Genomic DNA, 230,686 nt, shown 5'->3' with positions numbered 1-230,686 from the left:
AGAAAACGATACAAGACTCAAGATCCACTCCTATTCACGGGCTCGAGCAAAATAATAGCTGGATCGCTGCAATGTTGCCAGTCATGCATGCGGCGTGCGCGTGCGTCCTCTCCGACGGGCGCCGCAGCCGCTTGCGGGCATTGTCATTGTCCGGATTGCATTCGAGGGCGCGCCGATTGTTAACGATCGCCCGCGCCGTGTCGTCGCTGCGTTCGCACGCTTCGCCCAGACTGTCGAAGGCGTTCGCGCAGGTCGCGTACAACTCGGGCCACAGGACTCACTTCGAGACCCAGACGTATTGCACCTCGGCCCACTGCTCGGTCGGCTTGCCATTGACGGTGCCGGGGTTGAACGTGCACTTGGCCAGCGCCGTGCGGGCCGCCTCGTCCAGCGAGGTGTCGCCGCTCGTCTTGCGCAACGCGGTGTCGAGTACGGCCCCTTCGGCGCTGACCAGGAAGCCGAGCGTCACCGTGCCCTCGATATGGCGCGCCAGCGCTTCGGCCGGATACTTGGGCCGCTCGCAGGAATCGAATTTCGCCGTCGGGATGTTGACAATGTTGTCGGCCGCGAGCGTGACCGAGGGTGAAGCGGGTGTCTGGGCGCAGCCGGCCAGGCCGGCCAGTGCGAACCCAAGGACCGGAATCGCGGCCTTCCAGTTGAGCGCTTCGGTATCGGGACGAACCAGGTGCTTGATGCGTGACATGAGATCTCCTTCGTTGGCCGCCTGGGCCAGGTGGTGGTTGGAGAACTGGCGTTTTTCCAGTTCCGACAGGGCCAGGGCCAGGCGGCGCGGTTCGCCCAGCTGCCTGGCCGCGATGGCGTCGGCGATCCGTTCCCGTTCGACGCGGATGCGCCGCGAGATCCACCAGACCGCCGGGTGGTAGAACAACAGTGATTCGATGACGTTCTGGAGCAGGTTGACCAGGTAGTCGCGGCGCTGGATGTGGGCCAGCTCGTGCGCCAGCAGCGCCTCCAGCAGGTGCGCCGGCATGCTCGTCAGCAGTGAAGCCGGCACCAGCACCACCGGGCGCCACCAGCCGGCCGTGACCGGGCTGGACAAGCTGCCTGCGATGCGCAGGCGCACTGGCCGCGCGAGGCCGAATTGCGCCGCGAGCCGGTCGACGCGCGCCTGCCAGGCCGGATCGTGTCTTTCTTGCGTGCCCGCGCGTCGCACCCACAGCAGGCCGGCCACCATGCGCAGCGCCAGCAACAGGGCGCACATGGCCCAGGCGCCGACGATCCACGCCAGGTTGCGCTGGAACAGGCCGTGCCAACCGCCGTCCGGGGCGACGCCCGCCGTGCTGCCATCGATGATGATCGCAAAGCCGGCTTCGGCCCCGGCGTCGCCGGTCAGGCGAATGAATAGTTCGGTCGCGGGCCATGCCAGGCACACCAGCAGCCCGATGCAGGCGACGAGATAGCGCGTTTCTGGACGCGCCTTGCGCAGGAGGACGAGGGCCAGCGCGGTCTGGCAGCCGACCAGCGCACCCTGCCAGCTGAAATGCACCAGCGTCCAGCCGATGCTGTTGACGATCTCGGCGGCGTTCATCGCTGGTCCTCGTCTTTCAGCAGTTGCTCGATCTCGTCGCGCTCCTTCTTCGAGATGCCGCTCTTGAGGGCGGCCAGCACCAGTGCCTTGGCCGAGCCCGAGAAGGCGCGCTGCATCAGGTCTTGCAGCAAGTTGGTCTGCAGGGCGTCGCGCGCGTGGACCGGCGCATACACATGGGAACGTTCGCTTTCGTCGCGGCTGAGCAGACCCTTGCCGTGCATGACCTGCATCAGGCGCAGCACCGTCGCATAAGTAACGTCTGGACGTTGCGCGAGCATCGCCTCGTGCACCTGCTTGGCGGTGGCTGCGCCAAGCGGCCAGAGCACCTGCAGCAGGTCGAGTTCGGCGGGCGTGGGCTTGGGGGCGTCGGGTGTGCGCGGCATTGCATGACCTCGTCTATTCGGGATGGACCTAGATTATCCTGTCTAGATAATGATGTCTACAAAAATTCGTGCGTTGTTCGATGCCGGATGCATAAAGTGGCTTGCGGCGCTCAGGCCGGGCGCTGGCGCAAAGCGGGACGTGGCGCGGCGGCGGCGCCGAACTGCTCGATCGTCTCCAGCAGTGCCCTGGCGCAAAAAGGCTTGAGGATGACGCGGCTGATCTTGCGGTCGCGCAGTTCATGCAGCAGTTCGGTCGTGGCCTGCTCGGCCATGATTGCGACCGGAATGGTCTGGTTGGCAGGGCCGCTGGCGCGCAGTTCGTCGACCAGGCTCAGGTCGTGGCGGCGTGCGCGGCCGCTGCCGAGGCAATCGACGGCGATGACGGCCCCCTGGAAAATGCGGGCGCCCAGCATGCGCCGCGCGGCCTCGATGCTCGCCGCCTCGTGTACCTGGCGCATGCCGAGGCTGCGCGCTGTCATCGCGACCGTCCGGCGCAGCAATGGTTCCGGTTCGACCAGCAGGATGTGCGTGGACTCAGCCATCGGCGCTTTTCGTCGCTCGTCAGTGCCATGATGGCCAGGTCGCGCAAGGTGCCCGGGATGGCCAGTTCGATCGCGTCGAGGGTGCGCGGCAGGCGGTCGATCATGCACAGCGTACCCAGGCGCACGCCGGATGGCAGCGCCAGCGGCGTGCCGGCATAGAAGCGGATGTGCGGCGGCCCCGTCACCAGTGGATCGTCGGCGAAGCGCGGATCGTCCAGCGCGTCTTCGACGACCATGATGGCGTCGCACAGGATGGCGTGCGAGCAGAACGCGATGTCGCGGCCGGTCTCGCACACCCGCATGCCCACGCGCGCCTTGAACCATTGGCGCTCGGTGTCGATCAGGGGGATCAGCACGATCGGCATGTCGAATTCGCCGGCGGCCAATTGCGCGATCTTGTCGAAACGTTCCTCGGGCGGCGTGTCGAGGATCAGCAGTTCGTAGAGCGCGGCGAGGCGGGCGGCCTCGTTGTCGGGGGGACGGCGATGTGCATCGTGGAAGACCTGCGGTCCGGTCGTCGATCGGGATTGTCGCAATATGGCAGACCGGCGGCAGGCGTAAAAAAACCGCGCCACGAGGGCACGGTTTCATGGGGGCAGGCCGGCGAGTTACGCCGCTTCGCGCACCGCCTTCATGCTGTTCTGGTCTTCGACATGCACGCGGCCGTTCAGGACGTCGTCCATGCGCGCCGAATCCAGCTCCTTTTCCCACTTCGACACTACGACCGTCGCCACGCCATTGCCGACGAAGTTGGTCAGGGCGCGCGCTTCGCTCATGAAGCGGTCGATACCGAGGATCAGCGCCATGCCGGCCACCGGGATGGTCGGCACCACGGCCAGGGTCGCGGCCAGGGTAATGAAGCCGGCGCCGGTGATGCCCGACGCGCCTTTCGAGGTCAGCATCGCCACGAGCAGAATGGTCAGTTCCTGGGTCAGGGTCAGGTCGGTGTTGGTCGCTTGCGCCACGAACAGGGCCGCCATCGTCATGTAGATATTGGTGCCGTCGAGGTTGAACGAGTAGCCGGTCGGGACGACCAGGCCGACGACCGGCTTGGAGCAGCCGAGCTTTTCGAGCTTGCGCATCAGGTTCGGCAGAGCGCTTTCGGACGACGAGGTGCCCAGCACGATCAGCAGTTCTTCCTTGATGTACTTGATGAACTTGAAGATCGAGAAGCCGGTGAACTTGGCGATCACGCCCAGCACCACGAAGATGAACAGCGCGCAGGTCAGGTAGAACGAACCCATCAGCTTGGCCAGCGGCAGCAGCGAGGCAATGCCGTACTTGCCGATGGTGAAGGCCATCGCGCCGAACGCGCCGAGCGGAGCGACCTTCATGATGATGTTGACGATGCCGAAGATGACGTGCGAGATGTCGTCGATGAACTTGGTGACCGGACGGCCACGCTCGCCCATCATCGACAGCGCGAAGCCGAACAGGATGGCGACCAGCAGCACTTGCAGGATGTTACCGGTTGCAAATGCATCCACGAACGTCGTCGGGATGATGTGCATGATGAATTCGGTCGTCGTCTGGGCGTGCGCATTGGTGGTGTACTGCGCGATCGAGCTCGAATCGAGGTGGGCCGGGTCGACGTTGAACCCGGCGCCCGGCTTGGCGACGTTGGCGACGATCAGGCCGATGGCCAGGGCGAAGGTCGACACGACTTCGAAGTAGATCAGCGCCTTGCCGCCGACGCGGCCGATCTTCTTCATGTCCTGCATCCCGGCGATGCCGGCGACGACGGTACAGAAGATCACGGGGGCGATGATCATCTTGATCAGCTTGATGAAGCCGTCTCCCAAAGGCTTCATCGCGGTGCCCAGTTCGGGGTAGAACACCCCCAGCAACACGCCAAGGACAATGGCGATCAGCACCTGGACATACAGTACTTTATAAAATGGCTTCTTCATGACAACTCTTCAACGAGGTTGGTGGTTGTTCCATGTTGGCGCAAAGGTGCATCAGGGGCTATTGTGGAAATCCGCATGCTGCACTGCGTCAGAGCGTAGTGAAAATCCACGCACCTCGCCGGTGCAAGGGAGAGGGAGCGACATGATGGCAAATCGCCATGCGACCAATGGCAGAGTCGAATCTTGGCTCAATGCGGCGGAAGTTGGAACGACACCGCGATGACGCGGCATGGACAGTCATCGACGCTACATCGGGCTCGCCGCCGCCATCGCGGCGCGGCGCCAGGCGCCGGGGCCGACGCCGTAGCTGCGCTTGAACACGCGGTTGAACGCGGCTTCGGACTGGTAGCCAACGGCCTCGCCGATCGCCGCGACCGACCGCGTGTCGCGCGCCAGCCACTGCGCCGCCTGTGCCATGCGCAGCTGGACCAGCGCAGCGAGCGGCGGCGTCCCCGCCAATTGCCGGAACAGGCGCGCGAAGGTGGCGCGCGACATGAAGCAGGCTGCCGCCAGTTCTTCGACCAGCCAGGCGCGCTCCGGCTGCGCCAGCATCAGGCGCAGCGCGCCGCCCAGGCGCCGGTCGGCCAGCACCGCCAGCAGGCCCGGCGTGGTCGGGCTGTCGTCGAGCCAGGCGCGCAGCAGCAGGGTAAACAGCGCGCCGGACAGCTGCGCCACGACGGCGGCGGCGCCAGGGCGGGTGCTGCCGGCTTCGGCGCGCAGCATCATCACCAGCGCCAGCAGGCCGGCGAAGTCGGGACGGGACGCGGCGTGGACCACGATCATGGCAGGCAGCGCCGGCTGCAATACCCGGCGCGCGCCGTCGTCGAACACGAACCGGCCGCACAGGATGCCGGTCGGCGCGCCGTCGCCCTGATTGGTCACCCAGCGCAGCGGCTCAAGGCCAGGCACGTCCATCAGGGGCCGGGCCTGATCCGGCGGCCCGGCGTGCAGACGATGCGCGCCGCCCTGCGGGAAGACGACGATGTCGCCGGCGCGCAGGACGATGCGCTCGCCCGTGGGCGGGTCGAGCGCGGCTTCGCCTTCCACGATCAGGTGATACGGCGCCACGCCGGCCGTGGCCGGCGGCTGCTCGAGGACCCACGGCGCGGCCAGCGCGCAGCGGATGTCGAGCGAGGTGCGCAGCGTGAACAGCGACAGCAGGCGGCTGAGCGCGTCAACACCCTGCACGCTGGCCACGCCGCCGGCGGCCGTTTCGTGCTTACTGCGCAGCCCAGCCCCCATCCATATTCCATGCCACGCCGCGCACCTGGTCGGCGGCCGGACTGCAGAAGAACACGGCCAGCGCGCCCAGTTCCTCGGGCGTGACGAATTCGCCCGACGGCTGCTTCTCGGACAGCAGCGCCTTGCGCGCGGCGTCGTTGTCCAGCCCTTCGCGGGCGGCGCGATCGTCCACCTGCTTTTGCACCAGCGGGGTCAGGACGAAGCCCGGGCAGATCGCATTGGCGGTGACGCCGGTCTGCGCGGTCTCGAGCGCGGTCACCTTGGTGAAGCCGACCAGGCCGTGCTTGGCGGCGACATAGGCCGACTTCTGGCTCGATCCGACCAGGCCGTGGACCGAGGCCAGGTTGATGATGCGGCCCCAATTCTTTTGCTTCATGCCGGGCAGGGCCAGGCGCGTCGTGTGGAAGGCCGAACTGAGGTTGATCGCGATGATGGCGTCCCATTTTTCGGTGGGGAAATCCTCGATCGCGGCGACATGCTGGATGCCGGCATTGTTGACCAGGACGTCGACGCCGCCGAATTTGTCGAGGGCGTACTGCATCATGGCCTCAATCTCTTCCGGCTTGGACATGTCGGCGTTGTGGTAGGCCGTCTGTACCCCGAATTCGGCCCCGATGTCGGTGTACAGCTTCTCGATCTGCTGGGCGTCGCCGAAACCGTTGAACACGATATTGGCGCCCTGTTCGGCCAGCGAACGGGCGATCCCGAGGCCGATGCCCGAGGTCGAACCGGTGACAAGAGCCGTTTTGCCGTCGAGTTGGCGTTGATCGAAGCTGGATTTCATGGTGTCCTCTATATGAACGTGATCGGGGGAACTTCCTCAGAATTGGTAGAATTCTAATCTCAATGCGATTCTTATGGTGGCGGCCGGTGGCCGCCGACCATCTTCCCACGACGGAGTCACGATGTCTGAACCCAGATTAAATAGCGTCCAGTGCAGCTCGCCAGCCGGGCTGCACCGCGTCGCCTACAAGGAATGGGGCGACGCGGACAATCCGAAGGTGCTGCTCTGCGTGCACGGCGTCACCCGGGTGGGCGACGATTTCGACCACCTGGCGCGCGCCCTGTGCCACGAATACCGCGTGGTTTGCCCCGACATCGTGGGCCGCGGTCGCTCCGGGCGGCTGCGTGATCCGGCCTATTACACCGTGCCCCAGTACGTGGCCGACATGGTGACCCTGGTCGCACGCGTCACGGCGCGGGCCGACAACGAGGACGTCGCCTGGTTCGGCACCTCGATGGGCGGCCTGATCGGCATGGCCCTGGCCTCGCTCGAGAGCAGCCCGGTGCGCAAACTGGTGCTCAACGATATTGGCCCGGTGCTCGATGGCGCTGCGTTGCAGCGCATCGGCGATTACATCGGCCAGGACGTGCGCTTCGCGAGCTTCGCCGCCGGCGCCGACTTCGTGAAAGCGGTGTCGGCATCCTTCGGGCCGCATTCCGACGACGAATGGCGCAAGCTGGCCGCCGACGTGCTGCGCCAGGGCGACGACGGCCAGTGGGAACGGCACTACGACCTGAACCTGGCGCAAGCGTTCCGTGCGATCACGCCGCAACGCGCCGCGCTAGACGAGGCCGCGCTGTGGGCGGCCTGGGATGCGATCCGCTGCCCGACCTTGCTGGTGCGCGGCGAGTATTCCGACCTGCTGTCGCGCGAAACCGCGCAGCAGATGACACAGCGCGGACCGCGCCCGCGCCTGGTCGAGATCCCTGGGGTGGGCCATGCGCCGACCTTCGTGCACGACCACCAGATCGCGATCGCGCGCGAGTTTTTAATCGGCTGAACCCGAGGGTTCCGCTTTACACCTAGAAGAAAGAGATCATGGAAATCAAACGACTGCACGTAGGCAAACGCCTGTCCGAAGTGGCCATCCACAACGAAACCGTTTATCTCGCCGGCCAGATCGCCGAAGACACCAGCCAGGGCATCGAGGAGCAGATGCGCGAAGTGCTGGGCCACGTCGACCGCCTGCTGGGCGAAGCCGGTAGCGACAAGACCTGCATCCTCTCCTGCCAGATCTTCATCTCCAGCATGGATAACTTCCCGGGCATGAACTCGGTGTGGGACGAATGGGTGGCCCAGGGCCACACCCCGCCGCGCGCGACCGTGGAGGCGAAGCTCGCCAACCCTGCCTGCCTGGTAGAGGTCTGCGTCGTCGCCGCCCTTCGTTAAGCCATGGTATCGACCGCCCTGCTGGGCGACGTCAACATCGGTCTGGTCCAGGGCCTGAGCCAGGAGGACTGCGCGCGCGTGCACGCGGCGCTCGACTACGCGGCCGAGGGCTACGGCGAGCGGCTCGCGGCCTCGGGCCAGCGCGCGTTCGAGTTCTCGCTGGGCGCCGCCGGCACCCTGGCCTACCTCAACACCGACGCCGAGACCCGCATCGCGGGCCTCTTGTTCGAGCTGGCCCTGATGGAGCCATCCACCTTCGCCCGCATCGAAGAGCGCTTCGGCCCCGAGGTGGCGGCGCTGGTGCAGGGCGTGCACCAGCTGATCCGGCTGCGCGACCTGACCGCCGGCCAGGCGCCGGTGGGCAGCGGCAAGAACGCGGCCCAGCAGGCCGCCGCGCAGAACGAGACCTTGCGCAAGATGCTGCTGGCGATGGCCACCGACATGCGCGTGGTGCTGATGCGCCTGGCCTCTTGCGCCGCCACCTTGCGCTACTTCGCCGAGCGCAAGCGCTTCGACGAGGTCACCCACGCCTATGGCCGCGAGGTGCTCGACTTCTACGCGCCGCTGGCCAACCGCCTCGGTATCTGGCAGCTGAAATGGGAGCTGGAAGATCTGGCCTTTCGCTTCATCGAACCGGACACCTACAAGCGCATCGCCAAGATGCTCGAAGAAAAGCGCATGTCGCGCGAGAGCTTCGTGGCGTCGTCGATCGGGCGCCTGCAAAGCGAATTGGCCGCGGCCGGCATCAAGGCCGAGGTATCGGGCCGGCCCAAGCACATCTACAGCATCTGGAGCAAGATGCGCGGCAAGGAGCTCGATTTTACCGAGCTGTACGACGTGCGCGCCTTCCGCGTGATCGTGGCCGACATCAAGACCTGCTACACGGTGCTGGGTGTGATCCACAATATCTGGACCCCGGTGCCGAAGGAGTTCGACGACTATATCTCGCGCCCCAAGCCGAACGGCTACCGCTCGCTGCACACGGTGGTGACGGCTGACGACGGACGGCCGCTCGAAGTGCAGATCCGCACGCAAGAGATGCACAACTTCGCCGAATACGGCATCGCCGCGCACTGGCGCTACAAGGAAGAGGGCGGATCCAACTTCAAGAGCCAGCAGTATGACGAGAAGATCGCCTGGCTGCGCCAGCTGCTGGCCTGGAAGACCGACGTGGCCGATGCGGTGACCGGCCAGGAAGACCTGCAGAAGGAATGGGTCGAGAAGCTCAAGGCCACCAGCCTGGACGACCGCATCTTCGTGCTGACCCCGCAGGCGCGGGTGCTGGAGCTGCCGGTCGGCGCGACGCCGATCGACTTCGCCTACCATTTGCACAGCGACGTCGGCCACCGCTGCCGGGGCGCCAAGATCGACGGCACGATGGTGCCGCTGAATACCCCGCTCAAGAACGGCCAGACCTGCGAGATCATCACCGCCAAGGGCGGCAGCGTCGGCCAGGGGCCGTCGCGCGACTGGCTCAGTCCCGGCTACGCGGCCAGCAGCCGCACCCGCTCCAAGATCCGCGCCTGGTTCCATGCGCTGGACCAGGCAGAGACCCTGGCCCAGGGCCGCGCCGCGGTCGAGAAATCGCTCCAGCGCGAAGGCAAGACGGCTGTCAACCTCGAGCTTCTGGCGCAAAAACTCGGTTTCGCCAAGGTCGACGAGCTGTTCATCGAGGTCGGCAAGGACAAGTTCAGCCTGCGCCACGTGGAAGCGGCGCTGCACGAGAACGCCGAGCCGGCGCCCGTCGAGGACGCGGCGGTGGTCAACAAGAGCCGCGCCTCGAGCGTGGAGCAGGGCGCCAAGTCGGGCGTGCTGGTAGTGGGCACCGAAGGCCTGATGACGATGCTGGCCAAGTGCTGCAAACCGGCGCCGCCCGATCCGATCGTCGGATTCGTCACGCGCGGCAAGGGCGTCTCGATTCACCGCCTCAGCTGCAAGAACTTCGCCGAGATGCAGGCCAAGTCGCCCGAGCGCGTGATCCATGTCGAATGGGGCACGGCCGGTTTCGAGACGGTGTACCCGGTCGACCTGTTCATCCTGGCGCAAGACCGCCAGGGGCTGTTGCGCGACATCTCCGAGGTGTTCTCGCGCGAGAAGATCAATGTGATCGGGGTGAACACGCAAAGCGCCAAGGGCCAGGCGCGCATGGTGTTCACCGCGGAGATCGGATCGACGGCGCAGGCGCAGAAGGCGCTGTCGGCAATCATGGAGGTGTCGGGGGTGATGGAGGCGAGGAGGCAGTAGACGCATAATCGTCCGGCGCGGCATCGTGCGAACGTAATCATTTGTCACGAGGCCGCGCACGCGCTTGCCAACGAAGTATCATTCAGCCCATGCCGCGAACGATCCCTCCCATCGCCCAACCGAACCGGTGGCCCGTCTACCTGGCGCGCTACCTGCGCAGCTGGTGGTACATGATCCACCTGGGCGCGATCGCCGTGGTCACGGCGCTGTCGCCCTCCACCTGGCGCCGCGCGAGCTTTTACGCCACCGCGCGCCACATCCACGCCAGCACCTGGCAGGTGCTGCCCTGGTTCACCCTCGCTTCGGCGCTGGTCAGCTTGGTCATCATCCGCATCGTGCTGGTCACCGCCAAGAGCTACGGCCTGTCCGGCTTCGCGCTCGAGATGGTGGTGCGGGTGCTGGTGCTCGAACTGATTCCCCTGTCGGCTGCCATGTTCGTGGCCCTGCGCGCCAGCATGGCCTTCGACGCCTCGGCCCTCGGCCTGGCGCGTACGGGCCTGTCGATCCGCGCCGCCAGCGACGAAGCGCTGCGCCGGGTACGGCGCGACCTGGTGCCGCAGCTGATCGCCAATGCGGTGGCGGTCCTCTCACTGGCGATGGTCACGTCGATCATCGTGCTGCTGCTGGCCTACCTGAACGTGTACGGCCTGTCGCCCTGGGGCATTCCCGACTACACCCGCACCGTGGGCCGCGTGTTCGCGCCGGTGGTGACGGCCGGCTTCGTGCTCAAGACGGTGCTGTTCGGGCTGGCCGTCGCCCTGATCCCGACCGCCGCCGTCCTCGAGCTGCAGCGCTATCCGCGGCGGCTCAACACCTCCGTCCAGCCGGGCGCGCTGCGCCTGCTGTTCGTGCTGATCGTGATCGAGGCCGGTTCGCTGGCCTTGAAATACATCTGAATCCTGGAACGAGAACTTCATGCCGGACCTGACTCCCGACCCCTCCATCCCCGACGAACCGAAGAACGTCGAAGCCAAGGCAGTGATCCTGCTGGTGCTGCTGGGCCTCCTGATCGCGTCCTTCGTACTGTACGTGATGTACGCGCGCGGCGTGTTCGAACCCACCCAGCGCCTGACCCTGGTGGCTGACGATTCGTCGGGCGTCATCCCGGGCATGGACATGACCTTCGCGGGCTTTCCGATCGGGCGCGTGCGCCAGGTCGACCTGGGCGACGACGGCAAGGTCCAGATCACGGTCGACGTCCAGAGCAAGGACGCCAAATGGCTGCGCGCGTCGAGCGTGTTCACGCTGGAGTCGAGCATCGTGGGCGAGACCCGGCTGCGCGCGTACACGGGCGTGCTGACCGACGCGCCGCTGCCGCCGAATTCCACGCGCACCGTGCTGCGCGGCGACGCTACCGCCGAGATCCCGCGCATCGTCGCCACCGCGCGTGCGCTGCTCGAAAACCTGGAAACCATGACCGCCTCGGGCTCGGACGTCAACGCCAGCCTGGCCAACCTGTCGGCGGTGACCGGCCGCATGTCGGGCCGCTACGGTGTCCTGGGCGGCGCCCTGGGCGGCGACGAAGAGGCGCGCAAGCTGATGGAGGCGCTGGACCGGGTCAACGCCATCCTGGCCAAGGCCGACCAGCGCGTGTTCGGCAAGGCCGGCGTGATGGACGACACGCAGGCCGCGATCCGCCAGCTGGACGTGGTGCTGCAGGACGCCAGCACCACGCTCAAGAAAGTCGACGCGGTGCTGGTCGAGGCCCAGGCGGTCGGCGCCAACACCCGCGAAGCCACCGAAGACCTGGGAGCCCTGCGCGGCGAGGTCGACGCCAGCCTGCGCAAGGTGAACCGCCTGGTCGAGGAAATCAACCGTAAATGGCCGTTCGCGCGCAGCAGCCAGGAGATCAAGCTTCCATGAAAATCGTTTCGTTGATGATTGCCGCGGTGCTGGCGGGCTGCGCCAGCAAACCGCTGCCGCCGGACTGGCAAGCGAACGCCAAGGGCGCGCTCGACGCCTCGGTCGACGATTACCTGAAGGGCCACACGGCGGCGTCCGCCTCTGAATTCCGTGAGGCGCGCGCCGCGACGGCGGCCACCGGGCGGCTCGACCACGTCGCCCAGGTGGAGCTGGTGCGCTGCGCGGCGCAGGCGGCCAGCCTGGTGTTCGAGGATTGTCCGGGCTATGCGGCACTGGCCGCCGACGCGACTCCAGGCCAGCGCGCCTACGCCGCTTACCTGGCGGGGCAGTGGGACGGGCTGGAGGCGGCGCTGCTGCCCGAGCAGCACCGCGCCGTCGTCGCGGGCGGCGCGCTCGACAAGATCGACGACCCGCTCTCGCGCATGGTCGCGGCCGGGGCGTTGTTCAAGGCCGGGCGCATGACGCCGCCGGGGATCGTGCTCGCGGTCGACACGGCGTCGAACCAGGGCTGGCGCCGGCCCTTGCTGGCCTGGCTCGGGGTGCAGGAGCAGCGCGCCAGGGCGGCCGGCGACACGGCGGCGGCCGAGCAGATCCGGCGCCGGATGGCGCTTGCATCGGGACAATGAAGGCATGGGGGCTTGAACGACAGCTTGAGCATCACCCCGAACCGGCCATGGACTGGCCTACGTGCGCCATTAAGGCAAATATGAAAAATATCGTCGCTAAAGCAGTGCTGGTGGGACTCGGTGTCGGCATCGGGTCGGTCGTCTACGACCTTGTCTCAGGTGGGTCGCGCGAATTCAGTTGGTGGCGCATCGCCATCATCGGTGTCATTGCGGGCGTACTCAGCGCGGCCTGGGCGGCGCGCAAGCCGTCGGCCTGAGCAGTTATACGTCGGTCTTGCAGCGTAGCGCCCACGGCAGGGTGTTATGAATGGTGGTCGCGGCGATGGCGGCCTGGCCGGTCGCCACGGCGATCTGGTTCAACCCGCGCGTGACGTCGCCGATGGCGAACAGTCCCGGCACCGAGGTGCGGCAGTGGTCGTCGACCACCAGCTTGTCGCACTCGACCGTCTCGGCGCCGAGCGCCGCAGCCAGCTTCGAGCGGGCCGATTCGCCCAGCATCGGATAGAACACGTCGCACTCGTAATCTTCGCCGTCTTGCGTATGCAGCACTGGCCGCAAGTCGTCGGTCAGGGTGACGCCCAGCAGCGGCGACGTGATGTGCCGCACGTTCGCCGCCTCGAGCTTGCGCTTTTCCTCGTCGTTGACCGCCGATTCGTCGGCCCGTTCGAACAGCAGCACGTCGGTGCTGAAGCTGCGCATGAATAGCGCGTGGCCGACTGGATTGACCTCGGACGTCGCCACGGCGATCCGCTTGTCGATCACATCAAAGCCATCGCACACCGGGCACAGGCGCACCGCGCCGGCGGCCACCGCTTCTTCCCAGCGCTCGACCGGCATGCCGGCATCGGCCACGCCGGTGGCGAGCAACACTGTGTGCGCCCGCAGCACCGTCAGGTCGCCTTCGGGACTGCAGCAGCCGGCCACGAACAAGCCATCCTCGATGCGCAGGTCGACGACTTCGCCGGGAATGACATGCCCGCCGTAATTGCCGAGCTGGCAGCGCAACTGGTCCAGCAACAGCTTGCCGTTGATTCCATCCGGAAAGCCCGGGTAGTTATGGGACACGGGAATCCAGCCCAGGCGGCTATTGCCCTTGTCGACCAGCGCGACGTTGCGCGTGAAGCGGTGCAGGTAGATGGCGGCGGTCAGGCCGCCGGGGCCGCCACCGACGATCAGCGTGTCGAAAACGTTCGATGTGAGTTCCATGCGCCTGATTATCGCGCGCACCGAACGGCCGGGCTGTCGGCGCGCGCCTGAACGCCGGGTGGGCATGGGCTTACACGAGGCAGCCTATAGCGACTTGCCGCCGGCCGCCTCCGGCTGCAGGGTGACGTGGTCGATCCCGTGGCGCTCGCGCAGCATGGCGCGCACCGCTTCCAGCACGGGCGGCCATTCTTCCAGGCTGCGGATCTCGATGTGGCCGATCAGGGCTGGGTGGCCCGGGGACATGTCCCACACGTGCATATCGTGGACGCCGAGGACGCCGTCGACCGCCGCCATGTCGGCGCCGACCTGCACGTAGTCGATCGCATGCGGTACGCCTTCCATCAGGAAGTGGTACGACTCGCGCAGGATGCCGCTGGTCGAGCGCAGGATCAGGAGGGCGACGAAGATCGACAGGATCGGGTCGGCCTGGACCCAGCCGGTGACGTAGATGATGGCGCCGGAAGCGATCGCCGCCAGAGAGCCCAGCAGGTCACCCATGACGTTGACCAGGGCGGCGCGGGTATTGATACTGTCGTTGTTGCGCGAAAGAATCCACGCCACCAGCAGGTTGATCGAGGCGCCCAGGGCCGCGACCACCAGCACGATGCCCCCTTTCACCGGCTCCGGATGGAGCAGGCGCTGGATCGCTTCCCAGCCGATCCAGGCGACGAGGCCCAGCATCGCCAGGCAGTTCACGAAGGCGGCCAGCGCTTCGGCGCGCACGAAACCGAAGGAATGGCGGGCCGACGGCGGACGCTTGGCGATCAGTTGCGCCAGCAGGGCCAGGCCGAGGGCGGCGGCGTCGGTCACCATATGGCCGGCGTCCGAGATCAGGGCCAGCGAGTTGGACAGAAAACCGGTAATGACCTCGACCGCGGCGAACAGCAGGGTGAGGCCGAGGGCAACCGCCAGCGCCTTCTGGCTGCGCGCCTCGATGGAATGCGTATGGCGCGCGTCGCCATCCAGGTGCGCGTGCAGGTGGGAAGGGTCGAGCGGCTTGTAATTCATCGTGTTCGCGGTAAGGATAGGTGCAATGTCGAAGTGTAAAGCATCCGGCACGAGAGAGCAGGGGCGGGCCCTACGGCAACTATTTCCGTGCGAGGGTTGCGGTTCCGTCACGCGGTCCCTATAATGGCGGCATCGGGCGGTTAGTTCAGCTGGTTAGAATACTTGGTCGACATCCAAGGGGTCGCAGATTCGAATTCTGCACCGCCCACCAGAACAAGAGGCTCCGGCACGCGTAGTAGGTGCTGGAGTCTTGATCATGTAAGAGCGAGAAAGGCACCGACGGTTATGACACCGCGAACTACAACCTGGTTGTGGGGGAGTCGCTAGACGCGATGGGGTGTGCTTTTGTTCGACACAACAGAGAAACGCGGCTAGTGCCGCGTTTTTTTTCGTCTTCAGATTTTTTATTGTCTTTTTGATTATTTTCACCGGCGCCGTGCGCCACGATTGGAGAACAGCATGCTGAACGTTCGACTTCCCGATGGCTCCAGCCGTCAATTCGACGGCCCCGTGACGGTGGCCCAGGTAGCACAGAGTATCGCCCCGAGCCTGGCGAAGGCAGCCCTGGCCGGCAAGGTCAACGGCAAGGTGGTCGATACCTCGCACCTGATCGATGCCGACGCCGACCTGGCGATCGTGACTGACCGCGACCCGGAAGGCCTGGACGTGATCCGTCACTCGACCGCCCACTTGCTGGCTCATGCGGTCAAGGAATTGTTCCCGGAAGCCCAGGTCACCATTGGCCCGGTCATCGAGAACGGTTTTTACTATGACTTCTCGTACAAGCGCCCGTTCACGCCGGATGACCTGGCCGCCATCGAAAAGAAAATGGTCGAGCTGGCCAAGAAGGACGAGCCGGTCACCCGCAAGGTCCTGCCGCGCGACGAAGCCGTCGACTATTTCAAGTCGATCGGCGAACACTACAAGGCGGAGATCATCGCGTCGATCCCGGCCAATGAAGACGTCTCCCTGTACAGCGAAGGCAGCTTCACCGACCTGTGCCGTGGCCCGCACGTGCCGTCGAGCGGCAAGCTGAAAGTCTTCAAGCTCATGAAGCTGGCCGGCGCCTACTGGCGTGGCGACTCCAAGAACGAGATGCTGCAGCGCGTCTACGGCACCGCCTGGGCCAAGAAGGAAGACCAGGAGCAGTACCTGCACATGCTGGAAGAGGCCGAGAAGCGTGACCACCGCAAGCTCGGCAAGGCGCTGGACCTGTTCCACTTCCAGGAAGAGGCGCCGGGCCTGGTGTTCTGGCACCCGAAGGGCTGGACCGTCTGGCAGCAGGTGGAGCAATACATGCGCCACAAGTACCAGGTCGCCGGCTACAGCGAAGTCAAGGCGCCGCAGATCCTGGATCGCACGCTGTGGGAAAAGACCGGCCACTGGGAAAACTACCGTGACAATATGTTCACGACCGAGTCCGAAAACCGCTCGTATGCGCTCAAGCCCATGAACTGCCCGGGCCATGTGCAGATCTATAACTCGGGCATGCGTTCGTACCGCGACCTGCCGCTGCGCTTCGGCGAATTCGGTCAGTGCCACCGCAATGAGCCATCGGGCGCGCTGCATGGCCTGATGCGCGTGCGCGGATTCACCCAGGATGATGGCCACATCTTCTGTACCGAAGAGCAGGTCGAGCGCGAAGTAACGCAGTTCCACGCCCAGGCGATGGGCGTCTACGACGACTTCGGCTTTACCAATATCGACGTCAAGCTGGCGCTGCGTCCGGATAGCCGCATCGGTTCCGACGAAGTCTGGGACCAGGCCGAAGAGTCGCTCCGGTCGGCGCTGCGCGCCTGCGGCGTGGAGTGGACCGAGCTGCCGGGCGAGGGCGCCTTCTATGGGCCGAAGATCGAATACCACCTGAAAGACAGCCTGGGTCGCCCATGGCAGGTGGGCACCGTGCAGGTCGACTTCTCGATGCCGGGCCGCCTCGGTTCGGAGTATGTCGCGGAAGACAATACCCGCAAGGTGCCGGTCATGCTGCACCGTGCGATCGTGGGTTCGATGGAGCGCTTCATCGGCATCCTGATCGAGAACTACGCCGGCGCACTGCCGTTGTGGCTTGCGCCGGTGCAAGTTGCGGTGCTGAATATTTCGGATGCACAGGCCGATTACGTCAAGCAGGTCGAGGCAAAGCTGCGCGCTGCGGGACTGCGCGTACACGCTGATTTGCGGAACGAGAAGATCACCTATAAAATACGTGAACATTCCGTCCAAAAACTGCCGTACATCCTCGTTGTCGGGGATAAAGAAAAGGACGCGAACACTGTGGCCGTGCGTGCCCGCGGTAATGTCGATCTGGGCGTAATGTCCGTCGATGCGCTCGTGGAGCGTCTGGTTGGCGAAATCGCCGCCAAGACGAAATAATCCCGGCCAATACCAATACATTCAAAGGAAAAGACATAGCTACTGACAAGCAGAATCGCATTAATGGCGAGATCACCCATCCGGAAATGCGCTTGAACGGTGTGGACAACGAGCCGCTGGGCATCGTGACCCTGGCCGAAGCGTTCCGTCTGGCCGAAGAAAAGAACGTCGACCTGGTTGAGATCGCGCCAAATGCGGTCCCTCCGGTCTGCCGCCTGATGGACTACGGCAAGTTCAAGTATTCGGAGCAGAAGAAGGCCCACGAAGCCAAGCTCAAGCAGAAGATCATTCAGGTCAAGGAAGTCAAGTTCCGTCCGGGTACCGATGAGGGCGACTACAGCATCAAGCTGCGCAACCTCATCAAGTTCCTGGAAGAGGGCGACAAGACCAAGATCACCTTGCGCTTCCGCGGTCGCGAGATGGCCCACCAGGACATCGGCCTGCGCATGCTCGAGCGCTTGCGCGGCGACCTCGAAGCCGTTGGCGTGGTCGAGCAGTTCCCCAAGCTCGAAGGCCGCCAGATGGTGATGGTGGTAGGACCGAAAAAGAAGAAGTAATTCTTCGCGCGAGGCAGATACACGGCCGGGTCCGTGGCGGGGGTGAAAGCCCTTGCCGCGGCCCGGCTTTCACTCGTCCGTGCTTCGCGGCCGATGTGCGGATTGCCGGATGAGTTGCCGGCGACCATCCTGTTCCCCCAAAACCTGTGCTACAATCTGCGATTCCTGTTTTTAGAAACAGGTTGTAGCAGACTCGCTTCTGCTGCAAGACAAGTGAAAGTAGGCATCCAAGAGCAGCGTTGCTGCCACCTGCAATCCTGTCCCATATGAGGCTGTCCGCAAGGGCAGATGACTATGCCAAAAATGAAAACCAAGAGCTCCGCGAAGAAACGTTTTCGCGTGCGTCCGGGCGGTACCGTCAAGTCGGGCATGGCGTTCAAGCGTCACATCCTGACCAAAAAGACCACCAAGAACAAGCGCCAGCTGCGCGGCACCCGTAACATCAATGCGTCGGACGTGACCAGCGTCTACCGCATGATGCCATCTGCTGTTTAATCTCACACTAAGGAGCGAATATGCCTCGAGTAAAACGTGGGGTTACTGCACGTGCCCGTCACAAGAAAGTTCTTGACCTTGCAAAAGGTTACCGTGGTCGCCGCAGCAAGGTATACCGTATTGCCAAGCAAGCAGTCATGCGCGCTGGCCAGTATGCCTACCGCGATCGCCGCAACAAGAAGCGCGTCTTCCGCGCACTGTGGATCACCCGTATCAACGCGGCTTCGCGTTCGCACGGCATGACCTACAGCGCCTTCATGAACGGCCTGAAAAAGTCCGCGATTGAACTGGACCGTAAAGTCCTGGCCGACATGGCTGTGCATGACAAGCCGGCATTCGCCGCGATCGTCAGCGCCGTCAAGGCCAAGCTGGCTGCTTAATCTCAGTCTGCTAGCAAGTCGGTGCCATGCTAGACATAGCATGGCGCACTAGAAGCGGGGCAAGGTTCACACCTGTGCCCCGTTTTTGATTCTGGCGCCTCCCGCCAACGAAAAACAGGAAAAGAACAAGCATGAACTTGGAACAACTCGTCGTCGCGGCCCGGACCGACTTCGCGGCCAGCGTGGACGCCGCCGCGCTCGAAAATGCGAAAGCCAAGTACCTGGGCAAGACCGGCCAGGTGACCGACCTCATGAAGGGCCTCGGCAAACTCGACCCCGAACAGCGCAAGGCGCAGGGCGCCCTGATCAATGCCGCCAAAGAACAAATCGAACAGGCCTTGACCGCCCGCCGCGAAGCGCTGGCAGAGGCGCAGCTGATGCTGCGCCTGTCCGCCGAGAGCATCGACGTCACCCTGCCGGGGCGTGGCCGCTCGAAGGGCGGCATCCACCCGGTGATGCGCACCTGGGAACGGGTCGAAGAGATCTTCCGTTCGATCGGCTTCGACGTGGCCGACGGTCCCGAGATCGAGACCGACTGGACCAATTTCACGGCATTGAACAGCCCCGAGAACCACCCGGCGCGTTCGATGCAGGACACCTTCTATATCGAGGGCAACGACAGCACCGGCAAGCCGCTGCTGCTGCGCACCCACACCAGCCCGATGCAGGTGCGTTATGCGCGCACCCACACGCCGCCGATCAAGGTGATCGCGCCGGGCCGCACTTACCGCGTCGACAGCGACGCCACCCACTCGCCGATGTTCCACCAGGTCGAAGGCCTGTGGATCGGCGAAGACATCAGCTTCGCCGACCTCAAGGGCGTGTACCTGAACTTCGTCAAGGCCTTCTTCGAGACCGACGACCTGCAGGTGCGGTTCCGCCCTTCGTACTTCCCGTTCACCGAACCGTCGGCCGAGATCGACATCGCCTTCGGTTCCGGTCCGCTCAAGGGCCGTTGGCTCGAAGTGTCGGGCGCCGGCCAGGTGCACCCGACCGTCGTGCGCAACTTCGGACTGGATCCGGAAAAGTTCATCGGCTTCGCGTTCGGCTCCGGCCTCGAGCGCTTGACGATGCTGCGTTATGGAATCAACGACCTGCGCCTGTTCTATGAAGGCGACCTGCGTTTCCTGAAGCAGTTCAATTAATTTGCGAAGCTGAGGTAAAAAGAATATGCAATTCTCGGAAAACTGGCTCCGTTCCATCGTCGATCCGAAGATGAGTTCGGATGAGCTGTCCCATCTCTTGACCATGTCCGGCCTCGAAGTCGAAGAGGTCGAGGCGGTCGCGCCGCCGTTCTCGAACGTAGTGGTGGCGCACGTCGTCGAAGTGGCGAAGCACCCGAACGCCGACCGCCTGAACGTGTGCCAGGTCGATGCCGGCACCGGCACCCTGTTGAACATCGTGTGCGGCGCGCCGAATGTGCGCGCCGGCATGAAGGCGATTTGCGCCAAGGCCGGCGCGCTGCTGCCGCCGGGCGCCGACGGCAAGCCGTTCGAGATCAAGGTCGGCAAGCTGCGCGGCGTCGAGTCGCAGGGCATGATGTGTTCGAGCAAGGAGCTGGGCATCTCGGAAGACAGTAACGGCCTGATGGAACTGCCGGAAGACGCGCCGGTCGGCCAGAACATCCGCGATTACCTGGGCCTGAACGACCTGAAGTTCACGATCAAGCTGACCCCGAACAAGGCCGATTGCCTGTCGGTGCTGGGCGTGGCGCGCGAAGTGGCCGCGCTCACCGGCTCGCCGCTGTCCCTGGCGCCGACCCGGGCAGTCGCGGTCAATAGTGATGAGATCCTGCCGGCCAAGGTGTCGGCGCCCGACCTGTGCGGCCGTTTTGCCGGCCGCGTGATCCGCGGCCTGAACGCGCGCGCCGCGACGCCCGAGTGGATGAAACGCCGCCTGGAGCGCAGCGGCCAGCGCTCGGTGTCGGCCCTGGTCGACATCTCCAACTATGTGATGCTGGAAGTCGGCCGTCCGTCGCACGTGTTCGACCTGGCCAAGATCCATGGCTCGCTTGACGTGCGCTGGGGCAAGAAAGGCGAGTCGCTCAAGCTCTTGAACGGCAACACGGTCGAGATCGACGAGTGGGTGGGCGTCATCGCCGATGAGAAAGAAATTGAATCGCTGGCCGGCATCATGGGCGGCGATTCGACCGCTGTCAGCCTGGACACGACCGATATCTACCTGGAAGCGGCGTTCTGGTGGCCGAACGCCATCCAGGGCCGCGCCCGCCGCTACAATTTCTCGACCGATGCGGCGCACCGCTTCGAGCGCGGCGTCGACTACGCGACCATTCCCGAGCACATCGAGCGCATCACCGCGCTGATCGTCGAGATCTGCGGCACCGGCGACACGAAGGTCGGCCCGGTCGACGACCAGGTCGTCAACCTGCCACAGCGCCAGCCGGTGATGCTGCGCACGGCGCGCGCCCAGAAAGTCATCGGCGTGCCGCTGACCGATGCTGTCATCGCGGACATCTTCACGCGCCTGCAGCTCGGGTTCGTGCGCGAGGAAGGCAAGTTCCTGGTCACCGCGCCGAGCTACCGCTTCGATATCGAGATCGAGGAAGACCTGATCGAGGAAGTCGCGCGCGTATATGGCTTCGAGAACATCCCGGCCAATCCGCCGGTGGCCCCGAGCGCGATGCTGATCGCGCCGGAAGACACCCGCTCGCTGTTCGCGATCCGCCATCAGCTGGCCGACCTGGGCTACCAGGAAGTGGTCAATATGAGCTTCGTGGAAAGCGCCTGGGAGCAGGATTTTGCCGGCAATGCCGCACCGATCCGCCTGCAAAATCCGATCGCCAGCCAGCTGAGCGTGATGCGTTCGAGCCTGATCGGCAGCCTGGTGGCCAACGTCCGTTACAACATCAACCGCAAGGCAGGCCGCGTGCGCGCCTTCGAAGTCGGCGCCGTGTTCAGCCGCAATGCCGAAGTCCAGGATGGTCCACTGGCGGTGGCCGGCTACGCGCAGCCGAAGCGCGTGGCGGCGATCGCCTACGGCCCTGCGGCGGACGAGCAGTGGGGACAAGCGACCCGCGCCGTCGATTTCTTCGACATGAAGGCCGACCTGGAAGCGCTGTTCGCCCCGCGCCAGCTGCGTTTCACCAGGGCCGAACACCCGGCGCTGCACCCGGGCCGCTGCGCCTCGGTCGAGCTGGACGGCATGCAGATCGGCCTGATCGGCGAACTGCACCCGCGCTGGCTGCAAAAATACGACTTGCCGCAGGCGCCGGTGCTGTTCGAAGTCGACGCCGAGGCCTTGCGCCAGCGCGTCGTCCCGCGCTACACCGAGATTTCGAAGTTCCCGGGCGCCACGCGCGACCTGGCGCTGGTGGTGAAACAGGATGTGCCGGCCCAGTTGGTGATCGATGCATTCAATGCTGAAATCGCGACAAATCCAGCAGGCAAGATCGTGCAAGCCGTTGTTTTGTTTGATGAATATCGCGGCAAGGGCTTGGAGACGGATGAAAAAAGTCTTGCTTTCCGCTTTAGCTTGCAAGATACTCAATCGACGCTGCAGGACGAAGCGGTCGATGCCATCATGGCAGCGGTCGCCCAGTCGGCGGCGACAAAACTGGACGCGCGCTTGCGCGCTTGACAGGGCAGCACCACGACCTGACGGGAAAGCCACGGCTTTTCCGTCGCTTGACACATCGTTTGACGTGAAGGCAGGGCTTCAAAATTAACAATAACGACGTTGATTCCGCCGTCTTCCAAGAGGCGCTGGCCGCCGACCTGGACCGCGCCATGCACGTGGCCCGGGCGCGCAAGGAAGCTGAACAGTCATTGCCGACCTTGACCAAGGCCGAGCTGGCCGAGCTGCTGTTCGAGCAGGTCGGGTTGAACAAGCGCGAAGCCAAGGACATGGTCGAGACCTTTTTCGACGAGATCCGCAATGCGCTCGAGCGCGGCGAGGCGGTCAAGCTGTCCGGCTTCGGCAATTTCCAGTTGCGCGACAAGCCGCAGCGGCCCGGCCGCAATCCGAAAACGGGAGAAGAAATCCCCATCACGGCGCGCCGCGTCGTGACTTTCCACGCCAGCCAGAAACTCAAGGGGATGGTCGAAGAGACCCCGTCGAGCAGTTCGCCCACGGGTTCCCTGGCGCGTGCAGCCTGAGGACACCCCATAAGCGATGAATGACCGACTGAACAAGATCGACACGAACGTGCTGCCGCCAATTCCGGCCAAGCGGTATTTCACGATCGGCGAAGTCAGCGAATTGTGCGGGGTCAAACCTCACGTCCTGCGCTACTGGGAGCAGGAATTTACTCAGCTCAAGCCGGTCAAACGTCGTGGAAACCGCCGCTATTACCAGCACCACGAGGTGCTGCTGATCCGGCGCATCCGTGCGCTGCTGTACGAGCAGGGCTTCACCATCAGCGGAGCACGCAACCGCCTCGACCATCGCGCAGCCAGTGCGGCGCTCGAGCACGGCGCGCCCGAGCTGCCCGTCAGTCCGCCAGCGATCGACGGCGACAAGCTGCGCGCCGATCTGCTCGACATTCTCGACCTGCTCAAGAATGGGTCGCGGCCGGCCTAGGGCCGAGGGTCTGCGACCCCCTCCCTGCCGCCACGTCCGTCGCCAACAAGGCCTGTCGTGTACGTACCGTGCCGCGCTCCAGGGCCGACTTTGCCCCTCGGCGGGTCGTCTCCGGTTCAGGCGCCGGCATCGCGCCGATAACGAACACTCAAGCATTCGTGCACTCTGTTGAACGCGGGCTCCGGAGTGTTAAAATGTCACTCGCGCATATGCTGAATCTAACGCATGTAAACCGGGCAGAGCAGACCCGGCACTTTCCTGCGCAAGGAAAATTTAAGGGAAGACAATGATACGCGTTGCCATTTGTGACGATCACCAGATAGTTAGAGCAGGATTCAAGCAGATTTTCTCGTCGTCGGGCGATTTCGAAGTCGTCGCCGAGGGCGCTACCGGCCGCGAGGCGCTCGATATCGCTCGCCGCGAGATCTGCGACGTGCTGCTGCTCGATATCGCGATGCCCGACCAAAGCGGCATCGACATCCTGCGCACCATCCGCCAGGGCCAGCCGAACCTGCCGGTGCTGATCCTGTCTGGCTACCCGGCGCAGCAGTACGCGCTCAACCTGTTCAAGATGGGCGCCAACGGTTACCTGAACAAGGAATGCGAGGCCGACGAGCTCAAGACCGCCGTACGCACGGTGTTCCAGGGCCGCCGCTACGTGTCGTCGACCGTCGGCGAACTGCTGGCCCAGAGTTTCGACCGCGATCCCAACACGGCCTTGCACACCGAGCTGTCCGACCGCGAGTTCCAGGTCTTCTTGCGCCTGGCGAAGGGCGCGACCGTGTCCGACATCGGCAACGCCCTGTCGCTATCGATCAAGACCGTGTCCACCTACCGTACCCGCATCATGGAAAAAATGGGCCTGCAGTCGAATTCCGACCTGACCTATTACGCCATGAAGAACAACCTGCTTGACTAATCCCGCCGGTTTTTCGATCCGATTATTCTGCCAGCGCGCCCTCCGGGCGCGTTGTCATATCTGCGATCGATATGGGTGGCCTAACCCAAATGCAACAAATAGTTACGTCCAGGCATTTCGCGGTGCAACACGGCGTCCTTACGCCTATAATGAAGGGCCACATTCCATGCGCGAAAGGAAGCCTGGATGGTTTTCTCTACCGCTGCGGACGAATATGCGATCCGTAGTCTCCCCCTTCACAAGACGCTGCTGTGCCTGATGTGCGTGGTACTGCTGGTCGCCAACGCCGTTTTCCTGGTGCGCAACCTCGATGATTTGCGCGCCGCGAATACGCTGCAGGCGCAGACCGCGCAAGTATCGGACGAGCTGCAATACCTGAATCTGCTCGTCACCGATGCCGAGAGCAGTCTGCGCGGCTATTTCCTGTCGGGCGATGAGGTCTACCTCGGGCCCTTGCGCAGTGCGCCGCAACAGATCGACAAACAATTTCACGCGCTGGGCCGTTTGCTGGACGACAACCCCTCACAGACCAAGAGCCTGCAACAATTGCGTATGCTGGTGGAAAAAAAGCTGGGTCTGCTGCACCAGTCGCTCGAGGTTTATCGCCAGGGCGGCTTGAACGATATCGTGGCGATCGCCGCTTCGCCCGACGATCGGGCGCAGATGGACGAGATCCGCCTGCAAGTCGTGATCATGACGCGCGAGCAGAACGAATTGCTTACCACGCGCACCGCCTCCTTCTACCAGCAATACCGCCATGCGGCGCTGTTTGGCGTGGGCATTAATGCCGCCGCCATCATCGTCTTGCTGCTGTTCTATAACTTGATCAAGCGCGCGTTCCGCTCGCGCCTGCTCGCCGAGCGTGCCTTGCAATGCACCAACGACGGGCTGGAAGAAATCGTGGCCGAGCGCACCGCCCAGCTGTCGGTCCTGTCGCGCCACCTGATCCGGGTGTCGGAAGAAGAAAAATCACGCCTGGCGCGCGAACTGCACGATGAGATGGGCGCCAACCTGACGGCGATCGGCATGGATTTGTCGACCGTGAGCGAACACCTGCGTGCGAGCCATCCGGAACTGGCGTCCAAGCTGGCAAGAGCGCGCCGTACCCTGGTCGATACGGTGCAATTGAAGCGCCGCATCATCGAAAACCTGCGTCCGAGTCTGCTCGACAATATGGGCTTGTCGGCCGCGCTGCAAAGCTATTGCGCCGACTATGCCCGGGTGACCGGCCTCGATTGCGATGCGCTGATCGATCCCGGGGCCGATGCCGCAGGCCCGATGCAGGCGATCGCGCTGTTCCGTATTACGCAAGAAGCGTTGAACAATATTGCCAAGTACGCCAAGGCGCGTACGGTGATCGTCAACCTGACGCGCGAGCCCGAGGGCTGGGGCCTGGAAGTCACCGACGACGGCATTGGCATTCCGGACGACGCCATGGCCAGGTCGAAATCGCATGGCTTGCTGGGGATGCGAGAGCGTGCCTTGCTTTTGGGCGGGACACTGGTGGTGGAGCGGGGCGTGAATGGGGTCGGGACTTGCGTGCGCGCCTTGATTCCGGCGACGGCCCCGGGGGGCAATGAAGAGATGGTGACGACCGCGCCGGGGCTGGCGCGTACCTGCGGGGCGGCGGTGCTCCTGGACCAGCCCGGCGCGCTCGATAGCGGCGCCGGGGCGGTGAAGCGTCATCTCAACGCGCCACATCCATGAGCAGGCGGTCGTATTCCGACTTGGCGACCTTGTAGCATTCACCGGCGTATTCTTCGAGGCCGGCGCGGTCCAGCACCGTGATATTGCCGCGGCGGTACTGGATCAGGCCTTCGTCCTGCAGCTTGCCTGCGGCGGCGGTGATGCTTTCGCGACGCACGCCAAGCATGATCGAGATCAGCTCTTGCGTCACTTTCAGTTCGTTGCTGGCAGAGCGGTCCAGGCGGTCGAGCAGCCAGCGGCACAGCTTCTGTTCGATCGAGCTGTGGCGGCCGCCGACGGCGTTCTGGGCCATCTGGGCGAACAGCGCATTGGTGTAGCGCATCAGCAGCTGTGGCAGGGCGCCGCCGCGGTTGAAGGCGTCACGCAGGTATTGGGTCTTGAGGCGGTAGCCGTAGCCGGCGCTCTGGACCACGGCGCTGCAGGTAGCACGCTCGCCCATGAACAGCGACACGCCGACCGCGCCTTCGTGGCCGACCACGGCGATCTCGGTGGTGGCGCCGTCTTCCATCACATACAGCAGCGACACGATTGCGGTCGTTGGAAAATACACGTATTCCAGTTTGCTGCCATACTCGAACAACTCTTTGCCGAATGGCATGGGGACCAGTTCAAGGTGGTCGAACATGTCTTCCAGGTCGGTGCGTGGCAAGGCGGCCAGCAATTCGTTCTGCTGGGTGCCACTGTAGCTCACGACGGGTTTCGACGAGGACTTCATTGCCTCACTCGTGGCAGGGACCTGGTTTTTTGCTTTTTGGGTGAGACCACCAAACTGAGTGTTGTTCATCTTATGTCCTCTTATGTCTATCGTACGTCGGGTGCGATTCTGTGAGGCTTGTCTTTCTTACCTCATCGCGATGGGTGTACTTTAAGGCTACCGTCTGTTGCCGCACATAAGACGAGTATCCGCCCCCATGTAGGTTCCAAGCATCATGTCATGTCAGTCCAGTCCTACTGGGGAGAACAGGTTTTTCCGCACATTCCGCCGTATAGTTTCGTCAAGGAACGTCGACATGCCGCATAATTCGCCTGCGCGCGCGATGCGCTTCATGAAGACAGGGCGAAAAACGACGATGGGGCTGCGGGTATTGCTGGTGGAAGACGATGCGGTGCTGGCCGACGGCCTGCTGCGCGCCCTGCAGGCGCAGGACATGACGGTCACGCTGGTGCATGACGGGCTGGCCGCCGACAGCGCGTTGCAAGGGACCGGACTTGACGTCGCGGTGCTCGACATCGGCCTGCCCGGCATCGACGGCTTCGAGGTGGTGCGCCGCTTGCGCGCGCGTGGCGCGGCCACCCCGGTACTGCTGCTGACGGCCCGCGACGCCGTGGAAGACCGCGTCCGCGGCCTCGAAACCGGTGCCGACGACTACCTGGTCAAGCCTTTCGCCACCGCCGAACTGGTCGCCCGCATCCGCGCGCTGGCGCGGCGTCACGCACCGCCGTCCACCACCATGTCGCTTGCCGGCCTGAGCCTGGACCGGGCCACCCGCCGCGCCCGTGTCGCCGGCAACCCCATCGAGCTATCTGTGCGCGAGTGGGGCGTGCTCGAATACCTGCTGCAGCTGGCCGGGCGGGTCGTGTCCAAGCAACAGATCATCGACGCCATCCTGCCCTGGGGCGAGGACGTCACCCAGAACGCGGTCGAAGTCTATGTATCGCGCCTGCGCCTCAAACTCGAAGGCTCGGGCGTGGCGATCCGCACCATCCGCGGCTTCGGCTACCTGCTGGAAGCGGCCACGTGACGATGGTCGCATGAGCAGCATCCGGCTGCGCCTGCTCAAATGGCTGCTCGGCCCGATCCTGCTGGTCAACCTGGTGCTGGCCGCGCTGGTGGCGGCCCTGGCCTGGACCCCGGCCCAGGTCGCTTTCGACAGCAGCCTGCTGGATACCGCCAACGCCCTCGCCGGACGGCTGGCGGCGGGCGCCGCGCCGCAGTTGCCGCCGTTGCCGGAGTCCGGCGTGGAGCGCAGCTGGTTCGTGGTGCGCGACGCCCAGGGCCGGCACCTGGCCGGGGCGGCCGGCTTTCCCGGCCTGCGCCCCGGCGCCGCGCCCCATGACGCCGAGGTCGACGGCGAGCCGGTGCGGGTCGTCGCGCTGGCGCTCGCGACGCCCGACGGCATGCGTCACCTGGGCGTGGCGCGCACCCTGCGCCAGCGGCTCGAAGTGCGCTCGGCCATCGTGCGCTCGCTGGTGGTGCTGGTCTCGCTGGTCACCTTGACCCTGGTCGGCGTGGTCTGGCTGTCGGTCAGCAATGGCTTGCGGCCGCTGGCGCGCATGCGCGCCGAACTGGCGGCGCGCGGCCCTGGCGACCTGGCGCCGATTCCCCCGGCCAGCGTGCCCTACGAAATCGCGCCGGTCGTCACCGGCTTCAATGAATTGCTCAACAAGGTCGAGGCCGGCGCGCGGGCCCAGCGCGATTTCCTCGCCGACATGGCGCACCAGCTGCGCACGCCGCTGGCCGGCATGCAGCTGCAGCTCGAGTGGCTGCGCGCGCGGCATGCATCCGATCCCGACACCATGCGTTCGCTGGGCCTGATGGAATTGTCCAATGAACGCATGATCCGCCAGGTCAACCAGTTGCTGGCGCTGGCGCGCGCCAGGGAGGGGCGGCAGGATGCCCCGCGCGCCGCGCTCGACCTGGCGCAACTGGTCGCCGAGACGATCCAGTACTTTGTCGGCCAGGCCGCCGCCAGGGACATCGACCTGGGTTTCGAGCTGGCCCCGGCGCCCATCGACGGCGACGCGTTCCAGCTGCGCGACCTGGTCGATAACCTGGTCGACAACGCCCTGCGCTATACGCCGGTTGGCGGCCGGGTGACGGTGGCGTGCGGGCGCAGCGACGAGGGTGAGGGCAGAGGCGCCTGGTTCAGGGTCGAGGATTCCGGCCCCGGTATTCCAGCCGCCAGGCGCACGGCCGTATTCGAGCGGTTCGTGCGGTTGGACGACAAGACCACGGGCAGCGGACTGGGCCTGGCGATCGTACGCGATATCGCGCAGGCGCATGGCGCCACCGTGGCGCTGGACGATGCACAGGGCGGCGGCGCCCGCGTCACGGTCTGTTTCGCTGCCCAAGTGGCAAGGAACGGGAGCGCGTGACGGGCCAATAGCGTCGTATTTGCGTCGCTGTCAGGACTTTGTCAGCTTTTCCTCAGGGAAATGACAGGTTCTCGGGATATCATTCTGCGTGGAAACATTTACGCGGAATCCGCCCAGGAGAACCCATGCATCAGCGCCAGTCCGGATTTACCCTCGTCGAGATCATGATCGCCGTCGTCATCGTCGGCATCCTGACCGCGGTCGCGCTGCCATCCTACGGCAGCTACGTGATGCGCGCGCGGCTGGCGGAAGCGCACGGCACGCTGGCGTCGCTCCAGCCGAAGCTGGAGCAATTCTGGGCCAATAACCGCAGCTACGACGGTTTCGACGACGAAGACCTGGACCCGCAGCAGATGCCGGCCAGCACCGATAACTTCGTCTACACGCTGGAAAACGCCGGCAGCGCGGGCTACCTGCTGGTCGCCACCGGCCGGGGCGCGGCGGCCGGCTTCAGGTACACGCTGACCCAGGCCGGCGCCCGCGCCACGACCGCGGCGCCGCTCGGCTGGACCAAGAGCGATACCTGCTGGGTCGATCGGAAGGACGGCTCGTGCACCCAGTAACGCTGCGCGCGCGGCGCAGGCCACGGCGGCAGGCGGGCTTCACCGCGCTCGAAGCCATCATCGCGGTGGCCATCCTCGGCATCCTGATGGCGGTCGGCATCCCGCGCATGTCCGGCTGGCTGTCCTCGACCAAGGCCGCCGGCGCCGGCCAGTTCTATGCCGAGGGATTCACGCTGGCGCGCACCCAGGCGCTGGCCCACAACAGCCAGAGCCGCCTGGTCTTCATCGAGACGCCCGGTGGCCAGCCGGGCTGGCAGGTCGACATCTGCTTTCGCAACTCGGGCAATGCCTGCGACGACGCCAGCAATGACTGGTCGACGCTCACCACGGGTCCGGGCGGCGCGACCGGCGAGGTCGGGGAGTCGGCGTCGTTCCGCTCGATCCGCCGCAGCGCCGCCACGCTGCCGCCACCGGGCTTGCTGGCGGTGACGCTGGGTCCGGATGACGATGGCGACGCCGTCTATTTCACGCCGATGGGCTGGGTCGACGGCGCAATCTCGCCGCGCGTCACCGAGGTCAACCTGGCGCCGGCCGCGGGCATGGAAAGCGAGTTCCGGCCGTCGGCCGTGATGCTGACGCTCGCCGGCATCGCGACGACCTGCGATCCCGCGATCGACCCGGCCGACGCCGGCGATTCGCGCAGGTGTCCGCGATGAGGCCGCGTTGCCAGAACGCCGGACGGCGCGCCGAACGGGGCATCGCGCTGATCGAGTCGCTCATTGCGGTCCTCATCCTGGGCATCGCGCTGGTGGGCACGCTCGGCCTGCAGGCGCGTTCGGTGGCGGCGCTGTCCGACGCCGGCCTGCGCGCCGAGGCGACGATCGCCGCCAACCAGCTGCTGGGCATGATGAACACCGATATCGCCAACGCCGCCGCCTATGCCGTGGCGAAGGCCGCCGCGCCAGGCGCGCGCCTGGCGCCCTGGCATGCCGAGGTGCGCACGCGTATTCCCGGCGCCACCATCGAGGTCGGCGTGACCCCGACCGCGGGCACCAGCCGCACCGAAGTCGATATCGTCATCGGCTGGCAGCGCACGACCGACAGCCAGGTCAACGTGCACCGCGTCACCTCCTACCTGTCGCCGGCGACATGAACGCCTTTGCGCAACGCCGCGCGCGCGGCTTTTCGCTGGTCGAGCTGATGGTCAGCGTCGTCATCGGCCTGCTGGCGATCCTGTTCGCGACCCGCATCATGACCGATGGCGCGCGCAGCAAGGATGCGGCAATGGGCGGTTCGGACTCGATGCAGAACGGGATGCTGGCCATGTTCCAGATCAGCGGCGACGCCGAGCAGGCGGGCTTCGGCCTGAACGACCCCTTGATCACCGGCTGCAATACCGTGTTCAGCGACAGCCAGGGTTATGCGCTGGCGCCGGCGCTGCGCGACGGTGCCCCGGTGACTCCGCTGGCGGCGGCCGTGATCGAGCCGGGCGGAGAAAGGCCGGACCGCCTGACCCTGTATGCGGGCGGCGCGACCGGCGGCGCCACGACCTTGCGCGTGACCCAGAACTACATCGGTGGCAACACCATTACGGTCGACCGTCGCCCCTGGGGCTATTTCGCGCTGGGCGACGTGATCGTGGTGGCGCCGGAACAGCCGGGCGAGGACTGCGCCATGGCGCAGATCTCGGTCGACCCGGCCACCCAGCCGCCCAGTCCGACCCAGCTGCAGTTCGGCTCGGTCCAGCAGCGCTTCAACCGCGGCCAGCTCGACGTCGACTACGACGGCAACACGACCCGCGTGTTCAACCTGGGCCCCGGCGCGCGCCTGGCCTTCCATACCTGGTCGGTCGACGGCGGCTACCTGCGCCTGCGCGCCACCGACCTGGCCGGCGCCGGCGCCAACAGCCAGCCGGTGGCCGACAACATCGTCATGCTCAAGGCGCAGTACGGCTTCGACACGCGCGAAAGCACCGACTTCAAGCCGGGATTGGGCACCGTGATCGGCCAATGGTCCCCGGGGATGATCGATGCCGATGCCGACGGCGTGGAGGGCGGCGCGGGCGACTACGGCCGCATCGTGGCGCTGCGCATCGCCGTGGTGGCGCGCGCGAAGAATCCGGAGCGCCCGGTGCTCGGTGCCGACGGCGAGCCGGCCTGCACCGCCACCGTCGAAGAGGAAAACCGCGAACCGGTGTACCTGTTCAACCGCGCGCTGCCCGAGGGCGTCGACGCCGTGCCGGTCAGGGTCGACCTGGCCGTCGAGGGCGACCCGGTCGACTGGCAGTGCTACCGCTACCGCGTGTTCGAGACCATCGTCCCGCTGCGCAACGCAGGGTGGAGGAACTGATGCCGATGCCGACCCGCACGGTGCGCCAGCGCGGCATTGCGCTGCCGGTCATGCTGATCATGATGGTGGTGATGCTGGTGACCAGTATCTACCTGCTCAAGTCGACCAATTCGACCACGCTGACGGCCGCCAACCTGGCCTACGACGCCTCGCTCAGCCGCGCCGCCGACCTGGGCCTGCACACGGGCTTCGAATGGCTCAAGGCGACGGCCGCCAGCAACAAGATCGCCCTCGACGGCAATCTCCCGGATGCCGGGTATTCCGCTGTCAGGCAACCCGGGCTGAACACCCGCGACAGCGGTTTCTGGGACGAGGCCATGACGGTCGACGGGCCCGGCGGCACCAGCGTCGAATACGTCATCCAGCGCATGTGCGCGTTCGAAGGGCCTTATGACAACCCCGACAACGTCTGCGTCCAGACCGCCGCCAACACGGCCATCCTCGGCACCCCGGTGGCGATCGGCGAAAGCCTGGCTTCGGACGCGCCCAGCTATGCCAGCAGCCCGCAGCTGCACTATGTGATCACCGCCCGCATCCAGGGTGCGCGCGGCGGCGCCGTGGTCAACCAGATGGTGGTCCTGATCGGCGTCTGACGCCGCCGAAAAAACTTTGATGGAATGCGCATGAAACGCCTGCTTGCCGTACTCGTCCTGCTGTTTTCGCTCCCGGCCTGGGCCGGGCCGACCGCCATCGCCCAGCTGCCGCTGCTGAACATCAGCGGCAGCGGCACCGTCCAGCCGAACCTGATGCTGCTGTACGATAACTCGGGCTCGATGAATTTCAATTACACGCCCGACTACGTCAACCTCGCCAGCACCTGCCGCCTCGGCACCACGATGGAAGACGACACCACCGCCTGCGTGGCCGGCCATCCGCCTTTCGCCAGCGCCGACTTCAATCGCCAGTACTACGATCCGAAAGTGCGCTACATGCCGCCGCTGAAGGCGGACGGCACCTATTTCGAGGACCTGGACGCGGGCGCGACGAGCAACTGGACGGCGGTACCCAACGACAAGTTCGGGGTGAACCGCACCGACCTGCTGGGCAGCCGCAACAGCACGTCCACCACCAACCTGGTGTCCGGTTTCCCCGACCTGAACTGGTGCGTCAGCCGCAACAGCAGCTGCGACTACAACCGCACCGGCTATACCTATCCGACCAACTCGCGCGACTACGCGCAGTATTTCTATTCGAACCCGTACTACTACACCATCAACGTCGCGGAATATTGCCTCGATGCCAGCATGACCGATTGCCGCCCCGCGAACGCCAGCGGCGGTCCGCCCAGCGACCGTTACACCGTACCGGCGCGCGTGCGCTTCTGTAACTCGACCAGGCTGACCAACTGCCAGGCCAAGTATGTCGGCGACTATATCTATCCGCGCTTCTCGGGCGCCAACCAGGTCGCGCCATGGTACGGCACCATCACCATCGGCGCCTCCGCCGGCAACGGGGCGCGCACCATCGAGAGCGTCACCGCGGCCGGCGTGACGGGGGCCGAGGTCATCACCGCGCGCGAGGTGAGCGCCGACAACGGTACCAATAGCGCCGACAGGCAGATCGCGCTGGCGCGCGCGCTCGCCCGCTCGATCGTCGACAAGACCGGCTTGACCGACCAGTTCACGGCCTGCCTGATGTCGCCGGGGACCAGCGGCGTGCCGTCGTGCGCCGCGCTTGGCGTTACACTGGCCGGCGACAATGTGGTAGGCGTGCTGCCGATCGCCTGTGCCCAAGGCGCCACCAGCAAGGCGATCGGCGACTGCATGCTGGTGACCGACAACAGCCGCGCCGGCACCAACCTGATGGTGGCCAGCGGCACCGGCGCCACCGCGCTGCTGTCCATCAGCGGCACCACCAACGGCAGCAGCACCCAGGTGATCAGCAATTTTTCGCTGAACCGGGTGGCGCTGTTCGCGCGTTCGCTGAGCCTTGAACGCGGCAAGAGCGCGGCCTGGGTGGCCGACCGCATCCGCGACTACATCAACGAATCGGTCGGCAGCCGCGGCACGATCCGGGCCTATGTCGGCGGCGATGCCGATTCCTCGCCATTATGCCGGCGCCAGCAGAACACGACACTGTGCGTGATCGACTCGTCCGACAATGCCGACGGGTCCAGTGTCAGCTATGATGGTCCAACCAACAATACCGCCAACCGGCGCAATCTTTTGACCCTCGACAAGGTGCCGGCGGTATCGGACGTCGTGGCCACCACCACCACCAGCCTGGGCGTCTCGGTGTTCGTGCGCACCGATATCGTGGCTTCGCGGTCGGTCTACCCGCGCCACCCGAACCGTACCGATTGCCCCGGCGCCTTCTGCACCTATGCCCAGGAGATGACCAACTTCGCGAACTGGTACGGCTACTACAAGACCCGCAACCAGATGATGAAGACCTCGGTCGGCCAGGCCTTCGGCCCCATCAACGACAAGTACAACGTCGGCCTGGTGGCGCTGTCGGTGGCGGCCGTCGAAGGCACCATGAACCCGCCGAAGGCGTTCGCCGGCAAGGAACGCACCAAGTGGTACGCCGACCTGTACGACATGAACACGTCGGGTGCGACGCCGGTGCGCCAGGCCCTGCATGCGATCGGCAAGATGTACGCCAACCAGGCGCCCTACGAAGTCGAGGGCGACGCCCGGGTGGTGAAATACGCCTGCCAGCAGAACTTCACCTTCATCACCACCGACGGCTACTGGAACGGCGCCGCGCCCGGCGGCATCGCCAGCAACGACAACAGGCACGACCCGTCCCGCTTCTGCCTGCAGTCGAAGGGCTGCGTCGACAAGCGCAGCCAGAGCGTGCCGTCGCTGGCCGATATCGCCCTGTACTGGTACAACGGCGGCTGGGACGGCCGCGACCCCAGGCCGACCGTGCCTTCGCTGCGGCCCGACCTCGAGGGCAAGCTGGGCGCCGTGCCGGCCGCCGGCGGCGAGAACAACCGCCTGCACATGCGCACCTACGCGCTGGGCCTGGGCGTGGACGGCATCATGAACTACGAGCCGAATTACGACACGCTGCCGCTGCCCACCGGCGACCTGTACAAGGTGATCAGCGAGCAAAAGACCGGCTGCCCCTGGAACAGCAACGGCCCCTGGGTCTGGCCCGATCCGGTCACCCGCGAGAGCAGCGGCTCGGCGGCCTACCAGTCGCGGGTGGACGACCTGTGGCATGCCGCGATCAATGGCCATGGCAAGTATTTCTCGGCCTCCGATCCGCTGCAGGTGGTCGAGGGCCTGCGCTCGGCGCTGGCCAATATCGAAGTCAAGACCGGCGCGGCGGCGGCCGCCGCGACCTCGACCCCGAACATCTCGCAGAACGACAACGACATCTTCTCGGCCACCTTCACCACCGTGCGCTGGACCGGGCGCCTGGCCAAGCGCACCGTCGATGTCGCGACCGGTGAAGTGAGCCCCACCGAGCTGTGGAACACCTCGGACGTGCTGGGCGGCAGTGTCGACGCCAGCAGCGACGAGCGCCGGATCTATATGCGCAACCCCGTGAACGGCGCGCGCGCCAACTTCCTGTACGCCGAGATGGGCGTCGAGAAGGAGTGGTTCGACAACAAGTGCAGCGCGCTGACCCAGTGCGCGACGATGTCGCCCGCCAACCGCCAGATCGTCAACAACGGCGCCAACATCGTCAATTGGCTGCGCGGCCAGCAACAGCATGCGGACGACATCGTGCTGCGCTCGTTCAGCCGCACCACGGTGGCCGAGGGCGGCGCCGGCGATTCGCTGCCGATCGTGCTGGGCGATATCGCCTCGTCGAAACCGGCCTACCTGCGCGAACCGCGCCGCAACTTCGATCGCGATGGCTACAGCGACTACAAGATCGCCAACGCCAGGCGCTCGGCGACGGTGTTCGCCGCCGCCAATGACGGCATGCTGCACGCGTTCAACGCAAGCAGCGGCGAAGAAACCTGGGCCTATGCGCCTCGCATCACGATGAAGAAGCTCTACCAGCTGGCCAGCACCACCTACGGCACCAACCACATCTTCTCGGTCGACGGCTCGCCCGAGGTGGCCGACGTCAAGATCGGCGACGCCTGGAAGACGGTGCTGGTGGCCGGCCTGAATGCCGGTGGACGCGGCTACTACGCGCTCGACGTCACCGATCCCGACGACCCCAAGCCGTTATGGGAACTGTGCGCCGACAGCGCCGTCTGCAGCGGCATCCACCATGAGGAGCAGCTCGGCTACTCGTTCGGCAACCCGCAGTTCGGCACCATCAAGGACGAAGCGAACGGCGAGGAAAAATGGGTCGTGTTCCTGACCTCGGGCTACAACAACATCCCGGGCACGGACGGCGTTGCCGGCGGCGACGGCAAGGGCTACCTGTTCGTGGTCGACATCGCCAGCGGCAGGGTGCTGCGCAAGATCAGCACCGATGTGGGCAGCGTCGGCACGCCATCGGGCCTGGCGAAGATCACCGCGATCACCAACGATCCGAACAATGATCCGCTCGTGACCTACGTCTACGGCGGCGACAACACCGGCAAGATGTGGCGCTTCGACTTCACCGAGCCGGGCACGACCACTCGCGTGCTGATGGGCGACGCCGGCGTCGACAAGCCGTTCACTACCCGCCCCGAAGTGACCGCCTGCCGCGTCGAGACCCCGGTGCTGGACGACAACGGCGAGGCGGACGACAGCGGCAAGACCGTGGCCAAGGCCCAGCGCGTGGTGGTATTCGGCAGCGGGCGCCTGCTGGACCTGGTCGATGTCGCCAATACCAGGCTGCAGAGCGCCTATGTGCTCAAGGACGGAGGAACGACGATCGGCGCCAGCGAATGGCCTGGCTCGACCATGGTCAAGAGGCAGCTCGTCCGGATCGAGGACGAGGAACAGGAAGAGCAGGACGAGGGGGAGGAGACGATCAAGAAAGCGGTGCCCTACAGCATCTCGGGTGACGACGTCGACCTGGCGCGCCAGGACGGCTGGTACGTGGACTTCGACCAGAACACGGGCGAGCGGGTCAACCTCGATCCGAAGGTCGTGGCGGGCACCGTCAACCTGGTCACCAACCTGCCGAGTTCCTCGACCGAGTGCTCGGTGGGCGGCACCAGCGTCATGTACCAGCTCAACGTCTGCAGCGGCCGCGCCGCCTCGCCCGACGGCATCGCCGGCTACCCGCTGGCGGCATCGGCTGCGGTCGGCTTCATCGTGGTGCGCCTGCCGTCGGGCGCCCTCAAGACCATCACCACCACCGCCGACGGCAGCATGGTGACGGGCCGCTTCCCGCCGTCCGAGACCACCGAGGCGCACCGCGCCGGCTGGCGCAGGGTGCGCGACTAAGCCTGAACGATCGGGGGCGCGCGCGGCGTGCTCCCATTAGTTCACACGGGAGGGGGCGGAGACGGTAAAATCGAGGGTTTTCTTCCCAGGGCCGCCAGAAGGGCTCGACTATGGCCAACGACACCGATATCTCCGCCGCGAACGACCTCCCGCACGCCGGCGACGACACCTCCAACGCTACCAGCCGCCAGGCCGGTTCGACCGCGCGCGAAGTCGCGCGTCGCCGCACCTTCGGCATCATTTCCCACCCCGACGCCGGTAAGACGACGCTGACCGAGAAGCTGCTCCTGTTCTCGGGCGCGATCCAGCTGGCCGGCACCGTCAAGGGCCGCAAGAGCGGGCGCCACGCGACCTCGGACTGGATGGACATCGAGAAGCAGCGCGGCATCTCGGTCGCGTCCTCGGTGATGCAGTTCGAATTCCGCGAGCACGTGATCAACCTGCTCGACACCCCGGGCCACCAGGACTTCTCGGAAGACACCTACCGCGTGCTGACCGCGGTCGACTCGGCCCTGATGGTGATCGACGCCGCCAAGGGCGTCGAGGCGCAGACCATCAAGCTGCTCGACGTCTGCCGCATGCGCGACACGCCGATCGTCACGTTCATGAACAAGATGGACCGCGAGACCCGCGATCCGCTGGAGCTGCTCGACGAAGTCGAATCGGTGCTCAAGATCGAGTGCGCGCCGGTGACCTGGCCGATCGGCATGGGCAAGAACTTCCGCGGTGTCTACCACCTGCTGAAGGACGAGATCATGCTGTTCAAGGCGGGCGAGGAAAAGGCCGATGGCGCCTTCGAGATCGTCAAGGGCATCGACAATCCGAAGCTGGCCCAGATGTTCCCGCTCGAGATCGAGCAACTGAAGATGGAAGTCGAGCTGGTGCACGGCGCCTCGCACGTGTTCGACCTCGAGCGTTTCCTGTCGGGCGTGCAGACCCCGGTGTTCTTCGGTTCGGCGATCAACAACTTCGGCGTGCGCGAGATCCTGTCGGCCCTGGTCGACTGGGCCCCGGCGCCACGCGAACGTGACGCCACGGTGCGCGCGGTCGAGCCGACCGAGCCAAAGTTCTCGGGCTTCGTGTTCAAGATCCAGGCCAATATGGACCCGGCCCACCGCGACCGCATCGCCTTCCTGCGCGTGTGCTCGGGACGTTTCGAAAAAGGCATGAAGGTCAAGCACCTGCGCCTGGGCCGCGACGTCAAATTGTCGTCCGTGGTGACCTTCATGGCCTCGAGCCGGGAACAGGTCGAGGAAGCGTATGCCGGCGACATCATCGGCCTGCCGAACCACGGCAATATGCAGATCGGCGACAGCTTCTCCGAAGGCGAGATGCTGACCTTCACCGGCATCCCGTACTTTGCCCCGGACCTGTTCCGCACGGTGCGGATTCGCAATCCATTGAAAGTGAAGCAGCTGCACAAGGGCCTGCAGCAGTTGGGCGAAGAGGGCGCGGTGCAGGTCTTCAAGCCGGTGCTGGGCTCGGACCTGATCCTGGGCGCCGTCGGCGTGCTGCAGTTCGAAGTCGTGGCCAGCCGCCTGCTCAACGAGTATGGCGTCGATGCGGTGTTCGAGAGCAGCAGCATCAGCAGCGCGCGCTGGATCTCGAGCGAGGACAAGAAGTCGCTGGCCGACTTCGAGAACCAGCTCGGCCACCAGGTCGCCTACGATGCGGCCGGCAATATGGCCTTCCTGGCGACGTCCGGCGTCAACCTGCGCCTGACCCAGGAACGCTGGCCCAAGCTGGTGTTCCACGCGACCCGCGAGCACGCGGCCAAGCTGGCTTGACCAGGGCGTAACACCCGGGACGGCGCTACGCGGCCGTCCTATTCTTCCGTGAGCTCCTGGACCGGATCGATCGCGGCCGAGGCCAGGGTCTGGGTGCTGACCGCGCCGTCGGAATCGGTCACACGCAGTTGCACCGGCATCCAAGCATGCTGTGGCGCCAGCCACAGTTCCAGGCGCGCCGCGCCATGTTGCGCGATCCGCGCCAGGCGCAGCGTGTCGAGCGGCCCGGCGCCGGTCTCGATCCGTTCGCGGCCCAGCACGCGATAGCGTTCGACGCCGGCGCCGCCCGCGCCGCCGACCCAGAACTCCAGTTCCTTGCGTACCTGGCGCGCGTCGCCCAGGCCGATGCCGGCCAGTTGCAGCAGTACCGAGGCCGGGTCCTGGCTGCCGGGCACGAGCTGGTCGGCGCCGCCTTCCGGGCCCGCGATCGTGCCGCCGGCGCGATCGAAGATAGTCGTTGCCTGGCCGGTTCCCACGGCGCGCAGCGCACGGTCCGGCGCGATGCCGGCATCGTCGACCCGGCCTTCGCTCGCCAGCGTTCCCACTATCCCGTCGATCTCCACCATATAGCGGTTGCCGTCGCTGCGCCAGCGCATGCTGGCGCTGCCCGCATCCTGGGGTGTGCCGCCGGGTGCGCTGCGGGTGACCGTGTAGTCGATGCGACCCGAGGGCGGCGGGGTCACGCGATAAGTGTTGGGCATCCTGGCCGGGGCCACGTCGCCCTGCGTCTCCGGCGGCGCCGGCGCGACCACGGGCGCGGGCAGGGGCACCTCGTTGTCCGCAGCCTCGGTGGTCGGCGCCGGGACCGCTTCCGGCGTGACGGCATCCGGCGCCGGCAGGTCGGGAGCTTGAGGCGCGGACGCCGGCGCGCTTGGGGCCACCTCGACCAGGTGCAGCGCCAGCGCGGGATTGCCGATCGTGAGGGCCGGCGGCGCGAGGCGGGCGTCGATCCAGGCGATCGCCAGCAGGTGCAGCAGCAGCGAAGCGAGGCAGGTGGCCAGCAGGCGCCGGTAGCGCGCCGGGAAGCGGGGAAATCTCATGGGCGCTAGTGTAGCGCGGCCGCGCGAGGCAGGGTGCGGCAAGGCCTGGCGTCAGAAGCCGAGGCTCAGGTTGGCCTTGACCCGGCTGCTGGCATTGGTCGCGTTCTTGAAGCGCTCGGCGGCGTGGCCGTGGTTCTCGAAAGACCCGTCGAGAGTCACCCGGTCGCTCACCTTGTAGTGGGCACCGACGCCGGTGTACAGGCCGACATCGGCGCCCTGGAACTGGCCGCGCCGGTGTTCGCTGCGCGCCACGCCCAGCTTGCCCCAGGCGCTCAGGCGCTCCCCCAGCGGCTGCGTGATCCTGGCCGCGACATGCGTATTGAAGCCGTGCAGGCCGATGGCGCCGGTCGTGTCTTCGGGATCGCGCTCGTTGACGGGGCGGAAACCCTGGTCGAGCAGGTTGACGTAGCCGGCCTCGAAGGCCAGTCCTGGTGTCATGGCGACGCCCATCAGCAGCCTGGGATCGGTCTTGAACAGGCCGGCGAACATCCGGTCATTGGGGTTGGCGCTCATATTCCCGCCGTAGACGCGCGGGAAGGTCTGGAGGCCGGATTCGCGCGGCGCCGAGAAGACGGTGCGGGGGCGGGTATCGGCCAGCGCCACGGGCGCGGCCGGTTCAGGCGCTTGCGCTTGCGCCGGCGCGCCGGTAAAGGCGATCGCGGCCAGGGCGAGGGCGGTTGGCTTCATCATGCGTCCTTCAGAACCCCATCTTGAGGTTGGCCTTAACGCCGTCGCGCACGTCCTTGAACTTGCTGGCGGCATTGCCATGGCGCACGAAGTCGCCGCTGACAGTGGTGCGTTTGTCGATGTTCAGCTTTGCCCCTACGCCGGTGTACAGGCCGGTGTCGGAGCCGGCCTCGACGCCGCGGCCTTTTTGCTCGGTGTAGGCGATGCCGGCCTTGCCGTAGGCTGACACGCCACCTCGCTCCGGCAGCGCGTACTTGGCGGCGAGATGGTTGCTGGAGCCTTTCTCGCCGAGGGCGACGGCCGCATCGGCCGGTTTGTTCGGCTCGACCTTATGCAGGTCGCGGTCCGGCAGATTCAGGTAGCCGCCTTCGATGGCGACATTCGGCGCCACCTCGACCCCGCCGAGCAGGCGCGGATCGCGCCGCATGTCCTTGAACACGTGGTCGCCCGGCTGGGCCGCCACATCGCCTCCGTATACGCGTGGGTAGGGCTGGTGGCTGCCGGCGAACGGGTCGGGCCGGGCGGGCTTGCTTCGTTCGAGCTGGGCCCGTGCTGGCGTTGGATCGGGCACGACTTGCGCCTGGGCGCAGGCGGCCGCCAGGCAGCTCAGGAATACGGTGGTCAGGCGGATGTTCATCGGGCGTCCTTGATGGGGGATAAGGCGGGATGTTTGCAAGGATACACGAGGTTCGGATGGCGCCGCATGCAGCCCGCATGCCTTGGTAAGCGAATGTTACCGGCGCCATCGTGCGGCCTGGTCGCGTCATTGCGCGGTCACAAACGCGGGGCCCTGGCCACGACGTACATTCTGGACTACGTTCAAGAAATATTGCATTCCAGACCGAAAAGGAGAGCCCATGATCATGCCGCCACACCGCCCTGTATCTTCCCCGGACTGGCGCTGACCATGCTGGCGCGCCTGCGGATCGGTCCCAAGCTGCTGCTCGCCCCCGGCGCCGTCCTGGCCCTGCTGCTCGTGCTGTCGTGGGTGACGTACCACGCAATGGTGCGCCAGAACGATAGAGTCGAATGGATCGTGGGCCAGCGCGCGACCAGCATGCGCGCCGCCAGCACCCTGGCCGCGCAGACGCACAAGGCGCATGCCGACATCTATCGCCTGCTCAGCTGGATGGGCGGCGGTTTTCCGGTGGCGCGCACGGAACCGCTGGGCCAGGATATTCTGGCCCAGCACCGGCGCATCGAGGCCGGCCTGGCCGTGCTTGGCCAGCGCACGCTGACCGAGTCCGAGGACCGCCACGTCGAGCAGGCCGCGCTGGCGCAGCTGCGCTATGCCCGGGCGGTGCGCGAAGTGATCGCGCTGGCGCCGCTGGACGCGTCGATCAGCGCCAACGCCATGCAGCAGGCCGAGCGCGCGTTCGCGCTGGTGGCGCAGCACCTGGCCGACCTGGGCGCGCTCGAAGAAGCGCTGTCGCGCGACGCGTCAAACAGCGCGCAGGCCGACTTCCGGATGATGTCGGTGCTGATGCCGGCCGTGCTGCTGCTGGCGATCGGGCTGTCGCTGGCGATCACTTTCGCCGTGCGCCGCATCCTGCTGGCCGAGATCCGTGGCATCGGGCTGGCCGCGAGCGGCCTGGCCCGCGGCGACCTGACGCTGCGCCGGCGCCAAGGCCATGACTACGGCGGCGACGAGATCGCCGACATCTCGCGCCAGCTGGACGCCGGCATCCGCAATCTGAGCGACACCCTGCGCTCGATCGGCGAATCGGCGCGCCTGATTGGCGCCGCCTCGTGCGACATCAAGCTGGGCAGCCTGAGCCTGGGCAGCCGCGCCGTGTTCCGCGCCAGCGCGCTGGCCGACACCGAGGGCGCGCTGCGCGAGCTGGCGGCCGATGCCGGGTTCGGCGCCAACCAGGCGCGCACCGCCAATCGCCTGGCGGCGGCCGCCAGCCGCGAGATCCGGGCCATGGTGGCGCAGTCGGTGGCCGGGATCGAGGGCGGCGCGGCCAGGGCCCTGCATGCCGGCAGCAGCATGGAGCGCGTCGCCGGCACCGTGCGCGAGGTGGAAGACATCGCCGCCCGCCTCGGCGACGCCGGCGCCGGCCAGGCCACGCGGCTGGCCGAGGTCGGCCAGGCGATCGTGCGAATGGACCAGGTGACACGCCAGAACAGCGCCCTGGTCGAAGAGGCCGCGCGCGCGGCGCGCACGCTGCAGACGCAGGCGCTGGCGCTGTCGCGCACGGTGGCGGGGTTCAGGCTGGAAGAGGAAGAGGAAGGGGGGCGCGGGCCGCGCTCCAGGCACGGGACGCGGGTCGCAAAGACGACGACGGCGCCGCACTTGCGACTCGCATCGAGCCGCAAGTGACAAGCTTGGTCAACGCGCCGCGCGATTACTCGTAATCGCTGATCGGCGCGCAGCCACAGAACAGGTTGCGGTCGCCGTACACATTGTCGGCGCGCCCGACCGGCGGCCAGTACTTCTTCTTGCGCAGGCCGGCGACGGGGAAGGCCGCCACTTCGCGGGTGTAGGCATGCTGCCAGTCGTCGGCGGTAACGACTTCGGCGGTGTGCGGCGCGCCCTTGAGCGGGTTGTCCATGCGGTCGTATTCTCCGCGCTCGACCTTGACGATCTCGGCGTGGATGGTGATCATTGCCTCGATGAAGCGGTCGATTTCGGCTTTCGATTCCGACTCGGTCGGCTCGATCATCAGCGTGCCCGGGACCGGGAAACTCATGGTCGGCGCGTGGAAGCCGAAGTCCATCAGGCGCTTGGCGACGTCTTCGTTGCTGATGCCGGTCTTGTCCTGCAGCGGACGCAGGTCGATGATGCACTCGTGGGCGACCAGGCCGTCGTGGCCGGCGTACAGCACCGGATAGTGCGGCGCCAGGCGGCGCGCGATGTAGTTGGCGTTCAGGATCGCCACCTCGGTCGCGCTGGTCAGGCCTTCGGCGCCCATCATCGCGATATACATCCACGAGATCGGCAGGATCGAGGCCGAGCCGAAGGCGGCGGCGCTGACCGCGCCGATGCCGTTCTCGTCGCGCACGTAGCCGGTCGAGAGCTGGTTCGGGAGGAACTTCGCCAGGTGCGCGCCGACGCCGATCGGGCCGACGCCCGGGCCGCCGCCGCCGTGCGGAATGCAGAAGGTCTTGTGCAGGTTCAAGTGGCTGACGTCGCCGCCGAAGGCGCCCGGCGCGGCCAGGCCGACCAGCGCGTTCATGTTGGCGCCGTCGACGTAGACCTGGCCGCCGTGCTGGTGCACGATCTCGCACAATTCCTTGATGCCTTCCTCGAACACGCCGTGGGTCGACGGGTAGGTGACCATCACGCACGCCAGGTCGTTGCTGTACTGCTCGGCCTTGGCCTTCAGGTCGCTGAGATCGACGTTGCCGTTCTCGTCGCAGGCGGTGACCACGACCTTCATGCCGACCATGCTGGCTGACGCCGGGTTGGTGCCGTGGGCGGACGACGGGATCAGGCACACGTTGCGGTGCGCTTCGCCACGCGACTCGTGGTATTTCTGGATCACCAGGAGGCCCGCGTACTCGCCCTGCGAGCCGGCGTTCGGCTGCAGCGAGATGGCGGCGTAGCCGGTGGCGGCGCACAGCATGGCTTCGAGCTGGGCGATCATCTCGCGGTAGCCGATGGTCTGGTCGTTCGGCGCCAGCGGGTGGACGTTCGAGAACTCGGGCCAGGTGACCGGCACCATCTCGGCGGTCGCGTTCAGCTTCATGGTGCACGAGCCGAGCGGGATCATGGTGCGGTCGAGCGCGAGGTCCTTGTCGGCCAGCGCGCGCAGGTAGCGCAGCATCTCGTGCTCGGCGTGGTAGCGGTTGAAGGTCGGGTGGGTCAGGTACGCGCTGGTACGGGCCAGCGCGGCCGGGAAGGCGTCCGCCACACCGGCGTCGAGCTGGTCGATGTCGATGGCGTCCTTGCCAGCTGCGCCGTTGCCGAATACGGCCAACAGGTTCACCAGGTCATCGCGGGTGACGGTTTCGTCGAGCGAGACACCGACGGTGCTGGCGTCGATCTGGCGCAGGTTCAGGCCGCGCGCGGTGGCCTGCTGGTGGATCGCCTGCGCGTCCTGCACGCGCACGGTGACGGTGTCGAAGAAGGTCTGGTTGGCCAGCTCGAGTCCCAGCTGTTGCAGGCCGGCGGCCAGGATGGCGGTCTGGCGGTGCACGCGGCGGGCGATGCGGGCCAGTCCTTGCGGGCCGTGGTAGACCGCATACATGCCGGCCATCACCGCCAGCAGCACTTGCGCGGTGCAGATGTTCGAAGTGGCTTTTTCGCGGCGGATGTGCTGTTCACGCGTTTGCAGCGCCAGGCGGTAGGCCGGGTTGCCCTGGGCGTCGACGGTGACGCCGACCAGGCGGCCCGACATGCTGCGCTTGAATTCGTCGCGGGTGGCGAGGTAGCCGGCGTGCGGGCCGCCGAAACCGAGCGGCACGCCAAAGCGCTGGCTGTTGCCGACCACGACGTCGGCGCCCCATTCGCCCGGCGGGGTCAGGACTGTCAGGGCCAGCAGGTCGGCAGCCACGATCACCATGCTGCCTGCGGCATGCAGGTGCTCGACAGCGGCGCGGTAGTCGCGCACTTCACCGTCCACGCCCGGATATTGCAGCAGCACGCCGAAGCAGGTTTCTTCGAGTTTTTCGATGTCTGCGGGGGCGATGGTGCGTACTTCGACGCCAATCGGCTCGGCGCGGGTCTCGATGATCTCGCGGGTCTGCGGCAGCACGTCGTCGGCGACGTAGAACACCTTCGAGGCCGACTTGCCGACGCGCTGGATCAGGGTCATGGCTTCGGCGGCGGCGGTGCCTTCGTCGAGCATCGACGAGTTGGCGATGCCCATGCCGGTCAGGTCGGTGATCGCCTGCTGGAAGTTCAGGATGGCTTCCAGGCGGCCTTGCGAGATCTCTGGCTGGTAAGGGGTGTAGGCGGTGTACCAGGCCGGATTCTCGAAGATGTTGCGCAGGATGACCTTTGGCGTGTGGGTACCGTAGTAACCCTGGCCGATCAGCGATTTCAGCACCTTGTTCTTCGACGCCAGGCCTTTCAGGGTCGCCAGCGCTTCTTCTTCGGTGCGCGGTTCGGCGAACTGGCCCAGGTCCAGCTTGTCCTTGCGGCGGATATTGGCCGGGACCACGGCGTCGATCAGGGCCGCGCGGGTAGCGTAGCCGAGGGTCGACAGCATGGCTGCCTGTTCGGATTCGGAAGGGCCGATATGGCGCGGGATGAACGAATCGCGTGCTTCAAGTTGGGTGAGGCTGGAGCGGGTCATGGTAGAAGGAGTCTGGCGCCGTTGCCGGCTGGATGAAGAGTGGGGTATTCGGGTTGGTGCGCCGCGCTGGCGCACCCTGCGGTGCGCTCAGGACGGGCGCACCATGGACGATTAATTGTCGGTGGTCTTGCCGTAGGCGTCGGCGTCGAGCAGCTTGTCGTAGGCGGCGGCGTCGCTCGGGGCCAGCTTGAACAGCCAGGCGCCGTAGGCATCCTGGTTGATCGAGTCAGGGGCATCGGCCACTGGCTGGTTGACGGCGGTGACGGTGCCCGAGACCGGGGCGTAGATATCGCTCGCGGCCTTGACCGACTCCACCACGGCGGCGTCGTCGCCGGCGGTGAACGCCTTGCCGACCTGCGGCAGCTCGACGAACACGATATCGCCCAGCGCATCCTGCGCGTATTCGGTGATGCCCACGGTCAGCGAGCCGTCTTCTTCGCGGCGCACCCATTCATGGGATTCGGTGTATTTCAGGTCGGTAGGGATGTTCATGGAAACTCCTGGGGATGGTGGGGTTATTAGTATACGTGTTTGTTATCGCGGCGCGCCCGTCAGGCGGCCAGCACTTTGCCGTTACGCACGAACGGCAGCTTGACGACGCTGGCGGCCAGGTGCTTGTCGCGGATGACGACTTGCACGGTGTCGCCGATGGCGACATCCAGCGGTACGCGCGCCAGCGCGATCGCCTGCTGCATGCTCGGGCTGAAGGTGCCGCTGGTGATCTCGCCGAAGTTGCCCGAGGCGGCGACGACGCGCTGGTGGGCGCGCAGGATGCCGCCTTTTTCACGCAGGATCAGGCCCACGAACTGCGCCTGCTGGCCCTTGGCCTGCAGCGCCGCCTTGCCGATGAAGTCGCGCTCGGACGCCAGGTCGACGGTCCAGGCCAGGCCGGCGTCGAGCGGGTTGACCGTTTCGTCCATGTCCTGGCCGTACAGGTTCATGCCGGCTTCCAGGCGCAGCGTATCGCGCGCGCCGAGGCCGGCGGGCTTGACGCCGGCGGCGAGCAGGGCGTTCCACAGCGCTTCGGCCTGGGTGGCCGGCACGCCGATCTCGAAGCCGTCCTCGCCGGTATAGCCGGTGCGCGCGACCATGGCTTCGCCGAAGGCGGTGTCGGCCACGATGGCGGCGTTGAAGGGTTTGAGCTGTTCGGTCGCGGCCTGGGTGGTCGGCAGCACCTGCCACACCTTGGCGCGGGCGTTCGGACCCTGCACGGCGATGAGGGCGATCGGATCGTTGCCGTCGCGGCGCTGGGTGATGCTCAAGCCGCTGCTGGTAGCGGCATTGTGCTGGTTCATCCAGGCCACGTCCTTGTCGGCGGTGCCGGCGTTGACGACGATACGGAACCAGTCTTCGGCCAGGAAATAGACGATCAGGTCGTCGATCACGCCGCCTTCGGTATTGAGCATGCACGAATACAAGGCCTTGCCCGGCGCTTGCAGCTTGTCGACGTTATTGGCCAGCAGGCCGCGGAGAAACGCGCGAACGTTGGCCCCCTTGACATCGACAACGCACATATGAGACACATCGAACATGCCGGCATCGCCACGCACCGCGTTGTGCTCTTCGATCTGCGAGCCGTAATTGACGGGCATATCCCAGCCGCCGAAGTCGACCATCTTGGCGCCGAGTGCGCGGTGGGCAGAATTGAGCGGGGTCGCTTTGAGCGTCATGGAATCCTCAGGACATGAATAGGGTGTAAGGCACGATCGTCGTGCGCTGTCGACCCCTCTGTCCTTGGTACCTGAGAGATAGCGGCTGGCGCCGCTTGCCCCTTCGGTGGACCGCCACGCGGCCGCTCTCCAGAGTTGACCGGCCGCGTCATGCGCCGCCGTTCCTTGACCGGTCCTTTTGCCTGAGAGTTTATGGGTGAGTGCCCCTTCGGCGGCAGCCTCGCTGCGCTCTCCCGATCAAGACTGCGGAGGATATTCCACCCCGCCACCCCTGTCAACCACGCAGCCCCAAGCAATTGCCGCAACCCCTAGCCCAATAATTAGGGTCAGTGTCGAATTCTTTGATAACTTTTTAAGTTGCTCATTAATTCTACTCCGACCCTCTTTATTTTCTGACTGCTGCGGAAACAAAAAGCGTGCATTTAAAAAACTATTTGACGCCGAGAATCACACATCGATCTTGGTAGCGCTAAACGCTCCAAATTCCATGAGGGTCGGAGTCGAATTGTTTGACAACTTTGAAGAATTGCCCAATAAATCTACTCTGACCCTCATTGTAGAATTGCTGGGGAGTATTGCTGCGCACTATTGGGCGGGGCGGTGGGGGTGTTTGTCGTGATTTGCTACACTGGTTCCACTTACTTTGTAGGCGGGAATACACTATGAACGAAGAAAAAACGCTGCAGGAGAAAGAAGGCTGGTACACGCTGTCGGGTGATGTCAACAGCGATATGGTGCATCGGATGTTCGAGGCGGTGGCGGCAATGACCGAAGAGGGGATCGACACCGCCCACGTGCTGCTGCAGTCGAACGGCGGGTATGTCAGCGATGGGCTGTGCCTGTATAACTTCATGGCCAGCTCGCCGATCAAGTTCGTCATGTATAACGCGGGGGCGGTGGCCTCGATCGCCGTCGTGCTGTACCTGTCGGGGTCGCGCCGCTATGCCAGCGAAACCGCGCGCTTCATGATCCACAAGTCGCATGCGACGGCCTCGCCGGGGTCGCGGCCGGACGCGCTCAATATCATTGTCGAAGGCTTGCGCGCCGACGATGCGCGCACCGAAGCCATCCTGCGCAAGGAGATCGAACTCGCGCCCGAGCAGTGGAGCGTGCACCAGTACGGCGACCTGCACCTGACCGCGCGCGACGCCAAGAAGGCCAAGATGATCCACGAGGTGCTCGACTTCGCGCCGCCCAAGGGGGCGATTCTGCGCAATATCTGAGCGCGGCAGCCCTGGCAGCGCACGGGCCGCCACGTCCCGCCGCCTTCGTTCCCAGATGTGTTTGGCCATTGCTGCGGGGTAAGAATGTGGCAGAATAGGGGTTCGCCTCACTTCGCCGATCCGTCATGGCCACCCCGACCGCCCAGACTTTTGCCGCGCGCAAGGCCGCCGCCGCCCAGCAGGCCGTGCTGGCCGCGCTGGTCGATATCGCGCGCAGCCATGCCGAATCAGGCCTGGCCGACATGGCGCGGCGCATGGTGTCGGCGCTGCTGGACCTGACCGCGGCCGGACCCGAGCCCGCCACCGTCATGCGCCGCGTCAAGTCGGGCAACCTCCTCAAGGACAACGCCTACGCGTTCACCCACCTCGCGGCGGCCGAGATCGAATCCACGCTGCGCGACGAAGTCGCGCGCCTGGTTCCGCTCGACGCCCAGGCCCCGGCCGCCCCGGTCGAACTGAGCCTGATCCCCCTCGAGCAGATCGACCAGCAGATGGCGCTGGGCGCCGTCAGCCGTCCCTTCGACCTGCAGCATTCCGAAGGCCTGGCCACGCTTGGCGTGCGCCTTGGTCTCTTGCTCGGGCGCGACCTGGTGCGCGCCGCCCACAACCCCTTCCGTCCCGACGTCTTCCTCGCCGCCATACACGCCGCCTGGCGCCAGTTCGAGCCCGATCCCGAGGCCCACAGCCTGGTGGCGCCGCTGCTGCGGCCCGGCCTGATGTTCGACCTGGGGCCGTTGTACGAGGCCCTGGTCGAGGCGCTCAAGGCACGCAAGGGGCTTGACGCCGACACCCGCTTCAGCAAGACCGACGACCGCGCCGCGCGCCAGGCCGAGCGCGCCCGGCGCGAAGCGGCACTGGCCCAGCAGCTGCGCCACCTGTTCGATCCGGCCCTGGCGGTGCCGGAGATCCCCAACCTGCCGCAGGGCGGCGGCGGCTGGCGTCCGAGCGCGGCCTCCGGTTTCTCGGTGGCGCCGCTGGAGGCGGTCAATCCGGCGGCGACGCCGCCTGCGGCCCCTGCGACGACGTCGTCGGCCGCGGCGGGCTTCGCCCAGCCGGGTGCGGCGATGAGCGCAGGCGTCCATGCCGGCCGGGCCTACGCATCCGCTGCAGCGCCGGCGGTGGCCGCGCAGCCCCTGGTCGACCTGCTGGCTCGCCAGGCCGGCGTCGTTCCGGGAGCAGGCGCGCCGCCGTCCGGCGCCCTCTACCTGCCGCAGCTGCGCGCCAGCCTGCCGCCGGGCGCCCTGTCGCGCGGCGACGAGACCACCCTCGACTTGCTGTCGCGCGTGTTCGGCAGCGTGTTGCAGGACGCTGGCGTGGCGCCCGAGACGCGCGAACTGATCGGCCACCTGCAACTGCCGGTGCTGCGCACCGCGCTGCGCGACCGCAGCTTCTTCTATCAAGAGGCGCATCCGGCGCGGCGCCTGCTCGACCTGCTGTCGCAGGCCGGCTGGGAGCAGCCGCAAGGCGAGGACGACCCGCTCTACCGCGCCATGCGCAGCAGCGTCGCGCGGGTGCGCGACCAGGCCGACCCGGAATTCGGCGCCGCCCTGGCCGAACTGGAGGCCGGCCTGGCCGCCCGCGACAAGGTCGACGAGGCGGCGCTGGCGGCGCCGATCGCCCAGGCCACGCGCCACGAAAAGCGCGCCGCCGCCGAACGTTCGGCCCAGCGCGCGGTGGCCCTGCGCCTGGCGGGCGAACAGGTGCTACCGGCCGTGACGGGCTTCCTGGAAGGACGCTGGACCGCCGCGCTGGCGCTGGCCTACACGATCGAGGACAGCCGGCCCGGCGCCATCGACAATGCTACGCGTACGATGGAAGACCTGATCTGGAGCGTCAAGCCAAAAGCCACCCAGGAGCAGAGAAAGGCCTTGATCGGGCGCCTGCCGACCCTGCTGGCAAGCCTGAACAACTGGCTCGACGCGACCCGCTGGCAGGATGCCGAGCGCCTGCAGTTCTTCGCCGAGCTGGCCGAGTGCCACGCCTCGATCGTGCGCGCGCCGATCGAGCTGCTGCCCGAGCGCCAGCTCGAACTGGCGCTCGAGGCGGCCCAGCAGGATGCGCTGCGGCGGGTGGCGCAAGAGCAGGCGCAGGCGCGGCGCCAGGCCGAGGAAGAGCAGGCCGCCGCCGATGATCCGGTGGCCACGGTGCTGGCCGGACTGGAGCGCGGCATGCGCCTCGAGCTGAGCGAGGCGCAGATCGTGCGCAAGGTGCGCCTGGCCTGGGTCAGTCCGCTGCGCACCCTGTACATCTTCTCGGGCGCTGGCCGCCAGGAAGCCTTTTCGCTGCCGGCCGCGCGCCTGGCCGAGCTGCTGCGCGACGGCGCGATCCGGGTCGTCGCGGCCGAGGGCGTGGTCGGCCGCATCCTGAGCGCGGCGGTGGGGCCGGGCGCCGTCAACGATGCCGGCCCGTCCGCGGGTGCGTGCAGCGCCTGAACGAAGCGGCACGCTCCCCGGCCCTTTTTCATCCGATGCCGGCAATGGTATGATGGGCGCTTTACCTCTACAGCCATAGCCGACGCTCGTGCGCCTCTCTTCCATCAAATTGTCGGGATTTAAGTCGTTCGTCGATCCCACCAATTTCCAGGTGCCGGGTCAGCTGGTTGGCGTGGTCGGCCCCAACGGCTGCGGCAAATCGAATATCATCGACGCGGTGCGCTGGGTGCTGGGCGAATCGAAAGCGTCCGAGCTGCGCGGCGAATCGATGCAGGACGTGATCTTCAACGGCTCCACCCACCGCAAGAGCGCCGGGCGCGCCTCGGTCGAACTGGTGTTCGACAACAGCGCCGGCAAGGCCGCGGGCCAGTGGGGGCAGTATGCCGAGATCGCGGTCAAGCGCACCCTCACGCGCGACGGCACCTCGACCTATTACATCAACGGCCAGCCGGTGCGCCGGCGCGACATCCAGGATATCTTCCTCGGCACCGGCCTGGGTCCGCGCGCCTACGCCATCATCGGCCAGGGCATGATCGCGCGCATCATCGAATCGCGCCCGGAAGAGCTGCGCGTGTTCCTCGAGGAAGCGGCCGGCGTCTCCAAGTACAAGGAACGCAGGCGCGAAACCGAGAACCGCCTGTCCGACACGCGCGAAAACCTGCTGCGGGTCGAGGACATCCTGCGCGAACTGAACGCCAACCTGGAAAAGCTCGAAGCCCAGGCCGCGGTCGCCAACCGCTTCCGCCAGCTGCAGGCCGACCAGGAAGAAAAGCAAAAGCTGCTCTGGCTGATGCGCAAGAACGAAGCCAAGGCCGAGCAGCTCAAATTCTTCCGTGAGATGGAAGAAGCCCAGACCAGCCTGGAGGCGCAGACCGCCAAGCTGCGCAGCGTCGAGGTCGACCTGGAATACCTGCGCCAGGCCCACTTCGCCGCCGGCGACCGCTTGCACACGGCGCAGGGCGCGCTGTACCAGATCAATTCCGAGATCGGCAGCCTTGAAGCGCAGATCAAGTTCGTGGTCGAGTCGCGCACCCGCCTGCAAAGCCAGATCGCGACACTGGCGGCGCAGCGCGACGGATGGCTGGCGCAAGAACGGGAACACCGCGAAGGGCAGGAAGAAGCCGAGCTGCAGCTCGAGGAACTGGCCGCGCGCGCCGAAGGCGCCCAGATCGCGGTCGAGGTCCAGCACGAGCGCCTGCCCGATCTGGAAGCGGCCTGGCGCGCCGGCCAGGAGCAATCGACCGCGTCGCGCGCGCGCATCATGCAGGTCCAGCAGCGCATCGAGCTGGCCTCGGCCCATGGCCGCAACGCGTCCGGCATCCTGAGCAACCTGGCGACACGCCGCGAACGCCTGCAGCAGGAGAGGAATGGCCTGAACCTGCCCGACAGCGCGACCCTCGACAACCTGCGCCTGCAGCTCGAAGAAAAGCAGCAGGGCCTGGAAGAGCAGACTTTGCTGCTCGACGAGGCGACCGGGCGCCAGGAAGCGGTCGAGAGCGAACGCAAGGAAGCGCATGCGCAGGTCCAGCGTGAAAGTGCCGCCAACGCGCAGCTCGAAGCGCGCCTGAATGCGCTGCGCCAGATGCAGGACCGGGTGCAAACCCAGGGCAAGGTCCAGCCGTGGCTGGAAAAGCACGAGCTGGCGGGCTTGCCGCGCCTGTGGCAAAAGCTCGACGTCGAAGCAGGGTGGGAGACCGCCCTCGAAGCCGTGCTGCGCGAGCGCTCCGGCGCGCTGGAAGTGTCGAACATCGACTGGGCCAGGGCATTCGTCAATGATGCGCCGCCGGCACGCCTGGCGCTGTATGCGCCGCAGGCGGGCGCACACCCGGCGGCGCACGATGGCTTGCAGCCTTTCGCCAGCCTGCTGCGCGTGAACGACGCCGGCATCCGCGGCGTGCTGGACGACTGGCTGCACGGCGTCTACGTCGCGGCCAGCGCGGCCGAGGCCTTCGCCGAGCGCGCGCGCCTGCCGCAGGGCGCGGCCTTCGTGACCCGCGAGGGCCACCTGGTGACCCGCTCCAGCGTGCGCTTTCACGCGCCGGACGCCGAGCAGGACGGCATGCTGGCACGCCAGCATGATATCGAGAATACCGCCAGACAGCTCAAGGCCCAGGCCTTGCTGGCCGACGAGGCGCGCGGGCGCGCCACCCGCGCCGACGCCGCCGTCAGCGACCTGGCGCGGCGCCTGCAGGACGCACGCGGCAAGGTCGGCACGCTGCAGCGCGAGGTGCATGCGCTGCAGATCGAGGTACTCAAGCAGAGCGAGATCGAAGCCCGTTTCAACCAGCGAAGCGGCCAGATCGCAGCCGACCTGTCCGAAATCGCGGCCCAGGAAGCCGAGCAGCGCCAGGCTCAGGCGCAAGCCGAACAGGAATTTGAACAACTCGACCTGGAACTGGCCGAGCTGCAGGAAGCGCACGAGGACGGCCAGACCGCCTTCATTGAACAAGAGCAGGCGCTGGGACGGGCGCGCGAGCAGCTGCGCGAGCTGGAACGCAGCGCGCAAGAGGCGCAGTTCGCCGAGCGCGCCCAGCGCAGCCGCATCGAGGAGCTGCGCCGTACGATGCTGACTGCCGCGACCCAGGCCGAACAGGTCGGCGCCAGCCTGGCCCAGGCGCGCCTGGAGCTCGAGGCGCTCGAAAGCGGCACCGCCCACGAAGGTTTGCAAGAGCTGCTCGCACGCCGCACGACGCAAGAGGTGGCGTTGTCCGACGCCCGCCATGAGCTGGACCAGGTCGCCCAACAGCTGCGCGCGGCGGAAGAGGCGCGCATGGGATCCGAGCGCAGCCTGCAGCCGCAGCGCGACCGCATCACCGAGATGCAGCTCAAGGAGCAGGCCGCGCGCCTGAACCAGGAGCAGTTCGCCGAGGCGCTGGCCGCCACCGGGGCCGACGAGGCGGCGCTGTCCGAAAAGCTCGACCCCGAGGTGAAGCCGCAATACCTGCAGGGCGAAGTCACGCGCCTGACGAATGCCATCAGCGGCCTTGGCGCGGTCAACCTGGCGGCGGTCGACGAGCTGGCCCAGGCCAGCGAGCGCAAGCGCTTCCTCGATTCGCAGAACGCCGACCTGAGCGAAGCCATCGCCACGCTCGAGGATGCGATCGGCCGCATCGACCGCGAGACGCGCGACCTGCTATCCGATACCTTTGATCGCGTCAACGGCCATTTCTCGGAACTGTTCCCGATCCTGTTCGGCGGCGGCAACGCCAAGCTGGTGATGACCGGCGACGAGATCCTGGACGCCGGCGTGCAGGTCATGGCCCAGCCGCCGGGCAAGAAGAACGCCACCATCCACCTGCTGTCGGGCGGCGAGAAGGCCCTGACCGCGACCGCGCTGGTGTTCTCGATGTTCCGCCTGAACCCGGCGCCATTCTGCCTGCTGGACGAGGTCGACGCGCCGCTGGACGACGCCAATACCGAGCGTTTCTGCCGCATGGTCAAGCGTATGTCCGACCATACCCAGTTCCTGTTCATCTCGCATAACAAGATCGCGATGGAGATGGCCAGCCAGCTGATCGGCGTGACGATGCAGGAGCAGGGCGTGTCGCGCATCGTCGCGGTGGACATGGAGTCGGCTGCCGACCTGGCGGCCGCCTGAGCGGACGAGGTGTTCCGCTAGCGCCGTGCTACACTCGTCCGGCCCGGTCCGGGCATGTTTCGAGCCCCAGCCCAGTTTCCTGCAATGACCGACCACTCCCAGCCACCGCAGTCTTGTACCTTGCCCACAGCGCTGGCGCAGGGACTGCGGCTGATCCGCGCGTCGCCCGCCCCCATGCTGATCCTGCGCGGCGATACCGGCATGGCTGCCGCCAACGCCGCGTTCACGGCGCTGCTGGCCGGGCCCTGGCCCGCCGACACGTGGATGCCTTCGGCCGCGCTGCTGCCGGGCGCCGGCGAACCGGCCGCGCGTATCCTCGACGGCAGCCTGGTCCAGGCCAGCACCGAGCTGGCGCTGGCCACGCGCGTGCGGCTGGCGCTGTCGCCCGTGTGCGAGGCCGATGACGCCATCGTCGGCGTGCTCGGTGTGGCCACGGCCGTGCCGCAAGAAGCCGACCTCGCCGCACGCGAACTGGGGCGACTGGTCGAGCTCAGTCCGGTCGGGGTGGTGCGCTACACCCATGACGGCGGCATCCTCGACTGCAACGACGCCTTTCTCGCGATGCTCGGGCTGGACCAGGCAGAGCGCGGCCGCGGCCTGTCCTGGCGAGCGCTGACGCCGCCCGAGTGGCGCGAAACTGACGACATCGGCCTGGCGCGGCTACAGTCGCATGGCTTGTTGCCGCTGTTCGAGAAGGAATTCTTGCACCGCGACGGCCACCGCATCCCGGTGCTGGTGGGCGCCGGCAACCTGGTGGCCGACAGCAGCCAGGGCTTTGCGGTGGTGATCGACATCTCGGCGACGCGCGCCGCCGAGCGCGCGCTGGCCGAGAGCGAAGCGCGCTTTCGCGCGATCACCAACGCGATGCCGCAGATGGTCTGGTCGACCCGCGCCGACGGCTTTCATGACTATTACAACGACCAGTGGTATGCCTTCACCGGCATGCCGGCCGGATCGACCGACGGCGAAGGCTGGAACGGGATGTTCCATCCGGACGACCAGGACGCCGCCTGGGCCAGGTGGCGCCATTCGCTGGCCAGTGGCGAGCCCTATGAGATCGAATACCGGTTGCGCCACCGCGACGGCAGCTACCGCTGGGTGCTCGGCCGCGCCCTGCCGGTGCGCGACGCCAGCGGCGAGATCGTGCGCTGGATGGGCACCTGCACCGACATCCACGAGCACAAGCTGAGCGAGGATGCGCTGCGCGAGGCCGACCAGCGCAAGGACGAATTCCTCGCCATGCTCGGCCACGAGCTGCGCAACCCGCTGGCGCCGATCCGCAGCGCGGCGGCGCTGCTGCCGCTGGCGAAAGGCGATCCGGCCCGGATCGAGCATATCGGCCGCGTGATCGCGCGCCAGTCGACCCACATGACGGGCCTGATCGACGACCTGCTGGACGTCTCGCGCGTGACGCGCGGCTTGATCGCGCTGGAACAAGAGGACGTGGCGGCACGCCTGCTGGTCGACGAAGCCGTCGAACAGGCGCGCCCGCTGATCGAGGCGCGCTCGCATGCGCTGTCGATCGACGACGCCACCGGCGGGGCCTGCGTGCACGGCGACCGCAAGCGCCTGGTCCAGGTGCTGGCGAACCTGCTGTCGAATGCCACGAAGTTCACGCCGCCCGGCGGTCGCATCGTCGTCGACCTGAAGCCGGCAGGAGCGATGATCGAGATCACGGTGAGCGACAACGGCATCGGCATGGCGCCCGATCTGGTCGGCAGCGTGTTCGAGCTGTTCCGCCAGGGGCAACGCACGCCCGACCGCTCGCAGGGCGGGCTGGGCATCGGGCTGGCGCTGGTGAAGAAGCTGGTGCAGCTTCACGGCGGCCAGGTGAGCGCAGTGAGCGCGGGGGAAGGGCTGGGCAGCGCCATCGTGCTGGCCTTGCCCGCCTGCCGCCAGCCGGCCAGCCCGGCAAGGGCGCCATAAACACGGAACAAATAGGAGATGCAGCTGCAATCCATGGCATCCGGGCGGGCGAGTTGGTATCATTGCATGAGTTTTCGTGGGGAGAACGCCCGCACGGATGGCAACCGATCGAATTAACCATTTCGCGAACAGAGAACCGCGTGGCCGGCCAGGCGCGCAGGTTCGGCGCGAATCTCGCTATTGAGGCACACGCAGCATGACTGATTTCCAAATGAGCCTAATCGCAGCTGGCGGCGTCTTCGTCGTCGGCGTCATCACCTATAACAAGTGGCAGGAATACAAGGCCAGGAAGAGCGTCGAGCGCGCCTTCGCCTCCGACCATGACGATGTGCTGATGCGCGATGGCGAGCAGCCGCCCGGCGCCGACCGCCACGAACCGGTGCTCGAGGCCGGCCTGGAGCCGCCGCTGGTCGCCAAGGAACCCGTGCTCGACGCGGACGCCTTCGCACCGGCCGACGTCAAGCCCGAGCCGCAGCTCGACGATTCCGCGGCGCCTGCCGGCGTTCCAGCCGCTGCTCCGGCAGCTGCGGCGGCCGGACCGGTCGGTATTCCCGCCGGCGCGCCGACGACAACCTACCGCGCCACCGGCGCCAGCGCCGCCCAGGACGCGGTGGCCGCCTCGCTGCCCGGCACCCGTCCCGGCATGGCGCCGGCCGAACTGGCCGAATGCCTGGTCGATCCGCTGATCGACTGCCTGATCCCGCTGTCGCTCGAGACTCCGGTCCGCGGCGACAAGATCCTGCCGGCGCTGCTGAAGCTGCGCCGCGTCGGCAACAAGCCGATCCACTACATCGGTTTCGCCGTCAGCGGCGAATGGGAGCCGATCGTGCATGGTGGCGTGTACACCAAGCTGCAGGCCGGCGTGCAGATGGCGACCCGCACCACGGCGCTGAACGAACTCGAATACTCCGAACTGGTCACGCGCCTGCGCGCGGTGGCCGACGAGATCGGCGCCGAACCCGAAGTGCCGGACATGATCGAGGTGATGGCCGAGGCGCGCATCCTGCACCGCTTCGTGGCCGGCCACGACGCCCAACTGGGCGTGAACCTGGCCGCCAATGGCGCGCCGTGGGCGATGTCGACCCTGATCGGCGCGCTCGAGAATGCCGGCTTCGACGTGCGTCCGGACGGCCGCTTCGCGATGCCCGATGGCGAAGGCGGCGTGCTGTTCACCCTGTCGACCAACGTCAACCTGGGCGCCGACACGACCTCGCGCCTGACCCTGCTGCTCGACGTCCCATGCGTTGCGCCGGCACGCGATGGCTTCGGCCGCATGGTCGATACGGCGCGCGGCCTCACCCAGCGCCTGGACGCGACCATCGTCGACGACGGCGACCAGCCGCTGATGGACGAGGCGCTCGACGAGATCAAGAGCCAGGTCGGCGAGTTCTATCAAGAGATGGACGCGACCGACATTCCCGCCGGCTCGACCCGCGCGCTGCGCCTGTTCAGCTGAGGATTCCCGGTGAGCGAGCAACAGAAACACTTGCAGCGGATGGCATGGCTGGTCGCGGAACTGAACCGCGCCAGCTATAACTACCACGTGCTGGACGCGCCGACGATCCCCGACGCCGAGTACGACAAGCTGTACCACGAGCTGCTGGCGCTGGAGACTGAATACCCCGCGGCCGTGGATCCCGACTCGCCGACCCAGCGCGTGGGCGATGCCCCGATCCCCGAGTTCAGCCAGGTGACGCACGCGGTGCCGATGCTGTCGCTGAATAACGGTTTCACCGACGACGACATCGAGAACTTCGACCGCCGGGTGCGCGAAGGGCTGGAAACCGGCCAGGTGGCCTACAACGCCGAGCTCAAATTCGACGGCCTGGCGATCAGCCTGCGCTACGAGAGCGGGCGCCTGGTGCAGGCCGCGACCCGCGGCGACGGCTATACCGGCGAAGACGTCACCGCCAATATCCGCACCGTCAACGTTATCCCGCTGCGCCTGCACGGCGACGACGTGCCGGCGGTGCTCGAGGTACGCGGCGAAGTGCTGATGTTCAAGCGCGACTTCGAGGCCCTGAACGAGCGTCAGCGCGCCGGCGGACAAAAGGAATTCGCCAACCCGCGCAATGCCGCCGCCGGTAGCCTGCGCCAGCTCGATTCGCGCATCACGCGCCAGCGCAAGCTGCGCTTTTTCGCCTATGGCGTCGGCCAGCTCGACGGCGCCGAGCTGCCCGGGACGCACTCGGCGACGCTCGACTGGCTGGGCGCCCTCGGCCTGCCGGTGGCGAAAGAGCGCAAGGTCGTCACCGGCCAGAATGGCATGCTGGATTTCTACCGCGATGTCGGCGAGCGCCGCAAGTCGCTACCGTATGAAATCGACGGCGTGGTATACAAGGTCGACCGCCTCGACGACCAGCGTGCGCTCGGCTTCGTGTCGCGCGCGCCGCGCTTCGCCCTGGCCCATAAATTCCCGGCCGAAGAGGCCTTGACCACGGTCCAGGCGATCGAGGTGCAGGTCGGCCGCACCGGCGCCATCACGCCGGTGGCGCGCCTGGTGCCGGTCTCGGTCGGCGGCGTGACCGTCACCAACGCCACCTTGCACAACGAGGACGAGGTACGGCGCAAGGACGTGCGCGTGGGCGACACCGTGATCGTGCGCCGCGCCGGCGACGTGATCCCCGAGGTGTTGTCGGTGGTGCTGGAGCGCCGCCCGAGCCCCGCGCCGGCGATGTATGTATTGCCGAAGCAGTGCCCGGTTTGCGGCTCGCACGTGGTGCGCGAAGAGGACGAGGCGGTCGCGCGCTGTTCCGGTGGCCTGACCTGCGCCGCCCAGCGCAAGGAAGCCATCCGCCATTTCGCCGGCCGCCGCATGATGGACATCGAGGGCCTGGGCGACCGCTATATCGACAGCCTGGTCGAGGCCAACCTGGTCAAGGGCGTGGCCGATCTGTACCGCTTGAACCTGGACCACCTGCTCAAGATGAAGCGCCTGGCGGATGAACGCGACGGCACCACGCCCGAGACGGTCAAGCAGGGCAAGGTCGCCACCAAGTGGGCCGACAACCTGCTCGCCGCGATCGCCGCCAGCAAGGCGCCGCCGCTCGAGCGATTGCTGTTCGCGCTCGGCATCCGTCACGTGGGCGAATCCACGGCCAAGACCCTGGCCGACTGGCTCGGCAGCCTGGCGCTGGTGCGCCGCGCGCCGGCCGCGCTGCTGCGCGTGCTGCCCGATATCGGCGGTACGGTGGCGGAGTCGATCGCCGAATTCTTCGCCGAGGAAAAGAACCAGATCGCGCTCAATGCCTTGCTGGACGCGGGCGTTGGCCCACGCGACGAGCATCCGCCCAAGGCGCAGCTGCGCGAAAAACTGGACGAGATCAAGTTGCTGGCCGCGCTCGACATACCCAGACTGACCGAGCCGCGCGCGCGCCAGGTGCTGGGTGCCGGCCAGACGCTGGAAGACGTCGGCGTGCGCACCGACTTCGGCATCTTCGGCCTGCCGGCGGGCGTGGCCCAGGCGCTCGAGGAATGGATGGCAGTGCGCGCCAACCGGGAGCTGGTGCAGTCGCTGGCGGCCCTGCGCCGTTCGCTGCTGGAATCCCTGCCCGAGGCGGCGGCCGCCGCACCCGAGGGGCCGCTCACCGGCAAGACCTTCGTCCTGACCGGCACCTTGCCGACCATGAGCCGCGATGCGGCCGGCGCGCTGATCGAGCAGGCCGGCGGCAAGGTATCGGGCTCGGTGTCGAAGAAGACGTCGTACGTGGTGGCCGGGGCGGAAGCGGGCAGCAAGCTGGCCAAGGCCGAGGAGCTGGGCGTGACGATCCTGGACGAGGCTGCGCTGCTGGCGCTGCTCGGACAGTGATGCGGCCGGCAAGCAGGACAATCAACCAACCAACAACCAGAACAAGATGACCCTGATTCGCAAAGCCGTATTCCCCGTCGCCGGCCTGGGCAGCCGTTTCCTGCCCGCGACCAAGGCGCAGCCGAAAGAGATGCTGCCGATTGTCGACAAGCCCCTGATCCAGTACGCGGTCGAAGAAGCGGTGGCCGCCGGCATCACGGAACTGATCTTCATCACGGGCCGCAACAAGCGCGCCATCGAAGACCATTTCGACAAGGCCTACGAGCTCGAATCCGAGCTCGAGGCGGCCGGCAAGCAGGCGCTGCTCGAGACCGTGCGTGGCGTGATCCCGAAGAGCGTCAACTGCATCTACATCCGCCAATCGTCGCCGCTGGGCCTGGGCCATGCGGTGCTGTGCGCGCGCCCGGTGGTCGGCGAGGAGCCGTTCGCCGTGCTGCTGGCCGACGACTTCATGGATACGGCCGACGGCCAGAAGCCGGTGCTGGCCCAGATGACCGACGTCTACGCCTATGAACGCAGCAGTATCCTGGCGGTGCAGGACGTGCCGCGCGAGCATACTCGCCAATATGGCATTGTCAGCACTTCGGCCTACCGCACCGACCTGGAGCTGGTATCCGGCATCGTCGAGAAGCCGCAGCCGGCAAACGCGCCGTCGACCCTGGCCGTGGTGGGCCGCTACGTGCTATCGCCGTCGATCTTCGGCTACCTCGAGACGCTGGGCAAGGGCGCCGGCGGCGAGATCCAGCTCACCGACGGCATCGCGGCGCTGATGCAGGCCGAGCGCGTGCTGGCCTATCGCTACGCCGGCCAGCGCTACGATTGCGGCTCCAAGCTGGGCTATCTGCAGGCCACGGCCGCCATCGGCCTGAAGCACCCCGAGACGGCCGAGGGCTTCCGCGCCTCGCTGGCCGCCCTGCTCGAAGCGAAGGGCTGACCATGACGGTGCGCGAGATCCTGAAAATGGGCGACCCGCGCCTGCTGCGGGTGGCCGAGCAGGTCACGCGGTTCGATACGACCGAACTGCACGCGCTGGTCGCCGACATGTTCGAGACCATGCACGCCGCCAGTGGCGCCGGCCTGGCCGCGCCGCAGATCGGCGTCAACCTGCAGTTGGTGATCTTCGGCTTCGGCAGCAACCAGCGCTATCCCGATGCGCCGCCAGTACCCGAGACGGTGTTGATCAATCCCGTGCTCACCGCCCTGTCGCAAGAGCTCGAAGAGGGCTTCGAAGGGTGCCTGTCGGTACCGGGCCTGCGCGGCAGCGTGCCGCGCCATACGCGCCTGCGCTACGAGGGGTTCGACCAGTTCGGCAAGCGCATCGTGCGTGACGCCGAAGGCTTCCACGCGCGCGTGGTGCAGCATGAGGTGGATCACCTGCTGGGCATCCTGTACCCGATGCGGATCCGCGACTTTTCGCGCTTCGGCTTTACCGAAGTGATGTTCCCCCACCTTGATCCCGGAGCCGACGATTGAGCCGCGCCTTACTCTCGCTGACAGCCTTCTGCGCGGCGTGCTGCGCCGCGCCGCTTGCCACGGCAGCCGATTTCTTCACGAAGATCGATCCTTCGCCGACCAGCCAGTTGTGGGTCGATACCGGTTTCTACACCGCCCACTTCGACCGCGACAAGGACCTGAACGACAACAACAAGGGACTGGCGCTCGAGTATCGCTTCAAGGGCACCATGAGCGCCACCGCCGGCCGCTTCTATAACAGCGACCGCGCCTGGTCGAACTATGCGGGCGTGATCTGGCAGCCGTATGCGGTCGGCCCGGTGCGCGTCGGCCTGGCGCTTGCCGCCTTCGACGGCTATCCGAAGACACGCGACGGCGGCTGGTTCCCGGGTGTGATCCCGACCCTGACCTATGAGTACCAGCGGGTCGGCGTGAACGTCGGGATCATCCCGAACTACAAGGACCGGCTGTATGGCGGCATCTCGTTCCAGCTGAAGTTCAAGCTGTTCGAAAAATGACATGGGCCGCGTGATGCGGCCCATGTCATGAACGATGATCAGCTCTCTTTCGGATACGGACTCGGTCCGCCATCCGCGATGAACTGGTCGATCCGCTGCTGCAGCACCGGCAGCGGCACCGATCCGACGTGCAGCACCGTGTCGTGGAAATGGCGGATGTCGAACTTCGGCCCCAGCGCCTTCTCGGCGCGCGCGCGCGCTTCCTGGATCGCCATCTGGCCCAGGTAGTACGACAGCGCCTGGCCCGGCCACGAGATATAGCGGTCCACCTCGGTCTCGACCTCGTGCTTCGACAGTGCGGTATTTTCCAGCAGGTAGTTCTGCGCCTGCTCGCGGGTCCAGCCCTTGGCGTGGATGCCGGTGTCGACCACCAGGCGCGAGGCGCGCCAGGCCTGGTAGCTCAGCATGCCGAACACTTCGTACGGGGTCTCGTAGATATCCATCTCGGTGCCCAGGCGCTCGGTGTACAGGGCCCAGCCTTCGCCATACGCCGAGATATAGGCGCGGCGGAAAGGCGGCACGCCTTTCTGCTCCTGCGCCAGCGGAATCTGGAAGGCGTGGCCCGGCGCCGATTCGTGCAGGGTCAGGGCCGGGAGGCTATAAAGCGGCCGCGCCGGCAGGTTGTAGGTATTGACCCAGTACGTGCCGGGACCACCGCGGCCCGCGGTCCAGAACGGCGCCTGGTCGTCCGGCACCGGGATGATCGCGAAGCGGCGGCGCGGCAGGTGACCGAAGAACTGGTCGGCCTTGGCGTCGAATTTCTTCGAGGTCCAGGCCGCGCTCTTGAGCAGTTCGTCCGGAGTCTTGGCGTAGAAGCGCGGATCGGTGCGCAAGAACTGCAGGAAGGCTTGCAGGTCGCCCTTGAACTCCACCTGCTTCATGATGTCGTGCATCTCGGCGCGGATCTTCGCCATCTCGGCCAGGCCGACCGCGTGGATCTGGTCGGCGCTCATGTCGGTGGTGGTGAATTCGACGATCTTCGACTGGTAGTACGCTTTCCCTCCCGGCATGTCCTGGGCCGCCAGCGTGGTGCGCGCCTTCGGCACGTACTCGTCGCGGAAGTAGGCCAGGGCCTTGGCATAAGCCGGCTGCACCTTGCCCTGGATGATGGCCACCGCCTGCTGGCGCAGCGCTTCCTGCTCGGCGGCGGGTATCGTGGACGGCATCTGCTTGAAGGGGTTGTAGAACACCACGTCCTGCGGCGTCTTCGCGTCGGTCACCGAGGTCAAGGTGCCTTCGCGGCCGGCCAGCGTGACCTTCGGCGGGGTAAAGCCGCGCGCCAGGCCTGCGCGCATATTGTCCAGCTCCTGGTCGAAGTAGGCCGGCAGGCCGTCCAGCAGGCGCAGGTAGTTGCGGTATTCGTCTGCGCTCTTGAACTGGCGCCGCGCGGCATAGGCGACGTCGGACCAGAAGGCGCTGTCGGCGTTCACCGGCTGCTCGTACTCGCGAAAACGCTGGGCGTCGTGCAGGGCGGCGACCTGGGCGCGGTAAACGGCGAAGTTGATGCGTTCGGCCGGCGACAACGCGGCCGGCTCGATCGCGTCGAGCTCCTTCAGGATACCGGCCCAGTAGACGCGGCGCGCTTCCTGGGCGGCCGCGTCGACCCGCGCAAACCCCGGGTTGGCGTTGGGGGCGGCTTCATCGCGCGCCAGGCGCTCGGCGATGCGCCACTTCCACTCCTTGGTGTAGATCTGCTTGAAACGCGCATCGGCCGCACCCGCCTTGGCGCCGGAGGCCGCGCTAACCGCCGGCGCCGCCGTCGCGGCGCCTGCTGCCGGCGCGAGCGCCAGACCCATTGCCATCAAGGCCGTCGAGACGACGGCGGCCACCTTTTTCTTATCCATTGATCCTCAGCTTGATTAAGAGCATGATTGCTCGGCGATACACATCTTAGCGGGGAAACCGCCACATGCCTATCGCATGTTTTGTATCGTAAATACCTGCATGGACGAGTCGTGCAGCGCACATTTAGTCGCCTGGCGCCCGAAGAATGGGAGAAAGCCAAGATATAATGTTCGCTAATCTTCGCCGGCCTGGTGCGTGGCGACCCCCGCACCATGTGTGCATGGACCTTTCATGATGACAACGGCAGCGATTGTTATTCAACTCAAACATGATGACGAGTAAGGGCGGCCCGGGACGTTCCGAGGAGCATATTCGGTTACTCCAGTCCTGGCGCCGTCTGGCCGACCAACTGGGTCCGCTCATCGGCGACAGCGGCTTTTGTGCGCTGTTCGCACGCGCATGCCGTCTCGTCGGTCCTGAATTCAGATGGTTGACGGATGGCCCGCCATGCAAGACCCGCGACGCGCAAATCACTGCGCTGGACGAATTGCTGGCCAGCGTGGCACCTGAACACGCCAAAGCCGCGCATGCGGCGCTGCTCCGGACGTTTACCGAGTTGCTGGCGTCCTTGATCGGCCAGACGCTCGCGCGTCGCCTGCTCGATGCCGCCGCCCGTGACGGGGAAGAGAAGAATGCACAGGAGCACAAGTAATGAGCGATAAAGTATCCCTTGGTAAGCTGAGCACTGGCGTGCAAGGGCTGGATGTTCTCCTGGGGGGAGGGCTGAGCGAATTCTCCTTCAACCTGATCGCCGGGCCGCCCGGATCGGGCAAGACGACGCTGGCCCACCAGATCATGTTTTCGCTGGCCAGCAACGAGCGCCGCGCGCTGTTCTTCACGGTGCTGGGCGAGCCGCCGCTCAAGATGCTGCGCTACCAGCAGCAGTACAGCTTCTTCGACATGGACATGGTCGGCAACTGCGTGCGCTACGTCAACCTGGCCGAAGACCTGCGCACGGGCGACTTCAGCGGCGTGCTCGAGCGCCTGATGAAAGAAGTCGAGGATTTTTCGCCGAGCCTGGTGTTCGTCGATTCGTTCCGCTCGGTGGCGCAGACTGCGCGCGCCGGCAACGAGGGCGTGTCCGACCTGCAGCATTTCATTCAGGATCTCGGCACCCGCATGACGAGCTGGCAGGCCACCACTTTCCTGATCGGCGAATACCAGCATGGCGATGCCGAGGCGAGCCCGATCATGACGGTGGCCGATGGCATGATCTCGCTGACCCCGGTCCATGAAGACAATTCGGTGGTGCGCAAGATGCGGGTGGTGAAGATGCGCGGTCAGGCCCACCTGGGCGGTTCGCACACTTTCCGGATCACCGACGACGGCATCCGCGTCTACCCCCGCCTGTTGCCGCCGCTGGCGGCCGATCACCATGGCGGCAAGCAGTCCGACACCGATCCCGAGCGCATCCCGACCGGCACGCCGGACCTCGACGCGCTGCTGCATGGCGGCCTGCCGCAAGGCCACTCCCTGCTGGTGTCCGGCCCGAGCGGTTGCGGCAAGACGATCCTGGGCACCCGCTTCCTGCAAGAGGGCGCGCGCCGCGGCGAAAAGGGCGTGGCGGTGTCGTTCGAAAAGGGCGCGTCGAGGCTGCGCAATGCGACACTGGCTGCGCTGGTTGCGAACGGCGATGTCGAGACGGTCGAAAGTCGCCTGATCGACCTTACCGTGGACGAGCTGCTCGACGAGATGAACGAGGCGATCGACCGCACCGGCGCGCGCCGGGTGGTGGTCGATTCGCTGTCCGAGCTGGCGCTGTACCTGGCGCCGGAGGGCCGCAACCAGCTGCGCTCGACCGTGTTCCAGATGTTGTCCTCGCTGGCCAAGCGCGGCGTCAGCGTTCTGGTGACGATGGGCCTGGATGACGATTTCACCCAGCTGAGGTTCAGCCAGTCCGAGATCGCCTACCTGACCGATGCCATCGTGCTGATGCGTTTCGGCGAAAGCGGGGGCCAGCTGCGCCGCTTCATCTCGGTGGTCAAGGTGCGCGGCAGCGCGCACAGCGCCGACCTGCGCGAGTTCCACATCGGCGACGACGGGATCCACATCCATCCGATCAGCACCGAATACGAAGGCATCTTGCACGGACTGCCCCTATCACGCGGGACACCCTGAATGGATCTCATGGCGGCGACAGTGGGCATCAACGAAGACCCCCCGGCGCGTCGCCTTGCGGCGCTTGAGCTCGAGAACGCCCAGCTGCGTCGCGATCTCGACACGAGCACCCGACTGACCGCGAGCCTGCGCGAAGCCAACGAACACCTGGTGCTGGCCGCGGTCGACGCCCAGACTTCGCGCGACGACGCCGAAGAAGACAACCGGCGCCAGAACGAGTTCCTCGCCATGCTGGCGCACGAATTGCGCAATCCCCTGGTGCCGATCAGCGTCTCGGCCAGCCTGCTCGAGCGCTCGGCGGTCAGCACCGGCACGCTCGAACGCCTGACCGGCGTGATCCAGCGCCAGGTCGGCCATATGGCGCGCCTGCTGGACGACCTGCTCGATGCCGCGCGCCTGAGCAGCGGCAAGATCACGCTCGCGATCGAACCGCTGCGGCTGGCCGAGCTGATCGAGCATGCGGCAGACACCGTGATGCCGCGCGTGCGCGAACGCGGCCAGGAACTGGCGATCGCGCCGCTGGCCGACAATCTGGTGGTCGATGGCGACCGGGTGCGCCTGACCCAGGTGTTCACCAACCTGCTCAGCAATGCTTCCAAATACACCCAGGACGGTGGCAAGATCTCGGTCGCGGCCCAGGCCGACGACGGGGGCGACCAGGGTGTCTCGGTCACGATCAAGGACAATGGTTCGGGGATGTCCGATGAGACCATCGGCCGCGCCTTCGACCTGTTTACACAGGGGCCGCGTTCTCTGGCGCGCTCGGAAGGCGGGCTTGGGGTCGGGCTGAACGTGGTGCGCAACCTGGTCACCATGCACGGCGGGACGGTCGGCGCGGCCAGCCCGGGACTGGGGCAGGGCAGCACCTTCACGGTATGCCTGCCGCTGTCGAGCGCCGCCGCGCCCAGCGGCGGCGTCCCCGGCGCCGCACTGGTCGCCGGCGCCGCACGCCGTATCCTGATCGTCGAGGACAATGTCGACGCTTCGGACGTGCTGCGCATGCTGCTCGAAGTCGAAGGCCACCGGGTCGAGATCGCGGGCGACGGCCATCAAGGGCTGGCGCTGGCGCTGGAAGGGCGGTTCGATGCGATCCTGTGCGATATCGGACTGCCGGGCCTGGATGGCCTGGAATTGATGGCGCGGCTGCGCGCGGCGCCGCTGGCCTTGCGGCCGCTGGCGATCGCGCTGTCGGGCTACGGCCAGCCGCAAGACCGCGAACGCGCCTTGGCGGCCGGGTTCGACCGTTACCTGGTCAAGCCCGTGGCGCCAGGAGTATTGATCGAGATGCTGGCAGCCTGACGCCGGGTCCACGGCCGTCATCGGCGCCGCACCATGGTCTCATTGCGATCCGGCGTCACGCTGGCCCGGGGTTGGCGGCAAGGCCGTCAGTCCTACGCGAACAGGCGCTGCAAACGCGCCACCGCTTCTTCGATCCGCTCGTATCTGGTCGCATACGAAAAACGCACGTGGCGTTCTGGCGCCGCCACCCCGAAATCGTCGCCGGGCACGATCGCCACGTGCGCATCGTGCAGCACCGCCATGCTGAATGCCGCGCTGTCGGCGCGCTGCGCATGCGCCACCTGGTCGATGTCGGCATACACATAGAAGGCGCCGTCCGGCATCACCGGGACCCCGAAGCCGAGTTCGCGCAGGGCCGGCACCAGGTAGTCACGGCGGCGCTGGAATTCGCGCCGGCGCTGCTCGAAGATGTCCAGCGCCTCGGGATGGAAGCAGGCGAGCGCCGCATGCTGGGCCACGGTCGGCGCGCAGATGAACAGGTTCTGGGCCAGTTTCTCGAATACCGGCACCAGGCTGTCGGGAACCACCAGCCAACCCAGTCGCCAGCCGGTCATATTGAAGTACTTGGAGAAGCTGTTCACGGTGATCACGTCGGGGTCGAGCGCCAGCGCGCTCACCGGCTTGTGGTCATACGACAAGCCCTGGTAAATTTCGTCGACGATGGCGAAGCCACCGCGGGCGCGCACCGCCGCCAGCATGTCGCGCAACTGGCTCGGCGTCATCGAGGTGCCGGTCGGATTCGACGGCGAGGCCACCAGCACGCCACGCGTACGGTCGGTCCAGCGCTCGGCCACGTGGTGGGCGCCGAGCTGGTAGCGGTCCTCGAACGAGGACGGCACCAGCACCGGCTTGCCGCCGAAGCTGGCCACGAAATGGCGGTTGCAGGGATATGACGGGTCGGGCATCAGGACCTCGTCACCTTCGGACACCAGCGCGGCGCAGGCCAGCAGCAGGCCGGCCGAGGCGCCGGCGGTGATCACGATGCGGCGCGGGTCGATATCCAGGCCCGAGACGAAGGCGTAGTGGCCGGAGATGGCCGCGCGCAGTTCGTGCAAGCCGAGCGACTCGGTGTATTGGGTGACGCCGCCGCGGATCGCCTCCATCGCGGCGCTGGCCACGATGTCGGGGGCGGTGAAATCGGGCTCGCCGACGCTCATGCTGATGATGTCATGGCCGGCGCGTTTGAGTTCGCCTGCGGCCTTGACCATCTCCATGACGCGGAACGGTTCGATCGCGTGCACGCGCTGCGCGACCTGGAGCTGGGAAGTGAGGGTGGTAGGAGACATGCTGGTGGAGGTGATCGAAGAAACCCCGCCATCTTACTGGAACCCGGGCGCGCGTGTGGCGCGCACCGGGATAGCGCTTACTGGTGCGCGTGGTGCGCGGCCGTCAGGCGCCGCATCAGTGGCAGCGCCGCCAGCGCAATGAAGGTACAGGCAATCGCGGCCAGGCCCAGCTTGTTGAACAGGCTGGTGTAGATCGGCAGCGTCTGCAGGGGGTCGGTCATCCCTTGCGGCACGCTGGCCATGGTCGCCACCAGGCCGCCCAGGTATTGCGAAATGCCGACCGCGACGAAATAGGCGCCCATCATGAACCCGCCCATGCGCGCCGGCACGTAGCGCGCGATCATCGCCAGCCCCAGGCCGCTCACCAGCAGCTCGCCCAGCGAATACAGGCCGTAGCCCGCGATCATGATCCAGGACGAGGTCAGGCCGTTGACGGCGAAGGCGCCGGCGAAACCGTAGGTGAAGAAGCCGGCGGCGACCACGGCGAAGCCGAGCGCGAACTTGGCGGCGATCGACAGGTCCAGGCGGCCGCCGCGCGAACGCGTGTAGACCCAGGCCAGCACCGGGCTCAAGAGCATGATCCAGATCGCGTTGAGCGCCTGGAACTGGGCCGGCGACCAGGTGAACAGGTGGCTGCCGAACAGGCTGAAGTCGAGGTCGACGTTGCGCAGCGCGAACAGCGAGAGCGAGGTCGACATCTGCTGGTAGAAGATAAAGAAGAACACCGTCTGCAGGGTCAGCACCAGCGCCGCCACCAGGCCGGCGCGCTCGCTGGCCTGGCTGGTGCGGATCAGGTGGATGAAGATGCCCAGCACGACCAGGCCGGCCGCGTAGACGAACAGGCGCGCCAGCCACTGGTATTCGAGAATGAAGGCGGATGCGATCACGGCCAGCACACCGCCGCCCAGGACCAGACCCAGCTTGCCCCAGTCCAGCGGCAGCTCGTCCGGCGGCGAACCGATGTGGTTGATGGTGCGGCGCAGCACGGCGACCGTGAGCAGGCCCACCCACAGGCCGACGCTGCACACGGCGAAGGCCAGGTGCCAGCCGAGGTCACCGCCGGAGCTAGCGTTGAAATGGTCCTTGATCGCCGGCGTGGCCAGCATCGAGACGGTCGAGCCGACGTTGACCGCCATGTAGTAGATGGTGAACGCGCTGTCGATCTTGGCGTCGTCGCCTTCGTAGATCTTGCGCACCAGGTTGGCGGTATTGGGCTTGAACAGGCCGTTGCCGACCACGATCACCCCCAGCGCCACGAAGGTGAGCCAGGTGCCGCTGACCGGGATGCCCATCAGCGCGTAGCCCAGGGACAGGATGATGGCGCCGATGATCATGCTGCGCCGGGTGCCGAGCACCTTGTCGCCGATCCAGCCGCCGATGGCCGGCGCCACGTAGATCAGCGCGGCCGCGGCGCCCCACACCAGGGTGGCGCGGGTATCGTCGAAGCCCAGGCGCTGCACCATGAAGTAGACGATCAGCGCCTGCATCCCGTAGTAGCCGAAGCGCTCCCACAACTCGATCAGGGCCACGGTGAGGAAGGAGCGGGTCTGGCTGACAGCGGGGCCGGGCCCGCCCGCGTTCCGAAGGTTTGGCTGGTGCTGCATATGAATCCTTTGACAACGGCGCCGCGCATGGCCGGCGAAAAATCCGACGATCCTATGCCAGATGGATGAAATATGCAATCTTGACGGCGGGTAGCGACATTGCGCTGACATGGCCGTGTTCCAGGACGATCGAGGTTCGCGCGAGGCGAGCGGGGGTTGGCATCGGCGCCGTATTGGGCGCCGTCATGGCGGGCGCGACGCCGACTGCCGACCACCGACCACCAGCACTTGTTCAGCACCGCGGCGGCGGCCTGGACAGGATCCATGCATGCGCCATCTGTGATTCGACGTGGCGTCGGTGGTGCAGGCCGGCCTGGCGGCCGACGAACGCGGCGTCTGGTGCGGCGCCTGCCAGCTGGGCGTGGGCCGGGTACTGCACGGCTCCGAGGCGCCGCCCGCAGGCACGGCCGATATGTCTGGCGGCTGGGACGCCTTCCTGCGCCTGCGGCTGGACGCGCCGAAAGTGGCGCGCAACGTGGCGCCGGATCCGCGATAACCCGCACCGAAGCTTACAGTTTCGCGACATTCTGCCGACAATAATCCGGAACATGCCCCTTGCCGGCCTGCCTAGAATCCCCTTGTTTGTCAAGACAGTCGCCGGCACGCACCGGCTCACATCACAACAGGGGACATGCATGCATCACCACATCACATTCACCGCCATGGCCATGGGCTGCGCGCTGCTGCTGGCCGGCTGCGGCGGCTCCAGCGACGACGACGCCAAGCCGCCGGTCACGGTCCAGCCGCCACCGTCGGCCAGCACCCTCGACGTCCTCACCACCACCGCGCGCGGCATGGAAAGCGTCGTCTATTTTGGCGGCAGCGCCTACCTGTCCCTGTCCAACAGCAAAACCGAAGGCTCGGCCGTGCTCAAGGCGACCTTGCCGCTGACGCGCTCCTCGAGCTGGACACCGGTCAGCCAGGGCGCCTGCGCCATGGGCAAGCAGGGCGACTTCATCGTGCGCGCGCCGAAGCTCAAGATGGTGGGCCAGGATATGTGGCTGATGCAGCCGTGGGCCGACACGCCCGAAGCGAAGAACGAAAGCGCCACCTGCACCCTGATGGCCGGCAGCGGCAGCTTCGTGCCGCGCGACCAGGACCTGCGCGTCTGCACCGGCGGCTTCTGCGAGACCCTGTCGATGCAGGACATCAAATTGCACGGCAATCGCCTGTACAGCAATCCGGGCGCCGGCATCAACCTGTTCACCTCCAACAACGGCGGCAATTCCTGGACCGTGATCCGCGGCCAGAAGGCGTCGATGATCTGCACCCCGACCAAGTTCCATGTATTGGGCGACCGGGTGCTGGTGGGCGGCGAATGCCCGCTCGACATGGCCTTCGTCGAAGCCTACCAGCTCAATGCCGATGGCAGCGCGCTGGCCAGCCAGGCCAAGCTGGCGCTGAACCTGCCTGCGCTCGAGAATCGCAACGTCCAGTTCATCGAATCGGTCGCCGACACCAAGCGCGTGTTCATCGGCGTCGAAGGCGGCCTGCTGCGCAGCGAAGACAATGGCGTGAGCTTCAAGTTCGTGATCCAGGAACCGCTCTCGGGCAGCAAGACCTACCCATACATCCAGTCCTTCCTGCCGCTCAAGGGCAAGCCGGACAGCATGGTCATCGGCGGCTTCGACAAGGCGACCCAGTTCCCATACCTGGCCTGGTCGAAGGACGGCGGTACGACCTGGACCGACATCTCCAAGCTGGCCCCGAACTACGGCAAGGCGCCGGCGGGCGGCGCCGCCACCATGATCACCGGGATCTCCGAAGATCCGCAGGGCCGCATCATCGTGACGATGAACGAGCTGGGCGACGGCCAGGGCAAGCTGATGCTGCTGACCCTCGGTAACTGATCGCCCGCGCGCGTTCGCAAGCGCCGGCCAAGCAGCCCTATCCGCCATGCGGCGGGTAGGGCCGCTTACAGTTTCACGACATGCAGCGGCGGCAGCGCCTACCTGGCGCCGGCCAGCAGCGCGACCGCAGATTCGGCCGTGTTGGGCGCCAGGCTGCCAGTTCGACCTGGCGCCCGGTGGGCCTGGGCGCCTGCGCCATGGGAACGGTCGGCGACTTCATCCAGCGCTCGCCGAAACGCAAGATGGCGGGCGGCGACATGTGGCTGATGCAGCCCTGAGCCGATACGCCCGAGGCCAGCAACGGCCACTCGACCTGCACCCTGGTGGCGAACAGCGCGAGCTTCATTCCGCGCGACCAGGACCTGCGCACCTGCAACCCGTACTTCTGCGAGACGCCCTCGGTGCCGGACCTTAAGCAGGTCGGCGTCCACCTGTACAGCCATGCCGGCGCCGGCAACAAGCGCTTGAGCTCCAGCGACAAGGGCGCCACCTGGCAGGGCATCCGCGGCCCGAAGGATTCGCAGATGTGCTACCCGACCAAGTTCCACGTGCTCGGCCGCCGGGTGCTGGTGGGGGCGAATGTCCGCTCGACGCCGCCTTCGTCGAAGCCTGCCGCCTGACGCCCGACGGCGCGGCGCTGGCCAGCGAAGACAGGCTGCCGCTCACGCTGCCCGAGATCGAAAACCGCAACGTCCGGTTCATCGCATCGGTGCCGCAGTCGCAGACGGTGTTCGGCGGCGTCGAAGGCGGCCTGCTGCGCGGCACGGACAATGGCAACAGTTTCAAGTTCGTGAGCCACGCGCCGCTCTCGGGAGCAAGGGCTATCCGTACATCAGCGCCTTCCTGCCGCGCAAGGGCAAGCCGGGGACGATGGTCGTCGGCGGCTTCGACAAGATGCACGGCCGTCCCCAACCTGGCCTGGACCCAGGACAGCGGCGCATCCTGGACCGATATCCCGACGCTGGTGCCGGGCCATGACAGGAAGGGCAAGGACGAAGACAGCACGCCATCGATCTCGGCGCTGCCCCAGGATCCGGAGGGCCGCATCATCGTGGTGAGCAACGGGCGGGCCGACAGCCAGGGCCGCCTGATGCTGCTGACCGTCGACAGCAACTAAGCGTCCATCCGATTCTTCATAGTGTCTTCAGCGTCCCGCGCCTGCCGACGGGCGGGGCGGGCGTTTCGTTTGCGTCAAGACTGTCTGATCGCCTGGAATTCTGTCATGCTCTCGCCTGCACCGATCACTACAACGATAATGAAGACATGACCAAAGCACCGATTGCCCGCCTGTCGCTCTGCCTTTCCGCCATTGCGCTCACCGCCAGCCCGCTCGCATTCGCCCAGAACGCCGAGCGCCAGGTGGCCGGCGTGACGCGTAACCAGAACACCCTCGAGATCGCGACCAACGACGGCCGCTACCTGATCAAGCCGTATTCGAGCACGATCGTCGAGACCACCTTCATTCCCAAGGGCGAGCGTTTCGATCCTGCCTCGCATGCGGTGATCCTGGCGCCGGTCCAGGTGCAGGCGACGCTCAAGGACGAGGGCGCCCGCATCACCTACGCCGTCGACGGCGGCATCAGCGTCACGATCGACAAGCAGCCCTTCCGCATCAGCTATGCCTACAAGGGCAAGCCGCTGGTGGCCGAGAAGCGTGGCTTCGGGCGCGCCGGCGGTCACGACACCATCGAATTCGCGCTGGAAGACGGCGAGGCCCTGTACGGCGCCGGCGCGCGCGCGGTCGGCATGAACCGCCGCGGCCACCGCTTCCAGCTGTACAACAAGGCGCATTACGGCTATGCCGAGCGCTCCGAGCTGCTGAACTACACGATTCCGGTGGCGCTGTCGTCCAAAAAGTATGCGATCCACTTCGACAATCCGCAGATCGGCTGGCTCGACTTCGACAGCCGCAAGGACGGCACGCTGCGTTACGAAGTAATCGGCGGACGCAAGACCTACCAGGTCGTGGCCGGCGACAGCTGGGACCACCTGATGGCCGGCTATACGGGCCTGACCGGCCGCCAGCCGCTGCCGCCGCGCTGGGCCTTCGGCAACTTCGCCAGCCGTTTCGGCTACAAGTCCGAGGCCGAGACGCGCGCGGTGGTCGACAGGTTCGCGCAAGAGAAGATCCCGCTCGACGCCGTCATCCTCGACCTGTACTGGTTCGGCAAGACGGTGCAGGGCACCATGGGCAACCTCGATTGGGACCGCGACACCTTCCCGCACGCCGAGAAGATGATGGCGGACTTCAAGGCCAGGGGCGTCAAGACCCTGGTCGTGACCGAACCGTTCGTGCTGACGACGTCCAAGCGCTGGGATGAGGCGGTGGCAAAGAAGGTGCTCGCGACCGACAAGGCGGGCAAGCCCTATACCTATGATTTCTACTTCGGGAACACGGGCCTGATCGACATCTACAAGCCGGAAGGCCGCGACTGGTGGTGGAACATCTACAGCAGCCTCAAGAAGGGGGGCGTCACCGGCTGGTGGGGCGACCTGGGCGAACCCGAGGTCCATCCATCGAGCCTGCAGCATGCGACCGGGTCGGCCGACCAGGTCCACAACGTGTACGGCCACGATTGGGCGCGCCTGATCGCCGAAGGCTACAAGCAGGAGTTCCCGAACGAGCGCCCATTCATCCTGATGCGTGCGGGTTATTCTGGCTCGCAGCGCTTCGGCATGATCCCATGGTCGGGCGACGTCGCCCGCAGCTGGGGCGGACTGCAGTCGCAGATGGAGATCTCGCTGCAGATGGGCATGCAGGGCCTGGCCTATATGCACTCCGACCTGGGCGGCTTCGCCGGTGCGGTGCTCGACGATGAGCTTTACGTGCGGTGGCTGCAATACGGCGTGTTCCAGCCGATCTTCCGTCCGCATGCGCAAGAGGCGGTGGCCTCCGAGCCGGTGTTCCGCTCCGAACGCACCAAGGTCCTGGCGCGCGAAGCGGTGTGGCTGCGCTACGCCATGCTGCCGTATAACTACACGATCGCGTTCGACAACCAGCAGACCGGCATGCCGCTGATGCGGCCCCTGATGTTCGTCGAGACCGATCCGGCCCAGCCGGCCGAGCGCTCCACGACCTACCTGTGGGGCCCCGACTTCCTGGTCACGCCGATCGTGCAGCCGGGCGCCACCCGTGCCGAGGTCTACTTCCCGAACGCCGGCAGCGTGTGGTTCGACTTCCATACCGGCCAGGCGCACAGGGGCGGCATCCTCGAGACGGTGAAGCCGGTCGAGGCGAACATCCCGGTGTACGTGCGCGCCGGCGCCTTCGTGCCGATGGCGAAGGTGGTGCAGACCACGCGCGACTACACGGGCCGCGAGATCGACCTGCACTACTACCACGATCCTTCGGTGGCCGCGTCGAACGGCAAGATGTACGACGATGACGGCGAGACCGCGCTCGCCTATGAGCAGGGCAAGTACGAGATCGTGCGCTTCGACAGCAGGTATCGGGATGCAGGCGCAGGCAAGCAGCTCGAGATCGGCTTCAAGACCGAGACCGGCAAGGCGATGGAAGCCAGGGAGCGCGCCTTCGCGCTCAAGGTCCACAACGTCCAAGCCAGGCCGCGCGCAGTGACGGTCGACGGCCGCAGCGCGCGTTTCACCTTCAACGCCCAGCAGCACCTGCTGGAAGTGCAGGTCCCGGCGCGCAGGGGCCAGGCGGCCAAGGTAGCCATCGCGCTATAGGGTCGGAGGCTGCGCGCCGACGCTAGCGCGAGACGATGAGTCTGAGCCCCAGTCCGATGAACACCGCCCCCGCGATCCGGTCCAGCCACATGCCGGCCGTGGGCGTGCGGTTGAGCCACTGGCCGATCGTCCCCGAAAAATAGCCGAGCGTACCGAAGATCACGGCGGCCTGCAGCGTGAACGCGATGCCCAGCAGGCCGATCTGCAGGTCGGCGTCGCCGCGCGCCGCCACCACGAATTGCGGCAGGAAGGACAGGAAAAACAGCACCACCTTGGGATTGATGGCCGCGGCCAGCAGTCCCTTGACGAACAGCCGTCCGGCCGGTTCGTCCGGTGCGCCCGCACCATCGACGCGCGCGCCGCCGCGGCTCCTGATCGCACCCCATCCCATCCAGATCAGGTACAGGCCGCCCGCCACCTTGAGCGCGGTGAAGGCCGTGGACGAGGCAGCGATCAGCGCGCTGACGCCGATCACGGCCAGCAGGGTGTGGCTCAGGCAGCCCATCGCGCATCCCAGCCCGAAGGCGATGCCGCGCAGGCGGCCCTTGGCGATGCCGGTGCTCAGCACCATCAGGTTATCGGGACCGGGAGACAGGGTGATCAGGACGGCGGCGGCGAGAAAGCCGAAGAGTTGTTCGGGCGATAGCATGATGAGGTGGAAAGCAAAACAGGCGCACAGCTTAACGCATGTACGCCTGTTTGCGGCAGAGCCGGACCTGCATCACGACTTCTTGCAGCTCAGCTCCTTGGCATTGGCGCCCCATTTGATGGTCGTCTTGCCCTGGTGTTCCCTGAACTCTTCTCCGCGGTTGCGGTAAGCGATGCCGCTGGCCGTTTTATCGCCGCGCATCAGCATATGCGTCTTGTCGCGCACCGCGACCATCGAGGCGGGCGTTGTCTCGAGGAAGGTAGCGCTGATCTTGCTGCCGTCGCTGCAGGTGAAGGCGACCGGCCCCGTGGTCTTGACCACCTTGTAGGCCGACTGCAGCTGCAGCGCGCGGCTGCCGTAGGCATTGTCGATGCAGGCGTTCATGTCCTTGGCGTCAGCGCATTTCTTGACACCGTCCCACCATTTGGTGTGCTGTTCCTGCAGCTCCTTGCTCGGGCCGGCGTCGAGTTTTTCCAGGGCCGCGCGGTACATGGCGAAGACCAGGCCTTCGGATTCCGCCGAGCCTGGTGCGGCGCATACCTTGGCTTCGGCGATGCCGATGCCCTTGGCGCAAAAGCCCGGCATCGAGACGGCCTGGGCGCCCAGCGGCAGGGCCAGGACGGCGGCGGCGATGAGGAATCGTTTCATGATGTGCTCCTTGTTATACGAGATGGTGGGCGCGGCGCGGCGTCATGCACGACCGCTGGGGTGTCATGTCTTGATCTTCGCCAGATCCAGTTCGACCCAGGTCGGCGCGTGGTCGCTCGGTTTTTCGCGCCCGCGCACGAACTTGTCGACGCCCGCGTCCTTCAGCGCCGGCTGCAGCCTGGGGCTGAGCAGCAGGTGATCGATGCGGATGCCGGCGTCGCGCCCGAAGGCATTGCGGAAGTAATCCCAGAAGGTATAGATCGTTTCGTCCGGGTGGATGGCGCGCAGCGAATCGAGCCAGCCTTGCTCGATCAGGCGTTCGAAGGCGGCGCGGGTCTCGGGGCGGAACAGGGCGTCGTCGACCCAGCGCTCTGGCTTGTAGACGTCGCGTTCGGTGGGGATGACGTTGAAGTCGCCGGCCAGCACGGCAGGTATGCCTTGCGCCAGCAGTTCGACGCCGCGCAGGCGCAGGCGTTCCATCCAGGCCAGCTTGTAGTCGAACTTGGGACCGGGCGCCGGATTCCCGTTCGGCAGATAGAGCCCGGCGACGAGGATGCCCTGGTAGACCGCCTCGATGTAGCGGCTCTGTTCATCGGTCTCGTCGCCCGGCAGTCCGCGCTGCACTTCTTGCGCCGGTTCGCGCGTGAGGATCGCCACGCCGTTCCAGCTCTTCTGGCCATGCCAGATGGCGTGGTAGCCGGCGTCCTGGATCGCCTGCAGCGGGAATTTGTCTTGCGGCGCCTTCAGTTCTTGCAGGCAGACGACGTCGGGCCGGCGCTCGCCGAGGTACTGGACGAGGGCGTCCAGCCGGCTGTTGATGCTGTTGACATTGTAGGTTACGACGAGCATGGCTTCTCCGATCGGGTTCGAGTCATTATGACAACAACTGGTGGTGAAAGGCGCACGGCTAGCTGACCCCGTGCGCATCTATATGAGTTTTTCGACATTTTCTTATGGCAAATGAGTCGTTTTTCGATATAAGCGTTTGTTCTATACTCCCAGGATCGTCATCGTAGCCGGAGTAACAATGATCACTCGCCGTCACCTCCTCCTGAGCACCATCGCCCTGGGCGCCGCGCTGTCCGCCGGCGTGGTCCATGCCGACCAGCTGGCCGACATCAAGCAAAAAGGGCAGATCGTGTTCGGCGTGCTCGGCACCGATGAACCGAACAGCTTCATCGAACCAAAGTCGCGCCAGCTGGTGGGCTACGAGATCGACATCGCCAACGCGGTCGCGAAGAAACTGGGCGTCAAGCCGGTGTTCAAGCAGATTTCGGTTGCCGCCCGCATCCCCGAGCTGCAGCAGGGCCACGTCGACATCCTGGCCGCTTCGCTCACCCACAACAAGGAACGCGAATCGCAGGTCGACTTCGCGTTGACCCACTTCGTGACCGGCTCCAAGGTCATGGTGCGCGCCGCCAGCGGCATCAGCGCGCTGCCCCAGCTGGCCGGCAAGAAGGTGCTGACGGTGCGCGGCGGCACGCAGGAAACCAATATCCGCAAGGCGGTGCCGAATGTCGAGGTCGTGACCTTCGAAAATACCCAGCAAGCCTTCCAGGCGCTGCGCCAGGGGAAGGGCGTCGCCTACGTCAACGACGAATCCTCGCTGCTGTCCGACTACGGCAAGCTGGGTCCGGCCGCCAAGGGCTTCACGATCCTGGCGCCGTCCATCGGCGTCGAACCGCTCGCGCTGGGCCTGCGCAAGGGCGAGAAAAGCCTGAAGGCGGTGGTCGACCAGACCCTGCGCGAGCTGGAAAGCAGCGGCGGCGCCGCACAGCTGTTCAACAAATGGTATGGCCCGGGCACCCGCACCAACCTGGCCAAGCGCAGCTTCAAGATCAGCACCGACCAGATCTGATCCCTGATCGTCGATCCGGCTGACCCATCTTGCAGTTCTTCGATCCATCCATCCTGCAGTCCGGCGAGTACCACGACTGGCTGGTGCAGGGACTCGTGCTGTCGATCCAGCTGACCGTCATCAGCTTCGTCGTCGCGCTGCCATTCGGCGCGCTGGTGGCGCTGATGCGCACCTCGACCTTCGCGCCGCTGCGCGCGCTCGGCGCCACCATCGTCGAGGCGATCCGCAATGTACCACTGCTGGCACACCTGCTGTTCTGGTACTTCGCGTTCCCCGAGTTGCTGCCTGAAGCGGCGCGCGAAGTCCTGTACGCGAACAATCCCGAAGTGGTCTGCGCCGTCATCGCCCTGAGCCTGTACGCCGGCGTGCACATGGCCGAAGACATCCGCAGCGGCATCCGCGCCGTGCCGGGCACCCAGCTCGAAGCGGCGCGCTCGCTCGGCCTGGGACGCTTTGCCGCGGTGCGCCTGGTGCTGCTGCCGCAGGCGCTGCGCGCTTCGGTGCCGCCGCTGCTGTCGCAGACCGTCAACCTGTGGAAGGACACCAGCGTGGCCACCGTGATCGGCGCCGCCGAACTGATGTACCAGGCCGCGCGGGTGGAAACGGCCAGTTTTCGCAGCCTCGAGGCGTTCACCTTCGCGACACTGGCCTACCTGACGGTGTCGCTGGTCATTTCGCTGCTCGCCCATCTCTACCAGCGCCGCTATCCGCTGCGCACTGCATGAAGGGCGAAGAATGTTCGAGCTGATCGATACCTACTGGTTGTACTTCCTGGTCGGCCAATACCCCGAAGGGCCGCTGGGCGGCCTGGTGCTCACCATTGTGCTGTCCGGCGCGGCGCTGGCGCTGGCGATGCCGCTCGGCCTGCTGCTGGGCATCGCCCGCGTCAGTCCGTATCTCGCCATCAGCCTGCCGGTGGCCGGCCTGGTGCAGGTGGTGCGCGCGGTGCCGCTGCTGCTGGTGCTGTTCTGGGTTTACTTCTTCCTGCCGGCCGTCACGGGTGTCAAGACGTCGCAGGCGACCACGATGCTGATGGTGCTGGTGGTGTTCGACAGTATCTACCTGGCCGAGATCGTGGCGGCCGGCATCCGCGCGCTGCCGAAAGGGCAGCTGGAAAGCGCCCGTTCGCTGGGCCTGGGCTACGGCGCCGCGCTGCGCCACGTGGTACTGCCGCAGACGCTGCGCCACGGCCTGCCGTCGATCGTCAACCAGCTGGTCTCGACGATCAAGGCGACCTCGCTCGGCTACATCATCGGTCTCTCGGAGGTGTCGTTCATCGCCACCCAGATCAATACCCTGGTGTTCACCCAGGCGGTCGAGGTTTACCTGATCCTGGCGCTGACGTATTTCATCCTGTGTTTCGGCCTGTCCCGGCTGGCCTTCCTGCTCGAGCGACGCCTGCAGCGGCGCGCCGTGCAGGCATCATGAAAGCCCATGAACGATGATCGTTCTCGATAGAGTCAATAAATACTACGGCGACTACCACGCGCTGGTGGACATCACCGAGCGCGTGGAAAAGAACGAGGTGCTGGTGGTGTGCGGTCCGTCCGGCTCCGGCAAGTCGACCCTGATCCGCACGCTGAACCGGCTCGAGGAAATCGACGCCGGCCGCATCGAGATCGATGGCCGCGACATCCACGCCAGGGGCGCGGACGTCAACGCGCTGCGCGCCGCGATCGGATTCGTGTTCCAGAGTTTCAACCTGTTTCCGCACCTGACGGTGCTGGAGAACTGCACGCTGGCCCCGGTCAAGCTGGGGCGGGCGACGAAGAGCGAGGCGCGCGCGCACGCCATGCAGCTGCTCGAGCGCGTCGGCCTGGCGCACAAGGTCGATGCCTATCCGAACGCGCTGTCGGGCGGCCAGCAGCAGCGGGTGGCGATCGCACGTGCGCTGGCCATGCGTCCGCCGATCATGCTGTTCGACGAGCCGACCAGCGCGCTCGACCCGGAGATGGTGGGTGAAGTGCTGCAGGTGATGCGCGGCCTGGCGGGCGAGGGCATGACCATGGTCTGCGTGACCCACGAGATGGGCTTTGCGCGCGACGTCGCCGATCGCATCTGGTTCATGGCCGAAGGGAAGATCCTGGAACAGGCCACGCCGCAGGAATTCTTCGCCAATCCACGGCATCCGCGCGCGCGGCAGTTCCTGGCCGACCGCCGCCGCGACTAGCCGTTATCATGATGGGGTTTCCGGCTTCACCGAACAGGACAGCTGCATGGCGCACCAATCCATCCTCGAATTCTCGACTGGCGGTCGCGGCACCCGCGACATCACGCGCGACGTCGCCGCCGTGCTCTGCGCATCGGGCGTGCAATCCGGCCTGGTCCACGTCTTCGTGCAGCACACGAGCTGCTCGCTGCTGCTGACCGAGAACGCCGACAGCGACGTGCGGCGCGACCTGGAAACCATCGTCTCGCGCCTGGCGCCTGACGGCGATCCGGCGTACCGCCATGACGCGGAAGGCCCGGACGACATGTCGGCCCATGCGCGCAGCATGCTGACCGCGACGTCGCTCACGATACCCGTCGGGGCAGGGCGGATGCTGCTTGGCACCTGGCAGGGCATCTACCTGTGGGAACACCGCACGGCGCCGCACCGGCGGCGGGTGGTGGTGACGGTGCTGGGCGGCTGATCTAGGCGCGGACAAGCATGCACAAGCACGCATGGGTGCGCATATGCACGCAGGGGCACCCATATGCACGTTATGGCATGCGCATGGAATAGACGCCCGGCGTAGCCTGGCGCGAAGGCTTCTGGTAGTGTAGGGCGTCGCTGGTTTCATCAAGCCCGCGCGGCCGAGCCGCGCGTCGTCCACGCCAAGCCCCGGGAACGACATGAACGCCGCATCTTCCAAACCCCGCCTGATTCTCCCGCTCCTCGCACTGTGCGCACAACTCGGCATGCTCGCCTGGGAGCACGTCAATGGCGGCGTGCGCGCCCATCACCTGCTGGCGAACCCCGACCTGCCGGCGGTGTCCAACTGGTGGGGCCTGCTCCTGATTCCTGTCTTGACCTGGTGGACCGTCGTGCGGGTCGAGCGCCGTAGCGACCGGGCGGCGCACGCCGGCCGTCCGGCGCGTCCCGCGCCGCTGATAGGTTTCCTGTGCGCGCTGGCCTACGGCGCCACGCTGGCAGCGCTGTTCGCGGCAGGCAGCGCGCTGGTGGACTACGTGTTCTTCGGCCTGCTGGCGCTGGCGCTGGTGGTGCGCTTGTGGCATGCCGAATACCTGCTGGGCTTCGTGCTGGCCATGAGTGTCGTCGCCGGTCCGGTCCTGCCGGCCATGTTCGGGGTCATCATCGCGCTGCTGTCATGGCTGGTGCACACGGCGACACGCGCCTTGTGGCGCAGGCTGCGCCCCAGCCTGGCCTGAGCTTTCCAGAACCGTTGTCATCGGGAGCATCGTCATGCCGTATCAAGGAAGCTGTCACTGCGGCGCCGTCGCGTTCGAGGTCGAAGGCGTGATCGATGGTGCGATGTCCTGCAACTGCTCGATGTGCAGGCGCAAGGGGGCGCTGCTGTGGTTCGTCGCGCGCGACCAACTGCGCCTGCGCACGCCGGACCAGGCGGCCGCCACCTATACGTTCAACCAGCACGTCATCAAGCACCGCTTCTGTCCGACCTGCGGCATCCATCCCTATGGCGAGGGCGTGGACCCCGATGGCGACGCCATGGCGGCGATCAACCTGCGCTGTCTCGACGACGTGGACCTCGACAAGATACCTGTCCAGCACTACGACGGCGCGGATCACTGACGCCCTCATCGCGCACATGACACGTCCCTTCCCGCCGTTCACGGCGCCATCGGCCATGTCGCCAAGTACCGCTGTCGGCCCGGGTCGGGGCGGCGTGCGCGACCGCGACGCCGGCAAGGCCGGCATGCCGCCACAGCGCATCGGCGTGGCCGACGACAACGAGGATCCGGCGCGGACGCGGCGCTGATGCTGTCGCTGCTGCCCGTGACGCTGGGGTACACGGCACTGGTCGCGCGGTCGGCGCGCGAGGCGCGGTCCGCGCTGCCGGCGTTCGGCCAGATGCCTGCCCGATACCGGCGTGCCCGAAGTGAACGCTGACGAATCAGCCGGCGCGCTGCCCAATCAACCGGGGCGCATCGCAGGCGATCCTGATCGCGCCCAACGGGGTATGCGCATGAGAACGACCGGGCGCAGGCGCTGGCGGCGCGCTCCCACGAGCAGTTCGCCAAGCCGGTCGGCCTTGGCGTGCCCGGCGCCGCGCCGTGCAGATCGGCCGTCGACGCCGCCTGAAGGCCTTGCCATCGATGTTGCGCCGCGCTGCTGGCGTGCGCCGGCATCGCCGCCCGGCAGGCAGAATCTTCCTTCGATAAGCAGCCTCGAAAGGACAGAATGATGACGCAGCGCTACCAACCCATCACGCGCCTCGGCCTTGGCGGCACCGGTCTTGGCGACATGTATCACAAGACCAGCGAAGAGGCGGGCCAGGCCACCGTCGATGCCGCCTGGAATGCCGGCATCCGCTATTTCGACACTGCACCGCACTATGGCGCCGGGCTGTCCGAGCACCGCTTCGGCCAGGCCCTGCGGCGCCGTCCACGCAACGAGTACACGCTGTCGACCAAGGTTGGCCGTATCCTGGTGCCCAGCGAAACGCCCGAGATCGCGGAACCGTTCGTCGGCGGCCTGCCGTTCCGGCGCCTGACCGACTACACGGCCGACGGCGCGCGCCGCTCGATCGAGGACAGCCTGCAGCGCATGGCGCTGTCGCACATCGACATCGTGTATGTGCACGACCTGTCGCCGGACCGCTTCAGCCAGGCCGAGTATGAGCATTATTACGCCATCGCGGCCGGCCGCGGCGGCGCCTTCGAGGGACTGGTCAAGCTGCGCGACGAAGGCGTGATCAAGGGCTGGGGCCTGGGCGTGAACACGGTCGACCCGTGCCTGCGCGCGCTGCGCGACTCGGATCCCGACATCTTCCTGCTGGCCGGGCGCTATACGCTGATGGAGACCACGCCCTTGGCCGAACTGTTCCCGCTGTGCGAAGGGCGCGGCGCGAAGGTGGTGCTGGGCGGACCGTTCAATTCCGGCTTCCTGGCCGGCGGCCCGAACTACGACTACGGTCCGGCCGATGCCGGCAAGATCGCGCAGCGCGAGCGCCTGCGCCAGGTAGCGGCGCGCCACGGCGTCGACTTGCCGGCGGCGGCGCTGCAGTTCGGCCTGGCGCACCCCGTGGTGGCGGCCACGATTCCGGGCGCCAGCAGCGCCGAGCATCTGCAGCGCAATGCGGCGCTGATGGACGTGGCGATTGCGCCGGCGTTCTGGGAAGAGCTCAAGGCCGAGGGCCTGGTGGCGCAAGAGGCGCCACTACCGCGCGGCAAGCCGGGATTGGAGCGCGTTTCTTAGAATTGCTCGTCCGGGGCCAGGTAGCGCCACTGGCCCTCGGGCAGGTTCCCGAGCTTGACCTTGCCGATCCGTACGCGCTTGAGCCCCACGACCTTCAGGCCGACCATGTCGCACATCCGTCGGATCTGGCGCTTCTTGCCTTCGCGCAGGGTAAAGCTGAGCTGGTCCTCATTCTGCCAGCGCACCTTGGCCGGCAGCAGGGGCTTGCCGTCCATCCACAGGCCGTGGTTCAGCTTCTTGAGGTCGCTGTCGGGCAGCCTGCCCGGCTTGGTGTACTGCACCCGTACCAGGTATTCCTTGTCGACCGAGGTCGTCTCGCCGATCAGGTGCTTGGCGATGCGGCCATCCTGCGAGAGCACGAGCAGCCCGACCGAATCGATGTCGAGGCGCCCGCAGGGGACCAGGCTGCGCAGCTGGGTCGGGTGGAACTGCTCGGGCGCGGGATCGTCCGCCCAGCGGTTCTCGGGCTTGATCAGGGCGATCGCCGGCGTGTAACCATCCTCGGCCTGGCCGCTGACATAGCCGACCGGCTTGTTGATCAGGATGGTCACGCGCTTTGATTGCTCGGCCGCGGCCTGGCGCTCGACCGTGATGCGCTGGGTCGGCAGCACCTTGCTGCCCAGCTCCGAGACGACCTTGCCGTCCACCCGCACCCAGCCGCGGGCGATCCATTCATCGGCTTCGCGGCGCGAGCACAGGCCGAGTTCGGACATACGTTTGGAGAGGCGGAGCGGTTCGGTCATCGGTAAAACTTTGCTAGGTAAAAGGGTTGGATCAAATCTTGAGGGCATCGAGCAGGTCGGTCTCGAGCTGCACCTGGGTGCGCGGGCTGTGGAGCGCCGGTCCGTCGACCAGGAACACGTCCTCGACGCGTTCGCCCAGGGTCATGATCTTGGCGGTGTGCAGGTTCAGCCGATAGCGCGCCAGGACGCTGGCGACCGCATACAGCAGCCCCATGCGATCGTTGGCAGCGATCGACAGCACGTGGAACTGCCCGCGTTCGTCCGGCCGCAATTCGACGGTCGGCGTGATCGGGAAGGTGCGCGCCACGCGCGACAGGCGCCCGCGCACCAGTGGCGGCAGCGCTTCCTGCGACAGCAACTGCGCGCGCAGCTCGTGCTCGATCAGGCTGATGATGTCGCGGTAGCTGCCGGCGAAGTTTTCTTCGGCCACCAGGAAGCTGTCCAGCGCATAGCCATGGCGCGTAGTGTGGATCTTGGCGTCGAGGATGCTGAAGTTCTTGCGCTCGAAATAGCTGCAGATGCGCGCGAACAGGTCGGGCTGGTCTTTCACGTAGACCGCCACCTGCAGGCCTTCGCCGATCGGCGCCAGGCGCGCCTTGACCACCGGCCGGTCGCTGTCGACCTTGTCGTGCAGCGCGCGCGTCTGCCAGGCGATGTCGGAGGCGTCGTGGCGCAGGAAATAGGCGACGTCGAGCTGCTTCCACAGCTGTTCGTGGGCGTCGGTGTCGAGGCCGTAAAGGCGCAGCGTGGCCAGCGCCTCTTTCTGGCGCATGCGCAGCTCGCGGTCGGCCGAATGCGGCTCGCCGCCCAGCACGCGCAAGGTTACCTTGTACAGGTCTTCCAGCAGCTTGGCCTTCCAGGCATTCCACACCTTGGGGCTGGTGCCGCGGATGTCGGCCACGGTCAGCAGGTATAGGGCGGTCAGGTGGCGCTCGTCCCTTACCACGGCGGCGAAGGCCTGGACCACGTCCGGATCGGACAGGTCCTGCTTTTGCGCCACGGTCGACATGGTCAGGTGCTGCTCGACCAGGAATACCACGAGTTCGGTGTCTTCTTCATTGATGCCGTGCTCGCGGCAGAACTGGCTTGCATCGTCCATCCCGAGCTTGGAATGGTCGCCGCCGCGGCCCTTGGCGATGTCGTGGAACAGCGCGGCCACGTACAGCAGCCAGCGGTCGTGGAAGTCGGCGATCAGCTGGCTGCAGAACGGATATTCGTGGGCGTGTTCCGGCATCGTGAAGCGGCGCAGGTTGCGCACCACCATCATGATGTGCTGGTCGACCGTGTAGACGTGGAACAGGTCGTGCTGCATCTGCCCGACGATCTTGCGGAAAGCGGGCAGGTAGCGGCCAAGGATGCCGAATTCGTTCATGCGGCGCAGCGCGTGCACCAGGCCGCGCGGCGCCTGCAGCACGCGCAGGAACAGCGCCTTGTTGGTTGGGTCGGCGCGGAAGTCGTCGTCGATCAGCGTACGCGCATGCCACAGTGCGCGGGTGGCGCGCGCGCTCAATCCCTTCAGTTCGCGGCGCTCGGTCATCACCACGAAAATTTCGAGGATGGCGGACGGCGTCTTCTCGAAAGTGTCGTCGGCCGCGATGTCGATCAGGCTGCCGGCCTGGGTGAAGTGGGCGCTGATCGGGTAGGCCACCGCCGGCTGCGGGAACAGCTGGGCTTCGATATCCTGCAGCAGGATCGTGTTCAGCTGGGTCACCGTCTTGGCGGCCCAGTAGTAGCGCTGCATCAGGAATTCGCTGGCGCGGCGCGCGTCGGGGCCCTCGCCATTGGCCTGCAGCCCGAGATTGCCGGCGATCGCCGTCTGGACGTCGAACACCAGCCGGTCTTCACGGCGCCTGGTGTGCAGGTGCAGGCGAATGCGGATGTCCTTGAAGGCGCTCTCTTTTTCGAGCAGCTGGCGCGCCTCCATGCGCGTGATCAGGCCGCGCGTGGCGAGCTGGCCGAAGGTATCGGCCAGGCCCGCGGCCTTGGCCACCCACAGGATCACCTGCAGGTCGCGCAGCGCGCCCGGGCTCTCCTTGACATTGGGTTCGAGCGCGAAGGCGGTGTACTCGTACTTGGCGTGACGCAACCGCATCTCGGCGGTCTTGGCCTGGAAGAAGGCTTGCGGATCGAGCGCGTCGCGGTAGCGCCGCTGCAGCTCTTCGAACAGCGGCGCGTCGCCCGTGACCAGGCGCGCTTCGAGCAGGCTCGTTTGCACGGTGATGTCGGCGCTCGACTCGACCAGGCATTCGTCGACCGTGCGGATGCTGTGGCCGATCTCCAGGCCCAGGTCCCACAGCAGCTGGACCAGGCCTTCGAGGCGCGCCTGGGTGATGGCGTCGGCCGGCTGGCCCAGCAGGATCAGGAGGTCGACGTCGGAATAGGGGAACAGTTCGCCGCGCCCGTAGCCGCCCACGCCCACCAGGGCGGTGTGCTCGGGCAGGCCGGCCGCCTGCCATGCGTCGACCAGTACGGCGTCGACCACCTGGCGCAGGCTGCGCAGCAGCTTTTCGGGCTTGCCGTCTTCGGTGAAGGCCTGGAACACCAGCTGGCGTTCGGCCTTCAGGCGCTGGCGCAGGGTGGTGCGGGCGGTGTCGAGCACGGTGGCCTGTCCCATGGGCCGGTGCTCAGGCGGCAGCCAGGCTCGGGACCGCGCCCGGGGCCAGCAGCGGCAGCACGATGGCGGGCGGCGGCGGGCTGCCGGCCGACATGGTCAGCACCTCGACCCCGGTCTCGGTTACCAGCACCGTGTGTTCCCACTGCGCCGACAGGCTGCGGTCGCGGGTCTTGATGGTCCAGCCGTCCGGCATCTCTTTTATGTCGCGGCGGCCGGCGTTGATCATCGGCTCGATGGTGAAGATCATGCCGGGTTTCAGTTCTTCGAGCGTGCCGGGGCGGCCGTAGTGCAGCACCTGCGGCTCTTCGTGGAACACGCGGCCCACGCCGTGGCCACAGAATTCGCGCACCACGCTGTAGCCGGCCTTTTCGGCGTGCTGCTGGATCGCGTGGCCGATGTCGCCCAGGCGCTTGCCCGGTTTGACGGCGGCGATGCCCAGCCACATGCATTCGAAGGTGATTTCGGACAGGCGGCGCGCCATGATCGACGGTTCGCCGACCAGGAACATGCGGCTGTTGTCGCCATGGTAGCCATCCTTGGTGATCGGCGTGATGTCGATGTTGAGCGCATCGCCCGACTTGAGCACGCGCTCGCCCGGGATGCCGTGGCAGATCACGTCGTTGAGCGAGGTGCAGATCGAGCCGGGGAAGGGCGGGTAGCCTGGTGGCGCATAGTTCAGGGTCGCCGGGGTCGTGCCCTGGACGTTGACCATGTACTCGTAGGCCAGACGGTCGAGCTCGCCGGTGGTTACGCCGGGCTTGACGAACGGGGTGATATAGTCGAGCACTTCCGAGCCGAGGCGGCAGGCGACGCGCATGCCTTCGATTTCTTCGGGAGTCTTGGGAGTGGAAGCCATAGGGAATACTTTTCCTGCTTGATGACGTGGTCAGTCCGCGCACATGCCCGGACAATAAGGAACCATTATAGTGGAAGTCACTCGCCCTCAGGGCTGGCAGCTCTCGCGATCGCATGTGGCGCTTGAACAAAACGTCAAATCCCGCTAGAATCTCGGGTTGCTCCGATTCGTATCGGGCAATGTTGTAAAAAGCATCTTAATTTATTTATTGAAATCGCGAATGTGGCCCTAAAAGGGTGCCTGACTGGTGACTGGTCACATTCAAGACCCAACCCTGGAGAATTACATGTCCGTTACTATGCGTGAAATGCTGGAAGCCGGTATCCACTTCGGCCACCAGACCCGTTTCTGGAACCCAAAGATGGCGCCGTTCATCTTCGGTCATCGCAACAAGATCCACATCATCAACCTGGAAAAAACCATGGCGATGTACCAGGATGCGATGAAAACCATCAAGCAGATCTCGGCCAACCGCGGCACCATCCTGATGGTCGGCACCAAGCGCCAGGCACGCGACATCATCGCCGCTGAAGCACAGCGCGCCGGCGTGCCTTACGTCGACCAGCGCTGGCTGGGTGGCATGCTGACCAACTTCAAGACCATCAAGACCTCGATCAAGCGCCTGAAAGACATGGAAGCGCAAGTCGAAGACGGTTCGGTCGAGAAGATGTCGAAGAAAGAAGCGCTGCTGTTCTCGCGCGAAATGGAAAAGCTGCAGAAGTCGATCGGCGGCATCAAGGACCTGGGCGGCGTGCCTGACGCAATCTTCGTCGTCGACGTCGGCTACCACAAGGGCACCATCACCGAAGCCGGCAAGCTGGGCATCCCGGTCATCGGCATCGTCGATACCAACCACTCGCCAGAAGGCGTGACCCACGTGATCCCGGGCAACGACGACTCGTCGAAAGCGATCACCCTGTACGCACGCGGCGTCGCCGATGCGATCCTGGAAGGCCGTGCCAACGCCACCAACGAAGTCGTTGAAATGGTCAAGGCTGGCGGCGACGACTTCGTCGAAGTTTCCGAGCAGGCATAAGTGACAGCAGGTCATTGACCTGCTAGCACATCGAAGGGGGCGCCGCACACACGAGCCCCCCTTTTTTTAAGCTCAATACCTGCGGGGCGTCTCGACGACGACCTGCAACCCGGATAAAACATTTAGGAGAAATCAACATGGCAGCGATTACTGCAGCGATGGTAGGCGAACTGCGCGCGAAGACCGATGCGCCAATGATGGAATGCAAAAAAGCACTGACCGAAGCCGACGGCGATATGGGTCGTGCTGAAGAGATCCTGCGCGTCAAACTGGGTGGCAAGGCATCGAAGGCATCGGCGCGCATCACCGCCGAAGGCGTTGTTGCAACCTATATCTCCGGCAACGTCGGCGCGCTGGTCGAAGTCAACAGCGAAACCGACTTCGTCGCCAAGAACGAAGAATTCCTGGCCATGGTCAACCTGGCCGCCAAGCTGGTCGCCGAGAACAACCCGGCTGACGTCGCCGCCCTGGCAGCACTGCCGCACGACGGCAAGACCTTCGACGACGTGCGTACTGGCCTGATCGGCAAGATCGGCGAGAACATGACCGTGCGCCGCTTCCAGCGTTTCGAGACCACCGGCAAGCTGGCGTCGTACCTGCACGGCACGCGCATCGGCGTCGTCGTCGACTTCGAAGGCGCGGACGAGCAAGTCGGCAAGGACCTGGCCATGCACATCGCTGCAATGAAGCCAGTCGCTCTGTCGTCGGAGCAAGTGCCAGCTGAAATGATCGAAAAAGAGCGTTCGGTCGCCGAACTGAAGGCCAAGGAAGACGCTGAAAAAGCCGTCGCCGAAGGCAAGCAGCCGCAGTCGGAAGAAATCGTCGCCAAGCGCATCGACGGTTCGGTGCAGAAGTACCTGAAAGAAGTGTCGCTGCTGAACCAGGCATTCGTGAAGAACGACAAGCAGTCGATCGAGCAATACCTGAAAGCATCGAACACGACCGTCAAGGGCTTCACCATGTACGTGGTGGGCGAGGGCATCGAGAAGAAGGTCGACGACTTCGCAGCAGAAGTCGCAGCACAGATGGCTGCCAACAAGCAGTAATCAAAAAGAACGGGCCGCAAGGTCCGTTTTTTTAAGGTGGGGTGGTTTGTGTCGTGGCCGCACATGATGTTGTGGCTATGGCATGGACCTGGGTTTTTGCCTGCGCGGGAACGACGTCGAGTGGTGTGGGCCAAAGCAGGCTCCGCAGTCCGCCCTCCGCGCGTCGTCCCCGGGCAGGCGGGGCGATGCCGCTGGCATCGTCCCCCAAGCAGGCGTGCAGTCCAGCAGCGCGACCGCCAGCCTCAAGCCGCCTTACAATGCCATCCGTCCCAGGACGGATGAGGCCCGCGCCCACGATGCGCCGGCCGGACCCGAATTCGCAACATCGAAACATCACATTAGGAGCCGCTTCATCATGACAAAACCAGCCTACCAACGAGTCCTCCTGAAACTGTCTGGCGAAGCGCTGATGGGCGACGACCCGTTCGGCATCAACCGCGCCACCATCGAGCGCATGGTGGCCGACGTGGCGGAAGTGGCGAAGCTGGGCGTGCAGGTGGCGGTCGTGATTGGTGGCGGCAACATCTTCCGCGGCGTCGCCCCGGGCGCCCAGGGCATGGACCGCGCCACCGCCGACTACATGGGCATGCTGGCCACCGTCATGAATGCGCTGGCCCTGGCCGACGCCATGCGCCACGTCGGGATCACCGCCCGCGTCATGTCGGCGATCGGCATCGAGCAGGTGGTCGAGCCCTATGTGCGCCCGAAAGCCCTGCAATATCTGGAAGAGGGTAAAGTGGTCGTGTTCGCCGCCGGCACCGGCAACCCCTTCTTCACCACCGATACCGCGGCCGCCCTGCGCGGCGCCGAGATCTCGGCCGAGATCGTCCTGAAGGCCACCAAGGTCGATGGCGTCTACAGCGCCGACCCCAAGAAGGACCCGCACGCGACCCGCTACGAGAAGATCTCGTTCGACGAAGCCATCGCCAAGCACCTGCAGGTGATGGATGCCACCGCTTTTGCGCTGTGCCGCGACCAGAAACTGCCGATCAAGGTGTTCTCCATCGTCAAACCCGGCGCGCTCACCCGCGTGATCATGGGCGAAGACGAGGGTACACTGGTACACGTTTAAATATTACTGAACAACAAGGAGAGCAGCATGTCCCTGGCTGACGTCAAAAAGAACGCGCAAGAGCGCATGACCAAGTCCATCGAGACCCTGAAGGCCGACCTGGCCAAGGTCCGTACCGGCCGCGCCCACACCGGCATCCTCGACCACGTCATGGTCGAATACTACGGCAGCCCGACCGCGCTGCCGATGGTCGCCAACCTGACCCTGGTCGATGCGCGCACGATCGGTGTCCAGCCGTTTGAAAAGAAAATGGCCGCGACCATCGAAAAAGCCATTCGCGACGCCGACCTGGGTCTGAACCCATCGGCGCAGGGCGACATGATCCGCGTGCCGACCCCGCCGCTGACCGAAGAGCGTCGCAAGGAAATGGTCAAGCTGACCAAGTCGGAAGGCGAAGATGCGAAGATTGCCGTGCGCAATATCCGCCGCGATGCCAACGAAGCACTCAAGAAGATGGTCAAGGACAAGACCGCCTCGGAAGACGACGAGCGCCGCGCCTCGGACGAGATCCAGAAGCTGACCGACAAGGCCGTGGCCGACATCGACAAGCTGCTGGGCGAGAAAGAGAAAGAAATCCTGACGGTGTAAGGCTTGCCGTAGGGCGAAGCCACCCGGCTTTCTTGCGGACCGGCCCCGGCGACTTGCCGCGGCCGGTCCGCCTACCTTATGATTGTCCAATTCTACATTGGCCATTGCGCCCGCCGAGGCGCAGCACTGCTGGATTAACGATGTTCAAAAGTTCGACCGCTGCCGTACCCGATACGCTCGCCGTGCCGCGCCATATCGCCATCATCATGGATGGCAACGGCCGTTGGGCCACCAAACGCCTGCTGCCGCGCGTCGCCGGCCACGTCAAGGGCGTGGAAGCCGTGCGCGGCATCGTCGAAGCCTGCGTGCTGCGCGGTGTCGAGTACCTGACCCTGTTCGCCTTCTCGTCCGAGAACTGGCGCCGCCCGGCCGACGAGGTCTCGCTGCTGATGCGCCTGTTCGTCACGGCCCTCGAGCGCGAAGTCTCGAAGATGCACGCCAATAATATTCGCCTGAAAGTCGTGGGCGACCTGAGCCGCTTCGATCCCAAGCTGCAAGACATGATCGCCAATGCCGAACGCCGTACCGCCGGCAATTCCCGCTTGACCGTCACCGTGTGCGCCAATTATGGTGGCCGCTGGGATATCATGCAGGCAACGGGGAAGATGGTGAAGGCCAACCCCGGCGTGACCGAATATACGGAGGAAATGCTGGCTCCCCACCTGGCGATGGCGTATGCACCCGAACCCGACCTGTTCATCCGGACCGGCGGCGAGGAGCGCATCTCGAACTTCCTGCTGTGGCAGCTGGCGTATTCCGAACTGCATTTCACAAGCACCTTCTGGCCCGATTTCACGCCCGAGGCGCTGGACGAGGCGATTAACTCGTTCCAGCGGCGCGAACGGCGTTTCGGCCAGACCAGCGCCCAAGTAGCGAAGAAGATCAACTGATGCTCAAAACCCGGATCATCACCGCGCTCGTCCTCCTGGCAGTGTTGCTGCCAGTCTTGTATTCCAATAACCCCACGGCGTTCGCGGTGGTCGCCTCGCTCTTCTTCGGGGCGGCGATCTGGGAGTGTTTCCGCCTATTCAACCCGGGCGCCAGGAGCGCGCTGGCGATCGCCGGGGCCTGGACCCTGGCCTTTGCGTACGCCTTCTTCATGCGCGAGCAGGGCGATCCGACCTTCTGGTTCGCCATCGGCGCACTGTTGTGGGCCCTGCGCTTTGCCCCCACGCTCAAACTCGGCCTGCCGCCACTGGCCAGCACGCCGAACACGCTGCTCAGCCTGCTGTATGCGATCTCGCTGGTGGCATGCTTCGCCGCCATCGTCATGCTGTTCCAGTATTCGGCGCTGTTCCTGCTGTCGGTGCTCGTCATCGTGTGGTCGGCCGACATCTTCGCCTATGTTTGCGGCAAGACCTTCGGCAAGAACAAGCTCGCACCATCGATCTCGCCCGGCAAGTCGTGGGAAGGCGCCATCGGCGGCGGCATCGTGACCCTGCTGCTGGCGTCGCTCACCGTCATGATCGGCGGCGAGGCCTTGGCCAATACCTTCGCGGTGCGCGTGCAGGCCAGCTTCGGCTGGCTCGGCATGCTGGCCGTCATCGCCCTCATCGTCGTCGCCAGCGTGGTCGGCGACCTGTTCGAATCCCAGCTCAAGCGCCGCGCAGGCATGAAGGACAGCAGCAACCTGCTGCCCGGCCACGGCGGTGTGCTGGACCGGATCGACGCACTCGTGCCGGTCCTGCCGCTGGCGGCCCTGATCGCCACCCGGCTCTAGAAGGAAGTTTCCATGCAAGGCATTACCATCCTCGGCGCCACCGGTTCGATCGGCGCCTCGACCCTCGACGTCGTGGCGCGCCATCCGCAGCGCTACCGCGTCTACGCCCTGAGCGCGCACTCGCGCGTGGAAGAATTGGCCGCCGCTTGCCGCCAGTTCCGCCCACAGCGCGCGGTGGTCGGCAGTCCTGAGGCCGCCGCCAGCCTGGCGGCCCTGATCGCCGACCTGCCCACCAGCGTCGAATACGGCGAACAGGCGCTGTGCGACATCGCCTCGCATCCTGGCACCGACATCGTGATGGCCGCCATCGTCGGCGCCGCCGGCCTGGCGCCGACCCTTAGCGCGGCGCGCGCCGGCAAGAAGATCCTGCTGGCCAACAAGGAAGCGCTGGTGATGTCGGGCCAGCTGTTCATGGACGCCGTGCGCGAGCACAAGGCGACCCTGCTGCCGGTCGACAGCGAACACAATGCGATCTTTCAGTCGCTGCCGCCTGCGTATGCGCGCGTGCCGGTCGCCTCGGGCGTGGCGAAGATCCTGCTGACCGCGTCCGGCGGCCCGTTCCTGAACCGCGCCGTCGAAACGCTGGACAGCGTGACCCCGGACGAAGCCTGCAAGCACCCGAACTGGGTCATGGGCCGCAAGATCTCGGTCGATTCCGCGACCATGATGAACAAGGGCCTCGAAGTGATCGAGGCCCACTGGCTGTTCGGCGCGCCGGCCGATCAGATCGAGGTCGTGATCCACCCGCAAAGCGTGATCCATTCGATGGTGTCGTACGTGGACGGCTCGGTGCTGGCCCAGCTGGGCAATCCGGACATGCGCACCCCGATCGCCAATGCGCTGGCGTATCCGGAACGGATCGATTCGGGCGTGGCCCAGCTCGACCTGACGCAAATGGCGGCGCTGCAGTTCTTCCAGCCCGACTACCAGCGCTTCCCCTGCCTGGCGCTGGCCTTCGACGCCCTGCGCGCGGGCGGTACCGCGCCAGCCCTGCTGAACGCGGCCAACGAGGTGGCGGTGCAGGCCTTCCTGGAGCGCCGCATCGGTTTTCGCGCTATCGACCGCGTGATCAGGCACGCGCTGGACGTCGTGCCGCACGGCCCGGCCTCGTCGATCGACGCGGTGCTGGCCCAGGACGCGCGCGCGCGCGCAGCCGCCACCGACGCCATCGCAGGCCTGGCGCACTGACTCCCTGGATCGCCCCATGACCATGCTCTACACCGTGCTGGCCTTCGTGCTGGCGCTCGGCCCGCTGATCGTGATCCACGAACTGGGCCACTACCTGGTGGCGCGCGCCTGCGGCGTGAAAGTGCTGCGCTTCTCGGTCGGCATGGGCCGCGTGGTATGGTCGCGCCGCTTCGGCAAGGACCAGACCGAGTGGGCGCTGTCCGCGCTGCCGCTGGGCGGCTACGTCAAGATGCTCGATGCGCGCGACCCCGAGACCGCGCCGACCAGCGACGCCGACCTCGATCGCGAGTTTACCCGCCAGAACGTCTGGAAACGCATCGCCATCGTGGCCGCCGGCCCGCTGGCCAACTTCCTGCTCGCGATCGGCCTGATGGCTGCGTTGTATATGCATGGCGTCGAGGAGCCGTCGGCGCGCCTGCGCGCGGCCCCGGTCGCGTCCGAGGCGGCCAGGGCCGGCGTGCGCGGCGGCGATACGGTGGTGGCCGTGAACGGCAACCCGGTGCGCTCGTGGACCGAGCTGCGCTGGCAGGTCGTGCATGCGGCGGTGGACAAGTCCGACGCCCGCCTCGAACTGCGCAGCGCGCATGGCGGCACCTATGCGGCGACGCTGCCGGCGGCGGTGGTCGGCAGGCTCGACGTCGAGACCGATGTCATGGCCGAACTGGGCCTGGACCTGTGGCGCCCGCAGCCGCGCATCGAGAAAGTGCTGCCGGATGGGGCAGGGCGGCGCGCCGGCCTGCAGGACGGCGACCTGGTGCTGCGCGCCGCGGGCCAGCCGGTCGCCGACGGCATCGTCTTCATCGAAGCGGTGCGCGCTTCGCCCGGCAAGCCGATGGCGATCGAGGTCGAACGGGGCGGCCGTCCCGTGGCCCTGACCCTGACCCCGGAACCGGACGCGAACGGCCGCGGCGTGATCAGGGCGATGGTGGCGCAGGCCCCGGAAATGATCACCGTGAGTTCCGGCCCGTTCGAGGCGATCGTGCGCGGCGTCGAGCGCACCTGGGAGACCAGCGTGATGACGCTCAAGATGATATGGAAGATGATTACCGGAGAAGCGTCGTGGAAGAATGTGACCGGTCCCATTACCATCGCCGACTATGCCGGACAGACCGCAAGAATAGGTCTCGTGAGCTATTTACAGTTCATCGCCTTTATTAGTATCAGCTTAGGAGTAATGAATTTGTTACCAATTCCCGTTCTGGATGGTGGCCATTTACTGTATTATTCGCTGGAAGTTTTGACCGGGCGTCCCCTTCCTGCGCGCGTCGGCGAGTTCGCGCAGCGCGCCGGGGTCGGCCTGCTGTTCATGCTGATGGCGCTCGCCGTCTTCAATGACCTGGTGCGGCTGCTCTAGCGGCCCGCAATCGCTACTGGCACGCACCGGCACAGAATAATATGCAATCGTTGTCCAAATGACTGACCCTTTGATCCAGCCAATGAAATCACAACCAGATCGTTTTGCCCTGCCGTTCATTCGTCGCAGCTTGATCGGCGCTGCCGTGATGGCCCTGTGCGCCAGTAATGCGCTGGCCGTCAACCCGTTCGTCGTCAAGGATATCCGGGTCGAAGGCATCCAGCGGACGGAAGCGGGCACCGTGTTCAGCTATCTGCCGGTGCGCGTGGGCGAAACCTTCGACGATGTCAAGGCCTCGAGCGCGATCAAGGCACTCTACGCCACCGGCTTCTTCAAGGACATCCGGCTCGAGGAAGAAAATGGCGTCCTGGTGGTGCTGGTCGAGGAACGTCCGGCGATTTCGTCTGTGGATTTCACCGGCACCAAGGAATTCGAGAAGGACATGCTGGTCAAGGCGCTGTCCGAGATCGGCGTGGCCCAGACCCGCATCTTCGACAAGGCATCCGTTGACCGCGCCGAACAGGAGCTCAAGCGCCAATATCTGTCGCATGGCCTCTACGGCGTCAAGATCACCACCACTGTGACCCCGATCGAGCGCAACCGCGTGACGATCATGTTCAACGTCGACGAAGGCGAGGTCGCCAAGATCAAGGGCATCAATATCGTCGGCAACAAGGCATTCAGCGACAAAGAGCTGCGCCAGTTGCTCGAACTGCGCCCTTCGGGCTGGTTCACCTGGTACTCGAAGGCCGACCAGTATTCCAAGCAAAAGCTGACCGGCGACCTGGAGTCCATCAAGTCCTGGTACCTGAACCACGGCTACCTCGAAGCCAACGTCGAATCGACCCAGGTCTCGATCACGCCCGACAAGCGCGACATCTACCTGACCCTCAACATCACCGAGGGCGAGCAGTACACCGTCTCGAGCGTCAAGCTCGAGGGCGAGATGTTCGGCCGCGAAGAGGAACTGAAGCAGCTGATCATGCTCCAGCCGGGCAAGACCTACGTGGGTGACCTGCAAGAGGCGACCAACAAGCTGATCTCGGACCGCCTGGGCACCTTCGGCTACGCCTTCGCCAACGTGACGGCCAATCCGGAACTGAATCGCGAGAAGCGCGAAGTCGCGTTCACCTTCTTCGTCGATCCGGGCAAGCGCGCCTATGTGCGCCACATGAATATCTCGGGCAACACGGTCACCCGCGACGAAGTGATCCGCCGCGAATTCCGCCAGTTCGAAAGCTCTTGGTACGACGCCAATCGCGTGAAACTCTCGCGCGACCGCGTCGACCGCCTGGGCTACTTCAAGGACGTGAAGGTCGAGACGCCGGAGTCGCCGGGCACGTCGGACCAGGTCGACGTGAATATCGCGGTCGAAGAAAAACCGACCGGTAACTTCATGATCGGCGGCGCCTTCTCGCAGTCCGAAAAGTTCACCTTCACCGCGTCGATCTCGCAGGCCAACTTCGCCGGCAGCGGCAACACGGTCGGCATCGAACTCAATACCAGCAAATACAACCGCACGATCGCGTTCTCGCAGACCAATCCGTACTTCACCGACGACGGCATCTCGCGCGCCTTCTCGCTGTACCTGCGTACCTCGCGTCCGCCGGCGCTGAACATCGGTTCCTACACCGTGAAGCAGATGGGCGGCAACCTGACCTTCGGCGTGCCGTTCTCCGAGTCCGACACCGTCTACTTCGGCGCCGGTCTCGAACGCACCGAGCTGGAAACCGACCAGACCTCGCCGACGATCTACCAGACCTTCGTGCGCCAGAATGGCGGCCCGGAAAGCGGCATCGGCAAGGCCACCACCAATGCGATCCCGCTGACCGCCGCCTGGGGCCGCGACACCCGCGACAGCGCGGTGACGCCGACCCGCGGCCGGTACCAGCGCGCCAACTTCGAGATCGATGCGCTGGGCGATGCGAAATACTATCGCGCGGTGTACGAGCACCAGTGGTGGAAACCGCTGACCCGCTGGATGACGCTGGCCCTGCGCGGCGAGCTCGATTACGGCAAGGGTATCGGCGGCAGCGCCTACCCGGTGTTCAAGAACTTCTACGCGGGTGGTATCGGCTCGGTGCGCGGCTACGAGAGCTCGTCGCTGGGCGTGGTCGATCCGCGTTACTACGATGCGATCGGCGGCTCCAAGCGCATCATCGCCAACGCCGAGCTGCAGTTCCCGTTCCCGGGCAGCGGCACCGACCGCAGCCTGCGCTGGTTCACCTTCGTGGACGGCGGCCAGGTGTTCCAAGAGGATGCGAAGATCCGTTTCGACGAGTTCCGCTACTCGGCAGGTATCGGCCTGTCCTGGATTTCCCCGGTCGGTCCGCTCAAGTTGAGTTATGCTAAGCCGCTGAATTCGCTACCGGGCGACCGCCTGGAGCGCTTCCAGTTCCAGATGGGCACCGGCTTCTAAGCCGCCCACGGCGACCTGAAGAACGATTGCGAGAGGCTTTATGTTGAAAAATCTGATTGACTCGCTACCCGGTAAAGTCAAGCCGGTGCTGGGCGCCTCGCTGGCGCTCGCTGCCGTGTGCGCCGCGCCCGTGGCGCAGGCGCAGGCGACGACCAGCCGCATCGGCTTCGTCTATACCGAGCGCCTGATGACCGACTCCAAGATGGCCAAGTCGGCCGACGCCAAGCTGGCCGCCGAGTTCTCGAAGCGCCAGAAGGCGGTCGAGGAGATGGTCGGCAAGTACAAGCAGACGTCGGAAAAGTTCGACGCCGAGGCGGGCGGGCTGTCGGAACTCGACCGCACGCGCCGCGCGCGCGAGCTCTACAACATGCAGAAGGATGTCGAGCGCATGCAGCGCGAGTTCCAGGAAGACCTGCAACAGCGCAAGAACGAAGAGCGCGCCGCGATCGCACAAAAGGCTTACAAGCTGGTCGAGCAGGTCGCGGAACAGGAAAAACTCGACGCGGTGCTGGTCGAGGCGGCGTGGGTGAGCCCGCGCGTCGACATCACCGACAAGATCCTCAAGCTGCTCGACAAGTAAGGCAGTACCGTTTTTTTTTGACTCACACTGGAAAGACCGAGATGGGCATTCGACTAGGCGATTTGGTCGAGCGCTTCGGCGGACAGCTGGTGGGCGACCCGGACCTCGAGGTCCTGGCGATCGCCCCCCTGGACAGCGCCGGCGCTTCGCACATCAGCTTCCTCAGCAACAGCAAGCTGCGCGCACTGGCCGCGCAGAGCCAGGCGGCGGCCTTGATCCTGTCGCCGCTGGACGACCCGACGGTGGCCGCAACGTTCGAAGGCGCGCGCATCGTCACTACCAACCCCTACGCCTACTTCGCCCGCGCGGCGCAGTATTTCGTGTCGCTGACCGAGAGCGTGCCCGTGCCCGGCATCCATCCGAGCGCGGTGGTGGCCCCTGGCGCGACGGTCGATCCGACCGCCCACGTCGGGCCGCACGTGACGATCGAAGAGGGCGCGGTGATCGGCGCGCACGCGGTGATCGATGCGGGCTGCTTCATCGGCCGCGAGGCGGTCATCGGCGAATACACGCACCTGTTCGCGAACGTGACCTTCCATACGCGCTGCCGCATCGGCAAGCGCGGCATCCTGCACTCGGGCGCCGTGGTCGGCACCGACGGTTTCGGCTTCGCGGTGGAGGCGGGCGTCTACATCAAGATCCCGCAGACCGGCCGGGTGCTGATCGGGGACGACGTCGACATCGGCGCCAACACCACGATCGACCGTGGCGCGCTGGACGACACCGTGATCGAAGACGGGGTGAAGCTCGACAACCAGATCCAGATCGGCCACAACTGCCATATCGGGGCGCACACGGCGATGGCCGGCTGCGTCGGCGTGGCCGGCAGCGCCAAGATCGGCAGCCGCTGCACCTTCGGCGGCGCCGCGATGGTGCTGGGCCACCTGGAAATCGCCGACAATGTCCACATTTCCTCGGGCAGCATGGTGTCGCGCTCGGTCCTCGAACCGGGCCAGTACACCGGCTTCTACCCCCTGGCCAAGAACTCCGAATGGGAGCGCAGCGCCGCGATCGTGCGCAATCTCGATTCGATGCGCGCCAAGATCCGCACGCTCGAGAAAACCATCAGAAACCTGACAGAAGAAAAATGACCACTCCAGAACTCAAGACCCTCGACATCACCCAGATCAAGGAATACCTGCCGCACCGCTATCCGCTGCTGCTGGTGGACCGCGTGCTGGACGTTGAATTGGGCAAGCGCATCGTCGCGATCAAGAACGTCACCGCCAACGAAGAATTCTTCAACGGCCACTTCCCGCACAAGCCGGTGATGCCGGGCGTGCTGATGATCGAAGCGATGGCGCAGACCGCGGCCATCCTGTCGTTCATGACCATGAACGTGAAGCCCGACGAGAACTCGGTGGTGTACTTCGTCGGCATCGACAATGCGCGCTTCAAGCGTCCAGTTGAGCCGGGCGACCAGCTGCGCATGGAAGTCGAGATCCTGCGCGTTGCGCGCGGCATCTGGAAATACAAGGCGGTGGCGACCGTCGACGGCAAGGTGGCGGTAGAGGGTGAACTGATGTGCACCATCCGCGGCGCCGCGGAGGCGACGATGAAAGGCCCGGAAGCAGCGGCCGAGTAAGGAGGATCAAGATGAGCAAGATTCATTCGACCGCGATCGTCGATCCGAAGGCGGAGCTGGACAGCTCGGTCGAGGTAGGCCCGTATTCGATCATCGGACCGAATGTGCGCATCGACGCCGGCACCGTGGTCGGCCCGCACGTGGTCATCGAAGGCCACACCACGATCGGCAAAGAAAACAAGTTCTTCCAGTTCTGCTCGATCGGCGGCGCGCCGCAGGACAAGAAGTGGAACGGCGAGCCGACCCGCCTCGAAGTGGGCGACCGCAACACCGTGCGCGAGTTCGTCACCTTCAACCTGGGCACGGTCCAGGACGAAGGCGTCACGCGCGTCGGCAGCGACAACTGGATCTCGGCCTACGTCCACGTGGCGCACGACTGCCAGGTGGGCAGCAACACGATCTTCTCGAACAACGCCCAGCTCGCGGGGCATGTGCAGGTGGGCGACTGGGCCATCCTGTCGGGCTACGCCGGCGTGCACCAGTTCTGCAAGATCGGCGCCCACGCCTTCATCGGCATGTACACGAGCCTCACGCAGGACGTGCCGCCGTATGTGCTGGTGTCGGGCAATCCGGCAGGTGCGCGCGGCGTGAATCTCGAAGGGCTCAAGCGGCGCGGGTTTGCGCGCGAGCAGCTCGATGGAATCCGCGGCGCCTACAAGTTGCTGTATCGCTCGAACCTGACGCTCGAAGAGGCGAAGGCTGCCTTGCAGGCCGAAGAAGAGCGTTTGCCTGCGGCTGCGGGTGAGATCCGCCTGCTGCGCGAATTCCTCGGTACGGCCACCCGTGGCATCGTCCGCTGAAGGTTCGAACGCCGTCTCGCTGGCCCTGGTGGCCGGCGAGGCGTCCGGCGACATGCTTGCCGCGCGCCTGCTGGCGGGGCTGCGGCCGGTGCTCCCGGACGCGCGCTTCCACGGCATCGGCGGGCCGCGCATGATCGAGCAGGGCATGGTGAGCGACGTCCCGATGGACACGCTCACGGTGCGCGGCCTGTTCGAGGTCATTCCCCGCTATCGCGAACTGAAGGGCATCCAGAAACAGCTGCGCGATCGACTCCTGCTCGAAAAGCCGGCAGCCTTCATCGGCGCCGACTATCCCGGTTTCAACCTGGGCCTTGAAGAAGACCTGCGCTGTGCCGGCATCCCGACCGTCCACTTCATCGGCCCGCAGATCTGGGCCTGGCGTGGGGGGCGGATCAAGAAGATCCAGCGCGCGGTGTCGCACATGCTGGTGATCTTCCCTTTCGAGGAAGCGATCTACCGCGACGCCGGGGTGCCGGTGACGTATATCGGGCATCCGCTGGCCGAGACCATTCCACTGGTGCCCGATGTCGCGGCGGCGCGCCGGGCGCTCGGGCTGTGGCCTGACGCGCGGGTGGTGACGGTGATGCCTGGCAGCCGCATGGGCGAGCTGAAATACCTGGCCGAGCCGTTCGTGCGCGCCGTGAAGCTGCTGGCCGCGCGCGACCCTGGCTTGCGTTTCGTGGTGCCGATGGTCGGCGCGCGCCAGCGCGCCTACTTCGACGAGATCGTGGTCAAGGCGGGTTTGCAGGACGTCGAACTGCAGCTGACCGATGCCGGCTCGCATACGGCGATCGCCGCCGCCGACGCGGTGCTTGTCGCTTCCGGCACCGCGGCGCTGGAAGTGGCGCTGTTCAAGAAGCCGATGGTGATTGCCTACAAGGTGATGGCGGCGTCGTACGCGATCATGCGCCATATGGGTTACCAGCCGTGGATCGGCCTGCCGAACATCCTGGCGCGCGAATTCCTGGTGCCGGAGCTGATCCAGCATGCGGCCACACCCGAGGCCATGGCCGATGCCGTCTGGGCCCAGCTGCAGGATGCGGCAGGGCGCGAGCGGCTGGCAGCGCGCTTCCTCGAAATGCACCACGGCCTGCTGCGCGACAGCGCGCGCGAAAGCGCCGACGCGGTATTGAAAGTAATAGGCCGCGATGTTTATCCCACGCGCGAACCGGAATGAGCAAGAAGAAAGTCAATCTGTATCCCGGCCTGCCCAAGCGCGGCCGGCCATTCACCGATCTCGACATCGTGTGCGGCGTCGACGAGGCGGGTCGTGGTCCGCTGGCCGGGCCAGTGTTCGCGGCCGCGGTGATCCTCGATCCGCGCCGGCCCATCGAGGGCTTGCGCGACTCGAAGAAGCTGACCGAGGCGCGTCGCGACGAGCTGGCCCCCCTGATCCGCGAGCACGCGCTGGCCTGGTCCATCGCCGAGTGCTCGTGCGAAGAGATCGACAGCATCAACATCTTGCAGGCGACCATGCTGGCGATGCGGCGCGCGGTGGAGGCGCTGCACACGGTGCCCACGCTGGCCCTGATCGACGGCAACCGCTGCCCCCAGATGGACGTGCGTGCGCATGCGATCGTGGAGGGCGACGACAAGGTCAACGCGATCTCGGCCGCCTCGATCCTGGCCAAGACCGCGCGCGACGCCGCGCTAGTGCGCCTGCACGCCTTGTACCCGCTCTATGGTTTCGACCAGCACAAGGGCTACGGCACGCCGCTGCACCTGGAGCGCCTGCGTACGCACGGCCCTTCGCCGGCGCACCGCCGCTCGTTCGCCCCGGTGCGCAACCTGTTGCAGGTCGACCTGTTCGGCGACATGCGTGTCGACATCGGTGGAACAATGACTGAAGCAGCATGAAGACCATCACCTCGCGCGACAACGCGTTCTACAAAGACCTGAAAAGCCTCGCCACGAGCTCGCAGGCGCGGCGCAAGGCCGGGCAAAGCCTGCTCGACGGCGTGCACTTGTGCCAGACCTGGCTCGACCTGCGCGGTGCGCCGCGCCACTGCGTGGTGTCCGAGGGGGCGCTGGGCAACCTCGAAGTACAGGCCATCGTCGCCCGTTGCGACGCCGTGCAGGCGCCGGTGACGGCGCTGCCGGACGCACTGTTCAACGCCGTCAGCCAGGTCGAGCATGGCGTGCACCTGCTGTTCGTGATCGATTCGCCGCAGCCGTCGAACGCACCGGCCCTGGTTGGCGCCAGCGTGCTGCTCGACGGCGTGCAGGATCCCGGCAACGTCGGCTCGATCCTGCGCAGCGCCGCGGCGGCCGGCATCAAGCAAGTCTACTGCAGTCCCGGCACCGCCTTCTGCTGGTCGCCCAAAGTGCTGCGCGCCGCAATGGGCGCGCACTTCGTGCTGGAGATTTTCGAGCAAGTGGAGCTGGCGCCGCTGGTGCGCGCCGCGACGGTGCCGGTGCTGGCCACCAGCGGCTACGCGGCCGAGCAGCTGTACGCGATGGACTTGCGCCAGCCGGTGGCCTGGGTGCTGGGCCACGAAGGGCAGGGCGTCTCGGATGAATTGCTGTCGCTGGCGACGCACCGGGTCGCGGTGCCGCATGCGGGCCAGGTGGAGTCGCTCAACGTCGCGGCCTGCGCCGCCGTGTGCTTCTTCGAGGGGCTGCGCCAGCAGCAGGCTTAAGCAGGTCTGGACGGCTTCCCTTGCTTCGCGTAGGCTGGCGGCTGGGAAACTGGAGCAACGATGGACATCGCGCATTTGCATTTTCTGGTGGCGCAAGCCGACACGACCCAGCGCAGGGCGCTGGTGGACTTGCTGGGCCAGCTGGGCGCCAGCCGCGTCACCGACGTCCCGGACGGCCATCTCGCGCTGCAGGCTCTGGAAGCGGGCCTGGCGCCGACCGTCAACGTCGCCATCCTCGATCTTGACCTGCCCGGCATGGACGGCCTGGAGCTGATTCGCAAGCTGGGCCAGATACAAGTCCCGACACGGGTGATCATCATCGGCGCCCAGCCGTCCGACCTGCTGTTTTCGGTAGAGTCCCTGGCCCAGGCCTTCGGCGTCGAGCTGCTGGGCGCGATCGCCAGGCCGGTGAGCGCCGCCAGACTGAAGCCGCTGCTCGACAATTACGCGCCGCTGGCGCGGCCACCAAGGAGGCCTGGCGGCCCGCGCTTCTCGTTCCAGCACATCGGCATTGGCCTGCAAAAGCGCCAGTTCGAACCGTTCTTCCAGCCGAAGATCGAGCTCGCGACCGGCCAGGTCAAGGGCCTGGAAGCCTTCGCCCGCTGGCGCCATCCCGAGCACGGCGTGCTGGGTCCCGTATCCTTCATGGAAGCGCTGGAAGAGAGCGGCCGCATGGATTTCCTCGACTGGAGCATGATCGAGCTGTCGGTCGAGCGTTGCCGCTGGTTCCAGGACCAGGGCATCCCGGTCCCGATCTCGCTGAACATCGCTCCAGAGACGCTGGCCCACCCGGCGTTCACGCGCCAGATCGCCGCTTCGCTCGAGCGCCACAAGGTGCTGCCCGACTACATCACTTTCGAGATCCCCGAATCCTCGGTCCTGAACACCAATCCCGACTTCATCGAACGCCTGGTCCGCCTGCGCATGATGGGCTTCGGCCTGGCGATCGACGACTATGGCACCGGGAGATCCAATCTGCAGCTGCTGGCGCGCATCCCCTTCACGGAGTTGAAGATCGACCGCAGCTTCGTCGACGGCGCCTCGAAACGCCGCCCTCTGGGCACGGTCCTGCGCAGCTGCCTGAACCTCGCCCACAGCCTGGACCGCATGTCAGTAGCCGTCGGCGTCGAAACCCGCCAGGACTGGGATTTCCTGCAAGACCTGGGCTGCACCTACGCCCAGGGCTACCACATCGCCAACCCCATGGAAGCCTCCGCCTTCCCCTCCTGGCTCGCCGACTGGCGCCAATTCTTCTAACCCCGACCAATAACCCAACAATGAGGGTCAGAGTAGATTTATTGAGCAATTTCCCAAATTCGGCCGGCGAATAAGTAGGGTCAGAGTAGCATTATTGGCCAATTACTCGGGAGATATCCAGGGTCGGAGTAGAATTAACAGCTCATCAGTAAGAGTTGTCTAAGAATTCCACTCCGACCCTATTTATTTTTTGGAGAGCTATAGCGCTAACAATTCAAAGTTAATTCTTAGGATTATCCTATTTCCCAGCCGCTGGCCCAAAACAAGGAAAACCCCGAAAAACGATGAGGATCAGAGTAGGATTGCTGAGCATTTCCTCAACGTTGTCAAACAAATCGACTCTGACCCTAATTAACATGCACGAGCTTTTCAGCAAGCTAAGTGCTCGTTTGTGCGGAGTTAATAGATACTCGGGAATCTTTCTAATTAATTCTACTCTGACCCTCATTGTTGGTCAGTATTCGCGGCGGTCGGGTTTGATTTCCTGGAGGATCGTGGTGGCGATTTCTTCGATGGATTTGGTGGTCGAAGAGAGCCAGCGGATGCCTTCGCGGCGCATCAGGTGCTCGGCTTCGTTGACTTCGTAGCGGCAGTTTTCGAGGGAGGCGTATTTGCTGCCAGCGCGGCGCTCGTTGCGGATTTGCGAGAGGCGCTCCGGGGTGATCGTCAGGCCGAACAACTTGGCCTTGAATGGCGGCAAGGAACTCGGCAGCCTGCCGCGTTCGAAGTCATCGGGGATCAAGGGATAGTTTGCCGCTTTCAGCCCGTATTGCATCGCCAGATACAGGCTGGTCGGCGTTTTGCCGGAGCGCGAGACGCCCACCAGGATCACGTCGGCCTCGGCCAGGTTCTTGTGCGACTGGCCGTCGTCATGCGCCAGCGAGAAATTGATCGCTTCGATGCGGTTCTTGTATTCCTCGGTGTCCACCGCATTGTGGATGCGCCCGATCGTGTGCGTCGACTTCACGTCCAGTTCCTGCTCGAGCGGCGCCACGAAGGTCTGGAACAGGTCCATGTGCATGCCGTTCGCCGCCCGGATCACGCTCGACAGATCATTCTTGACCAGCGTCGAGAACACGATCGGACGCTGCCCATGCAGCGCGAAACTCTCGTTGATGCGGCGTGCGGCGTCGTGCGCCTTGTCGATCGAATCCACGAACGGCAACCGGATCTGGCGAAAACGCAGGTCGAACTGGCTCAACACCGCGTGACCGAAGGTCTCCGCCGTGATGCCGGTGCCGTCGGAAACGAAGAACACGGTGCGCGAGGCGGTGACTGGGGGAGGCAGGGAATCGTCGGTCATGGTGGCTGGATCGAATGCTTTGCTGACAAAGTTGCATCAAAAGTGCGCTGCACATCACCCTGTGGCGGGGTAAAATGCTCGGCAACGGGTTTTGCATTGTGCTGCACGCGGGCCAGAATAACAAGAACACGACGTAGTCGCCCCCGCGTCCAGGCTCAATGCGCCAACAGGTTTCCATCATCAAGTAAGGGTGTTTTACCATGACTAACCTAGCTACTCCAGCATTGAAGCCCGACGCAGTGGAGCCCGACGGTTCCAATCGCATCTACGTGGCCTCGTTCGAAGACCTGCGCATGACCGACGTCGAGTCGGTCGGCGGCAAGAACGCCTCGCTCGGCGAGATGATCAGCCAGCTGGCAAATGCCGGCGTGCGCGTGCCGACCGGCTTTGCCACCACCGCCGACGCGTTCCGCGATTTCCTCGACTACAGCGTCGACGGCGGCGCATCCCTGGGCGAACGCATCGCGCGCCGCCTCGACAACCTGGACGTCGACGACGTGCGCACGCTGGCAACGGTCGGCGCCGAGATCCGTGGCTGGATCGTCGAGACCCCGTTCCAGCCACGCCTGGAACAAGAGATCCGCTCGTTCTACGAACGCCTGGTCGCCGGCTCGGAAACCGAAGTCTCGTTTGCCGTGCGTTCGTCGGCCACCGCCGAAGACTTGCCGGATGCGTCCTTTGCCGGTCAGCAGGAGTCGTTCCTGAACGTGGTCGGGATCGACAACGTACTCGAGGCGATGAAGCACGTCTTCGCCTCGCTCTACAACGACCGCGCGATCTCGTACCGCGTGCACAAGGGCTTCACCCATGCCGAAGTCGCGCTGTCGGCCGGCGTGCAGCGCATGGTGCGCTCGGACACCGGCGCGTCCGGCGTCATGTTCACCATCGATACCGAATCGGGCTTCAAGGACGTGGTGTTCATCACGTCGAGCTATGGCCTGGGCGAGACCGTGGTGCAGGGCGCGGTCAACCCGGACGAGTTCTACGTCCACAAGCCGATGCTCGCGCAGGGCAAGTCGGCCGTCATCCGCCGCAATATCGGCTCCAAGCTGATCAAGATGGAATTCACCAGCGAAGCCAAGGCCGGCCGCTCGGTCAAGACCGTCGACGTGCCGATCGAGCTGCGCAACCGCTATTCGCTGGTCGAGGAAGAAGTCATCGAGCTGGCCAAGTACGCGGTGATCATCGAAAACCACTACGGTCGTCCGATGGACATCGAGTGGGGCAAGGACGGCCGCGACGGCAAGCTGTATATCCTGCAGGCGCGTCCCGAGACCGTCAAGTCGCAGCAGAAGTCGACCGACGCCCAGCAGCGCTTCCAGCTGAAGGGCACCGGCACCGTCCTGACCCATGGCCGCGCGATCGGCCAGAAGATCGGCGCCGGCCCGGTGCGCGTCATCACCGACCCGAGCGAAATGGAACGCGTGCAGCCGGGTGACGTGCTGGTCGCCGACATGACCGACCCGAACTGGGAGCCGGTCATGAAACGCGCTTCTGCGATCGTCACCAACCGCGGCGGCCGTACCTGCCACGCGGCGATCATCGCGCGTGAGCTGGGCGTGCCGGCGGTGGTCGGCTGCGGCGACGCGACCGACGTGCTCAAAGACGGCACCCTGGTCACCGTCTCGTGCGCCGAAGGCGACGAAGGCATGATCTACGACGGCCTGCTGGAAACCGAGGTCACCGAGGTCGCGCGCGGCGAGCTCCCGCCGATCAAGACCAAGATCATGCTCAACGTGGGCAACCCGCAGCTGGCCTTCGACTTCCAGTCGGTGCCGAACAACGGCGTCGGCCTGGCCCGTCTCGAGTTCATCATCAACAACAATATCGGCGTGCACCCGAAGGCCATCCTCGAGTACCCGAACATCGACGCCGACCTGAAAAAAGCGGTGGAGTCGGTCGCCCGCGGCCACGCCTCGCCGCGCGCCTTCTATGTCGACAAGCTGGTCGAGGGCGTGGCGACGATCGCCGCCGCCTTCTGGCCGAAGCCGGTGATCGTGCGCCTGTCCGACTTCAAGTCGAACGAGTACAAGAAGCTGATCGGCGGTTCGCGCTACGAGCCGGACGAAGAAAACCCGATGCTGGGCTTCCGCGGCGCGGCGCGCTACCTGGCCGAGGACTTCGCCGAGTCGTTCGCGATGGAATGCGCGGCCATGAAGCGCGTGCGCAACGACATGGGCCTGACCAACGTCGAGCTGATGGTGCCGTTCGTGCGCACCCTGGGCCAGGCCGAGAAGGTCGTGGACCTGCTGGCCAAGAACGGCCTGACGCGCGGCGAGAACGGCCTGCGCCTGATCATGATGTGCGAAGTGCCGTCCAACGCCATCCTGGCCGAGCAGTTCCTGCAGTACTTCGACGGCTTCTCGATCGGTTCCAACGACCTGACCCAGCTTACCCTGGGGCTGGACCGCGACTCCGGCATGGAGCTGCTGGCCAAGGACTTCGACGAGCGTGACCCGGCCGTCAAGGCGATGCTGTCGCTGGCGATCAAGGCCTGCCTGGCGCAGGGCAAGTACGTTGGCATCTGCGGCCAGGGGCCGTCGGACAATCCGGACTTCGCCCAATGGCTGGTGGATGAAGGCATCGAATCGATGTCGCTCAACCCGGACTCGGTAATCGAGACCTGGCAGAAGCTGGCCAAGGGCTGATCGCCGGCCGATCGCCGCCATGCCACAGGGGGGGGCTGCCAGTGTTACACTGGCGGCAATGTTCGCTTTCCAAGCCCTCACGATTGACCGCCGCCGCCCAGCGCGGTCACGCAAACCCTCGCTACCCACTCCGGGTAGCGAGGGTTTTTTCATTCCATGACAAGAAGGAGACGTTGACATGTCCGACTGGACGTACTGGCTGATCGGGGCCGGTGTGCTGATCGTGGCCGAGCTGTTCATCGGCACGTTCTATCTGTTGATGATCGCGCTTGGCCTGCTGTTCGGCGCCGGCGCCGCCTGGCTTGGCGCCAGCGGAGCGTTGCAGACGCTGGTCGCGGCGCTGGTCGGCATCGGCGCCACCATGGTGCTGCGCCGCACCCGCTACGCCAGGCCGGGGCGCGGCAAGGCCGCGAACGACCCGAGCATCAACCTCGATATCGGCCAGCGCGTCACGGTGCCGCGGTGGCAGGACCGCCGTGCGCGCGTGATGTACCGCGGCGCGCTGTGGGACGTCGAACTGCGCGCCGGCGTCGAGCCGCAGCCGGGCGACTTCGAGATCGTCGAAGTGCAGGGCAACCGCCTGATCGTGGCGCGCCGCCAGGCCTGATACCAAAACCATCACAAGAAGGGATGCACATGGAACTGTCTTTCAGCGTGGTCGCGATCGTGATCTTCGCCATCGCCCTGGTCTTCGTCTTCAAGACCATCAACGTGGTGCCGCAGCAGAACGCCTGGGTGGTCGAACGCCTCGGCAAGTACCACGCCACCCTGGCCCCGGGGCTGAACATCGTGGTGCCGTTCGTCGACCGCATCGCCTACAAGCACAGCCTGAAGGAGATCCCGCTCGACGTGCCGCCCCAGGTCTGCATCACGCGCGACAATACCCAATTGCAGGTGGACGGCATCCTGTACTTCCAGGTGACCGACGCCATGCGCGCCTCCTACGGGTCGTCGAACTATATCCAGGCCATCACCCAGCTGGCCCAGACCACCTTGCGCTCGGTGATCGGCCGCATGGAGCTGGACAAGACCTTCGAGGAGCGCGACCACATCAACACCCACATCGTCAACGCGATCGACGAATCGGCGGCCAACTGGGGCGTCAAGGTGCTGCGCTACGAGATCAAGGACCTGACGCCGCCGGCCGAGATCCTGCACGCCATGCAGGCGCAGATCACGGCCGAGCGCGAGAAGCGGGCCCTGATCGCGGCCTCGGAAGGCCGGCGCCAGGAACAGATCAATATCGCCAGCGGCGAGCGCGAGGCGGCGATTGCGCGCTCCGAAGGCGACAAGCAGGCCCAGATCAACCGCGCCCAGGGCGAGGCCGCGGCCATCGTGGCGCTGGCCGAAGCCAGCGCCTCGGCACTGCGCCAGGTAGGCGAGGCGATCGCCTCGCCGGGCGGGATGGACGCCGTCAGCCTGCGCGTGGCCGAGCACTATGTCGATGCCTTCGCCAACCTGGCCAAGACCAACAATACCCTGATCGTGCCGGCCAACCTCGGCGATATGAGCACCGTGATCGCCAGCGCGCTGCAGATCGTGAAGGCGCAGAAGTAGGGCGACCAGACAGGGGTGTCGGCCCGGCCTAGAACCCCACCGTCGCCGACACCACCAGGCTGCGCGGCGCCGCCAGCACCAGGTAACCCGAGCCCGGATAACCGCCGGCCGAGGCCCAGTAGTTCTTGTCCGTGACATTGTCCAGGCGCGCGCGCAGCACCAGGTCGCGATCCATCAAGCGGGTGTCGAAGGTGGCGCCGAGGTCGAGCCGGGTCCATGACGGCAGCTTCTGGGTGTTGGCGCCGTCGGCGTACTGCTTCGCGGTGTACACGGTGCGCGCGTTCAGCGACAACCCGTCCACGCCCGGCACGGCCCAGTCGGCGCCGATATTGAGCTGCGTTTGCGGCACGCCGATCGCATCCTTGCCCTGGTTCTTGCCTGCCTGGGTGATGCGCTGCTCGGCGTCGAGCAGGGTCAGGCCGCCCAGCACCTTCAGGCCGCGCAGCGGCGTGCCGAAGACCGACAGCTCGACGCCGCGGTTGCGCTGTTCGCCGAACACGCCGAACACGCGGTTTTCGACATAGGCGCTCGGCTGGCTGGTCGAGAACGCGGCCGCGGTCAAGCCGTAGCGGCCACTGTCGTACTTGACGCCCGCTTCGCGCTGGCGCGAGACATAGGGGGCGAACTTGGTGCCCGAGTTGACGATGTCGACACCCGACGCCTCGGGGCCGCGCTGCAGGCCTTCGCTGTAGTTGGCATACACCGACAGGTCCTTGCGCAGCTTGTAGACGATGGCGGCGAACGGTGTGTTCTCGCTTTCCTCGTAGCCGGCGGTTTCGAGACCCGTGTCGTTGGCGTAGCCATAATCCTTGAGGCGCTGGTGGCGCAGGCCGACGTTGACCAGCACCTTGTCGTCCATGAACGACATGGTGTCTGCGATCGCGACGCTCGACAGGATGGACTTGCTGGTCACCAGGGGATTGTTCATGTCGCCGCCGGTCGGCCAGGCGTTGGCCGGCGGCGCGGCGACGTCGCGCGGGGTGTAGATGTTCGAGGCGAAGCCCGCGAAGTCGCTCATGCCGAAGGCGTTGCGCGACCTGGAATGAAAGCCGGACGCCGACGCGCTCAGCACGTGCTTGACGGCGCCGGTGCGCAGTTCGCCGCGCACGCCCACTTCGCCGGTGCGCACCTGGTCCTTGCGGATATTGTCGAAGCGGCTCATGGTGCCGTCGCCGCCGGCGTTCCTGACGGTGATCGACGACAGGATGTTGTATTCCTGTCCGCTACGCAGGCCGGCCGCGGCCCAGGCGACCGCGCCGCCGGCCAGATCGACCTCGGCGCGCACGGTGCCGAAGGTGTGGCGCTCGCGCGAGACGGTCCACGGTTGGGCGAAGTTGCGGTCCGCATCCGGCGCGGCGATCATCGGCGCCGTATCCAGGAGGGTCACGCTCGGGCGCGCATTGGTCAGCTGATGGTCTTGCGCGCCGATGTCGGCCGACAGGCGGTAGCCGCGGCCGCGGTAATCGAAGCCGAGCGCGTACACGGACAGTTCGCGTTCTTCGCGGTCGACCGCCGTGTCGCCATTGCGGTGGGCGACGTTGACGCGCACCCCGGCGCGGCCTTGTTCACTAAAACGGCGGCCCAGGTCGATGGCGCCATAACCCTGGCCTCCCGTTTCGACGCCGGCGGTCACTTCGCTCAGGTCCTGGTTCGGCGCGCGCTTGGGCAGGATATTGATCGAGCCGCCGATGCTGCCCCCCGCGGGCGCCGCGCCGTTGATGAAGCTGTGGGCGCCGCGCAGCACCTCGACCCGTTCCATCAGCTCGGAGGCGACGAACTGGCGCGGCAGCAGGCCGTACAGGCCGTTGTAGGCCGTGTCGTCCGAACCGACCGCGAAACCGCGGATCATGTACAGCTCCTGGTAGTTGCCGAAGCCGCGCGCCACCCGCACCGAGGGATCGTTCTGCACCACGTCGGCCACGCTGCGCGCCTGCTGGTCCTGGATCAGCGCATGGGTGTAGTTGGTGCTGTTGAACGGGGTGTCCATGATGTCGACATTGCCCAGCAGCCCGAGGCGCCCGCCGCGCGCCACCTGGCCGCCGGCATACGCCGCCGGCAAGCCCTGGGCCGAGGCGTCGGCCGAGGCGGTCACGACCACGGTCTGGATATCCGGGTCGGCTTGCTGGGCGAAAGCTGTCGTGGAAACGAGGAGGGCTGCGGCCAGCGCGGCCGGCGTCGGGGACGGTTTCAGGGTCTTGCGCGGGGTGGTCATGGGTCTGCTCTTCTTATGCAATCAAGGTAACGCGCATTCTATGCCTCGTGCTTGCATATGTAAATGAGAACGATTATTATTCATGGTCTGTATCTCTAGCTATATAGCCCACCCAATAACATGTCACCCGTTTCCTTGCGCCGCTGGGGCTGGATTCATAAATGGTCCAGCCTGGTCTGCACCATCTTCATGCTGCTGCTGTGCCTGACCGGCCTGCCGCTCATCTACCACCACGAGATCGGCCACCTGCTGGGCAACGAGGTCGAGCCACCGACCCTGTCGCAACCGACGCCCATGGGCAATGTCGACGCCGTGATCGCTTCCGCCAAGGAGCTGTACCCGACCAAGAAGCCGATGTTCATCTCCCAGGAAGCGGACGTGCCCGAGATCTGGCACGTCACCCTGGCCGACCACATGCACGACCACGACTACAAGCCGATCGCGGTCGATGCGCGCACCACCAAGGTGATCGTCGAGCCGGCGTTCGAGGGCGGCGTCTTCATGTCGACCATGCTGGCGCTGCACGTCGACCTGTTCATGGGCCTGGCCGGCAAACTGTTCCTGGGGTTGATGGCCTTGCTGCTGCTGGTGGCGATCGTCAGCGGCGCGGTCCTGTACGCGCCCTTCATGCGCAAGCTCGATTTCGGCACCGTGCGCAAGGAGAGAAGCAGCCGCCTCAAGTGGCTCGACATGCACAACCTGCTGGGCATCGTCACGCTGACCTGGCTGTTCGTGGTGGGAGGTACCGGCATGATCAATACCTGGGCCGACCTGATGCTCAAGTATTACCAGCACAATGAGCTGGGCCAGATCCTGGCCCAGTACAAGGACAAGGCGCCGCAACCGCATACCGCCTCGGTGCACGACGCGATCGAGAAGGCCAAGGAGCGCCTGCCGGGCATGCGGGTCGCCTTCGTGGCCTTCCCCGGCACCGACTTCAGCAGCGAGCACCACTACGGCATCTACATGAACGGCGACGAGCCGTTCAGCTCCCGCATGTACCAGCCGGTGCTGGTCGACGCCCATACCGGGGAACTCACCGACGCGCCCGAGTTGCCGTGGTACCTGAAGGCGCTACTGGTGTCGCAGCCGCTGCACTTCGGCGACTACGGCGGGCAGTGGATGAAATTCCTGTGGGCGGTGCTCGACATCGCCACCATCGTGATCCTGGTCACTGGCCTGTACCTGTGGGTCAAGCGCGGCAAGACCGCCAGCGCGACGGCCAAGGCCGCGGCGCTGGACAAGACCGCGGGGGTGCACGCCGCGCCGGCGCTGGCGCGCGAAGGAGGCGCATCGTGAGCCGCAGGGACCGTACCGCGGTGCAGATCTGGGGCGCGCCGATCGTGCTCGCCATCCTCACCACCATCGGCCTGATCTCGGCGCTGCTGGGGGACGGCATCTGGGATGCGCTGTCCGCCGTCACGCTCGGCATTCCCTGCCTGGCAGGCGCCTGGTACAGCCTGCGCCGCCGTCCTGCTCCGACCCGCGAGCGCTGAACGCGACGCCCGGCGCAACAGCCGGACGACTTTTCGCGTGCCGGAGTTGGTCGCGGCCAGCGCCACGCTGTATACTTGGCACCTTTCGATCCCGCGTGCCGCATAGGCTGGCCGCGGGACGCGTCCATTTTCGAAAGGGACTCATGTTTGCAGCAGTCGATCTCGGGTCCAACAGCTTCCGCCTGCACATCGGCGAACCGCTCGGCGCCCGCATGCGCATCGTGCGCACGGCGCGCGATCCGATCCGCCTGGCGGCGGGACTCGACAGCGACAACATGCTTACCGAGGCGGCCATGCGCGCGGCCATCCGCTGCCTGTCCGATTTTCGCAAGATCCTCGACGAATACCACCTCGACGCCGTGCGCGTGGTGGCCACCAACACCATGCGCGTGGCGCGCAACGCCGACCAGCTGCTGCCGCAGCTCGAAGCCGCCATCGGCCATCCGATCGAGATCATCTCGGGCGAGGAAGAAGGACGCCTGATCTACATGGGCGTGACGCGCGCCATCGAGCGCCAGGACGAGCGGCGCCTGGTGATCGACATCGGCGGCGGCTCGACCGAGGTCATCGCCGGCACGGGCGCCGAGATCCACCTGGTCGAGTCATTCGGCATCGGCACCCAGCCGCAGACCCGCGCCTATTTCGCCGACGGCCGCATCACCGCGCGCGGTTTCGACGCCGCCGTGACGGCCGCGCGCGCCCGCTTCGAAGATGCGGCCTCGCTCTACCACGCCCAGGGCTGGGACGCAGCCTACGGCTCTTCCGGCACGATGCGCGCCATCTCCGAAGTCATCGGCCGCAACGCGATCGGCGACGGCGCGGTGTCGCAGGCAAGCCTGCTGCTGCTGCGCGACATCCTGATCGAGCTGGGCCATGTGGACGCCTTCGCCCTGCAAGGGGTCAAGCGCGAGCGGGTGCCGGTGATGGTCGGGGGCCTCACGGTGCTGATCGGGGCAATGCAGGAACTGAAGGTCGAGCGCGTGCAGGCGATCAATGCCGGGCTGCGCCTGGGCGTGCTATCAGACCTCGAGCTGCGCGCCACCCGGCGCGACCGGCGCGACGCCGCGATCCGCTCGTGCATGCAGCGCTTCCGGGTCGACACCCAGCGCGCACTGCGCACCTGCGGCATCGCGACCCTGCTGTACGAACGCCTGCAGCCGCAGGCCGACAGCCAGCCGCACTACCTGGCCTGGAGCGCGATGCTGCACGAGATCGGGCTGGCGATCTCGATGAGCGGCGCGCACAAGCATGGCGCATATATCGTCGAGCACGCCGACCTGGGCGGCTTCACCACGCGCGAGCAGCGCCTGCTGGCGACGCTGGTGCTGGGGCAAAAGGGCAACTTGCGCAAGATCCGCGAGGCGCTGGTCGAGCCCGACCTGGCCAAGGCGGTGCTGGCGCTGCGCCTGGCCGTGGTGCTCATGCATGCGCGCGCCGACGACGACATCGGCGGCCTGCGTTTGCGCATCAAGGGAAAGATCGAGATCGACCTGCCGCCGCAATTGCTGGCGCGGCATCCGACGCTGGCGCCGTGGTTCGAGAAGGAAGAGGAGAACTGGAACGAAGTGGGTATGGCGTTCCAGGTACGCTAGGCGCTGGCGCCACGCACGCCCGCACCCGTCGTTCCCGCGCAGGCGGGTATCCCGGTTGGCTCGCGCCAAAGCCACGTTCGGGATGCCCGGCTGATCGAACGGCCCGGGTTCCGGCCTTCGCGGGAACGACGTGCATGGGCCAGTGGTTTCGTTCGGCGCCGGCGCCGGCGTCAGCGCAGCTTGCCGATCACATCCGGCCCCGCCACCAGCCGGATATACGGCACGCCGTCGGCTGCCTTGTGTTCGATCCAGAACACGCCCGCCTTGCGGATGCGCCAATCCTGCTTGTCTCCGCACAGCACCATCGATGCCACCTGGCCCAGCAGCGGCTGGTGGCCGACGATCAGCGCCGGCTGGCGGTGCGCCGGCCAGCCGCAGGCTTCGATGATCGCTTCGACGCGCGATTCGGTGCCCAGCGCGTCGACCACCTGGTAGCGCCGCCCCAGCGCCTGCACGGTCTGGATGCAGCGCGTGGCAGGGCTGACCAGGATGCGGCAGGTCGGCGGCAGCTTGCGGTCCAGCCAGGCGCCCATGCGCGCGGCGTGGCGTTGGCCCTTGGGCGTCAGTTCGCGCAGCGCGTCCGGTTCTCCTGGCTCGGCCTCAGCGTGGCGCCACAGGATCAGTTCCATGCTCGATCTCCTTGTCGTTGCTATCGTTTTCGTGATGGGTATTGGCGCCCCCCAGCAAGTCCATCAGCACCTGCTGCGCGCTGTAGCGCGCCTGCTTGCCGCGCGGCTTGCGGCGGCGGTAGCGGCCGTCGGCCGCCAGTTCCCAGGCGTTCACATTGTCCTTCAGGTAAGGATGCAGCCCCTCGCGCATCACGCGCCGCTTGAGCGCGGGTGAGCGGATCGGGAAAGCCACCTCGACCCGGCGGAACAGGTTGCGGTTCATCCAGTCCGCGCTGCTGAGCATGACGTCGTGCTTCAGGTTGTTGCGGAAGTAGTAGATCCGGGTGTGCTCCAGGAAGCGGCCGACGATCGAGCGCACCTTGATGTTGTCCGACAGGCCCGGCACGCCGGGGCGCAGCGCACATGCGCCGCGGATGATCATGTCGATCTTGACGCCGGCCTGCGAGGCGTCGTACAGCGCCTTGATCACCGATTCGTCGGTCAGCGAATTCATCTTGGCGATGATGCGCCCGGGGCGGCCCTGGCGCGCGATGTCGGCTTCTTGCCGGATCGCGCGCACGGTTTCCTTCTGCAGCGAGAACGGCGCCAGCCAGATGCTCGACAACTGCTTGGGGCGGGTCATGCTGGTAAGGTGGATGAAGACCTCGTTGACGTCGGCGGTGACATCGGGATCGGCCGTCAGCAGGCCCAGGTCGGTATAGAACCTGGCCGTGGTGGGGTTGTAATTGCCGGTGCCGAGGTGGGCGTAGCGCCGCAGCCCGCTCGGTTCGCGGCGCAGCACCAGGGCCATCTTGGCGTGCGTCTTGAGGCCCACCACGCCGTATACCACCTGGGCGCCGGCCTGCTCGAGCTTCTCGGCCCAGTTGATATTGGCTTCCTCGTCGAAGCGCGCCATCAGTTCGACGATGACGGTCACTTCCTTGCCGCGCCGCGCCGCCGCGATCAGCGCATCGACCAGTTCGGAGTTGCTGCCGGCGCGGTAGATGGTCTGCTTGATCGCCACCACGCTCGGGTCGGCCGCCGCGCACTCGATGAAGTTGAGCACCGGCTGGAACGATTCGAACGGGTGGTGCAGCAACACGTCCTGCTTGCGCAGCGAGGCGAACAGGTCGGGGCCGGACAGCTTGCCGGGATAGCCGGCCGCGAACGGCGGGAAGGTGAGTTCGGGCTGGTCGTTGTTGTTGGCGACTTCCAGCAGGCGGCTCAGGTTGACTGGACCATCGACCCGGAACAAGCGGCTGCGGTCGATCTGGAACTGGTTGAGCAGGAAATCCGACAAGTGCTCGGGGCAGGAACGACCTACCTCGAGGCGCACCGCGAAGCCGTACTGGCGGCTGTGCAGCTCGCTCTGCAGGGCCTGGCGCAGGTTCTTGACTTCTTCTTCGTCGACCCACAGGTCGCTGTTGCGGGTGACCCGGAACTGCGAGTACGACACCACCTCGCGGCCGGTGAACAGGTCGGCCATATGGGCCTGGATCACCGAGGACAGCAGGCAGTAGGAGGCGCCTTTCTTGTCCGACAGTTCGTCCGGCAGCCGGATCACGCGCGGTAGCACGCGCGGCGCCTTCATGATGGCGATGCCTGATCCGCGTCCGAAGGCATCCTTGCCGGCCAGCTCCACGATGAAGTTCAGGCTCTTGTTGATCACGCGCGGGAACGGGTGGGCCGGATCGAGGCCGATCGGGGTGAGCAGCGGCCGCACCTCGCGGTCGAAGTACTGCTTGACCCAGGCGCGCTGGGCCGCATTGCGTTCGCTCCGGTGCAGCAGGTGGACGCCGTGCTCGGAGAGCTGCGGCAGGATTTCCTGGTTGAACAGGCTGTACTGGCGGGCGATCAGGTGGCGGCATTCCGCGCAGGCGCGCTCCAGGCTGGCGGCCAGGCCGTCGGGCAGGGCGCCGCTCTTGCGGTCGATCTGGTACTGGGCCAGCAGGCTCGCCACCCGCACTTCGAAGAATTCATCCAGGTTGCTGGCGACGATGCAAATGAATCGCAGGCGTTCGAGCAGTGGAATGGCGGGATCTTCGGCCTGGGCCAGCACGCGGCGGTTGAATTCGAGCAGCGACAGCTCGCGGTTCAGATAGGCGCCGCCGTCGGAAAATTGCTTGAGTTCAGCCTCGATGGCCTTCTTTTTCATGTCCATGGTCTGCGGTCGTAGTCGTTCCGCAGCTAGTGTAGATGTCAAATATGACAGCCCGGTGACACTCGGGCGCGCCATCGCCTTAACGAACTGCTAAGCCTCGTGTCGACGCCGACGGTTAAGCTCGAGTCTCCATTCACCCGGGAGCCGTCCATGAAAAACGTCGTTCGCGCCAACAAGGGCTTCTTGATGTTCCTGCTGCTGTTCGGCGTGTTTCGCAGCGCGGTGGCCGACTGGAGCCCGATCCCGAGCGGCTCGATGCGGCCCAACCTGCTGGAGGGCGACGTGGTGCTGATCAACCGCATGGCCTTCGACCTGAAGATACCATTGACCGAACTGAGCGTGGCGCATCTTGGCGAGCCGGCGCGCGGCGACATGGTCGTGTTCCATTCGCCGCACGACGCGATGCGCCTGATCAAGCGTGTGCTGGCGGTGCCGGGCGACCTGGTCGAAATGCGCGGCGACCGCCTGTTCATCAACGGCGAGGGCGCCACCTATGCGGTGCTGGGCCAGGCGCGCGAACGCAGCCGGGGTGTCGAGGTCGATGCGATCCGCCTGGAAGAGCAGGTGGCCGGCATGCGCCAGCGCATCCAGCTGCTGCCCGGGGTCGCGGCGCCGCGCAGTTTCGCGCGGCTGCGGGTGCCGGCCGGTGCCTACCTGATGTTGGGCGACAACCGCAACGACAGCGCCGATTCGCGCGTGATCGGACTGGTGCCGCGCGAAAAGCTGATCGGGCGCGCCGAGCGGGTGCTGGTGTCGGCCGCCTACCAGGAAAACTGGATGCCGCGCCTGGACCGTTTCGGGATGTCGCTGCGCGCGCCGTAGCCTGCCGCCTGGTGAGGATCGGTGACGATTGACGAGGGCGAAATAGCGTACAATCCCGTCCCCCCCGCGCTCGCATCGTGCAGTGCGGGTACCGATTCCGAAAGTGTAGTACATGCAAAAACTCCTGACCGTCATCCTCGCCTGCCTCGGCATGATCGGCGCATTGGCCATCGACACCTACCTGCCGTCGATGCCGGCGATCGGCGCCGAATTCGCGGTCGGCCCGGTGGCCGTGCAGCAGACCTTGAGCGTATTCCTGTTCACCTTCGCCTTCATGATGCTGTTCTACGGAACGCTGTCCGACTCCTTCGGTCGCCGCCCCGTGATCCTGGCCGCCCTGTCGGTCTACACCCTGGCCTCGATCGGCGCGGCCTGGGCCCCGAGCTTCGGCTGGCTGCTGGTGTTTCGCGCGCTGCAGGGCCTGTCGGCCGGCGCCGGCTCGGTGATCGGGCAGGCCATCGTGCAAGACCGCTTTGCGGGCCCGCAGGCCCAGCGCATGATGTCGCATATCATGATGGTGTTCGGCCTGGCGCCGGCGATCGCGCCGATCCTGGGAGGATGGCTGCACGTGACCTTCGGCTGGCGCTCGTCGTTCGTGTTCCTGGCGCTGTTCGGCGCCGCCATGATCGTACTGTGCTACAAGCTGCTGCCCGAAAGCCTCCCGGTCGAGAAGCGCCAGGTCTTCCATCCCGGCACCATCGGCCGCAACTACCTGATGGTGCTGCGCAACCCGCAGTTCGTGTTCCTGGCCTTGTCGGTCGGCCTGGCGTTCAGCGGCCTGTCGCTGTATATCGGCTCGGCCTCGAATTTCGTGATGGAGATCCTGGGCCTGCCCGAGACCGCCTTTGCCTGGATGTTCATCCCGCTCGTGGGCGGCATGGTGGTGGGGTCGGCCTGGGGCGGCAAGCGCGCCCACAGCGCGACCCCTGGCGGCATGATGTGGACGGGCTACGCCGTGATGGCGCTGGGCGTGGTGCTCAACGTCGGCTATCACAGCCTGGCGCCGGCCAGCGTGCCGTGGTCGGTGCTGCCGCTGTTCGTCTATACCTTCGGCCTGGCGGTGGCGATGCCGGCGGTCCAGCTGACCGCCATGGGCCTGTTCCCGCAAAACCGCGGCCTGGCCTCGTCGATGGTCGGCTTCATCCAGATGATGGCGTTCGCCCTGGTGTCGGGCCTGGTGGCGCCGCTCCTGTTCGAGAGCGCCCTCAAGCTGGCGCTGGGCGTGGCGGGCGGACTGGCGCTGAGCTTCGGCGCCTGGCGGTTGTCGGTGCGCACCTCCGTCGCTCCCGCGAAGGCGGGAGCGTAGGGTGGACGGGTCTCCCCGTCCACGCGGTGATGGTTTGCAGATAATTCATCCGGCACGACATCGAAACCGACAACCATCACCGCGTGGACGGACAAGCCGTCCACCCACACCCTCGCTGCCTCAGCGGCGGTTGGTCTTCATCGCCTGGTTGACTTCGCGCTTGGCGTCGCGGTCCTTCTCGGTCGCGCGCTTGTCGTGCTGCTTCTTGCCCTTGGCCAGGCCGATCTCACACTTCACGCGGCCTTTCTTCATGTGCAGGTTGAGTGGCACCAGGGTAAAGCCGGCGCGCTCGACCTTGCCGATCAGCTTGTCGATCTCGGCGCGGTGCAGCAGCAGCTTGCGCGAGCGCAGCGCCTCCGGGTGGCTGAAGGTGGAAGTCGTCGTCAGCGCACTGACGTGCGCGCCGAACAGGTAGAGCTCGTTATTGCGAACGAGCACATAGGCTTCCTTGATCTGCACCCGCCCTTCGCGGATGGCTTTTACTTCCCAACCCTCCAGCACCAGACCGGCTTCGTAGCGGTCCTCGATGAAGTAGTCAAAAAAGGCTTTTTTATTGTCAGCGATGCTCATGAAAAGGCGAAAATTCGCGTGTCGGTTAAACTACTGCCATTGCGCCAACGATTGGCGCATGCAAATGACCAACATCATAACAAACGGTTGACCAATGGCAGTAGTGCACAAATCAGTTTTCCTCGGCTATAGCGCAGAACAGATGTTCGACCTGGTCGCGAAGGTCGAGGACTATCCCAAATTCCTCCCCTGGTGTTCGGGCGTCAAGATCGTCGAGCACGCCGACGACAAGCTGGTCGCCAGCCTGCAGATTAATTTCCATGGCGTGAAACAGAGCTTCACGACCTCGAACCACAACCAGCGCCCGACCCAGATGAAGATGCACCTGGTCGACGGTCCTTTCAAGATGCTGGAGGGGACCTGGAGTTTCAAGGCCCTGCGCGAAGACGCCTGCAAGATCGACTTCGACATGCAGTACGAGTTCTCGAGCATTATCCTGGAGCAGATCGTCGGCCCCGTGTTCGGCATGATCGCCAACAGCATGGTCGACTCGTTCTGCAAGCGCGCCGAGGCGCTGTATGGCTGAGTTGGTGGGGATTTCGGTCTGCTACGCCAGCGACAGGCACGAATGGCTGCGCGCGATGCAGGTGGAGGCGGGAACGACCATCGGCGAAGCGATCGAGCGCAGCGGCGTGCTGGAAGCCTTCCCGGACATTAACCTGACGACGCAGCCGGTCGGCATCTATGCCAAGAAGAAAACGCTCGACACCGTGCTGCGCGAACGCGACCGCATCGAGATCTACCGGCCGCTGGTGGCCGATCCCAAGGACTCGCGCCGCAGACGCGCGGCCAAGAAGGAGAGCGCAAATCTGGCCTCCGACGCAACGCGCCGGGACGACGACGCTGTTTTGCAGAACAGTCCTCTCAAGCCATAGTTATTGCGAAGTTGCAACAGACCGGGCAGGGAAGCGGCGTTGTTTGGTATCATGTCGCAGTCCTTAGGCGACAGGCGGGCTGACTGCAGGTGGCAAATCCGCACGGCGCCCCGCGATCTGGCATGACACCATGCCAGTGTTTCCTCTGCCGTGATCCCGCCGAATGCTAAATGCCCTGAGTCTGTTATTGGTGACCACCGCGCTGTCGGTGGTCATGCTGCTGGTCCTGTCCTCGCTCGCCAAGAGCGAGGTCGCCGGCATCCGCGAATGGCGCCAGGCGAACCTGCTGGCGGTGGTGGCCCTGCTGCTGTTTGCCGCGCGGGGCGTGGCGCCCGATGTCCTGAGCATCGAGGTGGCCAACGCGCTCTACCTCGGGACGGTGACGATGATCTACGCCGGCTTCCGGCGTTTCCTGGGCAAGCGCGTGCGCTGGCCATGGCTGGCGGGCGGTGCGCTGCTGGCGATGTGCGGCATCGTCGTCTTCCATTACGTGATCGAGTCGGCGGCGCTGCGCATCGTGTCGGTTTCGCTCTACCACGGCGCCGTCTGCCTCGCGGTCGGCGTCACGCTGCGTTCGCCGGGCGAGCCGCGCCTGCGTTACCCGTTCGCCTTCACCCGCTGCGGCGCCCTGATCCTGGCTGCAGGCCACGCCTGGCGCGCGAGCTTCTATGCCATCGACGCCTATCGCCCGTATTCGCTATTGGAAGGCAGCACCTATAACCTGGTGTTCTTCGCGATCGGCACGCTGGCCTTGCCGGCGCTGACGCTGGGTGCGGTCATGATGGCCAATGCGCGCCTGATCGCCGTCAGCGCCCATGCCGCCGACCACGACCACCTGACCGGCGCCGCCTCGCGCCGCGCTTTCTTCTCCTTTGCCGAGCACGAGCTGGGACGGGTCGAACGCCACGGCCACGGTCTTGGCCTGCTGCTGGTGGACGCCGACCACTTCAAGCGCATCAATGATACCTTTGGCCATGGCGTGGGCGACCTGGTGCTGCGCGACCTCGTCGAGCGCACCCAGCAGGTGATCCGCAAGATCGATTACTGCGCCCGGCTCGGTGGCGAAGAGTTCGCAGTGCTGCTGCCCGACGCCGACAGCCGCACGGTGCTCGCGGTGGCCCAGCGCCTGCGCGCGGCGCTCGCGCGTCCGCCGCAGCTTGGCGGCGCGGCGAGCGACGTGTCGTACACGGTCAGCATCGGGGTAGCCATGCTGCAATCGGGCGAATCCATCGCCAGCCTGATGGCGCGCGCCGACGCGGCGCTGTATGCGGCCAAGGCGGGCGGGCGCAACCGCGTGGGAGTGGCGCCCGAGGCGGCGCCAGTCAGCGGCATTCCTGCAGCGCGCGTCTGACCCGCTCGTTGCGGGCAGCCTTTTCTTCATCCGTCATATAGGCCTTTTCGCCATCCGGCCCGATCTTCGCGATGCGGATGCCCGACTCGAGCTGGGCCCGGGTCTCGCGCGCGGCGCCGCAATGCTCGGCCAGCTGGCGCTGGCGCGCGGCTTCTTCCTGGCTCTTCCGTTCTTGTTCAGCGCGCGCCTTCGTGCGTTCGCGAAAGGCGGTTTCGCGCTCGGCCAGGGTCGGTGGCCGGGAGGCGGCCGGGCCCTTGTCCGCAGCCTGCGTGTCGCTTGCGTCGGCCGGCGGTTCCAGCGCCGGGCGACCGGAAGACTTGATGATCTTGCTGGCTGGGGTGCCCGGCGGCGGCGGGCGGTCGGAATACTGGCGCGTGCCGTTCGGCCCGATCCAGACGTACTGGGCGTGGGCCGCGGCGGCGGCGAGCAGGAGCAGGGCGCCAATGGCGTGTTTGGGCGAAAGAGGCATCGAGTGGTTCCTGGAAATTACGCACAACGAGCGCAAGGCAGCTGCAAGGCGTTGCGCAAGGCGCGGCTCGATTTCGCCATGTCCTGGCTCGGCTGTCAATCGCCGGGCGCACCGTGCCAAAGAAATTTTGGCCTCCCCGGCGACGCAAATTGAGAGTTTCTGTATAATTTGCTTTTGCGCCTATAGGAAATACTATGCGTCTCCTCCAAAAAGCACTCACCTTCGATGACGTGCTGCTCGTCCCGGCCTACTCCAACGTTCTTCCGGCCCAAACCTCCCTGCGTACCAAGCTGACCCGGAACATCACGCTGAACATTCCACTGCTGTCGGCAGCAATGGATACCGTGACCGAATCACGCCTGGCGATCGCGATGGCGCAAGAGGGCGGTATCGGCATCATCCACAAGAACCTGCGTCCAGCCGACCAGGCGCGTGAAGTGGCACGGGTCAAGCGTTTCGAGGCCGGCGTGCTGCGCGACCCGATCACGATCCCGCCGACCATGAAGATCCGTGAAGTGCTGGCGCTGTCCGAGCACCACGGCATCAGCGGTTTCCCGGTGGTCGAGGGCAGCCAGGTGGTTGGCATCATCACCAACCGCGACCTGCGTTTCGAGGAAGACCTGGAGGCCGAAGCGCGCGCCAAGATGACGCCGCGCGACAAGCTGGTGACCGTGAAGGAGGACGCGGACACGGCCGAGGCCAAACGCCTGATGAACAAGCACCGCCTGGAGCGCGTGCTGGTGGTCGACGACGATTTCGAGCTGCGCGGCCTGATCACCGTGAAGGACATCCAGAAGTCGCACGAGCACCCGCTGGCATCGAAAGATTCGCAGGGCAAGCTGCTGGTCGGCGCCGCCACCGGCGTGGGCCCGCGCGACGAGGAGCGCATCGAACTGCTGGTCGCCGCCGGCGTGGACGTGCTGGTGGTCGACACCGCCCACGGCCACTCGCAGGGCATCCTGGACCGCGTCAAATGGATCAAGGAGCGCTTCCCGCACGTGGACGTCATCGCCGGTAATATCGCCACCGCCGGCGCCGCGCTGGCGCTGGTAGAGGCGGGCGCCGACGCGGTCAAGGTCGGCATCGGCCCCGGCTCGATCTGCACCACCCGCATCGTCGCCGGCGTCGGCGTGCCGCAGATCACCGCGATCTCGAACGTGGCCAAGGCGCTCGAAGGCACCGGCGTGCCATGCATCGCCGACGGCGGCATCCGCTTCTCGGGCGACATCTCGAAGGCGCTGGCAGCCGGCGCGCACACGGTCATGATGGGTTCGATGTTCGCCGGCACCGAAGAAGCGCCGGGCGAAGTGATCCTGTACCAGGGCCGCAGCTACAAATCGTACCGCGGCATGGGCAGCCTGGGCGCGATGGCCGACGGCTCGGCCGATCGCTACTTCCAGGAAGCATCGAGCAAGGCCGACAAATTCGTCCCGGAAGGCATCGAAGGCCGCGTCGCCTACAAGGGCAGCGTGCTGGCGATCATCTTCCAGCTGATCGGCGGCGTGCGCCAGTCGATGGGTTACTGCGGCTGCGCCACCATCGACGAGCTGCGCGAGAAAGCGGAGTTCGTCGAGATCACCTCGGCCGGCATGCGCGAGTCGCATGTGCACGACGTGCAAATCACCAAGGAAGCGCCGAACTACCGTTCGGAGTAAGCCATACCGCGCGGCCGCCCGGCGGCCGCCCGTGGGGTGGACGGTTCCGCCGTCCACGCGTTCAAGCAGCGCCCGCACGGCCTGGACGCGTGGAAGGCGGGCCTTCCACCTTACAGGATTCCTCTCCACGAATTCCTCACCATAGACGCATCCCATGCATTCCAAAATCCTCATCCTCGATTTCGGTTCCCAGGTTACCCAGCTGATCGCGCGCCGCGTGCGCGACGCCGGCGTGTTCTCCGAAGTCTTCCCGTACGACGTCAGCGACGAGTTCGTCCGCGAATACGGCGCCTCGGGCATCATCCTGTCGGGCAGCCACAATTCGACGCTCGAAGGCGATTCGCCACGTGCGCCGCAGGCGGTGTTCGAAGCCGGCGTGCCGGTGCTGGGCATCTGCTACGGCATGCAGACCATGGCGGCCCAGCTGGGCGGCAAGGTCGAAAACGGCCTGAAGCGCGAATTCGGCTACGCCGAAGTGCGCGCCCGCAATCACACCGCGCTGCTCAATGGCATCAACGACTTCGTGACCGATGAAGGCCACGGCATGCTGAAAGTCTGGATGAGCCATGGCGACAAGGTACTGGACATGCCGCAAGGCTTCAAGCTGATGGGCTCGACCGACAGCTGCCCGATCGCGGCGATGGCCGACGAAGAGCGCCGTTTCTATGCGCTGCAGTTCCACCCGGAAGTGACCCACACGACCCAGGGCGAAGCCATCATCGGCCGCTTCGTGCACGAGATCTGCGGCTGCAAGTCCGACTGGAACATGCCCGACTACATCGGCGAAGCCGTTGCCAAGATCCGCGAGCAGGTCGGCACCGATGAAGTGATCCTCGGCCTGTCGGGCGGTGTCGACTCAAGCGTGGCGGCTGCACTGATCCACCGCGCGATCGGCGACCAGCTGACCTGCGTGTTCGTCGACCATGGCCTGCTGCGCAAGGATGAAGGCAAGATGGTCATGGACATGTTCTCCAAGAACCTGGGCGTGAAGGTCGTGCGTATCGACGCCGAGGCGCAGTTCATGGGCCACCTGGCCGGCGAGACCGATCCGGAGCAGAAGCGCAAGATCATCGGCCGCGAATTCGTCGAGGTGTTCCAGGTCGAGGCTGGCAAGCTGACCAACGCCAAATGGCTGGCGCAGGGCACGATCTATCCCGACGTGATCGAGTCGGCCGGCAAGGGTAAAAAAGGCCAGACCATCAAGAGCCACCACAATGTGGGTGGGCTGCCCGAGACGCTGAACCTGAAACTGCTCGAGCCGTTGCGTGAGTTGTTCAAGGATGAGGTGCGTAAGCTGGGTGTCGCGCTGGGACTGCCCCACGATATGGTGTATCGCCATCCGTTCCCTGGTCCGGGCCTCGGTGTGCGTATCCTCGGCGAAGTGAAGAAAGAGTATGCCGACCTGCTGCGCGAAGCGGATGCCATCTTCATCGAAGAGCTGCGCAATACGCCGTTCGAAGTGCCGCAGGTGCCGGGAATCGACGCGGGCAAGGCGCCGGTGAACTGGTATGAGGCGACCAGCCAGGCGTTTGCCGTGTTCCTGCCGGTCAAATCGGTGGGCGTGATGGGCGATGGGCGTACTTATGAGTATGTGGTCGCGCTGCGCGCGGTGCAGACGCTGGACTTCATGACGGCCCAGTGGGCGCATTTGCCGCATTCGCTGCTCGGCAAGGTGTCGAATCGGATCATCAACGAAGTGCGTGGCTTGAATCGCGTCGTGTATGACATTTCGGGTAAGCCGCCAGCGACGATTGAGTGGGAGTAAGGTTTTCTATTGGAAACTCCTCTTTTGAGGTCTAAAAAAGCTCGCTTCGGCGAGCTTTTTTATGAGCTTATGCGGCTTTACGAGGGCGACCTTGAGCTGGTTCAAGTATCGAAGTGGCAGCTTTGCATCAGCTTGTGTACCGGAGACTGGGCCCGGGTGTTGCTGGGCGCTATGCAGCGGCCTGCATTTACGCCTGACGAGCTGGACTTTGTCCTTGACGTCAAAATATCTCATTCCAAGAACTATGCATTGCTTTAGATCACATGCAAACTATCGGCTTTAGCCGGCGGTTGCTTGGTCCCTCGACCAGTGCACGGCCATGCGGTTTCCAAATGTTAAACGAACTGGTGGCGTGTCAGACCGCTGTGCCACGGCGGCCCGCTGCGCCATCTCCCGCGCTGAGATGGCGCTACCACTATTTTGTTAGCGTCTCCGCGACGATCTCGACTTTGAGCCGCTCTTCGCATACATCGTCAGGCGCCGGTTCTCGTCCTCCAACTCCTGCGCACGGGCCATCGAGGATGCGTCCATGCCATTGTACTTGTCGCGCCATTTGTAGAATGAAGCATTGCTCATGCCGTGCCGGCCATCCTCGCCTGACTCACACGAATCAGCCTCCGCGAAAGCCGGTGCGATTCAGATCTGGTTTGGACGCAATCATTCATTCAAGGGACCTGACTGGCTTGTAGGTAGTGCGCCGAGGCCGGCCGGGCTTTGCTTCGACAAGCGCCAGATCGCTCGTCGGACGGCGACATCGGCATGTCGACTTTCCGGCAATAGCCGCGTCGCCATGGAGGACCGTCAGACCGCCGGCGTGAGTGTTTCTTCACCAACAAGAAGAAGCCGACCAACGTGAACGGTCCCTAGGCCGGGTTCGAGGCCGTGACTCCATGGGCGCGCTGGCCACAAACCTTTTTATACAGCACCTCTCCAAGACTACCTACCAGCCGGCATTCGTTCGTTTCGGATATCGCATGACTTGGCGCGAGCGGCATGCAGGCATCGCGTCTGCGCGCCGTCGCCCTTAGCCGCCGGCAACCGATCGCCGACCGATTGTTTCGCTTTTTGGAAGAATGAATTTGCAGTCCTCTGCTTTTTCAAGTCGCCGCGACAGATTATATTGGACACATCACATAGGGAAGAAGCGAGCAGGGAGCCCAATCATGAAGCTCGGGACGCAGCTTCCAATGCTACTGCGATCCGTCGTGCCGGAACCGGGTTGCCTTGCCTATCACATGACAGGAGGATATCGTGGCATACCAATTTGGCGATTTGCTTGAGTATGAGGTGCTTGCACTGTTGGAAGCTCTGCGGCGGGATAGGCGGAACCAAAAACAACTTGGCATGAGTAACCCAGTCTCGGAAGCCTGGCACTCATATAACGTCCGCACGATTACGCGAATTCTCGAGTGTCTCAATCCGAAATCGCCACAGGTTGTTGTACACGCCACTCTGCAAAGCGGTGCGCACCGAATTGCTTTAACCGGCAATCATGTGCGGCCGCATGCGGCAGAGTGGACGCCCAGCATTGCGGACACCACGCTTGACACCGATCTCAATGCACAAAGCGGGGCCGCCGCGCTTGAAACCTGTGTTTGCGCCGGAGAAGCATAAGACGTGGCGTGTATGGAATGGCCGCGGCTGGCATTACACTTTCGGCCTTGCTCGATTATAGTAGGCGCGCTACGGAAAGCATGCCAGTCGCGCTTTCTACAACGCGGTAACGACAAGAATAAGCAGGATTCTATGCTGCGCATTCATTGGCAGCAAAGCATTCTGGCGCCACAAGATTTCGGCGACGACAATTGACGTTCGAATGGCCGTTTTGTTATGCGGTCAACCGGTTTGCCTCATCGGCCTATTGCCGCTCCATTCGGGTACTTCTCCCTCGCAGCAAACAATCCCCCGTTCCCTTTTCACTGTGCGCCTGCACACCATAAACGTTTGCGTATGCGGTTCCCAAATCATCGTGATTTTGTGGAAGTCGGACCGTAATTTGAAACTTAATACGATTTTCGCATTGTTGACCGATTGTTCGCAGATGTGGAAAGTCAATTTCTCTTGCCTGGCTTTATCCGCCCCGCGCCGGGGGCTATATTGGCTGCAACACCAGTAGCAGGTGCAGAAGAAAACGCGCCGGGAAAATGGATTCATTCGTCGTCATATTGTTATCCAGGCCATCGTGACGACGTTATCACGGCTTCTGGAAGCAGCGCTTGCGGCCACTTATCAAGGAGTACACGTGTCCAATTGCGCAAAGGGAGGTCGTCTCACCAACGCTGGATGGCGCGGCCCGGGCGACGTAAATGAAGCACATCGCAATCACAACGAGGAGAACCACATGAACAGGCAATTTGGTGCAAAGTCGACCGCCGACGAGGTGCTCGCAGGTGTCGATCTGGAGGGCAAGCATTACCTGGTGACCGGCGCCGCTTCCGGCATCGGGTGGGAAACCGCACGCTCGCTGCTGGGCCACGGCGGAAATGTCGTTGCCGCGGTCAGGGACGTGGCCAAGGCCAAGGCCGCCATGGCGCCCTTGCTGACCCTTTCCAGGGAGGCGGGCGGCGCCCTTGACTTCGTGGAACTCGACCTGGCCTCGCTGCACAGCGTACGCTCGGCCGCCGACCTGCTGCTGGCCGAGGGGCGCGTTTTCGACGCCATCATTGCCAATGCCGGCATTATGGGACCCCCGTTTGCCCGGACGGTCGACGGGTTCGAGATGCAATTCGGTACCAATCACATGGGCCAGTTCGCCCTGGTGACCTGGATCGAGCCGCTGCTCCTCGACGATGGTCGCCTGGTCGTGCTGTCGTCCCAGGCGCACCGCGTCGCCGACGTCGACCTGGAAGACCCGAACTTCGACCACCAGCCCTACGATCCCTTCCTGGCCTATGGGCGCTCGAAAACGGCCAACGCCCTCTTCGCGGTCGAGTTCGACCGTCGGTTCCACGAGCGCGGCATCCGTGCGGCATCGGTCATGCCGGGTAATAGCCTGACCGATTTGGTACGCAACTTCCCACAAGAACAACTACAGGTCCTGTTCGAGAACGTCGCGAAAGCCCGCGCCGATGCCGGGCTGCCTGCGGGGGAGCTGAAGGAAAAGCCGCAAGCCGCCGCGACCTCGGTCTGGGCGGCGGTAGTGGCCGACAAGAATGCAATCGGCGGCCGCTATCTGGAGGACTGCGCCGTGGCGCCCGTCAATGACAGTCCGGTCCCGTTCGCAGACGGCGTACGCTCGTATGCGCTCGACGCGGGCCGCGCGAAGCGGCTGTGGGATCTGAGCGAGCGCCTGCTCGAGCAGGCGCTGTCGGTACCGGTGGCGACCGCGAAGTAGTCGCTCGGATGCCGCTGTTTTCGCCACGCCGCCAGGCCGGTCCGGGATCGGGCTTGCTGGTCCGGCTGCGCGGTTTCGGAATCTTTTTCAATCGGAGGAATCATGTCTGCTACAGATTTGCGTGCATTTTATGACCGTTACATCGCAGCGCTGAACGCCCGTGACTTCGACGTCATGGATGCGTATATTCATGACGAAGTCACGCTCAACGGCCGGCCGGCCACCCGCGATGACATCCTGGCGGTACAGCGCGAAGAGGTAGGCTCAGTGCCCGACCTGCATTGGGAACTGACCAATCTCATCATCGATGGCGATCGGCTCGGTGCGCAGTTGATCAATACCGGCACGCCGACCAGGCAATTCGTTGGTGTCGAGCCCAGCGGAGCATCGTTCGAGGTCGTCGAGTATGCCGTCTACCAGGTCCGGGACGGGCGTTTCGCGCACATGGCGGCGATTCACGATGCCGAGGCGGTCAGGCGTCAGCTGGGGGGCTGAGCTAAAAGCCGACGGGGCGGTGCGCCGGGCACCTGCGCTCGCCAACGATCGGCGCCCGTCCGGCGCGTGACAGCGGCGTGGACTGGGCGGTGGGGAAGCCGCAGTACGCGCCGCCAGTCGCCAGCCAAGCGCGAGGCGAGGTGGAAGCCCGGAGTCCGGCTCAGTATCCTCGAGCAGGGAGGGGAGCACGGTGTCGCGCACTGGTCTGCGGGAGTATTTACATTGTTGCTAGTATCGACACAAATCGCGCTAGAATACGGTCTCGGCAAGAACGTGTCCAATGCAAGCTTCCGGACTTAGCAAATATGGCGACGGACGTTTCCCGATCGTCCTTCGAGGCCCCATGGATAAACTCCTTGCTCTTCGTACCTTCGTGCGCATCGCCGAAGCCGGCAGCTTCATCAAGGCCGCTGACCAGCTGGATATGCCGCGTTCCACGGCGACGAAGCTTATCCAGGATCTTGAACAGATGCTTGGCGTTCGGCTGATCCAGCGGACCACGCGCCGGACCAGCGTCACCCCGGAAGGCGCCATCTACTATGAACGCGCGCAGCGCCTGCTGGCCGAAGCGGACGAGATGGACGCGGACATCCGCGACACGCGCGCATCGCCGCGGGGGCGGCTGCGGGTCGACATCTGGTCCTCGCTCGCGAACCTCGCCCTGATCCCGGCGCTGCCTTCGTTCCAGGAACAGTTCCCGGACATTGAACTCCAGTTGGGCATCAACGATCGCCCGGCCGACCTGGTCGGCGATGGCATCGACTGCGTCATCCGGGCCGGCAATCCTCCGGACAGCTCGCTGGTTGCGCGCAAGCTATGCGAGCTTGAATTCGTGACCTGCGCCCATCGCTCGTACGTGCAGCGTCACAGATTGCCTGCGCACCCGCGCGAGCTGCAGGAGGGAGGCCATCAGCTCATCACGTACTGTCAGTCCCACACCGGGCGTCCGGTCAGCCTGCAATTCGAGCGCGATGGCGAAGTCGTCGAGATTCAGCCGCGCAGCAGCATTTCGGTCAACGAAAGCACCGCCCATTTCACGGCGCTGGTCACTGGTCTCGGTATCGCCCGAAACTTCCGATACCAGGTCCAGCCCTATCTCGACCGCGGTGAACTGGTGCAAGTCTTTCCTGGGTGGAGCGAGCCGCGCAAGGCGCTGTACATCATGTACCCGCAAAACCGGCATGTGAATGCAAGGATCCGGGTCTTTATCGACTGGGCGGTACAGGCCTTCAACGCCATCGATGCACGCGCCGACAGCGCGGCAGCCGCCTAGCTCGCCTTGTCGCCAGGACGGACCGCCGCCGTATCGCGTCCTGCGCCGGGCGGTCCGATTGACGCAAGAGTTCGCTCATCCAGTCGCCCAGGGCAGGTAACGCCGGGACCGCTGGCTTCAGCGCACCCGCCCAGGATTGCGAACCCGGCCACCACGGCGCCACCTGCCTGTGCGCCGGGTTGCCGCTGGTTGACAAGGCCTGACGGCGCGGCCAAGCTGGCCTAGAATAAAACTCGTTACGAAATATTTTCGCCGCTTCGCAGGCGCTCGCTGCGTCACTGTCTCACACCTAATATGAACACACTTACTATCGGTATCATCGGCGCGGGAGAAGTCGGAAGCCACATTGCTCGCGCAGCCATCGCGAATGGCTACCAGGTCGTCATCGCAAACTCGCGCGGTCCCGAGACGCTCAAGGATCTCATCGAAGCGCTCGGGCCGTCGGCACGTGCCGCGACAGCCGCAGATGCGGCCGCGGCAGGCGATTTCGTCGTCATCGCAGTGCCCCTTAAATTAGTGAACAACATGCCTGTGGAGCAGTTGGCAGGGAAAATTGTGCTGGACACGAATAATTATATGCCCTGGCGCGATGGCCACTATCCGCGCGTCGATTCGGGCGAAAAGACTGAACATGAACTGCGTCAGGACCAGCTTGCGGGTTCGAAAGTAGTCAAGGCCTTTACACACATCCAGGCCCCGCGAATCCTCACATGGGGCATGCCGGCAGGATCCCCGGATCGCCCGGCCCTCGCGGCGTCGAGCAATTACCCGGAAGCGGTGGAATTGGTGCAGCGGCTATACGATCAGCTTGGATTCGACTGTGTCGACCATAGCCCCCTCGGCGAGTCCTGGCGCAATGGTCCCGGTCAGCCTGCGTGGAAACAGGAGCGGCATACCCGCGTAGAGCTGATTGCCAACCTCGCCAGGGCGCGCCGTCCTGTTCGAGCTTGAGCGGCAAACGGCGCGAACGCTGGCAGGGACCTATCGCTCCTCGAACACCGACAGCGCATGGTCGTGGCCATGCTCAGGTCACAACAGCTTGCCGAGCGCTTCCATGATGTCTTTTTGCGTCGAATCCGCGCCGCCTGCGGCGAAGGCGGTGCCGTAGTCCCGGATGAACAGCATATAGCTTGGAAAGTCAGGAATCGACACCTCGAATGATTTGCGGCCCGCCGGTGTCACCAAGGCAAAGAAATAGTCGCCCCGACCTTCGAAGATGTCGAGCTGTCCGCCGTATTCGGTGCCGTAGGATGCACTGTTGGTCGAATACCCGACACGCGCGACATAGTCGTCCAGGTGTTCCGTCTCGCCCCGTTCAGGAAGGCTATTCCCATCTTCCCAGCTGCCGCGATTGAATGTGAATTTCCTCATGTCCCAGTTCCTTTATCCAGGTTGCAGCAATTCCAGAGCGGTACGCATGCATGCTGCAGCTGCGCGACCACGTTGACGGATGCGGCGATGCCCAGGCGTGAAATCATGGCAGTGTTGCCGCAGGCGCCTGATCCGCCGGCCGGCGCGGGGCTTGTGGAATTTTCTCCAGCATCAGCCGAATCGCCGTTTCGAGCTGGGCATCGCGTCCGGCCAGCAGGTCCGCGGGCAGGTTCTCCACCGCGACATCAGGTTCGACGCCGTGGTTTTCCACGACTTCCTTGCCCTGCATGTCGTAGACGGCCCGGGAAGGAATCGTGATGAAGCCCCCATCCATCAGCTGTACGTTCCCGTTGTAGCCGCGCAGTCCGCCCCAGGTACGTGTCCCGACGGCTTTCCCGAGACCGTACTGCTGGAACAGATAGGGAAACAGTTCCCCGTTCGAACCCGACCAGTGATTGATCAGCACGACCTTCGGGCCCGGGCCCAGTTCCTGTGGTTGGGTGTCCATGGCGCCGGTACGGTTCCCGTTGAAAGCCGCCTGGGTCCGGCGCAAGCGCTCGATCAGGTAGTCGGCCACCGAGCCGCCGCCGTTCCAGCGTACGTCGACGATCAGCGCCTGCCGGTTCAGCTGGGCGTAGAACTGACGGGTGAACTGCGCCAGGCCGCGTTGCAACATGTCCGCCAAATAGACATAGCCGACGCTTCCGCCGGACAGCCGCTGTACTGTTTCGCGATTGTGCTCGATCCACGCCAGCTCGCGCAGATTCACCTCGCTGCCCACGGGCTTGACGCGCACATGCCGGCGCACGCCGTCCGGCGTATCGGCAACGGTCAAGGCGACAGGCCCCGATGCCGGCAAGCCTTGCAGGAGCGCATCCGGTACCGTTGGCGCGCGCAACTCGGTTCCGTTGATTGCCAGGACATAATCGCCCACCTTGACCGGAAACCCAGGCTGTCGCAATGGGCTGCGGTATTCGGGCAGCGTGTTGTCGCCCGCAAGGATGGTCGCGAGCCGGTAGCGTCCTGACTCCTGGTCGAGGGTCCAGTCGACGCCGAGCCGGGCCCGGTCGCCCGGGCCCGCGGTGCGGCCGTCGTCGCCGCCGCCCACGCTCACGTGGGAATTCGACAGTTCTCCCATCAATTCGCCAATCAACCAGTTCAAGTCGCCGCGCGAGCCAAGCAGCGGCAGCAGCTTCGTGTAGCGCACGCGCATGGCGTCCCAGTCCTGGCCGTTCATCGTCGGAGAAACCAGCAAATCGCGCTGGAGCCGCCAGGCGTTGTCGAACATCTGCGCCCATTCGACCGGAGGATCGATCGTCACCCGCAGGCGGGCGAGATCGAGGCGACGCTCCGGAGACTTCGCTGCGCCATGCGCCAGATCGACGACGTCGTATTCTCCGCCGCGCTTGACCAGGACCTTGTCGCCGTCCAGCGCCAATGAGTAGCTGTCGAGATCTTCTGTGACGACACTGTCTTCTTCGGTGACGGTATCGAACCGATGGAGGGCCGACTTCTCGCCTTGCAGGACGCCGTCGACCAGGACGAGCGGCTGTGTCAGGTAAAAGATGTGATCCTTGCGGACATCGAGCTGGACGATGTTGGCCGGCCCTACGGGCAGGGCCACGGCCTGGGCCATCAGGTCCGCAGGGGCGAGCTGCGCCGTACCGGCGGGCAGGTGGATCACGTGGATGCCTGCTGACTTCACCATCGCGAAGTCGATCGCGTGGTCGGAAGCAACGGCATTCACATAGCGCGACGACGTAAAGTACAGGCGCTTGCCGTCCGGCGACCAGGCCGGGTTGGCGTCCGTCCCTTCGCCGTTGCCGAGGCGATGGGTGCGGCCTGTCGCGATCTCGTACAGGTAGAGATCCCGGCGCTTGGCGGTGCCCGCCATGCTGAACGCCAGCCAGCGGCCATCCGGCGAAAACACCTGGTCATGGATGCCCTGGCGCTTGTCCTGCGCCACGTGGCGTGGCCGTCCACCATCCACGCCGAGCAGCCACAGGCGGTGCTCGCCATCGCTGTAGCTCAGGCTCCGACCATCGGGCGCGAACACGGGCGTGAAGAAATAACCTTTCCTGGAACGCGTCAGCAGCCGCTCGGCGCCGCCGCTTGCAGGACGAATCGCGACCTGCCGTTCGCCGCCGACATCGGTGACGTACGCAAGCATACGTCCATCGGGCGACCAGGCCGGCGAGTCTTCTTCGATGCCGGGCGTGCGGGTCACGTTGACGGGCTCACCGGCGTGCGCCGGTACCCGGAACAGCTCGCCCCGCGCGGAGAACAGGCTGTATCGGCCATCGGGTGACAGTGCGTAGTTGACGCGGTCGGGAAGGTCGAGATCGCCGTCGCGGACGATGGCGCTGCCGCGCACCAGGTGCTGGACCGCGGCGCTGCGTTGCAGCGTGCGCGGGTTGGCGCCGGGTAGCGATATCTCGACCTTGCGAAGACACTCGTCGGGAAGATCCAACCGGTACAGCTTGCCACCCTGCTGGAAAGTAATCGCGTTGTCGCCCAGGGCCGGCGTGTCGATGTCGTAGTCCGTGAAATGCGTTACCTGCCGCCGTTGGTTGGTCGCCAGGTCGATCACCCAGATATTCGCACGCTGCTTGCTCCCTTGATCCGACAGATAGTAGATCTTGCGGCCGTACCACATCGGGAAGGCGTTGGTCCCGGGCCAGTCCGTCAGCCGCCGAAGCTCGCGCGTATCGAAGTGATACATAAGGACTTCGCGCGCCATGCCGCCCTTGTAGCGTTTCCAGTTCTGCTGCGTGAACGCGCGATTGTAGGCCATGGCGCGGCCGTCGGGTCCATAGCTGGCCATGCCGCCGGCGCCGTCGAGTGGCATGGCCTCGGGAAGTCCACCCGCTACCGGGACCCGGTAGAGCTCACGGACGAGCCGGTTCCATTGCCTGTGCTGGCTCAGGTACACGATATGCCGGGAATCCGGCGTCCACGTCACGACGAGATTGTCCATGCCACGACCGTTGTGAAAGGTCAGCCTGGTTGGCTTGCCTCCCGTTGCCGGCATCACCCAGACATCGCTGCCGTTGTCATGCAGCCCGGTGTAGGCGATCCAGTGACCGTCGGGCGATACGCGCGGAAACACATCGCTGCCCGGGCCACTGGTCAACTGGAGCGCCAGACCGCCATCGCGAGGAACCACCCAGAGGTGTTCGTTCGCACTGAAGACGATCTTGCCATCGTAGGCTTGCGGATACCTCGGCAGGGCGGCGCTCGCCGCAGGGCCGACGGCGAGCAGCAGGAAGGCCAGCAAAGACAGGATGAAGACTTGTGAGCGTAGGCGCATATAAGGAAAATTGCAGAGTGCGGGATCTCGAAAGAGCGTCGAAAGCGGCTTGGCTCGCCTTCGGCGGGCGTGCCGCCGTCAACATTCTAAGCGCCTGGCATCAATGCACCAAATCGATCCAATGGATCAATAGCATCGATAGTATCGATGGAGCGCGTATAGTTGGACCAACCTCCGCGCTCGCCTATATACCCATGCATACCATTAATCACTTCAACCTGCGTCGCTTCGACCTGAATCTGCTGTTGGCTTTCGACGCTCTCATGCAGGAACTGAGCGTGACACGCGCGGCTGCACGCTTGAGAATCCGGCAACCGGCGATGAGCCATGCCTTGTCCAATCTGCGCACGCTCTTCGACGATCCGCTTTTCATCCGCACCGGCCACGTCATGGAAGCCACTCCGCGCGCGCGGGCGCTGCACACCGCGCTTCATCCGCTGCTGTTGCAGATGCAAGAGACCCTGACAGCCAGGACCGAGTTCGACCCGGCGACGGAAATGCGCACGTTCCGGTTAGGTATCAACGGCCAGGCCGAAGCGATCGTCGTCCCGGCCCTGGTCGCCCATGTCGGCGTACACGCTCCCGGGATCCGAATCCAGACGGTTCCCATCGCGGACCAAGCAATCGGTGTAACGCTGAACGAAGACCGGATCGATCTGGCGATCGCCCACGTGAGCGACGACCTGGTGTGGTTGCGGCGTGAACGCTTGTACGATGAACAGCACGTCTGCTGCTTCAATCGTGCGCTCCTTGACTGTTCCACGCCGATCACGGCAGCGCAGTATTTTGGGGCCGTTCACGGCGTGGTATCGGCCAACGTCGAGGTTTCAGGATTTCGCTCGCATCTGTTGCGGCATGCCCCAATGCGGCTGCAAGAGATACATTCGTCGCACAACGTCATGACACTGCTCGCCATGACCGCACGCTCGCCGCTCATCGCTACCCTGCACGGCCGGGTAGCCGCGCGCCATGCCGGCGCGTTCGGCCTGACCGTCAGCCCGTTGCCATTCGACGTCGGCGACCTGGAAGTCGACATGATCTGGCACCCCCGCAGCGACGGCGATCCTGCGGTTGACTGGTTGCGCACGCTTCTGCGTTCCTGCGTTTCCTGATCCCGGGGCAGACCGGTGCGCTGGCGGGCGTCGTCATGTTCCGATCCGGATCCGGCTTGCGGCGCGAGCGCTCGCGGGCGTCTGCTTGTCTTCCGCGCCCAGGCGGGCCTCGAGCAAGGACGGCGGCCCGGGCTGCTCGCCGTGGTCGCAGCTGACACGGTTGCGGCCCCTGGCCTTGGCGTCGTACAGAGCGCGGTCGGCGCGGTCGAGCAATGTGATCGCGATAGTGGCGGCATCGGCGGCATCGGCGGCATCGGCGGCGTGGGCCGGAGCGATGCACGACACGCCGATACTGACCGAAACGACGCCCCCAGGCGCATCGCGGTGCGCCAGGCCGCGCTCCTGCAGCCCGGCCCGGATCGTCTCCGCCACCACGGCGGCGCCTTCCAGGTCGGTGGCGGGCAGCAGGACCACGAATTCCTCGCCACCGAAGCGGGCGGCGACGTCGCGTGGGCGAGACGCGCCGCTGCGGATCGCCCGCGCCACTTCGGTCAAGGTGGTATCGCCGGCAAGGTGGCCATAACCATCGTTGTATTTCTTGAAATGGTCGACGTCGATCATCAAGGCGGCCAGCGGGGAGTCTTCCCGGCGCGCCTGCAGGATTTCCCGTTCCATGGCCGTCTCGACATAGCGCTTGTTGAACAGGCCGGTGAGGGGATCGACCTGCGATTGCGCCAGCAAGGACGCGTTCACATGTTCAAGCGCCGTCTTGGTCTCGATCAGGTCGCGCTCGAGGCTGTCGCGCACCCCCATCTGGCGCATCAGATACCCGCCCAGCGCGGCCAGTCCGGCCCCCAGGGCCAGGAACGCCATGCCGGCCGCCAGCACCGATTCGCGCCACGGTTCCAGGACCTGGTCCTTCGATCGCGCGCTTGCGATCAGCACCGGATAGTCGCCGGCCCGCTGGACACCATAGATCAGCGCGCGGCCGCGCTCGGAAACCTCGAGCAGGCCGCCGTTCGGCAGTGTCTTGACCAGTTCGGGAAAGGGCGGGGTGGCGCCCAGATCGGCGCCGATCCCGGTCCGGCTGAAGGGAATCGACAGGAGCTGGGTGCCATCGGTCAGGGCCAGGGTCAGCTTTCCGTCGCGCCGTAGCTCGATTTGTTCGTAGATCTTGCGGAAGAAATCGATCCTGATGGTGGCCAGTACGACCCCGGCGAAGCTGCCGTCCGCGTGCTCCAGCCGGCGCGACACGGGAATCACCCAGGCGCCGCTGGTGCGGCCGATAATGGGCGCGCCGATGTGTACGCCGCGCTCCGGGGAGCCGCGGTGATGGGCGAAATACGCCCGGTCGGCGTTGTTTCGTCCGTTGAAAACCTGGCCCGACGAATTGATGATCCAGGTGCCGCGTTCGTCGTACACGAACAGGCCCTGCAAGGCTGGCAGCTCGGCCAGGTGGTCCATCATCAGGCCGTACAAGGCGTCCTTGTCGGACGCCGCCAGGCCGTCGTGCTCGACGCGGTTGACGATCCCGACGAGGACCGTGTCGACCATCTTGAACGCCGAGCTGGCCTGGTCGGCAAGCGCGTGCGTGAGATTGACCGTCGAGATTCCCGCGTTCGACAATTCGAGGCGGCGCAGCTGCCAGCTGCTCCACGCATAGGCGCCGACCAGGGCCGCGCCCGCGATGATCAGGATGCTGATGGCGCCAATCTGGATGTTGCGGCGCCTGGCTGCCAGTTGCCGCTTGATCATGCCGCCACCGCTGCGCGTCGACGAGGATGTGCTGCTATCACTGCTTCATGCATCGAGCAACTCTTTCAAGGCATCGGCGAAGGCCTGGCTGCTGCGCCCGCATGGCGTCGTTGGGGCGCCGATGCCTGCACGCCGCGCCAGGCACGGGTCCCCGGCACGGCCAGACCGTGCCAAAAAATCATCGCGGCAGGCGACGGCTCGGCTCACCAGCTGCCCGCAGCGCGCCTGTAGGGGGCTGCACAAGTCGAGCCATTCGCCGAAGGCGTGCGCGCCGCCCGGACTGTCCATCGTCGCCGGACAGCGTCCGCAATCGGCCTCGCCCAGTCCGGCATGCCAGGCGCGTTGCTCGATCAGCGCCCTGAGCAGCACGGCGTCGTCGCGCGCCAGCGGCGTGCGCGCCGCCACGGCGCCGGGCAGGCGCCAGCCGGCCAGCCAGGGCGCCAGCGCATCTGCCGGCATCGGGCGCGCGATACCATAGCCCTGGGCCAGCATGCATCCGAGCTGGACCAGCATGGCGGCGTGTTCGACGGTCTCGACACCTTCCGCGACCACGTCGCGCTTGAACGCGGCCGCCATCCCGATCACGCCCTCCAGGATGGCAAGATCGTCCGGATCGCGCAGCATGTCGCGCACGAAGCCCTGGTCGATCTTGATGCGCCGGGCCGGCAGCTGCTTCAGGTAGCGTAGCGAGGAGTATCCGGTACCGAAATCGTCGAGGGCGAAGCCGATCCCGAGCTCCGCGCATTGCCTGATCAGGCCGGATACATAACCGATGTCTTCCAAGACGCTACTTTCGAGCACTTCCAGTGTGATCCGCCGCGGGTTCACACGTGGGTGGGCCGCCAGCCGCGCGCGTACATGCTGCATGAAATCCTTGCGGTGCAGCTGGGCGCCGCTGAGGTTGACGCTGATGGCGACATCCAGGCCCGCGTCCAGCCAGCGCACGTGCTGGCGCAAGGCCTCGTCCAGGACCCAGTCCTCCAGGGCGAGCATGAGCGGGTGTCCTTCGAGCGTGGGAAGGAAACTGCCGGGAGGAAGACAGCCGCTGGTGGGGTGGTTCCAGCGTACCAGCGCTTCCACCGAGTTCAGCTTGCCATTGCCGAGATGGACGATCGGCTGGTAGTGCAGGATGAATTCATGCCTGGCAAGGGCCTGTTGGAGGACGTCGATCTCCTCGGCGCGCTCGATCATCACGTGGTAGCCCAGGCTGTCGAAGGCGCACAGGCGCTTTTTGCCGCCTGTCTTGGCGTCGTACATCGCCTGGCCCGCCTGCCTGATCAACTGGTCGGCGTCGATCTCATCGCCTTGCGGGTAGAAGGCCACGCCCGCGCTGGCGCTCACGCTGGGCGCCGCTGCCTCCAGCTGAACCGGTTCGGCGATTGCCTGCAGCAGCCGCGCCACCCTGGGCTGGCAGGCGGCGAGCGACTCGACGCCGTCGAACACGATCACGAATTCGTCGCCGCCGGGACGGCAGATGATGTCGCTGTCGCGTACGAGGTGCTGGATCCTGCGCGCCAGCGTGAGCAGCAGCTCGTCGCCGGCTTCATGGCCGTGCACGTCGTTGATGGCCTTGAAGTCGTCCAGGTCGAACGACGCCACGGCAACGCCGCCGCCGTTGCGGCGCGCGCGACCCATGGCCTGCTGCAGGCGGTCGGTCAGCAGGCGCCGGTTCGCCAGGCCGGTGAGCGGATCGTAATGGGTGACATGCTCGAGATGCTCGGCCTGCAGCTTCTGGCGCGTGATGTCGGCGAACACGCCGACGTGATGCGTCAGCTTGCCGCTTTCGTCATGGATGGCGCTGATGGTCAGCCGTTCCACGTACAGCTCGCCGGACTTGCGGCGGTTCCACACCTCTCCGCTCCAGCCACCGTGTTGTCCGACGCTGCGCCACAAGTCGGCGTAGAACTCCTTGCCTTGCCGGCCCGAACTGAGCAGGCGCGGATTCCGGCCGAGTACCTCGGCGCGCGCATAGCCGGTGATGGCCTCGAAGGCCTGATTGACGTCGATGATGATGCCGTTGGCCGAGGTGATGACGATGCCTTCTCCCGAGCTGGCGAACACGCCCGCGGCGAGCCGCTGCTGCACGCGCGCCTGCTTGCGCTCGGAAATGTCGAACAGGGTGCCGACGATGCCGGTCACCGCGCCGTCGCCGTCGTGGTGCGCCCGTGCGAACACCTCGACCCAGCGCACTTCGCCGTCCGGGCGCAGATAGCGAACCTCATGGCGGCAGCAGTCGCGCTGGCCGAGGATCAGCTGGTCGCGCAGCGCCTGTTGACGCGTCCTGTCTTCGGGATGGACGTTCGCCAGGCAGCAGGTGCCAAGTCCCGCCTCGATGCTGCGGCTGGTCAGGGCTTCCCACGCACGGTTCAGGAATGTCCAGCGGCCGGCACGGTCCGTCCGGAATACCGTCTGCTTGAGCTCGTCGACGATCGCGGCCGCACTGCTTTCCAGCTGCGAAAGCAGATGGCCGGTGTCGATGGGGCGAGGAGAGAGAGGGAACAGCGTGTCTTGAAAAATCTGATTAGGTAGCATGAACTGGCGCCCGGTGGCACACCTGCGCGACCTGGGTCGCGCGGGTTGCCGCCGGCGCTCGGGATGAACTGATGAGGACAGGACGATACCGCATCATATCCATCGAATTTAATGATGTAGATCAAGAAATATAGAGATTGAGCAAATTGTGCGTGAACAAGGCTGGGCCGGCTACATATTGGGGTAATTGGGGCCGCCGCCGCCTTCCGGCGTGACCCAGACGATGTTCTGGGTCGGATCCTTGATGTCGCAGGTTTTACAGTGCACGCAGTTCTGGGCGTTGATCTGCAGGCGGTCGCCGCCATCCTCGCGCTTGACGAACTCGTAGACCCCGGCCGGGCAGTAACGCTGTTCCGGACCGGCATACCTGGCCAGGTTGACGTCGACCGGCACGCTCGGGTTCTTGAGCGTCAGGTGGACCGGTTCGTCCTCGCGGTGGTTGGTATTCGAGATGAACACCGACGACAGCTTGTCGAACGTCAGCTTGCCGTCCGGCTTCGGATAGGCGATCGGCTTGTAGTGCGAGGCCGGTCTCAGAGCCTCATGGTCGGCATGCTTGTGGTGCAGGGTCCATGGCGCCTTGCCGCGCAATACGATCTGGTCGATGCCGGTCATGATCGTGCCCAGGATCAGTCCCTTGCTCATCCACGGTTTGAAGTTGCGCGCGATGTGCAGCTCTTCATGCAGCCACGATTGTTCGAACGCGGCCGGGAAGGCGGCCAGTTCGTCGGCCTGGCGCCCTTCGCCCAGGGCGGCAAACGCGGCGTCGGCGGCCAGCATGCCGGTCTTGAGCGCCGCGTGGCTGCCCTTGATGCGGCTGGTGTTCAGGAAGCCGGCGTCGCAGCCGATCAGAACACCGCCCGGGAACACGGTCTTGGGCAGCGATTGCAGGCCGCCCGCGGTGATCGCGCGCGCGCCGTACGAGATGCGCTTGCCGCCCTCGAAGAAGCCGCGGATGTCCGGGTGGGTCTTGTAGCGCTGGAATTCCTCGTACGGCGACAGGTACGGGTTCTGGTAGGACAGGCCCACCACGTAGCCGACCGCGACCAGGTTGTTTTCCAGGTGGTACAGGAACGAGCCCCCATAGGTGTCGTTCGGCAGCGGCCAGCCGGCCGTATGGATCACCAGGCCCGGCTGGTGCCTGGCAGGGTCGATTTCCCACAATTCCTTGATGCCGATGCCGTAGGTCTGCGGGTCCTTGCCCTTGTTCAGGTCATATTTCGCCATCAGCTGGCGGCCCAGGTGGCCGCGCGAACCTTCGGCGAAGAAGGTGTACTTGGCGTGCAATTCCATGCCGAGCTGGAAGTCCGCACCGGGCTCGCCTTCGCGGTTGACGCCCATATTGCCGGTGGCGACACCCTTGACCGAGCCATCCTCGTGGTACAGGATCTCGGCGGCCGGGAAACCGGGGAAGATCTCCACGCCCAGGCTTTCGGCCTGCTGGCCCAGCCAGCGCACGACATTGGCCAGCGAGACGATGTAGTTGCCGTGGTTTTTCAAGGCCGGCGGAATGGCGAATACCGGGGTCGAGAACGATGTGGTCTCGGTCAGGAACATGACGCGGTCTTCGGTCACCGCCGTATTGAGCGGCGCGCCTTTTTCTTTCCAGTCGGGAATGAGCTCATTGAGCGCGCGCGGATCCATCACCGCGCCCGACAGGATGTGGGCGCCGAGTTCGCCGCCTTTTTCCAGCACGCAGACCGACACCTCCCGGCCGCACGACGCGGCCAGTTGCTTGAGCCGGATCGCCGCAGCCAGGCCGGCGGGGCCGCCGCCGACGACCACGACGTCGTACTCCATGGCTTCACGCGGTCCGTAGAGGTCCAGCAGGCTTGGGCGTTCTGGCGTAGGCGTCATCGTGTTCGTTCCTGTGAGTTAGGCAGCATCCGGCTGTGCTTCCGGTCGTGCGGTCGCGAACGCCTCCAGGGCTTCGCAGCGCGCCTCGATGGCGCGAATGGTCGGGTAGGGCGCCAGGTCGCAGTCGAAGCGGCGCGCGTTGTACAGCTGCGGCACGAGGCAGCAGTCCGCCATGGTAGGCGTATCGCCATGGCAGAACAGGCCCGTCTGCGGGCTGCGCGCCAGCTGGCTTTCGAGCGCCTCGAGTCCCAGCGCCACCCAGTGGCGGTACCAGGTGTTCTTTTGCGCGTCGGCCAGGCCCAGCTCCCCGCTCAGGTACTTCAGCACCCGCAGGTTATTGAGCGGATGGATGTCGCAGGTGATCAGCTGCGACAGGGCCCGTACGCGCGCGCGGGCGGCCGCATCGGCCGGCAGCAGCGGGATGGCCGGATGGGTTTCATCGAGGTATTCGATGATGGCCAGCGACTGCGGCAGGACCAGGTCGTCGTGCTCGAGCACCGGCAGCAGGTGCTGCGGGTTGAGCGCGTCGAACTGCGGGCCGAACTGCTCGCCGCCGTTCTTCGACAGGTGCACATGGGCGTGGACGGCCGGCATGCCCTTCAGGTTCAGGGCGATGCGCACCCGGTAGGACGCGGAACTACGGAAAAAGGTATGCAGCTTCATGGTGGGTCCCGGGACGGTTGCAGGGGCGCGCGACTCGCGTGGCGCGACTCGTAGTTCAGACGACGTCGACCTCGATCGGCGTCAGTCCGGCGACGCTGCCGACCATGCGCTGGCCGGGGCGCACCGCGCCCACGCCCTCGGGGGTGCCGGTCATGATCAGGTCGCCAGGGCGCAGCTCGAACAGCGTCGACAGCTGGGCGATCGTCTCGCTGACGTTCCAGATCAGCTTTGCCAGGTCGCTGCTCTGCACCGTCGCGCCGTCGACGGTCAGGTCGATGGCGCCGGCGTCGAGCGCGCCGCAATCGGCGATGCGGGTGATCGGGCCGATGGGCGCCGAGTAGTCGAAGGCCTTGCCGATCTCCCAGGGACGGCCCTGCTCGCGCATGCGCATCTGCAGGTCGCGCCGGGTCATGTCCAGGCCCACGGCGTAGCCGAAGATGTGGGCCGCGGCGTCCTCGGGCGCGATGTCGCGCCCGGCCTTGCCGATCGCCACCACCAGCTCGATCTCGTAGTGGTAGTTCTCGGTGCGCGGCGGGTAGGGCAGCGCGACGCGGGCGCCCGCGGGCACCGGCACCACCGACTCGGCGTCGTTCGGCTTGCAGAAGAAGAATGGCGGTTCGCGGTCCGGGTCGAAGCCCATCTCGCGCGCGTGGGCGGCATAGTTGCGGCCGACGCAGTAGATGCGGCGCACCGGGAAAGCGGCGTCGCTGCCGTTGACGGGCAGGCCGACGATGGCCTGGGCGGGGATGATGAAGTTGTCGTTCATGGCATGCTTTCTGAAAGTGGTTGCTTATTCGCGCGATTGGGCGGGCAGGAATTCCTCGCGCAGCTGGCCGATCGCCTGCAGCACCGGACGGTCCGAGAAACTGAACAGCACCGCGTCTTCGTCGGTCTCGAAGACCAGGGTGGACCACGACGGCACCACGAAGGTGTCGCGCGGCGCGAACGCGAAGCGGCGCCCGCCGATGATGGCCTCGCCATGTCCCTCCACCACGCTGTAGACGGTGCCGTCGGTGCTGCGGTGGGGCAGGCCGCGAAAGCCCGCCGGCAGCAGCTGCATGCAGGCGCCGATGGTCGGCATCGGCGCGCCGCCGGTCAGCGGATTCACATAGCGCAGCTTGACGCCGAGCCAGGCATCGATTTCCTGCTGGCGGCGCAGGGCCTCGAGCGCCTCGCGCGAGCGTTCATAGGGATAGTTGAAGATCGGCGAGCTGGCGCCCGCGTGCAATTGGCGCACCGGTGCCATATTGTTGCCGTAGGCGGCGAAGCTGCGGCCCTCGGGGCGCGCGATCGGCTGGCTGGCGCTGTCGCCGTTCTCGGCGAAGCCGCTGCTGAAGAAGCGCACCGTGGGGATGTCCAGCCCGTCGAGCCAGACCACCGGCTCGCTGACCCCGTCGATGCCGGGGTTGCCGTGGTCGTGCCAGGCCCAGGCCGGCGTCAGGATGAAGTCGCCCGGGCGCATCATGGTGCGCTCGCCGTCGACCGCCGTATAGGCGCCCTTGCCATCGACGATGAAACGCAGCGCCGACTGGGTATGGCGGTGGGCGGGGGCGATCTCGCCGGGCAGGATCAGCTGCAGGCCCGCATACAAGGTGCGCGTGATCGAGGCGCTGCCCTTGAGCGCCGGGTTTTCCAGGATCAGCACGCGGCGCACGGCCTCCTCGGCCGAGATCAGTTCGCCGGCGCGCGTCAGGTGCGGCAGGATTTCCGCGTAGCGCCACAGCGCCGCCTCGTAGCCGGGCGTGGGCTGGCGCGGCACCAGCGTGTGCAGCGATTCCCACAGCGGGGACAGGTGCAGTGCCTGCATGTCGTCATAGATCGCGCGGCGCGCCGCGAGCAGGTGGGGTTGCGGCAGGTCGGTCTTCATGGTCAGGTCTCCTTCGTTCTAGCGGGCGGGGGCGTCGAGGGCGAGGCAGCTGGCGGCGTTCCAGTCGTACAGCCAGGCCAGGGCCTCGTAGAATCCGGCAGGCGTGCGGCCGGCCCACATGGCATTGCGCACCAGGCGCTCGACGCCGGCGGCGTGGTACAGGCGGCCCATCTCGCGCACCGACAGCACCACCCGCGCGGTGCGGGTAATGCGCGAGCGCTGGTAGAGCGCGAAGGCGGCCTGCATGTCGTAGCCGCAGTGGCGTACCGCGGCGCCCAGGGTCACGGCGTCCTCGAGCGCCATGCAGGCGCCTTGCGCCAGGTACTGCATCATCGGATGGGCGGCGTCGCCCAGCAGCGTGATGCGCCCGCGCGTCCAGTTGTCGACCGGGTCGCGGTCGGCCGTGCTCCAGCGCCGCCAGCTCGACGGCAGGTCCAGCAGCTTGCGCGGCAGCGCGGCGACTCCGTCGAAGTAGGACAGCACCTCTTCCTTGCTGCCGTCGGTGACGCCCCAGCTCTCCGGTACGCGGCTGTGGAAGGTGACGACCAGGTTGTACTGGTCGCCCCCGCGCAGCGGGTAATGCACCAGGTGGCAGTTCGGTCCGGCCCACACCACCGGCGCGTTCATGCGCAGTTCCTCGGGCATGTCGGCGACCGGCACCACGGCGCGGTACACCACGTGCCCGGAGACGCGCACGTCGTCCCCGACCACGGCCTCGCGCGCCACCGACTTGACGCCGTCGCAGCCGATCAGGTAGTCGGCCTGGAAGCGGCGCCCGTCGGCGGCGCCGACGGTCACGCCGTGCGCGTCCTGGTCGATGGTGTCGATGCGGCACGAGGTCACCAGTTCGATGTTCGGGATGCCGCGCACCTGTTCCAGGATGGCGGTATGGATGTCGGCGCGGTGGATCACGGCGTAGGGATTGCCGAAGCGCGCGCGGAAGGCGGCGCCGACGTCGAAGCTGGCGACGGTGCCGCAGTCGACCGCGTCCATCATGACCAGGCGGTCGGTGAACACGGCGTGCTCGCGCACCCGGTCGCCCGCGCCAAGCGCGTCGAGGGCGGCGAAGGCGTTCGGGCCGAGCTGCAGGCCGGCGCCGATCTCGCCCAGTTCGGGGGCCTGCTCGAGCACGGTCACCCGCAGCCCCAGCTGCGAGAGCGCCAGCGCGGCGGCGATGCCGCCGATGCCGGCGCCGGCGATGATGACGGACGGCAGGGCCGGGTCGGTTGGGTGCATGGCGGTCTCCTGAGATGGTGTTGCCGCCAGTGTGCCTCGCGATCTTTATTTGAGAAACTGATGAAGCTTGATTATGATAATCATGTTTCTTAATAGTGAGGGGGTGTCATGGGCTTCGACGTGGAACTGCTCGCGATCTTCGACGAGATCTACAAGACCGGCAACGTGACCCGGGCGGCGGCCAACCTCGGCCTGCCACAGTCGACGGTGAGCGTCGGGCTGGGGCGCCTGCGCGAGCACTTCAACGACCGGTTGTTCAGTCGCACCGCGCGCGGCATGCTACCGACGCCGCGCGCCCAGAACGCGATCGGGGACGTGCGGTGCGCACTGCAGGCGCTGCAGCATGCGCTGGCCGACCAGCCGCTGTTCGACCCGGGCGCGAGCGAGCGCGAGTTCCGGATCTGCATGACCGACATCAGCGAGATCGTGCTGCTGCCACGCCTGTTGAACCACCTGCGCGAGGTCGGACCGGCCATCCGGGTGGCGATTTCCAAGATCTCGCCCGAGAGCCCGGCCGAGCTGGCCGACGGCAGCATCGACCTGGCGGTGGGCTTCATGCCCCATCTCGAGGCCGGTTTCTACCAGCAGGTGCTGTTCGACCAGCGTTTCGTGTGCCTGGCCGCGACCAGGCACCCGCGCGTGCAGGGCGCGCTCGACATGGACGCCCTGCGCAGCGAGGCGCACATCCGCGTCCTGACCTCGGGCACCGGGCATGCGATCGTCGACAAGGTGCTGGGGGCCGAGGGAGTCGAGCGCAGGATCGCGCTCAAGCTGCCCAGTTTCCTGGGCGTCGCGCGCATCGTCGCGCAGACCGAACTGCTGGCGATCGTCCCGTCCCGCTATGCGGCCGAGGTGGCGGCGAACGAAGCCGTGCGGGTCTGGCCGGTGCCGGTCGACCTGCCCCGGTTCCAGGTCAAGCAGCACTGGCACGAGCGCTACCATGCCGATGTGTCGAACCGCTGGCTGCGCCAGGCGCTCGCGGCCCTGTTCCTGGACCGTGGCGACTCAGTCCACGAGTAGCCGCGCCAGGCCCGCGCGCACTTCCTCGGCCGCGGCGGCGACCAGCGGGTTGGTCGGCTGCTGGGCCGGCAGCACCATGCACAGCGTGGTCTCCAGCGCGGGCTGTTCGATCCGCTGCCAGGCCAGCGCCGGCAGCCCGGCGCCGCGGCCCACCAGGCGCGGCACGATCGAGTGGCCCATGCCCTGGGCCACCAGCTCCATGGTGGAATAGGTGGAGTCGACCTGCAGCCGCAGGTTGACCCCGAGCCCCAGCCGCGCGGCGGCGGATTCGACCGCGACCCGCACCGAGTGGTTCCCATGTGGCAGGATCAGCGGCAGCCCGGCCACGGCGGACAGGTCGACGCGGTCCGGGTCGTCGCCGACCGGGGCGGCGCCCACCAGGTACAGCGGTTCGGACACGATCGGCGTGATCCTGATATTGGGCGAGGCGGGCGGGTTGTACAGCAGGGCGAAATCGAGCTGGCCCAGCAGCACCGCATCGTACAGCGCGCCCGACAGGCCTTCGACGACGCTGATCGACGCGCGCGGGTACAGCGAGGTCAAGGTCGGCACCAGCGCCGCGATGCAGGCGCGCCCGATGCTCGGGGTCATGCCGATCACCAGCTGGCCCGAAAAGGCCGACTCGGAATCGCGCACCGCGATCGCGGCCGAATCCATCAGGTGCAGCACGCCGCGCGCGTATTCCAGGAACTTCTTGCCGGCCTCGGTCAGCAGCACGCCGCGCCCGTGCCGGTAGAACAGGCTGGCGCGCAGCTCGACCTCGATCGCCCGTACCTGGCGGCTCAAGGTCGACTGGCCGATATTGAGCAGGTCGGCGGCCTTGATGTAGCTGCCGGTCTCGGCGATGCGCACGAAGTGGCGGATCTGGGTAATCTCCATACTGACTGGACCATCCTCATCGGTGAAATCTCAAGCGTGCCAGTGTACAGCGTACCCGCGGTGCACGGCTAGCCGGCCCGGGCGGGCCGGCCGCATGCTCAGGCGCGCAGCGCCTGCGCCGTGGGCGCTTCGCGGCGCGCGGCAAGCTGCAGCTCCAGGCGCGCCGCCGACTGCTTCAGGCGTTCCAGCCATGCGTGCACCTGGGCCAGGCTGGCGCCGGGCGGCAGTGCGGCCAGGCGCAGCACCAGCACCACCTGGCCGGCGCCGTCGCGCACCGGCACCGACAGGTGGCGCAGGTCGTAGCGGCCGTCATCGCTCAGCTCGGCCGGCTCGTGCAGGCGGGCGCGCTCCTTGGCCGCCGCCAGCAGGCGGCGCTCCTGGCCCGGGGTCCGGTGCCGGTCGGAATACAGCGCTACCATCTGTTCGAGGCTGTCGCCGTCGTCCGGGCCCTGCAGCGCGATCGACCAGCCGCGCGCGCGCACTCGCTCGAGCTGGGCGCGCGAGGCGTCGATGGTGTCCTGGTCGGCCCGGCCCAGGCGCGCGATCCATTCGGCCTCGCCGGGCGCACCCGGGCTGCCCACGAACAGCGGCGCCAGCGGCGGCGCGCACGGCACCCGCAGGCCGAGCCGGCTGCGCAGGCGGAAGTCGGGCGAGCGGTTCTCGGTCGCCACGTACACCACGTCGCCGCCGACCGCCGCGACCAGGCTGCACTCGGCCTCGAGCTCGACCGCCACCGCTTCCATCTCGTCGCGGCCGATCTCGGCCAGCTGCACCGCTTCGATCGTCTCGCGCTCGGCCACCGCCACCAGCGGCCCCGGCGTGAAGCGCCCATAGCCGCGCTGGAAGAACAGCAGCGGCGCGGTGTCGCGTTCGAGCGCCATGTCCTTGACGCCGCCCAGCACGATGTAGTGGTCGCCCACCTCGGTCACGCTGGCGTAGTCGCAGTCGATCCAGGCCACCACGCCGTCCAGTACCGGGTTGCCGGCCGGGCTCGCGTGCCAGGCCAGGCCGGCGAACTTGTCCTCGCTCGGCGCGGCGAAATGCTGGCACACCGTTTCCTGGTCGGCCGCCAGGATGTTGACGCAAAAGCCGGGCGAGGCGCGCATGCGGGCGAAGGTGCGTGAGGACTTCATCGGCAGGTAGCCGATCAGTGGCGGGTCGAGCGACACCGAGGTGAACGTGCCGATCACCATGCCGGCCGGCAGGCCGTCCTGGTCGATGCAGGTGACGATGGCGACGCCGGTCGGGTAGCTCCCGAGCACCTCGCGAAAACGGGCGCCGTCGACCGGGCTGGCTGGGGTAGGGGTGTGCATGGATGTCTCGCTGTCTCGTTGTAAATGCTATGGCTGGCGCCCGTGGCGGGCGGCTGAACATGCGGTTGATTATATCGTTCTAGAATATTAATTCAAGAAATTTAAGCGATGCCCCCGGCGGACAGGGCGCGGCCGCGTGCCGCCGCGAACCATGCGTTTTGCGCATAGTAGCCTTGAAGGTATTCGTCTTGTATCGCCGCCGCGCAGCGTTAACAATGCTCTACGTTGACCGCCGCGGCATGCCGGTCACGGCAACCTGGAGACAAGAAGAACCATGGACAGATTGAAGGACAAAGTCGCCATCGTGTTTGGCGCGGGACCGAACATCGGAGGCACCATCGCCCACTTCCTGGCGCGAGAAGGCGCCAGCGTGTGCGTCACCGACATCAAGGAAGAGGCGGCGACCGCCACCGCCGACTTCATCCGCGAACGCGGCTGGGAAGCCACCGGCATGGTGTGCGACGCCCGCGACGACGCCGCCGTGCGGCGCGCCATCGGCGCCACCGTCGAGCGCTACGGCCGCCTGGACATCGTGGTCAACATGGCCGGGCGCGTGCATTGGGACGACGTCCTGAACATGCAGCTCGACGACTGGGACGATTCGGTCGCCAGCTTCGCCACCGCCGGCCTGCACGCCACCCGCCACGGCGCGCGCGCCATGCTCGACTGCGGCGCCCGGGGCAGCATCATCCACGTGATGTCGACCGCAGCCCACTTCGGCGAGGCCGACGGCGCGTCGTACTGCGCGGCCAAGGCCGGCCTGCTCAACTTCGCGCGCTCGGCGGCGATGGACCTGGCGCACCACGGCATCCGGGTCAACACCATCACGCCGTGCTCGATGGAGCACCAGTTGTGGAGCACGATGCGCGACGAGATGTTCGACCCGGACTGGGTCCAGCCGGCGCGGCGCGGCTTCTACTCGCGCCAGGAATACCTGGACCAGCTGCCGCTGCGGCGCTTCCCGCGCGCGGCCGACCTGGCGTGGGCCGCCGTGTTCCTGGCGTCGGACGAGTCGTCCTGCATGACCGGTTCGGACATGGCGGTCGACGCCGGCCTGCGCCACAAATACCCCACCTGGACCCCCGGCAAGCACGATCCGCGCGACATCAACGACTACGCCCGCGCCACCCGCGTGACGCGCTACGGCGAAGAGCAGGAATTGCTGACCGAGCTGCTCGGCCAGCCGATCGAACGACACTGACAACGACACGGAGACAATATGGACACCATCCAGGACCAGCGGCGCGAAGAACGCGCCCAACAGTTCAAGCAACTGACCGAATGCAGCCGCTGCAAGCCGATGGGCCGCCTGCTGCGCAAGTTCTGGCAGCCGGTCGCGCTGGCCGAGGACGTCGCCGCCGGCGCCGCCATCCCGCTCCTGATCATGGGCGAGGAGCTGACCCTGTACCGCGGCGAGAGCGGCGCGCTGCACCTGGTGGGTGGCCGCTGCGCCCACCGCCGCACGCTGCTGCACACCGGCTGGGTGGTGGGCGAGGAAATCCGCTGCATCTACCACGGCTGGCAGTTCGACGGCAAGGGCGCCTGCGTCAACCGCCCGGCCGAGGCCAATACCGGCATGCCCCGCACGCAGATCCCGGGCTATCCGGTACGCGAATACATGGGGCTCGTGTTCGCCTACATGGGCGAGGGCGAGGCGCCCGAATTCGACCTGCCGCGCAAGCTGCGCCTCGAGCGCGAAGGCACCCTGGTCGCCAACGGCCGCGAACGCTGGGACAACAACTGGTTCCAGCAGGTGGAGAATTCGCTCGACGCGGTCCATGTGAGCTTCGTGCACATGGCGCTCACGGTGGGCCCGTTCGGCAAGGCGGTGACCGGCGCGATTCCGGAACTGTCGTACGAGGAAACGTCGGCCGGCATCCGCCAGACCGCGCGCCGTTCCGAGACCAATGTGCGGGTCAGCGACTGGACCTTCCCGAACAATAACCACGTCACCGTGCCCGGCCTGACGCCGGACGACCCGTGGATCGACGTGTTCGTGTGGATGATCCCGAACGACGAGATGAACACCACCCGCTTCATGATCTATGGCCAGGCCCCGGGCGCGAGCGACGAGGCGCGCCAGCGCTTTACCGACTACTTCGCCAAGTACGGCAAGTACGACCCGGCCGAACACCACGACGAGCTGTTCGCTTCGCGCGAGTGGAACAACCCGGACGACATCTTCGTCGGCCTGACCGCCGCCCAGGACTACCTGTCGATCCGCGGCCAGGCGCGCGTCACGGCGCGCGAGGACGAGATCCTGGGCCGTTCCGACCTCGGCATCGTCACCCTGCGCAAGCTGTTCTTCCGCGAGATGGAGCTGCTCCAGGCCGGACAGCCGACCAAGGAATGGCGCTCGCTGCACGACGCCGACGCGCTGCCCAGCCAGCCGGGCCAGGACGCCGCCTGACGCTTCCCAGCGAGCGGTGCGGCGAACGATCGCCGCGCCGCTCCCTTCCACCATTCCCGCCGGACTCTTACCATGCTCGATCTGACCCCCCATGACTCGCTCCCCGAGGAGCTGCTGCAGTTTCGCGACTCGATCCGCCGCTTCGTCGAACGCGAACTGATCCCGCTCGAACACGCCGTCGGCGCCAATGGCATGCTGCCGCCCGAACAGGCCGCGGCCCTGCGCCAGCGCGCGCAACAGGCCGGCTTCTGGCTGATGGACGTGCCCGAGGAATTCGGCGGCCAGGGCCTGCCCCTGCTGGCGCTGGCCGTATTCTGGGAAGAAGTCGGGCGCAGCACCGCCGCTTCCTGGGTCCGCGACCACGGCATCTTCGGCCCGATGGTCGGCCCGATCCTGCTCGGCCTGGACGAGGCCCAGCGCGCGCGCTACCTGCAGCCGGTGCTGGACGGCAGCAAGCGTTCGTGCTTCGCCCAGACCGAACCGGACGCCGGTTCCGACCCGTCGATGATGCGCACCCGCGCGGTGCGCACCGAGGCCGGCTGGCGCCTGAACGGGGTGAAGCGCTACATCACGCGCGCCGCGGTGGCCGACTTCGCCATCGTGATGGCGGTCACCGATCCCGAGAAGGGCGCGCGCGGCGGCATCTCGTGCTTCATCGTCGACCTCGATACGCCGGGCGTGAAGCTGGCCAGTTCGGAAAAAACCATGATGGGCGACGCCCCGAGCGAGATCAGCTTCGAGGACGCCCTGGTGCCGTTCGAGAACCTGGTGGGCGAGGAAGGGCGCGGTTTCGCGCTGGCCCAGGGCTATATCAACTACGGCCGGGTGCGCCAGGGCGCGCATGCCTGCGGCGCGGCCGAGCGCTGCCTGGCGCTGACCGCCGAATATGCGCACCAGCGCAAGACCTTCGGCCAGGCGCTGGCCGAGCGCCAGGGCGTGCAGTGGATGATCGCCGACGGCTTCACCGAACTGTATTGCACGCGCCTCCTGGTGTACGACGCGGCGCGCAAGACCGACGCCGGGCTGGAAGCGCGCATGGAGACCTTCATGATCAAGACCTTCGGGGTGGAGGCGGCCTGGCGCATCGTCGACGACTGCATGCAGCTGCACGGCGGCATGGGCCTGACCGAGGACACGCCGATCGAGCGCTTCTGGCGCGACCTGCGCAGCTACCGCATCACCGAAGGCCCGACCGAGGTGCTGCGCACCACGCTCGCGCGCCAGATCCTGAAACATTACGCCTGACTGACGGAGTGAGCATGAACCACGCTTTAGACGATATCCTGGTCATCGAACTGGGCACCGTCCTGACCGCGCCGCTGGCCGGCATGATGCTGGCCGACCTCGGCGCCCGCGTCATCAAGGTCGAGCATCCGAACGGCGGCGATCCGTTCCGCCGCCATGCGGGCAAGCTGTACAGCCCGCACTTCGCCTCGTATAACCGCAACAAGGAAAGCATCCAGCTCGACCTGCAGTCCGAGGCCGGCCGGGCCGACCTGAAGCTGCTGCTGGCGCGCGCCGACGTGCTGCTCGAGAACTACCGGCCGGGCGTGATGGCGCGCCTCGGCCTGAGCGAGGCGACGCTGGCCGAGATCAACCCGCGCCTGGTCTGGTGCTCGATCACCGGCTTCGGCGCCGAGGGTCCGTATCGCGACCGCCCCTGCTACGACGCGGTGGCGCTGGGCCTGTCGGGCCTGGCAAGCCAGATGCTCGATCCGGCGCAGCCGGCCATGGGCGGGCCGACCATTTCCGACAACGTGACCGGCATGTACGCCAGCTACGGCATCCTGGGCGCCCTGTTGGGGCGCCAGCGCAGCGGCACCGGCGCCCGGGTCGAAGTCAATATGCTGGAGGCCTCGATCGCGTTCTCGCCCGAAGGTTTCGCCCAGTACACGCGCCTCGGGGCCGCGCCCGGGCCGCAGACCCGGGTGGCGATCTCGCAGTCGCATGCGTTCGCCTGCGCCGACGGCCGCCTGGTGGCGGTGCACCTGTCGTCGGTGGAAAAGTTCTGGCAGGCCTTCGTGGCGGTGATCGAGCGGCCCGACCTGGTCGAGGACAGCCGCTTCCTGGGCCCCGAGCTGCGCACCCGCAACTACGGCGCGCTCAACGCCGAGGTGGCGCGTACCTTCCGCACCCGCACCCGCGCCGAGTGGTGCGAACGCCTGGGCGCCAGCGACGTGCCGTTCGCGCCGGTAAACACCATCCCGGAAGTGATGCAGGACCCGCAGGTGCGCCAGGCCGGCACCTTTTATGAGACCGCGCATCCGGAACACGGGCCGATGACCTGCATCCACCGCCCCCTGACCATCGACGGCGCGCGCGGCCCGACCACGCGCCCGGCGCCGGTCCTCGGCGAACACGACGCGGCGATCCGCGCCGAATTCGGGCTCGGCTGACGCCGGCCCCATCCTACCAAGAGAGCACACCATGAACCAGCAACAGATCAGCGAGATCGCCGGCCTGCTCGCGGCGGCCGAGCGCAGCGGCGTGCCGTGCGCGCCGCTGCGCGAGCGCATCCTCGAAACAGCCGCCGCCGCCGGCGCCGACCCGGTGGCCTGCGCCTACGCCATCCAGCAATACAACGCCGAGCGGCGCATCGCCGCCGGCGCGCGCGTGGTCGGACGCAAGATCGGCCTGACCTCGGTCGCCGTGCAGCAGCAGCTGGGCGTCGACTCGCCCGACTTCGGCATGCTGTTCGCCGACATGGCCTTCGGCGACAGCGAGGAAATCCCGATGGCGCGCACCCTGCAGCCGAAGATCGAGGCCGAGATCGCGCTGGTGCTCGAGCGTGACCTGACCTTCGAGCGCCATACCTACGCCGACCTGATCTCGGCCACCGCCTATGCGCTGCCGGCGCTCGAGGTGGTGGGCAGCCGCATCGAGAACTGGAACATCAAGCTGCTCGACACCGTCGCCGACAACGCCTCCTCGAGCCTGTTCGTGCTCGGCTCGCGCCCGGTGAAGCTGGACCGCTTCGACCTGGCCACCTGCGCCATGACGCTCGAGCGCGGCGGCGAGACGGTATCGAGCGGCAGCGGCGCCGCCTGCCTGGGCAATCCGCTCAACGCGGCGCTGTGGCTGGCCGACATGATGGTCAGGGTCGGCACGCCGCTGCGCGCCGGCGAGGTGCTGCTCACGGGCGCGCTCGGCCCGATGGTGGCGGTGGCGCCGGGCGACCGCTTTGTCGCCCAGATCGGCGGCCTGGGCGAAGTGCGCGCCGCATTCGGACAATGACCAAGGAATCCAGCATGACCCAGCAAACCAAGAAACGGGTAGCCATCATTGGCTCCGGCAATATCGGCACCGACCTGATGATCAAGATCCTGCGCCACGGCGAGCACCTCGAGATGGGTGTCATGGTCGGCATCGATCCGGCCTCGGACGGACTGGCGCGCGCGGCGCGGATGGGCGTGGCCGTCACCCACGAGGGCGTGGAAGGCCTGGCCCGGATGCCCGAATTCGACGGCATCGACATCGTGTTCGACGCCACCTCGGCCTCGGCCCATATCAAGAACGACGCCTTCCTGCGCGGCCTGCGCCCGGGGCTGCGCATGATCGACCTGACGCCGGCCGCGATCGGCCCGTATTGCATCCCGGTGGTCAACGGCGCCGACCACGTCGCCGCGCCCAACGTCAATATGGTCACCTGTGGCGGCCAGGCCACCATCCCGATGGTGGCCGCGGTGTCGCGCGTGGCCCCGGTCCACTACGCCGAGATCGTCGCGTCGATCGCCAGCAAGTCGGCCGGCCCGGGTACGCGCGCCAACATCGATGAATTCACCGAGACCACCTCGCGTGCGATCGTCGAGGTGGGCGGGGCGCGCCAGGGCAAGGCGATCATCATTATGAATCCGGCCGAGCCGCCGCTGATCATGCGCGACACCGTGTACTGCCTGGCCGCGCTCGACGCCGACCAGGACGCGATCCGCGCCTCGGTCGCCACGATGGCGGCCGACGTCGCGCGCTACGTGCCGGGCTACCGCTTGAAGCAGGAAGTGCAGTTCGAGCGCTTCGGCCCCGAGCAGGCGCTGAACCTGCCCGAGATCGGCCGCCAGGCCGGCCTGAAGGTCTCGATCTTCCTCGAAGTCGAAGGCGCCGCCCACTACCTGCCGGCGTATGCCGGCAACCTCGATATCATGACCAGCGCCGCGATGGCGACGGCCGAGCGGATCGCCGCCGGCATGTCGGCCGCCGCCCTGGCAGCCTGACGGAGAATCCATGTTCAACCACGACAAGAAAATCCACGTTTCGGACGTCACCCTGCGTGACGGCATGCACGCGGTGCGCCACCAGTATTCGATCGAGCAGGCGGTGCAGATCGCGCGCGCGCTCGACGCCGCCAAGGTCGACTCGATCGAAGTGGCGCACGGCGACGGCCTGCGTGGATCGAGCTTCAACTACGGCTTCGGCGCGCACAGCGACCTCGAATGGATCGCGGCGGTGGCCGGCGCCGTCACGCATGCCAAGGTGGCCACGCTGCTGTTGCCCGGCATCGGCACCATCCACGACCTGAAGAACGCCTACGACGCCGGCGCGCGCATCGTGCGCGTGGCCACCCACTGCACCGAGGCGGACGTCTCGCGCCAGCACATCGAGTATGCGCGCGAGCTGGGTATGGACACGGTGGGCTTCCTGATGATGAGCCACATGATCACGCCGGAAGCGCTGGCGCAGCAGGCCAAGCTGATGGAGAGCTACGGCGCCCAGTGCGTGTATGTGGTCGATTCCGGCGGCGCGATGAATATGTACGATATCGCGGCGCGCTTCAAGGCCTTCAAGGAGGTCCTCAAGCCGGAGACCCAGACCGGCATGCACGCCCACCACAACCTGGCCCTGGGCGTGGCCAATTCGCTGGTGGCGCTCGAGCATGGCTGCGACCGCATCGACGCCAGCCTGACCGGCATGGGCGCAGGCGCCGGCAACGCGCCGCTGGAAGTGTTCATCGCCGCCGCCGACCGCATGGGCCTCAAGCATGGCTGCGACGTCAAGATGCTGATCGACGCGGCCGAGGACATCGTGCGTCCGCTGCAGGAGCGCCCGGTGCGGGTCGACCGGGAAACCCTGGCGCTGGGCTACGCCGGCGTGTATTCGAGCTTCCTGCGCCATGCCGAAGCTGCGTCGGCCAGGTATGGCATTCCTGCCTTCGACATCCTGGTCGAACTGGGCAAGCGCCGCATGGTGGGCGGCCAGGAAGACATGATCGTGGACGTCGCGCTGGATATGATCAAGGAACGCGCGGCAGCCTGAGGTCGGTCCGCCGCCATGCCACGCCGCCGCTGCCTGGCGGCGCGGGCCGATCGATGCAAAAAGCGTATAGCAGCGATGCGAGGATTCGGCTTGCACCGGATCGGCTACAGTTAGAGAATTCTAGAACAATACTTCCAGAGCAAACGCTCAGGATTACTGAGAACCCCGGAGATCCCGACATGCCCCACGCGCCCGACCACAGCGCCCGCAGGCCCGCACCGACCCCCATCCGGGTCGCTGCGTACGCGCCCGCACAGTTCGATCCCCACGCCCTTCGCGGGCGCGCCGCGGCGCTGGTACGCCGCGTCGCCCCACCCCTGTCAGGGAGCGAGCGCGCCGCATAACCAAGCCAGACCAGTGCCGCTGCGCATCGAGCCCCCACAAGAAGGGCCGCGCCGGCAGCAGGATTACCTGCATACCGATATAAATGGAGACAGCATGAAAAAATTTGTTGCGGGCATGACCGCACTGTGCGCGAGCGCCGCGGCGTTGGCCCAGGAAGCGCCGCGCGCACCGCAGGCCCCGACGGACGGCGTCAAGGTGTACGGCGTGGCCGACATCTCGATTGCGCGCTACCGCACTTCGGGCGAGTCCAAGACCGCGATGCATGCCGGCGGATCGGGGTCGCGCATCGGCTTCCTGGCCAGCGAGAACCTGGGGCAGGGCTGGAGCGTCACTGCCCGCTATGAAGCCGGCATCAACCTGGACAACGGCTCATCGAGTTCCACCAACGGCAACCCGAACCGCGTGTTCAGCCGCCAGGCCTACGTCGAACTGGCACACCGCGAACTCGGTTCGCTGCGCCTCGGCCGGCAGCAGGGGCCGACCTACGATTTCTTCCCGACCTATGACCCGATGCTGCTGCCGGCGATGGACGCCTGGGGCGTGGTGACGACCCTCGGTTCGCCGCTGCCGGGCGTGGCCTCCGGCACCGGCGCGCCGACCGGCTTCCTGATCAATCCGACCGGGCGCACCGAAAACACCATCGGCTATACCTCGCCACGCGTGGGCGGCGTGCAGGGCAGGCTGTCGTACAGCCCGAACGAGGGCGCCGCCACCCAGGCTACGCTGCTCGAGGCGGCGGCCGACTATGTCGCCGGACCGCTGCAGCTGGGCCTGCTGTATGTGAAGGCAGGCGCCACTGACGGCGCCGGCGCGCGCCTGGCCACCGAGTCGAACTCCGAAATTGCGTTCGGCGCCAAGTACCAGGCCGGACCGGTCCACCCGTATTTCAGCTACATCCGGCGCGAGTCGACCGACCCGACCCGGCGCGCCGGCGGGGTCCTGAACGGCAACAGCGAATCTGTGCGCCTGTTCGGCGTGGCGATCCCGGTCACCGCGCGCGGTACCGTGCGCATGACGTACGGCCTGTATTCGAGCGGGGCAGTGGACAGCGACGCGAAGAACTACGGCATTGCGTACACCTATGAGGTCTCGCGCCGCCTGATGCTGATGGTGGCCGCGACCCATCTGTCACAAGATGCCCGGGCCGCCTATCCGGTATTCCAGAGTCCGCTGCCGCGGGCCGGTGAATCGGTGGATGCCATCACCACCGGCATGACCTGGCGTTTCTAAACGCTGCCCGCTAGTGCAATCCCGGGTGGCGACACCCGGATTATCCCCCGCTTCAACGAGGAGTTCGCATGTCCAAGCAATCGCCCTGGTACTACATCATCCACTGGCTGCGCCTGTATTTCGGCGCCCACCTGCTGTTCTCCGGCATCCGCTATGCCATGACCGGCTATGTGCCCGACATTCCTGGCGTCGGCGGCGAATGGGTGCAGGCCAACGCCAATATCTACCTGTACCAGATGATCAAGTATCTCGAGATCGTCACCGGTGCGCTGATCCTGACCAACCGCTTCACGCTGCTCGGCCTGATTCTGGAATTCCCGGCCACGGTCAACATCTTCTGGCTCAATACCTTCATCGTGGCTACGCCGCGCCAGCTGTTTACCGGACCGCAGGAACTATTCCTGAACGGCGTGCTGCTGCTGGCCTACAGCGGCTGGATCGCCGCTGTCCTGCGGCCCAAACTCGAGCCGCTGTGGCTGTGGGACGGCGCCGCCGCCTACCGTCCGCTGCGCGGCGCCGGCGCTGCGCCCGCCAGCCGTCCGATCACCCGTCCTACCACTGTCGCAAGCGAGGTGCACTGATGAACCGTTCCCAATGGATTGCCGTGGTCGTCTGCCTGTTGCTGACCGCCGCTGCGTATATCGGCTCGACCGGCCTGTTCTACACCACCTTCCGGCCGATCCGCAACTATGACCTGGTCGCGTTTGCGACCTCGTGGGCCGGCCTGGTCTGGATGCTGGTGCGCGACCGCGGCAGCAAGGACTGAGCCTGGCGCCGCCCCATACCGATAACGACACGGAGACGATGATGGACACGAGCCGCAGGAAATTCGTAACACAATCGGCCCTGGCGGCCTCGGTCTGGGCCGCGGCCCCGGCCTGGGCCTTCCAGGACAAGGGTGCGGTAGCCGCCGGGCCGGCGGCGCCCGACGCGGTCTACGCGCTGGTCGACCATTGCCTGGGAACCCGCTACGAGGCGCTGCCGGCCGCGGTGGCGGAGGCCACCCGGATCCAGATCCTGGACACCGTGGCGGTGGCGCTGCCGGCGCTCGGCGCCGACGGCATCCGCCAGCTGTACGACTGGAGCCGCGAAACCGGCGGCAAGGGCGAAAGCCTGGTGCTCGGCACCCGGGTGCGCCTGCCGGCCGAAAAGGCGGCGCGCCTGAACGCGGCGATGGCCGCCGCCCTCGAGTTCGACGACACCTACGAGCCTTCGCTGCTGCACGCCTCGTGCGTCACCATCCCGGTGGCGCTGGCGGCGGCCGACCTGGCCGCGGCGAGCGGGCGCAAGGTCGACGGCAAGGAGCTGATCGCCGCGGTCGCCGCCGGCACCGATGCGGCGTGCCGGCTCTCGCGCGCCGGTTCGCCCGGGGTCTCGCCCTTCATCGTCGGCTGGGACCCGACCCCGATGTACGGCTTCCTGGCCGCCACGATGGTGGCCGGGCGCCTGCTGGGGCTGACGCGCGAGCAGACCGTCGCGGCCGTCGGGCTGGCGTACCACCAGCTGTCGGGCAATGCCCAGGCCAGCGTGGACGGCACCCATGCCAAGCGCCTCGGTTCCGGTTTCGCGGCCTATGGCGGCATCATGTCGGCGCGCCTGGCGCAGCGCGGCGTGATCGGCTCGGACCGTGTGCTGCAGGGCGTCAAGGGCTTGTTCAAGCAATACCACGGCGGTAAATACTCTGAAGACGCGCTGCTGGGGGAGCTCGGGACCCGGTTCGCCGGTCCGGACATCGCGCCCAAGCCCTATCCGTCCTGCCGCGGCGGGCACGTGGCCATCGACGGCGCGCTCGACCTGGTGAGGACGCATGACATCCGGCCGGCCGATGTCGAATCGGTGACCATCTACAGCCCGCCAGCGGAGATGATGCTGCTCGGGGCCCCGCTGGAGAAGAAGCGCAATCCGAAGACCATCGTCGAGGCCCAGTTCAGCAACCCGTGGATGGTGGCGGCGGCGATCCAGGACCGCGAGGTCGGCCTGCGCCACTTTACCGAGGCCGCGCTGGAGCGCGCCGACCTGCGCGCGCTCGCCGCGCGCATGGTCACGGCCGAGGACAAGAGCCTGGTGCGCCCGGACGGCGGGCCCGGCTTCGTGCGCCTTTCGCTCAAGACGCGGGGCGGCCAGGTCCATGAAAAGCTGGTCAAGTTCGCCAAAGGCGACCCGAACAATCCGATGAGCGCGCAAGAATACCGGGCCAAGGTGTTCGCCTGCACCGATGCGGCCGGGATGAAACGCCCCCAGGCCGAACGCCTGCAGGCGCGTTTCATGGCGCTGGAAGCCGAGCGCGACGTCTCGGCCCTGAACGCCGCGCTGGCGATCGCCTAGGTCGGCATGGGTCACGTGGGTAAGCGGTGTCGAGGTCGCGGCGTTTGTATGCGGAGCGGGTTAGATGATAATCTCAGGAAACAATGTAAAGAGCAGCTCCATGTTTGAGACAATTCTGACCCGTGTCGCCGGCCTGGTCGGGCGCGTCGTTCCCACGCTCGCGGCCGGCCTCGCTGCCTGCCTCGCGGCGCCCGGCCTGATGGCCGCCCCGCAGCCGGCGGTGCACGAGATCGACATTGCCGACTACCGTGCCTACCTGGCCGACGATCATCCGGCGCGCCAGGGCATGCGCGCATTCGCCCGGGCGGTCGCGTCGGCCAGCAACGGTGGCCTGCGGGTGCGGGTGCGCAGCGATGCCTTGCCCGGCGCCCCCGAGCGCCAGCTCGCGGCCCTGCAGGCGGGCGGCGCCGACGCACCGGCCCTGATGCTGGTCGCCGGCACCGGGCTGGCCGCCATGGCGCCGGCCTTCGCGCTGCTCGACCTGCCTTTCCTGGTGCGCGACGAGGCGCATGCCGACCGTCTGCTCGACGGTCCGTTCGGCGACACGCTGCTGGCGCGCCTGGCGCCGCCGCACGTCCAGGGCGACGGCCTGGTCGGGCTGGCCTGGTGGGAAAACGGTTTTCGCCACATCACCAGTGCCGAGGCGCCGCTGCGCCGCGCCGCCGATCTGCGCGGCCTGGCGCTGCGCGTGATCGACGCGCCGGTGTTCATCGAGGGCGCGCGGGCCATGGGCGCCGCGCCGCGTCCCCTGGCGTTCGGCGCGTTGTACGAGGCCTTGCGCACGCGCAGTGTCGAGGCGCAGGACAATTTCATGTCGCAGATCCTGGCCGGCCGCCTGTACGAGGTGCAGTCGGCGCTAACCCTGACCAACCATTCCTACGGCGCACTCGTGCTGGTGGCCAATCCCGCCGCCTGGCGCGCCCTGGATCCGGCCCAGCGGCGCATCGTGCGGCTGGCCGCGCTCGAAGCGGCCCAGTTGCAGCGGCGCGTCGCGCGCGACGAAGCATGCCGGGCGCGTGTGCAGCTCGTGCGCCGCGGCATGCGCGTCCACGCGCTGGCGCCGGCCGAGCTCGAAACGCTGCGCAGGCTGACCGGCCCACTGCGCGCCAGCTATTTTTCCCGCCATGACGCGCAGTTATGGCGGCTGTACCAGGAGCAGGATGGATCCCACTGAAGGCGCCGCCAGAAGCGCTTTCCATCCCGCGAACACCAGACAACATCACCGACAGGAGACATCAAGTGACCAAGCAATCCCGACCCAGCCGAGCAGCGGCGACCCGGAGGCCTGCGGCATGATCAGCGACCAGAAACTGAATCGTATCTCGGTCGTGCTCGGCCTGCTGCTGACCGCCTACGTGGCGCAAGACCTGCACTTCAATCCGCGCTGGTACGGCGACGACGGCCCCGGCGTGGGCCGGATGCCGCGCGAGGTCGTGGCCGGCTACCTGGAACACGCCTATGGCCGCGGGAAGGTAGACGAGGCGGCCGCGCTGTACTACACCAAGAAGACCATCGATGCGACGCCGCAAGCCCCTTACCGCAACGGTCCGGCGCCTTTGACGTCGACCGTGCGCCAGGTGGTGGCCGAAGGACTGAACGTCGTGGTGCACCACTGCGTCGAGGGGCAGGGCGCGGCGCCGCAGGAGCTGGTCGACATGTTCCGCACGTCCAACGGACGCATTGCGTGGCGCAAGACGGTCGCCCAGCCGGCCGACGGCGCCACCTGCGCCGCCAGCAGCCTGGCGCGCGTGCTCGACCTGGGGCTGCCGCCGGCGGCGCGCTGAACATGGCGTGGACCGTGCACCGGGCAGCGTCCCGACTACAACAATCGCAATGGAGACAAGCATCATGGCAATAACGACCCGTGCCCCCGAGGGCGCCACCAACAAGCTCGATATCTGGTTCATCGGCAAGCTGGTACTGATCTTCTTCAGGATCATGCTCGGCGCCTGGATGATCGTCAGCGGCGCCAGCCATCTGCTGTCGGTGTTCGGCCTTGCGCCGATCTTCCCCCAGCCCCTGGGCAATATGCACCCGTCCAGCGTGATGCTGGTGTCGCTGCTCGAAGTCGGCCTGTTCGACATCGTCAAGACGGTCGAGCTGGTCGTCGGCCTGTGCCTCGTGTTCAATATTTTCGTCCCACTTGCCCTCGCGGTGGCGCTGCCGGTCTCGTACATGGTGTTCCACAACTCGATCGCCCTGAACTTCCGCTACGAGCGTATCTTCAGCACCTATATGGCGGTGTGGTGCCTGTACATGAACGTGATCCTCGTGCTGGCGCACCTGCGCTACTACCTGCCCATGCTCACGATGCGCGCGCCAATGGGCAAGCTGGAGGATTTCAAGAAGATTCCTGCCATTTTCGGCGCAGCCGACGCGGGGGAGGGTGGGGACCGGCACTGAGCAGGAAGCAAGGCTGGGCACCACATGTTTTTCGATTAACTTATGAGTGGAATTATTATGGCAGACCATACCAACCCGGCTGAGATGGCCAAGAGCAGGCGGCGCGCCGTCATTGCCAGCTACCTGGGCACCACCCTCGAGTACTACGACTTCCTCCTGTACGGCGTCGCCGCGGCGCTGGTCTTTCCGCACATCTTCTTCGTCAGCCTCGATCCGGCGCTCGGCACGATGTCGGCTTTCGCGACCCTGGCCGCCGGCTATTTCGCACGCCCGCTGGGCGCGGTCGTGTTCGGTCACTACGGCGACCGGCTGGGACGCAAGAAAATCCTGATGATCACCCTGATGATGATGGGCGGCGCCAGCGTGCTGATCGGCCTGCTGCCGAGCTACCAGCAGATCGGCATCATGGCGCCGATCCTGCTGGTGGTGCTGCGCCTCGTGCAGGGCTTCGCCATCGGCGGCGAGTGGGGCGGCGCCACCTTGATGTCGATGGAGCACGCCAAGCCCAAGGGCAGGGGACTGGCGGTCTCGATCGTGGCCTCGGGCGGTCCGAGCGGCGCGCTGCTGGGCACGATGGTCATGATGATGTTCTCCAAGCTGCCGAACGAGGATTTCCTCTCCTGGGGCTGGCGCGTGCCGTTCCTGCTCAGCGCCCTGCTGCTGGTGCTGGGCATCGTCATCCGCATGAAGCTCGACGAGACGCCGGAATTCGAAGAGGCGCGCAAGAAGCGCCTGGCGTCAGGCAAGAAGGTCAGCGTCCTGCCGGTGGTGACGGTGTTCCGCCACAACCGGCTGCAGGTGCTGTCGGGCGTGGTCGGCGGCCTGGCGCCGCTGGCCTTCGCCACCTTCGGCGCCGCCTTCCTGCTCAATTACTCGGTCGAGGTGGGACATAGCCGCACCGACTCGCTGCTGGCCATGACGGTGGCGAACCTGCTGCACATCTTCACCATGCCCTGCTTCGGCGCGCTGTCCGACCGCTACGGCCGCCGGCCGCTCCTGATCACCGGCGCGATCCTGGGCGTGCTGCTGATCTGGCCGATCTTCCTGCTGGTGAACCAGGGCAGCCTGGGCGCGCTGATCCTGGCGCTGGTACTGGCGCTGCCCGTGGTGCAGGCCATGCTGGGCGGCCCGGTCAATACCTGGATGGGCGAGAAGTTCGCGGCCGACGTACGCTACAGCGGCATCGCCGTGACGTTCCAGATCGCCTCGACCCTGGGCTCCGGGCTCGCGCCGATGATCGCGGCCGGCCTGCTGGCCATGGGTGGCGGCACCGATCCGACGATGGTGGCGGCCTTCTTCGGCGGACTGTGCGTGGTCAGCGGCATTGCCTACTACTTCAGCGCCGAACGCTTCGACCAGGAACTGCCGGTGTACACCGCCGGCACCGATGAAGCGCGCGACGCCGAGCGCGAGCGGGTGGCGCTCGACCAGGCCCAGGTGCGTACAGGCCAGGCGTGATGCCGCGCTAGCGGCGGCCCCGGCCCTGCGTATCCAGGCCAGTGCATGCGGGCGGTCTCTTTCGAGGCCGCCCGCTTTTCGTTGGGCGCCCAGCATGGGCGCACTCTTGTGGGTGAAAGTCCCGCCGCGAGCTGACCACAGTGAGCGAAGTGAAGCGCAACTGCGGAAGGGTGACCGACCGTGGGGAGCCATTGCATGCAACATGACCGGATCACGTGGCATCGAGCTTGCGTTGACGCTGCCAGTGTGCCCGCTCCTGCGGGTGACGGGCAGAAGAGCCGAAACCCGACTGGTCTTGGCAAGCTAGGCTGCAAACACCATCCACTCTTGGATCAGCGTGGCTTGCCGCCGGCACCTAGGATCTCGGGCGCCAAGTGCACGACTCGCGCTTCCTTCTCCCACTGGTAGAAGCCATCCCTGTTTATGGATTGTCCGGTCGTGCGCGCACACGTCCAGGCAAGCCGCACGCCGATCGCGTGTACGCTTCACGCGCGCATCGCGCCTGGCTGCGCGGACGAGTCATTGCAGCATGTATCGCGCGATATGGGCTGGCGCCGCGTGAAAGGCTCGGCGGATGGTGCTGGTTCCTTGAGCACACCTCGCAATGGCCATACCGATTTCGCAGCCCGCGCATCCGGTACGAGCGACGAGCAGCCATCCATCGGGGGTTTCTTTCGCTTGCCTGCCCGCTCATCTGTTGGAGGTATGGCGGTTTTCTCAGGCGCTCGTAATGGCGGCAGGCCAATGAGGGAGACGGCGGCGTCATGACGCGCACGCCATCCCGGCGGCGCACGCTGGCGCCGCCGGGTGGGAGAGATACTAGAGGTCGAGCACCAGGCGTTGACTCTTGGCGCGCGAGCAGCACACCATCATCGAGCGGTTGCCGGCGCGCTGGGCCTGGGTCAGCACCTCGTCGCGGTGGTCCACTTCGCCTTCGAGCACGGCCACTTCGCAGCAGCCGCAGATGCCGGCCTCGCACGAGGAGTCGACCGCGATGCCATTGCTGGCCAGGACCTGCAGTACGGTGGCGTCGGGCGGCACCTGCAGCTCGATGCCGCTGCGCGCCAGCGCGACGCAGAAGCCTTCGCCGCCGCTCGGCGGCGCCACGGCGGCGCCGAAGCGCTCGAGGTGGACGGTGTCGGGCGCGCAGGCTGCGGTGGCGGCCTCGTACGCGCCCAGCATCGGGCCCGGGCCGCAGCAGTAGAAGTGGGCGCCGGCCGGCGCCCCGGCCACGATGGCCGCCATGTCCAGCACCGCCCCCGCTTCCTCGTCCAGGTGCAGGCGCACGCGGTCGCCGAAGCGCGCCAGCTCGGGCAGGAAGGCCAGGTCGGCGCGGGTGCGGCTGGCGTACCACAGCTCGAACGAGGCGCCGAGCGCCGTCAGGCGTTCGGCCATGCACAGGATCGGCGTGATGCCGATGCCGCCTGCGATCAGGACGCTGTGTCCGGCCTGTTCGGCCAGCGGGAAGTGGTTGCGCGGTCCGGACAGGTCGAGCAGGGCGCCGACCCGCAGCGTCTCGTGCATATAGCGCGAGCCGCCGCGGCTGTTCGGGTCGCGCTTGACGCCGACCAGGTAGCGCTCGGGCGACGGCGCTGCCTGCAGCAGCGAATACGAGCGCGTGATGCCGTTGGCCAGGTGCAGGTCGACGTGGGCGCCGGCCTCGGCCGCCGGCAGCGCGCCGCCCTCGGGACGCACGAATTCGTACACCAGGATGTCGCGGGTCGCGTAGCGTACCGACTCCAGGCGCACCTGCAGCCGTGGCTGGCCGGCCGGGGAAGCGGGGACGGCGCCCACGTCAGGCTCCGGCCGCGCGCACGGCCACGCGCATCGCGCCGATGCCCGCGATCTCGCAGTCCATCACGTCGCCCGGCAGCACCTGGCCGACGCCGGCGCAGGTGCCGCTCATGATGATGTCGCCCGGGTACAGGGTGTAGTAGCTCGAGGCCCAGGCGATCTGCTCGGCCAGTCCGATGATCATCTCGGCCGTGTTGGCCTGCTGGCGCAGCGCACCGTTGACGCACAGGCGGATGTCCAGCTTTTCGGCGTCGGGCACTTCGTCGGCCGTCACCAGCCAGGGGCCGAGCACCGCGTAGCTGTCGACCGACTTGCGCAGCGAGCGGTCCTCGGGCCCGCGCACGGTCATGTCGAGCGCGATCGCGTAGCCGGCCACGTGGGCCAGCGCATCCTCGACCGGTACATTGGCCGCGGTCTTGCCGATCACCACGCCGAGCTCCATCTCGTGGTGCGACAGGCGCTCGGGAAAGCGCAAGGCCACGCCCCCGGCCTGGCCGACCAGCGCGCTGGACGCCTTCAGGAACAGGCCCTGCTCGCGCACCGCGCCCTTGTAGCGGTCGGTGAAGGTGGCCTGGTCGGCGTTCGCCTCGGCCACGTGGTCGGCATAGTTGACCGGAACCCCGATGATCTTGCCCGGGTTGGCCACCGGGCTCAGGAAGCGGGCCTCGGCCACCGGGATCGAGGGCGCGTCCGGCGCCAGGCGCGCGATCTCGGCGCGCAGCGTGTCGAGGTGGGCCACCAGCAGGTCGCCCGGGGCAGCAGGGTAGGTCGCGCGCGGCAGCGCTGCCAGCGCGGCGCTCACGTCATGGACCCGGCCGTCGACGACGACGCCCAGCTGTTGTTCGTTGTACCAGCAGATTTTCATGGTGATGCCTTTCAGTGAAACGTGTCAGGCGGCGGCCTGGATCTCTTCGGTCAGCAGGCCCAGGCGGCGCAGCACGTCGGCGTCGGAGACGATGAACAGGCGCGCCTCGGTGTCGGCCTGGTGGCTGGCCCAGTTATGCTGCGGCAGGGTGAAGGTGTCGCGCGGGCCCCAGGCGATGACCTGGTCGCCGACGCGGGTCTCGCCCCGTCCCTCGACCACGGTGCAAACCAGGTTGGCGTTGGTGCGGACAGGCAGCGTGCGCACCCCGGCGTCGAGCTGCATCATCGCGGTATCGAGTATGGGCATGGCGCCGGCGCCGCTCAAGGGATTGACGTAGCGCACCCGGCGCGCGCCGTCGGGCGAACGCGGGGCATGGTGCAGGGCGCGCACCGCGTCCGCGTACGGATAGCGGAACACCGGCGAGTGGTCGCGCCGGCCGTCGACCACCTCGGGGACGATATTGGGGGAAGCGAAAGCCGCATCCGGCATGGTGACGGGCGCCTCGCCGATCGGCCCCGGCTGGAACACGATGCTGCCCAGGTGCTGGTGCAGCGGCACGTCCAGCACGTCGAGCCAGACCACCGGCTGGTCGCCGTCGTGGCGGTGTTCATGCCAGCACATGCCGGGCGTGAGCACCAGGTCGCCGAACTGCATCGGGCAGGCCTTGCCGTCGACCAGGGTGACCGCGCCGCCGCCTTCGAGCAGAAAGCGCAGCGCGTTCATGGTGTGGCGGTGCGGACGCGCGGTTTCGCCCGGCAGCAGGCACTGCAGGGCGGCCAGCACGCTGCCGCAGGTATATTCGTCGGCCAGCGACGCGGCGTGCGGGCTGAGCATCTGCAAGACACGTCGCTGCACCGCGGCCGGCGAGGTTTCGCGCAAAGCAAGCTCGACCAGCGGACGGGTATCCTGCCAGCGCCAGATGTGGGCGCTGGCAGGCGGCGGCGGCGGCTTGTGCGCGTTCGGGCTGTCCCACAGGGGGGCCAGGCGCGCCGCGTGCCACAGGGCGTACGGATCTGGATTGGACTGGTTCATGGGGCCCTCAGAGCTTGAACGATTCGAAGGTGCCGGGATGGAACAGGTCCTCGGGCGTGACGCGGCGCGAGGACAGGCCCTGGCGGTGGTGATGGTCGAAGAATTTTTCCAGCACGTGGCGGTTCTCGTCGACGCCGTAGGACCAGAAATCCTCGCCCATCAGGTCGCGCGCCTCCTTCAGGCGCTCCTCGGCAAAGGGCAGGGTGATCTTGGTGGCCGAGGTCTCGCTCAGGTGTTCCAGCGCCACCTGCTTGGACTGGTTGAAGGCCTTGAACACGGCGCCCGGCAGCCATGGATGACGCTCGGCCAGCGAACGCCGCACGCCCAGGATGTGCATGATCGGGAAGATACGGGTGCGGCGGAAGTAATCCTTGGCGGCGGCGACCGGGTCCGGGAACAGCCAGCCGATGTCGGCAGTGCCGGGCGCCACGTCGGGCGCGCGCGGGGCGACGTAGGCGTCGATCTCGCCCTTGGCCAGCAGGCTCGAGATCGTTTCGCCCTCGGGCGCGTCTTCCAGGCGCACGTCGGGCGGCAGCGCCAGCTTGATCTTCTCGGGACGGCCCGCGTGCGAGATCCCGCCGCGCACCCAGGTCACGTCGGACGGCGCGATGCCATAGTCGTCCTGCAGGATCGAGCGCACCCAGACGTTGGCCGTCAGCTGGTATTCGGGCAGGCCGATGCGGCAGCCGCGCAGGTCTTCGGGGCGCTTGATGCGGTCGGTGCGCACGTAGATGGCCGTGTGGCGGAAGGCGCGCGACAGGAAGACCGGCACGCCGACATAGGGCAGGGTGCCGGCGGCGGCCTTGACCGTGGAACTCGACAGCGACAGCTCGCAGATATCGAATTCCTCGGCGCGGAAGGCGCGGAAAAAGATTTCCTCCGGCGACAGCGTCATGAAGACCGGGTCGACGCCATCGATCTGGACGGCGCCATCGATCAGGGGGCGGCAACGGTCGTAGTTTCCGATAGCCACGGAGAGCTGCAGTTTGTTCATGTGTTTCCTTGACGTTGAGGCATGCCCTATTTTTTGTGATCGTGGCCGGCGGAGCAACGCGAAAAGCATCATTTCAGCTATGCCGCCGCGGCATGAATGCTTTCCGCCCCGTATGGGGGCCGGGATCGCGCGCGGGCGCCGCGGCGGCGCACAGTGGTCGGGCCACAACCGCCCGTGTTACCATTTTTCCTTCCCAGTTACCGAGCCAATCCATGTCCATGATCGATCGTCCCCGCCGTTCCGGAGAACACCGTACCAGCGCCGCCTCGCGCGAGCGCATCCTCGACGCCGCCTTCGAGGTCATCCGCGACGAGGGCTATAGTGGTGCGACGATGGCGAAGGTGGCCAAGAAGGCCGAGCTGCCGGTGGGGAGCGTGTACTGGCACTTCGAGAACAAGGACATGCTGCTCGCGGCGATGATCGACACCAGCTATGCGCGCTGGCATGCCCAGGTCGCGACCGCCCACCAGCCCGGCGAGGGCGAGGCGTTCGCCGCGCACATCGCGCGCGTGTTCGGCGCCGACCCCGACCGCCAGTACGATGCGGCCGACTTCTGGCGCCTGGGGGTCATCCTGAGCGTGGAAAAGTCGGTGCGCGAGCAGGTCGCGCGCGAGCGCTTCCTCAGGATCCGCCAGTTGCAGCGCGCCGAGTTCGCCTCATGGTGGCGCAAGACACTGCCGCCGGCACTGGTGGCGCACGATCCCGAGCTGCCCGAGCGCCTCAGCGGCTTTGCCCTGGCCCTGCAGGACGGGAATGCGATCGCCGGCGCCTCGGGCGAAGCGATCAAGGCCTTCCGCCCGATGCTGGCCGCCAGCCTGGTCTACCTGGTGGAGCAGGCGGCCGCCGCCATTGGCGCGGCGGCCGGGGCGGCTGGCAAGCGCCGCAAGAGCCCGGCGGCGTCCAGCACGGGCGGGGCGGGCGCGGTGCAAAAAGCCTGAGCGCGCGGCATCGCGCCGACGCCGCGCTGCGCAAAAATAAAATATTGATTCTAGAACGAGTATTCAGCTAATATGCGTTGACTACCCTGCCGGCAAGCGCCGCGGCACCCGAGGAAATCGCGCCGGGCCCCATTCTTTGCGCAGGGAGCAACCGAATCTGATGCTCAATGGAGGAAGACGTGGCAATTCTGACCGAAGACAATACCAGCAAGCGAATCAAGACCCGGAACTGGGACATCCACTACCATGAGGCCGGCAGCGGCCATCCGCTGGTACTGGTGCATGGCGGCGGCCCCGGCGCCTCGGCCTGGAGCAACTACAACCCCAACATCGCCAAGCTCGCCGAGAAGTACCGCGTGCTGGCGGTCGACCTGCCGGGCTGGGGAAAATCGCAGGCGGTCCATTACGAGCAGCGCGACAACAGCGGCGCGCTGGCCGAATTCCTCGAGGCGCTCGGCATCGACCGCGCCGCCTTCGTGGGCAATTCGATGGGCGGTTCCTCGTGCATCCGGCTCGCTTATGAACGCCCCGAACTGGTGTCGCACCTGATCACGATGGGTTCCTCGGCCGGCGTGCCGGGCATCTTCGACCCCGCCGGCCTGAGCGAAGGCGTCAAGGCCCTCGAGGCGGCCTACTTCAACCCGTCGATCGAGACCATGCGCAAGTTCGTCGAAGGCATGGCCTTCGACACCCGCCACGTCACCGACGAACTGCTGGCCGAGCGCGTCAAGGCCACGCTGGCGCGCCCCGACCACATCGAAGGCTGGAAGAGCGGCCATGGCAAGCCGATGGTCAGGCTCGACCCGCAGCGCGTCGCCACCATCGCCGCGCCGACCCTGCTGATGCACGGCCGCGACGACCGCACCGTGCACTTCAACTCGGCGCTGGTGCTGGCGCGCACGATCCCGAACTCGCGCGCCTACATCGTCAACCGCTGCGGCCATTGGGTCCAGCTCGAGCACACCGACGAATTCAACCGCGTCATCGACTCCTTCATCGAAGGAAATTCGACGGCCGCCTGAGGCCACCGCAGCCCGGACCGCCTGGTCCGGCATGAACCAATATTCCAGAGCCTTGGCTCAATAAATTTGGAGACAGCGAATGATCAAATCGCTTGCCTATCTTGGTGTGCGTTCCCCCGATTACCGCGAATGGGAGCGCTTCGGCCCGGAGGTGCTGGGCCTGCAGGTCGCCGGGCACGGCCCGGACGGCGCGGTCCGCTTGCGGCTGGACGAAGCCTCGCACCGGATCGCGATTCATCCGGGCGAACGCAATGCGGTCGCCTACATCGGCTGGAGCGTGCAGGACGAAGCGGGCGGCAAGGCGGTCGCCGACCGTGTCGCGGCCCACGGCATCGCGGTGAGCCGCGCCAGCCTTGACGAATGCGCCGATCGCAAGGTCGAGGGCTTCTTCTGGTTTCGCGACCCGTCGGGATTCCGTCACGAGCTGAGCTGGGGCCAGTTCCATACCGTGGCGGCCTTCCATCCGGGCCGCGCCATCTCGGGCTTTCGTACCGCGGAGCAGGGCCTGGGTCACGTGGTGCTGGCCGTGAACGACCTGGAACAGGGCGACCGCTTCTACCGCGAGGTGATGGGCTTTCATCCATCCGACATCGTGCGCGACGGGCCGCTGGTGGCGCACTTCTACCACATCAACGGGCGCCACCACTCGCTCGCGATCAGCGCCCTGCCTACCCGCGAAGTGGCTTTCCTGCACCTGATGATCGAAGTGAAGGACCTGGACGACGTCGGCACCGCGCACGACATCTGCGAACGGCGCGAGATCCCGATCACCACCACGCTCGGCAAGCACAGCAACGATCACATGGTCTCGTTCTATATGTACACGCCATCGGGATTTCGCCTCGAGTACGGCTGGGGCGGACTGGACGTCGACCATGACCTGTGGATGCCGCGCACCTACGACAAGCCGAGCAGCTGGGGGCACCGCCGCCAGCACGCGGAACTGACCGCCCTGAAGGTGGACGAAGCGCCGCGCTGACGCCACGGCCTGGCCCCCATCGCATCCATCGCCAAACAATAGAAGACACCGCTTTAGAGGAGTGCACCATGCATCCGGTACGAGAAACCATCATTGGCAACATTGCCAGCTTCGCCAAGGAAGAAGTCCCCAGCATCGAACTGGGCCGCGTGACCGACGAGGGCGCGCGCCTGATCCGCGACAGCGGCCTGGTGCGCATGCTGCAGCCGAAGCAGTACGGCGGCTACGAGGCCGACCCACGCGAGTTCTACCAGTCCGTGATCGACCTGGCTTCCAACGCCTCGTCGCTCGGCTGGGTCGGCTCGGTGGTGGGCGTGCATCCCTTCCAGTTCGGCCAGGGCGACCCGCGCATGCAGGAAGAAGTCTGGGGCCAGGACCACGATACCTGGACCGCGTCGCCGTACGCCCCGATCGGCCGCGCGCGCCGCGTCGACGGCGGCTACATCCTGAACGGCCAGTGGCCGTTTTCATCGGGGACCGACCACTGCACGTGGGCCGTGCTGGGCGTGCTGGCCGAGCAGGACGGCGGCCCGGCCGGCGAGTTCACGCGCCTGATGCACTTCGTGCTGCCGCGCGCCGACTACCAGATCCTGCAGGATTCCTGGAACGTGATGGGCCTGCAGGGAACGGGCAGCAAGGACGTGCTGGTCGACGAGGTCTTCGTGCCCGACTACCGCACCTATGACGTGCAGACGCTGAACGACTGCGTGTATGCCGAGCGCCACCGTCCGGACAGCGCGCTGTACCGGATCCCGTTCGACCTGTTCTTCCCGGGCGCGATCTCGGCCGCTACGCTCGGCATCGCCGCCGGGGTGGTGAACCACTTCGCCGAATACACGGGCAGCCGCGTCACCCGCATGGGTGTCAAGCAGACCCAGAACCCTTACCACATGGCCTCGCTCGGCGCCGCCCTGGCCGACATCGACGCCTCCTGCCAGCACATCATGAACGAGATCGGCGAGATCTACAAGCTGGTGCAGGCCGGCGGAAAGGTGACCAAGGAGATGAAGTACAAGGCACGCGTGAACCAGGTACGGGCCGTGCGCCGCGCCGCCGAGGCGGCCGCCGAAGTGTTCAAGCACGCCGGCGGCAATGCCAGCCGCGTCACCAATCCGATCCAGCGCACCTGGCGCGACCTCTCGGTGGCCATGGGACACGCCTGCAACGTCGACGATCCGGTGTACGCCGCATACGCCGGTTCGCTGTACGGCCTGCCGATCCCGCGCGGCGTGGTCATCTGATCCGGCGAAGGCCTCATGGACCAGTATTTCCTGCATCAGGTCGAGGCCGACGTCGCGCGTGCGCTCGCCGAGGATGTCGGCAGCGGTGACCTGACGGCGGCCCTGGTAGCGCACCGGCGAACGGCGCGCGCGACGATCGTCTGCCGCGAGGACGCCGTCATCTGCGGCCGGCCCTGGGTCATGGAGACGCTCCGGCAGGCCGCCCCCGGCGCGCGCGTGAACTGGCACGTCGACGAGGGCGGGCGCTGCCGCGCCAACCAGCCGGTGGCCGAGATCAGCGGCGACGCGCGCGCCTTGTTGACGGCCGAACGCACCTGCCTGAACTTCCTGCAAACCCTGAGCGCGGTCGCCACCAGCACCGCGCGCCACGTGCAGGCCGCGGCCGGCACCTCGGCGCGTATCCTCGATACGCGCAAGACCATTCCGGGACTGCGCGTCGCACAGAAATATGCGGTGCGCTGCGGGGGCGGGTACAACCATCGCATGGGCCTGCATGACGCCATCCTGATCAAGGAAAACCACATCAGCGCGGCCGGCGGCGTGGCAGCGGCCTATCGCGCGGCCCTGCAGTACGCCGACCGGGCCAGCTTCATCCAGGTCGAGGTCGAGACCCTGGCGCAGCTCGAGGAGGCGCTGGCGGCCGGGGTGACGATGGTGCTGCTCGATAATATGCCGCTGGAGCACATCCGCCTGGCGGTACGGATGGCGGCGGGCCGCTGCAGCCTGGAGGTCTCGGGCGGCGTGACCCTCGAGCGCTTGCCCGAGCTTGCCGCTACCGGGGTCGACCGCATTTCGGTGGGCGCCCTGGTCAAGGATATCCGGGCCATCGACCTGTCGATGCGTTTCGACGCCGCGCCACCGGTCGGCGCGAGCGTTGCGGCGGCGCCCGGCTGAATGGACGGCGCGTGAACCTGTCCGTACTGGTCGCGCTGATGGTGATGGCGCACACGGCGTTCGCGGGTGGCCGCGTCGTGCTGACGCTGGCCGCGATCCGGCTCGGCGGCACGCCGTTCGAGGTCGGCCTGGTGGTCGGCCTCCTGGCGCTGGTGCCGATGTGCCTGTCCGTGCATGCCGGACGCTGGGCCGATCGCAGCGGCGCCGCCAGGCCGGCGCTGGCCGCCTTGCTGATGCTCGGCGCGGCGCTGCTGCTGGCGATGCTCCCGATGCTGGCCGGCCTGGGCCTGAGCGCGATTCTGCTGGGCAGCGGTTTCATGCTGCTGCATCTCGCGATTCACAGCGCGGTGGCCAAGGGCCTGCCTCCCGAAGAGCGCGCACGCGCCTTCTCGATGCTGGCGCTCGGGAACTCGGCCTCGACGACCGCCGGCCCCATCGCCGCCGGATTCCTGATTGATCTGGCGGGAACCGCCTGGACCTTCCTCGCCCTGTCGGTCCTGCCCATGCTGGCCCTGATGCTGCTCGCCAAGGTGCGCGCGGCGCTGGCCGCCATTCCGGTTGCGGCGCCGGCGGCGGGCAAGGCCCGCGCCGCCGACCTGCTGCGCCATGCACCGCTGCGCGCGGTCCTCATCGTGAGCGCCTTGCTGTCGATGGGCTGGGACCTGTTGGCCTTCATGATGCCGATGCACGGCGACCGGATCGGCCTGTCCGCCTCGGCGATCGGCCTTGTCATGGGCGTCTTCGGAGGCGGCACATTCGTCATCCGGCTCTTCATTCCCCGGCTGGCGCGCCACTTTTCGGAGTGGCAGGTACTTGCAGGCACGCTGGCGCTCACCGCGGCGGTGTACGCGGTGTTTCCGTTCTTTTCGACCCTGAAGCCATTGCTGGCCCTGGCCTTCGCGCTCGGCCTGGCGCTCGGCTGCGCCTTCCCGATGATCATGAGCGCCATCGCGCACACGGCGCCGGCGGGTCGCAGCGGCGAAGCGATCGGTATTCGCTCGATGCTGATCAATGCGAGCCAGACCCTGTTGCCGGTGACGCTCGGTGCGCTGGGATCGGCGGGCGGAACACGGCTGGCGTTCTGGGTGATTGCGGCAATGCTCGGCGCCGGCATGGTGTTCGCGGCCGGACGCCATGGGAAACCATCCGGCGCGCAGTGAATCGCCCAATTTTCGTGGAGGCCGGTCCGTGTGGTCCGGCCGCTGCGCCTCGAGTCGACGGTTGACCCGGTCGAGCGGGCGTGGGCCTTCGCATCCGGGGACGTGGTGCGCACGACCTCGCCGCGCATGACGCCGCGCAGGCCGCCAGTGCGCATCAGCCGCTCCACCGTGCAGCGCACCACGTCGGGACCCGCACGGCGCAGCTGGCGCCACATTTTCTCCGCGCGCCATGCGCACGGCCAGCGGGGAACCCTCGCTGGCCGTGCGCATGGCGCGCCCGATGAGAACAGGTCTGCAGTGCGCACCAGGACGCGTGCGGGAACCGGTATGGCCGGACGCATCACCGGCGCGACGGGGCGAACCGGCAGTGATCGCGCGACTCACCCGGTGGCAACCTGCGTGGCGGCGACGCCGATACCCACGGGCCGGATCCCACCAGGAAATGCTTCGCTGCTTACTCGGCCGTTCGGATGCCTGGACTGCGCGGGACGGCGGGACGGATGACATGCGCGCCCGTGCGTGTCCTACGTTCGCACGCGACGCCAGCGTCCATCATGCTGAGATACGATGATACCGGAGGTCGATGTGGTACGAATACCTGAACGGCGGCGCACGAGGGACCGGCGCGGCGAGCCTGCGCTCGATGCGCATGGTCTGCTGATCGGGCAGATCGCCTGTCCAGCATATTGTTGTACTCCGAACGGGGCCGTACGGTACGCCAACGGTTCCGCCAGGCGCCTGTGGGGCGCCGGGCCCGATCCGGACGAGGATGGGCGGTGGGACGGCTTCACCGCGCTGTACGGCGCGGATGGCAGCGCGCTCGCCAGACCGGCGTCGCCTGCCGCGCTGGCGGCGCGCACCGGTCTGGCCCAGCCGCCCGCCGAACTGCTGGCCGAGTCTGCAGATGGAAGCAAGCGCTGCGTGGTAATCCATGCGCGACCGGTCCTCGCCGCCGATGGCGCCACCGCTGGCGTGTTGTGCTCGCTGACGGACATCAGCGAGCAACGGCGCCTCGAAGACGAGGTGAAGCTCGTGCGCGATAGCCGGGCCGGTTTTCTGCACGTCCTGGCGCATGAGTTGCGCAATCCGCTGGCACCGGTCATGGCGGCCGCCACGCTCTTGCAACGCCAGGCCGGCGCCCCGAACATCGATCGCATGGCCAGCGTGATCGCGCGCCAGACCAGAAAGCTGGCGCGCTTCGTCGACGACCTGCTCGTAGGCTCCCGCATCGAACAGGCCTGCGACATGCCGGTGTCGATGCGCGCAACGAACGTGGACGAGGTGTTGGCGCACGCATGCGACGTGGTCGGTTGCGTCCTGAACGAACGCGGCCAGACGCTCAGCGTGGAGATCGGCCATGCGGAAAAAGGGCATGGCGCCGTGCTCTGGTGCGATCCCGAGCGGCTGGCGCAGGCGCTCGGCGGCGCACTGCTCAACGCCAGCCAGTTTTCCGATGACGGCGCCACGATTTCACTGGCGGTCGCGGTCGATGGCGTCTTCCTCGAACTGCTGGTGAGCGACCATGGGATCGGCGTCGAGGAAGCCGAACTGTCGCTGTTGTTCGAGCCGTTTCGCAAGTTCGCCATGCATCCCGGCCGCGCTGAGTCGGGAGCGGGACTCGGCCTGGCGATCGCGCGTAGCGTGAGCCGGGCGCATGGCGGTACGGTGTCGGCCCACAGCGACGGGCGAGGGCAGGGCATGCGCCTGAAATTCGTGTTGCCGGTGGTGATGGACGCGACGGTGGGCTGAGCCGAACCGGGCGCCAGCCGGGGCGCGTGCCAACGGTGCGCCCGACGACAGGCAATGCGCGTAGGCTGGGAATGCCGGTCACCAGACTCTGGGAGCGAATATGATGACGCACGAACCCGCGAACACGTTTCGTGGCCTGCCCCTGACCTCGGAGCAGGACAGCGAGATCAGGCACTACATTCATTCAAGAGAGCGCAGCTGCCTGCCCTGGGACACACCCGAACTGCAGGCGATGCTTGCCGACATGCTCGACCCGCCAGAGATCGACCAGGAAGATCGCCATTCGCTCTCGGACAGCATGGGCATGGAGCGGGCGGCAGTCGTCCTCGATGGCGGGAAAGACCTGGACAGGGCCGATCCTTATCCCGAATCGTGATACGTTGCCTGTTACCCTGTCGCACCGGTCGCGTGCCCGGGCGAGTCGTGGTCAGGCTTCAATGATCAAGAGTCGACCAACGGCACCGGCGGGATGTCATCGCATGGCGCGCATTCCTGATCAGTCTTGTGCGCAGCACTCCCCTGGCCCGCATGCGCTGGCGATGACGAAGAGCGAATCTGGCTTCAGCCGGGCCGGGCTGGTCCTGCTCGAGGATAGTTGCTGCGCCAATGCTGGTGCGGGAATGACCAGAAGCGCGAGCCGCACGAAGAAAGCGGGCGTTTCAATGAATATGCGCAACGCGCCTGTCGTCGATCCACTTGCGCGCATTGTCGAAGGAATTGCTGACGGCTTCTTCGACGGTCAGGAAACCCTTGGTCCCAGTCGCCTGATGGTGGCAAAGGGGAAAGGTGGCATGCTCGTTTTCATAGATCGTGAAAATGGCCATGAAGCGCCGGCGGATCGTCTCGACCGGATTCGCCACGATGGTATAGCCTTTGTAATGCGCTTTTGATTCGGCGTGCATGGGATGCTCCTTGGTCAGGAAACCACATTAGCACGATACCGGGTACCCGCTTCATCTAGCAAAAAATATAATTTTTACGCTCGCCGCGATGGGTGCTAGACTGCCTGATGCGTACCCGTATCGACTGCCTGAATGCCATATTGATCGATGCCATTCTGAGCAACTATTGCTCACGAAATGTCCGATCAGCTGCCGACGCGCTGGCCCGGAATCATATCTCCCTGGAGGTAGCGCTGCGCGTGCTGACCCAGCCATGGCGACGGCGCGCCGCTGCTACCGCGATCCCGATTGTCGGGCGACGGGCGCCCGACCGAGTCATTTGCAGGCTGCGCGAGGGCGTATCCGCGCCGACGGACTTTACTGGAAAAGACAGCGCATGGTTCACGGTGAACGCTTCAACAGCATCACCCATGCCGTCGGGGCGGTGGCCTCCGCCCTGAGCGGGGTGCTGCTGGTGGTCGTGGCGGCGCGCAGCAGCGACGCCTGGAAGATCGTCAGCTGCAGCATCTATGCGGCCATGCTGCTGCTCCTCTACCTGACCTCCACCCTGTACCACAGCATGCGCGGCGCGACCAAGGACGTGTTGCGCAAGATGGACCATTGCGCCATCTACCTCTTGATTGCAGGTACGTACACGCCATTTACGCTGGTGACGCTGCGCGGGACCATTGGCTGGACGATGTTCGGCGTGGTCTGGGCCCTGGCCGTGCTGGGCATCGTGCAGGAACTCTGGCGCGCCAGGCGAGGACGCGTCCTGTCGCTTGCCATCTACCTGGTGATGGGCTGGCTCGCCGTCTTCTGTATCCGGCCGCTGGTCGAGGCGCTCGGTCGCGCGGGCTTTGCCTGGCTGGTGGCGGGCGGCCTGTTCTATACGGCTGGCATCGTCTTTTATGCCACCGACCACAAGGTGCGCCACGGTCACGGGATCTGGCATCTGTTCGTCCTGGCCGGCAGTATCTGCCATTACATTGCCGTGCTGGTGCATGTCGCATGAATCCGAACCACAGCGGCCCTTCGGCGCCCGAGGTCGGCCACGGCGCCACGGCGCGCGAATCCCTCGCGGCGGTGCAGGACGGCATGCTCATGCGGCGCCACGAAAAGCGCTGGTTCCCTGGTAGCGCGGCGCGTATGATGAACCTGACAGGTGTTTGAAACACCTGCAAGCATCATGCCGAACTCGCCAGGCGCCGCGTGCGGCCCAAGCATGTGCCGGCGCACGTGATCGCACGCATAGTTGGGCCATTCGGCCTTTCTGCGCCGGCAGCGCGGGGCAGTCGGTCCCGGAGGCGAATTGTCCGTCCTCACCGGACGATCAATGTCGCGCAGCCAGGGCTGCGGACAGAACGCAAGCGGAGAGAGACCGATGACACGCATGAGCGAACTGTATCCAGACACGGAAGCGAGTCGATTGCGTGCCTTGCTCACCATGTCGCGTGATTTGATGCAAGTCGACCAGCCCGCCGCCGCGCTGGCGCTGGCGGGCCGTGCATTGGCGGAACTCGCCGACATCGACGCCGCCTTGCTGCTGGTTCGCGGACAGGTCAACGAGTGTATCGGCTTCGACCACAAGGGCAGGCCGAGCAAGGCGGCGTGCAGCCACGACTGGTACCGCATGGCGCTGGAACGGCTGGACGGCGGGTCGGGCAAGGGGGGAATGGCGGACGGGCGCACGATGCTGTTGGGTGTGCCGACCCGGGAGGCAATGGCCGTGATCGTCGCCGGCTGGCGCAGCGATGCCGCGCCCGAGACATGGGAAGGTCGCGCCCGCCTGCTCGGCACGATTCTTGAGTTGTCCGTCGCAACGCTTGGCAGGATTTCGGCGCGCACGTCGCTCGAGACCCTGGTGTCGGTCCAGCAGGAGCAGATGGCGGGCATTGCCCTGGCACATGCCGACGAGCTGGCGCGTCGCGATGAATCCGAAAGCGCGGTGCGCGCCCTGGCCCTGACCGATGTCCTGACCGGCTTGAACAACCGGCGCGGTTTCTTTGTCCAGGCCGAGCAAATGTTCAAGCTGGCCCGGCGCAAGCGTGCCGGCTGCGCTGTGATCTATGCCGACATCGACGGCCTGAAGCTGGTGAACGATCAGCTTGGCCATGCCGCCGGCGATCAGCTGATCCAGGACGCGGCAAGCGTGTTGCGCCAGTCCTTGCGCGACAGCGATGTGCTGGCGCGCTGCGGGGGTGATGAGTTCGTCGCGTTCACGCTCGACGATGCGCATCCGCGTGTGGTCCTGGCGCGGCTTCAGGACAACCTGCGCGCGTTCAACCTGATGCAGGAACGCACTTACCTGCTAGCGGTGAGTGCCGGCGCGGTGCAATGTGATCCGGGCAAGAGTACGGCGCTGCTCGACTATGTGCAGTTGGCCGACCGTGAAATGTACTTGCACAAGCGCAGCTGCCTGCATTAAACGAAGTGAACCGCCCCGCCTTGTGCGGAGTCCACGACGATGGCGGGCAGGGCAGCGCGGAAGATCGTATCGACGTCGCGACCCATAGCGGCTGCACACCTGGTATGGCAGTGAGCGCTCGATGGTGGGCGAGTCACGACCGTCGAGTGCTTGCTGCGTAGCGTATCCGGAGCCGCCAACAGCGCGCATTGACAGCGCCAAGAGTATCGTGGCCGGTCCGCCTTTCGGTCGGCGACGATGACAGCGGCGGCCACGGCGAAAAAGTGTGCGTCGCAGCACCGCGCTGCCTGGCGCCAGAAGTCTTCAGGCAGTCGCGGAATGCATCAGTGAAGCGGTGTTCCCGATGCCCGGGCGATGGTGTCGCTCGTGGTTCGGCGCCACTTCGGCGACGCGCGGCAGCGGCCGGATCGTCCGTCAAGGCCGACGGCACCCTGGTCGCCTATTGCGCCAGTGCGAACCGGCTGTTCCGAGCCGGGGCCGGGATGGCGATCCACCACAAAATCCGTGGTCGTCCGCAGATTTCCTCCCGACCAGCATCCGCACTCACATGGCTTGTGTCGCCCTGTCGTCCGAAGTCGCGCCAAGCGACGCCTCGATCATGCTTTCCACGGCGTGATCGGCCACGGGTTCCGCTTCCCGCCCCCATTCACGATACTCGACCAGCGACGGAATGCGCTCCAGCGCCCCCAGCGGCTCGATACCCATGGTCGCCAGCTGGGCCAACAGCTCGGCCAGCACTGTCTTCCGTTGCAGCGACCAGGTCGACGCGAAACAGCGCCAGAAAACCCATCCGGCACGTTCCAGCACCCGCTGGCGCCCCATATCCGCCGCCCACCGATCCGGCCCGTGGAACTCGTCGCCATCGAGCTCGATCGCCAGGCGCCGGTCATCCGCACCCTCGACGACCATATCGATGCGGTAGCCCGCGGCAGGCACTTGCGGAATGACCCGGTAGCCGCGGTCGAACAATTCGCTATAAACGTCGCGCTCGAAACCGGACTCGCAGAGCGCGACGAGGCTGCCGGCTTCGTCATTGCCCTCCACCGGCCTGGCAAAATGTTCGACCAGCGTGCGCCGCAGGTCGAGCGTGGACAGCTGTTCCAGGCGAACCGAGCGCACCAGATACATCCGGTCGCGTGCACGGGATGCGGCCACGTTGAAGCGCTGATCGTACTGAAGGCCGGACAAGGCGTAATGATTCTTGCTGTCGGCAACCATGCTCAGGAACACAATGTCGCGCTCACTTCCTTGGAAGATGCGCGCATCGCCGCAGGCGAAGTTGCGGCGCGCGAGCTCGGCTGCGTCGCAGCGCGAACGCACCAGCTTGTCGATCCATTGGGCCTGCTCGGGTCCGAGCAGGGAGACCACGCCGAGCGTGCGGCTACGCATTGCCGGGTTGCGCACGATCGCTTCGATTTCCGCCGCGATGAATTCCGCTTCGGGTGGATTCTGGGACTTGGCTGTCCGATAGCCGTTGGCGACGAAGACGTCGATCAGCGGCGGGTCGAGTCGTTCCGACGCCTTCGGGATGCGCAGCGGCTGGATGAAATCCTTGTAGAAGACGCGGTTGCTGTAGGCGATGATCGGCTGCACGCAGCGAAAGTGCTCGCGCAGCATGACCCTCGAGGCTGCGAAGACGGCGGACGCGATGTCATACAGCGACATGTCGGCAGTCAGCACCGCTTCGAACGGCTGGCCGGCCAGGAAGCGCCGGCGCAGGTCGGCGATCTTCGCCGCCGACACGAATCCGGCCTCGGGCGACACCTGCTTGTCGTCACCCACGACCAGGATCTGCTTGCCGCGCAGGACTGCCGGCAAGGCCCACAGGTCGGACTGGCTCGCTTCGTCCACGATGACCAGGTCGAAGGCGCCGAGCGTGGCCGGCAGCGACTCCGACACGCGGGAGTGGCTCATGATCCAGCAGGGGACGGCCGCCTGCGCGTCCACCATCGCCTGCTGGGCGTCACGGCGGTAGCGCGCGGCATTGACGCCAGTACCCTTGCCGATCTTGCGCATTGCGATGCGGTAGGTTTCAAGCGCCGTCAGGACGTGCTGGCCGGCCTGGCGCCGGGTGGCGAGCCAGGCCGATTTCGACACCAGCACCTCGTACAGCCGGGCGAGGCCGGCCTCGAGGTCGCGCCGGCGCCCCGCCAGGTCGCGCATCTCGTCGCGATCGTCGATGGCGTCCAGGTGGGTCTTCAGGCGTGCCCAGGTCCATGCATCGCGCCAGCGCACCGGGAAGACCGCATCGTCGCCAACGGCGTCGGCCGGCACCGAGCGCACGCGCGCGGCCAGCCGCGCGGCGCCGCGGCGCTCGATGTCGCCGGCCAGCTCGAGCACGCTGGACAGGGCGGGCGCCAGCGCTTCGAGGCGCCGAATCTCGGCAAGGATGTCGGCATAGTCGGCGACGACGTTTTCAGCAGGCAGGTCGGCATTGCCCAGTCCGCGTTCGACCAGGTCCCGCAGCTGTTCCGACACGGGACCGCCGGTGCCCGCCAGTGTTTCGCGCAAGCCGTCCAGGTCCGTCATCGCCTGCCCCAGTTCGGCGCGGGTGAGATGGCGGCGCACATGTTCGCGCACGCGTGCAAGCCCGGCATGCCGCCCCAGCAGATCGCTGCGTGGCACCTCGGCAAACACCTGTTCGGCCAGGACCGGCAGTGTCAGGTCGTGCGTCGTCGCCAGCAGGTGTGCCCGGCGTGCGGCGAGCGCGATCTGTTCGACGGTTCGCAACTGGTCGAGGTCCGCCTGGAGCAGGGGCAGGCAGAGCAGTTCGGCGAACGCGTTCCAGCGCACCACGAAGGACTGCAGGCGCGTATGCAGCGCGGCGTAGCGCTGCACGTGCGTCCAGTCCTCGCTCGTTGCTGGTGCGAGGCCGGCGACGCGGATGGCGCCGACCTGCTGCTTGATATCGCCGACGCCAAAGGCCAGCAAGCCGAATGGCTTGCCGGACTGGGCGCCGCGTGCGATGGCGTCGAGCGCCTTTGGATGTTCGAGTGCCCCGCGCGGCGCGGTCACTGGCCGCTGCATGAACTCGGAGCGGGCCTGCAAGAGGGCGTCCATTTCCGGGAGCAGCGCCTCGAACGAGCCGCGTTCGGTGGCGAAGTCGGCGCGCCGGCATTTCTCGCGCAGGGCGAACACCCATTCCCATCCGGACTCCTCGAGTTCGCGCACCTGCGCCGCCGCCAGGTCCAGCGTGGCCAGCAACTGGCGCGCCGGCCCGGCGATTTCCGGCATCGCGGCGCGTAGCGGGAGCAGCACGCCGGCCGCCTCGTCGCGTTCCAGATCGCCTACCGCCTGCAGCATGTCGTGCAGGCGTCCGACTTCTGCCGGTTGGGGCAGCGCCCCGGACGCCGGGAACCTCGCATGGCAGTAGACGAGGTCGCCGCCCAGGCGGCGGCGGAGATCGCGCAGCCGCATGCCGGCCTCGTCGCCGAATGGCGGTGCATGTTCCTCGGCCAGCGACAACTGGTCGTCGAACCAGCCGAATTGCGCCCGGCCGTGGATGACCAGCTCGGCCATTTTGTGCGCGCGCATCGGCACGCCGTCAATGTCGATCTCGTTCAGATGCGCGCGTGCGATGTCGTCGATACGGGTGTCGATCCGCGCCCTCTCCCCATGGGCGCGGTCGAGGGCGGCGCGGCAGGTGGCGATGGCTTCTTCCTCGACCTGCGGATTGAGGTGGGTGAGGGTGTGGATGATCGCCTCGATCGATGCCTGGAACTGACGCATGCCTTCCTTGTCGCCGGAAAGCAGCGCCACGCTCAAGGGACGGATCGATTCTGGAATCTTTTTCTGGAGTACCTTCAGGGCGGGTTCGCCCTTGGAGGTCACCAGGATGCGCTTTCCCAATGCCAGGTAGTGGCTGATGATGTTGGCGATCGTATGGGTCTTGCCGGTGCCGGGTGGGCCCTGGACCGCGACCCCCGGGGAGCGTGCGAGCTGCTGGACGATCGTTTCCTGTTCGCGGTTGTAGGGCAGAGGGAAGTAGAGTTCGCGTGCTTCGCCGCGGGCATCCGCGCGGCCGGACAAGCCGCGAAAGGCGATGGCCTGGTGCTCGATCACGGCCTCGCCTGGCGCCGTGACGATGCCGAGCGGACCGTCGGGAAGCGCATCGCCGGCCACGACGCGCGCCTTCAGGCGCGCGATATCGTCGATCAGGAAATGGCTGGCGCGCGGACGGGTGAACACGACCCACCCGTTCGTCACCACGAGTTCGTCGCCCGCGGCCGGCGCGCTGGCGGCAGCGCGGTCATGGCGCGCCGACGCGGCAAGGTTGCCGGCGACCAGGCTCAGGATCGGTTCGAAGGTCGTTGCATCGAAAGGAGAGACGGTCGCGTCCAAACGCTCACGCAACAAGGCGAGGGCGGCGCGCTCGACATCGCCAATGCCGGGCACGGCGCAAGCGGCGAAGGCATCGAACTCCAGGCGCGGCTCGGTTTGTCGCGGACGCAGGGCGATCGCATGACTCACGCTGTCGATCTCGAGCTCCACGGCCTGGGTGATCAAGGGGTAATCGAACTCGGCGTACGCCGGTGAGCCGGACTGCCCGGCGCCCGGGATGCGCCACGACGACACGCCCATTCCCCAGACCAGTTCGGTAGGTCGCACCGCCTCTTCGGATTCCAGGCGCGTCTTCAGCGCGAACAGCTCCGCATACAGGGTCATGACCTTGCGGCGCGGTCGTTCACGTACGGCCCAGTCGTTCCATTGCTGGGTGTAGGCCTCGAGCACTCGACTGACCCGTGCGCGGCGTTGCTCGTCGCGCCGCCCGGCTTCTTCTTCACCCACGACGTGGGCGTCCTCATTCCGGGCGCTCGCGAGCGCCGTTTCCTTCACCTCGGGAGGGCGGGCCGCGGGGTCGTCGCTGAACGTCAGGAACGCAGCGAGGTCCGGCTCGGGCAGCGCCGGAGCGCGCGTGGCCTCGAGGCGGTGCACGCGCATCCAGATCGGCTCGCCATCGGTTTCTATATTGAAGTCGACCCAGGGCAGGGCCTCCAGGTCGGCGTAGGTCTTCTTGAACTCGGTAGCCTTCGACAATGTAAAAGCCGCCGGATCGATGTCTTTGGCTTGCTCGACCAGGTAGTCGAGCAGCCCGCTCATGAGCTGGGCAGGGGATTGCATGTAGTGATTCGAGGGTGATCGGTGAGGTAGGCGGTCGCGGCCAGGACGGGCATGCGCTGCCGCGGGCGGTGTGTTCTCGGCAGTTGATGCTCGATGGCATTGATTTCTATAACGGTGCGCTATATTAAACCGTTCTCAGCGGTTCAGTCGGCACACTATCGTGCTGCGATCGGGCGCGCCATGCCGTGGCCTGTGGTGACGGCCAGTGGTGCCGATCAATGGCGTTTCTGAAGAGACGATGCTGGCGGTACACAGGGCGCAAGGAAGGTGAATCTTTGCGCGAGCACGGCGGCAATGGTGTCGGCAGTCGGCTTGAACACCTGCGCGCTGGGACCTGGATGACTGGAAGCGTCCCGGCGCGAGGCAATGAGCTTGGCATCAATCAAGTTCGACACGGGTATTACGCGGGCGTACTGCGCGCCTGCGGTGCATTGCCGCGACACCCAGGAATCCGAGACCGAGCAGTGACATCGTGGCCGGCTCGGGCACCTCTGCAGGGCCTTGTGTGAAGTTGACCCGTAATATGGTCCCGGAGTCGTAGGTCAGATTTTCCCAGTTGAATCTCACCTGCGTATCAGTAAAGCTCACTCGGGTCGCGTCGAAACCCGCCAACGTGGATGTGGGATCGATGCTCGCACCGATGAAGTTCAATGGAGTGCCGCTGAGTAAATTGAATTCAAGGCCATTGAATGCTGCGGATCCAAATGTGGGCGGCGCCGGCTCGAACGAGGTGTCGAAGCTGAATAATATCGACGCCTCGCTGATGTCGACGACAATATCAGTGACGTTTTCTATGTCGATCGTCGTTTCAGTGCCGTCCCCAACCACAAACGTTGCTGGCGTTTCTGTGGCGCCCGGGTATGGCGTCGACAGATCCGTGTAATAGTAGCGCACGTCGAGTTGCTTCCCCATGAAACCGGCATGCGCAAGGCTGGTGCCGCCGCAGATTACTGCGAATAATATTGCTGTTTGATAAGTTCTCATCTTCACGATGTTCCCCTAGGGAACCGCTGATTTATTCGGTTTATCAAAATCCGCTACTAATGAAATCAAAGGGTTACGCTGCGTTCGGCGGCGGAAAGTGGAATAAATCAGCACTTCCCTAGGAATTGACTTATATACCTGATCGTTTTGCTGGCAGCCCTTTATATGCTGGATAGAAACCTGATCTTTGTCTTATATAGCCAACAGAGTTGATAATAAGTAAGCGCCGGTTTTACCTCCGTTTCTTGAAATGCTCCGATCCAATATAGGGAACGTCTGTCGCGAAGCGGGTAGTTCGCCCTACGGGTAAGCTCGATTGCCGGCGATAACACCGCTTTTCTCGCTTGAAATTGCCAAGGTCGCTTATTGAGTTATTTCAATCTACCACCGAAGCCCCGATGTGAATAAGAATATTTATTCGATGCTCAAATGAAATCGAGGACAATTGCAATCTCGACTATTCAGTTGGTATGAATATGTCGACGGTCGATCGCCGAGCCAATCGACCTCATGCGCCGCTGTTCGCACGACGATGCATCGGGTCAAGCTGGGGTGGAGCCGTCGGCTGGCGCTGCCGGCAGTGGTCTGGCCTGGCGTGCCGCGCTCGGCCGATCTTCGGGAAAAAAGCTATCATGGACGCTTCACCAACCTCGACACCGATGCTCATGACGACTCCCAGCTATCCCGACATCCGCCTCCTGATCGCCAACGAATGGGTCGACGCCATCGGCGGCAAGACGATTCCCGTGGTCAACCCGGCCACCGGGCAGCCGATCGGCACCGTGGCCCACGCCGCCATCGCCGATCTCGATCGCGCACTGGCCGCCGCCCAGAAGGGCTTCGAGGCCTGGCGTGTCATTCCCGCCGCCGAGCGCGCCGCCACCATGCGCCGCGCCGCCAATTTGCTGCGCGAGCGCGCCGGCGACATCGCGCGTTTGCTGACGCAAGAGCAGGGCAAACCGCTGGCCGAAGCCAAAATGGAAGCGATGGCGGGCGCCGAGATCATCGACTGGTTTGCCGCCGAGGGTATGCGCGTCTACGGTCGCATCGTCCCGTCGCGCAACCCGGCCGCGCAGCAACTGGTGCTGAAGGAACCGGTCGGTCCGGTCGCCGCCTTCACCCCATGGAACTTCCCGATCAACCAGGTCGTGCGCAAGCTGGCCGCCGCGCTGGCCACCGGCTGCTCCTTCCTGTGCAAGGCGCCTGAAGAGACCCCGGCATCGCCGGCCGCGCTGTTCCAGTGCTTCGTCGACGCCGGCGTGCCGCCCGGCGTGGTGGGCCTGGTGTTCGGCGACCCGGCCGAGATCTCCGGCTACCTGATCCCGCATCCGGTCATCCGCAAGGTCACCTTCACCGGTTCGACGCCGGTCGGCAAGCAGTTGGCCGCCCTGGCCGGCGCCCACATGAAGCGTGCGACGATGGAGCTGGGCGGCCATGCGCCGGTGATCGTGGCGGCCGATGCCGACGTCGCGCTGGCGGTCAAGGCGGCCGGCGGCGCCAAGTTCCGCAATGCGGGCCAGGTATGCATCTCGCCGACCCGCTTCCTGGTGCACAACGCGGTCAAGGACGAGTTCACCCGCGCGTTCGTCAAGCACGCCGAAAGCCTGAAGCTGGGCGATGGCCTGCACGATGGAACCACCCTGGGGCCGTTGGCCAATCCGCGCCGCTTGAGCGCGATGGCGCAGCTGGTGGACGATGCGCGCGCCAAGGGCGCCGTGGTCGCCACCGGTGGCGCGCGCGTGGGCGACGCCGGCAACTTCTTCGCGCCGACCATCCTGGCCGATGTGCCGCTGGAAGCGAGCGTGTTCAATGACGAGCCGTTCGGTCCGGTGGCGGCGATCCGCGGTTTCGACAGCCTCGAAGACGCTATCGCCGAAGCCAACCGCCTGCCGTACGGCCTGGCCGGCTATGCCTTCACCAGCTCGATCAAGAACGCCCAGCTGCTGATGAACCGCGTTGAAGTGGGGATGTTGTGGATCAACCAGCCCGCCACGCCGAGCGCCGAACTGCCGTTCGGCGGCATCAAGGATTCCGGCTATGGCTCGGAAGGCGGCCCGGAGGCGCTGGAATCCTATCTCAACACCAAGGCCGTCTCGATGGTTGGCGTTTAAGCACGGCCTAGCTGCGCTGCATGGCCCGGCGCCGGATTGGCCGCCGGGTCAGCCCTGGCCGTGGCGATGCACGGGTCGATCGCCAGGATCCAGGACTTGTCGCCTTGCGGTGAGTGGACGATCGCCGGGGCGCGTACACCCCTTGCGCCGATGCTGCTGCGCAGGATGGGCTGCAAGCCATTCGGGACGGTCCAGCGATTGCCGTCCCCGCTGCTGGCCGACTAGATCTGTTCGCCGTCGGCGGTCTCGCTGGTGGAGTTCGGGAACGCGCGCTTCGTGGTACCGGGCGACCACGAGCAGGCGCCGAGCACCGACAGGATCGATCCGGGCAGCTGCCAGCGGGTGACGATCGAGGGCCACTACTTCTCGGTGACCGAAGACTGTATCGCCGCCAAGGGGTCGAACGGGCCGTTTGCCCCTGGATGACAAGGACAGTCCGCCGGTGGTCGATGTCCGCGTGCGCAACTGCGGGTTCCGGCGCGGCCACGGTGTCATGACGCTGGCTTGCTGGCCAGACCGGAATCAGCGACACGGTGCCGAACGATATCGACCTGACACTGGGCGACACGAAGCTCGACGTCCCCGGCGCGCGTGGAGTGCGGCCAGAAAACGTGGTGGTCAACGGCGAGAGGATAGCGCTAAAGCGCCGCCTAGAGAATCCCGGCGCCGGCGGCCGCCCGGCAGACGTGCACGGTGGCCGGCGCGCCATGCGGCGCGCGGTAGTCGCGCGCCACGGCCTGGCGCGCCGTTTCCACCACGCTTTCCGGCACCAGCGCGACGACACAGCCGCCAAAGCCACCGCCGGTCATGCGCACCCCGCCGGCCGTGCCGATGGCCGATTTGATGATCTCCACCAGCTGGTCGATGGCGGGCACGGTGATCTCGAAGTCGTCGCGCATCGACGCGTGCGAGGCTGCCATCAGTTCACTCATGCGGCCAAGATCCCCGGCGGCCAGTGCGGCGGCCGCCGCCTCGACCCGCGCGTTTTCGCTCACGACGTGGCGCGCGCGGCGCAGCACGACCGGATCGAGGCCTTCGGCTTGCGCCGCAAGCCGGGCCAGGTCGACGTCGCGCAGCGCCGTCACGCCGAAGTGGCGCGCCGCCTCCTCGCACTGCGCGCGGCGCGTGTTGTAGGCGCTATCGACCAGGCCGCGCGTGATGTGCGATTCGACGATCAGGATCGCCGCCCCGTCGGGGATCGGGACCGGGCGCACGTCCAGCGAGCGGCAGTCGATCATCAAGGCATGGTCCTGGACGCCGCAGGCGGAGCTGATCTGGTCCATATTGCCGCACTTGCAGCCGACAAAGTCGTTCTCGGCGCGCTGGGCGAGCAGCGCCGCCTCGATCGGCCCGAGGCCGCCGCAGGGCAGGGCGCCGAACAGCGTGCAGACCGCCACCGACAGCGAGGCCGAGGACGACAGGCCGGCGCCTTGCGGCACGTCGCCGGCGATCACCATGTCCATGCCGCTCAAGGCCCTCCCGCCAGGTTCGCGCTGCAGCAATTCGCACACCACGCCGCGCACATAGTTGGCCCACATCGGCGCCGCCAGGCGGTCGATCGGTGCGTCGAGCGCGTACTCGTCGACGGCGTCGTCATAGTCGGCCGCCACCACCCGCAGCCGGCGGTCGGTGCGCGGCCGCGCCACGATCACCGTGCGGTAGCCGATCGCGCAGGGCAGAACCAGGCCGTCGTTGTAGTCGGTGTGTTCGCCGATCAGATTGACCCGGCCCGGGGCCTGGACGCCAAACGTGGGTGGTTGGCCGAACGCGGCCAGGAAGACATCGGCCGCTCTGGCCGTCAGGATATCGCTCATCGTGCGCTCAAGCATGGGAAGGTGGGGTGTCGACGGCATCGAGGTAGTGCATTTCGTCGGAGACGGCGCGCAGCATGGCGGCCGCCTGTTCCGGCGTCAGGTCGCGCTGCGCCTCGGCCAGCATCTCGAAGCCGACCATGAATTTGCGCACCGAGGCCGAACGCAGCAGCGGTGGATGGAAGTGGGCGTGCAGCTGCCAGGCCTCGGCGCCGCTTTCTTCGCTGCCGCCCGGCCCGTACGGCGCACCGTGCCAGCCCATCGAATAGGGGAAGGAGGTCTGGAACAGGTTGTCGTAGCGGGTCGTGAGACGCTTGAGCGCGAGCGCCAGGTCGTCGCGCTGCCCGGCGTCGAGGTCTTCCAGGCGCCGCACCGGGAAGCGCGGCAGCAACAGCGTCTCGAACGGCCAGGCCGCCCAATAAGGCACTACCGCGAGCCAGTGCTTGGTGTCGACCACCACCCGCTCTTGTGCTCGCGCCTCGCGCTCGGCGACGTCGAGCAGCAGCGCACGGCCGTGGGTGGCGAGATAGTCGCGCTGCTGGCGGTCTTCGCGCGTGGGCAGGTCGGGCAGGAAGCTGGTGGCCCAGACCTGGCCGTGCGGATGGGGATTGGAGCAGCCCATGGCCGCACCCTTGTTCTCGAAGACCTGGACCCATCGATAACTGGCGCCGAGCTCGGCCGCCTGCGCGCACCAGGTGTCGATCACCTCGCGCAGCGCCGGCAAAGCCAGTTGCGGGAGCGATTTCGCATGGTCGGGCGAGAAGCAGATCACACGGCTGGTGCCGCGCGCGCTCATGCTCTGGAACAGCGGGTCGGCGCCCGGCGCCGCCTCCGGCGTGTCGGGCATGAGCGCGGCGAAGTCGTTGGCGAACACATAAGTGCCCTGGTAGTCGGGGTTGCGCTCACCGTTGACGCGCACGTTGCCGGCGCACAGGTAGCAGCCGGGGTCGTGCGAGGGACGGGCTCCCCGCTCGGGGGCTTCCTGCTGCCCTTGCCAGGGCCGCTTGGCGCGGTGGGGCGACACCAGTACCCAGTCGCCGCTGAGCGGGTCGTGGCGGCGGTGTGGATGGTCGGTAGGATTGAACATGACAGTCCTGTCTGCGTGGTCGGATGCCATGCAGCTTACCAGCCGATGCCATAAATGGCGACCAGCACCACGCAGCTCACGGCCGAGCCCAGCGCAAAGCCGCCATCGGCGCAAAACAGCGTGCGGTCGATATGCATGCGCTTGAGCGTGCCGTCCTGCCCGGCCAGTGTGCTCATCGCCACCATGCCGATGACGACCATGATGAACACGGTCATCATGCGGTCGAGGAACGGGATTCATGCACGCCGGCGCCATTGTCGGCGGCGAAGCCGAGCGGCGCCAGGAAGCTCAGGTCCATCGCCAGCGGCAGGAATTTCAGGAACACCGAGAACACCAGGCCGCCGATGGTGGCGAACATCGCCGCCGCGGCGGTGGTCTTGCGCCAGTAGACGCCGAGCAGGAACATCGCCAGGATGCCGGGCGAGACGAAGCCCGTGTATGCCTGGATGTACTGGAAGCCACCCTTCTTGTCGATGCCCATCAGCGGCGCGAGCAGCACGGCGATCGCCATCGAGGCCACCACCGACACGCGCCGATCCACACCATCTTCTGTTCGCGGGCCTCGCGGTTGAAGTGCTTGTCGTCGATGGCGAGCGTGAAGATGGTGGCGATGCTGTTGGCCTTGCCGGCCAGCGAGGCCACCACGGCCGCCGTCAGCGCGGCGAAGGCCAGGCCATTGATCCCGGCCGGGAGCAGGGCGAGCAGGGTGGGATAAGCGCGCTCGGATTGAGTTCGCCGCCCGGACGCATGGCGTCGCCAGGGTGCCCGAGCGGTCGAGGGCGTAGGCCGCGATGCCTGGCAAGACCACGATGATCGGCATCAAGAGCTTCAGGAAGGCCGCGAACAGCTCGTAGACGGCGATCGCCATGCCGATGCGGTAGCCGGAGCCGCTCATGCCGATGAACTGTTCGGCCGAGATGTTCGAGGCGATCAGCGAGGCGCCGATCGCCCACCACATCAGGGAGCCGTCGGCCGGGAAGAAGTCGTGGATGGCCTTGCCGCTGCTGCGCTTCTTGCGCCAGTAGATCCAGATGCCGTAGACCGCGATGGCCACGATGTAAACCAGGAACACGCAGGTGTCGAGTGTGCTGAAATGGGGGCATTGGTCGGTGTCTCTGTGCCGCCGGGCGCATGCGGCCCGGTCATGTTTGCCGTTCGGCGCGACGCGGATGCGGCGGCCCAGCGCTAGTACCCCTGGGCGCTGATCAAGGCTTGCCGGCCGAGTATTCATTTTCCGTTCTCGAAGTGTCAACCGGTGGGGGCGCGGTGCTCGATCTAATCGGGCGCTTGAGCGTTTGCCGTGTTTGTCGACGCCATGCCAATACCGGCGGCGATCATGGCTGATCATCCATGCCGCGATAATGGACGCGCAGGTGTGCGCCGTCGTAGACTGCGGATACGATCCGCTCACGCCGCACCCGCCCATGATCATCTCGTCCGCCACCGACTTTCGCCAGGCCGCGCGCCGCCGGCTGCCACCTTTCCTGTTCCACTACCTCGACGGCGGCGCCGGCGCCGAGCAGACCCTGCGCAGCAATGTCGACGACCTGCAGGCGATCAAGCTGCGCCAGCGCGTGCTGCGCGGCTCCGAGCAGCTTGAGCTGGGCGTGCGGTGGTTCGGCGAAGGCTATTCGCTGCCGATCGCGCTGGCGCCGGTGGGCCTGACCGGCATGTACGCGCGGCGCGGCGAAGTGCAGGCGGTGCGCGCCGCCTGCCACCGCAACATCCCGTTCATCCAGTCGACCGTCTCGGTCTGTCCGCTGTCGGAGGTGGCGGCCCAGGCCTCGCACCCGATCTGGTTCCAGCTCTACGTGCTGAAGGACCGTGGTTTCATGCGCGACGTGATGCGCCGTGCATGGGAGCTCGGCTCGCGCACGCTGGTGTTTACGGTCGATATGCCGGTGCCCGGCGCGCGCTATCGCGACGCCCACAGCGGCATGAGCGGCCCGAACGGCCCGCTGCGGCGCATGCTGCAGGCAGTGCTGCATCCGCGCTGGGCGTGGGACGTGGGCCTGTTCGGGCGCCCGCACGACCTGGGCAATATCTCGGCCTACCGCGGCAGCGCCACCGGCCTGGCCGACTACATCGGCTGGTTGGGCGCCAACTTCGATCCCGGCATCGCCTGGCCCGACCTGCAGTGGATTCGCGACGAATGGCAGGGCAAGCTGGTCATCAAGGGCATCCTCGACCCCGACGACGCGCGCGATGCCCTGGCCTTCGGCGCCGACGGCATCGTGGTCTCGAACCATGGCGGGCGCCAGCTCGATGGCGCGCCGTCGAGCGCGGCCGCGCTGCCAGCCGTCGCGGCTGCGGTGAAGGGGCAATTGGCGATCTTCGCCGATGGCGGCGTGCGCACCGGAACCGACGTGTTCCGCATGCTGGCGCTCGGCGCTGACGGCGTCCTGCTGGGCCGCGCCTTCGTCTATGCGCTGGCCACGCAGGGCCAGGCCGGGGTCGAGCGCCTGCTGCAGATCATGGAAAAAGACTTGCGCACCAATATGGTCTTGACCGGCGTGCGAAAGGTGGACGAGATCGGGCCGCACCTGCTGGCACGCTAGCGATCAGGCTCCCGGCGTGGTCACTCGGTCGGATCGGGCGTCACGCGGGTGAGTTTGTAGTCGGCGGCGGAGCGCTCGAGCGCCAGGCCGAGCACGTCCTTCAGCTCGTCGGGACTGGCGCCCTGGTCGAGCTGGCGCTTGGCGAAGGTGTTGCGCAAGGTGCGTCCGCCCGAGCGCGACAGGTCCATGCCGGCACGTTCGAAGGTGGCGCGCATCTGCATGTATACGGTCTTTCTCGTCATCCTGGCGCCGGTCAGGTTCGCCGGGAACACGAACTCGCCCGGGATTCCCATGGCGTCGCGCTCTTCCATCCAGGCGCGCAGCTCGTCGGCGCCCTCGCGCGGGAGGTCGATCGTGTGTTCGTGGCTGGTGTCGTGTTTCTCGTCGGGAGTGATCGTCAGCAGGATCGACCCGTCGATCGCGGCCTGGCGCCCGACCTCGGGCAGGAGCAGGCCGACCGCTTCCGAGACGCGCAGGCCGGCCAGGGCGATGACGACTTGCATGGCCCGGTCGCGCCGCCGCTTCCAGCCATCGAACGGGGTGTTGCGGCGCTTGCGCGGCACTTCGGCCGGCAGCGCCGCGAAGAAGCGCTGCAGCTGGTCTTCCGACAGCGTTCGCCCGGCATCGTCCTTGGCCATGTGCGCGCGGTCGATGCCGAGGATGGCCAGTTGCGCCGGATTCGGCGCCACGCCGAGATGCTCGTAGCAGCGTTCGAGCAGGCGCAGGTAGCGGTAGGCAATCTTGCTGTTCAATACCCGCTTGCCTTTGACGGTGCGGCCGATGAAGCGCAGCAGGTCGGCCTGCGTCACCCTGGAGAAGACGAGTCGCTGTTCCTGGAACCAGCCCGCCACGTTGTTGAACATGAAGACGTAGATCTTGGCCGATGCGGCGGACAACACCCGCAGCGTGCCGTCGGCGCGCTGGCGCCGGCCGGTCTCGGCGAAAGCGACACTGGAGACGAAGTCCTTGAATGATCGAACCGGATCGGCATCCCACGAGGTTGGTGTGTGCATGATGAGGTGCGCTGGGGTAGCAGAGGATGATATTCTACCATAAAAGTAACTAACCAACAAAAGGCGCGCACCAGCCAGCTTTACCGGGCGCCACAGGCTACGATACATGGAACAATTGGGTGACAAGGCCGGCAGCGAAGCAGTTTGATCGATCCGTGCAGAACGGTCAGAACGGTCAGAACGCCGCCAATATGCCCATTGCCCCTGACATCTTTTCCGACAGCAGCGACTTCTCGCTATGCGTCATGACCAGTTCATGCGTCGCGCGGGTCATCGCCACGTACAGCAGTCGGGCCTCGCCGACCGGGTCTTCTTCTTCCTGCGACGCAGCGCCGATGCCGGGAATGCAGACCAGGGGGAACTCGAGCCCTTTGCTGCTGTGCATGGTGATCAGTTTCACGCTGTCGTGCGCCGGCATGAACGACCATTTGCGATCCTGTTGCCACTGGAATGGGATGCCTTTGCGTGCGAGCGCGTCGACGAGCAGCTTGCCGACGCCATAGCGGCGGTAGACGACCGCCATCTCGTTCCACGGCATGCCCAGCCGGTGCGCATCGGACAGGCGCTCGGCGAGGAACGTGGCCTCGTCCTTCAGCGTTGGCAAGCTGACGAGCAGGGGCCGGGGACCGCGCCTTCCAGCGCTCATCGGCAGCACGGTCGGGGCCTGGTCTTCCTCGGCATCGCTCGGCGCCAGCAACTGGTCGGCGAACGCGCGCGCCACCGCCAGGATCTCGGCCGTGTTGCGGTAGTTGAGTTTCAGGATGGTGGTACGGCCCTTGGCCTGGATGCCGACGCTGGAAAACGAAAAGCGGGACCGTTTGCGGTCGCCATAGATCGACTGGGCGTCGTCGTACAGCACGAGCAGCGAGTTCGCGTCGGGATGGACCATCTGCACCACCAGCTTGAACCATTCCGGCTTGAAGTCATGCCCTTCGTCGATCAGCACCGCCTCATATTGCGCGGCCGGGATCACCTTGCGGTCGACCGAGTGGATCACGCGCTCCACGCAGGCCTCGAAGAAGGCGTTCACGTCGCCATCGTTGACCGGCTTGCCCGCATGGTAGGCGTCGAGCTGCCGCACGCACCAGGCGTGGAAGGTGGCGACGTGGACCTTGTCGTGCAATCCCTTGGTCGCCATGACGCTTGCCAGCTTGGTCGCCAGCGTCTTGTTGTAGCACAGGATCAGGATTGGTCGGGTGCTGGACTTCGCCAGATGCTCGGCGCGGTAGCCGAGGATCAGCGTCTTGCCCGAGCCGGCGACACCGTGGATGACACGGTGTCCTTCACCCAGGCTGCGCGCCAGTTGCTCTTGCTGCAGATCCATTACGCGCAGAATATCCGGCAGTTCGACCGTCAGCTGACCCGGTTCATCGCACGTGTCCGGTTGGGCGGGGATGCGTACTTCAGGAAAGATGTGCCAGCGGATGCGATCGATCTGCGGCGCGCTCAGCTTCATCTTGAACTTGATGGGGAACATTTGCCATAGTCGCTGCTGGAATCCTTCCGAATCCACGCTCTCGGTCATTTCGTCCTGGCAGATGACGAGATGCGGCGGCATGACGTTCGCCAGTTCGGCCTTGTCGAACTGCTTGCGGGTGATGTTCGTCAGTACCACGCCATGCCCGTAGGGGAAGAACGGCTTGCCCTTCAGCGATCCGCTGGGCCATACCAACTGCGGGTCGCGCTCGAGCTTGTTGGTGACGGCGAACATGTACTGGCGCGCCTGTTCCAGCGGATTCTGTACGTTCTTGATGCCGGCGTGGGCCAGGATCGCGACGGTGTGCTTGTCGATGCTGCGAATCGTGTCGGCGCGCCAGTCCTTGACCTCCAGCACCAGCAGGCCGCGGTTCGGATGGAATACGATGAAGTCCGGGTGCTGGGTACGCTCTCCGATCGAGACGTCGTACCAGCACAGATAATCGTCTTCCAGCTTGTCTTCCAGGCGGGCCGCCAGGCGGCGTTCTCCGGGCGTCATCCGCGAGGCGCACGCGCCGATCGAAGGAATCAGCGTTGCCATGTGCGCTCCTTGGTTCGTCCAGGTGTCATTCTACGTGACGCCTGGACGCGAAAACTCGCCAATGTTCACGGCGCCGGGCCGGCGCCGGCTTATTTCACACGATCGAGCAGCCCCCGCGCGCGCAACCATTCCTCGGCGCGGCGCGGCCACAGCGAAGCATTGCCCAAGCCGGTGCGCATGCCCATGCCATGTTCGCCATGTTCGAACAGGTGCATCTCGGCCGGCACCTTCGCGCGCGTGAGCGCCTGGTAGAACAGGATGCTGTTCTCGACCGGCACCGCGGCGTCGTCCTGGGTATGGATCAGCAAGGTCGGCGGCGTGCGCACCGTCACCTGGCGTGCGACGGACATCAGTTCGATGTCCGCCGCACTGGGCGAAGGGCCGAGCAGGGCGGTGCGCGATCCGCCATGCGCCGCCGGCCCCTCGAGCGCGATCACCGGATACATCAGCATCAAGAAGTCGGGCCGGGCGTCCACCTTGTCGAGCGCATTGCCCGTGCGTCCCAGCGGATGGTCGAACAGCGTGCCGGCAGTGGCGGCCAGGTGACCGCCCGCCGAGCTGCCCATCACGCCGATGCGATCCGGTCGAAGATCGTACTGCCCCGCCTGGGCGCGCACCAGGCGCACCGCGCGCAGCACGTCCTGCAGTGGCGCCGGGTGACCGAATTCGCGCATCCGGTACTTGAGCACGAAAGCGGTCACGCCGAGGCTGGAAAGCCAGCGCGCATGCTGTTCGCCTTCGCGCACGATGGCCAGGCGCTCGTAGCCGCCGCCGGGGCAGATGATGACGGCGCTGCCATTGGCGCGGTCGACGGCCGGCGGGTACACGGTCAAGGTGGGATCGGCGACGCGGCTGACCCGGCCGTCCACATAACGTTCCTGTTCCAGGCCAGCCCGGGCGCCGGGAACGCCCTCTGGCCAGAGCGGGATCGTGACTGGCGCGGCAGGCCAGGTGGCGCCGGCCGCCAGCGCGGCGCCGGCAGGGGATGCGGCCAGCATGGCGGCCCCGATTTGTTTGAGCATATGTCTCCGTGTCGCGTACATGCGGGTCCTTGTCTGTTTTTATGGTACGGATAATAACCCAGCCGGTACCGGTAACTTGTAAATGGGCTCCTGCTCCTCCAGGCATGCAAGAGGCCCATGATAAAATGCACGCGCTACCCAGGAACCTGGCTTGGCAGCAGCTGGTCGAGTGGAGTCAGACTCCTGAAGGGAATTTCCTTGCTGTAAAGAGTCACCCATGAGCCCTGTCCTTACAGGGCTTTGTATTTTGTTTGTCCTACCTATCGTATTCGGAATTCTCCAATGGAAATTAAAGTCAACTTCCTCGACAAGCTTCGCCTGGAAGCCAAGTTCGACGATTTCACCGTCATCGCCGACCAGCCCATCCGCTATAAAGGCGACGGCTCGGCGCCAGGGCCTTTCGATTACTTCCTGGCCTCGTCCGCCCTGTGCGCGGCGTATTTCGTGAAGTTGTACTGCGATACCCGGAATATCCCGACCGAGCACATCCGCCTGTCGCAAAATAATATCGTCGACCCGGAAAACCGTTACCAGCAGATCTTCAAGATCCAGGTCGAGCTGCCGGCGGATATTTCCGAAAAAGACCGCCAGGGCATCCTGCGCTCGATCGACCGCTGCACGGTCAAGAAGGTCGTGCAGGCCGGTCCCGCATTCGTGATCGAAGAGGTGGCCAATCTCGACGCCGACGCCCAGGCGTTGCTGACGCTGCAGCCATCGGATGCGCAGACCTACATTCCCGGCAAGGACTTGCCGCTCGAGCAAACGATCGCCAATATGTCGGGCATGCTTGCCAGCTGGGGTATCAAGATCGAGATCGCCTCCTGGCGCAATATCGTTCCGAACGTCTGGTCGTTGCATATCCGCGATGCCCATTCGCCGATGTGCTTCACCAACGGCAAGGGATCGACCAAGGAAAGCGCGCTGGCCTCGGCCCTGGGCGAATACATCGAACGCCTGAACAATAACCACTTCTATGCCGGCGCCTTCTGGGGCGAGGACATCGCCAACGCACCTTTCGTGCATTATCCGAACGAGCGCTGGTTCAAGCCCGGCGCCGACGACGCGCTGCCTCCGGAGATCCTGGATGACTACAGCCGCGGGATCTACGATCCGGACGGCGAGTTGCGTGGCTCGCACCTGGTCGACACCAATTCGGGCAATGTGGAACGGGGCATCGTGTCGCTCCCGTTCGTGCGCCATTCGGACGGCGAGGTCGTGTATTTCCCGTCCAACCTGATCGAGAACCTGTATGCCAGCAATGGCATGAGCGCCGGGAATACCCTGGCCGAAGCGCAGGTGCAATGCCTGTCCGAGATCTTCGAGCGCGCCGTCAAGCGCGAGATCCTGGAAGGCGAGATGGCCTTGCCGGACGTGCCGCAGGAAGTCCTGGCGAAGTACCCGGGCATCCTGGCCGGCATCAAGGGCCTGGAAGAACAGGGCTTCCCGGTGCTGGTCAAGGACGCGTCACTGGGCGGGCAATACCCTGTGATGTGCGTGACGCTGATGAATCCGCGCACCGGCGGCGTGTTCGCCTCGTTCGGCGCGCATCCGAGCTTCGAGGTGGCACTCGAGCGCAGCCTGACCGAACTGCTGCAGGGGCGCAGCTTCGAAGGCTTGAACGACCTGCCGCGGCCGACCTTCGCCAGCGAAGCCGTAACCGAGCCGTATAACTTCGTCGAGCACTTCATCGACTCCAGCGGCGTGGTGTCGTGGCGCTTCTTCAGTGCCCGCACGGACATCGATTTTGTCGAGTGGGACTTCACCAGCCGCGGCGAGAACGCCAATCTCGATGAAGCCGCGACCCTGCTGGCCATTCTCGACAACATGGGCAAGGAAGTCTACACCGCCGTGTACGACGAGTTGGGCGCCGTGGCCTGCCGCATCCTGGTGCCGGGTTATTCCGAGGTATATCCGGTCGAAGACCTGGTCTGGGACAACACGAATAAATCCCTGCTGTTCCGGGCCGATATCCTGAACCTGCACCGCCTGGACGATGACAGCCTCGAAGCGCTGCTCGAGCGCCTGGAAAACAATGAGCTGGACGAGTATTCCGATGTCGCTACCTTGATCGGCGTGGAGTTCGACGAGAACACGGACTGGGGCCAGCTGACCGTGCTCGAGCTGCGCCTGTTGATCAACCTGGCGCTGGGGCGCCTCGAGGACGCCCATGAGCTGGTCGGCGCCTTCCTGCAATACAACGACAACACCGTTGAACGCGGCCTGTTCTACCAGGCCCTGAACGTGGTGCTCGAAGTGGAGCTCGACGATGCACTGGAACGCGACGATTACGTGGTCAACCTCCGCCGCATGTTCGGCGACGCCCGGATGGATGCGGTGCTCGGCTCGGTCGACGGCAGCGTGCGTTTCCACGGCCTCACGCCGACCAGCATGGCGCTGGAAGGGCTCGATCGCCACCACCGCCTGATCGACAGCTACCGCAAGCTCCATGCGGCGCGGGCCAGGGCGGCCAGCGCCTGATTGCTCCCGCTCTGACGCAGTCCCTGTTCGCAGGGGTTTCTTTCGGTGCTGTACTCGTTAGCTGTGGATGAGTATTGAACTGCCGGGCTGATCGGCGGTCGGGCTCCGGTCGACGTCGATAGGAACGCACGGTGAAAGCCCCATGGTGGCCGCGCTGTTCTCCGAGCTGGCGCTGCTGAACCAGCCGCAGCGCCAGCAGCTGCTGGCCGCCTTGCGTCCCGCAGCCGGCCTGGACCGCGTCATCTTCCTCGTCGAGGGGATTCGTTCAAGAGTCCGCTGCTGCCCCGCGCCGGCGGCAACTGCGCCGCGCGCGCAGCACGATGCCAGGGCGTCGAGGCGGCGACAGGCCGCGAACCGTGCGCAGCCGTGACTGAAAGACCGCCGCGCGCAGGCCTTTGCTCAACTTGTTGACTAAACCCACTGGGCTGTCGCGCATGGTGATGGACGCGCGATCCTCGACCTGCCGGCCCGAAGGCCTGGAAAAATGGACGCGCGAGAAGCCGACCCTGTACGAGGTGCGCTTCAGCGCCGCCGGCGACAGGTGCGCGAACGCATGGGCTTTCGCACCATCGCCGTCCAGGGCAACCAGATCCTCTTGAACGGCAAGCCGCTGGTCCTGCGCGGCATCTCATTGCAGGAGGAGGAATTCGGTCCCAACCCGGCGCCCGATAGGAACGGACAGGCGTCGCGCGCTGCTGCACGAGATCGAGCATGGCCTGAACGGCAGCTACGTGCGCCTGTCCCACTATCGGCCCTCGGAAACCACGGTGCGCGTGGCCGACGAGCTGGGCCTGCTGGCAGGGAGCGGGATCCCGGTGTACTGGACCGTGGACTGGACAACCCGGCGGTGCTGTGCAAGGCGCTCGCGATGCATCATGAATGCCAACGCTCACGGCGCGACCCGTCATCACCGCGATGCGCGTCGTCCCGGTCGCCGGCCCGCCGTTCAACGGCAAGGCCCTGTCGATCCTGGAGCAGCACGCCGCGACTGCCGGGGCGATCGGGCGCGGCCAATGGTGCGCACCTACCTGTCGGACACCCTCGGCGCCGTCGACGCGCTGCGCAACCGCTATCCCGACACGCTGCCGCCGCTGAAATTTTCAGGCCCCGTTGACGGCGGCCTCGAACCTGCCGGTTCCTAGCGTACGTCGAGCAGTTCGACGTCGAAGATCAGGCTGGCGTTGGGCGGAATCGGACCCGCGCCGCCGGCGCCATAGCCCATCTCGGGCGGCAGGATCAGCGTGCGCTTGCCGCCGACCTTCATGCCTTGCACCCCTTCATCCCAGCCGCGGATGACCTGGCCGGCGCCCAGCTGGAAGCTGAACGGCGAACGCCCGGCCGAGGAGTCGAACTGCTGGCCGCGCAGCGATTCGGTGTCCGGCGCATATAGCCAGCCGGTGTAGTTGACGACCGCGGTGGCGCCGGCCACGGCTTCCTTGCCGGCGCCGGGGACGGTGTCGATCTTCTGGAAGGCGACGGCCGCTGCCGCCGCCGTGGAGGTGGCGGGCGTCTTGGCGCGGTCGCAGCCGGCCAGGGCCAGCGTCAATCCAAGGCCGATGATGCAGGAAGACAGCAGATGTTTCATGGGTTCTTTCTTGATGGTGGTAGGAACGGAATTTCGGCAGCATACCCTGCGCCGCGGCCGATGCCAACACCGCTAGCGGGCCGCGCGCTTGCGGCCTCGCGCCTCGAACGGCAAGCGCGCCTCGTCGAACGCCTCCAGGATGTCGTCGCGCGCGGCGCGGATCGGCAAGTCCTTGCGGTCCTGCCCGCGGGTCGGCAGCCAGATCGCGCGTGTCGGCGCGACCGGCAGGTAGCCGTCGGTGTCGCCGAAGCCGGCGAACAGGGGCTGTTCGCCGTCCCGATCCGGTCGCACAAGGCGGGCATGCCATGAAAGTCGACGCGCATGGGCGCCTCCAGCAGTGAGCAGGTAGCACTCGGGACTGCGCTGCACCCCGCTTCTGGCCAGGCGTCGCTTGACGCCGATGCAGACGGCGCGAGATCGTCGAATGGTTGGCCGTCAGCGCGTGGTCGATGGGCAAGCCGCCCCCATCGGCCTGCGTCGTGATCGACAAGGTCGAGGAGGTCGACCGCGACGGCCGGGGCGTCGGCGCGGTCATGACACCCGAATATCGGTCGCAGGCCGGGCACGCCGGGGAAGGGCGCCAATTACCGGGCGGGCAGGGCGGCGTTGGTGCGTTTCAGTCAACACCGTGAGCCCGTCCGCAGGCCTAGCCGCAGGGCTGCCCACTGACTACGATGACATCGCTGCCAGTCACCCGACCGGCCCGGCCCGCACGAGCGGGCCCCTGACTAGGAGATATCATCATGAATGCCCGAGACAATGCGATCAAGCCCGGCACGCCGGGGGACGAAGACCTGGTGCCGTCGCGCTACGCCCTGCAGATCGGCGAGATCGACGTGCTGGTGGTCAGCGACGGCGTACTGCCGCTGCCGGCCGTCACCATGGCCACGAATGCCGAACCGGCCGACCTGGCGGTCTGGCTGGACCATATGTTCTTGCCGCCGGACGCCTTCGATTGGCCGCTCAACGTGCTGGTGGCCAGGAGCGGCGAACAGGTAGTGCTGGTCGATACCGGTCTGGGTTCGCAATTCCCGGGCTTTCCGCGCGCGGGACAGACGCCGCACCGGCTGGAAGCCGCCGGCATCGACCTGTCCGCCATCACCGACGTGGTAATCACCCATATGCACATGGATCACATCGGCGGCCTGCTGGTGGACGGCCTGAAGGCGCGCCTACGTCCCGACCTGCGCATCCACGTGGCGGCGGCCGAAGTTGCTTTCTGGGCCGCCCCTGACTTTACCCATACCGACATGCCGGCCCCGGTGCCGGACGTGCTGCGCTCGACCGCCACCGCGTTCATGGAGATGTACCGCGACCGGCTGCATGTGTTCGACGAGCGGCACCAGGTGGCGCCGGGCGTCACCGCACGCCGCACCGGCGGCCATACGCCAGGCCACTGTGTGGTCGACCTGGAGTCGAACGGCCAGCGCCTGATATTCGCCGGCGACGCGATGTTCCCGGTCGGCTTCGACAAGCCCGAGTGGCACAACGGCTTCGAGCACGATCCCGAGGAATCGACCCGCGTTCGGCTCGCCCTGTTCCGCGAGCTGGCGAACAACGGCGGCCTGTTGGTGGCCACCCACCTGCCGTTTCCCTCGGTGGGGCGAGTGGCGCTGGAAGGCGACGCCTTCCGCTGGGTGCCGGTGTTCTGGGATCACTGAGGGCAGGACAGACGCCGACGATCGCGACACATCGCGCCTGTCTTCTTCAAGAAACAGCCCGCTTCGGCGGGCTTTTTTCATGTATTGACACGATCCGCAAGACGGCAAGGAAAATATGGTTGAAGTTTTTTGTGTATTTATGTCAACTGAATGACATATGGCCGCGTTAAGCATCGGGAAAATCTGACCAAACTGGAGAAAGAATGACCCGATTGAAAGTCAAGCCGATCTGCGCCGCCGTCATGCTGATGTCGGCATACAGCATGCCAGCCATGGCGCAAGCCGCCGCCGGTACCGAGGTCACGGGCGCCGCGTCCGAGCCATCGGCGCCGGCCGCCGAGGCAGCTCCAGCCGCATCTGCCGCACAGGCGGCGATAGCACCACCGGCACCACAAGCAGCACAAGCAGCACAAGCAGCACAAGCAGCACAAGCAGCACCGGCCATGCCGGCCGCACAGTCAGCACCTGCCGCACCCACCGTGGTGCAAGTCACCGGCCTGCGCCAGAGCCTGCGCTCGGCCGAGGACATCAAGCGCGACGCCGCCCAGGTGGTCGACGCCATCAACGCCGACGATATCGGCAAGTTCCCCGACCGCCAGGCCGGCGACGCGCTGCAGCGCGTGGCCGGGGTCCAGGTGGGGCGCGACCGTGGCGAGACCAGCACCGTCATCATCCGCGGCCTGCCCGACGTCGCCACTACGCTCGACGGCAACGAGATCTTCACCGCAGCCGGCCGCCGCCTGTCATACCAGGACTTGCCGGTCCAGTCGATCGCCGGCATGGAAGTCTATAAATCGGCCACCGCCAGCCAATTCGAGGGCGGCATCGCCGGCGCCGTGAACATCCGCCTGCGCGCCCCGTTCGACAACGAGGGCTTCACCGCCACCGGCTACGTTGAAGACCGCGTCAACCAGACAGGCGGCAGCAGCAATACCTCGGACAAGCACAGCCCGGGCGGCGGCTTCCTGGTCAGCAATCGCTGGAACACCGACTTCGGCGAGATCGGCGCCCTGTTCGACGTGTCGGTCAACCGCGACAACTGGGCCTTTCCGGTGCAATACGTCGACCGTCCCGACAATGTGTTCTCGGTGCGCCCGGACGGCAGTGCGACCCGCCTCGGCAACACCGGGCCGTATGCCCCGGCCGCGGCCGGCGACGTGCTGGGCCAGCTGCCGAACATCGGGGGCATCTACAATGCCGGCCAGCGCGAGCGCCAGAGCGTGCATGGCGCCTTCCAGTGGAAGATCAGCCCGCGCCTGACCGCCAGCGCCCAGTATCTCGGCATGGGCTACCAGGGCCGTACCGGCGTCAACTACGTCATGAGCAACGCCACCTGGACGCCGCGCCTGACCAACGTGGTGCTGGCGCCGCAGGGGAGCGCCTGCGCCACGCCGCAGGGCGCGATCTGCCCGATCCTGGCCGCAAGCGCGCCGGGCGCGCAATTCGGCAGCGCCTACGACTGGGACCCCTACACCGCGACCAGTACCTGGGGCCAGAACGAACGCACCACCACGCACTACCTGAACTTCGGCCTGAAGTACAACGACGGCCCCTTGACCCTCGATTCGCAATTCGGGTACACCCGCTCAAAGTTCGTCAATGACACCGTGATCGTCGACCAGCAAGCGCCCGGCGCCTCGGCCAGCTTGTATTCGTACGGCGCCGACGGCCACGGCGGCTTCAACGCCATCACCACGCCGGGCGGAGGCAACGCGCTGCAGGATCCGAACAACTTCGTGCTGCGCGGCCTGGTGCAAAACTGGAACGAGCAGGCCGGGAGCCAGCTGCAGTGGCGCACCGACGCCACCTATCGCCTGACGGGCGGCGGGTTCTTCAACGCCTTGACCGCCGGCGTGCGCCTGTCCGCGCGCAAGGCCAGCTACCATGGCGCCGAAGGCCACGCCGACTTCACGGGCGAGCGTCCGAGCCCGATCGGGGCCCTCGGCGCGTCGTTCCAGAGCCTGGTGCCAGGCCTGGACCGCCTGGGCGGGGCCTGGTACGGGCCGTCGTCCGACTATTTGATCGACAACGCCGACGCGGTGCGGGGCGCCTATGGCCTGGGCAACGGCCGGGTGCCGAACGATCCGGGCCGGGCGTTCGACCAGCGCGAGCGCAACGCGACCCTGTACCTGGGCACGCGCTGGGGAACGGACGTCGGCGGCGTGACCGTGGACGGCGAGATCGGCGCGCGCGTCATCCGCGTCAAGCGCGACCTACGCGGCCAGGCCCGCATCGGTGACGCGGTGTCGGATATCGACCTGTCGACCTCCGAGACCAACTACCTTCCGAGCGCATCGGCCGTCGTCGGCTGGACCGAGGACCTGCAGTCGCACGTCTCGGTCGGCAAGACCATCACGCGTCCCAACTTCGGCACGCTGAACCCGGCGCTGTCGCTGGTGCCGTCGACCGTCAACGTGCCCGGCAGCGGCGGCGCCGGCAATCCCTATCTGGAGCCGACCCGCTCGACCAATATCGACGCCACGCTGGAGTACTACTTCCAGAAGAACGGCTTTGCCCAAGTGGCGCTGTTCCATCGCGATATCGACGGCTACGAGCAAAGCTTCACGCAGGACGAAGTCATCGACGACCAGGTCTACCGCGTGACCCGTCCGCAAAACTCGGGCAAGGGCCGCCTGCGCGGCGCCGAGTTCGGCGTGCAGAAGTTCTTCGATTTCCTGCCCGGCCCATGGAGCAATTTCGGCGCCCAGGCCAACTACACCTGGATCGATGGCGAGAACCAGAGCCGCACGGCTTTCGACAGCGACACCTTCACCACGACGCCGCTGACGGGTGTGGCCAAGAAGAGCTACAACCTGGCGCTGCTGTACGAGGGCCACGGCATCACCGGCCGCCTGGCCGCCACCCGCCGCGGCGACTACGTCGAGCAGATCGCCGAGGCGCCGTTCAGCCAGGACCGCGTGGTAAAGGGCGCGACCTTCGTCGATCTGAGCATCGGCTACGAGATCAATGACAAGGTGTCGCTGCAGTTCGATGCGATCAACCTGACCAAGGCGACATTCGAGAGCAGCCTTGGGCCGTACATGCCACGCGATATCCGCTACAACCCGACGACCTATGGCCTGAGCCTGCGGTTCAGGATGTAACCGTCCCCTCGTCTCGAAGGCGGCTGCTGCGGCAGCCGCCGTCATCCTGCAAGCCATCCAGCATGGCGGCGCGCCGACCACCGCGTCAATACGCATTTCTCAACGCATTGTCCACGGCCCTGTGGTCATCGCGTCACAGTTCGGTAATATCTCGCGTCGTTTTGTAAAGTTTTGCAAGCGCCGGCACGCCTGCGCGACGGCAAACGCACGCCAGGCCGGCTCTATTGTAAAGAAATGTTGCAGCAGTGCCAGCAGTAAAGGCCGTGATATCAATGAAATCAGTCACTTACGGTGCCTCGGGCCGACGCTGGACGTGAATCTACCCCCGCTGCTAGCATGAATTATCGATAACACGGGGACCTTTATGCATCAGTACTTCAACACCTGCCCGGACGTGGACGCCACGCTCCCAGCCCCTGTGGCGCGAGGTTCGGCAGCATGGAAATGAGTATCAGCAATCCGGTTACCGGCGGTTCGAGGCGCACCGTGGTGGTGGCCATGCTCTTCGTGGGCCTGCTGTTCTTCATCCTCGGCTTCGTCACCTGGCTCAATGGGTCGCTGGTGCCCTTCCTCAAGATCGTCTGCGGCCTGAACAACTTCCAGGCGCTGTGGGTGACGTTCGCCTTCTATATTGCCTACACCGTCATGGCGCTGCCGTCCGCCGCCGTCCTGCGGCGTACCGGATACAAGCGCGGCATGACCCTCGGACTGGGCGTCATGGGTGCGGGCGCCTTGCTGTTCATTCCAGCGGCCCAGAGCGCGCGCTACGAGCTGTTCCTGGTTGCGCTGTTTACGCTGGCCAGCGGCATGACCCTGATGCAGACCGCGATCAACCCCTATATCGTCTGCATCGGCCCGCGCGAGAGCGCCGCCATGCGCATCAGCATCATGGGTCTGTTCAACAAGGGCGCCGGGGTGGTCGTGCCCCTGGTGTTCGCCAGCCTGATGCTGGCCGATATCGACAGTTTCTCGCACACGGCGCTGGAGGCGCTGGATCCGGCGGCGCGCGACGCCATGCGCGCCGGCCTGTCGCAAAGGCTGGTCTTCCCCTACGCCTGCATGGCGGGGCTGCTGTTCGCGATCATGGTGTTCATTCATTTCTCGAGCCTGCGCGATATCCCGCCCGAGACCGACGGCCAGGAGGTGGTCGTCGAGCGCGGCGGCGTGCTGCAGTTCCCGCAACTGGTCCTCGGCTCGCTTGCGCTGTTCGCCTACGTCGGCGTGGAGGTGATCGCCGGCGACACCATCGGCCTGTATGGGCACGAGCTCCAGGTCGCCAACTTCGGCGTGCTGACCTCGTACACCATGATGTGCATGGTGATTGGCTACCTGATCGGCGTGGTGGCGATCCCGCGCTATCTGTCGCAGCAGCGCGCGTTGCTGCTGTCGGCTGTCGCCGGCATTGTGCTGACGGTCGGCGTGGCGCTGGGCTCGAACGCCGACGACGGCGTCTCGCGCGTGCTGGTCGGCTGGCTGGGCGTGCCGCTGGTGCCGGACAGCGTCATGTTCCTGGCCCTGCTCGGGCTGGCCAACGCCATGGTCTGGCCGGCCATCTGGCCGCTGGCCCTGCAGGGGCTCGGGCGCCATACCGCGAGCGGCTCGGCCATCCTGGTGATGGCGATCTCCGGCGGCGCACTGCTGCCTCTGGTGTATGGCCACCTGGCCGACCTGGGCGGTTCGCGCAGCGCTTACTGGATGATGCTGCCCTGCTACGCCCTGATTCTCTGGTACGCCGCCCATGGCCACACGCTGCGCCGATGGGGCGGGGCCAGGGGTGGCGGGGCCTGAGGCGCCGTCCCGGTCCGCTCTCCGATCTCTTTGTCACCAGCTTTGCCCGCACGGCGCCGCCGCGCGGTCTACCGTTTTCATCCATACCAGGAGCACCCAGATGTCCCAACTAAAACCAAAAAAGACACTCATCAGCATGGCGGTGGCCGGCCTGTGCGCCTACGCCGCATTGCCGGCAATGGCCCAGCAGCAGGGAGCGCCGACCGCGCCGGCGGTGGATGCCAACGCGATCCCCGAAGTGGTGGTCACGGCCACCCGCCATACCACCTCGCTTCTGAGGACGCCGGTCTCGGTCACCGCCGTCACCCAGGACGAGCTGACCCGCAAGGGCATTACCGATGTGCGCGGCTTGAGCGGTGAAGTGCCCAATCTGCAGCTGGGCAGCGCCACCGACGGCAGCTCGGGCGTGAAGATCTCGATTCGCGGCGTGAGCAGCAACGACTTCACCGAGATCGGCAATCCGGCGGTGAGCCTGAACGTGGACGGCATCTACACCCCGCGTCCGCAGTCGGCGCTTGCCCTGCTGTTCGACCTGGAGCAGATCGAGGTGTTGCGCGGCCCGCAGGGAACGCTGTTCGGCCGCAACGCGACCGGCGGCAGCATCAACATCATTCCGGCCAAGCCGCTGTTCGGTTCGACCGAAGGCCATGGCACCCTGACGATCGGCCGCTACGACCTGCGCCAGGTGACTGCGGCACAGAACATCCCGATCAGCGACAATTTCGCGATGCGCGCGACCATGATGGCCATCAAGCGCGACAGCTACCTGAACCAGCAGCAGGACTTCTACGCCGCCGACTTCCCCCAGTTCGGCGTGACGCCGGCGCGTGACGGTGCCGGCAACATCATTCCCGACGTCGACCAGCGCCACAACCGCAAGGTGGGTGCCGACGAGGCGTACATGAACAAGGACGAGTGGGCGGCGCGCCTGCAGGGCCGCTGGAAGGTGAGCAACAACCTCGAATGGCTGGGCGCCTACGAGCGCTACACCAACAAGGGCGCCGGCGACATCGCCCTCAAGGACTGCACGATGGCGGCCGGCACCGCCTATGCCTGCCCGGGCAGCCAATGGGATGTGAAGATCAATGTGCCTGGTGAGCTGGACTGGAGCATCGACACCTGGCGCAGCCGCTTCACCTGGAACCTGAATCCGAATGCGACCGTCGAGTACAACGCTTCGCATTCGGTGCAGAAGCGGCGCCAGATCCGCGACGGCGATTCGGGCTACCAGCCGCTGGCCGAGGACATCAATATCTATGGCGGCTTCGTCAACGACTCGGCCGGCTTCACCAATTCGTCGAAGTTCAAGACCACCGTGCAGGAGCTGCAACTGCGCGGCGAGCAGGGTGCGCTGCGCTATGTGACCGGCCTGTTCTACATGCACGAGAAGAACGCCATCGAGTTCGGCGAGGATTCGATCTCGGCGATGGTCAACGCGCCGGGCGCTCCGTACTATGCCTTGTACAGCCAGACCAACCGCCAGTCGACGTCGATGGCGGCCTTCAGCCAGGTGGACTGGGAGTTCGCGCCGAAATGGAACCTGACGGTCGGCGGCCGCATGACGCGCGACGTGCGCGAGGACAAGGACGGCAAGTTCTACGACTCGGGCACCACGGGCGATCCGTACTCGTACTTCCAGGGACAGTACACGCCGATCCCGGGCCGCTTCTTCAACAGCTCGGACCTCAAGCCGGGCATGGGCGCCTATTACGGCGTGGCCGGCATGAACCCGGCCATCATCCCGGACGTGAGCAGCAACCGCGATTCATGGAACAAGTTTACCTGGCGCCTCGGCCTGAGCTACCAGCTGACGCCGAACGACTTCGTGTTCGGTTCGCTGTCCACCGGCTACAAGGCGGGCGGCTTCAGCGACAAGCAGAACATCTGCGCGCGTGGCCTGAACGGCAACTGCGCCGACCGCGAGCCGGGTCCGCACTACACCTTCCTGCCATGGAAGCCCGAGACGCTGACCAATTTCGAGATCGGCTACAAGGGCCGCATGCTGGATAACCGCCTGTCGTTCTCGGCCACCGCCTTCCACAGCCGCTACAAGGACATGCAGATGACCGGTGCGGTCGAGATGGGCCGCATCATCCCGGCGATTCCGTGTACCGCCGCCAACCCGTCCTGCGATTCGGCGGTGTTGTACGGCACCACCAACGCAGCCGAAGCCAAGATCTCAGGCCTGGAACTGGAAGGCAAGTACCGTCCGTGGACTGGCGCCGAAGTCAATTTCCAGTACTCGCACCTGCGCGCCAAGGTGGCGTCGTATCCCGACTACACCCAGACCTGGCGCGACGTGCCGTGCGGTCCGTTCCGCGAGACCTACGGCGTGGCGCCGTGCGTGCGCTATACCGGCCCGAACCAGGCGCTGGTCGGCCGCTTCCCGGCCGATGTGGTGGGCAACGACCTGCCGCATGCGCCGCGCAACACGGCCCGTATCGAGATGTCGCAACGCTTCATGCTGCCCGGCGACTACGAGCTGACCCCGCGCGTATCGGCGCGCTGGCAGGACAAGATGTACTTCAGCATCCAGAACCTGGACAACCCGAAGGTCGGCAATATGCAGGGCGCCTACGCGACCTATGACGCCTCGCTGCGCCTGACCTCGCCAAGCGGCCAATGGCGCGCGGAAGTCTATGTCAACAACCTGACCGATACCTTTGCCAAGACCAATGCGCGCATCGTCGATCCGGGTTACGTGATCGGCCAGTACATCGAGCCGCGCATGTTCGGCCTGCGCGTGGGCGCCGACTGGTAGGGGCATGAAGTACCGGCCGCCGTCCGGCGGCCGCAAGTTCAAGCAGGGAGTCCGTGATGCGTGGTGCGAACAAGGATGTGCGGGGCCGGTGGACGGCGGTGCCGGTCGCGGGCATGATGTTGCCGGTCACTGGCCGCGGCGATGGCGACGAGGCCGGGTCGACGCGGCAGGGGGCGCGCCAGCTGTCGGGCGGCGTGGAGGGAGCCGCCCGGCTGTTTTGCGCGGACCTGGGCAGGAACCCGTACGCGCACTATTGAAGAAAAGGGTGTCACGAATGCGGCCGATCCGGTGTTTCCACCTCCTGTCATGCCTGGCGTTCGGCGTCGCGCAGGCCGCGCAGGCCGGCGCGCTGGTGATCGAAAGCTGGCGCGTGGACGACAAGGCGCTATGGGAACAAGTGCTGATTCCGGCGTTCCAGCGCAGTCATCCCGGGATCGAGGTGAGGTTCGCGCCGAGCGCCCCGACCGAGTACGACACCGGCCTGGCCGCGCGTCTGGAGCAGGGTGTGGCCGGCGACCTGATTGCCTGCCGTCCCTTCGACGTCTCGCTGTCGCTGTACCGGCGGGGCCATCTCGAACGCCTGGACGGCAGGGCCGGGATGCAGTATTTCGAACCCGGCGCTCTCGCGGCCTGGCAGACGGCGGGGGCGAAAGAATCCTTCTGCATGCCGGTGGCCTCCGTGATCCATGGCTTCATGTACAACAAGGCCATCTTTCGCAAGCTCGACCTGCAGCCCCCGCGCACGGTCGACGAGTTCTTCGGCGTTCTCGATGTGCTCAAGAAGAGCGGCGTTACGCCGCTGGCGCTCGGCACGGCCGACAAGTGGGAGTCGAGCCAGCTGGTGTTTACCAATATCGGCCCCAATTTCTGGCGTGGCGAACAGGGCCAGCAGGCCTTGCTCGCTGGCCGCGCCCGGTTGACCGATGCGCCGTTCGTCGAAGCACTGCGCTTCGGCGCGCGCATGGGCGCCTACCTCGGCCCGGGCGCGGCCACCCAAAGCTATGGCCAGAGCCAGGCCATGTTCGCGGCCGGCCGCGCCGCGATCTACCCGAGCGGCTCCTGGGACATCGCCAATTTCAATGGTGCGCCGGCGCTGGAGCTCGGGGTGTTTCCCCCGCCGGTTCGCAAGCGCGGCGACGCCTGTTATATCTCGGACCACATGGACCTGGGGCTGGGCATCAACCGCAAGTCCAGGAACAAGGAAGACGCCTACACCTTCCTGGCCTGGATCGGATCGCAGGAATTCGCCGACATCTACAGCAACCGCCTGACCGGCTTCTTCACGCTGTCGAACCACCTGATCGCGGTGCGCGATCCGGTGGCCAAGCAGATGGTCGAGTGGCGCAAGGGTTGCGCATCGACGGTGCGGCTGAACGCCCAGGTGCTGCATCGGGGCGTGCCCAGCATGGAGAGCGTGCTATGGGACGTGAATGCGCGAGTCCTGGATCGCAAGCTGGCGCCGCAGGAGGCGGCGCGCAGCTTGCAAGATAGTTTCGTCCGGTGGTACAAGCCACCGCAAAAGTGAAATTCGTTTTTTTTGGCTGGATAGGAGAGACTCGTGGATAGAACAAGAATGGTGCGTGGCATGGCCCTGGTGTCGCTGATGTTGGCGGCGCCGCTGGCGTCGACCGCGCTGGCCGCGCCCCAGGCCCAGGTGGCGCAGGCAAGCGCCGCGCCGGCAGGCGGCGTCGCCAATGGCGCGCGGCTGCAGATGCGCTGGGAGCTGCTGCGCAACGAGTTCACGCCGCAGGCGCCGCAGGGACGGGCTCAGGCGCGCCTGATCCTGACGAATGGCGACAGCCAGGCCTTGCCGGCCCAGGGCTGGTCGATCTATTTCAACAGCATGGACGGCGTGGTCACCGGCCCGGTATCCGGCAATCTCGGCATGGAGCAGGTGGCTGGCAACCTGTACCGCATCCGCCCGCAGCCCGGCTTCGCCGGCCTGGCACCAAGCCAGACCCTGGACATTGTCTATTACCACCCGCAGAGCATCATCAAGATGGCCCGGGCCCCGATCGGCCCCTACCTGGTCTATGACAGCGATCCCGACGTCGGCGTGGCCATCGCCGATTTCGCGCTGCTGCCGGTCACGCGTCCGGAGCAGCTGGACAAGGGGCCCGACCCGCGTCGGGTAGTGACGCCGGCTGACACTTACCGCGCCAATACCGGCGCCGATCTGCTGGCGCCGCGCGACGTGCCGCTGTTGCTGCCGACGCCGCTGCAGCTCGTGCAGGGCAAGGGCCGGCTGGCGTTGCGCGGCCAGCCACGGGTGACGGCGGACGCCGCGTTGAAGCACGAGGCGGCGCTGGCGCGCACGCTGTTCCCGCAGAAGCTGCCGGCCGGCGGACCGGCGCTGCACCTGAGCGTGGGCAAGGTCGAGGGCCAGGCTTCGCCCGAGGCGTACCGCTTGACCGTCAGCGCCGGCGGCGGCATCGCCATCGTCGGTAACAGCGCGGCCGGCGTGGCCCATGGCCTGCAAAGCCTGCGCGACCTGCTGCCGCTACCGGGCGCCGCCGACCAGTCGCTGCCGGAAGTGACGGTGGTCGATGCGCCGCGCTTTGCCTACCGCGGCTTCCAGCTCGACGTCGCCCGCAACTTCCATACCAAGGAAACCGTGTTCAAGTGGCTCGACCTGATGGCGCGCTACAAGATGAACAAGTTCCACTTCCACCTGACCGAGGACGAAGGCTGGCGCCTCGAAATCAGGGGCCTGCCCGAACTGACCGCGATCGGGGCGGTGCGCGGCCACAGCGCCAAGCCCGGCGTGCGCCTGCAGCCGGCCTACGGTTCCGGCCCCGACCCACGCGACCCCCACGGCAGCGGTTACTACACCCGCGCCGACTACATCGAGATCCTGCGTTATGCCGCGGCGCGCCACATCGAGGTGATCCCCGAGATCGAGATGCCCGGCCACGCACGCGCCGCCGTGCAGGCCATGGAAGCGCGTTACCACCGCCTGAAGTCGGCCGGCGACAAGGATGCGGCCAAGTACCTGCTCAACGACTTCGAGGATAAATCGGTCTACAAGTCGCAGCAGCTGTACAACGACCACGTGCTCAACCCGGGTCTGGAATCGAGTTTCACCTTCGTTCAGCATGTGGTCGACGAGGTGGTGGCGCTGCACCGCGAAGCCGGCGTGCCGCTGCACACGATCCACATGGGCGGCGACGAGCTGCCGCACGGCGCCTGGGAAAAGTCGCCGGCCGCCCACCGCATGATGGCGCAGCACCAGCTCGAGAGCACCGCCGACTTGTGGGATTTCTTCTATGAACGGGTCGACGGCATGCTGCGCAAGCACGGGCTTTATACGTCGGGCTGGGAAGAGCTGGCGGCCCGCAAGACCATGCTGCACGGGCGCCACAAGCTGATCCCCAATCCGCGCTTCACCCAAAAGGGCTTCAGCGCCTGGGTCTGGAACAATACCGAGGGCGCAGAAGACCTGGCCTACCGCCTCGCGAACGCCGGCTACGATATCGTGCTGGCCCCGGTGACCAAGATGTACATGGACATGTCGTACAACCCCAATCCGGAAGAGCCGGGCATGAACTGGGGCGACTACGTCGAGTTGCAGACGACCTACGACTTTATCCCCTTCGACTACCTGAAGAATGCGCCCGAGGCCGCGCGCGTTGGCAAGGATGGCTTGACCGACTACGGCAAGCGCCGCATCCGCGGCCTGGAAGCGACCCTCTTTACCGAGACCGTGCGCGACCCCAAGGGCATCGATTACCTGGTGATGCCCCGCCTGCTGGCGGTGGCCGAGCGGGCCTGGGCGCCGGATCCGGCCTGGGCGCTCGAGACCGACGCGGCCAAGGCCGCCGCGCTGCACCGCCGCGCATGGTCCGGCTTCGTCAATGCCCTCGGCCAGCGGGTGCTGCCGCGCCTCGACCTGGAGGGCAAGGGCGTGGATTACCGTATCGCGCCGCCGGGCCTCCTGCTTGACGGGCAACAGGTATTGGTCAACCATGTCCTGCCCGGCATGACGCTGCGCTATACGGTCGACGGCAGCGCGCCCACCGCCGCCAGCAAGCCGGTAACAGGGCCGATCGCCGAGCGCGGGATCATCCAGGTCGCGGCCTTCGACCGCAATGGCAGGCCAGGTCGGGTGGCCCGTATTGACAGGCGCTAGTCGTGGCGCCGACAGTACGCCGAATACGCCACCGGCGCCCGGTAGCGGCGCTATAATCAGCGTTTTCTGCGGGATATCGGGTGGTAGCGCGGGTGATGGCGTCGATCGGAGAGGTGGCTTGGCGGTGGCGTGACCGATGGCGGGCGACGATGATCTGCGCGGTGCTGGGGGCGGCCTGCGCCGCTTACGGCAGCGCCCGCGCCGCGGGCCAGGTAATCGGCATCGTGCCGCCGCTGGCGACGGCGGCGCCCGCGATCGAGTCGTCCGGTCTGCAGGTGCTGCACTGGTGGACCTCGACCAGCGAGCGCAAGGCCGCCGACCTGCTGGCGGCGCGCCTGAAGGGCGAAGGCGTCGAATGGCAGGATGCCGCCATCCCCGGCGGCGCCGGCATCGGCGCCGGCAAGGTGCTCAAGGGCAGGGTGGTGGCGGGCGATGCGCCCGAGGTCACCCAGATCATCGGCGTGTCGGTGGCCGAGTGGGCCGAGATGGGCCTGTTGCTCGAACTCGACAACGTCGCCGTGGCCGACAACTGGAACGGCGTCCTGTTCCCCACGGTCCAGCAACTGATCCATTACCGCAAGCACACGATGGCGGCGCCGCTCGGCATCCACCGCGTCAATACCCTGTACTACAACCGCGCGCTGTTCGCGCAGCACAAGCTGGCGCCGCCGCGCAGCTGGACCGAGTTCGACACCGTCGCGCGGCGCCTGCTGGCGGCCGGCGTGACACCGCTGGCGCACAGCAGCGAACCTTGGCAGGTGGCGACCCTGTTCGAGAACCTGGTGCTGGCCGAGAGCGGGCCGGATTTCTATCGTGAGCTGTTCGTGCGCCGCAGCCCGGCGGCCGCCTTCGACGAACGCACGGGACGCGCATTGCAGCGCTTGCGCACCGTGAAAAGCTGGTCGCGCGGCCGGCTGGCCGAGCGTCCCTGGACCGAGGTGGTGCGCCGGTTCGCGCGCGGCGAGGCCGCCATGATGATCATGGGCGACTGGGCCAAGGCGGAGCTGGGCGGACAGCGCATGATGCTCGACCAGGACTATGGCTGCACCGGCGCGCCGGGGAGCGGGCAGTACCACCTGTACAGCGTCGATACGCTGTCGATGTTCGCCGGCGACTATCGCCACCGGCAGGCCCAGGAAAAGATGGCGCGCCTGCTGCTGTCGCCGACGGTGCAGGCCGAATTCAATACGCTCAAGGGCGGGGTGCCGGTGCGGCGCGATGCCGATCCGGCGCGCATGGACAGCTGCGCGCGCGCCTCGTGGACCATCTTCGCGCAAGGCGCCCTGGTGCAGGCGCCCAGCCTGGTGCACCGCATGGCCACCGACGAGGCCACGCGCGACGCGATCATCGCCGAGGTGCACCGCTTCTTTCTCGACGACCGGGCGCCGGTCGCGGTGGCTCAGCGCCGGCTGGCCGCCTTGTTCAGACTATTCAATATAACCAATCAGGGGACACCGGGTGCGCAAGATACTGATCGTGGACGATGACCAAAAGACCCGCGTACTGCTCAAGACTTACCTGGAGAAGAACCAGTACGAGGTCATCCTGTCGCACAACGGCGAAAGCTTCCTGGCCGAGCTGCAGGCGCACAGCGACCAGCTGTCGCTGGTGATCCTGGACGTGATGCTGCCCGACACCGACGGCTTCGTGCTGTGCAAGCAGGTGCGCCAGCAGTCGAACGTGCCGATCATCATGCTCACCGCGAGCTCGGACGAGACCGATCGCATCGTCGGTCTGGAGCTGGGCGCCGACGACTATATCGCCAAGCCCTACAGCCCGCGCGAGCTGCTGGCCCGCATCAAGGCCATCCTGCGCCGCGCGGCACCCGAAGCGCCGCCGGCGCGCTACTACCGCTTCGTCGGCTTCACGCTCGACCTCAAGGAGCGCACGGTGATTGACACGGCTGGCAACCAGGTGGCCCTGACCGGGCTCGATTTCCAGCTGCTGAAGTACTTCACCGAGCATCCGGGCAAGATCCTGGACCGCGGCCTGCTGTGCGAACAGACCCGCGGCCGCGACGCCGGTCCGCTGGACCGCTCGCTGGACGTGCAGATCAGTCGCCTGCGCCTGCGCCTGAGCGACGACGGCAAGCAGCCGGCCCTGATCAAGACCGTGCGCGGGGCCGGCTATGTGTTCTCGGCCGAAGTCAGCGTGTCCAGTGTCTGAGGGGATCGCCGCGCGCCTGCGCCGGGCCTGGCCGGCGTCCCTGCTGGGCCGCCTGACGCTGGTGATGGTGGCCGGCGTGCTGCTGGCCCAGCTGGCGGCCAGCGCGATCTGGGCCAGCCAGCTGCGCGCCAAGCAGCAGGTCGAGGCGCAGTCGGCGGCCCAGTACGTGGCCCACGGCGCTGCCGGCGCGATCCGGTTCTTCCGCAGCCTGCCGCCGGCTTATCGCTCGCTGATCATCCAGCAGCTGCGCGAGATGGGCGGCACGCGCTTCTTTGTCAACTTCAACCACGCCTACGTGCCGATTGACGAGATCGCGCCCCATCCGCTGGCGCGCAGCGTGATCGCCACCGTCGGCGCCACCTTGAAGCAGGACTTGCCGCATTCGCCCGGCTTCAGGCTGTCCTTCGCCCAGCCCGACCGCCTGGTGGTGGCCGAACACGACGTGCGGCTCGAAGACCTGCCGCACTCCTGGGTGCAGCACGTGCTCCTGCTCAAGCCCGATCCGGCCCCGATCCTGGTGATCCAGACCGAGATCGAACCCGGCAACTGGCTGTACCTGGCGGCGCTGATGCCCAACCCGTACTTCCTGGACGGCGGCGACCCGTTCGCGTGGGACCGCCTGATGCCGCAGGCGCTGTCGCTGGCGGTCGTCCTGCTGCTGTGCCTGTTGATGGTGCGTTCGATCACGCGCCCGCTCGCGGCGCTGTCGGATGCCGCCGCCGCGCTGGGGCAGGGCCATGACGAGGATGCGCGCCCGCTCCCCGAAACCGGCAGCCGCGAGTTTGTCAACACGGCGCGCGCCTTCGGCGCCATGCGCGAACGCATCGCGCGCTACATCGACGATCGCGAGCGCCTGTTCATCTCGATCTCGCACGACCTGCGCACGCCGATCACGCGCCTGAAACTGCGTGCCGAACTGCTCGACGACGAGGCCCTGCGCAACGACTTCGAGGAAGATCTCGATGAGCTGGACATGATGGTCAAGGGCGCCCTGCAGTGCGTGAAGGACAGCGACATCCACGAGAACCCGGCCGAAATCCGGCTCGATGCGCTGCTGGGACGGATGGTCAAGAGTGCCCAGCTGGCAGGTCACCAGGTGGGTTACCAATCGTCCGGCATCATCGTGCGCGGCAAGCCGCTGGCGCTCAAGCGCGCGCTCGGCAACCTGCTCGACAACGCGCTGTACTACGGCGCACGGGCCGAGATCGACGTGCGCGAAGCGCCGGGCGGCGTCGTGATCGCGGTGCGCGACCATGGTCCGGGCGTGCCCGAGGACGCGCTGGCCAGCCTGTTCGACCCGTATGTGCGGCTGGCCCATGGCCGCGACAGCAACGACGGCGGCATGGGGCTGGGCCTGGGCATCGCGCGCGGGATCATCGAGGCGCACGGCGGCCGGCTCGCGCTGGACAACCATCCGGAGGGCGGCCTGGTGGCGCAAGTCTGGCTGCCCGCGCGCAGCCAGGCCACTGTTGCCGCCGCGTGACAGCGCCAGACAATATTTGACGCCCGCGCACGCATTGCTTTAGGATTAAAGAAATGTTAAATGGCCCTGCGGCATGCGCGACGCATCCTCGACCCGGTTCATCCGCTTCCACCTCAAGACGCGCCATCTGGTGCTGCTGGTCGAACTGGGTCGTCATGCATCCATCCTGCATGCCGCCGAGGCGGCGGGGCTGACCCAGCCCGGCGCCTCGAAGCTGATCGGCGAACTCGAACACGCGCTCGGCGTGCCCCTGTTCGAACGCCTGCCGCGCGGGGTGGTGCCGACCTGGCACGGCAAGGTCCTGATCCGGCGCGCCGGGGCGGCGCTGGCCGAGATGGATGCGGCGCACCAGGAAATCATGCAGGGCCTGGCCGGAGCCGACGGTCGCGTGTGCGTCGGCAGCGTGCTGACGCCGGCCGTGGCATTGCTGCCGCAGGCGGTCGGCCTGCTCAAGGAACGCAGTCCGCGGGTGCAGGTGGTGTTGACGGTCGAGGCCAGCGATGCGCTGGTCGCGATGCTGCGCGCGGGCGACTGCGACATCGTGGTCGGCCACGTCCTCGATCCCGCCGCCGCCGCCGAACTCGATTTCGAACCCCTGGCCGACGAGCCGCACGCCCTGGTGGTACGTACCGGCCACCCTTGGCTGGCGCGCGGCGACGTGTCCCTGGCCGACCTGGCCGGCGCGGCCTGGATCCTGCCGCCGCCGTGCCGCCTGCGCGAGGAACTGATGGGCCGCTTCATGGGGGCGGGGCTGGAGCCGCCGCAGGATGTCGTCGAAACCGCATCCCTGCCGCTGGTGCCGCAACTGCTGGCCAGCAGCACGCGCGTGGTGGCGCTGCCGCCCGATCTGGTGCGCGCGCAGCTCGAGGCCGGGCTGCTGGCGCTGCTGCCGTTCGACCTCGGGCTGCGCGCCGACGTATATGGCATCATCACGCGCAGGCGCCATCACCTGTCGCCGTCGGCCGAGGCGATGCTGGCGGCGCTGCGCGAGGCAGCCGCCATCGCGCGCCGCCTGCGCCAGATGAATACGGATTCGGTATATCTCCCACGCGTTTCGTTATAGGAAACGCGTGCCCGCCGTCCGTATGATTCCTGTCACCACACGAGCAGCCGCCCACAGCGCCGAGGAGACAGCAGATCATGGAATACCGCTTTTCGCCTTGCCCCGCCGGCCTGTACTTGGCGCCGCTAGCGCTAGCGCTGGCGCTGCCGGTCCAGGCCCAGCTCCATTCCGAACCGGCTTCCAGTTCGCTGGGCGACTTCCCCGATCCCTTCGTGTTGCCGCACGACGGCGGCTACTACGCCTACGCGACCAATGCCAACGACAAGCACGTGCAACTGCTGCATTCGACCGATCTGCGCGCCTGGCGTGCGCTGCCCGATGCGATGCCGGTGCTGGCGCGCTGGGTGCGCCAGCCGGTGCCGCATGTGTGGGCGCCCGAAGTCGTCAAGCTGGGACGGCGCTACGTGCTGTACTACACGGCGCACGACAGGACGTCGGATCGCCAGTGCGTCGGCGCGGCGGTCGCGAACTCGCCGCGCGGGCCGTTCGTCGACAGCGCCGCCGCGCCGCTCGTGTGCCAGGCGGAACTGGGCGGCACCATCGACGCCAGTCCGTTCCAGGACGGCCAGCGGCTCTACCTGTATTTCAAGAACGATGGCAACTGCTGCAAGCAGCCGACCCATATCTTCGGCCAGGAGCTGCGGCCGGACGGCCTGGGCCTGCTCGGCCAGCCGACCCGGCTCCTGACCAACGGGCGGGCCTGGGAGGGCAAGGTGATCGAGGCGCCGACCATGCTCGCGCGCGATGGCAGGTACACGCTGCTGTACTCGGCCAACGATTTCGGCGACGGCTCGTACGCGGCAGGCCATGCGACCTGCGCCAGTCCGCTCGGCCCCTGCCAGCCGGAGGGGGACGCGCCTTTCCTGAAAAGCCGGCCCGAGGTGGCGCTGATGGGACCGGGCCACCAGTCGGTGTTTCAGGTCGATGGCCAGGACCATATCGCCTACCACGCCTGGGAGCTGAAGGCGGACGGCAGCCGCGGCAAGCGGCGCTTCCTGTACATCGACCGGCTCGACTGGATCGACGGCAAGCCGGTGGTACGGGGTCCGACCCTGGTCCGGTAAAGCGTGCAGGCGTGGCGCGGCGAAGGCCGATTGCGGTCCATAATGGCGCTGGTGCGTGACGCGTGCGGCGCAGTGCGTCCAGCCGCCAACAGACGACAGGGAGACAATGTGACGCAACGCAGGAGATTGCTGGCCGCTTCGATGCTGCTCGGACTGCCGGCCATGCGCGCGGCGGCCCAGGCGCCCGTCGAGATCCGCATGTGGACACTCCTCAGCGGTGGCGACGGCGCGCGCATGCGCGCGATGGTCGATGCCTTCAACGCGAGCCAGCGCGCGGCGCGCGTGGTCAGCACCACGCTCAAGTGGGGCGAACCTTTCTATACCAAGCTGATTACCTCGTCGGTGGTGGGAGAAGGGCCGGACATCGCCACCATCCACCTGTCACGCCTGCCCAACCTGGCCGGAGGCGGCGTGCTGCGACCGCTCGGCGAGGGCGAGCTCGCGGCCGCGGGCCTGAAAGGCAGCGATTATTTTCCGCGCCAGTGGGAAAAGTCGCGCTACGCCGGCGCCAGCCATGCCATCCCGCTCGACCTGCATCCGCTGGTCCTGTACTACAACAAGACCCTGGCCGCGCAGGCCGGCCTGCTCGACGCCTCTCGACGCCTGGCGCCCATCGAGGGCTATGCCGCCCTGAGCGCCGCGTTTCGCCGCGTGAAGGAAAAAAGCGGCAGGGCCGGGCTGGCGATGGAGGCCAGCCAGAGCTCGTATGCGATCTGGCGCTTGTGGGTGTCGCTCCTGGCCCAGCGCAAGGCGCCGCTGATCGAGGACGGCAGGTTCGCCTATGGCGCCGCCGGCGTCGAGGAACTGGCCAGGGTCAGCGCCTGGTTTACCCGGGGCTATGCCCAGGCGGGCCTGGACTACCCGGCATCGACCAGCCAGTTCATGGGCGGCGGCGCCGGCTTCATGATCAACGGCGTATGGGAGGTCCCGGAACTGGTGCGCGCCACGCGCCAGCGCACGCTCGGCTTCGAGTACGGCATCGTGCCGCTGCCGCGCCTGTACCAGGACGCCAGTGTCTGGACCGACTCGCACGCGTTCGCGATCCCTTCCAACGAAGGGCGGCCGATGGCGCCCGAGAAGGTGCGCGCGGTGCTGGCCTTCATGGGCTACGTCAGCCGCAATTCGATGGGCTGGGCCGAGGGCGGGCACGTGCCGGCCTACCGTCCGGTGGCCGAGTCGCCGGCGGCGCGCGCCCTGATGCCCAACGCGCTGTATGCCGGGGCGGCAGCGAACGTGGTGTACGACCCGGGAGGCTGGTATATGGGCGCGGCCGGGCCGGTCGAGGCGATGGCGTCGAAATACCTGCCCGGGGCCTTGTCGGGCCAGCTGGCGCCGGCGCAGGCGCTGTCGATGTTCGAGAAAGAAGCGTCGCGCCTGCTGCGCAAGCGCCCGCCGCGGTACTGAAAAACGAGGAAACACAGCCGATGCTCAAGCGCGCAGACAGTCCCGAGCTGGCCAGGCAGGCGCCGCCCGCGGCGCCGCGGGCCGAAGGCTTGCCCGCCATGCTGCTGCTGGCGCCATTCGTGCTGGTATTCTTGCTGTTCTTCCTGGGGCCGGCGGCCCAGACCTTCTACCTGAGCCTGACCGAAAGCAGCCTGACGCGCACCAGCGCCTTCGTCGGCCTGGCCAACTACGCCACGCTGGTCCAGGACGAGGCATTCTGGGCCTCGCTCGGCCACACCTTCTATTTTTCGCTGCTGACCGTGGTCCCGCTGACCGCCCTGGGGCTGGTGATGGCGCTGCTGGTGCACCGCTTCGTGCGCGCCTCGGCCTGGCTGCAGGGGGCGTTCTTTCTGCCCTATGTGTTGCCGATCTCGGTCATGACCCTGATCGCCGACTGGATGCTGCAGCCGTCGTCGGGCGTGATCAACCACATCGTCGGCGGCCAGCGCGCCTGGCTGGCCGACGTCGACTGGGCCATGCCGATGGTGGCGATCGGCACCATCTGGTGGACCGTGGGCTTCAATATGCTGATGCTGCTCGCGGGCGTGCGCAATATCCCGTCCGAGCTGTACGAGGCGGCGGCGCTCGATGGCGCGCGCGGCTTCACGCTGTTTCGCGCGATCACCTGGCCGGCCCTGCGGCCGGTGGTCGGCACCGCGCTGCTGCTGCAGCTGATCGCCTCGCTGAAGATTTTTGGCCAGACCTATATTCTGACCACCGGCGGGCCGTTCAACACCACCCGCGTGACCCTGCACTATATGTACGAGACCGCGTTCACCCAGAGCGACGCCGGCTATGCGGCGGCGATCGCGATGGCGTTCATGGCAGTGGTCATTGCGCTGTCGCTGCTGCAGGTGTGGCTGGGGCGCTCGTGGCGCCGCGCGCGGCCCAAGAGGACGGCATGAGACGCCCGTCCCAGCTGGGCTGGAGCATCGTCGCCGGCACCTCGGCCTGCATACTGGCGGCGCTATGGGTGTTTCCGCTGCTGTGGGCCCTGTCCACCGCGCTGCGGCCCGAACTCGAGACGGTATCTTCCACCTTCCACTGGCTGCCGCGCACCTGGACCCTGCAGGCTTTCACCAAGACCCTCGGCGCCGGCAACCTGCCGCGCTGGCTGTTCAACAGCGCGCTGGTCGCGCTGCTGGTCACCGTGGTGACGATGGCGGTCAGCCTGATGGCGGCCTACGCCTTTTCGCAGCTGCGCTTCCGGGGCCGCACGCTGCTGTTCGCCGGCGCCATGCTGGCCTTCCTGTTGCCGTTCGAGGCCTTGCTGGTGCCGCTGTTTCGCACCATGAACCAGCTCGGATTGATCAACAGCTACGCCGGCCTGGTGTTGCCGCAGGTGGTGTCGCCAGTCGTGATCTACGTGTTCAAGCAGTTCTTCGACGCGATTCCGGCGGACTTTCGCGAGGCGGCGGTGATGGATGGGGCAGGGCCGTTGCGGGTACTGTGGAGCGTCTACCTGCCGATCTCCGGCAACATCGTGTGGGCGATGGCGATCGTGACCTTCATCGGCGCGTGGAACAATTTCCTGTGGCCGTTCATCATCGTGACCTCGAACGAGATGATGACCATCCCCCTCGGGCTGACCCAGACCTACGACGCCTTCGGGGTGCGCTACGCCCAGCTGATGGCGGCGGCCCTGCTGGGGGCGCTGCCGGTGGCGCTGGCCTACGTCGTGTTCCAGCGCCGCGTGACCCAGGGCTTCCTGGCGGCCAGTGGCCTCAAGGGTTGACCCGGACAGCATAACGAAGAGAGGCAGGATCATAAAATGGCATCAGTGAGCCTTCGTGGCATCCGCAAGCGGTTCGACGACAATATCGTGATCAAGGGCGTGGACTTGGAGATCGAGGACGGCGAGTTCGTCGTGTTCGTCGGTCCTTCCGGCTGTGGCAAATCGACGCTGCTGCGCATCATCGCCGGCCTCGAGGACATCAGCGAGGGCCAGCTCGAGATCGGCGGCGTCGTCAGCAACACGATCGAGCCGGCGCGGCGCGGTATCGCGATGGTGTTCCAGAGCTACGCGCTGTATCCGCACATGAGCGTGTTCGACAATATGGGCTTCGCGCTCAAGCTGGCGAAGGTGCCGAAGGCCGAGATCCGCGCGCGCGTGCAAAAGGCGGCGGACATCCTGCAGATCGGCCACCTGCTGGAGCGCAAGCCGAGGGCGCTGTCCGGCGGCCAGCGCCAGCGGGTGGCGATCGGCCGCGCCATCGTGCGCAAACCCGCCGTCTTCCTGTTCGACGAGCCACTGTCGAACCTCGACGCGGCGCTGCGCGGCCAGACCCGGGTCGAGCTGGCGCGGCTGCACCGGGAACTGAACAGCACCATGATCTACGTCACCCACGACCAGGTCGAGGCGATGACCCTCGGCCAGAAGATCGTGGTGCTCAATGGCGGCCGGGTCGAGCAGGTGGGCAACCCGTTCGAGCTGTACGAGCGGCCGGCCAACCGCTTCGTGGCGGGCTTTCTCGGTTCGCCGCGCATGAACTTCTTCGAGGCCACGCTGGTGGCCGGTCAGGATCGCAGCGCGACGATCGAACTGGCGCGCGGCGTGCGGGTGCAGGTGGCGGCCGACGTGGCGCAGGCCAGGCCGGGCGACAAGGTCGGTCTGGGAGTGCGCCCGGAACACCTGCAGATCGTGCGCGGCGGCGAGGGGGGCGGGATCGGTGCGACCGTGGCCCTGGTCGAGTATCTGGGCGACGTGACCCTGGTGTACGCCCATGCCGACGGCGGCGGCGACATGCTCTCGCTCAAGTGCGACGCCGATACCGCGCCGCCACGGCCCGGCAGCCGCGTGACGCTGGCATTCCCGGCCACCCGCGCCTTCCTGTTCGACGCCAACGACAGGGCGTTCGCGCCCGGGTGGGGCGACGCCGTCCCGGCCCGGAAGGCCCACGAATCCTGACATCACGATTTCGGATACCTTACGCGCGTTTCGTTATGGGTAACGCGCATGTCGCACTCTTACCATGTGTCACGGCCCCTAGCCGGCAGCGACCGGCGGGGCGGGCGAGGAACCTCGACCACCAGCACAGGAGACAGGCATGGACCGATTCGATATCAAGCCGATCTGCGCGGCCATCATGCTGCTGGCCGCGCACGCCGCGCCGGCGCTGGCGCAGTCCACCGGAGACGGGCAAGGCGCGCTAGCCGTTCCACCCGTCCCGCCCGCCCCGCAGCCGGCGAGCGCCGCCGCTTCCGCGACGACGACGCCAGGGGCGACCGCGGTGGTCGAAGTCACCGGCCTGCGCCAGAGCCTGCGTTCGGCAGAGACCATCAAGCGCGACGCGGTGCAGGTGGTCGACGCCATCAATGCCGACGACATCGGCAAGTTCCCCGACCGCCAGGCCGGCGACGCCCTGCAGCGCGTGGCCGGCGTGCAGGTCGGGCGCGACCGCGGCCAGACCGATACCGTGATCATCCGCGGCCTGCCCGACGTCGCCACCACGCTCGACGGCAACGAGATCTTCACCGCCGCCGGCCGCCGCCTGTCGTACCAGGACCTGCCGGTGCAGTCGATCGGCGGCATGGAGGTCTACAAGTCGGCCACCGCCAACCAGTTCGAGGGGGGCATCGCCGGCGCCGTCAACATCCGCCTGCGCGCGCCGTTCGACGCCAAGGGCTTCATGGCCACCGGCTACATCGAGGACCGCCTGCAGCAGACCAATGGCAGCGATGCGACGAAGGACCGGCACAATCCGGGCGGCGGCTTCCTGGTCAGCAACCGCTGGAACACCGGCCTGGGCGAGATGGGGGCGCTGTTCGACGTCGCCGTCAACCGCGAGAACTGGGCCTATCCGGTGCAGTGGGTCGACCGGCCGACCAATATGTTCGCGGTGCGCCCGGACGGCACCGCTACCCGGCTCGGCGAGCGGCCGCCGTTCGCGCTGGGCGAAGGTGAGGTGCTGGGCCAGCTGCCGAACATCGGCGGCATCTACAACAGCGGCCAGCGCGAGCGCCAGAGCGTGCACGGCGCCTTCCAGTGGAAGATCAATCCCCGGCTGCAGGCCAGCGCCCAGTACCTGGGCATGGGCTACCAGGGCCGCAATGCGGTCAACTACATCCTCAATATCGTCACCTGGGCGCCGCGCCTGACGAACGTGGTGCTGGCGCCGCAGGGCGGGCACTGCGACACGCCGATGGGCACGATTTGCCCGATCCTGGCCGCCAGCGCGCCGGCCGCGCAGTTCGGCGGCGCCTATGACTGGGATCCATATGTCGCCACCAGCACCTGGGGCCAGAACGAGCGCACCACCACGCATTACCTCAACCTCGGCCTGAAGTACAACGACGGTCCGCTGAGCGTCGATTCGCAGCTGGGCTATACCCGTTCCAAGTTCGTCAACGACACCGTGATCGTCGACCAGCAGGTGCCGGGCGCGAGTGCGAGCGTGTTCGCCGCCGGCGCCGACGGCCATGGCGGCTACAACGC

At 66.3% G+C, this 230,686-nt stretch carries 198 protein-coding genes, 1 tRNA gene, 4 pseudogenes and 2 riboswitches (2 of these 205 running past the window's edge); of the genes and pseudogenes, 141 read left to right on the top strand and 62 right to left on the bottom strand.

The window, feature by feature from the left end; all coding sequences use genetic code 11:
- The 8 genes from AC56KW_RS05820 to AC56KW_RS05785 form a co-directional block, all read right to left on the bottom strand.
- Window positions 1-21 carry the 5' portion of an energy transducer TonB gene (locus AC56KW_RS05820; RefSeq protein WP_497169781.1) on the bottom strand. It extends 414 nt beyond the left edge of the window, so 21 of the gene's 435 nt are visible here — the first part of the coding sequence; its start codon is at window positions 19-21; its stop codon lies beyond the left edge, outside the window.
- Between the two features lie 256 nt (window positions 22-277).
- Window positions 278-1,549, bottom strand: coding sequence for a TonB family protein (locus AC56KW_RS05815; protein WP_497169780.1), 1,272 nt, complete (start codon window positions 1,547-1,549; stop codon window positions 278-280).
- Window positions 1,546-1,932, bottom strand: coding sequence for a BlaI/MecI/CopY family transcriptional regulator (locus AC56KW_RS05810; RefSeq protein WP_497169779.1), 387 nt, complete (start codon window positions 1,930-1,932; stop codon window positions 1,546-1,548). Before AC56KW_RS05810 ends, AC56KW_RS05815 begins: the two co-directional genes overlap by 4 nt.
- 110 nt (window positions 1,933-2,042) lie before the next feature.
- A complete protein-coding gene (locus AC56KW_RS05805) occupies window positions 2,043-2,411 on the bottom strand; it encodes a response regulator (RefSeq protein WP_497169778.1) in 369 nt (122 codons plus the stop codon).
- The gene (locus AC56KW_RS05800; protein WP_497169777.1) at window positions 2,408-3,010 is read right to left on the bottom strand and encodes a GAF domain-containing protein; all 603 of its coding nucleotides are present in this window, start codon (window positions 3,008-3,010) and stop codon (window positions 2,408-2,410) included. The genes AC56KW_RS05805 and AC56KW_RS05800 overlap by 4 nt, the downstream gene beginning before the upstream one ends.
- Before the next feature lie 72 nt (window positions 3,011-3,082).
- Window positions 3,083-4,384, bottom strand: a complete 1,302-nt coding sequence (locus AC56KW_RS05795; RefSeq protein ID WP_497169776.1) for a dicarboxylate/amino acid:cation symporter — start codon at window positions 4,382-4,384, stop codon at window positions 3,083-3,085.
- A 246-nt stretch (window positions 4,385-4,630) separates the two neighbouring features.
- Window positions 4,631-5,626: an AraC family transcriptional regulator gene (locus AC56KW_RS05790; protein ID WP_497169775.1), complete on the bottom strand. Its 996-nt coding sequence runs from the start codon at window positions 5,624-5,626 to the stop codon at window positions 4,631-4,633.
- The gene (locus tag AC56KW_RS05785) at window positions 5,604-6,410 is read right to left on the bottom strand and encodes a 3-hydroxybutyrate dehydrogenase (protein WP_497169774.1); all 807 of its coding nucleotides are present in this window, start codon (window positions 6,408-6,410) and stop codon (window positions 5,604-5,606) included. Before AC56KW_RS05785 ends, AC56KW_RS05790 begins: the two co-directional genes overlap by 23 nt.
- Before the next feature lie 121 nt (window positions 6,411-6,531).
- On the opposite strand from AC56KW_RS05785, the gene AC56KW_RS05780 reads away from it, so the two are divergent.
- The 7 genes from AC56KW_RS05780 (at window position 6,532) to AC56KW_RS05750 (ending at window position 12,789) form a co-directional block, all read left to right on the top strand.
- Window positions 6,532-7,410: an alpha/beta fold hydrolase gene (locus AC56KW_RS05780; protein ID WP_497169773.1), complete on the top strand. Its 879-nt coding sequence runs from the start codon at window positions 6,532-6,534 to the stop codon at window positions 7,408-7,410.
- A gap of 38 nt (window positions 7,411-7,448) precedes the next feature.
- Window positions 7,449-7,799 (top strand): RidA family protein, encoded by a 351-nt coding sequence (locus AC56KW_RS05775; RefSeq protein ID WP_497169772.1) that lies wholly within the window; start codon window positions 7,449-7,451, stop codon window positions 7,797-7,799.
- A 3-nt stretch (window positions 7,800-7,802) separates the two neighbouring features.
- Window positions 7,803-10,043: a RelA/SpoT family protein gene (locus AC56KW_RS05770; RefSeq protein ID WP_497169771.1), complete on the top strand. Its 2,241-nt coding sequence runs from the start codon at window positions 7,803-7,805 to the stop codon at window positions 10,041-10,043.
- Between the two features lie 89 nt (window positions 10,044-10,132).
- Window positions 10,133-10,939, top strand: a complete 807-nt coding sequence (locus tag AC56KW_RS05765) for an MlaE family ABC transporter permease (protein ID WP_497169770.1) — start codon at window positions 10,133-10,135, stop codon at window positions 10,937-10,939.
- A 19-nt stretch (window positions 10,940-10,958) separates the two neighbouring features.
- Window positions 10,959-11,906: an MlaD family protein gene (locus AC56KW_RS05760; protein ID WP_497169769.1), complete on the top strand. Its 948-nt coding sequence runs from the start codon at window positions 10,959-10,961 to the stop codon at window positions 11,904-11,906.
- Complete coding sequence (locus AC56KW_RS05755) at window positions 11,903-12,532, top strand: hypothetical protein (protein ID WP_497169768.1); 630 nt, start codon at window positions 11,903-11,905, stop codon at window positions 12,530-12,532. The genes AC56KW_RS05760 and AC56KW_RS05755 overlap by 4 nt, the downstream gene beginning before the upstream one ends.
- An 80-nt stretch (window positions 12,533-12,612) precedes the next feature.
- Window positions 12,613-12,789 carry a hypothetical protein gene (locus AC56KW_RS05750; protein WP_497169767.1) on the top strand — a complete coding sequence of 59 codons (177 nt, stop codon included), beginning with the start codon at window positions 12,613-12,615 and terminating at the stop codon, window positions 12,787-12,789.
- A 4-nt stretch (window positions 12,790-12,793) separates the two neighbouring features.
- On the opposite strand, the gene AC56KW_RS05745 is transcribed toward AC56KW_RS05750, so the two are convergent.
- Both AC56KW_RS05745 and AC56KW_RS05740 read right to left on the bottom strand, forming a co-directional pair.
- Entirely contained in the window at window positions 12,794-13,738 is a 945-nt protein-coding gene (locus AC56KW_RS05745; RefSeq protein WP_497169766.1) for an NAD(P)/FAD-dependent oxidoreductase, read from the bottom strand.
- Between the two features lie 84 nt (window positions 13,739-13,822).
- Complete coding sequence (locus AC56KW_RS05740; protein ID WP_497169765.1) at window positions 13,823-14,746, bottom strand: cation diffusion facilitator family transporter; 924 nt, start codon at window positions 14,744-14,746, stop codon at window positions 13,823-13,825.
- 134 nt (window positions 14,747-14,880) lie between these two features.
- Between AC56KW_RS05740 and AC56KW_RS05735 the strand changes: the two genes are divergently transcribed.
- The 11 genes from AC56KW_RS05735 to AC56KW_RS05685 all read left to right on the top strand — a co-directional run bounded on the left by AC56KW_RS05735 (window position 14,881) and on the right by AC56KW_RS05685 (window position 25,713).
- Window positions 14,881-14,957, top strand: a tRNA-Val gene (locus AC56KW_RS05735).
- Window positions 14,958-15,205: 248 nt separating this feature from the next.
- A complete protein-coding gene (gene thrS, locus AC56KW_RS05730) occupies window positions 15,206-17,116 on the top strand; it encodes a threonine--tRNA ligase (RefSeq protein ID WP_497169764.1) in 1,911 nt (636 codons plus the stop codon).
- Entirely contained in the window at window positions 17,116-17,673 is a 558-nt protein-coding gene (infC, locus tag AC56KW_RS05725) for a translation initiation factor IF-3 (RefSeq protein WP_497169873.1), read from the top strand. The genes thrS and infC overlap by 1 nt, the downstream gene beginning before the upstream one ends.
- Window positions 17,674-17,967: 294 nt before the next feature.
- Entirely contained in the window at window positions 17,968-18,168 is a 201-nt protein-coding gene (gene rpmI, locus AC56KW_RS05720) for a 50S ribosomal protein L35 (protein WP_005667419.1), read from the top strand.
- 20 nt (window positions 18,169-18,188) lie between these two features.
- Window positions 18,189-18,548 carry a 50S ribosomal protein L20 gene (gene rplT, locus AC56KW_RS05715; protein ID WP_123070124.1) on the top strand — a complete coding sequence of 120 codons (360 nt, stop codon included), beginning with the start codon at window positions 18,189-18,191 and terminating at the stop codon, window positions 18,546-18,548.
- Window positions 18,549-18,679: 131 nt separating this feature from the next.
- A complete protein-coding gene (gene pheS, locus AC56KW_RS05710; RefSeq protein ID WP_497169763.1) occupies window positions 18,680-19,693 on the top strand; it encodes a phenylalanine--tRNA ligase subunit alpha in 1,014 nt (337 codons plus the stop codon).
- Window positions 19,694-19,718: 25 nt separating this feature from the next.
- Window positions 19,719-22,145: a phenylalanine--tRNA ligase subunit beta gene (gene pheT, locus AC56KW_RS05705; protein WP_497169762.1), complete on the top strand. Its 2,427-nt coding sequence runs from the start codon at window positions 19,719-19,721 to the stop codon at window positions 22,143-22,145.
- A gap of 149 nt (window positions 22,146-22,294) precedes the next feature.
- A complete protein-coding gene (locus AC56KW_RS05700; protein WP_497169761.1) occupies window positions 22,295-22,663 on the top strand; it encodes an integration host factor subunit alpha in 369 nt (122 codons plus the stop codon).
- Between the two features lie 16 nt (window positions 22,664-22,679).
- Window positions 22,680-23,087, top strand: a complete 408-nt coding sequence (locus tag AC56KW_RS05695; RefSeq protein ID WP_497169760.1) for a MerR family transcriptional regulator — start codon at window positions 22,680-22,682, stop codon at window positions 23,085-23,087.
- Between the two features lie 286 nt (window positions 23,088-23,373).
- On the top strand, window positions 23,374-24,006 hold the full coding sequence (locus AC56KW_RS05690; RefSeq protein WP_091873377.1) for a response regulator: 633 nt from the start codon (window positions 23,374-23,376) through the stop codon (window positions 24,004-24,006).
- Window positions 24,007-24,192: 186 nt separating this feature from the next.
- Window positions 24,193-25,713, top strand: coding sequence for a CHASE3 domain-containing protein (locus AC56KW_RS05685; protein WP_497169759.1), 1,521 nt, complete (start codon window positions 24,193-24,195; stop codon window positions 25,711-25,713).
- On the opposite strand, the gene AC56KW_RS05680 is transcribed toward AC56KW_RS05685, so the two are convergent.
- Window positions 25,694-26,428, bottom strand: coding sequence for a Crp/Fnr family transcriptional regulator (locus AC56KW_RS05680; protein ID WP_497169758.1), 735 nt, complete (start codon window positions 26,426-26,428; stop codon window positions 25,694-25,696). The two genes, AC56KW_RS05685 and AC56KW_RS05680, sit on opposite strands and share 20 nt — an antisense overlap.
- Before the next feature lie 355 nt (window positions 26,429-26,783).
- Between AC56KW_RS05680 and AC56KW_RS05675 the strand changes: the two genes are divergently transcribed.
- From AC56KW_RS05675 to AC56KW_RS05635, 9 genes are all read left to right on the top strand, one after another.
- The gene (locus tag AC56KW_RS05675; RefSeq protein ID WP_497169872.1) at window positions 26,784-27,455 is read left to right on the top strand and encodes a response regulator transcription factor; all 672 of its coding nucleotides are present in this window, start codon (window positions 26,784-26,786) and stop codon (window positions 27,453-27,455) included.
- 10 nt (window positions 27,456-27,465) lie between these two features.
- On the top strand, window positions 27,466-28,809 hold the full coding sequence (locus AC56KW_RS05670) for a sensor histidine kinase (protein ID WP_497169757.1): 1,344 nt from the start codon (window positions 27,466-27,468) through the stop codon (window positions 28,807-28,809).
- 125 nt (window positions 28,810-28,934) lie between these two features.
- Window positions 28,935-29,372: a type IV pilin protein gene (locus AC56KW_RS05665; protein WP_497169756.1), complete on the top strand. Its 438-nt coding sequence runs from the start codon at window positions 28,935-28,937 to the stop codon at window positions 29,370-29,372.
- The gene (locus tag AC56KW_RS05660; RefSeq protein WP_497169755.1) at window positions 29,360-30,028 is read left to right on the top strand and encodes a prepilin-type N-terminal cleavage/methylation domain-containing protein; all 669 of its coding nucleotides are present in this window, start codon (window positions 29,360-29,362) and stop codon (window positions 30,026-30,028) included. Before AC56KW_RS05665 ends, AC56KW_RS05660 begins: the two co-directional genes overlap by 13 nt.
- Window positions 30,025-30,465, top strand: a complete 441-nt coding sequence (locus tag AC56KW_RS05655) for a type IV pilus modification PilV family protein (protein WP_497169754.1) — start codon at window positions 30,025-30,027, stop codon at window positions 30,463-30,465. Before AC56KW_RS05660 ends, AC56KW_RS05655 begins: the two co-directional genes overlap by 4 nt.
- Window positions 30,462-31,661, top strand: coding sequence for a PilW family protein (locus AC56KW_RS05650; RefSeq protein WP_497169753.1), 1,200 nt, complete (start codon window positions 30,462-30,464; stop codon window positions 31,659-31,661). Before AC56KW_RS05655 ends, AC56KW_RS05650 begins: the two co-directional genes overlap by 4 nt.
- Window positions 31,661-32,254: a pilus assembly PilX family protein gene (locus AC56KW_RS05645; protein WP_497169752.1), complete on the top strand. Its 594-nt coding sequence runs from the start codon at window positions 31,661-31,663 to the stop codon at window positions 32,252-32,254. Before AC56KW_RS05650 ends, AC56KW_RS05645 begins: the two co-directional genes overlap by 1 nt.
- Window positions 32,255-32,284: 30 nt before the next feature.
- The gene (locus AC56KW_RS05640; protein ID WP_497169751.1) at window positions 32,285-36,955 is read left to right on the top strand and encodes a pilus assembly protein; all 4,671 of its coding nucleotides are present in this window, start codon (window positions 32,285-32,287) and stop codon (window positions 36,953-36,955) included.
- 110 nt (window positions 36,956-37,065) lie between these two features.
- Window positions 37,066-38,742, top strand: coding sequence for a peptide chain release factor 3 (locus AC56KW_RS05635; protein WP_497169750.1), 1,677 nt, complete (start codon window positions 37,066-37,068; stop codon window positions 38,740-38,742).
- Window positions 38,743-38,780: 38 nt separating this feature from the next.
- Here AC56KW_RS05635 and AC56KW_RS05630 read toward each other — a convergent pair whose 3' ends face one another.
- Genes AC56KW_RS05630 through AC56KW_RS05620 form a run of 3 tightly spaced genes read right to left on the bottom strand, consistent with a single transcriptional unit; the run spans window position 38,781 to window position 41,106 of the window.
- Window positions 38,781-39,782, bottom strand: coding sequence for a DUF3108 domain-containing protein (locus tag AC56KW_RS05630; RefSeq protein ID WP_497169749.1), 1,002 nt, complete (start codon window positions 39,780-39,782; stop codon window positions 38,781-38,783).
- Window positions 39,783-39,833: 51 nt separating this feature from the next.
- Entirely contained in the window at window positions 39,834-40,472 is a 639-nt protein-coding gene (locus AC56KW_RS05625) for a hypothetical protein (RefSeq protein ID WP_497169748.1), read from the bottom strand.
- A gap of 7 nt (window positions 40,473-40,479) precedes the next feature.
- Entirely contained in the window at window positions 40,480-41,106 is a 627-nt protein-coding gene (locus AC56KW_RS05620; protein WP_497169747.1) for an outer membrane beta-barrel protein, read from the bottom strand.
- Window positions 41,107-41,376: 270 nt separating this feature from the next.
- On the opposite strand from AC56KW_RS05620, the gene AC56KW_RS05615 reads away from it, so the two are divergent.
- Complete coding sequence (locus AC56KW_RS05615) at window positions 41,377-42,792, top strand: methyl-accepting chemotaxis protein (RefSeq protein WP_497169746.1); 1,416 nt, start codon at window positions 41,377-41,379, stop codon at window positions 42,790-42,792.
- 25 nt (window positions 42,793-42,817) lie between these two features.
- Here AC56KW_RS05615 and gcvP read toward each other — a convergent pair whose 3' ends face one another.
- From gcvP to gcvT, 3 genes are all read right to left on the bottom strand, one after another.
- Complete coding sequence (gcvP, locus tag AC56KW_RS05610) at window positions 42,818-45,712, bottom strand: aminomethyl-transferring glycine dehydrogenase (RefSeq protein WP_497169745.1); 2,895 nt, start codon at window positions 45,710-45,712, stop codon at window positions 42,818-42,820.
- Window positions 45,713-45,823: 111 nt separating this feature from the next.
- The gene (gcvH, locus tag AC56KW_RS05605) at window positions 45,824-46,204 is read right to left on the bottom strand and encodes a glycine cleavage system protein GcvH (RefSeq protein ID WP_497169744.1); all 381 of its coding nucleotides are present in this window, start codon (window positions 46,202-46,204) and stop codon (window positions 45,824-45,826) included.
- Window positions 46,205-46,263: 59 nt separating this feature from the next.
- On the bottom strand, window positions 46,264-47,382 hold the full coding sequence (gcvT, locus tag AC56KW_RS05600) for a glycine cleavage system aminomethyltransferase GcvT (RefSeq protein ID WP_497169743.1): 1,119 nt from the start codon (window positions 47,380-47,382) through the stop codon (window positions 46,264-46,266).
- Between the two features lie 48 nt (window positions 47,383-47,430).
- Window positions 47,431-47,525, bottom strand: a riboswitch (glycine riboswitch).
- A 17-nt stretch (window positions 47,526-47,542) separates the two neighbouring features.
- Window positions 47,543-47,628: riboswitch (glycine riboswitch) on the bottom strand.
- A gap of 416 nt (window positions 47,629-48,044) precedes the next feature.
- On the opposite strand from gcvT, the gene AC56KW_RS05595 reads away from it, so the two are divergent.
- The 9 genes from AC56KW_RS05595 (at window position 48,045) to AC56KW_RS05555 (ending at window position 62,339) form a co-directional block, all read left to right on the top strand.
- Complete coding sequence (locus tag AC56KW_RS05595; protein WP_497169742.1) at window positions 48,045-48,605, top strand: ATP-dependent Clp protease proteolytic subunit; 561 nt, start codon at window positions 48,045-48,047, stop codon at window positions 48,603-48,605.
- A 125-nt stretch (window positions 48,606-48,730) separates the two neighbouring features.
- Window positions 48,731-51,037: a DUF1631 family protein gene (locus AC56KW_RS05590; RefSeq protein ID WP_497169741.1), complete on the top strand. Its 2,307-nt coding sequence runs from the start codon at window positions 48,731-48,733 to the stop codon at window positions 51,035-51,037.
- 88 nt (window positions 51,038-51,125) lie between these two features.
- Window positions 51,126-54,635 carry a chromosome segregation protein SMC gene (gene smc / locus AC56KW_RS05585; protein ID WP_497169740.1) on the top strand — a complete coding sequence of 1,170 codons (3,510 nt, stop codon included), beginning with the start codon at window positions 51,126-51,128 and terminating at the stop codon, window positions 54,633-54,635.
- 84 nt (window positions 54,636-54,719) lie between these two features.
- Window positions 54,720-56,561, top strand: coding sequence for a sensor histidine kinase (locus tag AC56KW_RS05580; protein WP_497169739.1), 1,842 nt, complete (start codon window positions 54,720-54,722; stop codon window positions 56,559-56,561).
- Window positions 56,562-56,757: 196 nt separating this feature from the next.
- Window positions 56,758-58,017 carry a cell division protein ZipA C-terminal FtsZ-binding domain-containing protein gene (locus AC56KW_RS05575; protein WP_497169738.1) on the top strand — a complete coding sequence of 420 codons (1,260 nt, stop codon included), beginning with the start codon at window positions 56,758-56,760 and terminating at the stop codon, window positions 58,015-58,017.
- Between the two features lie 9 nt (window positions 58,018-58,026).
- Entirely contained in the window at window positions 58,027-60,369 is a 2,343-nt protein-coding gene (ligA, locus tag AC56KW_RS05570; RefSeq protein WP_497169737.1) for an NAD-dependent DNA ligase LigA, read from the top strand.
- Window positions 60,370-60,415: 46 nt separating this feature from the next.
- Window positions 60,416-61,303, top strand: coding sequence for a UTP--glucose-1-phosphate uridylyltransferase GalU (gene galU, locus AC56KW_RS05565; RefSeq protein ID WP_497169736.1), 888 nt, complete (start codon window positions 60,416-60,418; stop codon window positions 61,301-61,303).
- Between the two features lie 2 nt (window positions 61,304-61,305).
- Window positions 61,306-61,842: a peptide deformylase gene (gene def / locus AC56KW_RS05560; RefSeq protein ID WP_497169735.1), complete on the top strand. Its 537-nt coding sequence runs from the start codon at window positions 61,306-61,308 to the stop codon at window positions 61,840-61,842.
- Entirely contained in the window at window positions 61,839-62,339 is a 501-nt protein-coding gene (locus AC56KW_RS05555; RefSeq protein WP_497169734.1) for a hypothetical protein, read from the top strand. Before def ends, AC56KW_RS05555 begins: the two co-directional genes overlap by 4 nt.
- A 38-nt stretch (window positions 62,340-62,377) precedes the next feature.
- On the opposite strand, the gene AC56KW_RS05550 is transcribed toward AC56KW_RS05555, so the two are convergent.
- Window positions 62,378-64,183, bottom strand: coding sequence for a DUF885 domain-containing protein (locus AC56KW_RS05550; RefSeq protein ID WP_497169733.1), 1,806 nt, complete (start codon window positions 64,181-64,183; stop codon window positions 62,378-62,380).
- 269 nt (window positions 64,184-64,452) lie between these two features.
- Between AC56KW_RS05550 and AC56KW_RS05545 the strand changes: the two genes are divergently transcribed.
- The 3 genes from AC56KW_RS05545 to AC56KW_RS05535 are packed head-to-tail and all read left to right on the top strand — an operon-like array spanning window position 64,453 to window position 67,601.
- Entirely contained in the window at window positions 64,453-64,836 is a 384-nt protein-coding gene (locus AC56KW_RS05545) for a hypothetical protein (RefSeq protein ID WP_497169732.1), read from the top strand.
- Window positions 64,836-66,302, top strand: a complete 1,467-nt coding sequence (locus AC56KW_RS05540) for an ATPase domain-containing protein (protein ID WP_497169731.1) — start codon at window positions 64,836-64,838, stop codon at window positions 66,300-66,302. Before AC56KW_RS05545 ends, AC56KW_RS05540 begins: the two co-directional genes overlap by 1 nt.
- Window positions 66,303-67,601, top strand: coding sequence for a hybrid sensor histidine kinase/response regulator (locus tag AC56KW_RS05535; RefSeq protein ID WP_497169730.1), 1,299 nt, complete (start codon window positions 66,303-66,305; stop codon window positions 67,599-67,601). It begins immediately after the preceding gene.
- A 92-nt stretch (window positions 67,602-67,693) separates the two neighbouring features.
- Here AC56KW_RS05535 and AC56KW_RS05530 read toward each other — a convergent pair whose 3' ends face one another.
- Window positions 67,694-68,887 (bottom strand): pyridoxal phosphate-dependent aminotransferase, encoded by a 1,194-nt coding sequence (locus AC56KW_RS05530; protein ID WP_497169729.1) that lies wholly within the window; start codon window positions 68,885-68,887, stop codon window positions 67,694-67,696.
- Window positions 68,888-68,964: 77 nt separating this feature from the next.
- Complete coding sequence (locus AC56KW_RS05525; protein WP_497169728.1) at window positions 68,965-70,491, bottom strand: peptide MFS transporter; 1,527 nt, start codon at window positions 70,489-70,491, stop codon at window positions 68,965-68,967.
- Window positions 70,492-70,780: 289 nt separating this feature from the next.
- Here AC56KW_RS05525 and AC56KW_RS05520 point away from each other — a divergent pair, with 289 nt between their 5' ends.
- The 6 genes from AC56KW_RS05520 (at window position 70,781) to AC56KW_RS05495 (ending at window position 76,028) form a co-directional block, all read left to right on the top strand.
- Window positions 70,781-70,987 carry a hypothetical protein gene (locus tag AC56KW_RS05520; protein WP_497169727.1) on the top strand — a complete coding sequence of 69 codons (207 nt, stop codon included), beginning with the start codon at window positions 70,781-70,783 and terminating at the stop codon, window positions 70,985-70,987.
- Window positions 70,988-71,126: 139 nt separating this feature from the next.
- A complete protein-coding gene (locus AC56KW_RS05515; protein ID WP_497169726.1) occupies window positions 71,127-72,341 on the top strand; it encodes a hypothetical protein in 1,215 nt (404 codons plus the stop codon).
- 80 nt (window positions 72,342-72,421) lie between these two features.
- Window positions 72,422-72,619: a hypothetical protein gene (locus AC56KW_RS05510; protein ID WP_497169725.1), complete on the top strand. Its 198-nt coding sequence runs from the start codon at window positions 72,422-72,424 to the stop codon at window positions 72,617-72,619.
- Window positions 72,620-72,664: 45 nt separating this feature from the next.
- Window positions 72,665-72,961: a hypothetical protein gene (locus tag AC56KW_RS05505; RefSeq protein WP_497169724.1), complete on the top strand. Its 297-nt coding sequence runs from the start codon at window positions 72,665-72,667 to the stop codon at window positions 72,959-72,961.
- Entirely contained in the window at window positions 72,868-73,458 is a 591-nt protein-coding gene (locus AC56KW_RS05500; protein WP_497169723.1) for a hypothetical protein, read from the top strand. The genes AC56KW_RS05505 and AC56KW_RS05500 overlap by 94 nt, the downstream gene beginning before the upstream one ends.
- Window positions 73,459-73,604: 146 nt before the next feature.
- Entirely contained in the window at window positions 73,605-76,028 is a 2,424-nt protein-coding gene (locus AC56KW_RS05495; protein ID WP_497169722.1) for a glycoside hydrolase family 31 protein, read from the top strand.
- A 22-nt stretch (window positions 76,029-76,050) separates the two neighbouring features.
- Here the strand turns inward: AC56KW_RS05495 and AC56KW_RS05490 are convergent, their stop codons facing one another.
- The 3 genes from AC56KW_RS05490 to xth all read right to left on the bottom strand — a co-directional run bounded on the left by AC56KW_RS05490 (window position 76,051) and on the right by xth (window position 78,174).
- Window positions 76,051-76,677 (bottom strand): LysE family translocator, encoded by a 627-nt coding sequence (locus AC56KW_RS05490; RefSeq protein ID WP_497169721.1) that lies wholly within the window; start codon window positions 76,675-76,677, stop codon window positions 76,051-76,053.
- Between the two features lie 72 nt (window positions 76,678-76,749).
- The gene (locus tag AC56KW_RS05485; protein ID WP_497169720.1) at window positions 76,750-77,325 is read right to left on the bottom strand and encodes an MliC family protein; all 576 of its coding nucleotides are present in this window, start codon (window positions 77,323-77,325) and stop codon (window positions 76,750-76,752) included.
- Between the two features lie 63 nt (window positions 77,326-77,388).
- Window positions 77,389-78,174, bottom strand: a complete 786-nt coding sequence (xth, locus tag AC56KW_RS05480) for an exodeoxyribonuclease III (RefSeq protein ID WP_497169719.1) — start codon at window positions 78,172-78,174, stop codon at window positions 77,389-77,391.
- A 178-nt stretch (window positions 78,175-78,352) separates the two neighbouring features.
- Here xth and AC56KW_RS05475 point away from each other — a divergent pair, with 178 nt between their 5' ends.
- From AC56KW_RS05475 to AC56KW_RS05435, 9 genes are all read left to right on the top strand, one after another.
- Window positions 78,353-79,183: an ABC transporter substrate-binding protein gene (locus AC56KW_RS05475; RefSeq protein ID WP_497169718.1), complete on the top strand. Its 831-nt coding sequence runs from the start codon at window positions 78,353-78,355 to the stop codon at window positions 79,181-79,183.
- A gap of 29 nt (window positions 79,184-79,212) precedes the next feature.
- Complete coding sequence (locus AC56KW_RS05470; protein WP_497169717.1) at window positions 79,213-79,908, top strand: amino acid ABC transporter permease; 696 nt, start codon at window positions 79,213-79,215, stop codon at window positions 79,906-79,908.
- Window positions 79,909-79,918: 10 nt separating this feature from the next.
- The gene (locus AC56KW_RS05465; protein ID WP_497169716.1) at window positions 79,919-80,611 is read left to right on the top strand and encodes an amino acid ABC transporter permease; all 693 of its coding nucleotides are present in this window, start codon (window positions 79,919-79,921) and stop codon (window positions 80,609-80,611) included.
- Between the two features lie 13 nt (window positions 80,612-80,624).
- Window positions 80,625-81,353 carry an amino acid ABC transporter ATP-binding protein gene (locus tag AC56KW_RS05460; RefSeq protein ID WP_497169715.1) on the top strand — a complete coding sequence of 243 codons (729 nt, stop codon included), beginning with the start codon at window positions 80,625-80,627 and terminating at the stop codon, window positions 81,351-81,353.
- Window positions 81,354-81,399: 46 nt separating this feature from the next.
- Window positions 81,400-81,816, top strand: coding sequence for a secondary thiamine-phosphate synthase enzyme YjbQ (locus AC56KW_RS05455; protein ID WP_497169714.1), 417 nt, complete (start codon window positions 81,400-81,402; stop codon window positions 81,814-81,816).
- Window positions 81,817-82,018: 202 nt separating this feature from the next.
- Window positions 82,019-82,555 carry a hypothetical protein gene (locus AC56KW_RS05450; RefSeq protein ID WP_497169713.1) on the top strand — a complete coding sequence of 179 codons (537 nt, stop codon included), beginning with the start codon at window positions 82,019-82,021 and terminating at the stop codon, window positions 82,553-82,555.
- A gap of 34 nt (window positions 82,556-82,589) precedes the next feature.
- On the top strand, window positions 82,590-82,937 hold the full coding sequence (locus tag AC56KW_RS05445) for a GFA family protein (RefSeq protein WP_497169712.1): 348 nt from the start codon (window positions 82,590-82,592) through the stop codon (window positions 82,935-82,937).
- 16 nt (window positions 82,938-82,953) lie between these two features.
- A complete protein-coding gene (locus tag AC56KW_RS05440; RefSeq protein WP_497169711.1) occupies window positions 82,954-83,124 on the top strand; it encodes a hypothetical protein in 171 nt (56 codons plus the stop codon).
- Window positions 83,125-83,549: 425 nt separating this feature from the next.
- Complete coding sequence (locus tag AC56KW_RS05435; protein WP_497169871.1) at window positions 83,550-84,563, top strand: aldo/keto reductase; 1,014 nt, start codon at window positions 83,550-83,552, stop codon at window positions 84,561-84,563.
- Here AC56KW_RS05435 and AC56KW_RS05430 read toward each other — a convergent pair.
- The 3 genes from AC56KW_RS05430 to map are packed head-to-tail and all read right to left on the bottom strand — an operon-like array spanning window position 84,560 to window position 88,776.
- On the bottom strand, window positions 84,560-85,306 hold the full coding sequence (locus tag AC56KW_RS05430; protein ID WP_497169710.1) for a pseudouridine synthase: 747 nt from the start codon (window positions 85,304-85,306) through the stop codon (window positions 84,560-84,562). The two genes, AC56KW_RS05435 and AC56KW_RS05430, sit on opposite strands and share 4 nt — an antisense overlap.
- 31 nt (window positions 85,307-85,337) lie before the next feature.
- Complete coding sequence (locus tag AC56KW_RS05425) at window positions 85,338-87,920, bottom strand: [protein-PII] uridylyltransferase (RefSeq protein ID WP_497169709.1); 2,583 nt, start codon at window positions 87,918-87,920, stop codon at window positions 85,338-85,340.
- A gap of 10 nt (window positions 87,921-87,930) precedes the next feature.
- Window positions 87,931-88,776 carry a type I methionyl aminopeptidase gene (gene map / locus AC56KW_RS05420; protein WP_497169708.1) on the bottom strand — a complete coding sequence of 282 codons (846 nt, stop codon included), beginning with the start codon at window positions 88,774-88,776 and terminating at the stop codon, window positions 87,931-87,933.
- A gap of 286 nt (window positions 88,777-89,062) precedes the next feature.
- Here map and rpsB point away from each other — a divergent pair, with 286 nt between their 5' ends.
- From rpsB to AC56KW_RS05335, 17 genes are all read left to right on the top strand, one after another.
- Window positions 89,063-89,812, top strand: a complete 750-nt coding sequence (rpsB, locus tag AC56KW_RS05415; RefSeq protein WP_005667508.1) for a 30S ribosomal protein S2 — start codon at window positions 89,063-89,065, stop codon at window positions 89,810-89,812.
- A gap of 137 nt (window positions 89,813-89,949) precedes the next feature.
- Window positions 89,950-90,858, top strand: a complete 909-nt coding sequence (gene tsf / locus AC56KW_RS05410) for a translation elongation factor Ts (protein ID WP_497169707.1) — start codon at window positions 89,950-89,952, stop codon at window positions 90,856-90,858.
- Between the two features lie 355 nt (window positions 90,859-91,213).
- The gene (pyrH, locus tag AC56KW_RS05405; RefSeq protein WP_497169706.1) at window positions 91,214-91,930 is read left to right on the top strand and encodes a UMP kinase; all 717 of its coding nucleotides are present in this window, start codon (window positions 91,214-91,216) and stop codon (window positions 91,928-91,930) included.
- 27 nt (window positions 91,931-91,957) lie between these two features.
- Entirely contained in the window at window positions 91,958-92,518 is a 561-nt protein-coding gene (gene frr / locus AC56KW_RS05400; RefSeq protein WP_497169705.1) for a ribosome recycling factor, read from the top strand.
- 140 nt (window positions 92,519-92,658) lie between these two features.
- Complete coding sequence (gene uppS, locus AC56KW_RS05395; protein ID WP_497169704.1) at window positions 92,659-93,408, top strand: polyprenyl diphosphate synthase; 750 nt, start codon at window positions 92,659-92,661, stop codon at window positions 93,406-93,408.
- The gene (locus tag AC56KW_RS05390) at window positions 93,408-94,238 is read left to right on the top strand and encodes a phosphatidate cytidylyltransferase (protein ID WP_497169703.1); all 831 of its coding nucleotides are present in this window, start codon (window positions 93,408-93,410) and stop codon (window positions 94,236-94,238) included. The genes uppS and AC56KW_RS05390 overlap by 1 nt, the downstream gene beginning before the upstream one ends.
- A 12-nt stretch (window positions 94,239-94,250) precedes the next feature.
- Window positions 94,251-95,426 (top strand): 1-deoxy-D-xylulose-5-phosphate reductoisomerase, encoded by a 1,176-nt coding sequence (gene ispC, locus AC56KW_RS05385; RefSeq protein WP_497169702.1) that lies wholly within the window; start codon window positions 94,251-94,253, stop codon window positions 95,424-95,426.
- Window positions 95,427-95,442: 16 nt separating this feature from the next.
- A complete protein-coding gene (rseP, locus tag AC56KW_RS05380) occupies window positions 95,443-96,780 on the top strand; it encodes an RIP metalloprotease RseP (protein ID WP_497169701.1) in 1,338 nt (445 codons plus the stop codon).
- An 82-nt stretch (window positions 96,781-96,862) separates the two neighbouring features.
- The gene (gene bamA / locus AC56KW_RS05375; protein WP_497169700.1) at window positions 96,863-99,199 is read left to right on the top strand and encodes an outer membrane protein assembly factor BamA; all 2,337 of its coding nucleotides are present in this window, start codon (window positions 96,863-96,865) and stop codon (window positions 99,197-99,199) included.
- 40 nt (window positions 99,200-99,239) lie between these two features.
- Window positions 99,240-99,779 carry an OmpH/Skp family outer membrane protein gene (locus tag AC56KW_RS05370; protein WP_497169699.1) on the top strand — a complete coding sequence of 180 codons (540 nt, stop codon included), beginning with the start codon at window positions 99,240-99,242 and terminating at the stop codon, window positions 99,777-99,779.
- Window positions 99,780-99,820: 41 nt separating this feature from the next.
- Entirely contained in the window at window positions 99,821-100,870 is a 1,050-nt protein-coding gene (gene lpxD, locus AC56KW_RS05365) for a UDP-3-O-(3-hydroxymyristoyl)glucosamine N-acyltransferase (protein ID WP_497169698.1), read from the top strand.
- Window positions 100,867-101,364, top strand: a complete 498-nt coding sequence (gene fabZ, locus AC56KW_RS05360; protein WP_497169697.1) for a 3-hydroxyacyl-ACP dehydratase FabZ — start codon at window positions 100,867-100,869, stop codon at window positions 101,362-101,364. Before lpxD ends, fabZ begins: the two co-directional genes overlap by 4 nt.
- An 11-nt stretch (window positions 101,365-101,375) precedes the next feature.
- The gene (gene lpxA / locus AC56KW_RS05355) at window positions 101,376-102,164 is read left to right on the top strand and encodes an acyl-ACP--UDP-N-acetylglucosamine O-acyltransferase (protein ID WP_497169696.1); all 789 of its coding nucleotides are present in this window, start codon (window positions 101,376-101,378) and stop codon (window positions 102,162-102,164) included.
- Entirely contained in the window at window positions 102,148-103,341 is a 1,194-nt protein-coding gene (lpxB, locus tag AC56KW_RS05350) for a lipid-A-disaccharide synthase (RefSeq protein ID WP_497169695.1), read from the top strand. The genes lpxA and lpxB overlap by 17 nt, the downstream gene beginning before the upstream one ends.
- Window positions 103,338-104,021: a ribonuclease HII gene (gene rnhB, locus AC56KW_RS05345; protein WP_497169694.1), complete on the top strand. Its 684-nt coding sequence runs from the start codon at window positions 103,338-103,340 to the stop codon at window positions 104,019-104,021. Before lpxB ends, rnhB begins: the two co-directional genes overlap by 4 nt.
- Window positions 104,018-104,803 (top strand): TrmH family RNA methyltransferase, encoded by a 786-nt coding sequence (locus AC56KW_RS05340; RefSeq protein WP_497169693.1) that lies wholly within the window; start codon window positions 104,018-104,020, stop codon window positions 104,801-104,803. The genes rnhB and AC56KW_RS05340 overlap by 4 nt, the downstream gene beginning before the upstream one ends.
- Before the next feature lie 60 nt (window positions 104,804-104,863).
- Window positions 104,864-106,060 (top strand): EAL domain-containing response regulator, encoded by a 1,197-nt coding sequence (locus tag AC56KW_RS05335; protein WP_497169692.1) that lies wholly within the window; start codon window positions 104,864-104,866, stop codon window positions 106,058-106,060.
- Between the two features lie 454 nt (window positions 106,061-106,514).
- On the opposite strand, the gene ppsR is transcribed toward AC56KW_RS05335, so the two are convergent.
- The gene (gene ppsR, locus AC56KW_RS05330; protein WP_497169691.1) at window positions 106,515-107,363 is read right to left on the bottom strand and encodes a posphoenolpyruvate synthetase regulatory kinase/phosphorylase PpsR; all 849 of its coding nucleotides are present in this window, start codon (window positions 107,361-107,363) and stop codon (window positions 106,515-106,517) included.
- Between the two features lie 200 nt (window positions 107,364-107,563).
- On the opposite strand from ppsR, the gene ppsA reads away from it, so the two are divergent.
- The 3 genes from ppsA to AC56KW_RS05315 all read left to right on the top strand — a co-directional run bounded on the left by ppsA (window position 107,564) and on the right by AC56KW_RS05315 (window position 111,568).
- A complete protein-coding gene (ppsA, locus tag AC56KW_RS05325) occupies window positions 107,564-110,011 on the top strand; it encodes a phosphoenolpyruvate synthase (RefSeq protein WP_497169690.1) in 2,448 nt (815 codons plus the stop codon).
- A 178-nt stretch (window positions 110,012-110,189) separates the two neighbouring features.
- Window positions 110,190-110,618 (top strand): NfeD family protein, encoded by a 429-nt coding sequence (locus tag AC56KW_RS05320; protein WP_497169689.1) that lies wholly within the window; start codon window positions 110,190-110,192, stop codon window positions 110,616-110,618.
- A gap of 29 nt (window positions 110,619-110,647) precedes the next feature.
- On the top strand, window positions 110,648-111,568 hold the full coding sequence (locus AC56KW_RS05315; protein ID WP_497169688.1) for an SPFH domain-containing protein: 921 nt from the start codon (window positions 110,648-110,650) through the stop codon (window positions 111,566-111,568).
- Window positions 111,569-111,596: 28 nt separating this feature from the next.
- On the opposite strand, the gene AC56KW_RS05310 is transcribed toward AC56KW_RS05315, so the two are convergent.
- Window positions 111,597-113,780 (bottom strand): TonB-dependent receptor, encoded by a 2,184-nt coding sequence (locus AC56KW_RS05310; RefSeq protein ID WP_497169687.1) that lies wholly within the window; start codon window positions 113,778-113,780, stop codon window positions 111,597-111,599.
- 120 nt (window positions 113,781-113,900) lie between these two features.
- Here AC56KW_RS05310 and AC56KW_RS05305 point away from each other — a divergent pair, with 120 nt between their 5' ends.
- The 3 genes from AC56KW_RS05305 (at window position 113,901) to AC56KW_RS05295 (ending at window position 116,868) form a co-directional block, all read left to right on the top strand.
- Window positions 113,901-115,079 (top strand): PepSY-associated TM helix domain-containing protein, encoded by a 1,179-nt coding sequence (locus AC56KW_RS05305; protein WP_497169686.1) that lies wholly within the window; start codon window positions 113,901-113,903, stop codon window positions 115,077-115,079.
- A complete protein-coding gene (locus tag AC56KW_RS05300) occupies window positions 115,076-115,276 on the top strand; it encodes a hypothetical protein (RefSeq protein ID WP_497169685.1) in 201 nt (66 codons plus the stop codon). The genes AC56KW_RS05305 and AC56KW_RS05300 overlap by 4 nt, the downstream gene beginning before the upstream one ends.
- Window positions 115,277-115,419: 143 nt before the next feature.
- On the top strand, window positions 115,420-116,868 hold the full coding sequence (locus tag AC56KW_RS05295; protein ID WP_497169684.1) for a Ppx/GppA phosphatase family protein: 1,449 nt from the start codon (window positions 115,420-115,422) through the stop codon (window positions 116,866-116,868).
- A gap of 170 nt (window positions 116,869-117,038) precedes the next feature.
- Here the strand turns inward: AC56KW_RS05295 and AC56KW_RS05290 are convergent, their stop codons facing one another.
- Both AC56KW_RS05290 and ppk1 read right to left on the bottom strand, forming a co-directional pair.
- Entirely contained in the window at window positions 117,039-117,497 is a 459-nt protein-coding gene (locus tag AC56KW_RS05290) for a SixA phosphatase family protein (RefSeq protein ID WP_497169683.1), read from the bottom strand.
- Window positions 117,469-119,637 (bottom strand): polyphosphate kinase 1, encoded by a 2,169-nt coding sequence (gene ppk1 / locus AC56KW_RS05285; protein ID WP_497169682.1) that lies wholly within the window; start codon window positions 119,635-119,637, stop codon window positions 117,469-117,471. The genes AC56KW_RS05290 and ppk1 overlap by 29 nt, the downstream gene beginning before the upstream one ends.
- A 150-nt stretch (window positions 119,638-119,787) precedes the next feature.
- Between ppk1 and lepB the strand changes: the two genes are divergently transcribed.
- Both lepB and AC56KW_RS05275 read left to right on the top strand, forming a co-directional pair.
- Window positions 119,788-120,459, top strand: a complete 672-nt coding sequence (gene lepB, locus AC56KW_RS05280; RefSeq protein WP_497169681.1) for a signal peptidase I — start codon at window positions 119,788-119,790, stop codon at window positions 120,457-120,459.
- Window positions 120,460-120,571: 112 nt separating this feature from the next.
- The gene (locus tag AC56KW_RS05275; RefSeq protein ID WP_497169680.1) at window positions 120,572-121,765 is read left to right on the top strand and encodes a multidrug effflux MFS transporter; all 1,194 of its coding nucleotides are present in this window, start codon (window positions 120,572-120,574) and stop codon (window positions 121,763-121,765) included.
- A gap of 120 nt (window positions 121,766-121,885) precedes the next feature.
- On the opposite strand, the gene smpB is transcribed toward AC56KW_RS05275, so the two are convergent.
- The gene (gene smpB, locus AC56KW_RS05270) at window positions 121,886-122,335 is read right to left on the bottom strand and encodes an SsrA-binding protein SmpB (protein ID WP_123072330.1); all 450 of its coding nucleotides are present in this window, start codon (window positions 122,333-122,335) and stop codon (window positions 121,886-121,888) included.
- A 94-nt stretch (window positions 122,336-122,429) separates the two neighbouring features.
- Here smpB and AC56KW_RS05265 point away from each other — a divergent pair, with 94 nt between their 5' ends.
- The 3 genes from AC56KW_RS05265 (at window position 122,430) to AC56KW_RS05255 (ending at window position 124,561) form a co-directional block, all read left to right on the top strand.
- A complete protein-coding gene (locus AC56KW_RS05265; RefSeq protein ID WP_497169679.1) occupies window positions 122,430-122,861 on the top strand; it encodes a type II toxin-antitoxin system RatA family toxin in 432 nt (143 codons plus the stop codon).
- Window positions 122,854-123,210, top strand: coding sequence for an RnfH family protein (locus tag AC56KW_RS05260; protein WP_497169678.1), 357 nt, complete (start codon window positions 122,854-122,856; stop codon window positions 123,208-123,210). The genes AC56KW_RS05265 and AC56KW_RS05260 overlap by 8 nt, the downstream gene beginning before the upstream one ends.
- Window positions 123,211-123,400: 190 nt before the next feature.
- Window positions 123,401-124,561, top strand: a complete 1,161-nt coding sequence (locus AC56KW_RS05255; RefSeq protein ID WP_497169870.1) for a GGDEF domain-containing protein — start codon at window positions 123,401-123,403, stop codon at window positions 124,559-124,561.
- Here AC56KW_RS05255 and AC56KW_RS05250 read toward each other — a convergent pair.
- On the bottom strand, window positions 124,533-125,030 hold the full coding sequence (locus tag AC56KW_RS05250; RefSeq protein ID WP_497169677.1) for a DUF4124 domain-containing protein: 498 nt from the start codon (window positions 125,028-125,030) through the stop codon (window positions 124,533-124,535). The two genes, AC56KW_RS05255 and AC56KW_RS05250, sit on opposite strands and share 29 nt — an antisense overlap.
- Window positions 125,031-125,224: 194 nt before the next feature.
- On the opposite strand from AC56KW_RS05250, the gene guaB reads away from it, so the two are divergent.
- Both guaB and guaA read left to right on the top strand, forming a co-directional pair.
- Window positions 125,225-126,685: an IMP dehydrogenase gene (gene guaB, locus AC56KW_RS05245; protein ID WP_497169676.1), complete on the top strand. Its 1,461-nt coding sequence runs from the start codon at window positions 125,225-125,227 to the stop codon at window positions 126,683-126,685.
- Window positions 126,686-126,839: 154 nt separating this feature from the next.
- On the top strand, window positions 126,840-128,450 hold the full coding sequence (gene guaA, locus AC56KW_RS05240; RefSeq protein WP_497169675.1) for a glutamine-hydrolyzing GMP synthase: 1,611 nt from the start codon (window positions 126,840-126,842) through the stop codon (window positions 128,448-128,450).
- A gap of 418 nt (window positions 128,451-128,868) precedes the next feature.
- On the opposite strand, the pseudogene AC56KW_RS05235 reads toward guaA, so the two are convergent.
- Window positions 128,869-129,086: pseudogene (locus tag AC56KW_RS05235) on the bottom strand (transposase); the annotation flags it as partial.
- A gap of 615 nt (window positions 129,087-129,701) precedes the next feature.
- Here AC56KW_RS05235 and AC56KW_RS05230 point away from each other — a divergent pair.
- The 5 genes from AC56KW_RS05230 (at window position 129,702) to AC56KW_RS05210 (ending at window position 134,503) form a co-directional block, all read left to right on the top strand.
- Entirely contained in the window at window positions 129,702-130,064 is a 363-nt protein-coding gene (locus AC56KW_RS05230; RefSeq protein WP_497169674.1) for a hypothetical protein, read from the top strand.
- A gap of 727 nt (window positions 130,065-130,791) precedes the next feature.
- On the top strand, window positions 130,792-131,784 hold the full coding sequence (locus AC56KW_RS05225; RefSeq protein WP_497169673.1) for an SDR family NAD(P)-dependent oxidoreductase: 993 nt from the start codon (window positions 130,792-130,794) through the stop codon (window positions 131,782-131,784).
- Window positions 131,785-131,886: 102 nt separating this feature from the next.
- Window positions 131,887-132,279 carry an ester cyclase gene (locus AC56KW_RS05220; protein WP_497169672.1) on the top strand — a complete coding sequence of 131 codons (393 nt, stop codon included), beginning with the start codon at window positions 131,887-131,889 and terminating at the stop codon, window positions 132,277-132,279.
- A 343-nt stretch (window positions 132,280-132,622) separates the two neighbouring features.
- Window positions 132,623-133,552 (top strand): LysR family transcriptional regulator, encoded by a 930-nt coding sequence (locus AC56KW_RS05215; protein ID WP_497169671.1) that lies wholly within the window; start codon window positions 132,623-132,625, stop codon window positions 133,550-133,552.
- Window positions 133,553-133,846: 294 nt separating this feature from the next.
- A complete protein-coding gene (locus AC56KW_RS05210; protein ID WP_497169670.1) occupies window positions 133,847-134,503 on the top strand; it encodes an NADPH-dependent F420 reductase in 657 nt (218 codons plus the stop codon).
- Between the two features lie 78 nt (window positions 134,504-134,581).
- Here the strand turns inward: AC56KW_RS05210 and AC56KW_RS05205 are convergent, their stop codons facing one another.
- Both AC56KW_RS05205 and AC56KW_RS05200 read right to left on the bottom strand, forming a co-directional pair.
- Entirely contained in the window at window positions 134,582-134,923 is a 342-nt protein-coding gene (locus AC56KW_RS05205) for a hypothetical protein (RefSeq protein ID WP_497169669.1), read from the bottom strand.
- A gap of 103 nt (window positions 134,924-135,026) precedes the next feature.
- Window positions 135,027-138,233, bottom strand: coding sequence for a S41 family peptidase (locus AC56KW_RS05200; RefSeq protein WP_497169668.1), 3,207 nt, complete (start codon window positions 138,231-138,233; stop codon window positions 135,027-135,029).
- Window positions 138,234-138,427: 194 nt separating this feature from the next.
- Here AC56KW_RS05200 and AC56KW_RS05195 point away from each other — a divergent pair, with 194 nt between their 5' ends.
- Window positions 138,428-139,345: a LysR family transcriptional regulator gene (locus AC56KW_RS05195; RefSeq protein WP_497169667.1), complete on the top strand. Its 918-nt coding sequence runs from the start codon at window positions 138,428-138,430 to the stop codon at window positions 139,343-139,345.
- Between the two features lie 33 nt (window positions 139,346-139,378).
- On the opposite strand, the gene AC56KW_RS05190 is transcribed toward AC56KW_RS05195, so the two are convergent.
- From AC56KW_RS05190 to AC56KW_RS05160, 7 genes are all read right to left on the bottom strand, one after another.
- A complete protein-coding gene (locus AC56KW_RS05190) occupies window positions 139,379-141,040 on the bottom strand; it encodes a GGDEF domain-containing protein (protein ID WP_497169666.1) in 1,662 nt (553 codons plus the stop codon).
- Between the two features lie 45 nt (window positions 141,041-141,085).
- Window positions 141,086-143,572, bottom strand: coding sequence for a putative bifunctional diguanylate cyclase/phosphodiesterase (locus tag AC56KW_RS05185; protein ID WP_497169665.1), 2,487 nt, complete (start codon window positions 143,570-143,572; stop codon window positions 141,086-141,088).
- Window positions 143,573-143,743: 171 nt separating this feature from the next.
- Window positions 143,744-145,372 (bottom strand): electron transfer flavoprotein-ubiquinone oxidoreductase, encoded by a 1,629-nt coding sequence (locus AC56KW_RS05180; RefSeq protein ID WP_497169869.1) that lies wholly within the window; start codon window positions 145,370-145,372, stop codon window positions 143,744-143,746.
- A gap of 75 nt (window positions 145,373-145,447) precedes the next feature.
- A complete protein-coding gene (gene maiA, locus AC56KW_RS05175) occupies window positions 145,448-146,092 on the bottom strand; it encodes a maleylacetoacetate isomerase (protein ID WP_497169664.1) in 645 nt (214 codons plus the stop codon).
- A gap of 55 nt (window positions 146,093-146,147) precedes the next feature.
- A complete protein-coding gene (locus AC56KW_RS05170) occupies window positions 146,148-146,858 on the bottom strand; it encodes a fumarylacetoacetate hydrolase family protein (protein WP_497169663.1) in 711 nt (236 codons plus the stop codon).
- Between the two features lie 24 nt (window positions 146,859-146,882).
- Window positions 146,883-147,959: a gentisate 1,2-dioxygenase gene (gene gtdA / locus AC56KW_RS05165; protein WP_497169662.1), complete on the bottom strand. Its 1,077-nt coding sequence runs from the start codon at window positions 147,957-147,959 to the stop codon at window positions 146,883-146,885.
- Window positions 147,960-147,977: 18 nt separating this feature from the next.
- A complete protein-coding gene (locus AC56KW_RS05160) occupies window positions 147,978-149,195 on the bottom strand; it encodes a 3-hydroxybenzoate 6-monooxygenase (protein WP_497169661.1) in 1,218 nt (405 codons plus the stop codon).
- A gap of 108 nt (window positions 149,196-149,303) precedes the next feature.
- On the opposite strand from AC56KW_RS05160, the gene AC56KW_RS05155 reads away from it, so the two are divergent.
- Window positions 149,304-150,215, top strand: coding sequence for a LysR family transcriptional regulator (locus tag AC56KW_RS05155; protein WP_497169660.1), 912 nt, complete (start codon window positions 149,304-149,306; stop codon window positions 150,213-150,215).
- Here AC56KW_RS05155 and AC56KW_RS05150 read toward each other — a convergent pair.
- Both AC56KW_RS05150 and AC56KW_RS05145 read right to left on the bottom strand, forming a co-directional pair.
- Window positions 150,201-151,094 (bottom strand): LysR family transcriptional regulator, encoded by an 894-nt coding sequence (locus tag AC56KW_RS05150; RefSeq protein ID WP_497169659.1) that lies wholly within the window; start codon window positions 151,092-151,094, stop codon window positions 150,201-150,203. The genes AC56KW_RS05155 and AC56KW_RS05150 overlap by 15 nt on opposite strands.
- 98 nt (window positions 151,095-151,192) lie before the next feature.
- The gene (locus tag AC56KW_RS05145) at window positions 151,193-152,407 is read right to left on the bottom strand and encodes a flavin reductase (RefSeq protein WP_497169658.1); all 1,215 of its coding nucleotides are present in this window, start codon (window positions 152,405-152,407) and stop codon (window positions 151,193-151,195) included.
- A gap of 274 nt (window positions 152,408-152,681) precedes the next feature.
- On the opposite strand from AC56KW_RS05145, the gene AC56KW_RS05140 reads away from it, so the two are divergent.
- From AC56KW_RS05140 to AC56KW_RS05070, 15 genes are all read left to right on the top strand, one after another.
- Window positions 152,682-153,608, top strand: coding sequence for an SDR family NAD(P)-dependent oxidoreductase (locus AC56KW_RS05140; protein ID WP_497169657.1), 927 nt, complete (start codon window positions 152,682-152,684; stop codon window positions 153,606-153,608).
- Between the two features lie 18 nt (window positions 153,609-153,626).
- Window positions 153,627-154,817 (top strand): Rieske 2Fe-2S domain-containing protein, encoded by a 1,191-nt coding sequence (locus AC56KW_RS05135; protein ID WP_497169656.1) that lies wholly within the window; start codon window positions 153,627-153,629, stop codon window positions 154,815-154,817.
- Window positions 154,818-154,889: 72 nt separating this feature from the next.
- A complete protein-coding gene (locus tag AC56KW_RS05130; protein WP_497169655.1) occupies window positions 154,890-156,062 on the top strand; it encodes an acyl-CoA dehydrogenase family protein in 1,173 nt (390 codons plus the stop codon).
- A 14-nt stretch (window positions 156,063-156,076) separates the two neighbouring features.
- Window positions 156,077-157,213 carry a CaiB/BaiF CoA transferase family protein gene (locus AC56KW_RS05125; protein ID WP_497169654.1) on the top strand — a complete coding sequence of 379 codons (1,137 nt, stop codon included), beginning with the start codon at window positions 156,077-156,079 and terminating at the stop codon, window positions 157,211-157,213.
- Between the two features lie 31 nt (window positions 157,214-157,244).
- A complete protein-coding gene (locus tag AC56KW_RS05120; protein WP_497169653.1) occupies window positions 157,245-158,051 on the top strand; it encodes a fumarylacetoacetate hydrolase family protein in 807 nt (268 codons plus the stop codon).
- A 14-nt stretch (window positions 158,052-158,065) separates the two neighbouring features.
- Window positions 158,066-159,025 (top strand): acetaldehyde dehydrogenase (acetylating), encoded by a 960-nt coding sequence (locus tag AC56KW_RS05115; protein WP_497169652.1) that lies wholly within the window; start codon window positions 158,066-158,068, stop codon window positions 159,023-159,025.
- Window positions 159,026-159,035: 10 nt separating this feature from the next.
- Window positions 159,036-160,064, top strand: coding sequence for a 4-hydroxy-2-oxovalerate aldolase (gene dmpG / locus AC56KW_RS05110; RefSeq protein ID WP_497169651.1), 1,029 nt, complete (start codon window positions 159,036-159,038; stop codon window positions 160,062-160,064).
- 438 nt (window positions 160,065-160,502) lie between these two features.
- A complete protein-coding gene (locus AC56KW_RS05105; RefSeq protein ID WP_497169650.1) occupies window positions 160,503-161,639 on the top strand; it encodes a porin in 1,137 nt (378 codons plus the stop codon).
- Between the two features lie 68 nt (window positions 161,640-161,707).
- Entirely contained in the window at window positions 161,708-162,220 is a 513-nt protein-coding gene (locus AC56KW_RS05100) for a hypothetical protein (protein WP_497169649.1), read from the top strand.
- Window positions 162,220-162,405 carry a hypothetical protein gene (locus AC56KW_RS05095; protein ID WP_497169648.1) on the top strand — a complete coding sequence of 62 codons (186 nt, stop codon included), beginning with the start codon at window positions 162,220-162,222 and terminating at the stop codon, window positions 162,403-162,405. Before AC56KW_RS05100 ends, AC56KW_RS05095 begins: the two co-directional genes overlap by 1 nt.
- A gap of 38 nt (window positions 162,406-162,443) precedes the next feature.
- Window positions 162,444-163,964 carry an MmgE/PrpD family protein gene (locus AC56KW_RS05090; protein WP_497169647.1) on the top strand — a complete coding sequence of 507 codons (1,521 nt, stop codon included), beginning with the start codon at window positions 162,444-162,446 and terminating at the stop codon, window positions 163,962-163,964.
- Window positions 163,965-164,064: 100 nt separating this feature from the next.
- A complete protein-coding gene (locus AC56KW_RS05085; protein WP_497169646.1) occupies window positions 164,065-165,138 on the top strand; it encodes a DctP family TRAP transporter solute-binding subunit in 1,074 nt (357 codons plus the stop codon).
- A 118-nt stretch (window positions 165,139-165,256) separates the two neighbouring features.
- A complete protein-coding gene (locus tag AC56KW_RS05080) occupies window positions 165,257-165,748 on the top strand; it encodes a hypothetical protein (RefSeq protein ID WP_497169645.1) in 492 nt (163 codons plus the stop codon).
- Window positions 165,749-165,812: 64 nt separating this feature from the next.
- Entirely contained in the window at window positions 165,813-166,367 is a 555-nt protein-coding gene (locus tag AC56KW_RS05075) for a DoxX family protein (protein WP_497169644.1), read from the top strand.
- Between the two features lie 57 nt (window positions 166,368-166,424).
- On the top strand, window positions 166,425-167,825 hold the full coding sequence (locus AC56KW_RS05070) for an MFS transporter (RefSeq protein ID WP_497169643.1): 1,401 nt from the start codon (window positions 166,425-166,427) through the stop codon (window positions 167,823-167,825).
- Window positions 167,826-168,644: 819 nt separating this feature from the next.
- Here AC56KW_RS05070 and AC56KW_RS05065 read toward each other — a convergent pair.
- Genes AC56KW_RS05065 through AC56KW_RS05050 form a run of 4 tightly spaced genes read right to left on the bottom strand, consistent with a single transcriptional unit; the run spans window position 168,645 to window position 172,510 of the window.
- Window positions 168,645-169,619 (bottom strand): PDR/VanB family oxidoreductase, encoded by a 975-nt coding sequence (locus AC56KW_RS05065; RefSeq protein WP_497169642.1) that lies wholly within the window; start codon window positions 169,617-169,619, stop codon window positions 168,645-168,647.
- A 1-nt stretch (window position 169,620) separates the two neighbouring features.
- Complete coding sequence (locus AC56KW_RS05060) at window positions 169,621-170,484, bottom strand: fumarylacetoacetate hydrolase family protein (protein ID WP_497169641.1); 864 nt, start codon at window positions 170,482-170,484, stop codon at window positions 169,621-169,623.
- A 24-nt stretch (window positions 170,485-170,508) separates the two neighbouring features.
- Window positions 170,509-171,516: a cupin domain-containing protein gene (locus tag AC56KW_RS05055; RefSeq protein WP_497169640.1), complete on the bottom strand. Its 1,008-nt coding sequence runs from the start codon at window positions 171,514-171,516 to the stop codon at window positions 170,509-170,511.
- A gap of 7 nt (window positions 171,517-171,523) precedes the next feature.
- Window positions 171,524-172,510, bottom strand: coding sequence for a substrate-binding domain-containing protein (locus AC56KW_RS05050; RefSeq protein ID WP_497169639.1), 987 nt, complete (start codon window positions 172,508-172,510; stop codon window positions 171,524-171,526).
- 212 nt (window positions 172,511-172,722) lie between these two features.
- Between AC56KW_RS05050 and AC56KW_RS05045 the strand changes: the two genes are divergently transcribed.
- The 6 genes from AC56KW_RS05045 to AC56KW_RS05020 all read left to right on the top strand — a co-directional run bounded on the left by AC56KW_RS05045 (window position 172,723) and on the right by AC56KW_RS05020 (window position 178,744).
- Entirely contained in the window at window positions 172,723-173,448 is a 726-nt protein-coding gene (locus AC56KW_RS05045; protein ID WP_497169638.1) for a TetR/AcrR family transcriptional regulator, read from the top strand.
- Between the two features lie 179 nt (window positions 173,449-173,627).
- On the top strand, window positions 173,628-174,470 hold the full coding sequence (locus AC56KW_RS05040; RefSeq protein WP_497169637.1) for an alpha/beta fold hydrolase: 843 nt from the start codon (window positions 173,628-173,630) through the stop codon (window positions 174,468-174,470).
- A 79-nt stretch (window positions 174,471-174,549) separates the two neighbouring features.
- Window positions 174,550-175,449 (top strand): VOC family protein, encoded by a 900-nt coding sequence (locus tag AC56KW_RS05035; RefSeq protein ID WP_497169636.1) that lies wholly within the window; start codon window positions 174,550-174,552, stop codon window positions 175,447-175,449.
- 68 nt (window positions 175,450-175,517) lie between these two features.
- Entirely contained in the window at window positions 175,518-176,690 is a 1,173-nt protein-coding gene (locus tag AC56KW_RS05030) for an acyl-CoA dehydrogenase family protein (RefSeq protein ID WP_497169635.1), read from the top strand.
- Window positions 176,691-176,705: 15 nt separating this feature from the next.
- Window positions 176,706-177,584 (top strand): carboxylating nicotinate-nucleotide diphosphorylase, encoded by an 879-nt coding sequence (nadC, locus tag AC56KW_RS05025; RefSeq protein WP_497169634.1) that lies wholly within the window; start codon window positions 176,706-176,708, stop codon window positions 177,582-177,584.
- A gap of 11 nt (window positions 177,585-177,595) precedes the next feature.
- A complete protein-coding gene (locus tag AC56KW_RS05020; protein ID WP_497169633.1) occupies window positions 177,596-178,744 on the top strand; it encodes an MFS transporter in 1,149 nt (382 codons plus the stop codon).
- 33 nt (window positions 178,745-178,777) lie between these two features.
- Here the strand turns inward: AC56KW_RS05020 and AC56KW_RS05015 are convergent.
- Window positions 178,778-178,968 (bottom strand): annotated as a pseudogene (locus AC56KW_RS05015) (IS3 family transposase); the annotation flags it as partial.
- A gap of 361 nt (window positions 178,969-179,329) precedes the next feature.
- Here AC56KW_RS05015 and AC56KW_RS05010 point away from each other — a divergent pair.
- Both AC56KW_RS05010 and AC56KW_RS05005 read left to right on the top strand, forming a co-directional pair.
- Entirely contained in the window at window positions 179,330-180,493 is a 1,164-nt protein-coding gene (locus AC56KW_RS05010) for a sensor histidine kinase (protein WP_497169632.1), read from the top strand.
- A 100-nt stretch (window positions 180,494-180,593) separates the two neighbouring features.
- Window positions 180,594-180,869, top strand: a complete 276-nt coding sequence (locus AC56KW_RS05005; RefSeq protein ID WP_497169631.1) for a hypothetical protein — start codon at window positions 180,594-180,596, stop codon at window positions 180,867-180,869.
- Window positions 180,870-181,152: 283 nt separating this feature from the next.
- Here the strand turns inward: AC56KW_RS05005 and AC56KW_RS05000 are convergent, their stop codons facing one another.
- Window positions 181,153-181,395 (bottom strand): DUF6566 family protein, encoded by a 243-nt coding sequence (locus AC56KW_RS05000; protein WP_497169630.1) that lies wholly within the window; start codon window positions 181,393-181,395, stop codon window positions 181,153-181,155.
- A gap of 376 nt (window positions 181,396-181,771) precedes the next feature.
- On the opposite strand from AC56KW_RS05000, the gene trhA reads away from it, so the two are divergent.
- The 3 genes from trhA (at window position 181,772) to AC56KW_RS04985 (ending at window position 183,802) form a co-directional block, all read left to right on the top strand.
- Entirely contained in the window at window positions 181,772-182,389 is a 618-nt protein-coding gene (gene trhA / locus AC56KW_RS04995) for a PAQR family membrane homeostasis protein TrhA (RefSeq protein WP_497169629.1), read from the top strand.
- Complete coding sequence (locus AC56KW_RS04990) at window positions 182,386-182,547, top strand: hypothetical protein (protein ID WP_497169628.1); 162 nt, start codon at window positions 182,386-182,388, stop codon at window positions 182,545-182,547. Before trhA ends, AC56KW_RS04990 begins: the two co-directional genes overlap by 4 nt.
- Window positions 182,548-182,767: 220 nt before the next feature.
- Window positions 182,768-183,802, top strand: coding sequence for a GGDEF domain-containing protein (locus tag AC56KW_RS04985; RefSeq protein WP_497169627.1), 1,035 nt, complete (start codon window positions 182,768-182,770; stop codon window positions 183,800-183,802).
- A 543-nt stretch (window positions 183,803-184,345) separates the two neighbouring features.
- Here the strand turns inward: AC56KW_RS04985 and AC56KW_RS04980 are convergent.
- Complete coding sequence (locus tag AC56KW_RS04980; protein WP_497169626.1) at window positions 184,346-188,923, bottom strand: PDDEXK-like endonuclease domain-containing protein; 4,578 nt, start codon at window positions 188,921-188,923, stop codon at window positions 184,346-184,348.
- 378 nt (window positions 188,924-189,301) lie between these two features.
- Window positions 189,302-189,907 carry a PEP-CTERM sorting domain-containing protein gene (locus tag AC56KW_RS04975; protein ID WP_497169868.1) on the bottom strand — a complete coding sequence of 202 codons (606 nt, stop codon included), beginning with the start codon at window positions 189,905-189,907 and terminating at the stop codon, window positions 189,302-189,304.
- Window positions 189,908-190,572: 665 nt separating this feature from the next.
- On the opposite strand from AC56KW_RS04975, the gene AC56KW_RS04970 reads away from it, so the two are divergent.
- Window positions 190,573-192,018: an NAD-dependent succinate-semialdehyde dehydrogenase gene (locus tag AC56KW_RS04970; RefSeq protein ID WP_497169867.1), complete on the top strand. Its 1,446-nt coding sequence runs from the start codon at window positions 190,573-190,575 to the stop codon at window positions 192,016-192,018.
- Here AC56KW_RS04970 and AC56KW_RS04965 read toward each other — a convergent pair.
- A pseudogene (locus AC56KW_RS04965) lies at window positions 192,015-192,221 on the bottom strand (hypothetical protein); the annotation flags it as partial. The gene AC56KW_RS04970 and the pseudogene AC56KW_RS04965 overlap by 4 nt on opposite strands.
- 49 nt (window positions 192,222-192,270) lie before the next feature.
- Between AC56KW_RS04965 and AC56KW_RS04960 the strand changes: the two are divergent.
- Window positions 192,271-192,444 (top strand): hypothetical protein, encoded by a 174-nt coding sequence (locus AC56KW_RS04960; RefSeq protein ID WP_497169625.1) that lies wholly within the window; start codon window positions 192,271-192,273, stop codon window positions 192,442-192,444.
- A 224-nt stretch (window positions 192,445-192,668) separates the two neighbouring features.
- Here the strand turns inward: AC56KW_RS04960 and galK are convergent, their stop codons facing one another.
- The 4 genes from galK to AC56KW_RS04940 are packed head-to-tail and all read right to left on the bottom strand — an operon-like array spanning window position 192,669 to window position 196,360.
- Window positions 192,669-193,832, bottom strand: a complete 1,164-nt coding sequence (gene galK, locus AC56KW_RS04955) for a galactokinase (RefSeq protein ID WP_497169624.1) — start codon at window positions 193,830-193,832, stop codon at window positions 192,669-192,671.
- Window positions 193,833-193,839: 7 nt separating this feature from the next.
- Window positions 193,840-194,916, bottom strand: a complete 1,077-nt coding sequence (locus tag AC56KW_RS04950; protein WP_497169623.1) for a UDP-glucose--hexose-1-phosphate uridylyltransferase — start codon at window positions 194,914-194,916, stop codon at window positions 193,840-193,842.
- A gap of 35 nt (window positions 194,917-194,951) precedes the next feature.
- Complete coding sequence (locus AC56KW_RS04945; protein WP_497169622.1) at window positions 194,952-195,134, bottom strand: hypothetical protein; 183 nt, start codon at window positions 195,132-195,134, stop codon at window positions 194,952-194,954.
- Window positions 195,131-196,360 (bottom strand): sodium:solute symporter family transporter, encoded by a 1,230-nt coding sequence (locus AC56KW_RS04940; RefSeq protein WP_497169621.1) that lies wholly within the window; start codon window positions 196,358-196,360, stop codon window positions 195,131-195,133. Before AC56KW_RS04940 ends, AC56KW_RS04945 begins: the two co-directional genes overlap by 4 nt.
- Between AC56KW_RS04940 and lldD the strand changes: the two genes are divergently transcribed.
- Entirely contained in the window at window positions 196,341-197,474 is a 1,134-nt protein-coding gene (gene lldD / locus AC56KW_RS04935) for an FMN-dependent L-lactate dehydrogenase LldD (RefSeq protein ID WP_497169620.1), read from the top strand. The two genes, AC56KW_RS04940 and lldD, sit on opposite strands and share 20 nt — an antisense overlap.
- 20 nt (window positions 197,475-197,494) lie before the next feature.
- Here the strand turns inward: lldD and AC56KW_RS04930 are convergent, their stop codons facing one another.
- The 3 genes from AC56KW_RS04930 to AC56KW_RS04920 all read right to left on the bottom strand — a co-directional run bounded on the left by AC56KW_RS04930 (window position 197,495) and on the right by AC56KW_RS04920 (window position 201,526).
- On the bottom strand, window positions 197,495-198,487 hold the full coding sequence (locus tag AC56KW_RS04930; protein WP_497169619.1) for a site-specific integrase: 993 nt from the start codon (window positions 198,485-198,487) through the stop codon (window positions 197,495-197,497).
- Between the two features lie 175 nt (window positions 198,488-198,662).
- On the bottom strand, window positions 198,663-200,504 hold the full coding sequence (locus tag AC56KW_RS04925) for a DEAD/DEAH box helicase (protein ID WP_497169618.1): 1,842 nt from the start codon (window positions 200,502-200,504) through the stop codon (window positions 198,663-198,665).
- Window positions 200,505-200,593: 89 nt separating this feature from the next.
- Window positions 200,594-201,526 carry an alpha/beta hydrolase gene (locus AC56KW_RS04920; RefSeq protein ID WP_497169617.1) on the bottom strand — a complete coding sequence of 311 codons (933 nt, stop codon included), beginning with the start codon at window positions 201,524-201,526 and terminating at the stop codon, window positions 200,594-200,596.
- Between the two features lie 282 nt (window positions 201,527-201,808).
- On the opposite strand from AC56KW_RS04920, the gene AC56KW_RS04915 reads away from it, so the two are divergent.
- The 3 genes and pseudogenes from AC56KW_RS04915 to AC56KW_RS04905 all read left to right on the top strand — a co-directional run bounded on the left by AC56KW_RS04915 (window position 201,809) and on the right by AC56KW_RS04905 (window position 205,146).
- The gene (locus tag AC56KW_RS04915; RefSeq protein WP_497169616.1) at window positions 201,809-204,004 is read left to right on the top strand and encodes an OsmC domain/YcaO domain-containing protein; all 2,196 of its coding nucleotides are present in this window, start codon (window positions 201,809-201,811) and stop codon (window positions 204,002-204,004) included.
- A gap of 142 nt (window positions 204,005-204,146) precedes the next feature.
- Window positions 204,147-204,290: pseudogene (locus tag AC56KW_RS04910) on the top strand (IS1595 family transposase); the annotation flags it as partial.
- A gap of 727 nt (window positions 204,291-205,017) precedes the next feature.
- On the top strand, window positions 205,018-205,146 hold the full coding sequence (locus tag AC56KW_RS04905; RefSeq protein WP_497169615.1) for a hypothetical protein: 129 nt from the start codon (window positions 205,018-205,020) through the stop codon (window positions 205,144-205,146).
- On the opposite strand, the gene AC56KW_RS04900 is transcribed toward AC56KW_RS04905, so the two are convergent.
- Together AC56KW_RS04900 and AC56KW_RS04895 are read right to left on the bottom strand one after the other, a co-directional pair.
- Window positions 205,143-205,589: an FKBP-type peptidyl-prolyl cis-trans isomerase gene (locus AC56KW_RS04900; RefSeq protein ID WP_497169614.1), complete on the bottom strand. Its 447-nt coding sequence runs from the start codon at window positions 205,587-205,589 to the stop codon at window positions 205,143-205,145. The two genes, AC56KW_RS04905 and AC56KW_RS04900, sit on opposite strands and share 4 nt — an antisense overlap.
- Window positions 205,590-205,661: 72 nt before the next feature.
- Window positions 205,662-205,880, bottom strand: coding sequence for a hypothetical protein (locus tag AC56KW_RS04895; protein WP_497169613.1), 219 nt, complete (start codon window positions 205,878-205,880; stop codon window positions 205,662-205,664).
- Window positions 205,881-206,332: 452 nt separating this feature from the next.
- Here AC56KW_RS04895 and AC56KW_RS04890 point away from each other — a divergent pair, with 452 nt between their 5' ends.
- The 17 genes from AC56KW_RS04890 to AC56KW_RS04810 all read left to right on the top strand — a co-directional run.
- Window positions 206,333-207,250 (top strand): MBL fold metallo-hydrolase, encoded by a 918-nt coding sequence (locus tag AC56KW_RS04890; RefSeq protein ID WP_497169612.1) that lies wholly within the window; start codon window positions 206,333-206,335, stop codon window positions 207,248-207,250.
- A gap of 203 nt (window positions 207,251-207,453) precedes the next feature.
- Window positions 207,454-210,354 carry a TonB-dependent receptor gene (locus tag AC56KW_RS04885; protein WP_497169611.1) on the top strand — a complete coding sequence of 967 codons (2,901 nt, stop codon included), beginning with the start codon at window positions 207,454-207,456 and terminating at the stop codon, window positions 210,352-210,354.
- Between the two features lie 438 nt (window positions 210,355-210,792).
- Window positions 210,793-212,142, top strand: a complete 1,350-nt coding sequence (locus tag AC56KW_RS04880; protein WP_497169610.1) for a sugar MFS transporter — start codon at window positions 210,793-210,795, stop codon at window positions 212,140-212,142.
- A gap of 100 nt (window positions 212,143-212,242) precedes the next feature.
- Window positions 212,243-214,903, top strand: coding sequence for a TonB-dependent receptor (locus AC56KW_RS04875; RefSeq protein ID WP_497169609.1), 2,661 nt, complete (start codon window positions 212,243-212,245; stop codon window positions 214,901-214,903).
- A 56-nt stretch (window positions 214,904-214,959) separates the two neighbouring features.
- Window positions 214,960-215,160, top strand: coding sequence for a hypothetical protein (locus AC56KW_RS04870; protein ID WP_497169608.1), 201 nt, complete (start codon window positions 214,960-214,962; stop codon window positions 215,158-215,160).
- A gap of 17 nt (window positions 215,161-215,177) precedes the next feature.
- Window positions 215,178-216,428 (top strand): ABC transporter substrate-binding protein, encoded by a 1,251-nt coding sequence (locus AC56KW_RS04865; protein ID WP_497169607.1) that lies wholly within the window; start codon window positions 215,178-215,180, stop codon window positions 216,426-216,428.
- 33 nt (window positions 216,429-216,461) lie between these two features.
- Entirely contained in the window at window positions 216,462-219,032 is a 2,571-nt protein-coding gene (locus tag AC56KW_RS04860) for a family 20 glycosylhydrolase (RefSeq protein ID WP_497169606.1), read from the top strand.
- A gap of 149 nt (window positions 219,033-219,181) precedes the next feature.
- Complete coding sequence (locus AC56KW_RS04855) at window positions 219,182-220,519, top strand: ABC transporter substrate-binding protein (protein ID WP_497169605.1); 1,338 nt, start codon at window positions 219,182-219,184, stop codon at window positions 220,517-220,519.
- Window positions 220,491-221,198: a response regulator gene (locus tag AC56KW_RS04850; protein WP_497169604.1), complete on the top strand. Its 708-nt coding sequence runs from the start codon at window positions 220,491-220,493 to the stop codon at window positions 221,196-221,198. Before AC56KW_RS04855 ends, AC56KW_RS04850 begins: the two co-directional genes overlap by 29 nt.
- Window positions 221,161-222,681: a sensor histidine kinase gene (locus AC56KW_RS04845; RefSeq protein WP_497169603.1), complete on the top strand. Its 1,521-nt coding sequence runs from the start codon at window positions 221,161-221,163 to the stop codon at window positions 222,679-222,681. The genes AC56KW_RS04850 and AC56KW_RS04845 overlap by 38 nt, the downstream gene beginning before the upstream one ends.
- A 73-nt stretch (window positions 222,682-222,754) precedes the next feature.
- A complete protein-coding gene (locus AC56KW_RS04840; RefSeq protein WP_497169602.1) occupies window positions 222,755-223,744 on the top strand; it encodes a LysR substrate-binding domain-containing protein in 990 nt (329 codons plus the stop codon).
- Window positions 223,745-223,821: 77 nt separating this feature from the next.
- The gene (locus tag AC56KW_RS04835; RefSeq protein ID WP_497169601.1) at window positions 223,822-224,808 is read left to right on the top strand and encodes a glycoside hydrolase family 43 protein; all 987 of its coding nucleotides are present in this window, start codon (window positions 223,822-223,824) and stop codon (window positions 224,806-224,808) included.
- A gap of 108 nt (window positions 224,809-224,916) precedes the next feature.
- On the top strand, window positions 224,917-226,212 hold the full coding sequence (locus tag AC56KW_RS04830) for an extracellular solute-binding protein (RefSeq protein ID WP_497169600.1): 1,296 nt from the start codon (window positions 224,917-224,919) through the stop codon (window positions 226,210-226,212).
- 20 nt (window positions 226,213-226,232) lie between these two features.
- Complete coding sequence (locus tag AC56KW_RS04825; protein WP_497169599.1) at window positions 226,233-227,156, top strand: carbohydrate ABC transporter permease; 924 nt, start codon at window positions 226,233-226,235, stop codon at window positions 227,154-227,156.
- Window positions 227,153-227,986 (top strand): carbohydrate ABC transporter permease, encoded by an 834-nt coding sequence (locus AC56KW_RS04820; RefSeq protein WP_497169598.1) that lies wholly within the window; start codon window positions 227,153-227,155, stop codon window positions 227,984-227,986. Before AC56KW_RS04825 ends, AC56KW_RS04820 begins: the two co-directional genes overlap by 4 nt.
- Window positions 227,987-228,022: 36 nt before the next feature.
- A complete protein-coding gene (locus AC56KW_RS04815; protein ID WP_497169597.1) occupies window positions 228,023-229,159 on the top strand; it encodes an ABC transporter ATP-binding protein in 1,137 nt (378 codons plus the stop codon).
- Window positions 229,160-229,298: 139 nt separating this feature from the next.
- Window positions 229,299-230,686, top strand: partial view of a TonB-dependent receptor gene (locus AC56KW_RS04810; RefSeq protein WP_497169596.1) — the 5' end (the start) only. Its footprint extends 1,420 nt past the window's final position; 1,388 of the gene's 2,808 nt are visible here — the first part of the coding sequence; the start codon lies at window positions 229,299-229,301; its stop codon lies off the right edge, out of view.

It is taken from the genome of Telluria sp. RT2P19, assembly GCF_059685725.1.
Note: the sequence above shows the minus strand (reverse complement) of the source record. Positions and strands in the feature narration are given on the sequence as shown.

Coding starts and splice junctions, on each gene's coding strand:
- AC56KW_RS04925 (WP_497169618.1), bottom strand. CDS start 200,504: ATGGCAACGCTGATTCCTTCGATCGGCGCGTGCGCCTCGCGGATGACG.
- AC56KW_RS05450 (WP_497169713.1), top strand. CDS start 82,019: ATGAACGCCGCATCTTCCAAACCCCGCCTGATTCTCCCGCTCCTCGCA.
- AC56KW_RS05700 (WP_497169761.1), top strand. CDS start 22,295: ATGCACGTGGCCCGGGCGCGCAAGGAAGCTGAACAGTCATTGCCGACC.
- AC56KW_RS04865 (WP_497169607.1), top strand. CDS start 215,178: ATGCGGCCGATCCGGTGTTTCCACCTCCTGTCATGCCTGGCGTTCGGC.
- AC56KW_RS05190 (WP_497169666.1), bottom strand. CDS start 141,040: ATGATCAAGCGGCAACTGGCAGCCAGGCGCCGCAACATCCAGATTGGC.
- AC56KW_RS05530 (WP_497169729.1), bottom strand. CDS start 68,887: ATGTCTCCTACCACCCTCACTTCCCAGCTCCAGGTCGCGCAGCGCGTG.
- AC56KW_RS05510 (WP_497169725.1), top strand. CDS start 72,422: ATGCAGCGGCGGCAGCGCCTACCTGGCGCCGGCCAGCAGCGCGACCGC.
- AC56KW_RS05435 (WP_497169871.1), top strand. CDS start 83,550: ATGACGCAGCGCTACCAACCCATCACGCGCCTCGGCCTTGGCGGCACC.
- AC56KW_RS05315 (WP_497169688.1), top strand. CDS start 110,648: ATGGAACTGTCTTTCAGCGTGGTCGCGATCGTGATCTTCGCCATCGCC.
- AC56KW_RS05640 (WP_497169751.1), top strand. CDS start 32,285: ATGAAACGCCTGCTTGCCGTACTCGTCCTGCTGTTTTCGCTCCCGGCC.
- AC56KW_RS04825 (WP_497169599.1), top strand. CDS start 226,233: ATGCTCAAGCGCGCAGACAGTCCCGAGCTGGCCAGGCAGGCGCCGCCC.
- AC56KW_RS05340 (WP_497169693.1), top strand. CDS start 104,018: ATGAAGACCATCACCTCGCGCGACAACGCGTTCTACAAAGACCTGAAA.
- AC56KW_RS05430 (WP_497169710.1), bottom strand. CDS start 85,306: ATGACCGAACCGCTCCGCCTCTCCAAACGTATGTCCGAACTCGGCCTG.
- AC56KW_RS05620 (WP_497169747.1), bottom strand. CDS start 41,106: ATGAACATCCGCCTGACCACCGTATTCCTGAGCTGCCTGGCGGCCGCC.
- AC56KW_RS04855 (WP_497169605.1), top strand. CDS start 219,182: ATGATCTGCGCGGTGCTGGGGGCGGCCTGCGCCGCTTACGGCAGCGCC.
- AC56KW_RS05045 (WP_497169638.1), top strand. CDS start 172,723: ATGTCCATGATCGATCGTCCCCGCCGTTCCGGAGAACACCGTACCAGC.
- AC56KW_RS05550 (WP_497169733.1), bottom strand. CDS start 64,183: ATGGATAAGAAAAAGGTGGCCGCCGTCGTCTCGACGGCCTTGATGGCA.
- AC56KW_RS05615 (WP_497169746.1), top strand. CDS start 41,377: ATGCTGGCGCGCCTGCGGATCGGTCCCAAGCTGCTGCTCGCCCCCGGC.
- AC56KW_RS05320 (WP_497169689.1), top strand. CDS start 110,190: ATGTCCGACTGGACGTACTGGCTGATCGGGGCCGGTGTGCTGATCGTG.
- frr (WP_497169705.1), top strand. CDS start 91,958: ATGTCCCTGGCTGACGTCAAAAAGAACGCGCAAGAGCGCATGACCAAG.
- AC56KW_RS05205 (WP_497169669.1), bottom strand. CDS start 134,923: ATGAGGAAATTCACATTCAATCGCGGCAGCTGGGAAGATGGGAATAGC.
- AC56KW_RS05140 (WP_497169657.1), top strand. CDS start 152,682: ATGGACAGATTGAAGGACAAAGTCGCCATCGTGTTTGGCGCGGGACCG.
- guaA (WP_497169675.1), top strand. CDS start 126,840: ATGCATTCCAAAATCCTCATCCTCGATTTCGGTTCCCAGGTTACCCAG.
- AC56KW_RS05005 (WP_497169631.1), top strand. CDS start 180,594: ATGATGACGCACGAACCCGCGAACACGTTTCGTGGCCTGCCCCTGACC.
- gcvH (WP_497169744.1), bottom strand. CDS start 46,204: ATGAACATCCCTACCGACCTGAAATACACCGAATCCCATGAATGGGTG.
- AC56KW_RS05050 (WP_497169639.1), bottom strand. CDS start 172,510: ATGAACAAACTGCAGCTCTCCGTGGCTATCGGAAACTACGACCGTTGC.
- AC56KW_RS05445 (WP_497169712.1), top strand. CDS start 82,590: ATGCCGTATCAAGGAAGCTGTCACTGCGGCGCCGTCGCGTTCGAGGTC.
- AC56KW_RS05580 (WP_497169739.1), top strand. CDS start 54,720: ATGACCGACCACTCCCAGCCACCGCAGTCTTGTACCTTGCCCACAGCG.
- AC56KW_RS05120 (WP_497169653.1), top strand. CDS start 157,245: ATGAACCAGCAACAGATCAGCGAGATCGCCGGCCTGCTCGCGGCGGCC.
- ispC (WP_497169702.1), top strand. CDS start 94,251: ATGCAAGGCATTACCATCCTCGGCGCCACCGGTTCGATCGGCGCCTCG.
- AC56KW_RS05760 (WP_497169769.1), top strand. CDS start 10,959: ATGCCGGACCTGACTCCCGACCCCTCCATCCCCGACGAACCGAAGAAC.
- AC56KW_RS05200 (WP_497169668.1), bottom strand. CDS start 138,233: ATGCGCCTACGCTCACAAGTCTTCATCCTGTCTTTGCTGGCCTTCCTG.
- nadC (WP_497169634.1), top strand. CDS start 176,706: ATGGACCAGTATTTCCTGCATCAGGTCGAGGCCGACGTCGCGCGTGCG.
- AC56KW_RS04915 (WP_497169616.1), top strand. CDS start 201,809: ATGGAAATTAAAGTCAACTTCCTCGACAAGCTTCGCCTGGAAGCCAAG.
- AC56KW_RS05805 (WP_497169778.1), bottom strand. CDS start 2,411: ATGACAGCGCGCAGCCTCGGCATGCGCCAGGTACACGAGGCGGCGAGC.
- gcvP (WP_497169745.1), bottom strand. CDS start 45,712: ATGACCCGCTCCAGCCTCACCCAACTTGAAGCACGCGATTCGTTCATC.
- AC56KW_RS05655 (WP_497169754.1), top strand. CDS start 30,025: ATGAGGCCGCGTTGCCAGAACGCCGGACGGCGCGCCGAACGGGGCATC.
- AC56KW_RS05460 (WP_497169715.1), top strand. CDS start 80,625: ATGATCGTTCTCGATAGAGTCAATAAATACTACGGCGACTACCACGCG.
- AC56KW_RS05785 (WP_497169774.1), bottom strand. CDS start 6,410: ATGAAATCCAGCTTCGATCAACGCCAACTCGACGGCAAAACGGCTCTT.
- AC56KW_RS05635 (WP_497169750.1), top strand. CDS start 37,066: ATGGCCAACGACACCGATATCTCCGCCGCGAACGACCTCCCGCACGCC.
- AC56KW_RS05750 (WP_497169767.1), top strand. CDS start 12,613: ATGAAAAATATCGTCGCTAAAGCAGTGCTGGTGGGACTCGGTGTCGGC.
- AC56KW_RS04920 (WP_497169617.1), bottom strand. CDS start 201,526: ATGCTCAAACAAATCGGGGCCGCCATGCTGGCCGCATCCCCTGCCGGC.
- AC56KW_RS05780 (WP_497169773.1), top strand. CDS start 6,532: ATGTCTGAACCCAGATTAAATAGCGTCCAGTGCAGCTCGCCAGCCGGG.
- AC56KW_RS04975 (WP_497169868.1), bottom strand. CDS start 189,907: ATGAGAACTTATCAAACAGCAATATTATTCGCAGTAATCTGCGGCGGC.
- maiA (WP_497169664.1), bottom strand. CDS start 146,092: ATGAAGCTGCATACCTTTTTCCGTAGTTCCGCGTCCTACCGGGTGCGC.
- def (WP_497169735.1), top strand. CDS start 61,306: ATGACGGTGCGCGAGATCCTGAAAATGGGCGACCCGCGCCTGCTGCGG.
- AC56KW_RS05425 (WP_497169709.1), bottom strand. CDS start 87,920: ATGGGACAGGCCACCGTGCTCGACACCGCCCGCACCACCCTGCGCCAG.
- gtdA (WP_497169662.1), bottom strand. CDS start 147,959: ATGAAGACCGACCTGCCGCAACCCCACCTGCTCGCGGCGCGCCGCGCG.
- trhA (WP_497169629.1), top strand. CDS start 181,772: ATGGTTCACGGTGAACGCTTCAACAGCATCACCCATGCCGTCGGGGCG.
- AC56KW_RS05295 (WP_497169684.1), top strand. CDS start 115,420: ATGTTTGCAGCAGTCGATCTCGGGTCCAACAGCTTCCGCCTGCACATC.
- ppsA (WP_497169690.1), top strand. CDS start 107,564: ATGACTAACCTAGCTACTCCAGCATTGAAGCCCGACGCAGTGGAGCCC.
- AC56KW_RS05105 (WP_497169650.1), top strand. CDS start 160,503: ATGAAAAAATTTGTTGCGGGCATGACCGCACTGTGCGCGAGCGCCGCG.
- AC56KW_RS04835 (WP_497169601.1), top strand. CDS start 223,822: ATGGAATACCGCTTTTCGCCTTGCCCCGCCGGCCTGTACTTGGCGCCG.
- AC56KW_RS05765 (WP_497169770.1), top strand. CDS start 10,133: ATGCCGCGAACGATCCCTCCCATCGCCCAACCGAACCGGTGGCCCGTC.
- AC56KW_RS04985 (WP_497169627.1), top strand. CDS start 182,768: ATGAGCGAACTGTATCCAGACACGGAAGCGAGTCGATTGCGTGCCTTG.
- AC56KW_RS05525 (WP_497169728.1), bottom strand. CDS start 70,491: ATGCAGCACCAGCCAAACCTTCGGAACGCGGGCGGGCCCGGCCCCGCT.
- AC56KW_RS04900 (WP_497169614.1), bottom strand. CDS start 205,589: ATGAAACATCTGCTGTCTTCCTGCATCATCGGCCTTGGATTGACGCTG.
- rpmI (WP_005667419.1), top strand. CDS start 17,968: ATGCCAAAAATGAAAACCAAGAGCTCCGCGAAGAAACGTTTTCGCGTG.
- AC56KW_RS05390 (WP_497169703.1), top strand. CDS start 93,408: ATGCTCAAAACCCGGATCATCACCGCGCTCGTCCTCCTGGCAGTGTTG.
- pheT (WP_497169762.1), top strand. CDS start 19,719: ATGCAATTCTCGGAAAACTGGCTCCGTTCCATCGTCGATCCGAAGATG.
- map (WP_497169708.1), bottom strand. CDS start 88,776: ATGGCTTCCACTCCCAAGACTCCCGAAGAAATCGAAGGCATGCGCGTC.
- AC56KW_RS05625 (WP_497169748.1), bottom strand. CDS start 40,472: ATGATGAAGCCAACCGCCCTCGCCCTGGCCGCGATCGCCTTTACCGGC.
- AC56KW_RS05645 (WP_497169752.1), top strand. CDS start 31,661: ATGCCGATGCCGACCCGCACGGTGCGCCAGCGCGGCATTGCGCTGCCG.
- galU (WP_497169736.1), top strand. CDS start 60,416: ATGACCCTGATTCGCAAAGCCGTATTCCCCGTCGCCGGCCTGGGCAGC.
- AC56KW_RS05220 (WP_497169672.1), top strand. CDS start 131,887: ATGTCTGCTACAGATTTGCGTGCATTTTATGACCGTTACATCGCAGCG.
- AC56KW_RS05485 (WP_497169720.1), bottom strand. CDS start 77,325: ATGAAACGATTCCTCATCGCCGCCGCCGTCCTGGCCCTGCCGCTGGGC.
- AC56KW_RS05455 (WP_497169714.1), top strand. CDS start 81,400: ATGGCGCACCAATCCATCCTCGAATTCTCGACTGGCGGTCGCGGCACC.
- AC56KW_RS05475 (WP_497169718.1), top strand. CDS start 78,353: ATGATCACTCGCCGTCACCTCCTCCTGAGCACCATCGCCCTGGGCGCC.
- AC56KW_RS05590 (WP_497169741.1), top strand. CDS start 48,731: ATGGCCACCCCGACCGCCCAGACTTTTGCCGCGCGCAAGGCCGCCGCC.
- AC56KW_RS05160 (WP_497169661.1), bottom strand. CDS start 149,195: ATGCACCCAACCGACCCGGCCCTGCCGTCCGTCATCATCGCCGGCGCC.
- bamA (WP_497169700.1), top strand. CDS start 96,863: ATGAAATCACAACCAGATCGTTTTGCCCTGCCGTTCATTCGTCGCAGC.
- AC56KW_RS05465 (WP_497169716.1), top strand. CDS start 79,919: ATGTTCGAGCTGATCGATACCTACTGGTTGTACTTCCTGGTCGGCCAA.
- AC56KW_RS05670 (WP_497169757.1), top strand. CDS start 27,466: ATGAGCAGCATCCGGCTGCGCCTGCTCAAATGGCTGCTCGGCCCGATC.
- AC56KW_RS05755 (WP_497169768.1), top strand. CDS start 11,903: ATGAAAATCGTTTCGTTGATGATTGCCGCGGTGCTGGCGGGCTGCGCC.
- AC56KW_RS04820 (WP_497169598.1), top strand. CDS start 227,153: ATGAGACGCCCGTCCCAGCTGGGCTGGAGCATCGTCGCCGGCACCTCG.
- AC56KW_RS05115 (WP_497169652.1), top strand. CDS start 158,066: ATGACCCAGCAAACCAAGAAACGGGTAGCCATCATTGGCTCCGGCAAT.
- AC56KW_RS04930 (WP_497169619.1), bottom strand. CDS start 198,487: ATGCACACACCAACCTCGTGGGATGCCGATCCGGTTCGATCATTCAAG.
- AC56KW_RS05790 (WP_497169775.1), bottom strand. CDS start 5,626: ATGGGGGCTGGGCTGCGCAGTAAGCACGAAACGGCCGCCGGCGGCGTG.
- AC56KW_RS05335 (WP_497169692.1), top strand. CDS start 104,864: ATGGACATCGCGCATTTGCATTTTCTGGTGGCGCAAGCCGACACGACC.
- AC56KW_RS05650 (WP_497169753.1), top strand. CDS start 30,462: ATGAACGCCTTTGCGCAACGCCGCGCGCGCGGCTTTTCGCTGGTCGAG.
- AC56KW_RS05095 (WP_497169648.1), top strand. CDS start 162,220: ATGAACCGTTCCCAATGGATTGCCGTGGTCGTCTGCCTGTTGCTGACC.
- AC56KW_RS04845 (WP_497169603.1), top strand. CDS start 221,161: ATGTGTTCTCGGCCGAAGTCAGCGTGTCCAGTGTCTGAGGGGATCGCC.
- AC56KW_RS05775 (WP_497169772.1), top strand. CDS start 7,449: ATGGAAATCAAACGACTGCACGTAGGCAAACGCCTGTCCGAAGTGGCC.
- AC56KW_RS05305 (WP_497169686.1), top strand. CDS start 113,901: ATGTCACCCGTTTCCTTGCGCCGCTGGGGCTGGATTCATAAATGGTCC.
- lldD (WP_497169620.1), top strand. CDS start 196,341: ATGATCATCTCGTCCGCCACCGACTTTCGCCAGGCCGCGCGCCGCCGG.
- AC56KW_RS05740 (WP_497169765.1), bottom strand. CDS start 14,746: ATGAATTACAAGCCGCTCGACCCTTCCCACCTGCACGCGCACCTGGAT.
- AC56KW_RS05250 (WP_497169677.1), bottom strand. CDS start 125,030: ATGCCTCTTTCGCCCAAACACGCCATTGGCGCCCTGCTCCTGCTCGCC.
- AC56KW_RS05035 (WP_497169636.1), top strand. CDS start 174,550: ATGATCAAATCGCTTGCCTATCTTGGTGTGCGTTCCCCCGATTACCGC.
- AC56KW_RS05745 (WP_497169766.1), bottom strand. CDS start 13,738: ATGGAACTCACATCGAACGTTTTCGACACGCTGATCGTCGGTGGCGGC.
- AC56KW_RS05810 (WP_497169779.1), bottom strand. CDS start 1,932: ATGCCGCGCACACCCGACGCCCCCAAGCCCACGCCCGCCGAACTCGAC.
- AC56KW_RS05080 (WP_497169645.1), top strand. CDS start 165,257: ATGATCAGCGACCAGAAACTGAATCGTATCTCGGTCGTGCTCGGCCTG.
- AC56KW_RS05030 (WP_497169635.1), top strand. CDS start 175,518: ATGCATCCGGTACGAGAAACCATCATTGGCAACATTGCCAGCTTCGCC.
- AC56KW_RS04980 (WP_497169626.1), bottom strand. CDS start 188,923: ATGCAATCCCCTGCCCAGCTCATGAGCGGGCTGCTCGACTACCTGGTC.
- smpB (WP_123072330.1), bottom strand. CDS start 122,335: ATGAGCATCGCTGACAATAAAAAAGCCTTTTTTGACTACTTCATCGAG.
- pyrH (WP_497169706.1), top strand. CDS start 91,214: ATGACAAAACCAGCCTACCAACGAGTCCTCCTGAAACTGTCTGGCGAA.
- ppk1 (WP_497169682.1), bottom strand. CDS start 119,637: ATGGACATGAAAAAGAAGGCCATCGAGGCTGAACTCAAGCAATTTTCC.
- AC56KW_RS05145 (WP_497169658.1), bottom strand. CDS start 152,407: ATGCACACCCCTACCCCAGCCAGCCCGGTCGACGGCGCCCGTTTTCGC.
- AC56KW_RS05075 (WP_497169644.1), top strand. CDS start 165,813: ATGGCAATAACGACCCGTGCCCCCGAGGGCGCCACCAACAAGCTCGAT.
- xth (WP_497169719.1), bottom strand. CDS start 78,174: ATGCTCGTCGTAACCTACAATGTCAACAGCATCAACAGCCGGCTGGAC.
- AC56KW_RS05545 (WP_497169732.1), top strand. CDS start 64,453: ATGATGACGAGTAAGGGCGGCCCGGGACGTTCCGAGGAGCATATTCGG.
- AC56KW_RS05535 (WP_497169730.1), top strand. CDS start 66,303: ATGGATCTCATGGCGGCGACAGTGGGCATCAACGAAGACCCCCCGGCG.
- rnhB (WP_497169694.1), top strand. CDS start 103,338: ATGAGCAAGAAGAAAGTCAATCTGTATCCCGGCCTGCCCAAGCGCGGC.
- AC56KW_RS04875 (WP_497169609.1), top strand. CDS start 212,243: ATGTCCCAACTAAAACCAAAAAAGACACTCATCAGCATGGCGGTGGCC.
- AC56KW_RS05275 (WP_497169680.1), top strand. CDS start 120,572: ATGCAAAAACTCCTGACCGTCATCCTCGCCTGCCTCGGCATGATCGGC.
- AC56KW_RS05170 (WP_497169663.1), bottom strand. CDS start 146,858: ATGAACGACAACTTCATCATCCCCGCCCAGGCCATCGTCGGCCTGCCC.
- rplT (WP_123070124.1), top strand. CDS start 18,189: ATGCCTCGAGTAAAACGTGGGGTTACTGCACGTGCCCGTCACAAGAAA.
- AC56KW_RS05085 (WP_497169646.1), top strand. CDS start 164,065: ATGTTTGAGACAATTCTGACCCGTGTCGCCGGCCTGGTCGGGCGCGTC.
- AC56KW_RS04945 (WP_497169622.1), bottom strand. CDS start 195,134: ATGATGACCGTGTTCATCATGGTCGTCATCGGCATGGTGGCGATGAGC.
- AC56KW_RS05675 (WP_497169872.1), top strand. CDS start 26,784: ATGGGGCTGCGGGTATTGCTGGTGGAAGACGATGCGGTGCTGGCCGAC.
- AC56KW_RS04990 (WP_497169628.1), top strand. CDS start 182,386: ATGAATCCGAACCACAGCGGCCCTTCGGCGCCCGAGGTCGGCCACGGC.
- AC56KW_RS05090 (WP_497169647.1), top strand. CDS start 162,444: ATGATGGACACGAGCCGCAGGAAATTCGTAACACAATCGGCCCTGGCG.
- AC56KW_RS05125 (WP_497169654.1), top strand. CDS start 156,077: ATGAACCACGCTTTAGACGATATCCTGGTCATCGAACTGGGCACCGTC.
- gcvT (WP_497169743.1), bottom strand. CDS start 47,382: ATGACGCTCAAAGCGACCCCGCTCAATTCTGCCCACCGCGCACTCGGC.
- AC56KW_RS05310 (WP_497169687.1), bottom strand. CDS start 113,780: ATGACCACCCCGCGCAAGACCCTGAAACCGTCCCCGACGCCGGCCGCG.
- AC56KW_RS05680 (WP_497169758.1), bottom strand. CDS start 26,428: ATGAAGTCCTCGTCGAAACCCGTCGTGAGCTACAGTGGCACCCAGCAG.
- lpxA (WP_497169696.1), top strand. CDS start 101,376: ATGAGCAAGATTCATTCGACCGCGATCGTCGATCCGAAGGCGGAGCTG.
- ppsR (WP_497169691.1), bottom strand. CDS start 107,363: ATGACCGACGATTCCCTGCCTCCCCCAGTCACCGCCTCGCGCACCGTG.
- guaB (WP_497169676.1), top strand. CDS start 125,225: ATGCGTCTCCTCCAAAAAGCACTCACCTTCGATGACGTGCTGCTCGTC.
- dmpG (WP_497169651.1), top strand. CDS start 159,036: ATGTTCAACCACGACAAGAAAATCCACGTTTCGGACGTCACCCTGCGT.
- AC56KW_RS05135 (WP_497169656.1), top strand. CDS start 153,627: ATGGACACCATCCAGGACCAGCGGCGCGAAGAACGCGCCCAACAGTTC.
- fabZ (WP_497169697.1), top strand. CDS start 100,867: ATGACCACTCCAGAACTCAAGACCCTCGACATCACCCAGATCAAGGAA.
- AC56KW_RS04905 (WP_497169615.1), top strand. CDS start 205,018: ATGGTGCGCACCTACCTGTCGGACACCCTCGGCGCCGTCGACGCGCTG.
- AC56KW_RS05770 (WP_497169771.1), top strand. CDS start 7,803: ATGGTATCGACCGCCCTGCTGGGCGACGTCAACATCGGTCTGGTCCAG.
- AC56KW_RS05100 (WP_497169649.1), top strand. CDS start 161,708: ATGTCCAAGCAATCGCCCTGGTACTACATCATCCACTGGCTGCGCCTG.
- AC56KW_RS05180 (WP_497169869.1), bottom strand. CDS start 145,372: ATGGAGTACGACGTCGTGGTCGTCGGCGGCGGCCCCGCCGGCCTGGCT.
- AC56KW_RS05665 (WP_497169756.1), top strand. CDS start 28,935: ATGCATCAGCGCCAGTCCGGATTTACCCTCGTCGAGATCATGATCGCC.
- AC56KW_RS04870 (WP_497169608.1), top strand. CDS start 214,960: ATGCGTGGTGCGAACAAGGATGTGCGGGGCCGGTGGACGGCGGTGCCG.
- pheS (WP_497169763.1), top strand. CDS start 18,680: ATGAACTTGGAACAACTCGTCGTCGCGGCCCGGACCGACTTCGCGGCC.
- AC56KW_RS05685 (WP_497169759.1), top strand. CDS start 24,193: ATGGTTTTCTCTACCGCTGCGGACGAATATGCGATCCGTAGTCTCCCC.
- AC56KW_RS05370 (WP_497169699.1), top strand. CDS start 99,240: ATGTTGAAAAATCTGATTGACTCGCTACCCGGTAAAGTCAAGCCGGTG.
- AC56KW_RS05575 (WP_497169738.1), top strand. CDS start 56,758: ATGACTGATTTCCAAATGAGCCTAATCGCAGCTGGCGGCGTCTTCGTC.
- AC56KW_RS05690 (WP_091873377.1), top strand. CDS start 23,374: ATGATACGCGTTGCCATTTGTGACGATCACCAGATAGTTAGAGCAGGA.
- tsf (WP_497169707.1), top strand. CDS start 89,950: ATGGCAGCGATTACTGCAGCGATGGTAGGCGAACTGCGCGCGAAGACC.
- AC56KW_RS05630 (WP_497169749.1), bottom strand. CDS start 39,782: ATGAGATTTCCCCGCTTCCCGGCGCGCTACCGGCGCCTGCTGGCCACC.
- AC56KW_RS04880 (WP_497169610.1), top strand. CDS start 210,793: ATGGAAATGAGTATCAGCAATCCGGTTACCGGCGGTTCGAGGCGCACC.
- AC56KW_RS04815 (WP_497169597.1), top strand. CDS start 228,023: ATGGCATCAGTGAGCCTTCGTGGCATCCGCAAGCGGTTCGACGACAAT.
- AC56KW_RS05540 (WP_497169731.1), top strand. CDS start 64,836: ATGAGCGATAAAGTATCCCTTGGTAAGCTGAGCACTGGCGTGCAAGGG.
- AC56KW_RS05215 (WP_497169671.1), top strand. CDS start 132,623: ATGGATAAACTCCTTGCTCTTCGTACCTTCGTGCGCATCGCCGAAGCC.
- AC56KW_RS05210 (WP_497169670.1), top strand. CDS start 133,847: ATGAACACACTTACTATCGGTATCATCGGCGCGGGAGAAGTCGGAAGC.
- AC56KW_RS05595 (WP_497169742.1), top strand. CDS start 48,045: ATGAACGAAGAAAAAACGCTGCAGGAGAAAGAAGGCTGGTACACGCTG.
- AC56KW_RS05130 (WP_497169655.1), top strand. CDS start 154,890: ATGCTCGATCTGACCCCCCATGACTCGCTCCCCGAGGAGCTGCTGCAG.
- AC56KW_RS05155 (WP_497169660.1), top strand. CDS start 149,304: ATGGGCTTCGACGTGGAACTGCTCGCGATCTTCGACGAGATCTACAAG.
- lpxD (WP_497169698.1), top strand. CDS start 99,821: ATGGGCATTCGACTAGGCGATTTGGTCGAGCGCTTCGGCGGACAGCTG.
- AC56KW_RS05060 (WP_497169641.1), bottom strand. CDS start 170,484: ATGAAAATCTGCTGGTACAACGAACAACAGCTGGGCGTCGTCGTCGAC.
- AC56KW_RS04885 (WP_497169611.1), top strand. CDS start 207,454: ATGACCCGATTGAAAGTCAAGCCGATCTGCGCCGCCGTCATGCTGATG.
- AC56KW_RS05070 (WP_497169643.1), top strand. CDS start 166,425: ATGGCAGACCATACCAACCCGGCTGAGATGGCCAAGAGCAGGCGGCGC.
- lepB (WP_497169681.1), top strand. CDS start 119,788: ATGAAAAACGTCGTTCGCGCCAACAAGGGCTTCTTGATGTTCCTGCTG.
- AC56KW_RS05490 (WP_497169721.1), bottom strand. CDS start 76,677: ATGCTATCGCCCGAACAACTCTTCGGCTTTCTCGCCGCCGCCGTCCTG.
- AC56KW_RS05195 (WP_497169667.1), top strand. CDS start 138,428: ATGCATACCATTAATCACTTCAACCTGCGTCGCTTCGACCTGAATCTG.
- galK (WP_497169624.1), bottom strand. CDS start 193,832: ATGAGCGATATCCTGACGGCCAGAGCGGCCGATGTCTTCCTGGCCGCG.
- AC56KW_RS05185 (WP_497169665.1), bottom strand. CDS start 143,572: ATGCTACCTAATCAGATTTTTCAAGACACGCTGTTCCCTCTCTCTCCT.
- AC56KW_RS05495 (WP_497169722.1), top strand. CDS start 73,605: ATGACCAAAGCACCGATTGCCCGCCTGTCGCTCTGCCTTTCCGCCATT.
- AC56KW_RS05265 (WP_497169679.1), top strand. CDS start 122,430: ATGGCAGTAGTGCACAAATCAGTTTTCCTCGGCTATAGCGCAGAACAG.
- AC56KW_RS04890 (WP_497169612.1), top strand. CDS start 206,333: ATGAATGCCCGAGACAATGCGATCAAGCCCGGCACGCCGGGGGACGAA.
- AC56KW_RS05815 (WP_497169780.1), bottom strand. CDS start 1,549: ATGAACGCCGCCGAGATCGTCAACAGCATCGGCTGGACGCTGGTGCAT.
- AC56KW_RS05000 (WP_497169630.1), bottom strand. CDS start 181,395: ATGCACGCCGAATCAAAAGCGCATTACAAAGGCTATACCATCGTGGCG.
- rpsB (WP_005667508.1), top strand. CDS start 89,063: ATGTCCGTTACTATGCGTGAAATGCTGGAAGCCGGTATCCACTTCGGC.
- AC56KW_RS05225 (WP_497169673.1), top strand. CDS start 130,792: ATGAACAGGCAATTTGGTGCAAAGTCGACCGCCGACGAGGTGCTCGCA.
- AC56KW_RS05290 (WP_497169683.1), bottom strand. CDS start 117,497: ATGGAACTGATCCTGTGGCGCCACGCTGAGGCCGAGCCAGGAGAACCG.
- AC56KW_RS04970 (WP_497169867.1), top strand. CDS start 190,573: ATGACGACTCCCAGCTATCCCGACATCCGCCTCCTGATCGCCAACGAA.
- AC56KW_RS05695 (WP_497169760.1), top strand. CDS start 22,680: ATGAATGACCGACTGAACAAGATCGACACGAACGTGCTGCCGCCAATT.
- uppS (WP_497169704.1), top strand. CDS start 92,659: ATGTTCAAAAGTTCGACCGCTGCCGTACCCGATACGCTCGCCGTGCCG.
- AC56KW_RS05150 (WP_497169659.1), bottom strand. CDS start 151,094: ATGGAGATTACCCAGATCCGCCACTTCGTGCGCATCGCCGAGACCGGC.
- AC56KW_RS05515 (WP_497169726.1), top strand. CDS start 71,127: ATGCATCACCACATCACATTCACCGCCATGGCCATGGGCTGCGCGCTG.
- AC56KW_RS05055 (WP_497169640.1), bottom strand. CDS start 171,516: ATGAACCAGTCCAATCCAGATCCGTACGCCCTGTGGCACGCGGCGCGC.
- AC56KW_RS04840 (WP_497169602.1), top strand. CDS start 222,755: ATGCGCGACGCATCCTCGACCCGGTTCATCCGCTTCCACCTCAAGACG.
- AC56KW_RS05440 (WP_497169711.1), top strand. CDS start 82,954: ATGACACGTCCCTTCCCGCCGTTCACGGCGCCATCGGCCATGTCGCCA.
- AC56KW_RS04950 (WP_497169623.1), bottom strand. CDS start 194,916: ATGTTCAATCCTACCGACCATCCACACCGCCGCCACGACCCGCTCAGC.
- AC56KW_RS05795 (WP_497169776.1), bottom strand. CDS start 4,384: ATGAAGAAGCCATTTTATAAAGTACTGTATGTCCAGGTGCTGATCGCC.
- thrS (WP_497169764.1), top strand. CDS start 15,206: ATGCTGAACGTTCGACTTCCCGATGGCTCCAGCCGTCAATTCGACGGC.
- rseP (WP_497169701.1), top strand. CDS start 95,443: ATGACCATGCTCTACACCGTGCTGGCCTTCGTGCTGGCGCTCGGCCCG.
- AC56KW_RS05260 (WP_497169678.1), top strand. CDS start 122,854: ATGGCTGAGTTGGTGGGGATTTCGGTCTGCTACGCCAGCGACAGGCAC.